This is a genomic window from Herbidospora sp. RD11066, from assembly GCF_054661255.1.
Genome location: NZ_BAAGDO010000001.1, coordinates 820,203 through 1,047,556, shown reverse-complemented (window position 1 = coordinate 1,047,556; position 227,354 = coordinate 820,203). Strand labels below are relative to the sequence as shown.

Annotated in this window: 197 protein-coding genes, 1 tRNA gene and 1 pseudogene (2 of these 199 cut by a window edge); 77 read left to right on the top strand and 122 right to left on the bottom strand. The window is 69.4% G+C overall.

Annotated features, from left to right (window positions below):
* The 6 genes from scpA to ACYQ78_RS04770 form a co-directional block, all read right to left on the bottom strand.
* Positions 1-833 carry the 5' end (the start) of a methylmalonyl-CoA mutase gene (gene scpA, locus ACYQ78_RS04795; protein WP_459799429.1) on the bottom strand. 1,285 nt of this gene lie to the left of the window's left edge, so only the first 833 of its 2,118 coding nucleotides appear in the window; its start codon is at positions 831-833; its stop codon lies off the left edge, out of view.
* Complete coding sequence (locus tag ACYQ78_RS04790) at positions 830-2,500, bottom strand: methylmalonyl-CoA mutase family protein (protein ID WP_459799428.1); 1,671 nt, start codon at positions 2,498-2,500, stop codon at positions 830-832. The genes scpA and ACYQ78_RS04790 overlap by 4 nt, the downstream gene beginning before the upstream one ends.
* Before the next feature lie 54 nt (positions 2,501-2,554).
* Positions 2,555-3,370, bottom strand: a complete 816-nt coding sequence (locus ACYQ78_RS04785; protein ID WP_459799427.1) for a peptidoglycan recognition protein family protein — start codon at positions 3,368-3,370, stop codon at positions 2,555-2,557.
* Positions 3,371-3,453: 83 nt separating this feature from the next.
* A complete protein-coding gene (locus tag ACYQ78_RS04780) occupies positions 3,454-4,572 on the bottom strand; it encodes a 5-methyltetrahydropteroyltriglutamate--homocysteine S-methyltransferase (protein WP_459799426.1) in 1,119 nt (372 codons plus the stop codon).
* A 75-nt stretch (positions 4,573-4,647) separates the two neighbouring features.
* On the bottom strand, positions 4,648-5,577 hold the full coding sequence (gene mtnA, locus ACYQ78_RS04775; RefSeq protein WP_459799425.1) for an S-methyl-5-thioribose-1-phosphate isomerase: 930 nt from the start codon (positions 5,575-5,577) through the stop codon (positions 4,648-4,650).
* Positions 5,574-6,668: an amidase family protein gene (locus ACYQ78_RS04770; protein ID WP_459799424.1), complete on the bottom strand. Its 1,095-nt coding sequence runs from the start codon at positions 6,666-6,668 to the stop codon at positions 5,574-5,576. The genes mtnA and ACYQ78_RS04770 overlap by 4 nt, the downstream gene beginning before the upstream one ends.
* A 98-nt stretch (positions 6,669-6,766) precedes the next feature.
* On the opposite strand from ACYQ78_RS04770, the gene ACYQ78_RS04765 reads away from it, so the two are divergent.
* The 6 genes from ACYQ78_RS04765 to fxsT (ACYQ78_RS04740) all read left to right on the top strand — a co-directional run bounded on the left by ACYQ78_RS04765 (position 6,767) and on the right by fxsT (ACYQ78_RS04740) (position 17,416).
* Positions 6,767-7,837 (top strand): DUF5925 domain-containing protein, encoded by a 1,071-nt coding sequence (locus tag ACYQ78_RS04765; protein WP_459799423.1) that lies wholly within the window; start codon positions 6,767-6,769, stop codon positions 7,835-7,837.
* Positions 7,838-8,400: 563 nt separating this feature from the next.
* Positions 8,401-8,535 carry a hypothetical protein gene (locus tag ACYQ78_RS04760; RefSeq protein ID WP_459799422.1) on the top strand — a complete coding sequence of 45 codons (135 nt, stop codon included), beginning with the start codon at positions 8,401-8,403 and terminating at the stop codon, positions 8,533-8,535.
* Positions 8,536-8,552: 17 nt separating this feature from the next.
* Positions 8,553-10,826 (top strand): FxsB family cyclophane-forming radical SAM/SPASM peptide maturase, encoded by a 2,274-nt coding sequence (locus ACYQ78_RS04755; RefSeq protein ID WP_459799421.1) that lies wholly within the window; start codon positions 8,553-8,555, stop codon positions 10,824-10,826.
* Between the two features lie 115 nt (positions 10,827-10,941).
* Positions 10,942-12,186, top strand: a complete 1,245-nt coding sequence (locus ACYQ78_RS04750; RefSeq protein WP_459799420.1) for a M20/M25/M40 family metallo-hydrolase — start codon at positions 10,942-10,944, stop codon at positions 12,184-12,186.
* A gap of 125 nt (positions 12,187-12,311) precedes the next feature.
* The gene (locus tag ACYQ78_RS04745) at positions 12,312-13,511 is read left to right on the top strand and encodes a TIR-like protein FxsC (RefSeq protein ID WP_459799419.1); all 1,200 of its coding nucleotides are present in this window, start codon (positions 12,312-12,314) and stop codon (positions 13,509-13,511) included.
* A gap of 17 nt (positions 13,512-13,528) precedes the next feature.
* Positions 13,529-17,416, top strand: a complete 3,888-nt coding sequence (gene fxsT / locus ACYQ78_RS04740; protein WP_459799418.1) for an FxSxx-COOH system tetratricopeptide repeat protein — start codon at positions 13,529-13,531, stop codon at positions 17,414-17,416.
* On the opposite strand, the gene ACYQ78_RS04735 is transcribed toward fxsT (ACYQ78_RS04740), so the two are convergent.
* Positions 17,413-18,267 (bottom strand): alpha/beta fold hydrolase, encoded by an 855-nt coding sequence (locus ACYQ78_RS04735; RefSeq protein ID WP_459799751.1) that lies wholly within the window; start codon positions 18,265-18,267, stop codon positions 17,413-17,415. The genes fxsT (ACYQ78_RS04740) and ACYQ78_RS04735 overlap by 4 nt on opposite strands.
* Before the next feature lie 309 nt (positions 18,268-18,576).
* Here ACYQ78_RS04735 and ACYQ78_RS04730 point away from each other — a divergent pair, with 309 nt between their 5' ends.
* Positions 18,577-19,962 carry an MFS transporter gene (locus ACYQ78_RS04730; protein ID WP_459799417.1) on the top strand — a complete coding sequence of 462 codons (1,386 nt, stop codon included), beginning with the start codon at positions 18,577-18,579 and terminating at the stop codon, positions 19,960-19,962.
* Here the strand turns inward: ACYQ78_RS04730 and ACYQ78_RS04725 are convergent.
* Entirely contained in the window at positions 19,898-22,045 is a 2,148-nt protein-coding gene (locus ACYQ78_RS04725; protein WP_459799416.1) for a tetratricopeptide repeat protein, read from the bottom strand. The genes ACYQ78_RS04730 and ACYQ78_RS04725 overlap by 65 nt on opposite strands.
* Positions 21,976-22,851, bottom strand: coding sequence for an SIR2 family NAD-dependent protein deacylase (locus tag ACYQ78_RS04720; protein ID WP_459799750.1), 876 nt, complete (start codon positions 22,849-22,851; stop codon positions 21,976-21,978). The genes ACYQ78_RS04725 and ACYQ78_RS04720 overlap by 70 nt, the downstream gene beginning before the upstream one ends.
* A 537-nt stretch (positions 22,852-23,388) precedes the next feature.
* On the opposite strand from ACYQ78_RS04720, the gene fxsT (ACYQ78_RS04715) reads away from it, so the two are divergent.
* Positions 23,389-25,821 (top strand): FxSxx-COOH system tetratricopeptide repeat protein, encoded by a 2,433-nt coding sequence (gene fxsT, locus ACYQ78_RS04715; protein ID WP_459799415.1) that lies wholly within the window; start codon positions 23,389-23,391, stop codon positions 25,819-25,821.
* Here the strand turns inward: fxsT (ACYQ78_RS04715) and ACYQ78_RS04710 are convergent.
* The 3 genes from ACYQ78_RS04710 to ACYQ78_RS04700 form a co-directional block, all read right to left on the bottom strand.
* Positions 25,790-27,013, bottom strand: coding sequence for an HEXXH motif domain-containing protein (locus tag ACYQ78_RS04710; RefSeq protein WP_459799414.1), 1,224 nt, complete (start codon positions 27,011-27,013; stop codon positions 25,790-25,792). The two genes, fxsT (ACYQ78_RS04715) and ACYQ78_RS04710, sit on opposite strands and share 32 nt — an antisense overlap.
* A gap of 8 nt (positions 27,014-27,021) precedes the next feature.
* Complete coding sequence (locus ACYQ78_RS04705) at positions 27,022-28,122, bottom strand: FxsB family cyclophane-forming radical SAM/SPASM peptide maturase (RefSeq protein ID WP_459799749.1); 1,101 nt, start codon at positions 28,120-28,122, stop codon at positions 27,022-27,024.
* A 357-nt stretch (positions 28,123-28,479) separates the two neighbouring features.
* Positions 28,480-29,043, bottom strand: coding sequence for a hypothetical protein (locus tag ACYQ78_RS04700; RefSeq protein ID WP_459799413.1), 564 nt, complete (start codon positions 29,041-29,043; stop codon positions 28,480-28,482).
* Between the two features lie 112 nt (positions 29,044-29,155).
* On the opposite strand from ACYQ78_RS04700, the gene ACYQ78_RS04695 reads away from it, so the two are divergent.
* The 3 genes from ACYQ78_RS04695 to ACYQ78_RS04685 are packed head-to-tail and all read left to right on the top strand — an operon-like array spanning position 29,156 to position 31,536.
* Positions 29,156-30,016, top strand: coding sequence for a hypothetical protein (locus tag ACYQ78_RS04695; RefSeq protein ID WP_459799412.1), 861 nt, complete (start codon positions 29,156-29,158; stop codon positions 30,014-30,016).
* Between the two features lie 10 nt (positions 30,017-30,026).
* Positions 30,027-30,845: a DUF4397 domain-containing protein gene (locus ACYQ78_RS04690; RefSeq protein WP_459799411.1), complete on the top strand. Its 819-nt coding sequence runs from the start codon at positions 30,027-30,029 to the stop codon at positions 30,843-30,845.
* Positions 30,846-30,861: 16 nt separating this feature from the next.
* A complete protein-coding gene (locus ACYQ78_RS04685; protein ID WP_459799410.1) occupies positions 30,862-31,536 on the top strand; it encodes a class F sortase in 675 nt (224 codons plus the stop codon).
* Here the strand turns inward: ACYQ78_RS04685 and ACYQ78_RS04680 are convergent.
* Positions 31,480-33,345 (bottom strand): WD40 repeat domain-containing serine/threonine protein kinase, encoded by a 1,866-nt coding sequence (locus ACYQ78_RS04680; protein ID WP_459799409.1) that lies wholly within the window; start codon positions 33,343-33,345, stop codon positions 31,480-31,482. The genes ACYQ78_RS04685 and ACYQ78_RS04680 overlap by 57 nt on opposite strands.
* 46 nt (positions 33,346-33,391) lie before the next feature.
* Here ACYQ78_RS04680 and ACYQ78_RS04675 point away from each other — a divergent pair, with 46 nt between their 5' ends.
* Positions 33,392-34,216, top strand: a complete 825-nt coding sequence (locus ACYQ78_RS04675) for a DUF4253 domain-containing protein (RefSeq protein ID WP_459799408.1) — start codon at positions 33,392-33,394, stop codon at positions 34,214-34,216.
* Positions 34,217-34,274: 58 nt separating this feature from the next.
* Here the strand turns inward: ACYQ78_RS04675 and ACYQ78_RS04670 are convergent, their stop codons facing one another.
* Positions 34,275-38,516, bottom strand: coding sequence for a discoidin domain-containing protein (locus tag ACYQ78_RS04670; RefSeq protein WP_459799407.1), 4,242 nt, complete (start codon positions 38,514-38,516; stop codon positions 34,275-34,277).
* A gap of 367 nt (positions 38,517-38,883) precedes the next feature.
* Between ACYQ78_RS04670 and ACYQ78_RS04665 the strand changes: the two genes are divergently transcribed.
* The gene (locus ACYQ78_RS04665; protein ID WP_459799406.1) at positions 38,884-40,251 is read left to right on the top strand and encodes an alpha/beta hydrolase; all 1,368 of its coding nucleotides are present in this window, start codon (positions 38,884-38,886) and stop codon (positions 40,249-40,251) included.
* 165 nt (positions 40,252-40,416) lie between these two features.
* The gene (locus tag ACYQ78_RS04660) at positions 40,417-40,758 is read left to right on the top strand and encodes an ArsR/SmtB family transcription factor (protein ID WP_459799405.1); all 342 of its coding nucleotides are present in this window, start codon (positions 40,417-40,419) and stop codon (positions 40,756-40,758) included.
* Here ACYQ78_RS04660 and ACYQ78_RS04655 read toward each other — a convergent pair.
* Entirely contained in the window at positions 40,709-41,785 is a 1,077-nt protein-coding gene (locus ACYQ78_RS04655; RefSeq protein ID WP_459799404.1) for an NADH:flavin oxidoreductase/NADH oxidase, read from the bottom strand. The two genes, ACYQ78_RS04660 and ACYQ78_RS04655, sit on opposite strands and share 50 nt — an antisense overlap.
* 82 nt (positions 41,786-41,867) lie before the next feature.
* On the opposite strand from ACYQ78_RS04655, the gene ACYQ78_RS04650 reads away from it, so the two are divergent.
* Positions 41,868-42,608, top strand: coding sequence for a nucleotidyltransferase domain-containing protein (locus ACYQ78_RS04650; RefSeq protein ID WP_459799403.1), 741 nt, complete (start codon positions 41,868-41,870; stop codon positions 42,606-42,608).
* Here the strand turns inward: ACYQ78_RS04650 and ACYQ78_RS04645 are convergent.
* Both ACYQ78_RS04645 and ACYQ78_RS04640 read right to left on the bottom strand, forming a co-directional pair.
* Positions 42,577-43,422, bottom strand: a complete 846-nt coding sequence (locus tag ACYQ78_RS04645; protein ID WP_459799402.1) for a hypothetical protein — start codon at positions 43,420-43,422, stop codon at positions 42,577-42,579. The two genes, ACYQ78_RS04650 and ACYQ78_RS04645, sit on opposite strands and share 32 nt — an antisense overlap.
* Entirely contained in the window at positions 43,423-43,731 is a 309-nt protein-coding gene (locus tag ACYQ78_RS04640) for a PadR family transcriptional regulator (RefSeq protein ID WP_459799401.1), read from the bottom strand.
* Positions 43,732-43,819: 88 nt separating this feature from the next.
* On the opposite strand from ACYQ78_RS04640, the gene ACYQ78_RS04635 reads away from it, so the two are divergent.
* Positions 43,820-44,419, top strand: a complete 600-nt coding sequence (locus ACYQ78_RS04635; RefSeq protein ID WP_459799400.1) for a TetR/AcrR family transcriptional regulator — start codon at positions 43,820-43,822, stop codon at positions 44,417-44,419.
* A gap of 2 nt (positions 44,420-44,421) precedes the next feature.
* Here the strand turns inward: ACYQ78_RS04635 and ACYQ78_RS04630 are convergent, their stop codons facing one another.
* Complete coding sequence (locus ACYQ78_RS04630; protein ID WP_459799399.1) at positions 44,422-46,377, bottom strand: hypothetical protein; 1,956 nt, start codon at positions 46,375-46,377, stop codon at positions 44,422-44,424.
* A 255-nt stretch (positions 46,378-46,632) separates the two neighbouring features.
* Here ACYQ78_RS04630 and ACYQ78_RS04625 point away from each other — a divergent pair, with 255 nt between their 5' ends.
* Positions 46,633-47,178 carry an NUDIX hydrolase gene (locus ACYQ78_RS04625; protein ID WP_459799398.1) on the top strand — a complete coding sequence of 182 codons (546 nt, stop codon included), beginning with the start codon at positions 46,633-46,635 and terminating at the stop codon, positions 47,176-47,178.
* Here the strand turns inward: ACYQ78_RS04625 and ACYQ78_RS04620 are convergent.
* From ACYQ78_RS04620 to ACYQ78_RS04600, 5 genes are all read right to left on the bottom strand, one after another.
* Entirely contained in the window at positions 47,085-48,167 is a 1,083-nt protein-coding gene (locus tag ACYQ78_RS04620; RefSeq protein ID WP_459799748.1) for an acyltransferase family protein, read from the bottom strand. The genes ACYQ78_RS04625 and ACYQ78_RS04620 overlap by 94 nt on opposite strands.
* 71 nt (positions 48,168-48,238) lie before the next feature.
* Positions 48,239-49,129 carry a hypothetical protein gene (locus tag ACYQ78_RS04615; protein WP_459799397.1) on the bottom strand — a complete coding sequence of 297 codons (891 nt, stop codon included), beginning with the start codon at positions 49,127-49,129 and terminating at the stop codon, positions 48,239-48,241.
* Positions 49,114-51,045 (bottom strand): terpene synthase family protein, encoded by a 1,932-nt coding sequence (locus ACYQ78_RS04610; RefSeq protein ID WP_459799396.1) that lies wholly within the window; start codon positions 51,043-51,045, stop codon positions 49,114-49,116. Before ACYQ78_RS04610 ends, ACYQ78_RS04615 begins: the two co-directional genes overlap by 16 nt.
* A 2-nt stretch (positions 51,046-51,047) precedes the next feature.
* Complete coding sequence (locus ACYQ78_RS04605; protein ID WP_459799395.1) at positions 51,048-52,469, bottom strand: family 2B encapsulin nanocompartment shell protein; 1,422 nt, start codon at positions 52,467-52,469, stop codon at positions 51,048-51,050.
* Between the two features lie 144 nt (positions 52,470-52,613).
* Positions 52,614-53,477 carry an ankyrin repeat domain-containing protein gene (locus tag ACYQ78_RS04600; protein WP_459799394.1) on the bottom strand — a complete coding sequence of 288 codons (864 nt, stop codon included), beginning with the start codon at positions 53,475-53,477 and terminating at the stop codon, positions 52,614-52,616.
* A gap of 86 nt (positions 53,478-53,563) precedes the next feature.
* Between ACYQ78_RS04600 and ACYQ78_RS04595 the strand changes: the two genes are divergently transcribed.
* Together ACYQ78_RS04595 and ACYQ78_RS04590 are read left to right on the top strand one after the other, a co-directional pair.
* Positions 53,564-53,908, top strand: coding sequence for a hypothetical protein (locus ACYQ78_RS04595; protein WP_459799393.1), 345 nt, complete (start codon positions 53,564-53,566; stop codon positions 53,906-53,908).
* Between the two features lie 10 nt (positions 53,909-53,918).
* Entirely contained in the window at positions 53,919-54,605 is a 687-nt protein-coding gene (locus ACYQ78_RS04590; RefSeq protein WP_459799392.1) for a hypothetical protein, read from the top strand.
* A gap of 55 nt (positions 54,606-54,660) precedes the next feature.
* Here the strand turns inward: ACYQ78_RS04590 and ACYQ78_RS04585 are convergent, their stop codons facing one another.
* The 8 genes from ACYQ78_RS04585 to ACYQ78_RS04550 form a co-directional block, all read right to left on the bottom strand.
* Positions 54,661-56,295: a hypothetical protein gene (locus ACYQ78_RS04585; protein WP_459799391.1), complete on the bottom strand. Its 1,635-nt coding sequence runs from the start codon at positions 56,293-56,295 to the stop codon at positions 54,661-54,663.
* On the bottom strand, positions 56,295-57,761 hold the full coding sequence (locus tag ACYQ78_RS04580; RefSeq protein ID WP_459799390.1) for an FGGY-family carbohydrate kinase: 1,467 nt from the start codon (positions 57,759-57,761) through the stop codon (positions 56,295-56,297). The genes ACYQ78_RS04585 and ACYQ78_RS04580 overlap by 1 nt, the downstream gene beginning before the upstream one ends.
* Complete coding sequence (locus tag ACYQ78_RS04575) at positions 57,758-58,744, bottom strand: LacI family DNA-binding transcriptional regulator (RefSeq protein ID WP_459799389.1); 987 nt, start codon at positions 58,742-58,744, stop codon at positions 57,758-57,760. Before ACYQ78_RS04575 ends, ACYQ78_RS04580 begins: the two co-directional genes overlap by 4 nt.
* Positions 58,726-59,322, bottom strand: coding sequence for a hypothetical protein (locus tag ACYQ78_RS04570; protein WP_459799388.1), 597 nt, complete (start codon positions 59,320-59,322; stop codon positions 58,726-58,728). The genes ACYQ78_RS04575 and ACYQ78_RS04570 overlap by 19 nt, the downstream gene beginning before the upstream one ends.
* A gap of 109 nt (positions 59,323-59,431) precedes the next feature.
* Positions 59,432-60,277, bottom strand: coding sequence for a carbohydrate ABC transporter permease (locus ACYQ78_RS04565; RefSeq protein ID WP_459799387.1), 846 nt, complete (start codon positions 60,275-60,277; stop codon positions 59,432-59,434).
* A 52-nt stretch (positions 60,278-60,329) separates the two neighbouring features.
* Entirely contained in the window at positions 60,330-61,229 is a 900-nt protein-coding gene (locus ACYQ78_RS04560) for a carbohydrate ABC transporter permease (RefSeq protein WP_459799386.1), read from the bottom strand.
* A gap of 203 nt (positions 61,230-61,432) precedes the next feature.
* Positions 61,433-62,752, bottom strand: coding sequence for an ABC transporter substrate-binding protein (locus ACYQ78_RS04555; RefSeq protein ID WP_459799385.1), 1,320 nt, complete (start codon positions 62,750-62,752; stop codon positions 61,433-61,435).
* Between the two features lie 132 nt (positions 62,753-62,884).
* The gene (locus ACYQ78_RS04550) at positions 62,885-63,865 is read right to left on the bottom strand and encodes a LacI family DNA-binding transcriptional regulator (RefSeq protein ID WP_459799384.1); all 981 of its coding nucleotides are present in this window, start codon (positions 63,863-63,865) and stop codon (positions 62,885-62,887) included.
* Positions 63,866-63,967: 102 nt separating this feature from the next.
* Between ACYQ78_RS04550 and ACYQ78_RS04545 the strand changes: the two genes are divergently transcribed.
* Positions 63,968-66,424, top strand: a complete 2,457-nt coding sequence (locus ACYQ78_RS04545) for a GH116 family glycosyl hydrolase (RefSeq protein WP_459799383.1) — start codon at positions 63,968-63,970, stop codon at positions 66,422-66,424.
* 284 nt (positions 66,425-66,708) lie between these two features.
* Here ACYQ78_RS04545 and ACYQ78_RS04540 read toward each other — a convergent pair whose 3' ends face one another.
* Positions 66,709-67,698: a serine hydrolase domain-containing protein gene (locus ACYQ78_RS04540; protein WP_459799382.1), complete on the bottom strand. Its 990-nt coding sequence runs from the start codon at positions 67,696-67,698 to the stop codon at positions 66,709-66,711.
* Between the two features lie 63 nt (positions 67,699-67,761).
* Here ACYQ78_RS04540 and ACYQ78_RS04535 point away from each other — a divergent pair, with 63 nt between their 5' ends.
* On the top strand, positions 67,762-68,214 hold the full coding sequence (locus ACYQ78_RS04535; protein WP_459799381.1) for a MarR family winged helix-turn-helix transcriptional regulator: 453 nt from the start codon (positions 67,762-67,764) through the stop codon (positions 68,212-68,214).
* On the opposite strand, the gene ACYQ78_RS04530 is transcribed toward ACYQ78_RS04535, so the two are convergent.
* The gene (locus tag ACYQ78_RS04530) at positions 68,189-68,836 is read right to left on the bottom strand and encodes a class I SAM-dependent methyltransferase (RefSeq protein ID WP_459799380.1); all 648 of its coding nucleotides are present in this window, start codon (positions 68,834-68,836) and stop codon (positions 68,189-68,191) included. The two genes, ACYQ78_RS04535 and ACYQ78_RS04530, sit on opposite strands and share 26 nt — an antisense overlap.
* 37 nt (positions 68,837-68,873) lie before the next feature.
* Positions 68,874-69,806, bottom strand: a complete 933-nt coding sequence (locus tag ACYQ78_RS04525) for an NAD(P)/FAD-dependent oxidoreductase (protein ID WP_459799379.1) — start codon at positions 69,804-69,806, stop codon at positions 68,874-68,876.
* 70 nt (positions 69,807-69,876) lie between these two features.
* On the opposite strand from ACYQ78_RS04525, the gene ACYQ78_RS04520 reads away from it, so the two are divergent.
* From ACYQ78_RS04520 to ACYQ78_RS04510, 3 genes are read left to right on the top strand one after another with little or no spacing between them, the layout of a single operon-like run.
* Positions 69,877-70,467, top strand: coding sequence for a helix-turn-helix domain-containing protein (locus tag ACYQ78_RS04520; protein ID WP_459799378.1), 591 nt, complete (start codon positions 69,877-69,879; stop codon positions 70,465-70,467).
* Positions 70,464-70,925 carry an NUDIX domain-containing protein gene (locus ACYQ78_RS04515; RefSeq protein WP_459799377.1) on the top strand — a complete coding sequence of 154 codons (462 nt, stop codon included), beginning with the start codon at positions 70,464-70,466 and terminating at the stop codon, positions 70,923-70,925. Before ACYQ78_RS04520 ends, ACYQ78_RS04515 begins: the two co-directional genes overlap by 4 nt.
* Before the next feature lie 36 nt (positions 70,926-70,961).
* Positions 70,962-71,948, top strand: coding sequence for an alpha/beta hydrolase family protein (locus tag ACYQ78_RS04510; RefSeq protein WP_459799376.1), 987 nt, complete (start codon positions 70,962-70,964; stop codon positions 71,946-71,948).
* Here the strand turns inward: ACYQ78_RS04510 and ACYQ78_RS04505 are convergent.
* On the bottom strand, positions 71,918-72,166 hold the full coding sequence (locus tag ACYQ78_RS04505; RefSeq protein ID WP_459799375.1) for a hypothetical protein: 249 nt from the start codon (positions 72,164-72,166) through the stop codon (positions 71,918-71,920). The two genes, ACYQ78_RS04510 and ACYQ78_RS04505, sit on opposite strands and share 31 nt — an antisense overlap.
* Complete coding sequence (locus tag ACYQ78_RS04500; protein WP_459799374.1) at positions 72,163-72,507, bottom strand: nuclear transport factor 2 family protein; 345 nt, start codon at positions 72,505-72,507, stop codon at positions 72,163-72,165. The genes ACYQ78_RS04505 and ACYQ78_RS04500 overlap by 4 nt, the downstream gene beginning before the upstream one ends.
* A 41-nt stretch (positions 72,508-72,548) precedes the next feature.
* On the opposite strand from ACYQ78_RS04500, the gene ACYQ78_RS04495 reads away from it, so the two are divergent.
* Complete coding sequence (locus tag ACYQ78_RS04495) at positions 72,549-72,791, top strand: hypothetical protein (RefSeq protein WP_459799373.1); 243 nt, start codon at positions 72,549-72,551, stop codon at positions 72,789-72,791.
* Here ACYQ78_RS04495 and ACYQ78_RS04490 read toward each other — a convergent pair.
* Both ACYQ78_RS04490 and ACYQ78_RS04485 read right to left on the bottom strand, forming a co-directional pair.
* Complete coding sequence (locus ACYQ78_RS04490) at positions 72,775-73,326, bottom strand: hypothetical protein (protein WP_459799372.1); 552 nt, start codon at positions 73,324-73,326, stop codon at positions 72,775-72,777. The genes ACYQ78_RS04495 and ACYQ78_RS04490 overlap by 17 nt on opposite strands.
* Positions 73,323-73,676 (bottom strand): hypothetical protein, encoded by a 354-nt coding sequence (locus tag ACYQ78_RS04485; RefSeq protein WP_459799371.1) that lies wholly within the window; start codon positions 73,674-73,676, stop codon positions 73,323-73,325. Before ACYQ78_RS04485 ends, ACYQ78_RS04490 begins: the two co-directional genes overlap by 4 nt.
* A gap of 129 nt (positions 73,677-73,805) precedes the next feature.
* Here ACYQ78_RS04485 and ACYQ78_RS04480 point away from each other — a divergent pair, with 129 nt between their 5' ends.
* From ACYQ78_RS04480 to ACYQ78_RS04465, 4 genes are all read left to right on the top strand, one after another.
* Positions 73,806-74,957 carry a sensor histidine kinase gene (locus tag ACYQ78_RS04480; RefSeq protein WP_459799370.1) on the top strand — a complete coding sequence of 384 codons (1,152 nt, stop codon included), beginning with the start codon at positions 73,806-73,808 and terminating at the stop codon, positions 74,955-74,957.
* A gap of 112 nt (positions 74,958-75,069) precedes the next feature.
* Positions 75,070-76,437, top strand: a complete 1,368-nt coding sequence (locus ACYQ78_RS04475) for a macro domain-containing protein (RefSeq protein WP_459799369.1) — start codon at positions 75,070-75,072, stop codon at positions 76,435-76,437.
* Positions 76,430-76,717, top strand: a complete 288-nt coding sequence (locus tag ACYQ78_RS04470; RefSeq protein WP_459799368.1) for a CATRA system-associated protein — start codon at positions 76,430-76,432, stop codon at positions 76,715-76,717. Before ACYQ78_RS04475 ends, ACYQ78_RS04470 begins: the two co-directional genes overlap by 8 nt.
* The gene (locus ACYQ78_RS04465; RefSeq protein ID WP_459799367.1) at positions 76,714-78,222 is read left to right on the top strand and encodes a CATRA conflict system CASPASE/TPR repeat-associated protein; all 1,509 of its coding nucleotides are present in this window, start codon (positions 76,714-76,716) and stop codon (positions 78,220-78,222) included. Before ACYQ78_RS04470 ends, ACYQ78_RS04465 begins: the two co-directional genes overlap by 4 nt.
* Here the strand turns inward: ACYQ78_RS04465 and ACYQ78_RS04460 are convergent.
* Positions 78,158-78,613 carry a hypothetical protein gene (locus ACYQ78_RS04460; protein ID WP_459799366.1) on the bottom strand — a complete coding sequence of 152 codons (456 nt, stop codon included), beginning with the start codon at positions 78,611-78,613 and terminating at the stop codon, positions 78,158-78,160. The genes ACYQ78_RS04465 and ACYQ78_RS04460 overlap by 65 nt on opposite strands.
* A gap of 173 nt (positions 78,614-78,786) precedes the next feature.
* Between ACYQ78_RS04460 and ACYQ78_RS04455 the strand changes: the two genes are divergently transcribed.
* The 3 genes from ACYQ78_RS04455 to ACYQ78_RS04445 are packed head-to-tail and all read left to right on the top strand — an operon-like array spanning position 78,787 to position 80,710.
* Positions 78,787-78,927: a hypothetical protein gene (locus ACYQ78_RS04455; RefSeq protein WP_459799365.1), complete on the top strand. Its 141-nt coding sequence runs from the start codon at positions 78,787-78,789 to the stop codon at positions 78,925-78,927.
* Entirely contained in the window at positions 78,924-79,757 is an 834-nt protein-coding gene (locus ACYQ78_RS04450; protein ID WP_459799364.1) for a ThiF family adenylyltransferase, read from the top strand. The genes ACYQ78_RS04455 and ACYQ78_RS04450 overlap by 4 nt, the downstream gene beginning before the upstream one ends.
* Entirely contained in the window at positions 79,754-80,710 is a 957-nt protein-coding gene (locus tag ACYQ78_RS04445; RefSeq protein ID WP_459799363.1) for a hypothetical protein, read from the top strand. The genes ACYQ78_RS04450 and ACYQ78_RS04445 overlap by 4 nt, the downstream gene beginning before the upstream one ends.
* Before the next feature lie 22 nt (positions 80,711-80,732).
* Here ACYQ78_RS04445 and ACYQ78_RS04440 read toward each other — a convergent pair whose 3' ends face one another.
* Positions 80,733-82,004: a glycosyltransferase gene (locus ACYQ78_RS04440; protein ID WP_459799362.1), complete on the bottom strand. Its 1,272-nt coding sequence runs from the start codon at positions 82,002-82,004 to the stop codon at positions 80,733-80,735.
* Positions 82,001-84,217: a glycoside hydrolase domain-containing protein gene (locus tag ACYQ78_RS04435; RefSeq protein ID WP_459799747.1), complete on the bottom strand. Its 2,217-nt coding sequence runs from the start codon at positions 84,215-84,217 to the stop codon at positions 82,001-82,003. The genes ACYQ78_RS04440 and ACYQ78_RS04435 overlap by 4 nt, the downstream gene beginning before the upstream one ends.
* A 181-nt stretch (positions 84,218-84,398) precedes the next feature.
* On the opposite strand from ACYQ78_RS04435, the gene ACYQ78_RS04430 reads away from it, so the two are divergent.
* The 3 genes from ACYQ78_RS04430 to ACYQ78_RS04420 are packed head-to-tail and all read left to right on the top strand — an operon-like array spanning position 84,399 to position 86,290.
* The gene (locus ACYQ78_RS04430) at positions 84,399-85,058 is read left to right on the top strand and encodes a hypothetical protein (RefSeq protein WP_459799361.1); all 660 of its coding nucleotides are present in this window, start codon (positions 84,399-84,401) and stop codon (positions 85,056-85,058) included.
* Complete coding sequence (locus ACYQ78_RS04425) at positions 84,967-85,641, top strand: DUF4166 domain-containing protein (RefSeq protein ID WP_459799360.1); 675 nt, start codon at positions 84,967-84,969, stop codon at positions 85,639-85,641. The genes ACYQ78_RS04430 and ACYQ78_RS04425 overlap by 92 nt, the downstream gene beginning before the upstream one ends.
* A 13-nt stretch (positions 85,642-85,654) precedes the next feature.
* Positions 85,655-86,290, top strand: coding sequence for a TetR/AcrR family transcriptional regulator (locus ACYQ78_RS04420; RefSeq protein WP_459799359.1), 636 nt, complete (start codon positions 85,655-85,657; stop codon positions 86,288-86,290).
* Here ACYQ78_RS04420 and ACYQ78_RS04415 read toward each other — a convergent pair.
* From ACYQ78_RS04415 to ACYQ78_RS04400, 4 genes are read right to left on the bottom strand one after another with little or no spacing between them, the layout of a single operon-like run.
* Positions 86,271-87,125 (bottom strand): ABC transporter permease subunit, encoded by an 855-nt coding sequence (locus tag ACYQ78_RS04415; protein ID WP_459799358.1) that lies wholly within the window; start codon positions 87,123-87,125, stop codon positions 86,271-86,273. The genes ACYQ78_RS04420 and ACYQ78_RS04415 overlap by 20 nt on opposite strands.
* Positions 87,122-88,024: an ABC transporter ATP-binding protein gene (locus ACYQ78_RS04410; protein WP_459799357.1), complete on the bottom strand. Its 903-nt coding sequence runs from the start codon at positions 88,022-88,024 to the stop codon at positions 87,122-87,124. Before ACYQ78_RS04410 ends, ACYQ78_RS04415 begins: the two co-directional genes overlap by 4 nt.
* Entirely contained in the window at positions 88,021-89,073 is a 1,053-nt protein-coding gene (locus ACYQ78_RS04405) for a hypothetical protein (protein ID WP_459799356.1), read from the bottom strand. The genes ACYQ78_RS04410 and ACYQ78_RS04405 overlap by 4 nt, the downstream gene beginning before the upstream one ends.
* Positions 89,057-89,563 carry a sigma-70 family RNA polymerase sigma factor gene (locus ACYQ78_RS04400; RefSeq protein WP_459799355.1) on the bottom strand — a complete coding sequence of 169 codons (507 nt, stop codon included), beginning with the start codon at positions 89,561-89,563 and terminating at the stop codon, positions 89,057-89,059. The genes ACYQ78_RS04405 and ACYQ78_RS04400 overlap by 17 nt, the downstream gene beginning before the upstream one ends.
* A 93-nt stretch (positions 89,564-89,656) precedes the next feature.
* On the opposite strand from ACYQ78_RS04400, the gene ACYQ78_RS04395 reads away from it, so the two are divergent.
* Entirely contained in the window at positions 89,657-90,172 is a 516-nt protein-coding gene (locus ACYQ78_RS04395) for a hypothetical protein (protein ID WP_459799354.1), read from the top strand.
* 1,995 nt (positions 90,173-92,167) lie between these two features.
* Here the strand turns inward: ACYQ78_RS04395 and ACYQ78_RS04390 are convergent.
* From ACYQ78_RS04390 to ACYQ78_RS04365, 6 genes are all read right to left on the bottom strand, one after another.
* Positions 92,168-95,695, bottom strand: coding sequence for a trypsin-like peptidase domain-containing protein (locus ACYQ78_RS04390; RefSeq protein WP_459799353.1), 3,528 nt, complete (start codon positions 95,693-95,695; stop codon positions 92,168-92,170).
* A complete protein-coding gene (locus ACYQ78_RS04385; protein WP_459799352.1) occupies positions 95,692-96,006 on the bottom strand; it encodes a CU044_2847 family protein in 315 nt (104 codons plus the stop codon). The genes ACYQ78_RS04390 and ACYQ78_RS04385 overlap by 4 nt, the downstream gene beginning before the upstream one ends.
* Positions 96,007-96,828: 822 nt before the next feature.
* Entirely contained in the window at positions 96,829-99,807 is a 2,979-nt protein-coding gene (locus tag ACYQ78_RS04380) for a lamin tail domain-containing protein (protein ID WP_459799351.1), read from the bottom strand.
* Between the two features lie 140 nt (positions 99,808-99,947).
* The gene (locus ACYQ78_RS04375) at positions 99,948-101,882 is read right to left on the bottom strand and encodes a CocE/NonD family hydrolase (protein WP_459799350.1); all 1,935 of its coding nucleotides are present in this window, start codon (positions 101,880-101,882) and stop codon (positions 99,948-99,950) included.
* Between the two features lie 113 nt (positions 101,883-101,995).
* A complete protein-coding gene (locus ACYQ78_RS04370) occupies positions 101,996-102,622 on the bottom strand; it encodes a response regulator (RefSeq protein WP_459799349.1) in 627 nt (208 codons plus the stop codon).
* Positions 102,619-103,728 carry a sensor histidine kinase gene (locus ACYQ78_RS04365; RefSeq protein WP_459799348.1) on the bottom strand — a complete coding sequence of 370 codons (1,110 nt, stop codon included), beginning with the start codon at positions 103,726-103,728 and terminating at the stop codon, positions 102,619-102,621. Before ACYQ78_RS04365 ends, ACYQ78_RS04370 begins: the two co-directional genes overlap by 4 nt.
* Positions 103,729-103,839: 111 nt before the next feature.
* Here ACYQ78_RS04365 and lgt point away from each other — a divergent pair, with 111 nt between their 5' ends.
* On the top strand, positions 103,840-104,586 hold the full coding sequence (lgt, locus tag ACYQ78_RS04360; RefSeq protein ID WP_459799347.1) for a prolipoprotein diacylglyceryl transferase: 747 nt from the start codon (positions 103,840-103,842) through the stop codon (positions 104,584-104,586).
* Here lgt and ACYQ78_RS04355 read toward each other — a convergent pair.
* From ACYQ78_RS04355 to rhaI, 11 genes are all read right to left on the bottom strand, one after another.
* Positions 104,550-106,184, bottom strand: coding sequence for a hypothetical protein (locus ACYQ78_RS04355; RefSeq protein WP_459799346.1), 1,635 nt, complete (start codon positions 106,182-106,184; stop codon positions 104,550-104,552). The two genes, lgt and ACYQ78_RS04355, sit on opposite strands and share 37 nt — an antisense overlap.
* Positions 106,181-107,575, bottom strand: coding sequence for an FGGY-family carbohydrate kinase (locus ACYQ78_RS04350; protein WP_459799345.1), 1,395 nt, complete (start codon positions 107,573-107,575; stop codon positions 106,181-106,183). Before ACYQ78_RS04350 ends, ACYQ78_RS04355 begins: the two co-directional genes overlap by 4 nt.
* Complete coding sequence (locus ACYQ78_RS04345; protein WP_459799344.1) at positions 107,572-109,218, bottom strand: exo-alpha-sialidase; 1,647 nt, start codon at positions 109,216-109,218, stop codon at positions 107,572-107,574. The genes ACYQ78_RS04350 and ACYQ78_RS04345 overlap by 4 nt, the downstream gene beginning before the upstream one ends.
* Positions 109,219-109,226: 8 nt before the next feature.
* On the bottom strand, positions 109,227-110,087 hold the full coding sequence (locus ACYQ78_RS04340; RefSeq protein ID WP_459799343.1) for a dihydrodipicolinate synthase family protein: 861 nt from the start codon (positions 110,085-110,087) through the stop codon (positions 109,227-109,229).
* A 62-nt stretch (positions 110,088-110,149) separates the two neighbouring features.
* Positions 110,150-111,409 carry an ABC transporter substrate-binding protein gene (locus ACYQ78_RS04335; RefSeq protein ID WP_459799342.1) on the bottom strand — a complete coding sequence of 420 codons (1,260 nt, stop codon included), beginning with the start codon at positions 111,407-111,409 and terminating at the stop codon, positions 110,150-110,152.
* 45 nt (positions 111,410-111,454) lie between these two features.
* A complete protein-coding gene (locus ACYQ78_RS04330; RefSeq protein WP_459799341.1) occupies positions 111,455-113,881 on the bottom strand; it encodes a family 78 glycoside hydrolase catalytic domain in 2,427 nt (808 codons plus the stop codon).
* On the bottom strand, positions 113,878-114,699 hold the full coding sequence (locus ACYQ78_RS04325) for a carbohydrate ABC transporter permease (RefSeq protein WP_459799340.1): 822 nt from the start codon (positions 114,697-114,699) through the stop codon (positions 113,878-113,880). The genes ACYQ78_RS04330 and ACYQ78_RS04325 overlap by 4 nt, the downstream gene beginning before the upstream one ends.
* On the bottom strand, positions 114,699-115,604 hold the full coding sequence (locus ACYQ78_RS04320; protein ID WP_459799339.1) for a carbohydrate ABC transporter permease: 906 nt from the start codon (positions 115,602-115,604) through the stop codon (positions 114,699-114,701). Before ACYQ78_RS04320 ends, ACYQ78_RS04325 begins: the two co-directional genes overlap by 1 nt.
* The gene (locus ACYQ78_RS04315; RefSeq protein ID WP_459799338.1) at positions 115,601-116,275 is read right to left on the bottom strand and encodes a GntR family transcriptional regulator; all 675 of its coding nucleotides are present in this window, start codon (positions 116,273-116,275) and stop codon (positions 115,601-115,603) included. The genes ACYQ78_RS04320 and ACYQ78_RS04315 overlap by 4 nt, the downstream gene beginning before the upstream one ends.
* Before the next feature lie 161 nt (positions 116,276-116,436).
* Positions 116,437-118,434 (bottom strand): bifunctional aldolase/short-chain dehydrogenase, encoded by a 1,998-nt coding sequence (locus ACYQ78_RS04310; RefSeq protein WP_459799337.1) that lies wholly within the window; start codon positions 118,432-118,434, stop codon positions 116,437-116,439.
* Positions 118,435-118,448: 14 nt separating this feature from the next.
* On the bottom strand, positions 118,449-119,609 hold the full coding sequence (gene rhaI / locus ACYQ78_RS04305; protein ID WP_459799336.1) for an L-rhamnose isomerase: 1,161 nt from the start codon (positions 119,607-119,609) through the stop codon (positions 118,449-118,451).
* A gap of 92 nt (positions 119,610-119,701) precedes the next feature.
* Between rhaI and ACYQ78_RS04300 the strand changes: the two genes are divergently transcribed.
* Both ACYQ78_RS04300 and ACYQ78_RS04295 read left to right on the top strand, forming a co-directional pair.
* The gene (locus ACYQ78_RS04300) at positions 119,702-120,679 is read left to right on the top strand and encodes a LacI family DNA-binding transcriptional regulator (protein ID WP_459799335.1); all 978 of its coding nucleotides are present in this window, start codon (positions 119,702-119,704) and stop codon (positions 120,677-120,679) included.
* Positions 120,676-122,079, top strand: a complete 1,404-nt coding sequence (locus tag ACYQ78_RS04295) for a rhamnulokinase (RefSeq protein ID WP_459799334.1) — start codon at positions 120,676-120,678, stop codon at positions 122,077-122,079. Before ACYQ78_RS04300 ends, ACYQ78_RS04295 begins: the two co-directional genes overlap by 4 nt.
* Here ACYQ78_RS04295 and ACYQ78_RS04290 read toward each other — a convergent pair.
* From ACYQ78_RS04290 to ACYQ78_RS04280, 3 genes are read right to left on the bottom strand one after another with little or no spacing between them, the layout of a single operon-like run.
* Positions 122,076-123,230: an ROK family transcriptional regulator gene (locus tag ACYQ78_RS04290; protein ID WP_459799333.1), complete on the bottom strand. Its 1,155-nt coding sequence runs from the start codon at positions 123,228-123,230 to the stop codon at positions 122,076-122,078. The two genes, ACYQ78_RS04295 and ACYQ78_RS04290, sit on opposite strands and share 4 nt — an antisense overlap.
* A 45-nt stretch (positions 123,231-123,275) precedes the next feature.
* Positions 123,276-124,760, bottom strand: a complete 1,485-nt coding sequence (locus tag ACYQ78_RS04285; RefSeq protein ID WP_459799332.1) for a glycoside hydrolase family 36 protein — start codon at positions 124,758-124,760, stop codon at positions 123,276-123,278.
* Positions 124,761-124,814: 54 nt separating this feature from the next.
* Entirely contained in the window at positions 124,815-126,164 is a 1,350-nt protein-coding gene (locus ACYQ78_RS04280) for an ABC transporter substrate-binding protein (protein ID WP_459799331.1), read from the bottom strand.
* 99 nt (positions 126,165-126,263) lie between these two features.
* Between ACYQ78_RS04280 and ACYQ78_RS04275 the strand changes: the two genes are divergently transcribed.
* Both ACYQ78_RS04275 and ACYQ78_RS04270 read left to right on the top strand, forming a co-directional pair.
* Positions 126,264-127,568 (top strand): hypothetical protein, encoded by a 1,305-nt coding sequence (locus ACYQ78_RS04275; protein WP_459799330.1) that lies wholly within the window; start codon positions 126,264-126,266, stop codon positions 127,566-127,568.
* A 9-nt stretch (positions 127,569-127,577) separates the two neighbouring features.
* Positions 127,578-128,738: a Gfo/Idh/MocA family protein gene (locus tag ACYQ78_RS04270; RefSeq protein WP_459799329.1), complete on the top strand. Its 1,161-nt coding sequence runs from the start codon at positions 127,578-127,580 to the stop codon at positions 128,736-128,738.
* On the opposite strand, the gene ACYQ78_RS04265 is transcribed toward ACYQ78_RS04270, so the two are convergent.
* On the bottom strand, positions 128,708-129,571 hold the full coding sequence (locus tag ACYQ78_RS04265; RefSeq protein ID WP_459799328.1) for a carbohydrate ABC transporter permease: 864 nt from the start codon (positions 129,569-129,571) through the stop codon (positions 128,708-128,710). The genes ACYQ78_RS04270 and ACYQ78_RS04265 overlap by 31 nt on opposite strands.
* A 9-nt stretch (positions 129,572-129,580) precedes the next feature.
* Entirely contained in the window at positions 129,581-130,471 is an 891-nt protein-coding gene (locus ACYQ78_RS04260) for a carbohydrate ABC transporter permease (RefSeq protein WP_459799327.1), read from the bottom strand.
* A 154-nt stretch (positions 130,472-130,625) separates the two neighbouring features.
* Between ACYQ78_RS04260 and ACYQ78_RS04255 the strand changes: the two genes are divergently transcribed.
* The 4 genes from ACYQ78_RS04255 to ACYQ78_RS04240 all read left to right on the top strand — a co-directional run bounded on the left by ACYQ78_RS04255 (position 130,626) and on the right by ACYQ78_RS04240 (position 137,410).
* Positions 130,626-133,250: a fibronectin type III domain-containing protein gene (locus tag ACYQ78_RS04255; RefSeq protein WP_459799326.1), complete on the top strand. Its 2,625-nt coding sequence runs from the start codon at positions 130,626-130,628 to the stop codon at positions 133,248-133,250.
* Complete coding sequence (locus ACYQ78_RS04250) at positions 133,250-135,250, top strand: DUF4832 domain-containing protein (RefSeq protein ID WP_459799325.1); 2,001 nt, start codon at positions 133,250-133,252, stop codon at positions 135,248-135,250. Before ACYQ78_RS04255 ends, ACYQ78_RS04250 begins: the two co-directional genes overlap by 1 nt.
* Positions 135,251-135,314: 64 nt before the next feature.
* Positions 135,315-136,610: a family 4 glycosyl hydrolase gene (locus ACYQ78_RS04245; protein WP_459799324.1), complete on the top strand. Its 1,296-nt coding sequence runs from the start codon at positions 135,315-135,317 to the stop codon at positions 136,608-136,610.
* The gene (locus ACYQ78_RS04240; protein WP_459799323.1) at positions 136,607-137,410 is read left to right on the top strand and encodes a DeoR/GlpR family DNA-binding transcription regulator; all 804 of its coding nucleotides are present in this window, start codon (positions 136,607-136,609) and stop codon (positions 137,408-137,410) included. The genes ACYQ78_RS04245 and ACYQ78_RS04240 overlap by 4 nt, the downstream gene beginning before the upstream one ends.
* On the opposite strand, the gene ACYQ78_RS04235 is transcribed toward ACYQ78_RS04240, so the two are convergent.
* The 6 genes from ACYQ78_RS04235 to ACYQ78_RS04210 all read right to left on the bottom strand — a co-directional run bounded on the left by ACYQ78_RS04235 (position 137,407) and on the right by ACYQ78_RS04210 (position 146,178).
* Entirely contained in the window at positions 137,407-140,265 is a 2,859-nt protein-coding gene (locus ACYQ78_RS04235; RefSeq protein ID WP_459799322.1) for a CHAT domain-containing protein, read from the bottom strand. The genes ACYQ78_RS04240 and ACYQ78_RS04235 overlap by 4 nt on opposite strands.
* Positions 140,262-142,865 (bottom strand): CHAT domain-containing protein, encoded by a 2,604-nt coding sequence (locus ACYQ78_RS04230; RefSeq protein ID WP_459799321.1) that lies wholly within the window; start codon positions 142,863-142,865, stop codon positions 140,262-140,264. Before ACYQ78_RS04230 ends, ACYQ78_RS04235 begins: the two co-directional genes overlap by 4 nt.
* The gene (locus tag ACYQ78_RS04225) at positions 142,862-143,392 is read right to left on the bottom strand and encodes a Pycsar system effector family protein (RefSeq protein ID WP_459799320.1); all 531 of its coding nucleotides are present in this window, start codon (positions 143,390-143,392) and stop codon (positions 142,862-142,864) included. Before ACYQ78_RS04225 ends, ACYQ78_RS04230 begins: the two co-directional genes overlap by 4 nt.
* Positions 143,389-145,047 carry a CATRA conflict system CASPASE/TPR repeat-associated protein gene (locus tag ACYQ78_RS04220; protein ID WP_459799319.1) on the bottom strand — a complete coding sequence of 553 codons (1,659 nt, stop codon included), beginning with the start codon at positions 145,045-145,047 and terminating at the stop codon, positions 143,389-143,391. The genes ACYQ78_RS04225 and ACYQ78_RS04220 overlap by 4 nt, the downstream gene beginning before the upstream one ends.
* Positions 145,025-145,342, bottom strand: a complete 318-nt coding sequence (locus ACYQ78_RS04215; protein WP_459799318.1) for a CATRA system-associated protein — start codon at positions 145,340-145,342, stop codon at positions 145,025-145,027. The genes ACYQ78_RS04220 and ACYQ78_RS04215 overlap by 23 nt, the downstream gene beginning before the upstream one ends.
* Positions 145,343-145,413: 71 nt before the next feature.
* Positions 145,414-146,178 (bottom strand): DeoR/GlpR family DNA-binding transcription regulator, encoded by a 765-nt coding sequence (locus ACYQ78_RS04210; RefSeq protein WP_459799746.1) that lies wholly within the window; start codon positions 146,176-146,178, stop codon positions 145,414-145,416.
* Positions 146,179-146,284: 106 nt separating this feature from the next.
* On the opposite strand from ACYQ78_RS04210, the gene ACYQ78_RS04205 reads away from it, so the two are divergent.
* Positions 146,285-147,172: a 1-phosphofructokinase family hexose kinase gene (locus ACYQ78_RS04205; RefSeq protein ID WP_459799317.1), complete on the top strand. Its 888-nt coding sequence runs from the start codon at positions 146,285-146,287 to the stop codon at positions 147,170-147,172.
* Entirely contained in the window at positions 147,153-147,971 is an 819-nt protein-coding gene (locus ACYQ78_RS04200; RefSeq protein WP_459799316.1) for a class II fructose-bisphosphate aldolase, read from the top strand. The genes ACYQ78_RS04205 and ACYQ78_RS04200 overlap by 20 nt, the downstream gene beginning before the upstream one ends.
* Here the strand turns inward: ACYQ78_RS04200 and ACYQ78_RS04195 are convergent.
* The 10 genes from ACYQ78_RS04195 to ACYQ78_RS04150 are packed head-to-tail and all read right to left on the bottom strand — an operon-like array spanning position 147,940 to position 158,342.
* Positions 147,940-148,932: an endonuclease/exonuclease/phosphatase family protein gene (locus ACYQ78_RS04195; protein ID WP_459799315.1), complete on the bottom strand. Its 993-nt coding sequence runs from the start codon at positions 148,930-148,932 to the stop codon at positions 147,940-147,942. The two genes, ACYQ78_RS04200 and ACYQ78_RS04195, sit on opposite strands and share 32 nt — an antisense overlap.
* Positions 148,929-149,945 carry a glycosyltransferase family 2 protein gene (locus tag ACYQ78_RS04190; protein WP_459799314.1) on the bottom strand — a complete coding sequence of 339 codons (1,017 nt, stop codon included), beginning with the start codon at positions 149,943-149,945 and terminating at the stop codon, positions 148,929-148,931. Before ACYQ78_RS04190 ends, ACYQ78_RS04195 begins: the two co-directional genes overlap by 4 nt.
* Before the next feature lie 5 nt (positions 149,946-149,950).
* A complete protein-coding gene (locus tag ACYQ78_RS04185; RefSeq protein WP_459799313.1) occupies positions 149,951-151,138 on the bottom strand; it encodes an endonuclease/exonuclease/phosphatase family protein in 1,188 nt (395 codons plus the stop codon).
* Positions 151,135-152,100 (bottom strand): class I SAM-dependent methyltransferase, encoded by a 966-nt coding sequence (locus tag ACYQ78_RS04180; protein ID WP_459799312.1) that lies wholly within the window; start codon positions 152,098-152,100, stop codon positions 151,135-151,137. Before ACYQ78_RS04180 ends, ACYQ78_RS04185 begins: the two co-directional genes overlap by 4 nt.
* Entirely contained in the window at positions 152,097-153,041 is a 945-nt protein-coding gene (locus ACYQ78_RS04175) for a lysylphosphatidylglycerol synthase domain-containing protein (RefSeq protein ID WP_459799311.1), read from the bottom strand. Before ACYQ78_RS04175 ends, ACYQ78_RS04180 begins: the two co-directional genes overlap by 4 nt.
* Entirely contained in the window at positions 153,038-154,042 is a 1,005-nt protein-coding gene (locus ACYQ78_RS04170) for a glycosyltransferase family 2 protein (protein WP_459799310.1), read from the bottom strand. Before ACYQ78_RS04170 ends, ACYQ78_RS04175 begins: the two co-directional genes overlap by 4 nt.
* A 3-nt stretch (positions 154,043-154,045) precedes the next feature.
* Positions 154,046-154,984: a glycosyltransferase family 2 protein gene (locus ACYQ78_RS04165; RefSeq protein WP_459799309.1), complete on the bottom strand. Its 939-nt coding sequence runs from the start codon at positions 154,982-154,984 to the stop codon at positions 154,046-154,048.
* Positions 154,981-155,931 carry a UbiA prenyltransferase family protein gene (locus tag ACYQ78_RS04160; RefSeq protein ID WP_459799308.1) on the bottom strand — a complete coding sequence of 317 codons (951 nt, stop codon included), beginning with the start codon at positions 155,929-155,931 and terminating at the stop codon, positions 154,981-154,983. Before ACYQ78_RS04160 ends, ACYQ78_RS04165 begins: the two co-directional genes overlap by 4 nt.
* A 9-nt stretch (positions 155,932-155,940) precedes the next feature.
* Positions 155,941-156,945: an NAD-dependent epimerase/dehydratase family protein gene (locus ACYQ78_RS04155; protein ID WP_459799307.1), complete on the bottom strand. Its 1,005-nt coding sequence runs from the start codon at positions 156,943-156,945 to the stop codon at positions 155,941-155,943.
* Positions 156,933-158,342, bottom strand: coding sequence for an aspartate aminotransferase family protein (locus tag ACYQ78_RS04150; protein WP_459799306.1), 1,410 nt, complete (start codon positions 158,340-158,342; stop codon positions 156,933-156,935). The genes ACYQ78_RS04155 and ACYQ78_RS04150 overlap by 13 nt, the downstream gene beginning before the upstream one ends.
* Before the next feature lie 121 nt (positions 158,343-158,463).
* On the opposite strand from ACYQ78_RS04150, the gene ACYQ78_RS04145 reads away from it, so the two are divergent.
* Entirely contained in the window at positions 158,464-160,599 is a 2,136-nt protein-coding gene (locus ACYQ78_RS04145) for an AfsR/SARP family transcriptional regulator (protein ID WP_459799305.1), read from the top strand.
* Positions 160,600-160,630: 31 nt separating this feature from the next.
* Here ACYQ78_RS04145 and ACYQ78_RS04140 read toward each other — a convergent pair whose 3' ends face one another.
* A complete protein-coding gene (locus ACYQ78_RS04140; RefSeq protein ID WP_459799304.1) occupies positions 160,631-161,194 on the bottom strand; it encodes a hypothetical protein in 564 nt (187 codons plus the stop codon).
* A 163-nt stretch (positions 161,195-161,357) separates the two neighbouring features.
* On the opposite strand from ACYQ78_RS04140, the gene ACYQ78_RS04135 reads away from it, so the two are divergent.
* Together ACYQ78_RS04135 and ACYQ78_RS04130 are read left to right on the top strand one after the other, a co-directional pair.
* Positions 161,358-162,038: a GNAT family N-acetyltransferase gene (locus ACYQ78_RS04135; RefSeq protein ID WP_459799303.1), complete on the top strand. Its 681-nt coding sequence runs from the start codon at positions 161,358-161,360 to the stop codon at positions 162,036-162,038.
* Positions 162,039-162,040: 2 nt separating this feature from the next.
* Complete coding sequence (locus ACYQ78_RS04130) at positions 162,041-163,006, top strand: ThiF family adenylyltransferase (protein ID WP_459799302.1); 966 nt, start codon at positions 162,041-162,043, stop codon at positions 163,004-163,006.
* On the opposite strand, the gene ACYQ78_RS04125 is transcribed toward ACYQ78_RS04130, so the two are convergent.
* The 4 genes from ACYQ78_RS04125 to ACYQ78_RS04110 all read right to left on the bottom strand — a co-directional run bounded on the left by ACYQ78_RS04125 (position 162,978) and on the right by ACYQ78_RS04110 (position 165,642).
* On the bottom strand, positions 162,978-164,174 hold the full coding sequence (locus ACYQ78_RS04125) for an exonuclease domain-containing protein (protein ID WP_459799301.1): 1,197 nt from the start codon (positions 164,172-164,174) through the stop codon (positions 162,978-162,980). The genes ACYQ78_RS04130 and ACYQ78_RS04125 overlap by 29 nt on opposite strands.
* 144 nt (positions 164,175-164,318) lie before the next feature.
* Complete coding sequence (locus tag ACYQ78_RS04120) at positions 164,319-164,510, bottom strand: hypothetical protein (protein WP_066361870.1); 192 nt, start codon at positions 164,508-164,510, stop codon at positions 164,319-164,321.
* Positions 164,511-164,515: 5 nt separating this feature from the next.
* A complete protein-coding gene (locus tag ACYQ78_RS04115; protein WP_459799300.1) occupies positions 164,516-165,073 on the bottom strand; it encodes a hypothetical protein in 558 nt (185 codons plus the stop codon).
* A complete protein-coding gene (locus ACYQ78_RS04110) occupies positions 165,073-165,642 on the bottom strand; it encodes a hypothetical protein (protein ID WP_459799299.1) in 570 nt (189 codons plus the stop codon). Before ACYQ78_RS04110 ends, ACYQ78_RS04115 begins: the two co-directional genes overlap by 1 nt.
* A gap of 93 nt (positions 165,643-165,735) precedes the next feature.
* Between ACYQ78_RS04110 and ACYQ78_RS04105 the strand changes: the two genes are divergently transcribed.
* Positions 165,736-165,963, top strand: a complete 228-nt coding sequence (locus ACYQ78_RS04105; RefSeq protein WP_459799298.1) for a DUF6458 family protein — start codon at positions 165,736-165,738, stop codon at positions 165,961-165,963.
* On the opposite strand, the gene ACYQ78_RS04100 is transcribed toward ACYQ78_RS04105, so the two are convergent.
* A complete protein-coding gene (locus tag ACYQ78_RS04100; protein WP_459799297.1) occupies positions 165,960-166,376 on the bottom strand; it encodes a hypothetical protein in 417 nt (138 codons plus the stop codon). The genes ACYQ78_RS04105 and ACYQ78_RS04100 overlap by 4 nt on opposite strands.
* 83 nt (positions 166,377-166,459) lie before the next feature.
* On the opposite strand from ACYQ78_RS04100, the gene ACYQ78_RS04095 reads away from it, so the two are divergent.
* A tRNA-Pro gene (locus ACYQ78_RS04095) sits at positions 166,460-166,536 on the top strand.
* A 414-nt stretch (positions 166,537-166,950) separates the two neighbouring features.
* On the opposite strand, the gene ACYQ78_RS04090 is transcribed toward ACYQ78_RS04095, so the two are convergent.
* The 3 genes from ACYQ78_RS04090 to ACYQ78_RS04080 are packed head-to-tail and all read right to left on the bottom strand — an operon-like array spanning position 166,951 to position 171,360.
* A complete protein-coding gene (locus ACYQ78_RS04090; RefSeq protein ID WP_459799296.1) occupies positions 166,951-167,838 on the bottom strand; it encodes a hypothetical protein in 888 nt (295 codons plus the stop codon).
* Positions 167,835-168,209, bottom strand: a complete 375-nt coding sequence (locus ACYQ78_RS04085; protein WP_459799295.1) for a hypothetical protein — start codon at positions 168,207-168,209, stop codon at positions 167,835-167,837. Before ACYQ78_RS04085 ends, ACYQ78_RS04090 begins: the two co-directional genes overlap by 4 nt.
* Positions 168,210-168,219: 10 nt before the next feature.
* On the bottom strand, positions 168,220-171,360 hold the full coding sequence (locus tag ACYQ78_RS04080; protein WP_459799294.1) for a CHAT domain-containing protein: 3,141 nt from the start codon (positions 171,358-171,360) through the stop codon (positions 168,220-168,222).
* A gap of 127 nt (positions 171,361-171,487) precedes the next feature.
* Here ACYQ78_RS04080 and ACYQ78_RS04075 point away from each other — a divergent pair, with 127 nt between their 5' ends.
* The gene (locus tag ACYQ78_RS04075) at positions 171,488-172,051 is read left to right on the top strand and encodes a hypothetical protein (protein WP_459799293.1); all 564 of its coding nucleotides are present in this window, start codon (positions 171,488-171,490) and stop codon (positions 172,049-172,051) included.
* A 210-nt stretch (positions 172,052-172,261) separates the two neighbouring features.
* Here the strand turns inward: ACYQ78_RS04075 and ACYQ78_RS04070 are convergent, their stop codons facing one another.
* Positions 172,262-173,107 (bottom strand): alpha/beta fold hydrolase, encoded by an 846-nt coding sequence (locus tag ACYQ78_RS04070; RefSeq protein WP_459799292.1) that lies wholly within the window; start codon positions 173,105-173,107, stop codon positions 172,262-172,264.
* Positions 173,108-173,207: 100 nt separating this feature from the next.
* Here ACYQ78_RS04070 and ACYQ78_RS04065 point away from each other — a divergent pair, with 100 nt between their 5' ends.
* The gene (locus tag ACYQ78_RS04065; protein ID WP_459799291.1) at positions 173,208-174,161 is read left to right on the top strand and encodes a helix-turn-helix transcriptional regulator; all 954 of its coding nucleotides are present in this window, start codon (positions 173,208-173,210) and stop codon (positions 174,159-174,161) included.
* A 786-nt stretch (positions 174,162-174,947) separates the two neighbouring features.
* Here the strand turns inward: ACYQ78_RS04065 and ACYQ78_RS04060 are convergent.
* Entirely contained in the window at positions 174,948-175,901 is a 954-nt protein-coding gene (locus ACYQ78_RS04060; protein WP_459799290.1) for a helix-turn-helix domain-containing protein, read from the bottom strand.
* Between the two features lie 142 nt (positions 175,902-176,043).
* On the opposite strand from ACYQ78_RS04060, the gene ACYQ78_RS04055 reads away from it, so the two are divergent.
* Positions 176,044-176,802: an SDR family NAD(P)-dependent oxidoreductase gene (locus ACYQ78_RS04055; protein WP_459799289.1), complete on the top strand. Its 759-nt coding sequence runs from the start codon at positions 176,044-176,046 to the stop codon at positions 176,800-176,802.
* Here the strand turns inward: ACYQ78_RS04055 and ACYQ78_RS04050 are convergent.
* Positions 176,790-177,707 carry an AraC family transcriptional regulator gene (locus ACYQ78_RS04050; protein WP_459799288.1) on the bottom strand — a complete coding sequence of 306 codons (918 nt, stop codon included), beginning with the start codon at positions 177,705-177,707 and terminating at the stop codon, positions 176,790-176,792. The genes ACYQ78_RS04055 and ACYQ78_RS04050 overlap by 13 nt on opposite strands.
* A gap of 80 nt (positions 177,708-177,787) precedes the next feature.
* On the opposite strand from ACYQ78_RS04050, the gene ACYQ78_RS04045 reads away from it, so the two are divergent.
* Both ACYQ78_RS04045 and ACYQ78_RS04040 read left to right on the top strand, forming a co-directional pair.
* The gene (locus ACYQ78_RS04045) at positions 177,788-178,780 is read left to right on the top strand and encodes a zinc-dependent alcohol dehydrogenase family protein (protein WP_459799287.1); all 993 of its coding nucleotides are present in this window, start codon (positions 177,788-177,790) and stop codon (positions 178,778-178,780) included.
* Between the two features lie 12 nt (positions 178,781-178,792).
* Entirely contained in the window at positions 178,793-179,806 is a 1,014-nt protein-coding gene (locus tag ACYQ78_RS04040) for a zinc-dependent alcohol dehydrogenase family protein (RefSeq protein WP_459799286.1), read from the top strand.
* Here the strand turns inward: ACYQ78_RS04040 and ACYQ78_RS04035 are convergent.
* Together ACYQ78_RS04035 and ACYQ78_RS04030 are read right to left on the bottom strand one after the other, a co-directional pair.
* A complete protein-coding gene (locus ACYQ78_RS04035; RefSeq protein ID WP_459799285.1) occupies positions 179,796-180,224 on the bottom strand; it encodes an HIT family protein in 429 nt (142 codons plus the stop codon). The two genes, ACYQ78_RS04040 and ACYQ78_RS04035, sit on opposite strands and share 11 nt — an antisense overlap.
* Positions 180,221-181,510 carry an FAD-binding oxidoreductase gene (locus tag ACYQ78_RS04030; RefSeq protein WP_459799284.1) on the bottom strand — a complete coding sequence of 430 codons (1,290 nt, stop codon included), beginning with the start codon at positions 181,508-181,510 and terminating at the stop codon, positions 180,221-180,223. Before ACYQ78_RS04030 ends, ACYQ78_RS04035 begins: the two co-directional genes overlap by 4 nt.
* A gap of 86 nt (positions 181,511-181,596) precedes the next feature.
* Here ACYQ78_RS04030 and ACYQ78_RS04025 point away from each other — a divergent pair, with 86 nt between their 5' ends.
* A complete protein-coding gene (locus ACYQ78_RS04025; protein WP_459799283.1) occupies positions 181,597-182,703 on the top strand; it encodes a helix-turn-helix transcriptional regulator in 1,107 nt (368 codons plus the stop codon).
* 272 nt (positions 182,704-182,975) lie between these two features.
* A complete protein-coding gene (locus ACYQ78_RS04020) occupies positions 182,976-183,116 on the top strand; it encodes a hypothetical protein (RefSeq protein WP_459799282.1) in 141 nt (46 codons plus the stop codon).
* Positions 183,117-183,146: 30 nt separating this feature from the next.
* Here ACYQ78_RS04020 and ACYQ78_RS04015 read toward each other — a convergent pair whose 3' ends face one another.
* Complete coding sequence (locus ACYQ78_RS04015) at positions 183,147-184,193, bottom strand: NAD(P)-dependent alcohol dehydrogenase (RefSeq protein WP_459799281.1); 1,047 nt, start codon at positions 184,191-184,193, stop codon at positions 183,147-183,149.
* 187 nt (positions 184,194-184,380) lie between these two features.
* Here ACYQ78_RS04015 and ACYQ78_RS04010 point away from each other — a divergent pair, with 187 nt between their 5' ends.
* The 4 genes and pseudogenes from ACYQ78_RS04010 (at position 184,381) to ACYQ78_RS03995 (ending at position 187,845) form a co-directional block, all read left to right on the top strand.
* The gene (locus ACYQ78_RS04010; protein WP_459799280.1) at positions 184,381-185,757 is read left to right on the top strand and encodes an NADP-dependent succinic semialdehyde dehydrogenase; all 1,377 of its coding nucleotides are present in this window, start codon (positions 184,381-184,383) and stop codon (positions 185,755-185,757) included.
* Positions 185,757-185,968, top strand: a pseudogene (locus tag ACYQ78_RS04005) (YbhB/YbcL family Raf kinase inhibitor-like protein); the annotation flags it as partial. The gene ACYQ78_RS04010 and the pseudogene ACYQ78_RS04005, both read left to right, overlap by 1 nt.
* Before the next feature lie 232 nt (positions 185,969-186,200).
* Entirely contained in the window at positions 186,201-187,202 is a 1,002-nt protein-coding gene (locus ACYQ78_RS04000; protein ID WP_459799279.1) for a Rieske 2Fe-2S domain-containing protein, read from the top strand.
* Positions 187,203-187,215: 13 nt separating this feature from the next.
* Entirely contained in the window at positions 187,216-187,845 is a 630-nt protein-coding gene (locus ACYQ78_RS03995) for a nucleoside deaminase (protein ID WP_459799278.1), read from the top strand.
* Here the strand turns inward: ACYQ78_RS03995 and ACYQ78_RS03990 are convergent.
* Together ACYQ78_RS03990 and ACYQ78_RS03985 are read right to left on the bottom strand one after the other, a co-directional pair.
* Positions 187,842-188,816 (bottom strand): sporulation protein, encoded by a 975-nt coding sequence (locus ACYQ78_RS03990; protein WP_459799277.1) that lies wholly within the window; start codon positions 188,814-188,816, stop codon positions 187,842-187,844. The two genes, ACYQ78_RS03995 and ACYQ78_RS03990, sit on opposite strands and share 4 nt — an antisense overlap.
* A 54-nt stretch (positions 188,817-188,870) precedes the next feature.
* A complete protein-coding gene (locus ACYQ78_RS03985) occupies positions 188,871-189,140 on the bottom strand; it encodes a GlsB/YeaQ/YmgE family stress response membrane protein (protein ID WP_459799276.1) in 270 nt (89 codons plus the stop codon).
* A 132-nt stretch (positions 189,141-189,272) separates the two neighbouring features.
* On the opposite strand from ACYQ78_RS03985, the gene ACYQ78_RS03980 reads away from it, so the two are divergent.
* Positions 189,273-189,602, top strand: coding sequence for an ArsR/SmtB family transcription factor (locus ACYQ78_RS03980; protein WP_459799275.1), 330 nt, complete (start codon positions 189,273-189,275; stop codon positions 189,600-189,602).
* Entirely contained in the window at positions 189,586-192,057 is a 2,472-nt protein-coding gene (gene mgtA / locus ACYQ78_RS03975) for a magnesium-translocating P-type ATPase (protein WP_459799274.1), read from the top strand. The genes ACYQ78_RS03980 and mgtA overlap by 17 nt, the downstream gene beginning before the upstream one ends.
* Before the next feature lie 114 nt (positions 192,058-192,171).
* Here the strand turns inward: mgtA and ACYQ78_RS03970 are convergent, their stop codons facing one another.
* The 10 genes from ACYQ78_RS03970 to ACYQ78_RS03925 form a co-directional block, all read right to left on the bottom strand.
* Positions 192,172-193,200: a hemolysin family protein gene (locus ACYQ78_RS03970; protein ID WP_459799273.1), complete on the bottom strand. Its 1,029-nt coding sequence runs from the start codon at positions 193,198-193,200 to the stop codon at positions 192,172-192,174.
* On the bottom strand, positions 193,197-194,519 hold the full coding sequence (locus tag ACYQ78_RS03965; protein WP_459799272.1) for a hemolysin family protein: 1,323 nt from the start codon (positions 194,517-194,519) through the stop codon (positions 193,197-193,199). The genes ACYQ78_RS03970 and ACYQ78_RS03965 overlap by 4 nt, the downstream gene beginning before the upstream one ends.
* A gap of 222 nt (positions 194,520-194,741) precedes the next feature.
* Entirely contained in the window at positions 194,742-197,894 is a 3,153-nt protein-coding gene (locus ACYQ78_RS03960) for a BTAD domain-containing putative transcriptional regulator (protein WP_459799271.1), read from the bottom strand.
* A 7-nt stretch (positions 197,895-197,901) separates the two neighbouring features.
* Entirely contained in the window at positions 197,902-200,571 is a 2,670-nt protein-coding gene (locus ACYQ78_RS03955; protein ID WP_459799270.1) for an ATP-binding protein, read from the bottom strand.
* 60 nt (positions 200,572-200,631) lie between these two features.
* A complete protein-coding gene (locus ACYQ78_RS03950) occupies positions 200,632-201,099 on the bottom strand; it encodes a group II truncated hemoglobin (protein ID WP_459799269.1) in 468 nt (155 codons plus the stop codon).
* Positions 201,100-201,138: 39 nt separating this feature from the next.
* Entirely contained in the window at positions 201,139-201,633 is a 495-nt protein-coding gene (locus ACYQ78_RS03945) for a hypothetical protein (protein ID WP_459799268.1), read from the bottom strand.
* A 49-nt stretch (positions 201,634-201,682) separates the two neighbouring features.
* Positions 201,683-202,189 (bottom strand): hypothetical protein, encoded by a 507-nt coding sequence (locus ACYQ78_RS03940; protein ID WP_459799267.1) that lies wholly within the window; start codon positions 202,187-202,189, stop codon positions 201,683-201,685.
* Between the two features lie 93 nt (positions 202,190-202,282).
* Complete coding sequence (locus ACYQ78_RS03935) at positions 202,283-202,831, bottom strand: hypothetical protein (RefSeq protein ID WP_459799266.1); 549 nt, start codon at positions 202,829-202,831, stop codon at positions 202,283-202,285.
* Positions 202,832-202,855: 24 nt separating this feature from the next.
* Positions 202,856-203,353, bottom strand: a complete 498-nt coding sequence (locus tag ACYQ78_RS03930; RefSeq protein ID WP_459799265.1) for a hypothetical protein — start codon at positions 203,351-203,353, stop codon at positions 202,856-202,858.
* A 14-nt stretch (positions 203,354-203,367) separates the two neighbouring features.
* Positions 203,368-203,865, bottom strand: coding sequence for a hypothetical protein (locus tag ACYQ78_RS03925; protein ID WP_459799264.1), 498 nt, complete (start codon positions 203,863-203,865; stop codon positions 203,368-203,370).
* Positions 203,866-204,113: 248 nt separating this feature from the next.
* On the opposite strand from ACYQ78_RS03925, the gene ACYQ78_RS03920 reads away from it, so the two are divergent.
* The 3 genes from ACYQ78_RS03920 to ACYQ78_RS03910 are packed head-to-tail and all read left to right on the top strand — an operon-like array spanning position 204,114 to position 205,727.
* Entirely contained in the window at positions 204,114-205,040 is a 927-nt protein-coding gene (locus tag ACYQ78_RS03920; protein WP_459799263.1) for an N-6 DNA methylase, read from the top strand.
* Between the two features lie 22 nt (positions 205,041-205,062).
* Positions 205,063-205,344 (top strand): ArsR/SmtB family transcription factor, encoded by a 282-nt coding sequence (locus ACYQ78_RS03915; RefSeq protein WP_459799262.1) that lies wholly within the window; start codon positions 205,063-205,065, stop codon positions 205,342-205,344.
* On the top strand, positions 205,341-205,727 hold the full coding sequence (locus ACYQ78_RS03910) for a VOC family protein (protein WP_459799261.1): 387 nt from the start codon (positions 205,341-205,343) through the stop codon (positions 205,725-205,727). Before ACYQ78_RS03915 ends, ACYQ78_RS03910 begins: the two co-directional genes overlap by 4 nt.
* On the opposite strand, the gene ACYQ78_RS03905 is transcribed toward ACYQ78_RS03910, so the two are convergent.
* Positions 205,702-207,480, bottom strand: coding sequence for an ABC transporter ATP-binding protein (locus ACYQ78_RS03905; RefSeq protein WP_459799260.1), 1,779 nt, complete (start codon positions 207,478-207,480; stop codon positions 205,702-205,704). The genes ACYQ78_RS03910 and ACYQ78_RS03905 overlap by 26 nt on opposite strands.
* A gap of 195 nt (positions 207,481-207,675) precedes the next feature.
* Here ACYQ78_RS03905 and ACYQ78_RS03900 point away from each other — a divergent pair, with 195 nt between their 5' ends.
* The 3 genes from ACYQ78_RS03900 (at position 207,676) to ACYQ78_RS03890 (ending at position 209,829) form a co-directional block, all read left to right on the top strand.
* Positions 207,676-208,020, top strand: a complete 345-nt coding sequence (locus tag ACYQ78_RS03900; protein WP_459799259.1) for a hypothetical protein — start codon at positions 207,676-207,678, stop codon at positions 208,018-208,020.
* Positions 208,021-208,096: 76 nt separating this feature from the next.
* Positions 208,097-208,711 carry a nicotinamide riboside transporter PnuC gene (gene pnuC, locus ACYQ78_RS03895; protein ID WP_459799258.1) on the top strand — a complete coding sequence of 205 codons (615 nt, stop codon included), beginning with the start codon at positions 208,097-208,099 and terminating at the stop codon, positions 208,709-208,711.
* A complete protein-coding gene (locus tag ACYQ78_RS03890; protein ID WP_459799257.1) occupies positions 208,708-209,829 on the top strand; it encodes an AAA family ATPase in 1,122 nt (373 codons plus the stop codon). Before pnuC ends, ACYQ78_RS03890 begins: the two co-directional genes overlap by 4 nt.
* Here the strand turns inward: ACYQ78_RS03890 and ACYQ78_RS03885 are convergent.
* From ACYQ78_RS03885 to ACYQ78_RS03870, 4 genes are read right to left on the bottom strand one after another with little or no spacing between them, the layout of a single operon-like run.
* Positions 209,777-210,457, bottom strand: coding sequence for a GNAT family N-acetyltransferase (locus ACYQ78_RS03885; RefSeq protein WP_459799256.1), 681 nt, complete (start codon positions 210,455-210,457; stop codon positions 209,777-209,779). The genes ACYQ78_RS03890 and ACYQ78_RS03885 overlap by 53 nt on opposite strands.
* Positions 210,457-211,428, bottom strand: coding sequence for a transporter substrate-binding domain-containing protein (locus tag ACYQ78_RS03880; protein ID WP_459799255.1), 972 nt, complete (start codon positions 211,426-211,428; stop codon positions 210,457-210,459). Before ACYQ78_RS03880 ends, ACYQ78_RS03885 begins: the two co-directional genes overlap by 1 nt.
* A 14-nt stretch (positions 211,429-211,442) precedes the next feature.
* A complete protein-coding gene (locus ACYQ78_RS03875) occupies positions 211,443-212,168 on the bottom strand; it encodes an amino acid ABC transporter ATP-binding protein (RefSeq protein WP_459799254.1) in 726 nt (241 codons plus the stop codon).
* Complete coding sequence (locus tag ACYQ78_RS03870; RefSeq protein WP_459799253.1) at positions 212,165-213,019, bottom strand: amino acid ABC transporter permease; 855 nt, start codon at positions 213,017-213,019, stop codon at positions 212,165-212,167. The genes ACYQ78_RS03875 and ACYQ78_RS03870 overlap by 4 nt, the downstream gene beginning before the upstream one ends.
* A gap of 104 nt (positions 213,020-213,123) precedes the next feature.
* On the opposite strand from ACYQ78_RS03870, the gene ACYQ78_RS03865 reads away from it, so the two are divergent.
* On the top strand, positions 213,124-213,966 hold the full coding sequence (locus ACYQ78_RS03865) for a hypothetical protein (RefSeq protein ID WP_459799252.1): 843 nt from the start codon (positions 213,124-213,126) through the stop codon (positions 213,964-213,966).
* Here ACYQ78_RS03865 and ACYQ78_RS03860 read toward each other — a convergent pair.
* On the bottom strand, positions 213,922-214,311 hold the full coding sequence (locus ACYQ78_RS03860) for a hypothetical protein (protein WP_459799251.1): 390 nt from the start codon (positions 214,309-214,311) through the stop codon (positions 213,922-213,924). The genes ACYQ78_RS03865 and ACYQ78_RS03860 overlap by 45 nt on opposite strands.
* 143 nt (positions 214,312-214,454) lie before the next feature.
* Here ACYQ78_RS03860 and ACYQ78_RS03855 point away from each other — a divergent pair, with 143 nt between their 5' ends.
* On the top strand, positions 214,455-217,196 hold the full coding sequence (locus ACYQ78_RS03855) for an alpha/beta hydrolase (RefSeq protein WP_459799250.1): 2,742 nt from the start codon (positions 214,455-214,457) through the stop codon (positions 217,194-217,196).
* Here the strand turns inward: ACYQ78_RS03855 and ACYQ78_RS03850 are convergent.
* On the bottom strand, positions 217,157-217,843 hold the full coding sequence (locus tag ACYQ78_RS03850) for a GNAT family N-acetyltransferase (RefSeq protein WP_459799249.1): 687 nt from the start codon (positions 217,841-217,843) through the stop codon (positions 217,157-217,159). The genes ACYQ78_RS03855 and ACYQ78_RS03850 overlap by 40 nt on opposite strands.
* Positions 217,844-217,860: 17 nt before the next feature.
* Between ACYQ78_RS03850 and mtnC the strand changes: the two genes are divergently transcribed.
* Both mtnC and ACYQ78_RS03840 read left to right on the top strand, forming a co-directional pair.
* Positions 217,861-218,505 (top strand): acireductone synthase, encoded by a 645-nt coding sequence (gene mtnC, locus ACYQ78_RS03845; RefSeq protein ID WP_459799248.1) that lies wholly within the window; start codon positions 217,861-217,863, stop codon positions 218,503-218,505.
* Positions 218,502-219,110 (top strand): DNA-3-methyladenine glycosylase family protein, encoded by a 609-nt coding sequence (locus ACYQ78_RS03840; RefSeq protein ID WP_459799247.1) that lies wholly within the window; start codon positions 218,502-218,504, stop codon positions 219,108-219,110. Before mtnC ends, ACYQ78_RS03840 begins: the two co-directional genes overlap by 4 nt.
* Here the strand turns inward: ACYQ78_RS03840 and ACYQ78_RS03835 are convergent.
* On the bottom strand, positions 219,089-219,601 hold the full coding sequence (locus tag ACYQ78_RS03835; RefSeq protein WP_459799246.1) for a GNAT family N-acetyltransferase: 513 nt from the start codon (positions 219,599-219,601) through the stop codon (positions 219,089-219,091). The two genes, ACYQ78_RS03840 and ACYQ78_RS03835, sit on opposite strands and share 22 nt — an antisense overlap.
* Positions 219,602-219,631: 30 nt before the next feature.
* Between ACYQ78_RS03835 and ACYQ78_RS03830 the strand changes: the two genes are divergently transcribed.
* Positions 219,632-220,273, top strand: coding sequence for a 1,2-dihydroxy-3-keto-5-methylthiopentene dioxygenase (locus ACYQ78_RS03830; RefSeq protein WP_459799245.1), 642 nt, complete (start codon positions 219,632-219,634; stop codon positions 220,271-220,273).
* On the opposite strand, the gene ACYQ78_RS03825 is transcribed toward ACYQ78_RS03830, so the two are convergent.
* The 4 genes from ACYQ78_RS03825 to ACYQ78_RS03810 form a co-directional block, all read right to left on the bottom strand.
* Entirely contained in the window at positions 220,252-224,322 is a 4,071-nt protein-coding gene (locus ACYQ78_RS03825) for an NACHT and WD repeat domain-containing protein (protein WP_459799244.1), read from the bottom strand. The two genes, ACYQ78_RS03830 and ACYQ78_RS03825, sit on opposite strands and share 22 nt — an antisense overlap.
* Positions 224,323-224,328: 6 nt before the next feature.
* Positions 224,329-225,675: an NAD(P)/FAD-dependent oxidoreductase gene (locus tag ACYQ78_RS03820; RefSeq protein WP_459799243.1), complete on the bottom strand. Its 1,347-nt coding sequence runs from the start codon at positions 225,673-225,675 to the stop codon at positions 224,329-224,331.
* A gap of 21 nt (positions 225,676-225,696) precedes the next feature.
* Complete coding sequence (locus ACYQ78_RS03815; RefSeq protein ID WP_459799242.1) at positions 225,697-226,113, bottom strand: ATP-binding protein; 417 nt, start codon at positions 226,111-226,113, stop codon at positions 225,697-225,699.
* 101 nt (positions 226,114-226,214) lie between these two features.
* The gene (locus ACYQ78_RS03810) at positions 226,215-226,979 is read right to left on the bottom strand and encodes a SigB/SigF/SigG family RNA polymerase sigma factor (RefSeq protein ID WP_459799241.1); all 765 of its coding nucleotides are present in this window, start codon (positions 226,977-226,979) and stop codon (positions 226,215-226,217) included.
* A gap of 186 nt (positions 226,980-227,165) precedes the next feature.
* Between ACYQ78_RS03810 and ACYQ78_RS03805 the strand changes: the two genes are divergently transcribed.
* Positions 227,166-227,354, top strand: the 5' portion of a protein-coding gene (locus ACYQ78_RS03805; RefSeq protein ID WP_459799240.1) for an STAS domain-containing protein. Its footprint extends 153 nt past the window's final position; only the first 189 of its 342 coding nucleotides appear in the window; it begins with the start codon at positions 227,166-227,168; its stop codon lies beyond the right edge, outside the window.

Genomic DNA, 227,354 nt, shown 5'->3' with positions numbered 1-227,354 from the left:
TTCATCCCGATGCACCAGAAGAACGACAGGCGCGGCGCGAACGCGTCGATGTCCATCCCGGCCTTCGTCCCGGCCCGCAGGTATTCGACGCCGTCGGCCAGCGTGTAGGCCAGCTCCAGGTCGAGCGTGGCCCCGGCCTCCTGGATGTGGTAGCCGGAGATCGAGATCGAATTGAACTTCGGCATCTTCCGCGAGGTGAACTCGAAGATGTCGGAGATGATCCGCATCGACGGTTCGGGCGGGTAGATGTAGGTGTTGCGGACCATGAACTCCTTGAGGATGTCGTTCTGGATCGTCCCCTGGAGCTGTTCCGGCGCCACCCCCTGCTCCTCGGCGGCCACGATGTAGAGCGCGAGGATCGGCAGCACCGCGCCGTTCATGGTCATCGACACGGTCATCCTGTCGAGGGGGATGCCCTCGAAGAGCTGGCGCATGTCGTAGATCGAGTCGATCGCCACGCCCGCCATGCCGACGTCGCCCTCGACGCGCGGGTGGTCGGAGTCGTAGCCCCGGTGGGTGGCCAGGTCGAAGGCGACCGACAGGCCCTTCTGCCCGGCCGCGAGGTTGCGGCGGTAGAAGGCGTTGGACTCCTCGGCGGTGGAGAACCCGGCGTACTGGCGGATGGTCCAGGGCTGGTTGACGTACATGGTCGGGTAGGGCCCGCGCAGGAACGGCGCGCGGCCCGGGTAGGTCGGCAGGTAGCCGGGCAGGTCGGCGGCCTCGTAGAGCGGCTTGACCGCGATGCCCTCGGGGGTGTCCCAGAGGTCGCCGCCGACCTTGGCGGGCTCGGCGTGGCCGCTCCCGAGCGGGATCTCGCTGAAGTCGGGGATCATCGGTCCACTCCCAGATCGTCGAACGTGCTCTCCAGGACCTTCAGGGCGTCACACCCCGCGAAGAGGGTGGCGTCGACACCTCCATACTCCCCCTTCCCGGCCAGCCACACCTTCTCGGCCCCGGCCTCCCTGAGGGCGGCGGCCACCTGTTCGGCGTGGTCGGCGTAGAGGCGGTCACTGGAGCAGATGCAGGCCACGGTGGTCCCGGCGTGGACGAATTCCGCCGGCTCCCCCACCACGGTCGCGATGCCCCCGGCGGCGAAGAGGTTGGCGGCGAACGTGGCGCGCGCGGTGTGCACGGCGACCGGGCCGATCGTGGCGAGGAACACCGTCGGCCGGTCGTCCTGCGCGTCGGCGAGGTCGCGGAGCTTCTCGAACGGCCCGGCGTAGCGGTCGGGCTGCCCGGGCAGGCCGGGGCCCGCCTCCCTGGCGGGGACCTTCTCGGTGAGGTTCGGGAACTCGCTCACCCCGGTGATGGGGTGCCTGCGGCGGGCGACGTCCTTCGCGCGGGCCGCGCGCGCCCCGGCGATGGCGTCGGTGAGCACCTGCTCGCCGTGCTTCTCGGTCTGCTGGAACAGGTCCCAGGCGGTGTTCGCGAGGTCGTCGGTGAGGTGTTCGACGTACCAGGAACCACCGGCGGGGTCGGCGACGCGGGCGATCCCGGCCTCCTCGACCAGCAGCGACTGGGTGTTGCGGGCGATCCGGCGGGCGAACGCGTCGGGCAGCCCGAGGGCGGCGTCGAACGGCTGGACCGTCACGGCGTCGGCACCCCCGGCCCCCGCCGCGAAACAGGCGAGGGTGGTGCGGAGCATGTTCACCCACGGGTCGCGCGCCGTCATCATCGCGCCCGAGGTCACGGCGTGCTGGAGCTGCTCGGGCGGGCCACCGGCCACCTCGGCCACCCGGGCCCACAGGCGGCGGGCCGCCCGGAGCTTGGCGATCGTGAGGAACTGGTCGGCGGTGGCGGCGTACCGGAACTCGATCAGTTCGAACGCCCGCTCGGTGGAGACCCCCGCCTCGGTGAGGCGCCGCAGCGCGCGAACACCCTGAGTGATCGAGGCGGCGAGCTCCTGCGCGTCGGCGGCGCCGCCGTCGTGGTAGGCGAGCGCGTCGACGACGACCAGCCGGAGCCGTCCGCGGGCCCGGCCGGCGAAGTCGGCGAGATCGGGATCGTCGGGCGCGAAGCCCAGGTTCCCGCCCGGAAATTCACCGCTTCCGTTCAACTGAAAAGCGGTCTCGTTCAACTGGAGAAAGGTGTGCGCGGCCTGCGCGGCGCGCTTTCCCGCGTCGAGCACGACCGGCGCCAGGTCGAGCAGAACCCCGTCGAGCGCCACCGGCAGCGTGGCCGGATCGAGCGAGGTGAGATCGAGCCAGACCGAGGAGACCCCGTTCTCGAGGTCGGCGAGGATCGCCTCCCTGGTCACCCGGGGATCGGGGTGGGCGTGCCGTTGCCGCACGTCCCACGGCCCGGCGTTCCCGACCAGGCGGGGCAGGTCAGGCGCCTCGTCGTAGAGCGGCGCGATCGTCACGCCGTCGTAGGTACGGGTCGCGAGCCGCCCCTCGGGGTCGTCGCCCTCGTATCCCGACTTGCGCAGCACGGCGAGCGCGAGCGCCCGCCATTCCTCCCGCGATCCGGGCTCGAACCCGGCCGCCAGATCCACTTTCATGTTCCGGATGATAAATGGATCCTCTAAACAGGGAGCCCCCGGTCTGCCCCTAATTCACAACGTGTAACGGAATGACTCTTCCCAGGTACGGCGTCCGACGATCCCGTCGTCGGGCAGATCGACCCGCCGCTGGAACGTCTTGCAGACATCGCGGGACCGCTGCCCGTAGGCGCCGTCGGCGTCGAGCTCGAACCCGATCTTCTTCATCTGCTGCTGCCACCGCTTGACGTCGTCACCGACGGTGACCGGCGGGAAGGTGAACAGCCGCCCCGGCCACGCCGGGATCTGCCCGCCCGGCGGGTTGCCCGGATCGGCCGGGCCCCCGGGCCGGGGCGCCCCCTGCTGCACCCACGCGTAGAGCGCCGCGCCGGGACAGTCGGTGGAGAAGCCGTCGCGGTGCCCCTTGATCTCGGTCCCGGCGCCGCCCTCCTTGCGGAGGTACTCGATGGCGTCGAGGACGGCGTGCAGCAGGTCGTCGTTGGGCCTGACGAACCCGGCGTTGCCGACGAGCCCGAGCACGGCGTAGTGGTCGGAGTTCAGCCCGGACCCGTTCGCGGCGGGAAGGTGGTCGGGACCCCGCCCGACGAACACCTTCTTGTGAGGACAGGCGATCATGCTGTAGCCGATGTCCATCCAGCCGTTGCCGTCCATGTGGAAGTTCTGGATCGACTTGACCTGCGCGACGCAGAGGGTGTGGTTGTCGGCGATCTCAGGGGGGACGCGCCCGCCCGTGTAGTGGACCTTGACACCCTTCGTGGACGTCAGCGGGGAGTACGACCCCTTGGGGGCGCGGGCTCCCCATTGTGCGCGGGTCACCAGCGAGATGGCCACGAAGAAACTCCAGTGCAGGTTGGACAGGACGCCGAGCATATTGGCCGCCGGAACGGACGAGAGGCGCTTTGCCCATATCGACGGCCGATATGCCCAACGGTGCTGAGCCTGGTCTAGCCCCTCTAGCCCCAGATCTCCTGCGCGGTCTCAACGATCAGCCGCAGCTTGGCCGACTGCTCCTCCTGGGTGAGGGAGTTGCCCTCCACGGTGGAAGAGAACCCGCACTGCGGGGACAGGCAGAGCTGGTCGACGTCGATGTACTTCGAGGCCGCCTCGACGCGGCGCTTCAGGTCGTCCTTCGACTCCAGGACGCCCGACTTGGTGGTGATGAGGCCGAGGACGACGTACTTGCCCTTGGGCACGTAGCGCAGCGGTTCGAAGCCGCCCGAGCGGTCGTCGTCGAACTCCAGGAAGAAGCCGTCGACGCCGAGTTCGCCGAACAGGGCCTCGGCGACGAAGTCGTAGGAGCCCTCGGCGGCCCAGGAGGAGCGGAAGTTGCCGCGGCACATGTGGGTGGTGATCCGCATGCCCTCCGGCCTGCCCTCGATGGCGGCGTTGATCTGCTGGATGTAGCGCAGGTGCAGGTGGTCGGCGTCGTCGCCGCGCGCGGCGATCTCGGCGCGCTGCGCCGGGTCGTTGAGGTAGGCGAGCGAGGTGTCGTCGAACTGCAGGTAGGTGCAGCCCTGCGCGCCGATCCGGGCCACTTCGGTCTTGTACGCCGCCGCGAGGTCGGTCCAGAACTCCTCGATGTCGGGGTAGACGTCCTGGTCGATCGCGGCCTGGCCGCCCCGGTAGTGGACCATGTTGGGCGACGGGATGGTCAGCTTGGGCGTCTGGCCCTCGCCGGCCACGCTCTGGAGGTAGGCGAAGTCGTCGCCGAAGATCGTCTCGTTGAGGGTGATCTTCCCGTCGACCTTCATGCCCTTGGGCGTGAACTCGATCTTCTCGGTGTCGTTGCGGAACTTGACGACGATCTGCTCGTCGGCGGCGACGCTGATGCCGCCGAGGCGGTAGATGAAGTCCATGTGCCAGGAGGCACGGCGGAACTCACCGTCGGTGGCCGTCTGGAGTCCGGCGTCGGCCTGGAGGGCGACGACATCGCGGATGGCCTGGTCTTCGACGGCGCGGAGTTCGGCGGCGTCGATGGCGCCCTTGGCGTGGTCGTCACGAGCCTGGAGCAGGGATGCCGGCCGCAGGAGGCTGCCGACGTGATCCGCGCGGAAGGGGGGCTCTGTGCGCATTGCGAATCATCTCCGTTGATGTCTCATTCATGACGGAAGTCGTCAAGACGCTAGCGCATGCGCCGACTTTCTTGATCACGCAACGAGCGTTTCTCCACGCGCGGGCCGGACCACCCTCCGCTCGGTCACGATGGCGGTGATGAGCTCGGCGGGGGTGACGTCGAAGGCGGGGTTGTAGGTCTCGACCCCGGGCAGCGTGGTGATCTCGGCGCTCCCCCGGTCTTCGATCTCGATCTCGGCGCCGCTCGGCGTGCGCGGGTCGACGGTGGTCTCGGGCGCGACCACGATGAACGGCACGCCCGCCCGGTGGGCGCCGAGGGCGAGCATGTAGGAACCGATCTTGTTGGCGGTGTCGCCGTTGGCCGCGATCCGGTCGGCCCCGATGAGCACGGCGTCGGCCGCCCCGCGCGCCAGCAGGAACGGCCCGGCCGAGTCGGCGATGAGCCGGAACGGCGCGCCCATCCGCTGGAGCTCCCAGGTGGTCAGCCGCGCTCCTTGAAGCAGCGGCCGGGTCTCCAGGGCGATCGCCTCGGTGAGCCGCCCGCGCTCGAACAGGGTCTGGATGACCCCGAGCGCGGTGCCGCGCTCGACGGTGGCCAGCCCGCCGGTGTTGCAGATCGTCATGATGCGGGTCGCCCGGTAGGAGGTGAGCAGGTCGGCGCCGCGCTCCCCCATCTCGCGGCAGGCCCGGATGTCGTCTTCGCGGATCTCCAGGGCCCGCTTCAGCGGATCGGCCGCCTTCGCGGCCTCCCGCACCCCCCACGCCAGGTTCACCGCGGTCGGCCGCGCCGCCGCCAGGTCTTCGATCGATTCGCCGGTACGTGATGCGAGCGCCACCCCCAGCGCCCCGGCGACCCCGAGGGCGGGCGCCCCGCGCACGGCCAGCCGTTTGATGGCCTCGATGAGCCCGGCCACCGTGGTGATCCGCAACTGGACGAGCTCACCGGGCAAACGGGTCTGGTCGATGAGGACGATGGCGTCGTCGTCCCACCCAATCGTGGTCATACCCCCGACGCTAGCGCGAACAGGGACTCATCGCCCCCCGGTGCCGCCATCAGCGACAGCCCCAGCGGACGCCCGTCGAGCGACGTCACCGGCACGCTCAGCGCGGGCGCCCCCGCGATCGGCGCGAGGCAGGTCAGCCGCAGCGTGGCCGCCCGCATCCGCGTGGGTCTCCCGATGGCGGGCGCCACTCCGGGCGCGCTCGGCAGCGCCATCACGGCCCCGTCGAGCAGTTCGAGCAGCCGCACCCGGGTCTCGGCCACGTTCTTCAGCGCCAGGGTGACCTCCTCGGAGGTGAGCCGCTCGGCCCGCTCGAACCGCGCCGCCACTCCGGGCCCGAACTCGGGCCGCTCGGCCCGCACCCAGGCGCCGTGGCACTCCCAGACCTCGGCCGCCTGCGTGATCGCGAACGCGTCGGTCACGTCGGCCCCGAGAGGCGTCCGGTCGACGGGCAGCCCGAGTTTGGCGATCGCCGGCGCCAGCGCCGCCCCCACCCGGGGTGAGAGCTCACTCCAGAGGTCGGCCGGCACCCACACCTTTTCGGCTTGGCCTGGAGAAGACCCGGGGTCGAGGAGCGCGTCGGCCGCCCATTCGAGCAGCGGCAACTCCCTGGTCAGCAGGCCGGGAACGTCGTAGGAGGGTGCCAGCGGCACGATGCCCGTACGGGAAACCCGGGAATGGGTCGGGCGAAAGCCGTACAGACCGCAGAAAGAAGCCGGAACGCGCACCGAACCCGCGGTGTCGGTGCCCAGCCCGAGATCGGCGCGGCCGCCGGCGACGGCCGCGGCGGACCCACTCGACGACCCGCCGCACACATGCCCCGGCGCGGCCGGGTTCTCCACCACCCCGTAGTGCTGATTGGTCCCGCCGAGACTCCAGGCGAGCTCGTCGGTGTGCGTCTTCCCGATGAAGACGCTCATGGCACGGAGCCGGGAGACGGCCTCCGAGTCGTGCTCCACCGGTGCCCCTAGGAGGGCCGGATGGCCCGCCCCGGTGGGCAGCCCCTCGACGTCGACGACATCCTTGACGGCCAGTCGCGGCCCGCCGGCCTCTGGCGTTGCGGAACCCCACGGTACGAACGGATCGATCGCCATGTCTCACCTTCCTACGGGAGCGGGATTTCGCGCCGGTATCCCACGCGTAAACGGATAATGCGTCGACACCCTCAACGACAGATCGGGATCATTGACCCATGACTCCGCTCGAGATGAAAGTGTGGGTAGACGACAGCGACAGCCCCGCTGACATCATCGACGCCCTCGCCCTGTCCCCCTTCGCGACCGGGGCACAGCCGTGGGCGCAGACCGCCAGCGTGGAAAAGGTACGCAAGGACGCACCGCTGACCGCGTCCGGCGGCGTGCTGGTCCGCGCCGCCCTGTCCGACGAAGGCCCCAGCTCCCGCCTCTACCAGGGCGAAGGCTGGACGATGCGGGTGATCCGCTACAAGGACGGCGACGCGGTCGTCGTGGTCACCGCCGCGACCGAGGACCTCGCCCAGGCCGTCATGGCCGAGACCGTCAAGGACGCGAAGGAGCCCCGCCCCGCCGACGACGACAACGTGACGATGGGCTTCTACTGGATGTCCGAAAAGGGCCGCCGCCGCTCGACCAAATCGATCGGCGCGACGGCGTGGACCGACATCCGGCGCAACTACCCGCGCCTGGCTCAGGGGAAGCTGGACGCCCTGATGGCGCTGAAACCCGAATCCGCTCCGGGCCGCCTTCTTCTCCTCAACGGGCCGCCTGGAACGGGGAAGACGACGCTGCTGCGGACGCTCGCGCGGGAGTGGCGGGCGTGGTGCCAGGTCGACTGTGTGCTCGATCCGGAGCGACTGTTCCATGATCCGGGCTATCTGCTGGACGTGGCTGTTGGGTGCGACTGTCCTGACCACGACGAGAGCAAGTGGCGGCTTCTCGTTCTGGAGGACTGCGACGAGCTGATCCGGGCGGAGGCGAAGCTCTCCACCGGGCAGGGGTTGTCGAGACTGCTCAATCTGACCGATGGGCTGCTGGGGCAGGGGCGGGACGTTCTGGTGGCCATCACGACCAATGAGGATGTGCAGCGGTTGCATCCGGCGGTGGTGCGGCCGGGGCGGTGCCTGGCGCAGATCGAGGTGGGGCGGATGGCGCCTGACGAGGCTTCGGCGTGGCTGGGGGGTTCTGGCGGGGTCGGGCCTGGCGGGTTGACGCTGGCGGAGATGTTCGCGCTGCAAGCAGGGGTGAGGCCGGAAGAGTCTCCGCTGGAGACGGGTCTCTACCTGTAGACGCCCTTCCAGGACACGCGATGAATTCCCGCAGACGACAAACACCTTTCATGATCGTTCCTCATTTTCGAGGGAAATGCGTACAACAAAACTTCCATCATTTCAGACCTTCCCCAGGACCGCGGGGCACGGCTACCAACTTCAGGTAAGCGCGCTTACCCGATTCCGACCGAAATGATCACACTATGCCACCAGGGCGGCACCCTCGGCATCAACGGCGCGAGGATTGGATGGCTTTGTGAATGAATGTCCACTTCCCCATATCGGACATTCAATAAATAATAGGATTATTGCCTGCAAGTCTCTGCACCGGAGCCGAGACATCCATTTCAAGGATAAAGTCAACATCCGACTTTGGTTTCTGCGGCCCCAATCCTCCGCCAGATTGACCAGCAAGCCGATCTCACGTAGCGTCGCGAACGCCCCAACTGCCCGACTTGGGCTTGGGAGGAGTCGATTCCCGAAGGCCTTTCCGGCGTACGGGCACCGCATATCGCGAACAACTTTCCAGCAATTCGGAGGTACCCACCTTGGCACCCTCTGCTCTCGTCGACATTGACGTCATGACGAAGATTCCCGATCTGTCAACTGTCTCATTCAGTAAAATCGGCGAGCTGACCGGCCGCGAGACCGTGTCGATCGACAGGCTTCTCAACCCAGAGTGGATCCAGGCGGCGAGATTCCAGTCGGCCTTCTGACGACCGGCCCGCGTGGAATGCCCCCGTCCGTTCTTCCACTGAGCCAGTTCGTGTTGAAGGTACACGGCTTGTGCGACCTGGCGTGCGACCATTGCTACGTTTATGAGAACGCCGATCAGAGTTGGCGCGGGAAACCCGCGGTCATCACGCTGGAGACCTGCGCGCGCATCGCCGAGAGAATCGCCGAACACGCGGTTGAGCACGGACTCGAACGCGTCAGTGTGGTTCTTCACGGAGGCGAGCCGTTGCTGGCCGGGCCGGCTCGCCTGAACGCCATCGCCGTGACGCTGCGCAGCCGGATGCCCCCGGGCCACGTCATGGATCTCAGAATTCATACCAACGGCGTCCTGTTGAACCAACGGCACCTCGACGTCTTCGACGAACACGACATCAAGGTCGGCATCTCGCTCGACGGCGACCGGGAGGCCAACGACCGGCACCGCCTCTACCGTGACGGGCGCAGCAGCTACGACCAGGCGGTCCGGGCCGTCAACCTGCTCCGCAAGCGCCCTCACCTCTACTCCGGCCTGCTCTGCACCATCGATGTGCGCAACGACCCAATCACGGCCTATGAGGCCCTGCGCGAACTCGAACCCCCGCGCGTCGACTTCCTGCTCCCCCACGCCACCTGGGCGGAACCTCCCGACCGGCCTACACCGACGGCCTACGCCGACTGGCTGATCGCGATCCACGACCGTTGGGAGAGTCAGGGACGTCCGATCGGGATCCGCATCTTCGACTCCGTCATCAGGACTCTCAGAGGTGAACCGAGCCTGACCGAAGCGATAGGCCTTGATCCGAGCGCACTGCTGGTGATCGAGACCGACGGCTCCTACGAACAGGTCGATTCTCTGAAGGTCACGTTCGACGGGGCGGCCGCGACCGGGCAGAACGTCTTCCGGAACTCGGTCAGCGAGGCCGCCGCCCACCCGGGCATCGTCGCCCGGCAGGGCAGAGCCGACGCCCTCTCCGCGGAGTGCCGGCGATGTCCTCTGATGGCCTCGTGTGGCGGGGGGCTCTATTCCCATCGGTTCCGCGACGGATCCTTCGACAATCCGAGTGTCTACTGTCCGGACCTCTTCAAACTGATCTCTCATATCAAGGACGCGGGTTCAATGACGAACCACAGACTGGAACTCGGCCGACTCGCCGCCGGGCTCGGCGGGCCGCCCGACATACGTGCCCTCGAAGCCGCTCAGAACAGCATCCGCCGTGCTTCGATCGCAATCGTCCGCCCACAAGAGGAGTCGGCCTGGGCGTCGCTGACCGCGTTCGACCAGCCCCACCGCCACGCGGTCGACCGGGTGCTCGCCCATCCCTTCGTCCGCGAGTGGGCGGTCCGAGTCGCGCGGAAGACGACCTCGCCCGCCTATCTGGGCAATATCGTGGCGGCCATCGCGAAGACCGCAGGCGCCGACGGCACCTTCACGGTCCACGTCGAGCGGGGCTCGGCCCACTTCCCCGCGGTCGGCACCCTGGTCGGCCTGACCGGGCCGAGCGCAAGGGTGTCGGTGGTAAACGGCGAGATGCGCATGCCGGACGGGGCGAGGTGGCTGCCGGGCCGGCAGCTGGTCAGCGGCGACTTCAGGGTGCTGATCGAGGACTCCGATCCCTTCCGCGACTGCTACGAACTCTCCGCAGCCGACCGTCTGACCGATGTGGAGCTGGCAGCCTGGCAGGCGGCGTTCGACGCGGCCTGGCGTCTCATCGAGAACGAGTTCCCCGAGTATGCGCCGGGACTTCGGGCCGGGTTGACGACGATCGTTCCGCTGGCCGCCTCCCCGCGCGACGACGTCAGCTCCACGGCCCGGAGCGCCTTCGGCGCGGTCGCCGTGGCGCTTCCCGCCGATCCGGCGACCCTGGCTCTGTTGATCATTCACGAGTTCCAGCACGTCAAGCTGGGCGCGATCTTCGACGCCGTCGACCTCTTCGACAGGCAGGACACCCGCCTTCACTACGCCCCCTGGCGGCACGATCCGCGACCGGTAGAGGGCTTGTTTCAAGGCGCCTACGCGCACCTCGCGGTGACCGACTTCTGGCGCCGTCGCAGGCACACGACCGGTGAGCTCAGCGCCCACGCCCAATTCGCCCGATGGCGCCGCCAGACGGCCGAGGCCGTGGAGACACTGCTCGCATCGGGTGCCCTGACCGATACGGGGATGCGGTTCGCCGAGCAGATGCGGGAGACCCTGACGCCGTGGCTGGCCGAAGAGGTCCCGGCCGAGGCCGAGACCTCGGCGCAGGCGTCGGCACTGGCCCACCAGGAGGCGTTCGAGGCGCGGCATCGATGATCACGCTGACGCGTCAGCACCTTGCTCAGCGCTCTGATGAGGAACGGGGGGCTTGGCCGCGGTTCTGGTGGGGTGGCGTGAGTAGGGGGATGCTCAATCAGGTATGGGTTGGATCATGAGCGAAGCTGCTGAGATCTGTTCCGAACTGATCCGAATCGACTCCACGAATCCGGGATCCGGCGAACGGGAGGCCGCCGAGTACGTGGCCGGGCTGCTGGCCGAAGTCGGGCTTTCTCCTGTTCTGGTGGAGAGCGCGCCGCGGCGGTCCAGCGTCATCGTCCGGGTGCCCGGCGATTCACCGAACGGCCTGTTGATCCATGGGCACCTCGACGTGGTACCCGCCGACCCCGCCGACTGGAAGCTTCACCCTTTCAGCGGGGAGATCACCGACGGATACGTCCATGGGCGTGGGGCCGTGGACATGAAGGGCAGCCTCGCGATGACGCTGGCCTGGGTGCGGCAGGGGATCCGGCCTCGGCGCGATCTCGTCCTGGCCTTCCTCGCGGATGAGGAGGGAACCGGGGAGTTCGGGTCACGCTACGTCGTCTCCGAGCACGCCGACCTGTTCGAAGGGTGTACGGAAGCGATCTCCGAATCCGGTGGGTTCTCGGTCACGATGCCGTCGGGGGTGCGGGTCTATCCGATCGGGGTCGGGGAGCGTGGGACGGCGTGGATGAAGGTGACCGCTCATGGGGTGGCGGGGCACGGGTCGAAACCGCCGGTGGACAATCCGGTGGCGGAGCTGGCCCGGGCGCTGGCCCGGGTGGCCGACCACGAGTGGCCGATCCACCTCACGCCTCCCGTCTCGGCGCTGATCCGCGAACTGGCCGACGAACTGGGGATGGAGATCGATCCGGCAGATCTCTCCGAGGTTCCTCCTCGGGCGGCGGCGCTATTCCGGGGGGTTCTGCGAGCGTCGTCCAACCCGACCGTCATGAACGCCGGGTACAAGGTGAACGTCATCCCCTCCCGTGCCGAGGCGAACATCGATGGACGATTCCTGCCGGGATTCCGTGACGAATTCCTGGAGACGCTGGATCGCCTTCTGGGACCGAAGGTGACACGGGAGTTCATCAACTTCGAAGACGCACCGAGCGCCCCGATCTCCGGTCTGTTCCACGAGTTGGGTGACGCGCTCAAGGCCGAAGATCCGCTCGCCCGGCCGGTTCCCTATGTGATGTCGGGCGGAACGGACGCGAAATCATTTGCCCGGCTCGGGATCAAAGGCTATGGATTCGCCCCACTGCTCCTGCCGCCAGACCTGGATTATTTCGGGATGTACCACGGGGTCGATGAGAGGGTTCCGGTGGACGCCCTCGATTTCGGCGTGAGGACGCTGAACCGGCTCCTGAACTCCTGAGATCGGACAGGCTTTTTCCCAGGTTTCCACAGGGCCCGAAATCGGATGATCGTCACCGTTCTCACGACGCGAACTAGCATGGCGAAAGCTCAGATCGCCGACGGTTTCCAAGGGGCAGGAGACGAGTGGTGCTTCGATGGGAGAGTCGGCACCGCGGGCCCTATTTTTTCTTCAGCTACCCTCGTGACCCGAACGAAGATCCGAAAGCCAACCGCTGGGTCGCCAAGCTCTTCAAGGATCTGTGCGACCACATCCTCGAGATGACCGACCTGCTCGATCCCTCACTGGCGGGCTTCATGGACAGCGGACTGCGCACCGGCCACCTGTGGGATCAGCGATTGGCGGAGGCACTCGCCACCTGCCGGGTCTTCGTTCCGCTCTACTCCCCCCGCTATTTCGTCAGCCCCAACTGCGGTCGTGAATGGACGGCTTTCGTCCAGCGGCTCAACAGCCAGCCCGGCCTCGGCGACCGCAGGCCCGAGGCGATCATCCCGGCGCTGTGGACGCCGATGCAGCCCGAGGCGCTTCCGCTGGCGGCCCGCTCCATCCAGTTCGCCCACGAGAAACTGGGACCGCGCTACCGCGAAGAGGGTTTCTACGGCCTGACCAAGCTGGCCGTCCGCCGCCCGGCCTACCAGGTGGCCACCCACGCCCTCGCCAACCGGATCGTCGAAGTGGGCGAGGGCACCCGGCTCGAACCGATCGAACCGCTCGACTTCCTCTCGCTCACCAGCGCGTTCGAAGACTTCGACGCGGCCCAGGCGCTGACCCTCACCGTCGTGGCACCCGACCAGGAGACCGTGCCCGCGGGCCGCAACCCCTATTTCTACGGTCGCCTGCCGGAAGACTGGAACCCGTTCCGCAGCGAGGACCAGCCCAGGTCGCTGTTCTCCTACGCGCTCGAGCTGGCCAACGCCTACGGGTTCCGCACGGAGATCGGCTCGCTGTCCGACTTCAGTCCCGACCTGCTCGCCGACAAGCAGCCCACGGGCCCCGGCGTCATGATCATCGATCCGTGGGCGCTGACCGACCCGTCGAGCCTGGCCGCGCTCGCCGCCTTCGACCGGGCGGAGCTGCCCTGGGTCAGCGTGATCATCCCCTGGAACCGGGACGACGGCGAGACCGCCGCGCACGAGGCCCACCTGAGGTCGGTGCTGCAGACGACGTTGCACAAACGCTGGTCCGATCTGTCGACCGAGTCGATCGACCACTTCTCCAACTTCCGGCGGGCCTTCCCCGACGCGCTGAACCGGGCGGGCAACCAGTTCCTGAGGAAGGCGACGCCGTACCCCCCTAAGGGCAACAGCCCGGAAAGCTCAGACTGATGGACGCGGAGGCCCCGATGAGTGACGGCGAAGGCCAGATCATCACGTTCTACTCCTACAAGGGCGGGACGGGACGGACCATGGCGCTGGCCAACACGGCCTGGGTCCTGGCCGCGAACGGCAAGCGCGTCCTCGTCGTCGACTGGGACCTGGAGTCGCCGGGCCTGCACAAGTTCTTCCACCCCTTCCTCGAAGACGAGGTGATCGCCTCGACCCCCGGGGTGATCGACATCATCAACGAGTACGTCTGGGCGGCCATCCGGCCGCAGCAGCGGGCCACCGACTGGCATCTCGACTACGCCAAGGTGATGCCGCACGCCGTGTCGCTCGAATGGGAGTTCCCCGGTGCGGGCACCCTCGACTTCGTCTCGGCCGGGCAGCAGAACCGCGACTACTCGTCGCTGGTCTCCACCTTCGACTGGGACAACCTCTACGACCGGCTCGGCGGCGGGCTCTTCTTCGACGCGATGCGCGCCGACATGAAGGCCAACTACGACTACACGCTGATCGACAGCCGGACCGGCCGCAGCGACATCGCCGACATCTGCACCCTCCATCTGCCCGACATCCTGGTCGACTGCTTCACCATGGCCGATCAGAGCATCGAGGGCGCCGCCAAGGTGGCGCGCTACATCGAGGAACGCATCCGGACCCAGCCCATCCGCATCCTGCCGGTCCCGATGCGCATCGACGACGGCGAGAAGGAGAAACTCGACGCCGGACGCCAGCTCGCGCGGAGCCGGTTCGACAACCTGCCGGCGGGGATGTCCGCCGAGGAGCGCAATCGCTACTGGGGCGCGGTCGAGATTCCGTACAAACGCTTCTACGCCTTCGAAGAGACCCTGGCGACCTTCGGAGACGGCTCCGGATCGCCCACCTCGCTGCTGGCCGCCTACGAGCGGCTGACCGGAGCGATCACCGAGGGCACCGTGAACGGACTGCCCCCCATGGACGGCGCCCTGCGCACCTGCTGGCTCGACGCCTTCACCCGCCGCCGCGTCGCCGACCAGGCCGAAGTGCTGCTGAGCTACGTACCGGAAGACCGGATGTGGGCCGACTGGATCGGCTCGGTGCTGGAACGCGCGGGTTCCCGGGTCGTGCCGAAGGCCCTGTCGACGAGCAACGCGGAGCAGGCGTTCGATCCGCACATGCAGGTCATGGCGGTGCTGTCCCCGGCCTACATGCGGGTCCTGTCCAGCCACGACGGCCCGCGCCAGCCCTCCGACCTGCTGAACCCCCGCTCGGTGGTGGCGCTGCGGGTGGCGGACGTGCGGCTGACCGCGCCCTTCGGCGACCAGCCGCCCGTCGACCTGTTCCGCTTCAACGCCGAGCAGGCGACCGAGGCCCTGCTCCGCGTCGTCGGACGCGACCCGCGCGACTACACCACCGACCTGCAGCTCGGGTCGCGCTTCCCCGGCACGGCGCCGACGATCTGGAACGTCGGGCCGAGGAACAACACCTTCACCGGACGCAGCACCGCGCTGGAAACCCTCCGCGACCAGCTCGTGGGCATCACCCGGACGGTCCCCCAGCCCCAGCAGACCATCGCGCTGCACGGGCTCGGCGGCGTGGGGAAGACCCAGGTCGCGCTGGAGTACGCCCACCGGTTCCGGGCCGACTACGACCTGGTCTGGTGGATCTCCGCGGAACAGCCCGACCTCATCAACTCCGCCCTCGCCGAGCTGGCCACAAAACTCAGCATCCGGTTCGGCGACAGCGTCCTGGCCGGTGCCGAGGCCGCCAGGGAGGCCCTCCGGATCGGCCAGATGCGCTGGCTCCTGGTCTTCGACAACGCGCGCGACCCCGAGCAGCTGCAGGAGCACCTGCCCGGAGGCACCGGGCACGTCCTGGTGACGTCCAGGAACCGCTCCTGGGCCGACGTCGCGACACCGCTCGAGGTCGACGTGTTCAGCGAAGAGGAGAGCCTGGAGCATTTCAACCGCCGGGTCCCGGCCCTCGACCGGGAGGGCGCGCTCGCGATCGCCGAGGAGCTCGGCCATCTGCCGCTGGCGATCGAGCAGGCGGCGGCCTGGCTGGCGGAGACCGCGGTGCCGGCGTCCGCCTATCTGACGCAGCTGAAGCAGAGCGCCGAGCTGCTGCTCAACGAACCGCCGCGCGGCTATCCGCTGCCGGTGGCGCAGACGTGGAACATCTCGCTGGCCCAGTTGAAGGAACGCTCTCCGGCCGCGGTCCGGCTGCTCCAGCTCTGCGCCTTCTTCGCGCCGGAACCGATCTCCCAGGAACTGATCTACAGCGACGAGATGATGCGCGCGCTGCTCCAGTACGACCCGGGCCTGCGCGGCGAGAAGGTCATGATCGGCCGGCTGATCCGCGAGGTGACCCGGTTCGCCCTGGCCAAGGTCGACCCGGCCACCAACACGATCCAGTTGCACCGGCTGGTGCAGACCGTGATCCGCAACCAGATGACCACCGAGGAGATCGAGACCACCTCACACGAGGTGCACCACATCCTGGTCGGCGCGCGCCCCAGAAAGGGCGAGGTGGACGACCCGGCGAACTGGCCCCGCTACGACATCATCTGGCCGCACCTGCTGCCGTCCGAGGCCGAGAACTGCATGGAGGAGGACACCCGCAAACTCCTCATCGACCGGGTGCGCTACTACAACCGCCGAGGTCAGTACACCAACGCCCTCAACCTCGGGCAGCGGCTGGCCGACTTCTGGGAGACGAAGTTCGGCCAGGTCGAGCGGCAGCGACTGTCGATGCTCTACAACGTCGGCAACGCCCACCGCTGGCTGGGCCAGACGCAGACCGCCCTGCAGCTCAGCGAGTGGACGCTGGAGAACCAGCGATCCCTCCTCGGCGACGACCACCCCCACACGCTGCTCACGCGCGGAACCCTGGGCGCCGACCTACGTGCCCGGGGCGAATTCGAGAAGGCCCTCGGGCTCGACCGCGAGACCTACGAACTCTGGCGCGACCTCTACGGCGAGGACTACGACAAGACGCTCAACGCGGCCAACAACCTGGCCGTCTCCTACCGGCTGATCGGCGACTGCTTCAGCGCCCGCGACCTCGACCAGGACACCTACGACCGCATGAACCGCGTGCTCGGGCCGATGCACCTCGACACCCTGAGCACCGCTCAGAACCTCGGACGAGACCTGCGCGAGACCGGCCTCTACATTGAGTCGGCCGAGTGGCTGACCCACACGATCGCGAAGTACAAGGAAGGGGTCGACGACGACCACATCGAGCTGCTCACCGCTGAGAAGAGCCTGTCGGCGTCCCTCCGCAAGGCGGGCCGGCAGGAGGACGCGTTCGTTACTGCCAGGCGGGTCGCCGAAAGGTTCGAGCAGCGCTATCCCTCCCACCCCGAGACCCCGGCCGCGCTGCTCGAGCTCGCGTCCTGCCAGTGGGCGCTCGATGACAAGGCACGGGCGTACGAACTGGCGGAGGCCACGCGGGAGAAGTACGTCGAGCTGTTCTGGCCCAGCCACCCCTACGTCCAGATCGCCTCCAACAACGTCGCGATCTATCTGCGGGCTCTGGGCCGTCCCGAAGAAGCGATCGTCCTCGGCGACGAGACCCTCGGAGCCTTCCGCAACCGCCTCGGCCCAGCTCACCCCTACACGCTGACCTGCATGATCAATGTCGCCAACTGCTTGTCGGACCTGGGCGACCACCAGCGGGCCGAAGGGCTCTTCCGCGAGTCTCACACGGGCTTCGTCCAGAACCTCGGCGCTCACCATCCCAACACCATCGTCTGCCAGGCCGACCTGGCGATCACCTTGCTCGAGTCGGGCCGTACGGCCCAGGCGGGTGAACTCCAGGCCCGGACGCTTGACCTCATGACCGACAGGCTGGGTGAGGCCCATCCGCTGATCAGTTCCCTGAGGAGTTGGCGGCGAATAGACCTCGATCTCGAGCCTTATTCGATCTAGTCACGAGTGAGCCAGTTCAGAACCTCGGGAAGCACCTCGATGGCACCGAAGTGGGCGACTCCACTATCGATCCTCAGAGTCGCCCCGGGAATGCGGCATCCCAGCCATTCGGCATGCGCCACCGGTGAGTAGACATCTTTCTCGCCATGCCAGATCATCGTCGGCACCTTGATCTGGCCGGGGTCGAAGCTCCAGTCGGAGGAAAAGGCGACGACATCGTCGATCCAGCCGTCGGCGGAGCCCCGGAACGCTTCAGCGAAATTCCTTAAGAGCATCCGACGGATATCGGCATCGGAAACGGTGCGGCGATCGGACTCGGGAGACTCCTGCAACAAACCCTGAATCTTGCTGGCCGGATCGCGTTGGATCTTCCTGGCCGCAGGGCGAAGGCTGTCCGCGACGGCGTCCCGGCCCTTTTCTGCAGTTTTGAACGCGCGGACGTTGGACTCCGTCATGCCACGGAACCAGTCGAGTCCGACCGCGTCCGGCGGCGCCAAACTGACCAGGGACGCCGCACGCGTCGTGCGTGCCGGAAGAAGCGCCGCGCAAGCCAGTGCGTGCGGACCTCCACCAGACCGCCCGGCGACGGCGAACCGATCGATGCCGAGAGCGTCGGCGATCACCTTGACATCGGCCGCCGCGTCTGCGACAGTCCGGCCTTCGCGGCTGTCGGACACGCCGTAGCCGGGACGGTCGAAAGTGATCAACCTGATGCCATCTCGGCGGAGTTCGGAGACCTCCGGTGCCGGGACGAACCTGCTGCCCGGAGTTCCGTGCAGCAGGAAAACCGGCTTTCCGGACGGGGGCCCTTTATCTTGGACCCCGAGCCTCTTGCCATCAGGCGTGACCACTGACGCAGTCAAGATTCCTCCCGTGAATCACCCATGCCGAGCTCTCCGATTCACAATACTTCGCCACTACCTGGGCGATATGCCACAAAGGGGCAATAGTGATCCCACCGTGATCTCACAAGTCGCGATCAGCGAGTGCACAACTTCTGGTTAAATCCGAGTTTCGGATGGTCCGATGAAATGGACGATTTCGCAGGGAGATTGACGTCTCCGCACGCTCGCAAACATGGTCCGACACTCCGGTATTCGTCAAGCACCACGTGGACCTCCGGCTAGCACTATGCTCAGACCCCTCTGGCGATTCGAGCCGTGGGAGGGACAGCAGAGGCAGACGGGTTCCCTCGGACCGGACGGCCATTGACATCGTCCGACGTCGGCGCAGCGGGAGTTCGCTTGAGCCCTTCCAACCTACGCCGCCGGAACATCAAGGGGGGACGAAGGCGAAAGCACGAGCTTCTCCGGCAGCGACAGGACTTCTACCGGACCATCTGGAGCCTCGCATCGTCGATGCTCGGGTCCCGCGTCCTGGGAATAATCTATCCCCTGCTGGCCCTCTCGATAGACGCATCGCCCATGCAGGTAGGCTGGGTGTCTTTCGCTCTCACCGTGCCGGGACTGTTCCTCTTCATTCCAGCCGGCGTGCTGGCCGACCGTGCCGATCCGCGGTCAGTTCTGCTTCTCACGGAAATCTGCAGGGGTTTCACGGTGCTGAGCATATTCTCAGCGACCCTGGTGAACAACGTGACCATCCTTCACATCATCGTCGCAGCTTTCCTCGAAGGCAGCCTTTATGTGGTGTATTCACTCGCAGAAACAGCGCTGATCTCACGATGCGTCTCACCTGAATTGACCAGAAAACGGTTGGTCACGGTCGAAACCGGAGCACATCTGGCGGTCCTCGCCGGGCGGCCACTCGGAGGAATGCTGTTCTCATGCGGCGCCCAGTCAGCCTTTCTGGTTAATGTTCTACTTTTCGTCTTTTCTGGTATGTATTTGTCCGCTGTCACGCAAGGAAAGAACGTGAGACGCTCCCGCACGTCGGTGATGGGGCAACTCCGGCATGGGGTCCGCGACCTGCGCCGGCGCTCGCTCACCGAAGAGATCTCCAGCGGCTTCCGGGAGGTTCGTCGCCACCACTTTCTCCGGCACGCGATCGTCGCGACGACGGCGACGAACCTGTCGGTCAACATGTTGATCATCATTTTCCTGGCTGGATCGGCGGAGCGGTCACCCGTTCTCGTCGGATTGGTGCTCGCCGCCGGTGGAATCGGCGGAGCGCTCGGCTCGATGCTGGTGCGTCTGGACTCAGTGCGGCGATACTTTCGTCCCAGCACCCGCGCGGTGGTGACACAGATGTGGATCTGGGTGTTCGCCCTGCTGATCGCTACACTGACCGAGCCCATATACTACGGTCTGGCGACCTTCGTCACCGGTTGCATCGGATCGATGATGAACATCGCGCTGAAGACCTACGAGTTCAACCGGGTCGAACGTTCGAAGCTCGGCCGGGTGACGAGTGTCCACCGACTGGCCGCGAACGCCGCCATCTGCGTCGCCGCACCCCTGGGAGGGTGGCTTGCAGCGGAATCCAGCCACTACGCAACCGGGATCGTGTTCCTCTTCACCGTGATCATGGCCGTCTACGTGTCCGTGAAGATGCCGAACTGGCGGGGCCGGCTAGCCGCCGCTCAGTGAGCTCCGCGAACTTCCTCTCGATGAGCCGCTCGACTTCCTGCAGCAGGAATCGGGGCGCCCGCGGGAACATCGCGTCGGCTGCCTCCCGAAGGTGTTTCTCGGCCACACCCAGCCTGTCGTACTCAAGCTCGATCATCGCCGCGTAGAGGCGGACCGGGCCATTCTCGGAAGCCTCCGCGAGTGCTTTACCGATCTCCAGTTTCGCCTCTTCCACGGCATCCTCCGACAGTTGCGCTCTGAGGGAGATGATCGCCAATGCGTGGGCCGCCCGGGTCGACGGCCAGGGCAGCAGCGCGGCCCGCTCAAAGTCACGACGAGCCTCCGCCATCCGCCCCAGGCAGACCAGGATCTCGCCACGCGCCTGCAGAGCATCGGCTACTCCGCCGTCCTCTTCGAGGACGACCGTCAGCATCGCTTCAGCGGCCCGTAGGGAACCGTTGAACCACAGCGCCCAGGAGTAGGCGACCTTGATGCTCCGGTCATGCGGGTAACCGGAGACCATACCCCTGAGTTCCTCCACCGCGAGGTCGGGTCGGCCCTGTTCGAGACGGCACCATCCGATGCCCACCATCAGCCCGGGCACCGCCTCGACCGCGTCGGCGGCCTCGAATGCGAGTGCCGCCGCCTGATAGTGACCAACGGCGGCGTCGAAGTCCTTCCGGCGACAGTCGACATCACCGAGGAAGGAAAGGATCTCGGCCCGCATCCGGGAACTGTCGCCGATCCGGTCGAGGGCACGACCGGCCAGGTCGGCCGCTCCGTCAAGGTCGAGGTCATGCAGAGCGATTTCGGCGGCTCCGAGTAGGTCGTCCGGATCAGCGCCTACGGAACGGTGTTCCACCGGGCCGGCTGCACGAAGTATCGGCTGAATCCACTGGTCGTTCGTGAGCTCGCACCAACCTCCGCGTTCGTACTGCAGTACTCCTCGCGCAGCGAGGGCGTCGACGACGACGTTGTCCATCCCCGCGGTCATGGTCTGCAGGACCCGGACCCGTTGACGGGCGATCTCGTCGGTGACGAAAGTCCGGGCCAGCCATGTCATCAGGCGAGGGCCGTCGCCGGTCAGATGAGCTGCCGCCACTTCGTCGACGATGTCCTCGTACAGATCAGCGGCCTGATCGTCGGACATCTCCACCTGTTCGACGTGCGAGAGACTGACGGTCTCCGCATCGGCGGGCAGTCCGCGCCACATCATGGCGCATTTGAGCTGCAGTCGACCTGGATCGGCCCACAACTGCTCCGGATCCAATCCACCTGTGCCCGGTTCGCAGATGTCGCGAATCAGTCTGGCGACGGCCTCATCGTCGACCTGCCGACGACACCTCCAGATCGGTCGGACGATGGCGTCCCGTGCCTGCGCTTCGGCGAGTGGTTGAAGATGGATGCTCTGCTTGTCGAAGCCGGCCAGCCGCTCACAGTAGGGACGCAAGGCGGGAAGGTGCTCATCTTGGACGCAGATCAGTAATCGGAGGTTCTTCTCGGCATCGAGAGCCCGTTTGAGCTGCTCGAAGAACCAGTCTCGGTAGACACGCCGATGCGCGAGGGCGCCGAAGAGCTCCTCGACTTGGTCGATGACCACCATGACCGGCATCGGATCGCCCCAGATGTCCTCCCGCTTCGGGCGTTCGTTGATGAAGCTCTCCAAGGTCAGACGCGCCAGCCGATTGGGGTGCTCATGAAAGGCCCAGTCGGACAAGAGTGCGAACACATGGGGGTTGTGCCGCGGCGAGACAGTGGACGCGGGCGGTTCCGAACGGCGGAACGTCGCCGATTCCCGGAAGATCCTGCCGACGGGAAGGACGTCGGTGATCTCAGGATCGAGACGTGGAAGCACTCCGGCCTGCACCAACGACGTCTTGCCGACGCCGGGAGGGCCGTGGAGGATCGTCAATCGATTGGACTGCCAGTAGGCGGCCAGTTGTGAGACCTCACGGTCGCGGCCGAAGAAACGCGATCGGTCCTCGCTACGAAACGCCCGCAGTCCCACGTAGGGAAGTCTCTCCGCAACCGTGTTCACTTCATCCGCCTTCTCAGTTGCCGGCAGAACTCGGATGCCGTCCCCCAGAAGATCGTCACTTGCCATTTTTCGTAGTACCGGTCCAGCCACTTCTGCTGATCCTTGAGCTTGGCACTGTCGACCCTCGGTGGTAACAGGACGCTGATGTGCCGGCGCCTGTTGATGGCGGGGACAGCACGGAGCAGGCTGTCGAACATGAATCTGAATGTCGAGTCCCGCATGCTGTAACCGATGAAGAGCAGGGTCCGAGCAGTGAGCGCTTCGAATATCGCCGGAGGCAGCATCTTCGAACTCTCGGTACCCCGGTCGAGAGCCAGGTTGAAGATGAACTCGTGATAGTCGTCTTCACAGACCACGATCGACGAGGGCTCCTCCCACCGACCGTGAAGGTGGTATACGAGGGGCGCCTCGGGCGCAGGGTCCCACCCCGCGTGGTCATCGAAAAGTGCACGATCGTATTCGATGCCCGAATTCCAGGGACAGAGCGCCACGTTGGGCGATTTTCCGGCCGTACGCAGCGATTGAAGGATGAGGTCGTCATAGTTGGTGGTCATGTAGACCGGAATGGGTAGGCTGGAGAGCAGTTTGTATGGCTCGTGCCGTTTGGAGAGATTCGGCGGGCCGATACCCCGGAGTCGCTCACAAATCTGTTCCTTGACGGTCGCCGATTCACCGAATTTTATGACACCGTGCTGGGCCACATTGATGAGCACGTCACGGTCGGCATGTGGATAGTCCCACTCGTCGGCGAGTTCCTCGCTGAGCTTGGCGGCCATCGGCAGGACATCGGCGGAGGCCCCCGCGCCGAGGAACGGGGTGCACGCCCCCTTGCCCAACTGACGCACGAGGCGCTCCCAATCGTGTTCTTCCATCACGTGCAGAGACACCTCGCGGTAGACATCCCACTGATATCTCCAGCACGATAGGCAGATTCAAGCCCTGCCGAGCGGGTCCATCCATATTCGGCTGCCCATCCAGCCATTAAATGTTGCTCTGAAACCTCGCCCAGGAACCTTGATCATCTCTCACATATTTCATGGCCGGTGCGAGGACCTCGGATTTCTGAAGCTCATCGAGAGTTCGATCTGTATAGAGATACTCGGATGCCGCGTTCTCGTCCATACACACTCCTCACGAAGACCATGATTAGGGCCATCCATTTTGAGGATAATGGCCCTGCTCCCAGAAGCTCGTCGGCGATCCACCGACAGACTTGCTTACGATTCTGTGATGACCTGGGCGGGGAATCAAGCTTTAACATGGGCGGCATAATCTAAGATTCCCGCTGCGGGTCGAACCGGAGGTTTCAGGTGAGCCATTCTCAGCCTGCGAACGTGCCCCCTGGCCAGGGCCCCATGGTCTGGGAAAGAGTTCCACCCCAGAACGTGCACTTCACTGGACGAGAAGATTTGCTGGAATCGCTGCGCGAGGGAATCAACGAGCGCAGCGCATTCGTGCTGGAACCACTGCCCCGTGCTGTCCAGGGACAGGGCGGGGTCGGAAAAACCCAGCTCGCCATCGAGTACGCCTGGCGCTACAGGCGCCACTACGAGCTGGTCTACTGGGTCGCCGCCGAGAAGCGCGAACTCGTCCCGGCTACGCTGGCCGCACTTGCCCCGCGTCTGGGCCTCCCGCAGAGTACGGGCACCGGCATCGAGGAGACGGCGCGAGCGGTGATCCGGGCGCTCGAAAAAGGCGAGCCTCACACGCGATGGCTCCTGATATTCGACAACGCCGAGGATCCGGAGTCCCTGGTCGGCTATATCCCACGCGGCCTTGGACACACGCTCATCACCTCTCGCGACAACCGGTGGGCCGACCGATATCCGAGCCTGCGGGTCGACGTCTTCCCGCGCAAGGAAAGTCTGGAGTTCCTGCGGGCGCGCATCCACCGTGAGATACCGGACGCGAAGCTCGACGCACTCGCCGAAGCGCTGGGCGACCTGCCGCTCGCCCTCGAACAGGCCGGAGCTCTCATGTACGAATCGGCCACCGACATCGATGAGTACATGGAGTTGCTGTCCAAAGAGGCCACCCGCCTGATGAGGAAGAACAAGCCCCTCGACTATCCACTGTCCATGGAGGCCGCCTGGCAGGTTTCGGTCGATCAATTGCAGCGCCGGATGCCCGAGGCTATCGGCATCCTCCAATGCTGCGCCTTCTTCGCGCCGGACCCGATCCCTCGCGATGTCTTCCGGCAGGGCGGCGCGGCCAAGACGCCTCGCATCGGCTCCGTCCTCGCCGACCCGATCACGCTGTCCAGCGTGTTGGGCATCCTCGGCCGCTACGCGCTCGCGAAAGTTGATTCCAAGACACGGACCATTCAGGTGCACCGACTGATCCAGAAGTTGCTACGAGAAGGATTCGACGCAGGAGAGCAGGTCGACCTGCGCCATGAGGTCCATCTTCTCCTGGCCAACAGCGCGCCGAAAGATCCTGACGACACCCTCGCCTGGCCGCGATTCGAGCAGTTGATCCTGCATGCCACCTATTCCGGCATCGCAGAGTGCGGCACATCCGAGGTGCGCCAATTCGCTCTCAACATGATCCGCTACCTCTACGCCGCGGGTAACTTCGAGCTCGCCCGGTCCCAGGTCCTCGAATTGATAGAGGTCTGGAAGAGAAAATTCGGCTCCGACGAGAAGATCCTGGTCGCCCAGAAGCATCTCGGCAACATCCTGCGCGGCATGGGACGGTACGCCGAGGCCTACGACATCGACCGCGCCACACACTCGGCGATGAGAAGAGAGCTCGGTCCCAGGCATCGGGAAACCCTGTGGGCGACCAACAACTACGGCGCGACCCTGCGCGCCCGAGGCGAATTCAAGCTGGCACGTGAGCAGGACACGGACCTGCTGGCGACCTATGAGTCAGCGGCGCCCGACGAGACGATCAACATCTACAAGGTACGCCACAACCTGGCCATCGATCACGCTCTGACGAGCGACTACCCCACCTCCAGGGAGATGCTCCGCAATCTGATCATCGACCTGGACTACGACAGCGACAACGTCAAACCCGCGCAGTTGGTCGGCGTGGTGAGCGCACTGTCCCGATCGCTACGTCTGTGCGGCGAATTCGACAAGGCCATCGGACAGGCCCAGGAGGCGTTCGACATCGGAAAGCAGCAACTCCCCGAATTCCACCTGGAGACGCTCCGGGCGGCAAAGGACCTGTCGATCGCCAAACGCATGTACGGCGACCTCAAAGAGGCTCTCGACCTGGCCAAGACGACCCATTGGAACCTTGAGCGGGTGTTCGGCGACCTGAACCCAGAAAGTCTGGCCGCGACAGTGAACCTCTCCAACGCCTACCGCGCGAGCGGCGACCTCTACGAAGCCTGCAAGTGGGCGGATGCGGCCGTCCCCCGCTACGCGGTCGTCTTCGACGTCGATCATCCTTACACCTTCGCCTGCCGCGGCAATCGTGCGGTCCTGACCCGCTTGTCCGGTGACGCCACCGCAGCCCACGCGGAGAACACCAAACTGGTCGATGAACTGGAAAAGCGACTTGGGCGGGGTTACTACTACACGCTCTTCTGCTCGGTGAATCTCCAGTCGGACCTCGCCGCTCTCGGCGAGGCGGAGGAAGCCATCGAACTCGGGACCAAGACGCTCAGCGAGCTCAAGAAGACATTCGGCGACGACCATTTCGCCACTCTGTCGTGCGCCGCGAACCTGGCGCTCGACCTGCGAGCGGTAGGCAGAACAGCGGAGGCTGATTCGCTGGCTCAGAACACGGTCTCCTCTTTCCGTTCTCTCGGCGGCGTCAACCAACCTGCGGCACTCGCCGCCGCCGAAGGCCGGCGGATCAACTGCGACTTCGATCCGCAACCGATCTGACAGAGGGATTGCTGCGCTCCCATGAGGCACGGTGCTCTTCTCGTCGGCGCCGGGCTTTGGCGAGCGCCTCCGCTCCGACGGGTTCTTCGTTCCAGAGCTCCATCGTTCGGGCCATTCCCTCCACGAACCTCACTCCGGTCGGGGTGAGATCGGTTCCGCCGAGCAGATCCCGAGTGGCTTGCAGCGCCGGAGCACGCCACTCGGCGAATTCGACCTCGGCACGCCGATCACCTGCCCGCATACGACGTCTCCAGAAGCCCGTCACCCCAAGGTAGGCATAGGTGCCGTTCAGCAGCCCCCGGGCCGGCCTGGGGTCAGAGCGCCATGGCGCGTAGTAGCGGCGACCGCTGTCGGGATTGAGCAGCGCGACGAGGTCCATCAGGGCGTAGAGCTTCACGTGCTGGTTCTCATGGGCGAGGGTTTCGGCCATCGAGACTCCGTCGGACGGAGTCGACAGAATGATCGCGCCGAACGCCTCACGTGACGACGAGCTCTGTGCCAGACCGCCGGACGCTCCGACGGGGACGAGCGTGGTGATCGCTGTTGCAATCTCGTCACGGACCGTCCAGTAGTCCCGGGTCAGCACATTCCAGGCTTCGTCCAGCCGGATCTGCCAGGTGTTCCGCACATCGGGTTCCAGCGGCCCCACATCAACCGAGTCGGGAGGTGAGAGGTGCGGATCCAGGTCGTCGAGGGTGAACGTGTGTCCCCCTGCACCGATCGTGGGCAAGGGGCGCCATCCTTCGGGTGCGGGCGCACCAGGTCCCACCTCAACGTCGACCGTGCCCTGGGCGGGGTGGCTCCCGATGGACGGCAACGTGATCCAGCCGTTGTGCGCGGGCACCGGGAAACTGCACGACCGGCCTGCGCGGTGAGCCGCGGCGAGTGCCACGGCCGTCAAACCGGTGGGGTCGACCTCTTCCCTCAGGCAGCGCATGGCCCAAGCGCCCACCGCCGGGTAGCGCACGATCGCTCCCACGGAGTCGTCGGCCGAAGCCTCCAGGTCAGCCAGCACCTGATAGGCGTCCCGCACGACGCGCATCTTGGGGAACTTCTGGACCACTGCCGCCAGCAACCAACGGTTCTTCCGATATTGGGCGGACCTGAGTTCAAGCATCGCCGCGGCACCGCCGCCACCTCTGGACAATGCCAGGAACGTCGCCTCCGAAACACCGACGCGAGATTCGGTCAATCTCTTCCTCACATTCCGGCGGCACCCTGCTGGATCGTCTGACGAATATGGCCGATCAGGGCGTACAGGTCAGGGCAGTAGACGCTCGGGTTATCGAAGCCCGATCCCTCCTTGTAGCGATGGGCGTAGAGACCACCGCCGCACCAATTCACGAGGTCGCATTTATGACAGATTTCAGATAACGCATGTAGGCCAACCTGCCTGGCGACCAGGGAGGGCAGGAGAAGCGCCGCGTCGAGCGGATCCCGGAGCACATGCAGCGGAGTGGCCGTAGCTCCTGGGTAGGCCGACTTCAGGATGTCGGACTGTTCGATGGACCCATCAGTCTCGATCACGAGAAGTAGCACCCGCGACAGGCCGATCGATTCGCTTCGCGACGGGCGACCGGTGAGAAGCCGCAGAATTTCGGTGAAGAGTCGGATCTCCGTTTCAGCCGACCGATACCACCGGTCGAAGATGGGGATCAACCAGTCGGCGTACGGGGTCGACAACCCCGCGTCCCGGAAGGGCGGTGGCGTCGACCAGTTACCGTGCGGCAGGAGGAAGTCCACCGCGGGAGGGTCAAAATCGAGAAGTGCGTCGTAAGTTTTCATCGGGTTGTTACGGAGGTCGATCGTGCACAGGAGCCCTCCGAACAACTCGTGGTATCGCCCGCTCGAGATTCGCCGGATGGCCTTGCTGACCTGGTCATGGCTGCCTTTTCCATCCCGGAAGAGCCGATGCCGGTCGTGCGCCTCGGCCTCACCGTCGTACGAGATGCCGACCCGGATGCCCAACTGTTTGAACAGCCGCAGGAAATCCTCGTCGAGCCGAATTCCGTTGGTCTGGATGCTCACATTCGCCTGGCTGCCCGTGCCCATCCGACGCCGGATCGTCTGCACCACGTAAGCGATGAATTCGGGGCCGGCGAGCAGGGGTTCCCCGCCGTGAAGAATGACGTCGACCTCAGCCAGTCCGTGGGTGGCCGCATGTTCTCCGATGCGGTCGGCCACTCGGTCGGCGATGGTCTCCGACATTCGGCGCGGCTGGTTGCGCCAGTTCTGGTCGGCCATTTCATACACGTAGCAATGACGGCAGGCAAGATCACAACGGCTGTGAATCTTCAGAATGAACTGGCGGAAGGCGTGCGGTTTCCACCCCGACGCCAGGAGAGCCTCGACGTCGAGGGAGGCCGGAAATGGCGGCCGCCCTAATTCAGGTGACGTGATCGCGGCCCCCTCGCCCTGTCTCAGCCGACCTGACGTACCTCCGCGATTACTGTCTCTCACGGTTTTTCCCGGCGCGTCAAGATTTCCGGTACAGACGCAGCTTCCCACATCCGGTCGAACTGCTGCACCCAGTACCGATATCAGCGCCCATTGCGCCCCGCCACCAACTCCAAGTACATGCGCGACGACGTGCAAGAATTATAGAACCCGTGGATTTCCACGACCACCCGCCCGCGCGAATTACCAGGTCGATGAGCATCAGCGAAACCTGGGATTGCGAGAGAGTCGAAACGAAGGCGCCTCTTCGATCCGCCATCCCTCCACCAGATTCAACCGTTCCTGGGTGAGCGACAGCGGCAACCGTTGGATCGGGAACTCCAGCGAGTCGTCCAGCTGCCGCGCCGCCAGGTCGATCGCTCCGGTCTCCGCAGGGTCCAGCACCACGACACGGACGGACCCGTTCCGCCGGGCCAGTACGGTGTTGCGCAGCAGCTCACACGTCTGCGGCGACAGCAGGTTCACCGCCGACGGCGCGAACACCCGGACATCCCGCGCATCTCGAAGAAGGCCCGCCAGGGGGACCTCCTCGAAGCGGCTCCGGTCGAACAGGACCTCGACGGGCGTCGCCGCCGGGGAGACCAGGGTCAGCCGGAAGATCAGCAGGCCTACGCCGGAGAGCAGGACCGCCCACCGCACGTTCTCGTCGAGGGTGTCGCTGAGGAGCGACAGGATGGCGAAGGTGAAGACGACCACCGTCAGGGCGTACGTGTCGAGGTGGTTGCGGGCCTTGAGGTCGCCGACCAGGCGTCGCCACCACGTCACGACCTTTCATATGCCCGTTTATGGCTTTAAATCCACCCGGTAGAGTCTTGCCACTGCGCGTGGTCCTGTGGTGACGTAAGTGCATAAAGGGCGAACACTAATAGGGGGTCTGGTGCTGTTCGGCCTGCCTCCTGCGCGGCAACTGCGCGCCGCCGGCGGTCTGGCGCTCGCCGCCGCCGGCCTCCTGGTCGCAGGCGCCTTCGTGAACTCCCGCGCGATCCAGCAGGTCGCGATCACACCCCAGCGCACCGCCCAGGTCGACATCGCCGCCGAGCAGCGGGAAAAGGCCGCCGCCTGGGTGGCGCGGCAGGTCACGGGGATCGTCGGGTGCGACGCACCGGTGTGCGCGCTGCTGGAGGCGCGGAACGTCGAGCCCACCCGCCTCCTTCCGTTACGCGGCCAGGAGGACGTCCTCAACGCCGACGTCGTCGTGGTCACGCCCGCGCTCAAGGCGTTGTTCGGCGACGGACTCACCCCGATCACCGCGAAGGAGCCGCTGGCCACCATCGGTGAGATCAAGGTCCTGCAGGTCACGCCGCAAGGAGTCGGCACGTTCACGGAAGCGCTGGAGCGTGACATGCGCGATCGCCGCGAGGCCGGGCGCGAACTTGTCGCCCATCCTCGGCTGGCCGCGACGCCCAAAGCGACACGCCACCTCGCCGAAGGCGAGGTCGACGCACGGATTCTCATGTCACTCGCGGCGCTCGCCTCGTCACACAGGCTCTATATTCGGGGGTTCGGGGACGGCGGGGTCGACCCGGGGAGCGCGCCGTTCCGGAGTGTCGAGATCGCGTCCGTTGACGGGTTGGAACCGACCGAGGGGTCGGTTTCCGGGATCATCCGGTTTCTTGAGGCACAACAGTCACGATTTCATCCCATTGAGGTTAATATCGACCGGCCGGTCGACGCAGTGTCAACAATCCTGCGCATACGGTACGCAGCGCCGAGCCCTGCCGGCTCGCTGTCCTCATAGACGGAGCACGATGAATCTCCCGCGCGTGGCCCGGTTACTCGCCGGTGCCCTTCTGCTCATGTTCGTCACGGTCACGCCTGCTCAGGCGGCGCCTCAGGTCGGACATGTCCGGCTCGCGCATCTCTCGCCCGACACCCCGGCCGTCGACGTGTACCTCTATCCGTTCGGGGGCGACCGGGCCAAGCTCGTGTTGAACGCCGTTCCTTACGGTGGGGTTTCGCCCTATCAGAATCTGGCGGCGGGGCAGTACACCGTCGCCATGCGGCCCGCGGGGGCCGCCGCTTCCACGCCGCCGGTGCTGTCGGCGAACGTGCGGGTGGAGCGGGGGCACGCGTACACGGTGGCGGGGATGGGGCCCTACGAGAGCATTCGGCTGCAAGTCCTCAACGACTCGCTGGAACTTCCCGACGGGAAGGCGGGGCTGCGGGTCATCGCCGCGTCGCTCAAGGAGCGCAACGTCACCGTGACCGCCGGGGGCATGGAGGAGGATCTGCGGTTCGCGGACACGCCCGAATACACCGAGATCGACGCGGCCATGCAGAAGATCACCGCTACGGCGGGGGACGAGAGCGCGTCCGCCGATGTGGAACTCACGCCTGGTTCCACCAACACCGTGGTCGTGCTCGACGGTGATCGAGGGCTCCGGCTGCTGCCGCTGACCGACGCCGCCGCGCCGGGGGTGACGCCCGAGGGCGCCGTCGACACCGGGATGGGTGGGCTCGCCGCTCATGGAACTCCGGTCTGGGCGTTCGCGCTCGCGGGCGCGCTGGTTCTGGCCGGAACCGCTTTTCTTGTACGGCTCCGCCGCCCCTCCGGCAGAACGACGTGAACCCCTCGAGCGGGGCATGAAACGCATCGCCTCTCTGCTGACCGCCGGGCTTCTGTTCACCGGATGCTCGGCGGCTCCCCCGGCGGTGCTGGCCGCGAAGACCACCCAGGCCGAACCGCCGGGCACCCTCGACCGCGAGGCCGCGGAAACCGCCGGCTGGGGTCCGGTGCCCGGTCAGGTCGCGAAGGTCAGGCCGCAGAAGCGGCACGGTGATCCCGTCGAGGTCGTCATCCCGGCCATCAAGGTGCGCTCCCGGCTGGAGCGGCTCGCGCTCGACGCCCGAGGTGTCATGGTTCCGCCGAAGAAGGCCGAGGTCGCCGGGTGGTACGCCGACGGTGTGCGTCCCGGTGATCCGGGACCGGCCGTCATCGCCGGGCATCTCGATTCGACGACCGGGCCGGGGGTGTTCGCCGACCTCGGGAAGCTCAGGCCGGGCCATCGGATCAAGGTCGAAACCGCCGACGAGATGCTCACCTTTCGGGTCGACTCAATTCGTACATATGCGAAGAAGGAGTTCCCCACCCGCCAGGTGTACGGCGCCTCCCCCGACGCCCGGCTCCGGCTCATCACCTGCGGTGGGGCGTTCGACGACGCCAGCGGTCACTACGACGACAACGTCATCGTGTTCGCCACGCTAGAGGTGCCAGGAACGGACCGTTCCGTCACGCCCTCCGGCGACCACGACCGGTGAGCCGTCGACCAGGGTCACCGACACCGATGTCACCCAGCCGCGATGGCCGGTCAGCGGATGGCCGACCGGCGTGCCGGTGAGTAGGTCCCACACGCGGACGGTCCTGTCCCAGCTTCCGGATACCACCACGGGGCGCCCGTTGAGCTCGGTCGTCGCGAGCGCGCTCACCCGGTCGGTGTGGCCGCGGTAGGGCTCGCCCAGGGGCGTACCGGACTGGAGATCGAACACCCGCAGCGCGTTGCCGTCGGCGGTGACCACCACCGGGCGTGCGCCGACCGACGACACGGCGAGCAGTTCGCCGGGCAGCGGGAACGGGGTGCCGACGGGCTCGCCCGAGTAGACGTCCCAGACGTTCACCGTGCCGTCGAGGGAGGCCGTCACGGCGACGTCGCGGCCCTCGACGATGGTGAAGGCGACGGCGGTGGCGCCGCCACCCAGCCTCAGGAGGGTCCGGCCATTCGACAGGTCGGTCACGCGAACGGAGTCGGGGCCCGTCGTCACGACGGCGTTGTGGTCGCCCACCCTGGTCACGGCCAGGGCCAGGACGTCGCCGGGTTTCGCCGCGAAGGGGATCTTGCGGCCCGTCGACAGGTCGGAGAGCCACACTCCGGCGCCGTAGCCGCCGCAGACGACAACGGGGCGCTCCCCCACCCTGCCGACCGCGACCGACGAGATGCTGAGCGCTTTGACGGGGCGGGGTTCGCCGATCGCGTCGCCGGTCAGGGGGTCGGACAGGCGGGTGGTGCCGTCGCGTCCGGCCGAGACGACGACGGGGCGCTCGCCGAGCGTTCCGGCGGCGACCGACAGCACCTCTCCCTTGTGGCCGGTGAAAGGGGCGCCCATCGGGCGGCCGAACCGGGTGTCGAGGGGCAGGCTCATCGGGGCGACCGTGACGGGTTCGGGCGCGGGTCGTTCCGGCAGGAAGAAGACCGCCGACACGGCGACCAGGGTCGCGACGGCGCCGGCCAGCAGCCGGCGGCGGCTGCCGCGCTCCTCCACGTCGTGGATCTCGTCGCCGGTGTGGACGAGCGTCACGAGCAGGTCGGCCGCCGTCGGGCGGTCGGCGGGGTTCTTGGCCAGGGCGGAGGAGACGACGTCGCGTAGGCGGGACGGCATGTACGACAGGTCGGGTTCGCGGGTGATGATGCGGTTCATCACCGCCGGGATGCTGTCGTTGCCGAAGGCGGGACGACCCGTCGCCGCGAACGTCATCGTGACGCCCCACGAGAAGACGTCCGACGGCGGGCCCGGACGGCGGCCGGCCAGCTGCTCGGGCGACATGTAGGCGGGGGTGCCCTGCACCCGGCTGGCCTCGGTCCCGGCGGCGTCGACGACCTGGGCGATGCCGAAGTCGATCACGCGGGGGCCGTCGGCGCCGAGCAGGATGTTGGCCGGTTTGAAGTCGCGGTGGACGATGCCCGCCTTGTGGATCGCGGCCAGTGCCGCGGCGGTGCCGACCGCGAGGCGGTCGAGCGATCCTGCGTCGCGGGGGCCCTCGCGGCGGACCAGGGCCTCCAGCGACTCGCCGTCGACGTATTCGCTGACGATGAAGGGGCGTTCGCCGGTGACGTCGGCGTCGATGACGCGGGCGGTGCAGAACTGGGCGACCTTGCGGGCGGCGGCGACCTCGTTGTGGAAGTCGCGTTTTCCGAACACCCGGGCGTGCAGGACCTTGACGGCGACGGGCTCGCCCTTTTCGGTGTGGCCGTGGAAGACGGTGCCCTGGCCGCCTTCGCCGATGAGGCCGGTCAGGGTGTAGCTTCCGACCCTTCGCGGGTCGCCCGGCCGCAGAGGTCGGGGAACCGGCATGACCACACGATAACCGTACGAACAGCGTGTGAACTATTCTTTCGCCGTGCCGGTTAGAAAGGGGCTCCTGCCGCCCGAGCTACGCGAGCTGTTCGCCGACGACGGCGTCCGGCGCGAGCTCACCGTGGAGTTACCCCCCGGCGTGACCGTCTGGCCCGACCCGACATTCGAACGCGGGCGTCCCCACCGGCGTCCGGCGTTCTGGCTGAGCGACGATCCGGTGCCGGGCGAACTGTGGTCGCGGTTCCGCGACGAGCATCCCGCGTCGGGCCTCTATCCGCTGCTGCTGGAGGAGTCGGTGCAGCCCTGGTCGGTCGGCCAGATCGCGCCCGACGACGCCGACCGCATCAACCTGTTCCACGCTCAGGCGTTCATGGACGAAGTGTGGGCCGACTGGGTCGAAAGCGCCTCCCACGACCAGATCGGCAACCTGGAGCCCTTCGGGCCGGTCTCTCCCGGCCTGGCCGAACCCGGTGTGCCGGTGGCGCACCCCGACGTGGTGGCCGACTGGTACGCGCGGGAGCTGGCCCGCAACGGGACCCCCCTCGGGCTCGTCGCCGCCGAACGCGGGGCCGACGCGCTGGCCGTCATGGGCTGGCAGGGCGCGGTCAACCACAACGAGTGGGCGGTGCCGATGGCGGCCGTCATCCGGTCGTGGGAGGAGCGGTTCGGGGCGCGCGTGGTGGGGGTGGGGTTCAACACCCTCGACCTGTCGATCGCGGCGCCGCCGACGACCGAACTGCACGCCGTGCACGTGGCGGCGGAGCACTGGACGTTCTGCCCGGACAGCATCGTGCAGGGGCCGGGGACGCTGGAGGACTACGCCGAGCAGATCAGGGGGCGCAACGCCTGGTCGTTCTGGTGGGACTAAAGGGAAAAGGCGGTGCCCCGGAGGTTGGCCTCCGGGGCACCGCCCGCTCAGTGGGTGACTAGTTGATGTTCAGGGTGAACGTCGACGTCGTGTTCTTGATGTTCTGGAAGTTGTTGCTGAAGGTCAGGTTGTTGAAGGTGGCCGAGCCGGTCGCCGGGCCCTGGCCGGACTCCGGCAGTTCGTTCACCCAGATCCCGAAGCCCGACTTCGCGTCGAAGGCGTCGCCGCTCTTCTGCGCGCCGGAGATCGAGACGTTGGTGAAGATGGTGTCGGTGACCGCCTGCGTCGCCTGGCCGCCCGAGTAGTTCGACTGGAACATGACACCGCTGTACGTCGGGTCGACGATGTCGATGTTGTTGAACCTGATGCCGCGGAACTCCTTCGAGGCCGCGAACACCCAGATGCCCGGGAAGGTCTGCGCGCCCCAGAAGTGGCCGCCCGACCGGACGATCGAGATGTTCTCGATGGTCGTCGGCTGGGTGCCGAAGCCCACGAACTGGTAGCCGAAGTCGAGCGAGGAGACCGTGATGCCCGAGTAGCACAGGGTGTCGGCGATGTAGATGTTCCGGAACGTGTTGTTCTGGCCGCCGTAGACCGCCAGGCCTGCCGCGCGCCACGGGGTGGTCACCGAGAGGTTCTCCCAGAGGTTGCCCGTGTTGTCGCCCTGGACGATGTCGACCGCGTTGAACAGGGCGAAGGCGTCGTCACCCGTGGATCGGGCGTCGATGTTCCTGACCGTGTTGTTCTTGCTGTTGTTGGTCAGGTTCAGGCCGTCGGCGTACATGTTGCGGACGCGGCTGTTGGTCAGCAGCAGGTTGGTGACGTTGGTGCCCCACACCATGACCATCTGGTGTTCGATCCACATGTTGTCGATCGAGATGTTGCTGATGCCGGTCAGGTTCCAGACCTTGCCGGGGCCGTCGTTGCGCGAGGTGTAGTTGCCGAAGACCGCGAAGCCGCCGAAGGAGGTGCCGTTGGCCGACGACTGGACGTCGAAGCCGATGTCGGAGTTCTCCTGGCCGGTCGGGGCGTAGAACCTGGTGTACCAGGGACCGGCGCCGAGGACCTTGATGGCCTTGCCGTAGACGGTGACCTTGCTGGAGACCTGGTAGTCGCCGGCGGGGAAGTAGACACCTTCCCAGCCGCTCTCCATGCGCGCCTTGTCGAGGGCGGCGCTGACGGCCTGCTGGGTGAAGCCGGTCGGCACGACGTACTTGGCCGGGTCGGGGTTGGCGATCGGGGCGACCTGCTCGGTGTTGATGAAGTCGATCGCGTAGGTGGTGTCGTTGCCCGGGTCCTTCTGGAGCTTGATCTTCGTACCGGGCGGGAACGAGGCGTTCAGGAAGATGTTGGCCTCGTCGTAGATGTGGCGCGGGCCGCCGGAGCCGGGCGAGTTGTTCGGGCTCGCCTCGTTGCCGTACTGCCACATGTACTTCGAGGTCAGGTTGATCGCCTTGTGGAAGGTGCCGTTGACGTAGACGTTGAGTTCCTCGTTGATGCCGCCGCCGCCGGGGGCGTCGGGGATCGAGAAGCGGGTGACCAGGGTGTTGGTCTGGGCCCGGGTGGTGAACTCGACGAAGGCGCCGCTGGTGTTGAGGGTGACGGCGCGGCGGCCGCTGGCCTCACCGCCCAGGTCGCCGATGGTGCGGTTCGGGCCGACGATGCCGGCGCCGCCGCCCCGGACGGCGTCCTCGGCCTCCAGGTGGTCGTACGGCATGTTGGCGCCGCGGCCCACGAAGAGCTGGTTGTTACTGGTGTTGTTGGCGCGCTTGACCGGCAGCTCGTTGGTGTCGTCGGCGAGGACGACCCGGACGGTGAAGCGGCCGTTGGCGGCGGTCCAGGTGCCGAGGCTGACCGGTGAGGTGGTCGCGCCGGCGGCGATGACGCCGGTGTGCGAGCCGGTCAGGGTGCGGACCACGGTGCCCTGGTCGTTGAGGACGGTCAGGGTGATGCCGTGGGCGCCACCGGCCGAGGCGACGGTGCCCTGGTTCTTGATGCCGACGCTGAAGTTGACGGTCTGGCCGCCCGACGGGTTGCTCGGGGTCCAGGCCACCGGCGAGGCGACCAGGTCGGAGCTGTCGACCGGACGGACCACGAGGGCGGTCGGGTTGACGAAGGAGTTGTTGCCGTCGTTCTGCTCGATGATCGTGTTGGCCTCGTCGACCTTGGCGTTCAGCGAGTAGGAGGCGGCGTCCCTGGCTCCGATGTTGCTCGTCACCGTGGTCTGCGCGCCCGCGGCCAGGGCCGGGACGGCGACGGTGGCGACGCGCGTGGTGTCGAGGTAGAGGTTCACCGACGACGCCGGGGCGGCGGCGGTGCCGTTGTTGCGGACGATCGCCGACAGCGTGATGGCGTCGGTCTCGACCGGGGAGGCGGGCGAGCCGGTGACCGAGGTGACGACCAGGTCGGGGTTGGGCGCCGGGGTGCCGAACACCTGGAACTCGGCGATCTGGCCGCCGGGGGCGCCGGTGTTGCTGGTGATGGAGACCCGCACGTCGGCCGTGGTCGCGGTCACCGGGATGGTGACGGTGTTCTGCGAGCTCGGGTTGAACGTGTAGTTGGCCGCCGACACCAGGCTGGTGTAGGTGGTGCCGCTCTGCTCACGGCCCAGGACCTGGATGTTCTGGGTGCGCGCGCCCCACGCGGACGAGGGGTTGAGCTTCAGCACGACCGAGGTCACGTTGGCGTTGGCGCCGAGCTTCACGGTCAGCTGGCTCGGCCAGCTGCCGGACGCGCCCTCCCAGTAGGTGTCCAGGTTGTTGTCGTTGGCGTTGGCCGCGACGAACGTGTGGACGTGGCCCGACTCGACCATCTCCTTGCCGAGGGCGAGGTTGGTGCCGGTCGGCGGGTTGGAGGTGCCGGTGCGGGTGACCGAGTTGCTGTCGCCAGAGACGTTGCCCGCGGCGTCGCGCGCCCGCACCAGGTAGGTCACCGTGGCGGTGGCCGCCTGGGTGTCGGTGAAGGTGAGCACGTTGCCCGCGACGCTGCCCGCGGCGGAGCCGTTGCGGATGATGTCGTAGCCGGTGACGGCGACGTTGTCGGTCGAGGCCGTCCAGGTCAGGCGGATCTGGCCGGAGCCGGGCTCGGTGTAGGCGAGGTTGCCCGGGGTGGTCGGCGCCTGCGTGTCACCGGTCTGCTGGCCCTGGCGGGTGACCGAGTTGGAGTTGCCCGAGACGTTGCTGGCGGCGTCCTTCGCGCGGACGAAGTAGGTCACCGTCGCGGTCGCGGGCTGGTTGTCGGTGTACGTCAGCACGTTGCCGGCCACGCTCGCGATGAGCTGGTTGGCGCGGTAGACGTCGTAGCCGGTGACGCCGACGTTGTCGGTCGAGGCGTTCCAGGCGAGCCTGATCTGGCCGGAGGCGGGCTCGGTGAAGGTCAGGTTGCCGGGGGCGGAGGGCGCCTGGGTGTCGGTGGTGCCGCCGGGGCCGTACACCTCGAACTCGGAGATCTGGCCCGCGGCCCAGCCCGTGTTGCCGGTGATGTTCAGCCGCACGTAGCGGGTGGTCGCGGCGGAGGTGAAGTTGATCGTCACCGTGTTGCCGGTCGACGGGTTGAACACGTACCCGGCCGAGGGGACCAGCGTCGAGAAGCTGGTGCCGTTGGCGCTGCCCTGGACCTCGAGGGTCTGGGTGCGGGTCTGCCAGGCGGTGGCCGGCGGCAGCTTCAGCACGACGCGGTTGACGCCGACCGAGGAGCCGAGGTCGACCTGCAGCCACTCGGGGAAGACGTTGTTGACGCTCTCCCAGTAGGAGCTCGCGTTCCCGTCGTTGGCGTTGGAGGCGACGTAGCTCTGGGCGACGCTGCTGGCGGTCATCGTGCGGCCCGAGGCGAGGTTGCCCGAGGACGTGGTGACGCCGTAGACCTCCAGGGCGGACAGCTGCGCCGACGCCCAGCCGGTGTTCGCGGTGATGTTCACGCGGACGTACCGGGTGTTGGTGGCGCCGAAGTTCAGGGTGACGGTGTTGGCGCTGCCCGGGGCGAAGTTCTGCCCGGCGGAGCCGACGATCGTCGACCAGCTGCTGTTGTCGAGGCTGCCCTGGACGGACAGGGTCTGGGTGCGGGCGCCCCACGCGGCCGGCAGTTTCAGCACGACCTGGTCGATGTTCTGGGCGCTGCCCAGGTCGACCTGGGCCCACTGCGGGAAGGTGCCGCCGGAGCTCTCCCAGTAGGAGTCCTGGTTGCCGTCGGCGATGTTGGAGGAGGGGTAGGGGGAGTTCGTGCTGCTCGCGGAGGTGGCCTTGCCGGCCGCGAGGTTAGGGCCACCGGCTGCGGAAACCGGCTGCAGCGGGCCCACGGTCACGACGAGGACTGCTGCGACAAATGCCGCAAACAGCCGTAACGGTCCGTGCTTTCTCGTCATCGCCTTCTTCTATCTCTCGGCATGTCACTACAGGGGTCGGGGGGTACAGGAGCACGGACGCTGTGCATCCCTGAAGTTGCGAGGAAAAGATAGGAATCGAACATCACTTTGCAAGATTCTTGCGCCGTGATGGCTGAATGTTACAAGTGTGCTAAGAGGACGTCAACGGTCAGAAAAACCTGCCCTGATAAGGGGATATGGCCCGCCCCACTGGATCTTCAGTAACCCACAAGTCGCCCACAAGCCGGCCTGAGCATCGTGTTCCCTGGCGCCCGGTGTCCCCCGGGCGGGAGGAACGGGGCGAACGATGAGGGTGAACTGGCGGTTCTCCGCCGACGGCCGGCACGCCGCCTGCCTGGCACTGGACGAGGGCGAGGTGTTCCGCCCCGAGGTCTGGGACTTCACCGGTGCCGACCCGCTGGTGCGCCCGCTGGCCTCGGCCTGCGACGTCACCACCCGGATCGAACCGCTCGGCGGCGAGCGCGCGCTGCTCTGCCGCAACGACGACGGACGCCACCGGATCTCGCTGGTGAGCCAGTCGACCGAGACGACCGTCAGCGCCGGGCGCGGACCCTGGATGCACCTGACCGGCGACCTGGTGATCGGGGACGCGGTCCACCGGGTGACCTCTCATGGGCTGGAGAAGGTGGCCGCCCTGCCGCCGGGGACGAGCGGACCGGGGGTGGTCCTCGCGCCCCGGCTGCTCGGCCTGACCCGCCCGCACGCCCCCGGCCCGGTGGTGCTCGACCTGGCGACCGGCTCGTGGGAGCTCATGCCCGGCGCGGTCACCGGCGCCCGCATCCTGGCCGGGGGGCTGGTCGGGATGCCGACCGGCCAGTCCCCCGAGCTGCGGTGGCGGGGGCGTCCCGTGCTCTCCGGGCAGGCCGACCCGCTCGGCGGGGACGGCTCGCGGATCGCGCTGCGGGTGGAGCGGGGGTCCCGCTCGCGGCTGGCGATCTTCACGCCGTCGACCGGCGAGGTCGCCGAGCCCGCGATCCCCGACGGGACGCTGGGTGAGGCCGCGGGCTTCGACGGCGGGCTGGTGCGGGTGCCGTTCAACTCGCCGGGGGCGCCCGGTTCTGTGCTGACGGTCAGCCCCGACGGCGTGCGGCTCGATCCGCCGGCCCGGCCCGTGGAGTCGCGGGTGGAGTCGGTGGCGGGGATCGAGGCGGTGACGTACGGGAAGTGGCGCGACGCCGGGCGGGTCGTGGTGGCGCTCGGCGGGGCGGGTCGGTTCGCCTACGACGCCGTGTACGCGGCCATGGCGGCGGCCGGGATCGCGGTGGTCGCGCCGGGTCCGGAGGCGCTCGACCTGGAGGCGGTCCGGCGGATCGCCCGCGCGATCGGCGGGCGGCCCGCGCTCTACGGCGTCGGCCACGGCGGCCATCTGGCCCTGCTCGCCTACGCGACCGAACCGGCCCGCTGGGCCCGCTGCGCGGTGGTGGCCCCCGACGTCGCCTCCGAGCTGACGCCGCTGGTCCCCCGGCTGCGGCCGCCGCTGATGGTGATCCACGGCGCCGACGACCCGGTGGTCCCGGTGGCCAGGTCGCGGCGGCTGCGCGAACTCGTGCCGGCTCCCGTCGACTACCTGGAGGTGCCCGGCGCGGGGAACACCCCGCTGGCCGAGGCGGGACCGGCGCTGACCCGGCGGCTCACGGGCTTCCTGGCCGCCTGATCCCGGCGTACGGAAGGAGGTGGTCGACAGGCAGCACCAGGGCGCTTTTCTGAGATCTTCACCGGACGGGGCACAGGTTCGTCCTGTGCCCCGCCTCCGACGCTTCGTGACGGTTTTCGGCCGTCCGCATCGATAGTCCGACGTTCATCGGATTATCATCGGGGGATGACGCCGAGAGTCCTGGAACACCCACCGGCCGAGGAGATCCGGCTCGAAGAGGTGCTGCACGCGCTGGCCGATCCGGCGCGCCTGGAGATCGTGCGGTTCCTCGCCGCGTCGGGCACGGAGGTGCCCTGCTCGGCCATCGACCTGGCCGTCAGCAAGTCGACGACGACCCACCACTACCGCGTGCTGCGCGAGGCCGGGGTGATCACCCAGGTCTACCGCGGCACCTCGAAGCTCAACGGCCTGCGCCGGGCCGATCTCGACCTGCGGTTCCCCGGTCTGCTCGACAGCGTCATCCGCGCGGTGCGGGAGCCCCGCGGCGATACTGCGCGGGCCAGTTAGCCGAGGCCCTGGCCGGCCAGTAGGGGTCGCGCAGCAGCGCCCGGCCGAGGAACACCGCGTCGGCCTGGCCGGTGGCGACGATCTGCTCGGCCTGCTCGGGCTCGGTGATCAGCCCGACCGCCGCGACCGGCACCCCGGCCTCGGCCCTGACCCGCTGCGCGAGGGGCACCTGGTAGCCGGGCCCGAGCGGAATCTGCTGGGTGACCGCGTTGCCGCCGCTCGACACGTCGATCAGGTCGACGCCGCGCGCCGCCAGTTCGGCGGCGAGCATCACGGTCTGATCGGGCGTCCACGCCGGTTCGCCCTCGGGCAGCCAGTCGGTGGCCGACACCCGGAACAGCAGCGGCAGCTCCTGCGGCCAGACCGCGCGCACGGCGTCGACCACTTCGAGGCCGAAGCGGGCCCGGTTCTCGAAGGTGCCGCCGTAGGAGTCGGTGCGGCGGTTGCTGTGCGGGGAGAGGAACTCGTGGATCAGGTAGCCGTGGGCGCCGTGGATTTCGACCACCCGGAACCCGGCCCGCAGCGCGCGTTCCGCCGAGGTGGCGAACGCCTCGACGAGCTTGCCGATCTCGGCCGGGGTCAGCTCCGCCGGTGTGGGGTGGGCGTCGGAGAACGGGACCGGGCTGGGGCCGACCGGGGTCCAGCCGCCGTCGCCGGGGGCGAGCGCTCCCCCGCCGTTCCAGGGCCGGTCGGTGGACGCCTTGCGCCCGGCGTGCGCGAGCTGGATGGCGGGGACCGCGCCCTGGGCGGCGACGAAACGGGTGATCCGCTCCCAGGCCTCCTCCTGCCGGTCGGTCCACAGGCCCGTGTCGGCCGGGCTGATGCGGCCCTCGGCGGAGACGGCGGTCGCCTCGGCCATCACCAGCCCGGCTCCGCCGACGGCGCGGGCGGCCAGGTGGGCGAAGTGCCAGTCGTGGGGGGCGCCGATGTCCGGCCCGTCGACCGCGGCCGAGTATTGGCACATCGGTGACATCCAGACCCGGTTGGGGAAGGTCAGCGACCGCAACGTCAGGGGCTCGAACAGCATGGTTTCCTCATTCCATCTAGTTCGAGACTCATCGTACTACGACGATCGTCGTCCTTCCACGAGCCGGGCCATGCTTGCCTCCATGACCGGATGGACCCGACATTCCACCCCCGAATTCGCCGCCATCGCGGAGGAGCACTCGATCCTGCGCTGCGAGATCGGCTCCCGCCTCCACGGGACCTCGCTCGGCGACACGAGCGACCGCGACGAGCTGGGCATCTGCGTCGAACCGCCCGAATACGTGATCGGGCTGCGGACCTTCGAGCAGTACATCCACCGGTCGGTGCCCGAAGGAGAGAAGTCGCGGCCGGGCGACCTCGACCTGACCGTCTACGGCCTGCGCAAATGGATGCGCCTCGCCCTCGACGGCAACCCGACCGTACTGCTGGCCCTGTTCGCGCCCGACGCCCGGGTGACCGAACTCGGGGCGGAGCTGCTGGCCGAGGGGCCTTCGTTCCTGCTGTCGCGGCGGGCCGGCGACCGGTTCATCGGCTATCTGCGGGCGCAGCGGCAGCGCAGCCAGAGCCCGAAGTCGGCCGGGCACATGGTCCGGCTCGGCCTCCAGGGCGCCGAACTGCTGGAGACCGGCCGGATCACGCTGCCGATGCCGCAGCGGGACGTGATCATCGCCATCCGCACCGGGGAGATCGACCGCGAGGAGGCGCTCGCGATGGCTTTCGAACTGGAGCGGCGGCTGGCCGAGCTCATTCCGGACAGCGTGCTGCCCGAGCATCCGGACGAGGCTCGGGCAGACGCGTGGCTCGTGGATGCGTACACCCGGAGCTGGGCCTCTAGCGGCGCTCGCGCCGCACTTTCCAGGTGACGTCGAGCGCGAAGACCAGCAGGAGTCCGGCCAGGACGGGCCACATGAGTTCGTCGGCCCGGATCTCGGTGAAGACGCGGCCGGTGGTCACGACCCAGGTCAGCACCACCGCGAACACCAGGTCGAGCACGATGGCGATCCGCCGGGTGACCGTGGTCCAGCGACCGGCGGTGATGACGGCGGCGTACAGGACCAGAGAAGAGATCATCAGCGCCAGGACGGCGGTCGCCCTCAGCCCGAGGAACTCCGGGTGGTAGGTGAGCCAAGGGAAGACGTGCCCCGGGTTGACCAGGGCGACCGTGCCGCAGACGAAGAAGACGAGGGCGGCGACGTTGCCCGTGCGGTTGATCTCATCGGCCTCGGGCTGGCGCGGCCTCCACCGCGCGGTCTGCGGCCAGCGCCTTCTCGTGTACGACGCCAGCGCGAACATAGTGATCAGCAGGCCCGGCCACCACAGCGACGGGATCGCGACGCCCAGCCACCAGTCGGCGATCGCCGGGTTCGGCGTCGGGTTGGCGGCGACGTCGAGCGCGCCCAGCACCCAGATGACAGCGAGCCCGATCGCCGACCAGAGCAGGAACGACCGCGAGTCGGCCGGGTCGAGCACCACCAGCGGGGGCCGGTAGCGGGCCGCCGCCTCCGCCGGGCGGCCGAAGGCGTCGACGACCCGGCGGGCGTCGGCCGTCTCGGTGCGCTCCCCCAGTTCGTCGAGCAGGATGGTGCGCAGTTCGGCGGCCACGTCGGCGCGCTGGCCGCGCGGCAGGCGCTTCGCGACGTCGGCGACATAGGTGTCGATGAGTTCGTTGGCGTTCATCTACGCCCCTTCGAGAAGCTTGTCCATGGTGACGGTGAGGTCCCGCCAGGAGCGGGCCAGCCGGCCGAGCTGCTCCCGGCCGTCGTCGCTGAGGGTGTAGTAGCGGCGGGGTGAGCCGCCGTCGGTGCGCCACTCGCTGATCAGCGCGCCCTGGGTCTCCAGCCGCCGCAGCAGCGGATAGAGGGTGCCCTCTTCGATCGCCATGCCCTGCTCGGCCAGCGCCTGGCGCAGTTCGTAGCCGTAGCGGAAGCCGCCGAGCTGGGAGAGGACCGCCAGCACGATCACGCCTCGCCTGAGTTCGAGTTCCATGATGCTCCACACAGTACTGTGCGTCACACAGTACAACAAGACCGTTTTCCGGAATCATGATCATCCGGAGTTGTACGCTGGGCCGGATATGTCCCACCTGATCAGGAGCGCGATGGTCACCGACGTACCGGGCCAGCCGGATCTGCTCCGCAAGGACCAGCGGGAACGCCGGGCGCGCATCGTCAGGACCGCCCTGCGCGGCCTGTCCGCGGGCGACTACGACAAGATCAAGGTCTCCGACGTCGCCAGGGACGCCGAGGTCGCGCTCGGCACGCTCTACCGCTACTTCACCTCGAAGGAACACCTGTTCGCGGCCGTCTTCACCGAGTGGCAGGACGGCCTCAGGCGCAAACTCGACCGCCTCCCCCGGCCCGACGGGACCGAGGGCGACCGCTTACGGTCGGTCGTGCACCACACGATCCGCGCGTTCCAGATGCAGCCGCAGTTCTACCGGCTGATGATCGTCCTGCAGACCACCCCCGACCCCAGGGCCGCCGAGATCTACACCTCCCTCGACGCCCTGTTCACCGACGTCATGCGCACGGCCGCGCCCGAGGCGGACGAGGCCGTCGTCTCGACGCTGCGGGCGGTCGCCGACCAGGGACTCCGCGGCTGGATCATGGGCCGCCTGCCGATCCAGGCCGTCTACGACGCGGTCGACGACACGCTCCGGCTGATCTACCGCTAGCGCTATTTCTTCTTCTTGACCCGCGAACGCTTGGTCGGATCGGTGCGCCCGTTTCCCCCGCTGATCTTGCGCTTGCCGAACCGCGCCGACTTCGTCTCCTTCTCCTCCATCTCGTCGTCGGCGTCCACCGGGTAGGCGACACCGACCAGGGTGGGCAGCTTGGCGCCGCTCAGCCGGGAGGACCGGCGCGGCGTGGTGTCGGCGCTCTGCGCGTTGTTGCGGTTGGTGGCGACGAATTCGTCGTCGCTCGAATCGTTCTGTTCCTGCTCGCTGGCCGAGGACTCCGGCTCCGGCTCCTTCCGCTTCGGGAGCGGCTTCTTCTCCACCGGCCTCTTGACGATCTTCTTCGGCTGCGCGGCCTTCTTGACCGGCGTCTTCACCTCCTCCTCTTCCGAGGAGGATTCGTCGTCCCCGTAGTAGTTCTTCCAGAGGGAGAGCTTGACCGTGCTCTCGTCCTCGCTGGAGTCGTAGCCGGACTCCAGCTGGCCCTTGTCGGTGTAGGAGACGATCTCCGTGATGATCGCCGCCCGGCCGTCGGCGGTCTTCATCGACTCCAGGAGGAACTCGTCGTTCGGAGTGCGGTCCTTCGCCTTCGCCGGGATCTGCAGGAAGGCACGCAGCAGCGACGGCTTGGACAGGCTGGCGGGCGCCGGCCAGCCCGCGCCGTAGGTCTTGGCGTGGGTGCCCGACGGCGCCAGGTTGATGTCCTTGGCGCGGAGCGCCTGGATCATGAGCCAGCACTTGAAGCAGCACAGCTTGGAGATGCCGATCGCGATCCTGGCATCGGCGACCCGCCGGGAGAGCCGGGCCCGTCTCCCATCGTCGATCTTGTCCTGCAGGGCCACCTCGCGCTTGTCGAGGTCGTCGTCGTCGGACCACCCCGCCTGGTCGCCGAGGGACTTGGCGCGCTGGCGCAGCATCACGTCACCGGCCTGCGTCTCCGCGTGGATCTTCTTCCCGCGCGCCGCCTCGTGGGTCATCACCCGCAGGTCGTCCCACTCCTTCTCCAGGGAGGCCAGGTAGTTGAGCGTCTTGCGGAGCCGCCGCTCGCCCCGGCGCAGCACATCGGCGGGCAGCCCGTCCTTCTGCACGACCCGGACCTCCAGCTTCTGGCCGACCATCTCGTCGAACATGGCGCTGATCTCCTTGGAGGCCCTGCGCTGCCCCGCCATCGCCGCGTCGAAGAGCCGCTTGAAGTCGGGGCCGAGCCGCGCGTCGGCCGAGTTGGCGAACAGCCGGATCTCGTTCTCCAGCATCGTCACCACGGCCACGCACTCGCGGCTGGCCTTCAGATTGGCCAGCACCCAGGCCAGCCGGTCGAGCGACCGCTGTTCGGCGGTGTCGACCCTGACCCCCGAGACCAGGCCGTCTTTGATCTGCCGCAGCCGCGTGGCGGTGGCCGCCCTGATCCTGTCCTTCTGGACGGTGCGCGCGACCACGGGCTCGTCGGTCGCCGGGTCGCCGAACAGGGCGAGACCGCCCTCCCGGGCCAGCTCCAGGTCGTACGCGTCGAGGTCCTCGCCGAGGGCGCCGAAGAACTCCTCGATCTGGCCGCGGACGGCCTCGTCGGCGTCCATGAGGTGGCTGACGACCGTCCCGGCCAGGATCTTCTCCGCCGAGGCGGTGTTCGGGGCGAAGCCCATCAGGCGGGCGACGGCCTTCCAGACGGCGGTGGGGTCGTCCTGGTGGGGCACGTCCTCCAGCGCCTTGAGGAGTTCGCCGGGGGTGGTGGCCCTGCCGACGCCGTGGACCTCGCGCAACCAGGCCTGGTAGCCCTTCTCGCTGTTGAGGTCGTCGACACCCCACTGATCCTTCAACGACCGGGCGAGTTCGTCGTCCTCGTTGATCCGCTCGGCGAAGGTCTCGAAGCCCTCGGTCCTGGCCAGGTCGAGTAACGGAAGGGGTTCTTCGAACTCCTCGTCCTCGTCGTTCGTCGTATTCCTGGTCGTCTTGATCATGCGCGGCGCTCCCGTCGGATGTCGGCGTCTACTTCGTGCGCCTGCGGCTTACCGAATCACCCCCGCCCGTGCACGTCGAGGCCGTTCCGAAAGGGAGATGGGCCGAAATCGGCCCTCCGCCAATTGACCCGTGACCGATAAACGTCCTGCATTGATCGTGATTTTCGTCAAGACGGCCGCCCGGCGGGATTTCCTGCCATGATTGCCGGTGTCGCCGCCGAAACGGTCCGGAATCCGAGGGGTACGGCACGCCTTATGCGTCACGAATACTGCCTGAACTGCGATGCCGAGACCGTCGAGTGGATCACCGAGGCCGGCCGCACCCGCTGCCGCTGCGCCACCTGCGGCGAGGTCGCCGACCGCTGCCTCGTGGTCGACTCCGCGCTCCGCCTGTGGCACGAGACGGCGGGGGTCTTCGTCCGCGACCCGTCGGGCCGGTTCCTGTTCTTCAACCGCATCGCCTTCCCCTACGCCCTGACGGTCCCGGCCGGACACGTCGAGCGGGGCGAGGAACCCGCAGCGAGCGCGGCCCGGGAACTCCAGGAGGAGACGGGCCTGCGCGCCCTGTCCCTGACACCGATCGCCACCGAACCGATCGACGGCGACCTGTGCCGCCGGGGCGCCGACGGCCACGTCTGGCACACCTACCTGACGACCGTGGGCACCGAACCCCCGGTCGCCCTCGACGAGGACGAGGGCGACGTCTATCAGTGGCTGACCCTCGACGAGGCCCTCGAAGCACCGTTGACCTTCGCGACCCGGTTCCTGGTCGAACGCCACCGGTCGCGGCTCACGGCCTGAGGCAGGTCGCTCAGCCAGGCCGGGAGCACCCTGTCGATCAGCAGGCAGGCGGCGACCAGGGCGGCGGTCACCAGGGCCGGGTAGAGCGCGGCCACGATCAGCGGGGCCTCGCCCAGCAGGCCGGACACTCCCGTGTGCAGCAGGGCCAGCAGCGGCATGTGGATCACGTAGATCGGGAGGGTGCGCCGGCCCAGCCAGGCCAGGCCGTCGCCGATCAGGGCGATCCGGCCGAGGAGCGGGGCGGCCGAGAGGCCGAAGACCAGGGCCAACAGGGAGACCAGGGTCCAGACGGTCGGGATCCGCTGGGCCGACAGCAGGAGCATGGCGGCGAGGGCGGTTCCGTACACGAGGGCGATGAGGCCGGTGCGGCGCCACGTCGTGGTCTCCGCGAGGCGCTCGGCGCGGGGGCGCAGGTGCAGGCCCAGCAGGAAGAAGACGAAGTTCTGGAGGAGTGAGCCGCGGTTGCCGGGGGTGTCGAGGACGCCGGCGGCTGTCACGACCGCGAGCAGGGCGGCGGCGCCCAGGAGGATCGGCACGGGGACACGCTTGAGCAGTTTGGCCGCGGCGAAATAGAGGGCCAGGGCGTACAGGTACCAGAGGTTCGGCGGCGTGACGAAGAACTGCTCGGCGAATTCACCGGCGCTTCCGGCGCTCAGGGTGTCGAAATCCGGGGTGAACCAGAGGACGGCGGTGTGGATGAGCATCCAGGCCAGGTAGAGGTACAGGAATTTGGCCACCCTTGACCGGATGACCTGTCCCCACGGCTTCCGGTACGCGCTCAACGCGAACATTCCGGAGATCGCGAAGAACAGCGGCATCCGTAATGTCATCAGGGCGTCGCCGAAGATTCCCCAGAGCGCCGGGAACGGGCCGGCCGACGTCCATTCGATCGTCAGATAGCTCTTGTTCACCGTGTGCCACAGCACCACCAGCAGAATGCAGACGCCTTTGGCCACATCGGCCCACACGGCCCGCTGCCTGGTTTCCATCTCCGTCACGTCCTTTCACGCCGGGATGCAAACTCTCCGCGGGAAAGGACGTGACGACGGTGGCGGAATACTCAGTGCGTCAAAGTACGCGTCACCTGCACGCCGTCGAGCGCGCAGACGGCGTTGGGAATCAGGACGGCGACCGCGTAGTACTCGCTGACCAGGTAACTCGTGACCGCCTGCCGGTCGGTGCCGAGTTCTCTGACGACCGGCGTCTCCGACGGCCGCAGGCCCACGACGCCCTGCCGCTTCTCCCCCGGGCGGACGACGAGGATGCTCGTCGTGTGGTCGGCGGCGATGGGCAGTTTGTCGCACGGCAGGAACGGGAGGCCGCGCCAGCCGAGCACCCTTCTGCCCTCGAACTCGACCTCGTCGGGCTGGACGCCGAACCTGCTGCACTCACGGCTGAACGCGGCGATCGCGCGCGGGTGGCCGAGGAGGTAGCGGGGTGAGGTCTGCTTGCAGATGAGGTCGTCCAGGTCGAGCGGGGTCGGCGCGCCGTCGCGGGTGGTGATGCGGTGGCGGTCGGGCGGCGCCTGGAGGAGTTCGCGGGCGATGTCGAGCTCTTTGCGCTCGGCCAGGGCGTCGAGGGTGAGCCGGAGCTGCTGGTCGTACTGGTCGTGCGGGTGGTTGTAGAGGTCGCCCACCCGGCGGTGGACGCGCATGATCGTCTGTGCGGCGGCCAGTTCGTATTCGCGCGGGGGGTGCCCGTATTCCACGTACATGCCGGGAATTTCGGGCTCTCCCACGTGGCCGGCCGCGACGACCACTCCCGGCTGGGAGCTGCCCCGGCGGGCGATCGTGCGGCGCAGCGTGCTGGTTCTCCGGTAGGCGCCGCCGGGGAGTTCCTTCCACTCAAGGAGGTGGAGCAGCCATCGCGGAGTGGTCGACGCCGTCTGTGGTTCGGTCTTGGTCGTCGTCGCCAGAGTGCGGGCCGCGCCCGTGGTCAGGCTGGTCGCCATGCGTGTGCTCCTCTCGTGCCCAGGCCCGACATGCCCAGCCGGGTACGTTCGCCGAGATCGCCGCCCAGCCAGGTGCGCAGCGCCTCCGCGTAGTCCTCGGGAGCGTCGGCGGCGAGGCGGTCGAACTGGGCGCGGCGGGCGGTGAGCAGGTCACCGACCACGTCGGCGGCCAGTTGCAGGTCGCATTCGAGCAGCCGTTGCAGGGCCAGCACACCATTGCTGACCTCGGTGGGCAGCGCGATTCTCTCCTTGTACGTGACCAGATCGCGCCGGGCCGTCGCGATGTCGGCGAAACACTCCTCCAGCGCGGTCCGTTCGGCCGGAGGGAACCCCAGGCCGTACAGGACCAGATCGACCATCAGCCCGGCGTGCTCGGCGCGGCGGGTCTGGAGATGGTCGACCGGGTCGGGCACCCGGCCGCGGGCGCTGTTGCCCAGCTCCCACTCGCGGGTCTCCAGCAGCTGCTCGAAGTGGGCCGCGTCGAGCGGGGCCCTCCCCCACAGGTCGGCCAGGCCGCGTTCGACGGCGTTGACCGGCCGGTGCCCCGTCTCGGTGAGGAACAGGGGCAGCCTGCGCAGGAACGCCCTCCCCCCGGCCACGTCCCCGCGCGCCTTGAACAGCCGGTCGACGGTGGTGTCGACGGCGGCGAGGAGGACGTACCACTGCGAGAGAACCTCGAGCCGATCACGGGATACGCCGTTGTGCGCCGTGACCGCCCACGACACCGCCTGCGGCGAATAGGGCAGGCCCATGCGCCGTGCCCAGTCGGCCGCGGCGGTCCGGGTCCCACCGGCGAAGGGGCTTCTCGCCGGCTTCTCCTCGGGCGGCAGGGTGAACGACGCGCGGCGGTCGACCGGGCGGTGGCTCCCCCACAGCCGGGCCGCCGAGGTGCCGAGACCGGTCGGATACCGCCACACCGGCACCTTCGGGTCGGCGCCCCTGGTCGCCTCGTTCATGTACCGCGACGAGCGCAGATGCCACTCGTGCGACCCCGCGTTGGCGTCCTGCAGCGACCGGGCGACATTCAGCACGGCCACGCGTTCCGCGGGCGTCAGCGGCAGATCCGGCAGCTCGGTCAGCAGCGTGCTCTCGAACTGCAGCAGCCTGGACGTGAGCAGGTCGTTGGTCGCGTCCGCGGCCTCCTGCGGGGTCATCCCGAGGAACTCGCGCAGCACGAGGACGAAGTTGTTGAGCTCGCCCTCGTGCTCGGTCTCCCGCTGGTAGGAGAAGACGTCGTTGAGCAGCACCTGCGCGTCGGTGAACGTGTCCCGCATGACCTGCACCGGCCGCGACGCCCACACGTGATCAGGAAGCGGGGTGCCGTTGACGAGCTCGATCAGGTCGGCCACCCACCGACCGGCCCCCGCGCCACGACGGCGCTCCAGGTAGTCGATGGGGTTCGGTACGCGCCCGGCGGCCAGGTTGCCGAGCTCCCAGAAGGCGTCGTCCATCTGCGCGAACGTGTTGTCGCCGAACCGCCGCCGCCACTCCTCGGTGGTGCCCGGCACGGTCCGCGCCCACAGCTCCGCCAGCGTCGCCTGGACGGGATCGGCCGCCTCCGGCACCGGCCGCGCCAGGTCGGCGGGCATGAACGCGCGCACCTCGGCCAGCCACGCCGCCGCCCCCGCGACGTCACCGGACGACTTGTAGTGCCGCAGGAACCAGTCGTCGAAGTAGAACCCCCAGAAGTACCAGTCGGTCAGCAGGTCGAGCCGAGCCGGGGTGGCGTCCGGGAAGCAGTAGGCGGCGAACAGCGCCAGGTCGATGGAGTCGGCGGTGGCCGCGTCCCACGTGCCCTCGTCGATCAGGCCGTGCCGGGCGGCCCAGGCGCGGTTGTGCGCCCGCGCCTCCTCGACGTGCGGGTTCAGCCGGGGCGGCCAGGGCCGGTAGAAGTCGGGCAGCTCGAAGGGCCGCATGCTCAGTCCCGGTGGCCGAGCTCGACGTTCTCCAGCACACCGAGCGCGTCGGGCACCAGCACGGCCGCGCTGTAGTACGCGCTGACGAGGTAGGAGATGATCGCCTGCTCGTTGACGCCCATGAAGCGGACGTTGAGGCCGGGCTCGTACTCGTCCGGCAGCCCGGTCTGGTGCAGCCCCACGACCCCCTGGTTGTCCTCGCCGGTCCGCATGAGGATCATGGACGAGATCCCGGTGTCACTGATCGGCAGCTTGTTGCACGTGAGGATCGGCACCCCGCGCCAGGCCGGAACCTCGCGCCCCAGCATGTTGACCGTGCTGGGGTAGAGCCCCAGCTTGGAGCACTCGCGCCCGAACGCGGCGATGGCGTGCGGGTGCGCCAGGAAGACCGTGGGTTCCTTCCAGACGACGGCGAGCAGGTCGTCGAGGTCGTCCGGCGTGGGCGGCCCGGAGCGGGTCGAGATCCGGTGACCGTGGTCGGCGTTGTGCAGCAGGCCGAAGTCACGGTTGTTGATGATCTCGTGCTCCTGCCGCTCCCGCAGCGCCTCGACGGTCAGGCGGAGCTGCTGCTCGACCTGGTTCATCGGCTCGTTGTACAGATCGGCCACCCGGGAGTGGACCCGCAGGACGGTCTGGGCGACGGAGAGTTCGTACTCGCGCGGGTGGGTCTCGTAGGCGACATAGGTGTGCGGAAGGGTCGGCTCGCCCTGGTGCCCCGAGGACAGCTCGATGGCGGCCTCACCGTCGGCGTCGGTGTGGGGGGCCTCGGCGTGCAGGCGGGCGTCCAGATGACTCCTGAGCCCGGCCGCCCGGTCGGCGACCTCGGCGAACGCCTCCTTGGTCAGCGACAGCAGGACGCAGGGGGTGACGGCGCGGAACCCGAACTCCCAGACGCCGTGCTCGTCGATGAGCGCCTGCTCACCGAAATAGGCGCCGTCGGAGAGGACACCGAGGCTGACCGGGTGACCGTACTTGCCCGCGCCGAGCCGGTCGACCTTGCCGTGGGCCAGGATGTGGAACCGGTCCACTTCCTGCTCGGGGGCGACGATCATCGCTCCGGCGGCGTACTCGGTCTGGACGAACCGGTCCGCGAGGGCGGCCAGGACCTCCGTGTCGGCGTAGCCCTTCAGCAGCGGCAACTCACCGAGCTCCTGGGGGATGACCTGGACTCGGGCGCCCGTCTTGATGCACTGGATGCGGCCGTCGCCGATGGTGTAGCTCAGGCGGCGGTTGACCCGGTAGGTACCGCCCGCGACCTCGACCCAGGGGAGGATCTTCAGGAGCCAGCGGGACGAGATGCCCTGCATCTGCGGGACCGACTTGGTGGTCGTCGCGAGGTTGCGTGCCGCGGCGGTGCCGAGGCTGGAGGCGTGCTCGGCTGCGGCTGCGGCGGCGGTGAGGTCGGCGTTGATCTCGGTGGTCATCGGACGCCCTTCACGAGGGAGGGGCCTGCCCCCTCCGACGTGGATCACGTTGACGAAACCCGGTGGTGAGTCCGGGCGACATGGCCAACCCTTTGCCACCGGCGGTGGCACGGTTTGCGCGGCCTCCGAAGAGTCGTACTTCGATCAGGGTTTTTGCGGGATGACGAGCCTTTTGCGGGCCTCGAACAGCCACGCCTCGTCGACCTCTACCCCGGTGACCAGCGAGCCCAGGGCCAGACAGCTCGCGAGTCCCCGCCTGTGAGTCGAGTGGTCGTAGAAGCGGCAGAGCCACTCCTCTTCCGAGGTGTCGTCGCCGGGTTCCTGCAGCGACTGGAAGATCCTCTCCATGGCGCCATCCCGCCAGATCTCGATGTAACTGTCCACGATCATGTTTGTGGCGGTGCTCACGACCGGGCCGTGGGAACTCAGCGGGCCCCAGAGGTGCGAGCTGCCCGGGTCGAAGCTGATGGCGCTGTAGACGGCGACCCCCTCTGCCCCTGGCGGACGGCCCAGCCAGAGCTCGCCACCCGGGTTGGTGGTGGCCTGCTCCTGGTAGTCGTTTCTGCCGACGACCGGGCAGTCCGCCGGGTCCAGGCCGAGTCGCCGGATGGCGGAGTCCTCGTCAAGGCCGGCGATGAAGGCAAAGCCGTCCATTTCGCCGCAGTAGGTGTTCCACTGGGCGTAGCGGTCGATGAGCGCGTCGGCCTCCGCCTGGCGGCGGGCCTGGTCGGGGGACTGCTCCGGGCAACCGGGGAGCTTGCGGAACAGGTCACCGAGGGGGCCCGTGAGGGCTATCGCTCCGGCTGACCTGCCGCCCAGGACGGGGCGCCACGGGTCGGCGCCCGCTTTCAGCAGGGCTTCGGCGACGTCGCGGTGGCCGCGGCAGACGGCGGTCCAGAGGGGGGTTTCGTCGAGGTCGAGCGATTCGACGTCGGCTCCGGCCGCGACGAGGGAGGCGATGTCCCGCGCGTTGCCGTCGTAGGCGGCCCGGTGTAAGTGTGCGTCCACCCGGAAGATCCAATCACGGGAAAGCTCTGGACGAATGTAGACGAGTACCGGACCTATACAGTCTTTTACTGCATAGGATGCCTGCCATGGCACCCATCGATGAGCAGGCTTCCGCTCTGGAGCCCGGCCGTTGCGCTGACTGCACGGGCGTGCGGAACGACACCGCCGGAATCAGAGACGATCTCGGCATCCTCCGGACCGGTCAGGTGGAGATCGAGCGGAACGTGGACACGATTCGCCTCACCGTGCGCGTTCTCCGCCAGACCGATCTGCCGGTCATCCGTGGCGGAATGGACATCGTCCGGGACCACCTCACCCACCTGCGGGCCGGTCAGACCGAGATTCGGGAGCTGCTGGCCGACATCGTCCGCCGCCTCGATGCGCGGAGCACCCATGGACAGGCACACACCTCGACGGAAGGCGGTCACTAGTATGAGCGGCATGTCCGAGCGCCCTATCGACGAGCGCATGATCTGGGCGGAGCTGAACATCCCCGACATCCGCGACGACCTGGGCGTGATCCGCGACAGCGTCAAAGAGACCCGCTTCAACGTCAGGCGGGTCCGCGAAGACGTCCAAGCACTGGATGAACGCGTCGTCACCCTGCAGGGCGACGTGACCGTCATGAAGATCGACATCGGCGACATCAAAACCGATGTCGTGAACATGTGCCTGGGCCAAGTCCGCATCGAGAACACCCTCAACGCGATGAGGGGCGACGTCGACGGTTTGCGCGGCGACGTCGACACGATGCGGGGTGATATCGACACGATGCGGGGCGATATCACCACCATGCGGAGCGACGTCGATGCCATGCGCGGGGACATCACCACCATGCGGAGCGACGTCGATGCCATGCGGGGGGACATCGACACCATGCGCGGCGATATCGACACGCTCAAGGTCGGACAGAAGGCCATGCGTGCCGACATCAACGTCATGCGCAGTGACATCGACTCCATGCGTGGCGACATCAACACCCTGCGAAGTGACGTCGACGAACTCAAGGCCGGACAGACCGCCATGCGCGCCGACATCAACGATCTCAAAGCCGGTCAGGACAAGCTGCAGGCCGGGCAGACAGAGATCCGGGACATGCTCGCCGCGTTCTTGCAGCGCAACCCCTAGTAAGACGCGAGCGGCAGGCCTTGGCCGAAATGCGGTCAGGGCCCACCGCTCAGCGCTAGCCCAGGTTCGCGTCTCCGCAGATGTGCACCTGCACTCCGAGCTCCTTGAACAGCGCCGCCTTCGCCACCAGCGCCTTGTCCGCCGTCTCCGCGTCAGGCGCATAAGCCACATTCAGATGGTTGGCCTTGTGCCGGGCCATGAACTGATCACGGCTCACCCCGTGAAACACCGCGTGCATGATCGGCCACGCCGGCGTCGTCGCCAGCGACCGCCGCTCGGTCTCCTCGCCAGGCAGGGACACCGCCGACGCCCGCCCCAGGTCAACGTGCAGGGCACCACCCTGCAGAAACACCCGGCTCCACACGATCTCCCCAGGCTTACAGACACCCTTGATCGTCGACCCGCCCAGCGGGAAGTACACGGGATCCTGCCGCCACCCGACCGCCTCCGCGTACCCGCCCTCGAAGTGTGACGGCGGAACCGAGCCCGAGATCTCGAAGACCCACACGAACTCCCCGTCGTACTCCTCCCCCCACCGCACATCGTGCAGCGTCGTCGCGGGGTCGAGGCCCATCGCCGTCCAGATCCGGTTGGTGATCAGGGCATCGACGGCGACGCCCTCGTCGGCCTCGTTGAAGTGCGGAAGCGGAACGCCCTCCCAGAGAACGCGGGAACCATCCCGGGAGGTGACCGGCGGGCGGGAGGCGTTGTTCAGGAGGCCTTCGGCCAGGTCGGAGGCCGGGGACAGGTCCTTGAGGCCCTGCTGGTACTGGATGCCGACGGCGTCCAGACCGTAGTCGTCGCTGATGCGCAGCGCGGCGATGTACATCTTGTACTGCCACCTGAGCTGCGCCTCCGTCAGCTCCGTCGCCTCGTCGGTGCCCAGCTTGAAGGTCATCCCCTGCGCGAGCAGCCAGGCGCCGACGGTGTCGGCCTCTTCGTCGGGTGTACGCAGCATCTCGGCCCACAACGCGCTCTGCGACAGGCGTTCCTTGTAGATGCCGATCGGGTTCAGCAGCTCATCGTCGATGATCGCGTTGTACATCCCCATGCAGCCCTCGTCGAAGACGCCGATGATCGCCTTGTCCGCGAGGAGCTGCCCGGCCAGGGCCACGCCCAGGTCGCGCTCCGCGCTGACCGCAAGTTCGGGCAGGTCGTGGACGTGTGACGCATCGTGCGGGATCGTCCCGGTCTCGACCCAGCTGCGGATGCCCGCTTTGAACCAGTCGTCCTTGAAGTCGACGCTCCAGATCGTCGAGTACTCCACGCCCATCTTCGTCATGCCGGAGTTCAGTCCGAGCAGGCCGACCAGGCCGGGCCAGGTCCCCTCGAAGTTGGCGACCGTCAGGATCGGGCCCCGGTGGGTGCGGAGTCCGGCCAGGACATGGTGGCTGTACTGCCAGACGGCTTCGGCCACGATCAGCGGCGCGTCGGGCGGGATGGTCTTGAAGACCTCCAGGCCCATGCGCTGGCTGGAGATGAAACCGTGCCCTGTTTCTGATGAAACTCCATTGGCTCGGACGACCGTCCAGCCGAGGTCGGCGAAGGCGGCGGTCACGTCGGCTTCCATCTGGACCTGGGTGGGCCAGCCCGCCAGGTTGGCCGACAGGCGCAGGTCGCCGCTGGCGATCAGGTAGGCGGTGTTCGGTGGGGCGGACGGGCGTTCGGTGGCAGGGGGGAAGGTGTACATCAGGGTGCTCCTCCGGAGGAAAGGCGGCGTTCGCGGGCCGCGAGGGCGTGGGACACCTCGCGGGTCGCGGGATACAGGTCGCGGTAGAGGGTGTAGAGCTCGTCGTAGGCCGGGTCCGTCACGGGGGTGACGGTGGCGGCGGGTGGGTTCCAGTCGGTGATGGCGGCGCCGGTCGTCGCGCGGGCGGCCAGGTAGGCGGCGCCGTAGGAGGCGCCGATGGTGACGGTGGGGATGATCTGGGGCAGGCCGGTGATGTCGCTGACGATCCGCGTCCACAACCCGCCGCGCACGCCGCCGCCGACCGCGATCACCCGTGAAACCTCGGCGCCTGCGGCTCGCAGGGCTTCGACGTTGTGCCGCACGCCCAAGGCCGTCGCTTCGAGGGCTGCCCGGTAGAGGTCGCCGCGGGTGTGGCCGAGGGTCAGGCCCGCGATGACTCCCCGGGCGTCAGGATCTTGGATGGGGGTGCGCTCGCCCGCGAAATACGGCAGCATCAGCAGCCCGTGGGCGCCCGGACCTGCGGTTTCGGCCTCGGCGAGCAGGGTCTCGTAGTCGGCGCCGGTCAGGTCGCGCAGCCATGTGGTGATGGCGCCCGAGGTCGCCATCCCTCCGGCCAGGTTGTGGGATCCGGCGTAGGCGCCGACCGTTCCCCACATCGTCGGTGTACGTAGTGGGCCGCCCACCGTCGCGATGAGGAACATCGTGGTGCCGTACATCAGCATGAGGTCGCCGGGGTTGCAGGCGTCCACGCTGACGGCTTCGGTCCAGGCGTCGATCGAGCCGGTGATGACGGGGGTTCCGGCGGAAATGCCCGCCAGATTCGATTTCACCGAACCGGCGATCTCGTCGGACCAGCGCAGGTGCGGGAGTTCCAGGCCGGGGGCGACCTGGGGTGCCCAGGTGGGGTCCCAGCCGGTGCCGTCGTACATGGGGGTGCACTGGCTGGCCGAGTGGTGGTCGAGGGCGTATGCGCCGGTCAGGCGGTAGAGGAGCCACGACGCGGGCATGAACAGGCGCCGGGTGCGGGCCCAGACGTCCGGTTCATGCGTGGCGACCCAGCGCAGCTTCGGGCCGACGGCCTGCGACGACAGCACCGAGCCGCAGCGGGCCAGGATGGTTTCAGGGCCGCCGAGTTCCTCGTTCAGGGCGATGATCTCTTCGGACGCGCGGGTGTCGACGCCGTACAGGATCGCCGGGCGCAGGGGGGTGCCGTCGTCGTCGGTGAGGAGGGCGCAGGGGCCCATGCCGCTCACGCCGACGGCGGTGATCTCCCGCCCGGACGTCAGCTCCTCGGCCAGGGAGACGAATTCGGCCCACCAGATCTCGCCGTCCATCTCCACGTGTCCGGGATGGGGGCGGGCGACCCTGTGTTCTCGTACGGACGAGGAAAGGACCGTTCCCGAGCCGTCGACCAGGACTCCCTTGGTCGACGAGGTGCCGATGTCGACACCGAAGAACAACGTCACAGCCGCTCCCGGGTGTTGGTGTCGCGCAGGATGACCGTGCGCGCGGGGCCGTCGTCGCCGGCGATGCGGGTGAGCAGCAGGGCCGCCGCCGCCTCGCCGAGGTTGCGGGCGGGCAGGTCGACGACCCGCACGCCCTGCCGTTCGAACGACGCATAAGGAAGGTCACCGAATACGGCCAGGCCGAATCGGGGCGGGGTCAGGCCGCGTTCGTGCAGGACGTCGAGGGCTCCGGCCGCCATCAGGTTGTTGGCGACCACCACGGCGTCGGGCGGTTCGTGCAGTTCCAGCAGGTCGCGCATGGCGGCGCGGCCTCCGTCGACGCGGTAGTCGGCGTAGCGCAGCAGCCGGTCACCGGGCACGCCGCGCCTGGCTCCCGCCGCCCGCCACCCCTCCATCCGTGACACCGCCGTCTCGACCGTGCGCGGGCCGGTGATGCACGCGACGCGGGAGAAACCGGCCGCGAACAGCGCGGAGGCTGCGGTGAAACCGCCCGCGCGGTTGTCGACGGTGACCGCGTCCACGTCGGGACGGTTCAGGCTGCGGTCGACGGCGACCACCGGCACGCCGTGGGCGATGAGTTTCCCCACGTCACTGGCGCCGTCGGCGGGCGCGATCAGCACTCCGGCCATGTGCTCGGCCAGCGCGATGTCCATGTACGTCTGCTCGCGCTCCGGATCGTCGTCGGTGTTGCACAGGACGACCGAATAGCCGCCGGTGCGGGCCCGGTTCTCCACGCCACGCGCCAGCGCGGTGAAGAACGGGTTCTCCACGTCGGGGATGATCAGGGCGATGACCTCGGAATACCTGCCGCGCAGGCGGCGGGCGGTACGGCTGGGGGTGAAGTTCAGCTCGGCCATGGACGCCCTGACCCTGCGTTCGGTCTCGGCCGAGACCCGGGCCCCGTTGATGACCCGGCTGACGGTGGCCGCCGACACCCCGGCATGGGCGGCCACCTGGTAGATCGTCATCTTCGGGCCGGCCATGTCCTGCTCTGGAGGGTGTCGATCTCGTGCAGCAGCCCGATCGTCTGCGTGGCCGTCACGACCAGCAGCAACGGCACGACGACCACCGCGAGGACCCCGGTGGACGCGGCCGCGGCGAACCCGCCGAGCCAGTGGAGCGCGACGATCGTGAGCGCCCAGAGCGGCTTGAAAGCGACCAGAATGGCGCCGCCCCTGATCGCCTTCAGGCCGGGCTTGTCGCGAAGGGTGCCGTAGGCGAGGGCGTACGGAAGCACGATCATCGCCAGCGCGCCCGCGACCACCGTGACGCCGGTCAGCACCACGCACCCCGCGACGAACAGCCCGAGGACCGGATCGAATCTCCGCAGCTCAGCCAGCCGCGGACCCTCACCCCGCGCGACCAGTGCGCAGAACCGGGCGACGGAGGTGAGGGCCAGCGACGGCGGAAGGGTGGCCAGCGCGATCATCCACGAGGGCGCGTGGATCATCCACGAAACGATCAGCGGCACCAACGCGGCGAGAAAGAACAACCCGGCGACGACCGCCCGAGGCAGCTCCCGCCAGAACAGCAGCAGCGCGGGTTTCAGAAACGTGGTCATCAGAGCTTCCACCCCCGCCCGACCGTGCGGACCTCCGGCGCTGTCAGAACATCGACCGCATGAAGGCGAATCCCCTGCGATCCACGCACGGATCTCGTGAACGCGGCCATCAGAGTTTCAGTCCGCTCGAGGCGATCGACTGGACGATGTAGCGCTGGGCCGCGATGAAAACGATCAATACGGGCACGATGGCCATCGCGATCCCGGCGGCGATGGTGCCGAGGGACCCGGTGGAGAAGCGTCCGGCCAGGAGGACCAGGCCGACGGGCAGGGTCTGCTTCTCCGTGTCGGAGATCATCACCAGCGGGAGCAGCAGGTCGTTCCACCAGTACGTGAAACAGAGGATGCCCAGGGTGGCGATCGACGGGCCCGACAGCGGCAGGATGATGCGCGCGAACGTGTGGAAACGGGAGGCGCCGTCGATCTTGGCGGCCTCTTCCAGCTCGTACGGGAGCGCCATGAAGTGCTGTCTGAGGAGGAAGATCCCGAACGCGGAGAAGATGCCCGGGAAGATGAGCGCCCACAGCGAGTTGGTCATCCCGATCTTCGACATGACGAGGAACAGCGGCACGATCGTCACCTGGATCGGGATCATCAGCGACCCGATCACCACGGCGAACAGCACGCCCTTGCCCCGGAACCGCAGCCGCGCGAACGCGTAGGCGGCGGTCGAACAGGTGATGAGCTGGGCGATCGTCACGGTTCCCGACACGATCACCGAGTTCAGGAAGAACCGGAAGTACGGCACCTGTTCGGTCACCTTGCCGAAGTTGTCCAGCGTCAGGTTGTCCGCGTGGAACGTCGGCGGCAGGCGGTAGAGCTCGGCGTCGGACCCCGAGAAGGCGCCGCGGAAGATCCACAGGAACGGCGCGGTGATGGCGACCGCCGCGACCACGAGGATCACGAAGGTCAGGATCCGCGCGGCGACGTGGCCGGGTGTCACTCGGGTGTTCATAGTCCTCCTTTCGCGGGGGCGGATGCGGATGAGGCGGAGAGACCGGGCGGGGTCACTGGTAGTGGGTCCATCTGCGGGAGAACCAGAACTGGATGGCGGTCAGCACGACCAGGACCAGCGCGAACGTGATGCCGATCGCGGAGGCGTAGCCGAGGTCGAAGTCGCCGAAGGCGCGGTCGTAGAGGTATTCGACGATCGTGCGGCTGGAGTCGCCCGGGCCGCCCTGGGTGAGGACCCGGGGTTCGGCGAAGATCTGGAAGGAGTTGATGGTGTTGATCACGACGAGGAAGAAGATGGTCGGCGAGAGCAGCGGGAACGTGATGCGCCAGAAGCGGGTCCAGGCGCCGGCGCCGTCGACGATCGCTGCCTCGCGCAGCTGCTTCGGGATCGATTGCAGACCGGCGATGTAGACGAGGATCGAGAACCCGATCGTCTTCCACGAGTTGACCATGATCACCGACAGCGGCGCCCACGTGGAGCTGCCGAGCCAGTCGATCCGGTCGAGGCCGGTCAGGCCGAGCACGTAGTTGACCAGGCCGAGGTCCTTGTTGAGCAGGAACCGCCAGATCAGCGCCACGGCCGAGGCCGACACGACGAACGGGAACAGGAACGACAGCCGGAAGAACGCCCGCAGCCAGCGCGGCATCCTGGTCTCCAGCAGCACCGCGAGCAGCAGCCCGAGCACGACGTTCACGGCCAGGATCACCAGCGCCATGTACGTCGTCGAGCCGTAGACCCCGAGCAGCCGCTCGTCGGTGAACAGCCGCCGGAAATTGTCCAGCCCGGCGAAGGTGCCGTCGCTGAGCAGGTTCCAGTCGAAGAAGCTGAGAATCAGCACCCCGATGGTCGGCGCCAGCACGAACACGAGAAACGTGAGGATCGACGGGGTCAGAAAGGCCAGCGCCGCAGCCCCGTCTCCCCGGGTCCTGACCTGCGCGTGTTTGGTACTCACCGGCCAGCCTCACCTGGAGTGCGGGAGGGCCTCGCGGTAGCGGCGGCCGTGCCTGTGGGACGGGTGGGCGGGTGGTTCGCGGTGGTCGCGCGACCCGTCCCGGCGAGTGAACCGGGGCGGGTCGGCGCGTGGGTGTTGGTGGTCAAAGTGGTCCGCCTTGAGGAGGGGAACCGGGTCCGGGTTCAGGGGCCGGACCCGGTCGCTCAGCAGGTGACGATGCCCGTGAGTTCGCCCTGCAGGGCCGTCAGGCCGTCGGCGACGGGGGTCTCCCCGGCGAAGATCTGCTGCAGGTGGCGCAGGACGGTCGATTCGAACGTGCTGTACTTGGCCGGGGCCGGGTAGGGCACGAGCGTCGGGTAGTTGTCGATGCTGTCGTAGTAGAGCTTGCTGTTGGCGGGGGGCACGCCGACCTCGGAGATCGTGTTGGCCACCGAACGCCGGGACGGGATCGAGTCGCCGGGCTTGTCGGGGGTGCCGACGTAGCCCTTCTCGATCTCGTCGCTGACCGTGAACTTCTGGTATTCCCAGGCCAGGTCGGGGTTCTGCGACGACTTCAGGATCGGATATCCGGCGCCGCCGAAGACCGTCTTGTACGTGTCGCCCTTCGGGTAGAGCTGGATGTCGAAGCTCTTGAACCCGGCGGGCAGGAAGGTGGCGATCGGCCACCGGCCCGCGCCGAACATGGCGATCTGGCCGTTCTGGAAGCGGGTGAAGACGTCGCTCATCGGCATCGGGGCCGGGGCCACGCCTTCTTTGATCAGGTCGTTGAGGAACGTCACGGCCTTGTTGACCTGCGGTGAGTCGGCGGTGGCCTGGCACACGTCGTCGGTGACCAGGTTGCCGCCGGCGTTGGCGACCCACGGCATGATGCCGGGGAAGATCTCGTTGCTGGCCCAGGTGAAGCCGTATTGGTCGTTGGTGCCGTCGCCGTTGGTGTCGACGCTCAGCTTCTTGGCGGTCGCCTTGAAGTCGTCCCAGGTCCAGTCGGCCTTGGGCGGTTCGACGCCGGCCTTCTTGAAGACGTCGGTGTTGTAGTAGACGACCATGTCGTTCCAGCCGTAGCTCAGCGTGACGACGTCGCCCTTGACGGTGAAACCGTCGATGAGTCCCTTGGCGATGTCGTCGGTGATGGCCTTGGCCCCGGCGTCCTTCTCCAGGTATTCGTTGATCGGTTTCACGAGATTGTTGCTGTGGACGAACTGGGCGCCCTCACCGGAGATCACCATGAGGTCGGGCTTCTTGCCCGAGGCGATCAGCGTGGCGACGTTCGCGTAGTAGGTGCCCCAGTTCTCCCCGGTGACGGGGGTGAGGGTGACCTTGGTGTCGGGGTGGGCCTTCGTGAAGGCGTCCGCGGTGGCCTTGTTGCCGCTCTCAGCGGCGGGGCCGTAGTTCCAGTAGACGATTTCCAGGGCTTTTGCACCGGTCGACGTCGTTTCCGAGTCGCTTCCGCAACCCGCAAGAGCCGTCGCCGCGAAGGCGGCGGTCGCGCAGGCCAGCGCGACCTTGCGGCGGGGGATGTTCATAGGCCTGCGTCCTTTTCCAAGCGGCAGGTGTGGCGTGGGCCACATGAAAGTGCAAGAAATCGATTTCGTCAAGCACTCCCCGGAACGTACCTCATGGAGCCCCTGATCAGGCAAGTAACGGGATGGTATCGATTACAGGCTTAACGGCGGCCGGGCGATCTCGGCCCGCAGCACGACCGTGCGCAGCGGCTGGGTGTCCCCGCCGATGCGTTCCAGCAGCATGGACGCCGCGGTTCTGCCCAGGTGACGGGCCGGAAGCCGGACCTGCACGACGCTCGACGGCGGCGGCAGCAGGTAGGGCAGTTCGCCCAGGACGGCGACGCCGAAGTCTTCGGGGTCGATGCCGTTCTCGTGGAGCGCCTGGAGGGCGCCGATGGCCATCAGGTTGTTGGTGGTGACCACGGCGTCGGGCGGCTGGACCAGCCCGAGCAGGGCGTTCATGGCGGCCCGGCCGCCGTCGACGCGGAAGTCGGCGTGCTGGAGGAAGCCGTCGCGGACCAGCGTCTTGCGGGCGGTGACGACCTGCTTCCAGCCGAGGTAACGATCTTCGGTCTCCTCGATCCCGGCCGGGCCCGCTATGCAGGCGATGCGCCGGAAACCGGCCTCCACCAGGGCCGTTGTCGCCGCGATGCCGGCCGCGCGGTTGTCGATCTTCACGGCGTCGACCGGGTAGGGCGTGGTGCGGTCGACGGCCACGACCGGCCTGCCGAGGGAGGCGATGGCGCCCAGGTCGACCTCGTCGGAGGCGGGCGAGAGGATCACGCCGGCCATGTGCTCGGAGGCGGCGATCTGCAGGTAGCGCAGCTCTTTGGCCGGGTCGTCGTCGGTGTTGCAGAGCACGACGGAGAACCCCGACTCCTGGGCGCGGTCTTCGACGCCGCGGGCCAGAGCGGTGAAGAACGGGTTCTCGATGTCGGGCACGAGCAGGCAGATGACCTCGGAACTCTGCTTGCGCAACCGCCGGGCGGTCTTGTTGGGGGTGAAACCCAGCTTCTGGGCGGCGTCGCGGACGAGGCGCTGTTTCTCCTCGGAGACGGTGTTTCCGTTGAAAACCCGGGAAACCGTCGCGGGAGAGACCCCGGCGAGCGCCGCAACCTCGTAAATCGTCGCCATAGCGCCACACCATACCCGCGCTTGACACCCCTGATGAGCTCGTCTAGCGTGCCTGAAATCGATTTCAAGAACATGTGATTCCAACGTGGAAAGGCGGGGGCCGTGAAGCGGTACTCCGGGGAGGCGCGGCGCGCGGTCGCGTTCCCTCTCGGCGGCTTCGGCACCGGACACATGGCGCTGGCCGGTGACGGCGCGCTGCGGCAGTGGCAGCTCGGCGGGGTGCCGAACCATCGGGGCTTCCTGCCGGACGGCTTCTTCGCCCTTCGGGTGTCGTCGACCGAGCCACCGGACGACGTGGTGCGGCTGCTGCGGAGCGATCCGGTGCCGCCCTCGGCCGATCCCGCGCCCAACGTCTCCGACGCCGAGGTGCCCGACCTGGGGAGACTTCCCGCCTGGCCGACCGTGGAAGGCACCGAGTTCCGGGCCGCCTACCCGTTCGCCGAGGTGACCTACCTCGATTCGGCGCTTCCGGTGGCGGTGTCGATGTCGGCGTTCACGCCGTTCGTCCCGCTCGACGCCGACGCGAGCTCGCTGCCCCTGGTGCGCTACCGGTTCACGTTGACCAACACGAGCGCCGAGTTCCGGCACGGGTTCCTGCTCGGCACGCTGCAGAACGGGGTCGGCTGGGACGGGGTCACCCCGATCGACGGCACCCGGGGCGCCGGTTACGGCGGGAACGTGAACCGGCTGCTCAGGCGGCCGGGGCAGACCGGGGTGCTGATGGACAACCCCTCGCTCCGGGAGACCGACGAGGGCTACGGCGAGATGCTGCTGTGGACCGACGCGCCCGCCCTCGCCCTGCCCCGCGCGATCAACGCCGAGGCGCTGCTGCGTTTCGCCGAGACGGTGAAACTCGTGACGCCGGTGCAGCTCGGCGATTTCTCCGACGCCGCGCTCAGGGCGGCGCTGGCCGACGGGGCCTCCCCGATGAAGGCGCCCGCAGGGCCGAGCCCGGCCGGGTTCACCTGGGACGCCGGTATCGCCAGCGCCTTCGCATTGGCGCCGGGTGAGACCGCGACGATCGATTTCGTCCACGCGTGGTGGTTCCCCAACCGGTTCGCCGACTTCGACCGGTTCGGGCCGACGCCTTCCTATGCGGGCAGCCGGTTCTGGGTGGGCAACCACTACGCGACGCGGTTCGGCGGCGCCGTCGACGTCCTCGACACCTATCTGGCCGACCGCGACCACCTCGACACGGTGTCGCACCTGTGGGCGTCGGCGATCGCGGACAGCGACCTTCCCGGCCCACTGAAGGACGTGATCTCGGCCCAGGGCACGCTCATCCGGTCACCTTCGCTCTTCCGGACCGCCGACGGGCGGGCCTACGGGTTCGAGGGGGCGCTCGGGGCGTCCACCCGGAACTGGAACGGGGACGTGGGCGGGTCGTGCCCGTTGAACTGCAACCACGTCTTCAACTACGAGCAGGCGCTGGCCCGGCTGTTCCCCGCGCTCGGACGGGACATGCGGGAGACCGAGTTCGCCGTCCAGGCGCCCGACGGGTCGATCCCCCATCGGGTGGCGTTGCCGCTCTACCTGCCGCAGTATCACGACGTCGCCATCGGCGGGCCGGTCCGGCCGGCGCTCGACGGGATGCTGGGGGCGGTGCTCAAAACGTACAGATCAGTTCTGGACGGCTCGGGCACCGGCTGGCTCCGCGAGCAGTGGCCCGCGCTGCGGCGGCTGATGGAGCACATCACCCGCACCTGGGATCCGGACGGAACCGGCATCCTGCGCGGCGACCAGCCCTGCACCTACGACATCAGCCTGCACGGGCCGAACATGTTCGTCGGCGGGCTCTGGCTGGCGGCGTTGCGGGCGATGGAGGAGATGGCCCTGCTGGTCGAGCCCGCGCTTTCACCGGGTTTCGCGAAACTCTTCGCGCTCGGCCGTGACGGCTACGACGCGTTGCTGTGGACGGGCGAGTACTACGGCCAGCCGGACACCGGCGAGGAGCATGATTTCGGGCAGGGCTGCCTGTCCGACCAGCTTCTCGGGCAGTGGTGGGCACACCAGCTCGACCTGGGATACATCCTGCCCGCCGACCGGGTGCGGACGGCGCTGGCCTCGATCGTCCGGTACAACCTGCGGACCGGGTTCGAGCCGCACGGCTACCGCGCCTTCGCCGACGGCGGCGAGACGGGCTTGGTGGTCTGCACCTGGCCGCACGGCGGGCGGCCCGCGGTGCCGCTGCGTTACTGCGACGAGGTGTGGACCGGCGTGGAGTACCAGGTCGCGGCCAGCTGCCTGTACGAAGGCCTGACGGACGAGGCGTTCCGGATCCTCGACGGCCTGCGCGAACGCTACGACGGCACCCGCCGCAACCCTTTCAACGAGATCGAGTGCGGGGACCACTACGTGCGCGCGATGGCCGGATGGTCGCTGCTCGACGCCTACACCGGCTTCCGCCGCGACCCCGCGACCGGGGAGATCACGGCGGAAAGGCCGGGAACGTTCCCCTTCGTCGCGGGGACCGGCTGGGGTCTGGTGACCGTGTCGCCTGGTGGGGAGACGTCGGTCGAGGTGCTGGGCGGGGACATCTCAGCGGCCCGGCTCGCCTAGGTGCAACCCGGGCGCTCCTGTGCACAGGAGCGCCCGGCCAAGCGCGCCACGCCGCAATGCTCTATTCCGGACCAGTTGCAAGGACCCGGGGCAAGCCGCCCCGACTCTCATTTCAGGCGCAGGCCGGCCCGACTCCGGATCAGGCGCAAGTCAACCCAACCCGGATCGGGTACAGGCCGACACAACTCATCCACGCTCGGAGTTCATGGCATCTGAGCACCGCCGAAGTCGGCGAGGTAGGCACTAGTCGTCCTGTGACCTCCAAAGCTGGTGACGCCTGCGGCTCAGTTGTACAGAGCCTCGACCAAGGCGCCCCAGCGTGGGTCCGGGCCCGCCGGGGTGAGCAACGTCCGGCTCGGGGTGAAGGCGAAGGCGAAACCCTCATCTGGGTCCGCGAAGGCGAGCGCCCCACCCGAGCCGCTGTGGCCGAAGGCGCGCGGGTTCGGGGAGAACGGCCGGGTCGGGTTGCTGAGCATGAAGCCCAGTCCGAATCGGGTCTCCGAGCCGAGTACCTCGTCGTGGCCCTCGCTCCGGGGTTCGATCATCTCGGCCAGGTTCGGGCTGGTCAGCAGGTCGCCGTAGAGGGTGGCGAGGGCGCGGGCGTGCGCGTGGACGTTCGCGGCGGGGATCTCCGCCGCCCGCCATTCAGGGGTGTTCGGCAGGCCGGGCCTGAGTTGCTCGGCCGGGTTGGTGAACGCCTTCACGGTGATCTCGGTCGCCGTGAGCTGCGGCAGCGGGCCGTGCGCCTCGGGTGCCAGCACGTCTCTGACCGGGGTTCCCTCGGCGAGGCCGACGCTGAGGCCGTCGATGTTCAGGTCCTGGACGAGTTCCCTCACGGTCCGCCCCGTCGCCCGCCGCAGGACCTCGCCGACCAGCCAGCCGAAGGTCACGGCGTGGTAGCCGTGCCGCTCCCCCGGTGGCCACCACGGTTGTTCGGCGGCGAGTGCGGCGGTCATGGCCGTCCAGTCGAACAGGGAACCGTCGGGGAGGGGGCGGCGGACGGCGGGCAGGCCGGCGCGGTGGGAGAGCAGGTCGGCGACGGTGCAGTCGGTGGCGAACCCGGGCCACCAGTCGCGCACCGGTCTGTCGAGGTCGGTGAGGTGCCGGTGGGCGAGGGCGGCGACCACCCCCTTCCCGACGGAGAAGACGTTGACCACGTCGTCGCGCGACCAGTCGCCGGCCCATTCGTCGACGACGAGTTCCCCGTTCTCATAGACGGCCAGGGCCGCTCCCCCGGGGCCGGCGGCGACGATCCGCTTGAAGATGTCTCTCATGACGCGCTCCTTATTTGAAACCTTGGTTGTGCAACCTTGGTTGAGTATCAGAGGATGCGGGACGTGCCGTCAAGAGATCTCACGCTGATGTTCGCCGCGCTCGCCGCCGTCTGCGAGGAACGGGTCAGGGCCCGCATGGCCGGGGCGGGCCATCCCGACGTGCGGCCGGTGCACGGTTACGTGTTCCAGCACCTGCTCACCGGGCCCGTCCGGGTCACCGACCTGGCCGAATTGCTCGGCATGACCCCGCAGGGGGCGTCCAAGGTCGCGGCCGAGATGGAGCGGATCGGCTACGTCACCCGGCGGGTGTCGGGCGACGACCAGCGGGTCCGCGCCATCGAGCTCACCCCACGGGGGCGCGAGGCGATCGAGGCCGGGCGGGCGGCCCGGCTGGCCGTGACCGAGGAACTGCTCGCCGGCCTGCCCGAACCCGAGCCGTTCCTCGACGACCTGGCCGACCTGTCGGAGCGCACGGGCGCCCTGCGCGACCTCATGGCGCGTCGGCTGAAACCCTGACCGCCGCCATCACGCGGTCGTCGAGAACGATCTCGCTGCCGTCGAAGTGGGCGATGACCGTGCGCGGCGTGGCCACGATCGGGATGGGCCGCCACTCGGCCGGGTCGAGCACGGCCAGGATGTCGAAGTGGTCGACCACCAGCAGCGTGCCACCGGGACGGACCGACGCCGCGAGGGCCGGGATGATGTCCTCCAGGGCGTGGACGTAGTTGGTGCAGACCAGGTCATATCCCTCGGCGGGGGCGGTCCATTGGGTGAGGTCGGCCTGGCCCCAGGTGATCCTGTCCGCCACCTCGGGGGCCTCCTTCTCGGCGAAGGTACGGGCGTGGTCCAGCGCCACCGAGGAGATGTCGACGGCCGTCACCTCCCAGCCCCGCTGGGCCAGCCAGATCGCCTCGGCCCCGGCCCCGCATCCGGCGTCGAGCACCCGCCCGGGGGTCAGTCCCTCGGCGACGGTGATCAGGTAGGGGTTGGGGTCATGCCGCAGGCTGTCGGGGTGAGCGGTGCCGTACTTGTTCTCCCAGAACTCCCGATCGAAGACCTCGTCATGATCGGGGTGAGCCCCATGGCCGTGACCATGACCATGACCATGACCGTGGGCGTGAGGTTCGGTAGTGCTCATCTTCGCTCCATGTACGTTCGTTACTAGCAGGGCATGGTCATGCGGTCAGTTTGCGGACCGCTTCGCGGGTCTCTTCCGCGATCAGGTCGGCGTTGATGCGGGCTCCGGCCATGGCCCCCGCTGCCGCCGAGGCGCCCACCTGGGCCATCAGGTCGGTGGCGTTGCCGGCCACCCACACCCCCGGCACCTCGGTCTGGCCGTCAGGCGAGGCGGGGATGTGTTCGCCCACCCCCATCGGGTGTTCCACCGCCTTGAGGCCGAGCGGTTCCAGGAACGAGGTCCGGGCCACCAGCCGGGTCGTGACCGCCACCGCGTCGCGGGCGACCACGGTGCCGTCGGCGAGGCGGACGCCGGTGATCCGGTCATCGGCGATCTCCAACCCGGCCACCTCGCCCGGAACCACGTGGATCCCCCGTGCCCGCAGCTCCAGCTCCTGCTCGGAGGTGGGCGGGGCGGTGGTGTGGGTGAAGAGGACCACGTCATCGCTGAGCTGGCGGAACATCATCACCTGGTGCATCGCCGCCGGGCTGGTCGCCAGGATTCCGATCGCGCGGTCGCGGACCTCCCACCCGTGGCAGTACGGGCAGTGGACGACGTCGCGCCCCCACCGTTCCCGCACCCCGGCGATCTCGGGCAGCACATCGGTCAGGCCCGTCGTCACCAGCAGGCGACGGGCGCCGACCTGCCGCCCATCGGCCAGGCTCACCGTGAAACCGGGAGCCACGCCGACGACCGAACCGGTGGCGATGTGGCCGCCGTACGACTCGACTTCGGCTCTTCCCCTGGCCAGGAGTTCGGCGGGTGGGGTGCCGTCGTGGGCGAACAGGCCGTGGACCTGTGCCGCCGGGGCGTTGCGGGGCTCGCCCGCGTCGATGACCAGCACCGATCGGCGCGAGCGGGCCAGCATGAGAGCTCCGTTGAGCCCGGCCGGTCCGCCGCCGATCACCACTGCGTCGTAGGTGTCGTTCATGCCGACACTGTGCGCCCGAACACGGCGGACACGCAAACCTTCTTGCCGATCTGGCAAACTAGGGAGGGTGATGGACGACATCGGCCAGGCCCTCGACGCGGTCGGTCCCCGCCTCCGGGCGCTGCGCAAGGAGCGCGACACCACCCTGTCGGCGCTCTCTGAGGCGACCGGGATCTCGGTCAGCACCCTCTCGCGGCTCGAGTCGGGTGCGCGGCGGCCCACGCTCGAACAGCTGCTGCCGCTGGCCCGCGCCCACGGGGTCACGCTCGACGAGCTGGTCGACGCCCCGGCGACCGGCGATCCGCGCATCCACCTGCGGCCGACGATCCGCAACGGGATGACCATGTTGCCGCTGACCAAGCGGGCGGGCGGCGTGCAGGCGTACAAACTGATCCTGGCTCCCGGGGCCCGCAGCGGCGAGCCCGATCTGCGGACGCACGAGGGCTACGAATGGCTCTACATCCTCAACGGGCGGCTGCGGCTCATCCTGGGCGAACACGACGTGATCCTCGAACCGGGCGAGGCCGCCGAGTTCGACACGCGCGTGCCCCACTGGTTCGGGGTAGCGGGAGACCAGCCGGTGGAGTTCCTGAGCCTGTTCGGAAGCCAGGGTGAACGCATGCATCTGCGCGCGCGCCCGCAACGGAAGGAGACGACATGAGAGGGCTGGTCGCGAAGCTGTGGAAGTCGCTGCGGGGGCCTCTCCAGTGGAGGTTGCTCTACGCCTCGCAGGCGAAGTTCATGGTCGGCGTGGTGGGGGTGATCCGCGACGACGACGGCCGCGTCCTCCTCCTCAAGCACCGGTTCTGGCCGGAAGGCCGACAGTGGGGCCTGCCGACCGGCTACGCCAAGCGCGGCGAGACCTTCGAGGACACGGTGGTCCGCGAGGTCATGGAGGAGACCGGGCTGAAAGCGCAGGTCAACCGGCTCGTCCACGTCGAGAGCGGGTTCCGGTTGCGGGCCGAGGTGGCCTACGAGGGCGAACTGCTGGGCGGGGTGCTGGCCCTCGATCCGACCGAAATCCTGGAGGCGGGCTGGTTCCCGGCGAGCGGCCTCCCGGCCGAGACCATGCCGGGCCACCGCCGATTGGTGGCGGCGACCACTGACCAAGGTCGGTAGTGCCGACTGACCTTCTGACCGGCACGGTGAGGGGGCATGAGCCTTCTCACCTTCCTGCTGGCCGGAGCCACGGCGCTGTCGCTCCCCGCCCCCACAGGACCTCACCCGGTCGGCGCCGTCTCGCTGCACCTGGTCGACAAGTCCCGCACCGATCCGTGGGTCCCCGCGTCCGGGCCGCGCGAGCTCATGGTGACGGTCTGGTATCCGGCATCGGTTTCGAAGGGAAAGCCTTTCCGGTACGTCACCACGGCCGAATCGGCCAACATCCTCAACGGCATCCCTGGGGTCGATCCCGGTGTGCTGGCCACGACCCGCACCCACGCGCGGTCGGGCGCCCCGATCGTCCGGCGGAAGTTGCCCCTCGTCGTGCTGTCCCCCGGGTTCTCGTTCCCCCGGGCCACGCTGACCTCGCTCGGTGAGGATCTGGCCAGCCGGGGATACCTGGTGGCGGCGGTCGAGCACACGTACGAATCGGCCGGAACCACCTTCCCCGACGGGCACACGACGACCTGCGTGGTGTGTGAACGCCCGCAGACGAAGGAGCTCGGCGCGCAGGTGTCGGCCGGCCGGGTCAAGGACCTGACGTTCGTCATCGACTCGTTGAAGAAGCGGTTCAGGTTCGACCGGGTCGCGGTGGGCGGGCATTCGATGGGCGGTAACAGCGCCGTCCACACGATGGCGGCGCGTCCGTCGATCAAGGCCGGGTTCAACCTCGACGGGACGTTCCTCCCCGACGCACCCGCCCTGAACCGGCCGGTGCTGCTGATGGGGACCGTCCGCACCGACGCGACGTGGACGGCGTTCCAGGCGCCGAAAACCTGGCTGGAGGTGACCGGAACCGACCACTCGTCGTTCACCGACTACGCGGTCCTGCGCGGCCAGGTGGGCCTGCCGTCCCAGCCGCTCGACGGTGCGCGGGCCGTCGAGATCACGCGTGCGCACGTAGCGTCGTTCCTCGACCGGCACCTGAGGGGCCGCCAGACGGCGGAACCTCAGTTCCCCGAGGTGCGCAAGCGGGCCTGAACCCCGTGATCGGCGAGGACGTCGCGGAGCAGGGCGCGGCAGGCGGCGTCCTCGTCACGGAAGACGCGCAGGCCGGAGCGCTGGCCGCGTTCGCTGTAGTAGACGTGCCAGCCGTCGGAGGCTCGCACGAGGCAGTAGCGTTCGTCGAGGTCACGGCCGATGGAGTGGACGTCGATGCCGAGTGACGAGAGGTAGGTCGCGAGTTCGGCGGCGGTCATGCGAGCGTGCCCTGGTGGTAGCGCGCGATCCAACCGGCGTCGGTCCGGGTCCAGATCGTCGACCGGCGGCTCAGCCGTCCGGCCTGGTCCAGCAGGTAGGTCACGAGCCACGTGTCACCGTCGAGACGTCGCGCCGCGAAATCGGCGATCTCCCAGGGGTCGTCGTGGGGGCGGGAATGCCGCTCGGCCAGGGTGTCGAGCACGTACTCGCGCGGGTAGAGCCGTCCGGAGGCGCCGACCTCGAAGAAGTCGTCGGCCGTCAGGGCCTCGAAGACCGCCCGGCCGGCCCCTGCGGGGACCCGGTGGAAAATCGGTTCGAGCGCACGGAGCTCCACGTCCACGACTATCTCCCAGATCACCCTAAAGAGTACGATCAGCGCTTATGGCCACGTTAACGGCAACGGTGCCGCTGCTCGCGCTGTTCGTTCTCCTCACCACCGGCGCCTGGGTGCACAGCGACGCGCATGCCCGCAGGGAACGCGGCACCCTGCCCGTCGTGACGGTCGGCACACTGCGGATCGACTCTCCGGCAGCGTGGTTCCTAGGGTGCCTGGTCCTGTGGGTGGTCTTCTTCCCGCTCTACCTGACGGCGACGGGCCGCAACCCGTTCACCAGGAGTTCCTGACCATCCGCTCGCCACCGAGCGAGAGCAGCAGGAACATGTCGAACGCGTGGACGTTGGCCAGGTCGAGCCGCCGGATCGCCTCGATGGTCGTCTTCGCGTCGGCCACGTGTTCGAGGGTCTCCGCGCGGACCGCGTCGTAGTCGGGGTCGTAGTCCGCGGCGTGGCGGAGCTGCTGGAGTTTGCCGAACGACTCGGAAAGTAAGGCCAGGTCGGGGTCGACTCGGCCGTTGACGCTGAGCAGGCGCGTCACCACCTCGGGCGCGCTCTTCTTGGCTCCGATCGCCTCGACCCATCGGGAGGTCTGGCGGAAGTTGCCGTGGGCGTACCACCGGCTGACGGTGTGCCGGTGATCGTCACCGCCCTTCCCCGCGACCCGCCGTACCCCTTGGCCGACGAGTTCGTGGAACACCGCGTAGTAGGCGGTCGAGGTCGCCCGGCGCAGGTGTGCGGTCTGGAGGCGCCCCGTGCCGGTGGCCCGGCCCGCCATCTGACCGGCGAGGCGCAGGTACTCCTCGGCCTTGAAGGTGCGCTTCATGCGTCATCCCGCCCGAAGGCGATTCCTTCCTCGTCGTCGTATTCGGCTTCGACGAGGTCGCGCTCCGCCCAGTCCCGGGGTGAGTAGAACCGGGTGTAGATGTACTGGTCCACGCCGTGCTCGGCCGCCAGCCTGTAGCAGTTCATGCCCACCACGTGGCGCACCATGGGGTCCCAGCCTTCCTCCACCTCCCCGTCCATGACGACGTAGGCCCACAGGGCGTCCTCGCCCTCGGAGTCGACCATGGGTTCCAGGGTGACCTGGCGGATGCCCAGGTCGCCGGGGATGTCGGCGGTGCGGATGGCCTCGGCCAGGTCGGTCAGGGTCTGTGACCATTGGTCTGCGCTCATGACGAGCATTGTTCTCGGTTGCATACGTCCAATAGACCATTAGAATGGTCTCCTTGTCCTCCGGATGAGAATCATTGACCCCCAGATGCCGGGGATGGCGGTCGCGAATCACCGCATTACGCTCATCTCGTGCGCGTTACCCGGCTGACCCCGACCGACGGCCTGGTGGCCCTGGCGGTCGGGCTGTTCGCCCTCATCGAAGAGCTGACCGGTGGAACCGAGCTGGCCGAGCGGCCGATGCTCGCCCTGTGGGTGGCCGGTGGTGCCGGCACCGCACTGCTGGTGCTCTTCCGGCGCGTGGCGCCCGTCACGACGATGGCGGTCTACACCGTGGCGTCGTGCGCGGTGTTCGCGATCACGCTGGCGGACGCCGCCGCCTGGCAGTGGCTGACCGAGCTGGTGTTCCTGTTCACGGTGCTCAGCCAGACGCGGCTGCGCAGCGCGCGGGCGCTGTTCGCGGTGGCGGCGACCGCCGTGTTCGTGCTCTGTATGGGGCTGACCTATGGCGGGGCCCGGTTCGCCGAGTACGCCATCGCGGCGTCCATGTCGGCCATCGCGGGCGGAGCGGGCGCGGGGGTGCGCCGTTATCAGGTGCAGGCGCACCAGGCCGACGCGCGGACCGAGGCCGTGGTGGCGCGCAGTGAGCGGCTCGTCCGGGAGGCCGTCGCCGACGAGCAGGCGCGGCTGGCCCGGGAGCTGCACGACATCGTGGCGAGCAGCGTCAGCATGATGGTGATGCAGGCGGGCGGGCTGCGCCGCACGCTCCCCGCCGACCTGGGCCGGGAGCGGGAGGCGCTGACGCACATCGAGTCGACCGGCAGGGCGGCGGTCGAGGAGCTCCAGCGGATGCTCCACCTGCTGCGCGGTCCGGCCACCGACAGCCGGTTGCCGCAGCCGGGTCTGGCGCGGGTCGACGACCTGGTGGAGCAGTCGCGGACGGCGGGGCTCGACGTGGTGGTCGAGGTGACCGGTGACCCGGCGCCGCTGCCGGCGGGCCTGGATCTGTCGGCGTACCGGATCGTCCAGGAGGCGCTGACCAACACGCTGAAGCACGCGGGGCCGACGCGGGTGACGGTGACGATCGACCACCGGCCCGGGGAGCTGCGGCTCGACGTGTGCGACGAGGGGCCGCGGGCGGGATATCGGCCGTCGCCGCGTGTTCCGGGCGGGCACGGGCTGATCGGGATGCGGGAGCGGGCCACGCTGTTCCACGGCGACCTGACCGCGAAGGCGCGGGAGGGCGGCGGTTTCGAGGTGCGGGCGATTCTGCCGATCAAGTGATTTCGGACGCCTCTTAAATCACCGAAAACAATGATTCTTCGCCCGTCGTTTCCCATGTGCTATTTATCGTAGGGCTAGTATCTTTTCATCCCAGACGAGGCTGGAGAGGTCGTTGGCGCGTATTCAGGTGGGGGTCCTGGGGCCCACGATCGTACGGAACGACGACGACGAAGTCCGCCTCCGGCCTTACACGACCAAACTCCTGCTCCGGCTGGTCGCGGCCGAGGGCGAGTCCGTGTCGACCGAAGCCTTATACCGCGACATCTGGGGCGATCCCGTCAACGGCCGCATGACCCGCGCCCATCGGACCGAGGTCCAGAAGCGCATCCTCGAACTCCGCAAAGCCCTCGACGACGACACCCTTGCGAACAACGACCCGCTCAAAGTTCTGCACACCGAGCAATTGCTCGCCGAACGCGGCTCGGAATCAGCATATCGGCTGACATTGGACGCCGAACGCCTTGATTTGCTGGAATTCGCCGATCTTGTGAATCGCGCGGCCTATGCCGCGCCCGCCATGGCGGTGGCGCTGCTGACCAAGGCGCTCGGCCTCTGGCGCGGACGGCCCCTCGCGGACATCCCCGGCGCGGAGTTCGCCCGCCGCCTGTCCCGGCGGCTGACCGACCTCTACACCTTCGCCCAGCGGGAGCTGATCCGCGCCCATCTCGAGCTCGGCCATCCCGACCTCGCGCTGCCGATCGCCGAGCACCTCGTACGGGAACTGCCCGACGACGCCTCGGCGGCGGAGCACCTGTCGGCGGTCCGCACCCGGCTGCGCGAGCGGGACGGGCGGGTCTTCCTCCGCCGCGAGTTCGGCGGGCTGCGGGTCACCCTGGTGATCCAGCACGGCGACCTGTTCGCCGAAGACGACGCCAACCTCGTCGTGGGTTTCAGCGACACCTTCGACACCGCCACGGACGACGACGTCGTCATCGCCGGCGACAGCGTGCAGGGGCAACTGCTGCACCGCGTCTACGCCGGTGACCGTGCCACGCTCGACCGGCATCTGCGCAACGGCCTGCGCGGGGTCGAGCGTCTGTCCAGCGAGAGCCGCGAGGACAAACCGCGCGGCAAGCGCACCCGCTATCCGATCGGCACGGTCGTGCCCCTCCACCTGCCCGGCCGCCGGATCTTCGCGGTCGCCTACAGCAGGCAGGGCAACGACCTGGTCGCCCAGTCGTCGCCCGCCGACCTGCGGCACGGCCTCGACGCGCTGTGGGCGTCGGTCGCGGTGCGGGGGCTCTACAAGCCGGTGGCGATCCCGGTGATCGGTTCGGGCCTGGCCCGGGTGGCCGAGCTGTCCAGGGAGCAGCTCGTCATCATGATCGCCGACTCCTTCCTGACCGCCTGCCGGAGACGCCGCACCAGCCCGGAGCTGCGGATCGTCGTCCGCTCCGAGGAGCAGGCCCAGATCCGGCTGGACGACGTGGAACGTTTCATCGAAACCCTCGATCACGACGGACGGGGCCCGCATGCCTGACGCACTACACGCCGACCTGCTGGAACTGCTCGAAGACGTATTGGCGTGGCAGTTGTCACCGGCCCGATGGGACGGCGTGGCCGCGCTGGTCGACTCCATCTCGTCCGCCCACGAACGCGGTGACCGCGACGAACTGGCGGCCGCGATCGCCGAGCTCGACCTGCTCGGCCCGGTGCGGATGCACCGCATCGGCGACGCCCCGGTCGTGCCGCCGCCCCCGAAGGTGCGGGAGTGGGTCAACCGGCTCGTTCACGCCGTCGCCGAGGAGGACGCCGAGTGATCCTCGACCAGCAGTTCTTCGCCCACCTCTACCTGCCCGCCGACGGCCCGGACGCGGCCGCCGCCTACCAGGGGTTGCGCGATCTGTGGGACGCGTGCGGCCTGCAGCTGGCCCTGACGGAGCCGATCCCCGGCGTCGGCCTGCCCCACGTCCTCCCGGCGTCGCTCGACGGCCTGCCCGCCGACGGCGAGGTGGCGGTGGCCGCGATCGAGCGGCCCGGCGCCGACTGCCAGCTCATCCTGCGCCGCCACCACGACGTGCTGGCGCTGTCGATCGCCCTCGCCCCGGCGGCGGCGCGGGCGCCGGAGGACGGCGACTGGGTCTGGTGGCGGCGGCTCGGCCACCAGTGGGCCGTGCTGGTCTCCCGCCACGTGCCCGCCCCGCTCGGCGAGGCCCGCATCCATCTGGCCCGCGTGGAGGAGACGCCCGACCCGGTAGGGCTGCTGACGCCGCTGCTGCCGACGACCGTCCACGACGACCCGGGCGACATGGTCACCACGCCCGGCGGCCTGCGGATCTGGGAGACGGCGGGCGCCGACGACGAGCGGGTGAGCCGCAATTTCGTGCTCGCCGTGCCACCCGACGGTGACGCCGTCGCGAGCGCCTGGGTGTGGTCGCGCGGGGACACCGCGATCCCGCCGCTGGCGCGCTATCTGCTGCACGCCGCCAAGCTCCGCTACGAGCTGCGGGTCTGGCGCCAGGCTCCCAAGGTCCGCCCCGCCCACGCCGACCTGCGCGACCTGCACCGGACGGTCACGATCGCCTCCGACAACCTCGCCGCCGCCCTCGGCCCGGAGCTCACCGGCGGCCCCTTCCACGACGACGCCGACCTGGCGGCGTGGTTCCTGCGGCAGCTCGACCACGACATGGGCTACGCGGAAACGGCCCGCGACCGTAGAAGGACGCCCGAACCCGTGGTCGAGCCGTCGTACGACCGCAACGTCTTCGTCGTGTACGGCCGCGACGAAGACGCCCGCAAGGCGCTCTTCGCGTTTCTCCGGGCGATCGGCCTCAACCCGCTCGAATGGGAGGACCTCGTCGCCATGACCGGCGAGGCCTCGCCGACGCTGGGCCAGGTGGTGCGGACCTGCCTGCCGATGGCCCGCGCCGTCGTGGTGCTGCTGACGCCGGAGGACGTCGTCCGGCTCCATCCCGAGCTGCACGGTCCGGGCGAGCCCGACGCGGAGGTGCGCGGCGGGATGCAGGCGCGGCCCAACGTGCTGCTGGAGATGGGGATCGCGTTCGGCGTGAACCCCGAACGCACGGTGATCCTCCAGGTCGGCGACCACCGTCCGGTCACCGACCTGGGCGGGGTCAACTACATCCGGGTGAGCGGGTCGCCGGAGTTCCGGCAGAAGCTCGTCAACCGGCTGAAGACGGCGCGCTGCGACGTGAGCCTGACCGGCACCGACTGGCTCACGGCCGGCGACTTCGGGTCGCTCACCGCCCACCACAGGTCGCCAGAAGACGGTCCCGGGGACCGACCAGCTCCACCCGCGCCCTGAGCGGCTCCGGCAGGGGGTCGAGCAGATAGTCGCCGGTCACCCGCGTGACCGAGCCGGTATACCAGGGCCGGAGCACGACGACGGTCCGGACCGTCGTCCCCTCGGGCCGCGCCGAGATGGACGCGAACGCGCCGGTCAGCAGCGTCCGGCGCAGCCGGTCCCACGACGACCGGACGAGCAGGTGCAGCTCCGCCGACACGTCGCGCAGGTCGTGGAAGGCGAGGCGGGCGGCGTTGGCCAGTTCGGGGACGTGCGCGTCGACCCAGGGCACCAGCGTCTCGCGAGTGCAGCGCATCAATATCGGCCACAGGCCGAGCGCCAGGCCGGAAGGGGGCCAGCCCGCCAGGGTAGCGAGGATCTCGGCGAGGTCGGCGGGCCGATCCTGAGTCATGAGGGCACCCCACCAGCGACGACGCTTCCCCGGCAACATCCCCGGTGCTTCCCGGGCGCTTCCCGTCTGCGGCGGTATCGGCCGTGCCCGGAACAGAAGCGCGGGGGAAGCACGCTCGAAGCGGTCGTCGTCGCACGATGACTCGGGACGGCCACAACCCCCGGAGGTGCGCAGTGACGGAGCACGCAGAGGTGATCCTCGACGGCCGGTCGGAGGACGTCCCCATCGTGATCGCCTCCGACGGGACGATCCACGCCGCCTCCAGCGGAGAGCGGGGCGTCGCGATCCACGACGCCAGGGGTGACTACCGATGACCGGCGCGATCGACACCCGGCGCATCGACCACCTCCTCGACGGCTTCGACGTCGGCCGGGTCGAGGTCACCCTGGTCGGGCTGGGCAGCGGCGGCGCCCAGCTGCTCCAGCCGCTCGTCATGTCGGGCCTGCGCCGATGGCACCTGTTCGATCCGGACGTGCTGGAGCCGGTGAACCTCGTCAAGCATCCCGCGACCCGCGCCGCGCTGGGCCGGCCGAAGGTCGAGGTGATGCGCGACTGGATCCTCGACCGCAACCCCGATGCCGACGTGCGGGTACACCAGGCCGACGTCATGTCGGCCGACACCTTCGACGAGGCGGTGCGCTCGTCGGCGCTGGTGATCTGCGCCGTCGACGACTCGGTGGCGCGCGGGTGGCTGAACGCCCGCTGCGTGGAGCTGCGCCGCCCCGTGCTCACCGGCTCGGTCCTGCGGACCGGCCTCGGAGGTCAGGTCTATCTGTACGTCCCGGGCCAGACCGGCTGCCACAGCTGCATGCGGCAGGTCGCCGACCGGAACGGCGCCAACCTGGAGGACGCCCTCGACCTCACCGACGAGGAGCGCCACCACCGCTACGGCCTGGGCGAGAGCGGGTTCACCACCTCAGGGCTGGCCGTCGACATCGCGATCGTCGCCTCCTTCCAGGCGCACATGGCCTGGAGCGCCATCGCCGGCGGCCGGTCGCGCTACGTGCCGAGGCTCAACTTCAACTGGATGACGGTCGGCATCCGTCCGGAGAAAGGGGTCTTCACCTCCCACTACCAGACCAAGCGGCTCCTGGTCCTGGCCCAGCGGGACTGCCTGCTCACCTGCGGGGGCGAGCGGGCATGACCGAGATCCACCTGAAACTGGAACTCCACGAGCACGTCGCCGGCCGGGCGCTGGAGGAGATCCGGTCCCACCCCGGCGTCGAGGTCGGCGGCAAGTTCGTCGGCTACGTGGAGGGCCGCCTCCCGGAACCGCGCGTCGTCGTGGTCGCCTACCTGGACGCCGGGCCAGGCGGGCACCGGACGGCCGTCCGCCACCTGTCGGACACCGCTTACCAGTTCCGGCTGTTCCAGGAGGTCGCCCGGGACTTCCCCGGCCTGCACTTCCTCGGCCTCTGGCACAGCCATCCGGACGGCCACGGAACCCTCAGCCAGGGCGACGAGCACACGGGCACCGTCACCGTGAACAACCCCGGCCACGAGCACGACTTCCTGCTGTCGTCGCTGGCGGTCGACGCCGGTGGGCTGCGGGCCGGACGGCACTTCGTCTTCCTGCGCGGCCGGCCGGGCTACCTGGAGATCGACCCCGGCGACGTGACGGTCGTCCGGGGCCCGAACCCGGTCGCCGACCGGATCGCCGAGGTCGCGCAGAGACTGCACCGCACGAGCCGGACCCCCGACCCGGCGCCCGACCTCCCACCGGAGAGGACCCCGGTGACGTGGCTGGAGACGGCGGCGGGGAAAGCGGTCGTCGTGGAGGACCGCGGCTGGCTGGCCGAATATCCGGGCCTGCGGCCGTACCTGCGGGAGGGGTCGATGGTCTGGCGGGGGGCCATCGACCTCTCCGGCGTCACCGCCGACTGCGAGTACGCCTACCCGGCCGACTTCGCGGCGTCGGCGCCGGTCGTCGACGTGCGGACGGTCGACGGGGCCCACGCGGTCCGCTACACGCTGCCCTCGTGGGAGCGGCGGGAGAGCGGCTTCCACTTCGCCCTGGCCAGGCTCAGCGACCTGATCACCAGCGGCAGGGTGACGTGGGAGGACGACGCCGACACGGCGCGGACCCGTCGATCATGAGCCCGCGCCGCACCGGAAACGGTCAGGCGCTCTCGCGGAGCGCCGTCTCGGGGAACAGGTCGTCGAACACGACGGCGCGGTCGAACTGCATGGCCCACTCGCGGGCCCGCACCTCCATGTCGCGCCGTTCGGTGCCGTTCATGTCGAGCACCACCCGGTCGATCGCCGCCGCGATGCCCGCCACGTCGCCCTGTTCGACGATGATGGCGGCGTCGCCGACGGCTTCGAGCGTGCCGCCGGTGTCGGTGGTGATGATCGGACCGCCGCCCGCCAGCATCTTCTCGGCCAGGGCGATGCCGAACGTCTCGACGAAGTCGGGCTCGGGTTTGGTCGGCAGCACGTAGGCCGCGCTGCCGCGCATCAGCAGGGGCTTCTCGTTGTCGTCGACGTCGGTGAGGACGACGACGTGTTCGTCGGCCGCGGCGATCGCCTGCACTTGCGCCAGTGCGGTGCCGGTGCCGGTGACCACCAGTTTGACCTTCTCCCTGCTGCGCGCCTGGCGGAAGGCGGCGAGCAGGTCGAAGATGCCCTTCGCGGGGGTGACCCGGGACAGGAACAGCAGGTAGCCGTCCCGTTCCAGGCCCCGGCGCGCGAGGGCCTCGTCGACGAGCGTCAGGTCGGGGTCGAGGAACGCCGAGGAGTCGATCGGCGGATAGCTGACCGTCACCCGGCGGCGGCACTGTTCGGCGAACGTGGTGCCGACGTGGGCGTCGACCTCCTCGGCCGAGGCGATGATCTCGTCGCGGGTGTAGTCGGAGACGGCCACGACCTCGTCGTTGGACAGGAACGTGGTGAACAGAGCGGTGGCGGCCCCGAAGCGGTCGTCGCGCAGGCAGTTGCGGATGACGTTGGTGACGTCGGAGCCGACGGCCTTCGCGAGGGTGCGCACGTTGGGGTTGAAGCCCGCCGCCCTGGCCGCGTTGACGGCGTCGAGGACGACGTTGGCGTGCGGCACGGTGTACATCGACAGGACGGTCGTCGGCACCGGTTCGGACAGCAGTTCCACCAGGCGCCCGGTGAGGCCGGCCAGATGGCGGCCGTCGGGCACCCGGTAGTCGCCGACCGGTTCGGGGCGTTCGACGGTGATCCCGGGACTGTAGGGAAGCAGCCGGTCGAGGGGCTTGAGGGGCAGCCCGGCCGCTTGCAGAGCCGCGATGGGCCAGGTCAGGAGCCTGACGTCATCGTAACCACGGGTCAGTGCCACTTCGGCGAGGTTGCGGGCCTCGCCGGAGTGGCCACAGATGACCGGGTCGGCCCTGACCACGATCACGAGGCGGCGACGGGGGTGGGTCATCGAGTCTCCTCCGATGTCGCAGGGGGATCGGACAGGGACGGCGGGCGGACACCCCGCCCCCATCCCGATGGCTCGGGGCCGAGTCGCAGGTGCAGTCTGCCTCCGCGGTGGACGGTGGCAGCCGTCAGGTGTGCTGCGTGCAGGGGGCGGCCGTCGAGGGTGGCCGACTGAACGTATTGGACCGGGGGCTCACGGTCGGCGCCGTCGGAGCTGATCGGCGCCTCGCTGAGGCCACTGGCCTCGATGACGAACTCGCCTTCTCTTACCCTCAGGACGGACCGTTCGAACGCGGGTGCGTTGATCAGGAAGAGGTTCTGCCCGGCGACCGGGAAGAGCCCGAGCGAGGCCCACACGTACCAGGAGCTCAGGCCGCCGGAGTCGTCGTTTCCTGGCAGCCCGCCCGAGCCGGTGCCGAACTGCCACGTGAGGGCCGAGTTGATGATCTCGGCGGTACGGTCAGGGCGTCCCGCGTAGTGATAAGCCCATGGCGCCTCCATGTCGGGTTCGTTGTTGAGCCCCTCGAACCGGTTGAGGGCGTAGCCGGCCGCCATCTCGGCGGCCTGCGGGCGCTGCCCGGCCTGCTTCACCGGGGCGGCGCCGTAGCCGAAGAACTGGTCGAGCTTGCCGATGAACGCCGCGTCTCCCCCGGCCAGCGCGATGCGGGCGGCCATGTCGTGGAGCAGCCGGAACGAGTAGTTCCACTTGCCGCCCTCGTAGAACTCGGAGTCGCGGAGCAGGCCGGTGCCGGGGTCGAAGGCGTTGACCCAGCCGTTGGCGCGGCGGCCCAGGTCGTCGGCGAGCCTGTGGTCGCCCAGCGCGCGGGCGAGCTGGGCGGTCAGGTGGTGACCGTAGGCCAGGTCGAGGGTGTGCGTGATCGGGTGGACGACGCCGTGCTCGAAGAAGTCCTCGCCGTACATGCGGCGCAGGTCGTCGGCCATGTGGACGAGCGCCCAGCTCCAGTCGATGCCGGGCAGGTCGAGCGCGTGGGCGTCGGCGATGGCCGTGTGGGCCAGCGCGCTGCCCTGGCGGAAGAACCGGTCGGCGCCGCGGGCCATGCGGTAGCCGATGGGGAAGTTGCCCTCTTCCTCGCAGACCCTGATCAGCGATTCGAGCAGGTCGGTGGCCTTGTCGGGGGCGATCGCCGCCAGCAGCGGGAGCTGGGTCTTGTAGATGTCCCACATCGTGCAGACGTCGTAGGCATAGGGCCCGGAGTTCGGCCAGAACGGGCTCTCGTCGTCGACGATGCACGGCTTGATCAGCGAGTGGTAGAGCGCGGTCGAGTAGACGGTCTGGCGGGCCGGGGTGCCGCCCTCGACCTTGACCCGGTCGAGGTGGTCGCTCCAGCGGGCGCGGGTGCGCAGCTTCACGATGTCGAACGCGTCCTGGCCGAGGCCGCACTCGCGTTCGAGGTTCTCCCTGGCCTGGTCGCAGCCGCGCAGCGAGAAGCCCATGCGGACCTCGACGGTCTGCCCGGCCGTCGTCGGGCCGATGAAGAGCATGCCGAAGGGGCGCATGTTGGTCTGGCGGATGCTGTCGAAGTCGAGGCGGGTGCCGCCGTCGATGAGCCGCCGGTCGTACCAGAGCATCTGGCGCCAGCCGGGGGACACGACGTCGACGTACACGGAGAGCGGCACGCCCTCCATGACGACGGTGCCCTGCACGCGGCCGTGCCCGATGTTCTCCACCTGGGCGCGCAGCGGGACGGTCCGGCCGAGGTCGATCTTCAGCCCGCCGCACGAGAGGTCGATGACCACGCGGGAGCTGCTGGACCTCGGGAAGGTGTAGCGGTGGACCGCCACCTTCTGGCCGACCGTGACCTCGCACCGGATGCCGGTGTCGAGGGTGGCGGCGTAGTAGCCGGGCGAGGCCTCCTCGTCGGTCAGCGGCCACGACTGACCGAGGTCGTCGAGGGGCTGCACCATCGGAGTGACCCGCACGTAGTTGTAGTACTTGCGGATCGCGCCGGTGCCCGACTGCTGGAAGTGGGTGAACCCGCTGGCTTCGAGGCGGTCGAACATCGCCTCGGGCACGCCTTCGGTGTTCTTGGCGTAGCGACCGTAGCCGGTCGGATAGGCACCCGAGTAGGCACAGGCCGAGACCATGCCGAGAGGTGAGGTGGCCCCGGGGTGGGTGTTGCCCACCTGCGGTTTCGGCCACCACCACGTGGCGGCCAGCCCGCCCGCGGGGGGCAGGTCGGTGGCCGCGGTGCCGATGAAGGGATCAACGTTGTCGAGAATGCAGAGACACTATCCGGCCCCGGCCCCGGCTTAGGTTTCCACGAAGTGAAATCCATGATTCGCCTGTGCAAAAAGATCCCCGTGACCTGGGGATTTGAGCGGTCGCTCAAATCGACGTAGGCTCTTTTGAGCGACCGCTCAAAAGAAGGGTTCCGTCGTGTACGTCGAGACGTTCGTCCGCGCCGACCCCGGCGAGCTGTGGCGGCTGACCCAGGACCCGGCCCTGCACTCCCGCTGGGACCTGCGCTTCTCCGAGATCAGGCCGGTCGACGCCCGGAATTTCCGTTACCGGTGGACGGTGATCACCGGTGACGGGTGGACGACGGCCGACCGTTCGCGGGGGATCTCGACGCTGCGCTTCGCCTCGGCCGACCGGCGCTCGCCGATCGTGTCGGGCTCCGGCTACTGGCGCTACGTCCCGGCCGGCGACGGCGTGCGCTTCCTGACCTGGTACGACTACACGCCCCGCCACCGCCTCCTGGATCCGGTCTTCCGACCCCTCATGTGGTGGGCGACGGCGTGGTCGTTCGACCGGCTCCGGCTGTGGCTGGAACGGGGGCGCCCCCCAGAACTGCCCCTGCTCCAAGCGGTCGCCGAGGCGGCCGTCCGGATCGCGGCCGTCGCCTGGACCGGCTCGCCCTGGGTCGCGCTGGCCGCGATCACCCTCCCCCACCTGCCGGGCACGCCATCGGCCCGGCGCTGCGCGTACGAGAAGAGGAGCGACGATGACATCGATCTTCCAGCGGGCCATGGGGCCCGCGTTCGGGCGGCTGCATCCCGAATTACGGCGGCGCTTCGGCGTGGAGACCGGCGGTGAGGGATGCGTCGGCACGGGGGTGATGGAGCGCATCTGGCACAGCCCTCTGGTGAAGCCGTTCCTGCTGCTGGGGGCCACGCGGAACGTGCTCGTCCCCGACGACGGGCGGGACGTGCCGTTCCGGATCGAGAACCTTCCGTACGTCGACTCGTTCGGGCGGGAGACCGTCACGTTCGTGCGGACCTTCGAGCTGCCGCGCCGGACCCGGCGGTTCGACGCGACGATGGTCCACGATCCCGCCGGGGGGCGGATCGTCGACTATCTGGGGTCGTACCAGCATCTGGCCACCGATCTGGCGTTCTCCGACGACGGCCGGGGCGGGCTGGTGATCCGGTCGGGTGAGCAGCGGATCTACGAGGGGTGGCTGGCCTGCCGGGTGCCGGGCGTGCTGACGGGGCGGGCGATCGTCCGGGAGTCCTTCGACGAGGAGAGCGGGCTGTTCCGCATCCGGGTGACCGTGTCGAACCACCGGTTCGGGCCGCTGTTCGGCTACCGGGGGACGTTCGCGGCGGCCTACGTCGACATGGCCGGATACGGCGTGCCCGCTAGGGTGAAGCCGCGTCGCGAACAGGTGCGCCTCTGATCAGGAGAAGCGAATGGGAGACACCCGGGCCAGGCTGCTCGACGGTGCGCTGGAGGCGCTGCGCACCCGGGGCATCGCGGGGGTGTCCGCGCGGTCGATCGCGGCGGCGGCGGGGGTCAACCAGGCGCTGGTGTTCTACCACTTCGACGGGGTCGACGACCTGCTCGCCCAGGCGTCGAAGCACGCCGCCGAGCAGCGGGTGGCCGCCTACCGCGAGCGGTTCGCCGCCGTCACGTCGATGCGGGAGCTGCTCGACCTCGGCCGCGCCCTGCACGTCGAGGAGCGCGACGCGGGCAACCTCGCGGTGCTGGCGCAGATGCTGGCGGGCAGCCAGACCGACCCGAAGCTCGCCCCGGCCACCGCGATCGGCCTCTCCCTCTGGGTGACCGAGATCGAGGCCGTCATCCAGCGAGTGATGGCGAGCGGCCCGCTGGCCGGGTTCGTCGACGTGGGCGGGCTGGCCAGGGCGGTCGCCGCCGGTTTCGTCGGCCTGGAACTCTACGAGGGCGTGGACCAGGCCGGCGCCGAACGCGCGCTGGCGGCGCTCGAACAGCTCGCCGACCTGGTGACCGTGCTGGAGGAGATGGGTCCGCTGACCCAGCGGGCGGTGAAGGCGACGCTGCGCCGGTCTACAGGTCGCGGCGCCTGAAGACCAGCGCGGCGAGGCCGAGCACCAGGAGCGTCCAGGCGATCGTCCAGGCCAGATAGACGGCCGTCGGCGGGGCGTCGCTCAGGAAGGGGAAGCCTCCCCTGACCGCCGGGCCGCCGAACTGGAGGAGCGCGGTGGAGTCCTGGAAGGCGTACATGGCGCCGCGCCACAGGCCGTCGGTCGGGAGCAGGACCTGGGAGACGGTGCCGACGGCGGCGACGCTGTCGTTGCCGAGGCCCCGGCCCACTCCCCCGACGACCCCGGCGATCCACGTCGCGCCGAACAGGCCGACGGCGACCACGCCCGACGCCATCGGGGAGATCAGGGTGGCCAGCAGCAGGCCGAGGGTCAGCAGGACGGCGGTCTGGAAGGCCAGCAGCGCCAGACCGGTGGCCGGGCTGGGCGGCCAGTAGCCGGTGGTGGCGTACACGATCACGAACTGGGCGAGCCCGGCCAGCGCGACGAAGCCGCCGCCGAAGGCGATGAGGCCGAGCCACTTGCCGATCAGGACCGTCGAGCGGCGGACCGGCCGGGCCAGGATCGACAGGGCGACGCCCGACTCCATCTCGCCCGCGAGGGTGGGCCCGGCGAGGAAGGCGGTGCCGAGGGCGGCGATCAGGCTCAGCCCGAACATGACCAGGTTGAGCAGCTGTGAGGCGATCAGCCGCAGCTCCCCGCTGGTCAGCAGGGCGCCGTCGAACTCCCGGGTGACGAGGGTGTGGAAGCCCCACGCCGACAGGCCGAGCAGCACGACCGTCAGCACGGCCAGCGCCCGCAGCACCTTGCGCCGGGACGCCTCCTTCAGGGTGAGGGCGGCGAAGGTCAGAGCGGTCATCGGTCACTTCCCAGGATGTCGAGCAGCCGGTCTTCCAGGCTGACGCGGCCGGGCTCGACCGCGTGCACCCGCACGCCGAGCCCGACCAGGTCGGCGACCAGATCGGGGATCTCGTCCCCGCCGAGGTCGGCGGCGAGCGCGACCGTGACCACGTCACCGTCGTGGTTCACCGGACCGGCCTGGGCGAGGCGGGCCTCGGCCTCGGGGGTGAGTTTCTCCAGCCGGAGCCGCACCTCGGAGCTCCCGAGGAGTTCGGCCAGGGTGCCGGAGGCGGCGACGCGGCCCTTGTCGAGGATGACGACGCGGTCGCAGACCCGCTCGACCTCGCCGATCAGGTGGGAGTTGAGCAGTACCGCGACGCCGCGCTCCTTCAGCGAGAGCACGAGGTCGCGCACGTCGGCCCTGCCGATGGGGTCGAGCGCGCTGGTCGGTTCGTCGAGCACCACGAACTCGGGGCGCGCGACGAGGGCGACGGCCAGGCCGAGGCGCTGCTGCATGCCCTTGGAGAACCCGCCGACCCGGTCGCCCGCCCGGTCGGCGAGCCCGACCAGGCCGAGGGTGTCACGGAGTTCCTTCTCCGGTACGTCCGCCGCCGCGAGCCGCACGTGCAGGTCGAGGACCTCCCGGGCGGTGAGCCAGGGCTGGTAGCGGAACAGTTCGGGCAGGTAGCCGACCTTCGCGCGGGCCTGCGGGTCGGTGACCGGGCGGCCCAGGAGCATGACCTCCCCGGCGTCCGGGCGGACCAGCCCGAGCATCATCTTGATGACCGTGGTCTTGCCTGCGCCGTTCGGGCCGAGCAGGCCGAGCACCTCGCCCCGGGCGACGGAGAACGAGATCCCGTCGACCGCGACCTGCTTCCGATAGCGTTTGCGCAGGCCCGAGGCCCAGACGGCGTTCATCGAAGGCCCCGCGCCACCGCGAGCACGTCGTCGGTGCTGAGCAGCCCGGCGACCGCGTTGACGACGCCGTTCTCGACCCAGACGACCCCGTTCATGCCGCCGGTCTCGACGAGGGTGGCGGGCTTGCCGCCGACGTCGGTGACGGAGGTCTGCTTCTCCTCGATCGAGGAGAACAGCGGCAGCGTCATCCCGCCGGAGAAGCCCCTGAGCTGCGCCGCGACGTCGGCGGGCAGGAACGAGAGCCCGAGCAGGTAGTCGCGCACGGTCTCGAACGGGACGCCCGAGGAGTAGACCGTCGGCGCGGTGACCCTGGCGACGACCAGCGAGGGGATCTCCCGCTCGGAGGCCCACACGGCGGCCAGGCCCGGCCCGGCCGACAGCTTGAACCTGCTCCCGTCGAGGCCCGGCGGCACCGGCGGGGCGGTCGTCCCGGCCTTCGCGGCGGTCTTCGCGGTCGTGGCGGCGGAGAAGGTGAACATGCCGCCCGCCTTGTCGACGACGAAGTAGGCGGGGTCGCCCGACACCCCGCGCGGCAGCGCGCCCACCGCCGGAAGGGTCAGCCCCGAGTCCCGCTGGGCGGCGGACAGGCCTTCTGCCCTGCGCACGTTGAGGTCCTCGGTGAGCCGGACCTCACCGAACTCGTCGAGTTCGGGGAGCTTGGCCAGTTCCGACTGCGGCGCCGTGACGGGGGCGATCCGCTCGGCCTGGAAGATCTGGAGCCAGTCGGCGGCGGCCGCCGCCCCGGCCCCGGTCACCAGGACGGCCGCTCCGGCGATGGCGACGACGGGGCTGCGCAGGCGGGAGCGCCAGCGGCTCACCACGGTCATCCGGCGGGGCGGGGCGGCGGCGGAGAATCGGGTCCAGGCGGTGTCGACGTCCACGTCGGAATCGGCCTGGAGCATGGTGGTGGCGAAGGCGGCGTCCTCGCGGATCACGGCGAGTCCTTCCTGGCAGGCGGGGCAGTGGGCGATGTGGTCGCGGTCGGCGTCGGGGACCCCGTCCGGCTCGTCGAGGAGCCGGCGCAGCGTGCCGTCAGTCGGATGACGCATGACGGTTCAACTCCTTGCGCAGAGCGGATTCGGCCCGTCGCACGATCGTGCCGACACTGCCGGGAGACAGATCGAGGGCGGCGGCGACCTCGGCGTAACTGAGGCCGCTGTGCCGCAGTACCAGCGCGACCGCCTGACGGCGCGGCAGCCGGGCCAGCGCCTCGCGCACCCGGCGGCGTTCGTCCCTGGTCACGACGGCGTCGGCGATGTCGGGGGCGACGCCTTCACCGGTCGCCGACTCCTCCCGGGCCACCCTGCGGCGGCCCGACCGCAGGTGGTTGAGCGCGGTGTGCGCGGCCGCCACCGACAGCCAGCCGGCCGCCTCCCCCGCGGGGATCTTCGTGCGGCCGAAGGAGAGGAAGACCTCCTGGGCGACGTCCTCCGCCTCGTCCCTGGAGCCGAGCACGCGCGCGGCGACCGCGACGACGCGCGGATAGGCGGCCCGGAACACCTGCTCCAAGTCGGCCCGGACGGGCGGGTCGGACCCCACGGCGACGCCCCTCCCGACGCTTACCTGTACGACGTTCACATTGGTAGAGCACCGCCGGGCGCCCGCTTGTGACACGCGCTAGTGGACCGCTCGATGAATTCCATGACCGCTTCCAAAGCCCGCCAATCTGTGTTGATCCACAGTTCTTCCGAGTTCACAAGAACTGAAGGCACGCCAATGTTTGAAGAAGGCTGTGTCAGCGACCGCCGCCACCCTGACCTCGGCGTCAGCCACCCAGCGAGCGCCGACACGCATGACGTCGGCATCTACTACGGCTGTGTCGGAGCCGTCCGTGAGCCGAACAGCACTCTTACGTACCCGCAGGCTGAGGCGCTGATCGGCCGTACCCATGCTGCGCACACTGGCTACGTTGGCGGCCAACAGCCTGGTCTTATACGAGTCGGAAGGGCCCAGCATCTCTGTGACAGGAGCTACCTGATCTACTCCAAGGTACCCGGGCTGGACATCCCCTCTGCATATACGCTGACGCTCGGCCCTCCTCCGGCCAGCGAGGCGCAGGACTCGATCCACTTTGACCGGGTCTGCCAACGCTTCCCCGCACTCAGGGTGCGCATGATCCACGGCGCCGACCTGTGGTGGCACACATGACACATGACGATTCCTTTGCCCCGGACACGCTGGCCCTGACTACCACTCGGATTGCTACCGAAGCCACTCGGCTCGAGCTGCCCCGAGGTGCTCGACAACCATTTATATGGAACGCCAGCCGCTTCTTTGTCGGAGGCGAGCCCCGGTGACGACTACCGCCCCGAGCAGCGAGCCAGCGCGACCAGCTACGACTTGTCCATCTGCTGCGGCAACCACTACTACGAGGCAATCGACGCTTCACCCGCCACTTGAAGACGCCATTCAGGCACCGGGACATCGAGTTCATCAAGGGCAGTACTCACACCGGATTGCTAGCCGATAGCTGGCTGTTCGAGTTCGCGCCCAACCCGATGTTCGACCCTGTCATCGTGCCCCGGCTACCTCGGCCTAGCGTTCGCTGGCCAGATCCCCGAGGGCGTCGACCCGCGCAGCCGCACCAGAGTGGAGCCGTTGAGCCTGGCCTACCAAAACTGCGACGCCCGCCTCGATGTGCTGATCCGCCAGAGCCCGTCGGGCGTATTGCTGCTGCCGACGTTCGGCTGCGGCATCTCGGATGTCTCAAGGGGCAACATTCCGGCGCTGAGGCGAGCGTGCGGGCGTTCAACTACTGGCTGGAAGACGAGGACCATGCCTACCCGGGGCGAGTCTTCGCCACCGCAATGCTCAACCAGACCGGCCCGCCGAAACGCTACGGGCGGTGAACCCAATGATCGAGCAGAATGAGTGCGCATCGTGTCGATCCGCCCCACGCCAGGGCCCGCTCCCTACGGCAGGTCGAACTCGCTCAACAACCCGATCTACGACAAGGTTTGGGCCCTGCTGGCCGAGGCGGGCGTCGCCGCCGCCTTCACCGGAGCGACAGCGACTATGACCAGTTCACCCGTTCCTGCGGCGCCCCGTCCCCTTCTGCACCCCGAATATGCTGACCTTCAACGTGGTCTCCAACCGGGCCATCCACGACACCGTCGCGAGCCTTATCATCGGCGGCGGCTTCTCCTCCATCCGGCGATGCGCGTCGCTAGAGCATCGAGAACAGCTCTAACTGGGTCCACCTGCTCATCAAGCAGCCGTGCAAACAGGCTAACCAGATGCCCCGGGCGTTCGTAGAAAACCCGGGCGACACGATCCGCCTCTGCTTATGGGCTCGCCCCCTACTACCAAGAGGGACATCCGCTAGCTGACCGACGTCGTCAGCGCCGACCGGGTGCTCTTCGGCCTCGACTGGCTGGACGAAGGCCTGGTGAATCCGGTCGACTTCCAGCACGAACCGCCGGCCTCACCTAGGTCGAGGTCAACCAGATCATTCGGACCAACGTCCTCGGCCTTACGCATATAGATCACTGATAGGAATAGCCCGGCCGGGGCCGCCCAGAAGATCTTCATCAAATACGGCTTCGGGATCGATCTCGGCACCACACCTCCGGAAAGAACGATGGCCAAAAGCTTCCGGTCGGCACGACTCCACGACGGCCAGGCGACCATCGCCGATGTGCGGGGATGGTCCTGCTGCCTGCGCTCCAACCTGGGCACCGCCAGGGGTCGACCGCATCGTGCCAAGGTGGCGCCAGCCAAGAACCTGATCGGCCAATGTTGGCTGATGCATCGCCGGGTCCTTCACGGCCGGAGACGTGCCGGTCGTGAGCATGCGCAGCCGCGCCGGTGATGTGCCCGCTGGCTACCTGGCCTGTGGAAGCACGCTAGATGGTGACAGCGCAGGAGCGGGGTAGAACCCACGCCGCTGTACAAAGCATGGGCTTGACGCCGATCGTCCGGAGGTGCAAACCGGACAAAGAATCGTACTGGCCGACCAGTGACCTGATCCGACGGACCGGACTGCTGCAACTATCGCTCCAGAGCGGTCCTTAGCCTTGGCCCAATCCTGCTTCAGTCGGGTCCAGAACCGATCTCCCGTGAGAGAGATATCATAGCGGGGTACGGCATAGCGATCACCGGTTTGCTCGGTCAGATCACGTGCGGCGGCATGGTGGATTGAAGTCACAATTCCCGCATAATCTTCCTGATCGATCTCATTTGGCCATCGGTCAAACCACCGCGGTCGATGAGTTCTTCAAGGTCTCGCGACAGGATTCGACCTTCCCGCATCCCCAGTAGAGCGTCCACGCGACGAATCTCTTTGACTGCGCGGGCGCGTATGGCGTGTTCAAATACTTGATTTCTGGCAAGGCGGGTCAGAAGTCGCAGACCTGAGGATTTGTCTACGTAACCGACCTTAACCGCCGCAGAGATCGCGATAGAACCATTCGAGACCGTCGAAGCGATGTCAACGAAGGCTGCATGACCCCTCGAGGAATCAACCATGTTGAGAGCGATCGCAGCGTCAAGTCGCCTATCGGCACGCAGGGTGATGGATGCCGCCAGATAGGCGAAGACTTCGACGCCGACTGCCGAATCCAGTGAGTTGACCACAGTGGACGCCTCTGCGCGGTAGCGCCCGGCGAAGGCGTCATCTTTCGCGAGGGCCACGAGAACTGACAAGCCATCGATACGATCCACGTCGGCGATGACCCTGGCCGCCTCAAAACGCTCCTTCGGGCTGAGGTGGATGTCTACGGCTGCAGCCCGAAGACCATGGGTCGGGTCGGGATGCCCGAGATCATGGAGCGCACGAGCCGCATCCCCTCGATGAATGATGTCGAGATTGGAATCATCAACAATCGCCTCGAATCGCAAAACCGCTATCGCTGGGTCGACCCTACTCATGATGCGGCTCGCCTCCAACCGTGTGGAGACAGCGACCGCAGGTCCGTCCAAAAGAATCATGAGAACGGACTTAGTCAAGCCAGAGCCCTCACGTAGCAGCAACTCGGCTGCACTCAACCGGCTGGAATCGTCTATCCGCTCGTCACCAACCAGAATTGCGAGAACAGCACATCCCCGGCTCTGGTCTCTATTGGTCAACAAGCGCGCCGATTCCAAGCGGTCAGTCGAGGTAGCCGTGAAGTCGCGTGCCAAAAAATCGAGGATGTCCAGACAGCCTTCGGGATCATGGACAAGAAGTTCTCGGGCGGCATCGAGCCTCCGGGCGCCGGGCGCCCCTTCACGGCGACTGATGCGGCGCAGAGCTTCGACCCCAAGATTGTGATCATGCTCCCGCAGGGTCTGCGCGGCCATCAACACTTCGTAACTCGACCAGTCGTGGTCGATCATCGCATCCAAGGCTCTTATTCCGCGCCCGACATCGATCTTTAACATTGTCCGGGCCGCATCCCACCGCTGAAAGCCGTCAACGCCGGAACCTACGATCAAGTTCTCAAGTGTCGCCATGCATCTCGCCTCGTCCAGGACGAGCAAGGAATTAATCGCGATGGTCCATTGACTACCACTCTGGCGCCTGCTCAGTTCATTGGTGAATGATTCCACTGCGATACGTTCAATCTCGACAGGAAGCTGGATTCCATATCGTTTGAGATCAACCACGAACCCCACGTTTGCCGACCTATTTGAGGAATTCAACAAGCGGGCCAGAGGGCGCTGCAGATTAATCTTCCTGCTTGTCCAAATTGCGGCAAGGAAGAGCTGAACCTCGGCGTCTGGCCAGGGCCAGCGATTCTGTGGAATCAAGAAGTCCTGCCGCCGAAAACGGCGAGGAGGCGAACACCGTCCTGCGATATAGAATGCCGTCAGATACTCTCTGACTGTTTGGTGAATGAACACTGGTTCGCCACCACGCATCAGCAGCAGGCCACTCTGCCGAAGCGCTTCGTCTACTATCGCTTCCCAGCGATCTCGGGGAATGCCATCAGGGCAGGCGAGAACTTCGACGACTCGCTCATCTGGCATCGGAATTGCGTAGAGCGGACCCTCTTCTTGTGACTGGCGGTAAGCTTGCTCTGACAAGATCAACAGAAGGTTATCCAGCAAACGATCGATCGCCCCTTCAGCTACCTTCCCATATGGACGAGCCTGCCGATGTAGCTGATCACGTATTTCGACCGTCTCCCGAGCCTTGCTCAACAGTTGCTCGACAAACTTCTCATAAAGCGCCGTCCGATTAAGCGGCAGCCGTCCTTCCGGATTGCTGGCGAACAAAACGCACAGCATGGTGGCAAGCAAGGGAATTTGCGCGAGCTGCAAGATCCCCGCCCGCTGAAGTTGCTCAACAAAGGCGACGGAGGTATCGTCAGTCGACGACATTCGAAGTGCCGCGAACCAGCCCGCCGCAAACGAGAGAAGCTGTTGCTCCGTGAAAGGCTCAATCGTGAACGACGGAGTTTCTGCAGTGTTCAGCCTGCGCGTATGGTAATCCGGCAGAGGCCGACTGGCGACGAAGAATCGTACGTGTGGCGATTTCTTCCGGTGCCGGGCGATACTCTCGAGAATCCTTCGCCGGTCATCGGCGTACAGCACCTCATCCACGGCATCAACTAGAATCAGCCACGGAATACCAGCAAAAGGCTCGTCGGCGAAAAGCTGGGATAATCCGTTACGACTGAGCCGCATACCTAGCTCCTCCTCCACTCCTGCGGCAAGCGCATTGGGTAGTGGCAGCCGAGAGTTGAGCGTGGTGGCACGAATTAATATCGGTACGAATTCCGCTTCTTTTCCTTCGAGCCAGCTCGTGGCTGCCACGTCGGCGATGTGGCGGAGCAGGCTGGACTTGCCCGCACCCGCACCGCCATAGATTTGCGCACCCTGATATCGGCTGGCGATCTCTTCGGCCCTGATCGGCCCATAGGGGATGTGCTCCTCGGTCGCAGGCTCTGGAGATGCGAGTTGCCTAAGGTAGACGGTGTGTAACGGAGGCGCTTCCCAACTCGGCAACGGATAGGGGTGTTCACGCGCGGCGTCCCGGATCTCAGCCAGATATTCACGTAGTTCTCCACCGAGATAGCGGCGACCAGCGGCCTGCAACTGGGTGATCGACATCAGGTCGAACCAGGCTCGATTAGCTGAGTTTGATCTTTGAAACTCCCCCACCTCGGGGAAGACATCGAGAATGACCGATGCGGGGATCAGACGAGTGGGACCGCCCGCAACTGATCTGCTCCCGAGTCGTACAACACCACAGACTGATCCAGTGCGCCAATTGAGTGCGGCAGCCCCGCTGTGTCCAGGACCAGGCCGTCCATCGGCGACGCGCAGCAATCTCGCTTCATCAGACCGGGTAGACATTCCTTCAATGAATGCCCGTACCGGTTCGCCCTGCCGATAAGAGCCGCTGGGATGACCGTAGATCCACAACTCATCACCAGGTTCGACCTGGTCACAAAAGGCAACGACAGGATGGGTCATCGGCTCACTCAGAGCAAGCAATGCAAGGTCAGGTCCACCGTCCTCCGCAACGTGGAGGGAATCAGTGAGAACTCTAAGGTCTAGCTGTCGGGCGTTCCATGTTCCGGTGATGGTGCTGGGCAGTAGTTGACCGGGTCGAGCCACAACGTGTGCGCATGTCAGAATCAGCCCAGCGGCTACGAACACACCAGTCCCTTCGCCACCGCGTCCTAGTAGCGAAACCGTGCCAGCCGTGAGCGCGTCCTGCAGCGAGCGACGGCTGACGGTCATCTATCGTTCTGATCCCACTCCAGGGTGACCTTCAGGGTGGATTTGGCTGAGCCCTTGCCGATGACTGCAACGATCTTGCCCGTTTCGACTGCGATCTCACATCCGAACTCAACGGAGCATTTCGCTGCCCCGCTCTTCGAGAAGGTGACCTTCAAGTCCTCGATAAACGAGCCCATCGCTTTGCCGATGTCGTCAACAGCCGCAGTGATCGGTGACCCTGACAGCTCCTGCTCTTCATCCGTCGGGTCAAGGTCTCTAGCCTCGACATACAGCAGGGTTCCGTCAGCCGCAGTCAGGCGAACTAGCCGCATATTTATCCCTTAAATACCTTATGTCGGTTATGGATCGTTGGCGCCCTGCCGTGAGCCTAACACTCAGGACGGCCGATACCTCTGGCAAGAACGGGACATAGTGCGCTAAGCTGTATAACTGGAGTTCGCGTAGGCAGTAAGTGCTTTTCTGGATCCTTCGTCGAGCGAGGCGAAGGTGCCGACTGGATCATGCTCAAAATGCCGATGCATGCTCATGCACGGCGAATCCCCTGATAGATGGCTTGATCATCACCGTCCATCGCGGAAGCGTCAGCGCCCTTGCGGCTAACACCAACCATCTCACCGCCGCCCAATTTTGGCCATTTCTCTGCGTCATCTGAACGCAGGGCCTGGTCCTCCAGTTGATCAACAAGGCTTATGGGGAATTCGTCGCAACGGAGAGGCCATGATCAATCCGTGGATCACAATGAGGTCAGGCCGCCCAGCGAGGTTGCTCACGGCGGCGCTGCTGGGCGAACGCCTGACTCCCGTTGCACCGCCTGCCTGCCGCCGGACCGAGTAGCCGGCCGCCGTCCCGTGGGCAGCCAGTAACGGCCGAGATCGTCGGCCCTGCCGGGCGGAATAGCCGCCTCCGCCATTCCCGCGGTCGGTAGCGCCGTCTTAGTCACACGGCGAAGGACGGAACAGGTTTTCCCCCGGCGGTCCGGGCGACTATGCCACCGCTCGAGTACCCCTGGTTTACGTTGCAAAACGAGGGCATCGCCTGATGAAGGTCCCATTGATTACCAGGGAGAAACAGATGTCATGCACACGAAGAAGCCCGTGACCCCTTCCGAGGTCACGGGCTCTTTCGCGGAGAGACTAGAAGGTCTCGCAGCGGCCCTCGACGTTGACGTTCGCGCCGCGGAGCGGGCGGGCCACGTCGGTGCCGGTGCCGCAGTCGAACGAGTCGGCGTCGTTGCCGCCCTGGAGCCAGTCGTCGCCGCCGCCGGAGACGACCGTGTTGAGGCCGTTGCCGGCGTCGATGTGGTCGTCGCCGTCGCCGGTCACGATGAGGTCGGCGCCGCCCTGGCCGTAGACGCAGTCGTCGCCGCCGTTGCCGCTGATCAGGTCGTCGCCGGAGCGGCCGATGATCAGGTCGTTGGCGGTGGTGCCGGTGAGCGACGAGACGCCCGCGGCGGCCACGATGACGTTGCGGGCCACGATGTCGCCGCAGCTCGCGACGCCGTTCGCCTTGAGGGCGACGTCGCCGGTCTGCTCGATGCCGGTGACGCCCGCGACGGTGCCGGTGCCCGCGACCTCGGTCAGGGTGACCGAGCCGCCCGCGCCGACGGTGAGGGTGATCGGGGTGCCGTTCACGGTCACCTTGACGACGGCCTGGCCGCTGAGCGCGGCGATGGTCGAGGTCTTGCCGTCGCCGGTGATCCGGTAGGAGCCGGTGGCGTACTCGATGGTGCCGAAGACACCGTCGAACTGGGTCTTGGCCGGGTCGGCGCCCTCGCCGACGGTGACCACAACACCGGCCGGGTCGGCGGTCTCGGAGACGGTCACGGTGCGGCCGCCGCGAGTGAGGATCTTGCCCGACGTGGTGCCCTTGGGCTTGTCGGAGAAGGTCTCGTTGGTGGCGTCGTCCTTCTTCGGGTCGACGTTGTCGTTGATTCCGTCGTCGTCGGCGTCCTGGTCGACGACGACGCAGTTCACCGTGCCGGTGCGCAGGGCGTGGCCGCCGGTGTTGCTGTCGTCGGTCCAGAAGGCCGGCTTCTTACCCGCGACGCAGTCGGTCTGCGGGGCGACGGCGAAGCCCTCGTTGTTGAGGTTCGGCATCCCGGCCGGGCGCTCGTAGAGCTCGGTGGAGGCGAACTTGCCGGAGGCGTTCACGTCGAAGACGGCGCTGCGGCCCTGGCAGGTGTCGTCGCAGACGACCCAGAGCTTCTTGATCTCGGGGTCGTACGTGAGCTCCATGACACCCGGGAAGCCGCTGACGATCGTGGCGACCTTGGTGAAGTTGGTGCCGTTCTGGTCGAGGGCGTAGGCGTACACGCTGCCGTTGCCCTCCACCCCGACGAAGAACAGGCCGTCGCCGTGGTTCGGGTAGTCGGCGGGCTGGTAGGCGGCGCCGGTCTTCTCGTCGACGAAGCCCTTCGCGGTCAGGTAGGAGTCGGGCACCCAGGTGATGGCTTCAAGGCCGAGGTTGGCGCCGACGACGGGCAGGTCGGCGGTGAGGACCCACTCCTTGGTGGCGTTGAGCGTGGTGTTCACGCCGGTCGGGTCGAAGCGGAGGATGGCGGGACGGCTGACGCCGCTGTTGCCGTTGTCGCGCTCGGTCGAGACGAACACACCGCCCGCGACACCGGCCGGGGTCAGCGTGACGCCCTCGGCGTCGGGGTCACCGAGGCCGGTCGGGAACTTCAGGGGGTGGGTGGCGACGGGCGCCCACTTGGTGCCGTCGAACTCCAGGCGGTAGAGGGTGCCGGGGCCGTTCTTGACCGCCCACAGCGCGCCCGACTCAGACTGGAACAGGCCGCTCATGTTGCCGCCGAGCACATTGGCGGCGTCGGCGGTCGCGACGTCGGCGCCGCCGGGCCACGGGGTGGCCGAGGGGCCCGAGCCGCCACAGGCGTTGGCCGCGCCCTTGGTGGAGGCGGTGTTCTCCTTGAACTCGCCGGTGCCGTCGGGGCAGCGGCCCCACGTGATCGGCGCGTGCGCGGCCCAGGTGTAGGAGTCGAGGAGGGTCAGGCCGTCGGCCGAGTAGAGGCGGGCCGAGTCGGCGGCGCCCAGGCCGTAGGAGGTCTCGACGTCGACCGGCAGGAAGCCGCCGGCGGCGATCGTGGTGCCCGCGGGGATCGTGTGGATGTGGGTGTCGTCGTTGTCCTTGACGATCCAGCCCGACACGTTCACGGGGCTCGCGCCGGTGTTGGTCAGCTCGACCCAGTCGCCCGGGGAGCCGCCGTTCGACTCGATCTCGTTCAGCTTCACCGTGGACGCCGGGGTGCCGCAGTTGTTCGCCGCGCCCTTGGTCGAGGCGGCCGTGTCGACGAACGCGCCGGTGCCGTTGGGGCAGCGGCCGTAGGTGATGGCGGCGTGGGTGGCCCAGGTGTGCGAGTCGACGAGCGTGGTGCCGTCGGCCAGGTAGACGCGGACCGAGTCGGCGCCGCCGAGGCCGTAGGCCACCTCGGTGTCGAGCGCCAGGAAGGCGCCCGGGGCGATCGAGGTGCCGGCCGGGACGGTGAAGATGTGGGTGTCGTCGTTGTCCTTGACCTTCCAGCCGCCGATGTTCACCGGGACCGGGCCGACGTTGACGAGCTCGACCCAGTCGCCCGGCGTGCCGCCGTTCGACTCGATCTCGTTGATCTTCACGAACGACGAGGGGCTGCCGCAGTCGTTCGCCGCGCCCTTGGTGGAGACCACCGCGGCGGCGAACTCACCGGTGCCGTCGGGGCAGCGCGCCCACGTGATCGGCGCGTGCGCGGCCCAAGAGTAGGTGTCGACGAGCGTGGTGCCGTCGGCCAGGTAGACGCGCACCGAGTCGGCGCCACCGAGGCCGTAGGCGGGCTCGGTCGCGATCGCGACGAAGGCGCCCGGGGCGACGGTGGTGCCGGCGGCGACGGTCAGGACGTGGTCGTCCTCGGCGTCCTTGATCTTCCAGCCGCCGATGTCGACCGGCGTGGCGCCGGTGTTGGTCAGCTCGACCCAGTCACCGGTGGGGTCGCCGTTGGACTCGACCTCGTTCACCTTGATCGAGGGAACCGGCTCCGCCGCCCAGGCCGGGGTCACGAGAAGTGGCGCGGCGGTCAGGAACGGGAGGACTAATGCGGCGGTACGACGCCAGCTCTTACGCAATGTTCGCTCTCTTCACGTGGAAACGTTCCAAGAGCCTTGTGGACGAGAGCGTACAGAAGACTAAATTCCGGCGAACAGAACATGGAAGGCCCGGCGGGATGTTTCCCGCCGGGCCAGTTCATGGGTGGTGCCTCAGGTGTTTACCAGAAGCGGTATTCCGGCGCGGGCCACTCGGGCTCGCCGGGGGCGACCCACGGAGCGGCGCGGAAGGCGCGGACGTCGCTCTCGCTGATGGTCTCGCCGGGGGCGAGGACCAGCGGGATGCGCACGCGGCTGCGCTGGAGGTCGACGGTCACCTTGGTACCCGTGGCGGGTTCGCCGCTGTAGGTCGAGTCGGTGCCGGCGATGATCAGGCCGATGCGGTGCCCGGCCTTGAAGGTGTAGTCCTGCGGCAGGGTCAGCCACTTCACCTCGCCGTAGGAGCCGATGGCGAGCGGGTTGGAGGCGCTGATCGAGTCGCGGTTCTGCACGTCGATCCAGCCGCGGGCGATGATCTCCTGCGCCGCGGTGGTCATGTTGGTGGTGACGTTCCGGTAGCAGCCGTCGTCGGCGGCGGTGGACTCGCCGTAGCAGCTCTCGGTGGTCAGGGTGGTGATGCCCTGGCCGCTGCGCCAGTTGATGCGCTCGGCGGAACCGAAGTCCACGAGGAGCGCGGTCAGGTTGGACGTCGGCTTGTCGAGCTTCACCTGGAGGCTGATCTCCGGCGTGCCGGACATCCGGATGTCCTTGGACAGCGCGCTGGTGGTGAAGGCGACGCGGCCGGTGGCCGGGGTGGTGATGTTGGCGACCATCGCGTTCTCCGACTGACGCACGTCGGTGAAGGTCGCGGTCTCCCCATTCTGGGCCTGGACGAGACCGAGGGTGCCGTCGGCGGCCGGGCGGAACAGGTGGGGCTGGGCGGCGGGCTCGGGCCAGTCGCGCAGCTGGATCCAGTCGGTGCGGCCGGTCTGCACGTCGGCGCGCGGCTGCTTCATGACGTCGTTCTTGACGCCGACGAGCCAGTAGTCGAACCAGGCGTGCAGGGTGTCGACCCAGCGGTCGCGCTGGCCCTCGAAGTCGAACGGGTCGACGTGCTGGGTCTGGCCGACCCAGATCTTGCGCGGCACGCCGTTCTTGGCCAGGCCGTCCCACCAGACGGAGAAGTTGTCCGGCTTGACGTTCAGGTCGTTGACGGTGTGGACGACGAAGACCGACGCCTTCACCTTGGAGACGTCGCCCAGGGTGCCCGCGTTGTAGTCGCGCTCGGCCCAGTAGGCGTTGTAGTTGCCGGTGTCGTCACCGTCGTTCGCGTCGGCGTACGCGCGTACCGCGGCGCACTTCGCGTCCGGGTCCGTGTCGACGGTGTTGGCCAGGCCGGAGTTGTAGTTGAAGTTGTAGACCACGCCGTTGGAGCGCTGGTACTTGTACCAGGAGCTGATCGCCGAGATCGGGACGATGGTCGCCAGGCCGTCGACGCCGGTCGCCGCGACGCCGTTGGCGAGCGTGCCGTCGTAGGACTTGCCGATCATGCCGGCCTTGCCGGTGCTCCAGTCGGCGAACGCCGGGGTGACGCCGTCGAGCTTGGTGGCGGTGGCGCGGCCGTTCAGCCAGTCGATGACGGCCTTGCCGCCCAGGATGTCGGCCTTGCCGCCGACGTCGGGGCAGCCGGTCGACTTGGTGGTGCCGATCATGTCGACGGCGAGGAAGGCGTAGCCGCGCGGCACGAAGTAGTTGTCGTACCACATCGGGAACTTGGTGATGTTCCCGTTGGCGTCGTAGACCTTGCGCTCCGACTCGTTGCCTCGGCCGAGGTTGTCGTAGTAGGGGCTCTCGTCGATGATCGAGGCGACCTTGAGGTCGGCGCCCGACTCCTTAGGGCGCACGATGTCGACGCGCACCCGGTCGAGGACGCCGTCGGCGTCACTGTCGACGGTCGATTCGACCAGCACGGATTCGCGGATGGCGTCGGCGTACGAGAAGACGGGCTGGGTGCGCCCGTTCTCGACGGTGATGGCGGGGGCGGCGCTGGCCTGAACAGGGGTGGCCAGGGCCAGCACCAGACCAACGGCAGCGAGAGGGGCTCGCAACGGTGGCACGAAGAGCCTCCAGAGACTCGGGAATTATCCCAAATCTCCCTGAAAACTCCCATAACAGACAAGATCAGGTTACTTCTTTGACGCCACCTCGTTCTTGATGTGTGACATGACACTCAGCTGATCCGGAGGATCCCCCGGGACATCGCGACGGTGACGGCGGCGGTGCGGTCGTCCACGCCGAGCTTGGCGAAGACGTGCAGGAGGTGGGTTTTCACCGTGGCCTCGCTGATGCAGAGGTGGGCGGCGACGGCGCGGTTGCTCAGCCCTCTGGCCACCGCGCCGAGCACCTCGATCTCGCGGGCGCTGAGCGTGCCGGGGCCATCGCCTCGGGCCCACGACAGCACCCGCGCGGCGATCGGCGGCGACAGGGCGCCCTCACCGCGCGCCGCCGCCCTGATCGCGTCGAACAGGTCGTCGCGGCGGGTGTCCTTGAGCAGGTAGCCGACCGCGCCCGCGCCGACGGCACGCGAGATGTCGGCGTCGGTGTCGTAGGTGGTCAGCACGATCACCCGGACGCCGGTGTCGGCGGCGCGGATGCGCGCGGTGGCGGTCGCACCGTCGAGGCCGGGCATCTGCAGGTCCATCAGCACGACGTCGGGCCGCAGATCGAGGGCCAGCCGCACCGCGTCGGCGCCCGACTCGGCCGCGCCGACGACCTCCAGGTCGGGCTGGGTGCCGAGCATCGCGCGGATGCCGTCGCGGACCACCGGATGGTCGTCGGCGATGAGGATCCTGATCACCGCGCCACCTCGGCGACCACGGTCGTGCCCTTCCCTGGCGCGCTCTCGACCAGGAGGGTGCCGCCGAGACGTTCCATGCGCTCCCGCATGATCGACAGGCCGTGACCGCCGAAGTGCCGCTCCGGGTCGAACCCGGCGCCGTCGTCGTGGACGTCGAGCACGACCAGCTCCTCCATGTACGACAGGGTCAGCGTGGCCCGGGTGGCGCGGGAGTGGCGGCGTACATTGGCGAGGGCTTCCTGGGCCACCCGGCACAGCTCGGCCTGGGTGTCGGCGGCCAGGGGCCGGACCGCGCCGGTGACCACGACACCGGCCTCGACCTCGGTCTCCTCGGTCAGCCGGGAGGCCAGCGCGCGCAGCGCCTCGGGGAGCCCGCCCTCCTCCAGCGGGCCCGGCCGCAGCGCGCCCACCACGCGGCGGCTCTCGGCGACGTTCTCGCGGGCGGCGCGCAGCGCCCGGGTCAGGTGGCGGTTCTCCGGCAGGGTCTCCTGCGCCGCCTCCAGCAGCATCACGACGCTGGCGAACCCCTGGGTCAGGCCGTCGTGGATGTCGCGGGCCAGCCGCTGCCGCTCGGCGGCGATCCCGGCCTGCCGCTCGGCCGCCGCGCGGGCCTCCCGTTCGGCCTCCAGCCGCTGGATCAGCCGGGCGCGTTCGGCGCTCTGCCGGGCGACGGTGCCGACGTATCCGGCCGCGACGACCCCGGTGATCGCGATCAGCACGGTGATGGTGACCTCGGTCGCGGTGATCTCACCGGTCGTGTGATAGCGCTGCCACAGCCAGCCGCCCGCGCACCCGACCGCCGCGGCCAGCGCGACCCGGACGGCGTCGGTGCAGTAGGGCACCAGCACGGCCAGCCCGGCCACCAGGAACGACGCGTCGACGGCGACCAGGCCCAGCCAGATCACCGCCGCGCCCGCGAGATAGGCGAACCCGGGGGCCCGTGGCCGCAGGACGAACCAGATCTCGTACCAGGCCGCCAGAGCGGTGATCAGCACGACGGGTAACACCCGGTCGGCCTCGATCAGGGGCCCGGCCGAGGTCAGCACCAGCCACGACGCGAAGAAGGCGTGCTGCCACTGGCGCCGCGTCCGTTCCCAGGACTCCACACCGACGACGATAATCAGCCGCCCGGCGGCGCGGCATCAACCGGTCGACCGATCCGGGAATCGGCGAACCGCTCGATGTGGCGCCCGGCCCCGCGAAAGCAGACTCGGCGGGTGACCATCCCCAGCCCCGGCCAGAGCGTCTGGCATCTCGGCCCGCTGCCGATCCGCGCCTACTCCCTGCTCATGGTGCTCGCCGTCGCGGCGGGCCTGTGGCTGACCCGCCGCCGCATGCGGGCGCGCGGCGGCGATCCCGGCCTGATCGTCGAGATCGCCACCTGGGCCGTCCCCTTCGGCATCGTGGGCGCGCGTCTCTACCACGTGGCCACGACCTGGGAACGGTACGCCGACGACCCTCTGAAGATCTTCATGACCTGGGAGGGCGGCCTCGGCATCTACGGCGCCTTGGCGGGCGGCGCGCTCGGGGCGTGGATCGCCTGCCGCCGCATCGGGGTGCCGCTGCGCGACTTCGCCGACCTGGTGGCCCCGGGCATCGCCCTCGGCCAGGCGATCGCCCGGTGGGGCAACTGGTTCAACCAGGAGTTGTACGGCTCCCCGACCACCCTCCCCTGGGGGCTGGAGATCGACGGTTCGCCGTACCTCCACCACCCGGCCTTCCTCTACGAGTCGCTGTGGGACCTGGGCGTCATGGTCCTCCTGCTCAGCGTGAACCTGGACAGGGGCCGCCTCTTCGCCCTGTACGCCGTCGCCTATGCCACCGGCCGCGTCTGGATCGAGATGCTGCGCGTCGATCCCGCGTACCACCTGCTCGGCCTGCGGCTGAACGTGTGGACCAGCCTGGTCGTGCTCGTCGTGGCGCTGGTCTACCTGGTGCGCACCCGGCCCACCAGGTTGACCTGAATCCCGATGCGGTCGAACATCGCGGCCTTGGCGACCAGGGCCCGGTCGGCGGTCTCGGCGTCGGGGGCGTAGACGAGCTGCACGTGGTTGGCCTTGTGCCGGGCCATGAACTGGTCGCGGCTCACGTCGTGCAGGACGACGTGGGCGATCGGCCACTCGGGGTTGGTCGCGTTCTTGCGGCGGGCGGTCTCCTCCTCGGGGAGCTCGATCACCGTGGCCCGGAAGACGTCGGCCTGGAGCACGCCGTCGGCGAGGAACACCCGCGACAGCACGACCTCGCCCGGCTGGGAGACGCCGTTGATCGTCGCGCCACCCGCCGGGAAGAAGACCGGGCCCTGTCGCCAGCCCTCGGCCTTGTCCCAGCCGCCCAGGTGGGAGCCGGGGACCGAGCCCGAGATCTCGTACACCCAGACGAACTGCCCGTCGTGGTCGTCGCCCCAGCGCACGTCGTGGAGGGTGTTGTCGGGCAGCAGGCCCATGGCCCGCCAGACCCGGTCGGTGACCAGGGCGTCGACGGCCACGCCCTCGTCGACCTCGTTGAAGTGGGGCAGCGCGCGGCCGGCGAACAGCTCGCGCGAACCGTCGCGGGAGCGCACCGGCGGGCGGTCGGTCGAGTTGAGCAGGCCCTCGGCCAGGTCGGAGGCGGGGACGAGATCCTTGAGGCCCTGCTGGTATTGGATGCCGACGGCGTCGAGGCCGAAGTCGTCGGACAGGCGCAGCGCGGCGACGTACATCTTGAGCTGCCAGCGGACCTGCGCCTCGGTGAGCTCGGTCTTCTCGTCGGTGCCGAACGTGAAGACCATGCCGCGGTCGGTCAGCCACGTCAGCGCGGCGTCGGCCTCGGCGTCGGGGACGGTCAGCATCTCGGCGTACAGGGCCGACTGGGAGAGGCGTTCCTTGTAGACGCCGATGCGGTTGAGCAGTTCGTCGTCGAAGATCGCGTTGTACATGCCCATGCAGCCCTCGTCGAAGACGCCGATGATGGCCTTCTCCGTGAGGAGCTGGTCGCCGAGCGCCTCGCCGAGCCGCTTCTCCTCGCTGTCGGGGAGCGCGGGCAGCGGGCGCACATGCGAGGCGTCGTGGGTGATGCGGCCGGTCTCGGTCCACTCGCGCAGACCGGCGCGGAACCAGTCGTCGGTGAAGTCGACCGACCAGATCGTGGCGTAGCCGACGCCCATCTTGGTCAGCCCGGCGTTGAGGCCGAGCAGCCCGACCAGGCCGGGCCACTCACCTGCGAAGTTGGCGACGGTCAGGATCGGGCCCCGGTGGGTGCGCAGCCCGGCGAGCACGTGGTGGCTGTACTGCCAGACCGCCTCGGCGACGATCAGCGGGGCGTCCGGCGGGATGGTCGTGAACACCTCCAGACCCATGCGCTGGCTGGAGATGAAACCGTGCCCGGTTGTCTCCGAGACGGGGTTGGCGCGGATGACCGTCCAGCCGAGCTCGGCCAGGGCGGCGGTCACGTCGGCCTCCATCCGGGCCTGGGTGGGCCAGCCCGCGAGGTTGGCCGATTCGCGCAGGTCGCCGCTGGCGATCAGGTAGGCGGTCTTCGGGGGTGCGGCGGGGAGTTCGGTCGTCGGGGGGAATGCGTAGGTCACGCGTTCTGTCCTTCCGCGAGGGCGTGGACGACGCCCGCAGTGCCGGGATAAAGGTCGAGGTAGAGGCGGTAGAGGTCGTCGTAGGAGCCCGAGGGCGTCACGGTGGCGACGATCGGGTTCCACGCCGTGATGCGGGGGGAACCGGCGGCGAGGAAGGCGGAGCCGTAGCTCGCGCCGATCCTGGTTCGGGGGATCTCCTGGGGCAGGCCGGTGACGTCGGAGACGATCTGCGGCCACAGGTCGCCCTGGGTGCCGCCGCCGACGGCGACGACCCTGTCGATGCGGGCGCCCGCCGCGCGCATCGTGTCGAGGTTGTGGCGGACCGCGAAGGCGGTCGCCTCCAGCGCGGCGCGGTAGAGGTCGCCGCGCGTGTGGGTCAGGGTCAGGCCCGCGATGACGCCGCGGGCGTGCGGGTCCTGGATGGGGGTCCGCTCCCCCGCGAAGTAGGGCAGCATCAGCAGGCCGTTCGCCCCCGCGGGCGACTTCGACGCCTCGGCCAGCAGGGTCGGGTAGTCCGAGCCGGTCAGGTCCCTGATCCAGGTGGTCAGGGCGCCCGAGGTGGCCAGGCCGCCGGCCAGGTTGCGGGTGCCGGGGTAGGCGCCGGCGGTCGTCCACATCGACGGGGTGCGCAGGGTCGCGGTGCCGGTGGCGATGAGGAACATGGTGGTGCCGTACATCAGCATCAGGTCGCCCGGATGGTGCGCGCCGACGCTGACCGCCTCGGCCCAGGCGTCGATGGTGCCGGTGGTGACGGGGATGCCCATCGGCAACCCCGTCTCCGCTGACGCCTTCCGGGTGATCGCTCCGGCGACCGCATCGGCCCAGGCGAGCGAAGGCGGTTCGAGGCCGGGAGGCCAGTCGTGCCAGGTCTCCCGCTCCAGGTCGTAGTGCGGGCGCATCTGGCTGGCCGACTGGTGGTCCAGAACATAGGCGCCGGTCAGCTTGCGGACCAGCCAGGAGGCGGGCATGTACAGCCGCCGGGCCCGCGCGTAGACGTCGGGTTCCTCCTCCGCCACCCAGGCGATCTTGGGGCCGCCCGCCTGGGAGTCGAGTCCGCCCATGCGGGCGGCCTGGTTCATGGCGCGGGTGTCGACGCCGTACAGGATCGCGGGCCGGACCGGCACGTCGTCGTCGTCGGTGAGCAGGACGCACGGGCCCATCCCGCTCACCCCGACCGCCTCGATCCGCGTGCCCGGCGTCCGGAGTCTCCTGGCCAGCGTGACGAACTCGGTCCACCAGGTCTCGCCGGGCATCTCGACCCAGCCGGGCCTCGGCCGGGACACCTCGTGGGAGACGGCCGCCTCGGCCACGACCCGGCCGGTGGCCTTCTCGACGAGGACGCCCTTGCTACCGGAGGTGCCGATGTCGACGCCGAGCACGCAGATCGTCATGTCAGCGGGTCACTCGTGGTGGTGCCGGCCGCGTTGGTGAACTCGGCAACATAGGTGTGGACGCCCGCCGAGAGCGGCGCGGAGGCCGACTGCGCGCCGGGGGTGTTCGCGGCCAGCGGGCCCTCCGCCACGACCACGCCGTCTTCCAGGATCCGGTACGAGGTCGCGTTCGTCCCCCACCACAGGTTCGCGGTGACCTTCCCGTTCGCCTTCGACAGCACCGGCTTGCCGGGGGTCGCCTGGGTCACGGTGACCGTGGTCGAACTCGTCGCGGTCACGCCCTGGGAGTTGACGAGTTCGCCGGTGTAGACGTACACCCCGTTCTTGCGGCCCTTCAGTGCCACGGTGGCCGGGGAGGCGCCGGGGCGGACGGCCACGAGCGTGCCGTTCTCGTAGAGGCGGAAGCTCGCGCCGGGCGTGCCCCACCACAGGTTCATGGTGATCGTGTAGTCGCCGTCCTTGAGGCCGGTGTCCCAGCCGTTGTCGTTCGACAGCGTGCCCTGGGCGGGCCTGGCGGTGGCGCCGTCGAGCCGCGAGATCTCGCCGAGCGGGACCCGGGTGACCTGCACGTCCTCCTTGTTGGTGCCGTAGGCGGCGTACAGGAAGCCGTTCCAGACGACGCTCTTCGGGTAGCTGTAGCCGACCGACTTGAACTGGCCCGGGTAGCGCAGCGGCTGGAGGTCGGCGGTGGTGCGCAGGTTGTAGGCGCGATCGAAGTTCTCGCCGTCGGCGCTGGTCAGCACCGAGAGCGGGAAGCGGTTGCGGGTGCCGGTCGGGTTGCCGACCAGGTAGGCGGTGCCGTCGGGCAGGTTGCCCGCGCTCTGCTTGGTCCGCGAGTCGGGGATGTTGCTCTGCTCCGACGCCGACCAGGTCGCGCCCTCGTCGGTGCTGACGGCGGCCAGCTTGCGGAACGAGCCGCCCTGGTCGCGGAAGACCATCACGATCGAACCGTCGGGGCGGCGGAACCAGCTCGGTTCGAGCTCCTTGTCCATGCCCGAGTTGAGCGGCCTGCCGGTGAAGGCGCCCTGCCTCCAGCCGGTCACGCCGAGCGGGTCGTCGGTGTAGTAGGGCTTGACGAACAGGCCGGGCTGCACGTGGAAGGCGGTCAGCACCCGGCCGCTCGGCAGGGCCTTGACGTCCTGCTCGATGATGCCGTTGACGGGCTGTCCGTCGGCGCCGGTGACGCGTTTCGGAACGCTCCACGTCACGCCGTCGGTGCTGGTGACGTACTCGGCGTAGCCGCCGCGCGGGGTGAGGGCGCGGGGCCACACGTTCAGGTAGGCGACGAGGGTCTGCCCGTCGGTCCACCAGCCGCCGCTGGAGGTGTAGCCGTCGGTGCGCGGTGCGGTCAGCGGGGTCGGGTTCGACCAGGTCAGGCCGTCGTGGCTGGTGGCGTAGGTGACGATGGTGTCGGGGGCGTCCTCGTCCTGGATCGAGCTCTGCCACTGGGCGTACAGGCGGCCCTTGAACGGCATGAGGATCACGCCGTGGTTGTACTTGTTGTCGGTGGCGCCGGGCGAGAAGACGGTGGCCGTCTCCACGCCCGGAACCGTCTCCAGGCCGAGGGTGTCGGGGTTCGTGGTGTCGATCAGCCCGTTCGGCACGGCGATCAGGGCGGCGATGAGCAGGGTCTTGAGTAACACGCTGGTCCTTAGTGGAAGAGCTTGGTGCCGCGAGCCAGCCGCTTGAGGGCGATCTCGTCGGGCTCGGGGATCGGCATCCGCGAGCGGCCGACCCGGCGGCCCGCGATGCGGTGGACGGCGAGCATCCGGGTGGCCTCGCCGCGGATGGCGTCGACGGCCTCGTCGACGTCGTCCTGGAGGCGGGCGACCTCGTCGGCGTCACCGGCGAGCAGCGCTTTGCGCATGGCGACGAACGGCTTGGCGAACGCCGAGGCGACGCCCGAGACGATCCCGTCGGCGCCCCGGCGGACGGCCGCGGCGAAGTCGGCGTCGCTGCCGCTGTAGACGAGGAAGTCCTCGGGAAGACGGGTGCGGTATCCGGCCAGCCGGTCGACCGACTCACCGCTCACCTTCACGCCGACGACGTTCGGCAGCGCGGCCAGCCGCACCAGCAGTTCGGCGTCGACGGGCACGCCGGTGCGCGCCTCGAAGAGGTAGACGAACACGTCGAGTCCGTCGGCCAGGGCGGTCACCTCGCGGAAGTACGCGTACACCTCCTCGGCCGGAGCCGGCAGGTAGTACGGCGTGAGCACGGCGATCTCCCGGGCCCCGGCGGTGCGGGCCCCGGCGATGAGCTGGGCGACCTCGAACACGCTGTTGGCCCCGACGTGGATGATCACGCGCAGGCCGCGCAGGACCTCCACCGAGAGCGCCGCGACGGCGTTCCGCTCGGCGATCGACAGGGCGGGGAACTCCCCCGTCGTGCCCAGGACGAACGCGCCCTGGACGCCCGAGGCCGCGACGTACTCGAGGATCTCCCTGCTCCCGGTCAGGTCGAGGAAACCGTCGTCGGTGAAGGAGACGGGAACGGCGGTGATGATGTCAGACATGACTGCTTCCGGATCGTCCGCACCGGATGCGGGGCCGATCACCCCGCATCCGGGCCGGGGCTCTATTGGGCTGCGTAGGCCTCGTCCATCGTGGCGAGCACCTGGTCGGGGGTCGCCTGGCCGGAGAACATCTGCTGCACTCCCGTCAGGTGGGCCGCCTGGACCTGGGCGCTCGGCCAGCTCTGGTCGGGGAACGGCGCGGTGTCACCGGCCGCGATGACGTCCATCGCGCCCTTGATCACCGGCGTCGCGTCGACCGTCGCACCCTGGATGGCGGGGATGCCGGGCGCCGCGCCGAACCAGGCCGCGATCGCCTCGGGCGTGGCCAGCCAGTCGACGAAGTCGAGCGCGCCGTTCCTGTTCTTCGCCTTCTCGTTGACCGAGAAGCTCACGCCGATGCCGCGCGGGATGCGGTTCTTGCCGCCGTCGTCGCCGGGCAGCGGGAAGAAGCCGAACTCGGTCCCGGCCGGGGCGGTCGAGGCGATCTGCGGGTACGACGCCAGCACCTGCACCACGCCGACGGCCTCACCGGTGTTGACCAGGCCGTAGGAGGCGGTCACGTCGGTGCCGAGCGGCTCGGCGTTGAAACAGCCGGCCTTGTCCATCTCGAGGTACTTGTCGAAGGCGGTCTTCCAGCCGGATCCGGCGAAGGTCGACTTCTTGGCGGCCAGGTCGTCGTCGAAGGCCGGGGTCTGACCGTAGACGGTCGTGGCGGTCAGCGCGTACGGGATCAGCTGGGCCACCCAGTCGGTCTGGATGCCCAGGGCGAAGGCGACCTTGCCCTTGGCCTTGACGTCCGCGCAGTACTTGAGCAGCTCGGTGTAGGTGGCGGGCACCTTCAGGCCGAGGTCGGCGAGCGTCTTCACGTTGTAGATCGCGCCGATCGCGTCGAGCTTGGACGGCAGCCCGTAGGTCTTCCCGTCGATCTTGAGCGTGTCGGCGGTGCCCGGCTCCACCTGCCCGACCCACGAGCGGCCCGACAGGTCGGCCAGGTAACCGGCCTTCTGCAGGATGTCGATCGCGCCCGGGTTGCCGCTGCCGGCCCACACCGTGAACACGTCGGGGGCGGTGCCGGACGAGAGCTGGGTGCGGATCGTGGTCTGGTACTGCGCGGTGTCGGCGACGGTGAGGTTGATCTCCAGGCCCGACTTCGCCTTGTACGCCGCGATCACCGCCTCCATCGGCGCCTGGTTGTTCGAGGTGGTGGCGACGGTCAGCGCGGTGGCCGTCTGCTCGGGGGCGGCGTCCGGCGTGCTCGTCGAACCGCAGGCGCCCAGCGCCAGCACGGCGACGCCCGCTATGACTGCTTTGGTACGGGACATGGTCGATATACTCCGAATTTGGAAGGGGGCGGGAACCCCGGTGTTTCAGTGGATCGGCGTGGCAGCGGGTCGTCTGACCGGAAATCGGAAGTGGTAGCTTCCTGGTTCCAATCGCAGTTGGGTGAATCCCTGGTGCTCCGCCTGGAGGGTGACGCCTTCCCGATGTGTCGCGGCCTCGCCTCCTTCCGTGACCGCGTCGGCGGACGAGACCGGGACGACCGCCTCGGCGGCCTCCCCCGGTGGGATGCGAACCGACCACTCGATCAGTTCGCCGTCGTGACTCCAGGCGCTCTCGATCCGCCCCCGAGGCGTGTCGATTCCGCCGCGAGCCCAGGAGAGTGACGCGTCGATCTGCGGGGCCAGCCTGATGTGACGGTGGCCGGCCGAGTCCGGGGCCTGGTCGATGCCGAGGATCCCGGTGTAGAACCACTCGCCGACGGCACCGAGCGAGTAGTGGTTGAAGCTGTTCATCCTCGGCGACTGGAATCCGTTCTCCGGGGTCCAGCCGTCCCAGCGCTCCCAGATCGTGGTGGCGCCGTTGCGGATCGAGAACAGCCATGAGGGATAGCGGTCGTCGCGGACCAGCGCGTGGGCGAGGTCGGAACGCCCGATCTTCGTGAGGACCGGGCAGAGCAGGCCGACGGTGACGAACCCCGTGGTGAGCGAGACCCCGCGCCGCTCGACCGTCTCCACCAGCCGGTCTTCGATCTCTTTTCCGGCGGCCAGGTCGAAGGCCAGGGTCAGCAGGTACGCCCCCTGCGTGTCTCCGTGGACGGTGCCGTCGTCTTTCACGAACTCCGCGCGGAAGGCCGCCCTGATCCGTTCCGTGAGGTCGGCCATGGCGCGCGCCTCCCCGTCGCGGCCCAGGATGGCCAGGCTGCGGGCGGTCAGGTCGGCGCTGCGGGCGAAGTAGGCCGTGGCCAGGACGTCCTTCGGGGTCTCCTCGCCGATCTGGAGCCAGTCGCCGTAGTTGTTGCCGACCCGTTCGCGCCAGATCAGATCCGGGTTGTGGCGTTCGATGTGGCGTACCCACGCGATCATCGAGTCGGCCGCCTCGGCCAGGATCTCGGCGTTCCCCGACGCCCGGTAGAGGTGCCAGGGGATGGTCACGCCGCCGTCGCCCCAGGCGGGGGCGCCCTCGCGCAGGTGGATGAGGTGCGGGGCGATGTCGGGGAAGGCGCCGTCCTCTGTCTGGACGGCCCGGACGTCGTGCAGCCAGCGGCGCAGCAGCGGGCCGACGTCGGCGAACAGCAGGGCGGTCGGGGTGAAGACCTGGGCGTCGGCGACCCAGCCGAGGCGCTCGTCGCGCTGCGGGCAGTCGGTCGGGATGGAGACGAAGTTGCCGCGCAGGCTCCAGCGGATGTTGGAGGCCAGCTGGTTGAGGTCGGGGCTGGAGGTCTCGAACTCACCGGTGAGCGCGAAGTCGTTGTGGAGGACGACGGCCTCGACGTCTTCGGGTGCGAGCTGCCCGCTATAGCCCGAAATTTCGGCGTATCGGAAGCCGTGGAGGGTGAACCTGGGCTCGAAGACCTGGACCGGGGAGCCGTCGGTCCAGAAGACGTCGACCGGCTCGGCGGTGCGCAGGTTGGCGGTGTAGAGCTCACCGTTCTCGTCGAGGACCTCGGCATGGTTGAGCTGGATCCGGGTGCCTTCGGGCTGACCGCGCAGGGTGAGGGCGACCCGGCCGACCAAGTTCTGCCCGAAGTCGACGATGTACCGGCCCGGCGGCTCTGGAGCGAGGCCGTTGAGGTTCGCCGCATTCGAGGGCGACGAGCCTGGGGTGAGGCCGTCGTTCGTGGGCGTCACGCTGACCGCTTTGAGGCGTTCGGTTGCTCTTACCGGCGGGTCGGTCTCGGGGACCAGCTTCGAGATGTCGCGGGAGACGACCACCGCCTGGGACCACTCGGAGTGGTCGTGTTCTGGCTGGTGCCACGTGGGTTCGACGCGGCGGGAGTCCTCGTACTGGCCCATGAGGAGGTCGGCGTAGAGGATGTCGCTCGGGGACTCGCGCCAGCCGTCGTCGCCCGTCGCGATGACGCGGTCGCCGATCTCCAGCTGGGCCAGGAACGCGGGTTCCTTGCCGTAGTGCTGGGCCTGGTGGCGGCGGTCGGTGCCGATGAAGCCGACGTACCAGCCGTCGCCGAGCAGGGCGGCGATCACGTTGCGGCCGGGGCGGAGCAGCGAGGTCACGTCGTGGGTCTGGTAGGTGATCCGCTCGCGGTATTCGGTCCAGCCCGGCACGAGTTCGTCACGGCCGACCCGCTGACCATTGATGTAGAGCCGGTAGACGCCCATCGCCGAGGCGTGCACGACGGCCGGGCCCACCGAGGAGAGGTCGAAGGAGTAGGCGAAGCGGCGTACCGGCTGGAGCTTGTTGACGGTGTAGCTGATGTCGGTGTCCTGGGGCGGGGTGGCCACCTGGCGGTAGAACGGGTTGCGGCCGATCCACGCGGCCTGCCAGTCGACGGTCATCCCTTCAGCCCTCCCGCGAAGCCCCGGATGATGTGGCGCTGCATCGCGAAGTACACGGCCAGGACCGGGATGATGCTGATGACGAGCCCGGCGAAGACCACCGGCCAGTTGGACACGAACTGCCCGACGAAGGCGTAGAGCGCGACCGTCACGGTCTGCTGCGGGGTGCCGCTCAGGTAGAGGAGCGGGACCAGGAAGTCGTTCCAGACGTTGATCGCGTTCAGGATGACCACCGTGCCGGTGATCGGGCGCAGCAGCGGGAACACCACGCTGGCGAAGGTGCGCAGCGTGCCGGCGCCGTCGATCGAGGCCGCCTCCTCATATTCCTTGGGCAGCGCCCGCAGGAAGCCGGTGTAGAGGAAGACCGAGAACGGCACCTGCACCCCGCTGTAGAAGATGATCAGCGCCCACAGCGAGCCGAGCAGGTTCAGGTCGCGCATGCTCTGGTAGAGCGGGATCAGCGCCACCTGGAACGGCACCAGCATGCCCGCGAGCACCAGCCAGAACACCGTGGTCGACAGCTTCGAGGTGACGCGGGCCAGCGGATAGGCCGCCATCGACGAGATGACGACGATGAGCGTCACGCTGACCACGGTCACGATCGCGCTGTTCAGCAGCGCGCTGCCGAGCCCGGCCTGCGCCCACGCGTCGACGTAGTTGCCGAAGGTCGGCGCGGTCACCGGCATCAGCGGCGAGGAGACGTCGTTGCCGGCCCGCAGCGACAGGTTGACCAGGATGTAGACCGGAAAGACGAAGGCCGCCGCGACCAGGATCATGGCGAGCTCGCGCAGGGCGGTGCGCGGGGTGTAGCGGAACATCAGTGGCCGCCCTTCCCGTTGGAGAGCCGGTACTGGAAGACGGAGAACACCGCGACGACGGCGGCCAGCACCAGGGCCAGGGCGATGCCGTAGCCGAACCTGTCGAACTGGAACGCCGACTTGTAGAGCAGCGTCGAGAGGGTCTCGGTCGCGCCACCCGGGCCTCCCCCGGTGAGCACGAACACCTCGGTGAACATCTTGAGCCCGCCGATGATGGTGAGCATCACGTTGATCGTGGTGGCGGGCGCCAGCAGCGGCCAGACGACCGACCGGAACCGCCGCCAGGTGCCCGCGCCGTCGACGGCGGCGGCTTCGAGGAGCTCCTGCGGGATCGACTGGAGCCCGGCCAGGTAGATCACCATCGAATATCCGGCGTGCTGCCAGACGATGACCATGACGACCGAGACGGCCGCCCAGGTCGGGTCGCCGAGCCAGCTCTGCTTGAGGAGCCCGAGGCCGACCCCGTCGAGCAGGCTGTTCACGGCCCCGTTCGGGGTGAGCATGAACTTCCAGAGGTAGGCCACCACGACCGGGGTGATGACGACCGGGGCGAAGAACAGCACCCGGAGCACGTTGCGCGACTTCAGGCCGTTGTTGACGCCGAGGGCGAGCAGCAGGCCGATGCCGTTCTGGAGCAGGGTGACCGCGACCGCGAAGATCAGGGTCATCTTCAGCGCGTCGAGCGAGCTCTCCGAGGTGAAGATCTGCGCGAAGTTGGCGAAGCCGACGAAGTCGTAGGTCTGGGAGAGGCCGTCCCAGTCGGTGAAGGCCAGCATCCCGCCCCTGAGGGTCGGCATCACCACGGCGAAGCCGTACACGACCAGGGCGGGAACCGCGAACCAGAGCAACTTGCGCGAGACCGCAGCAGGGCTGCGGCGGTGAACCTTCTTGGTGATGGTCGTCATGACGCTTCGACCATCGTTCTGACCGCGTGGCTCATCCGCTGCCGCGCGCCCCGCAGGTGCGATCGCACCTCGGCCACCAGCGGTTCCGGCTCGCCCGCGACGACCAGTTCGAGCAGGCGGCCGTGGTCGTGGGCCGACGGGTGGAGGTCGACGTCCTCCTCGACGGTGAGCTGCATGAGGCTGGCGAGGACCGGCTTGTACTCCTCCCACACGTCGAGCAGCCGCCGGTTGCCGGCCATCTGGTAGATCAGCGTGTGGAACCGCAGGTCGGCCTCGGCGAAGTCGTGGGCGTGCGAGCGGTCGGCGGCGTTCACCATCTCCAGCACGATCAGGTGGGCCGCCTCGATCTGGGCGGGCGTGCCGTGCTCGATGGCCCGGGTCGAAGCCACCACCTCGATGGCCTCGCGCAGTTCGTAGAGGTCGTCGATGTCGTTGTGGGTGAGCCCGACGACGAAGAACCCGCGCCGCCGCGACTCGACCAGCCCCTGCGACTCGAGGGTGCGCAGCGCGTCGCGGACCGGGCCCCTGCTCACGTCGTACTGAGCGGCGAGGGTGTCTTCGACGAGATGGGCGCCGGGCTGGAGCACGCGCCGGACGATCTGGTCGCGCAGGACCTCGGCGAGCTGGTCGCCCAGCGCCGGCGCACGTGACGGTCTGTTCGCCGTGACCACTGTTTTACCTCTCGTTTACCGTTAACGATTCACAGTAAACAGAGGACCGATAATGGGGGTCAAGAGGCCGAAAGACACGGCCAGGTAACGAGTTTTCGCAGGTCAGAAGGCATGCCGAACGGGCCGACCGTCACATCTCGACGGTCGGCCCGAAACCGCCCTCAGCGCAGGAAGGCGGCGGCGACACCCGCGTCCACGGGGATGTGCAGACCCGTGGTGTGGGTCAGCCGGGTGAGCAGGAAGACGGCGGCGGCGACGTCGTCGGGCACGACCTCGCGCTTGAGCAGGGTCCGCTGGGCGTAGAACTCGCCCAGGCGTTCCTCCGGAACCCCGTACAGGGCGGCCCGATTCGCGCCCCAGCCCGACTGGAAGATGCCGGAACCGCGCACGACCCCGTCAGGGTTGACACCGTTCACCCGGATTCCGTGCTCGCCGAGCTCGGCCGCGAGCAGCCTGACCTGGTGTGCCTGGTCGGCCTTGGCGGCGCCGTAGGCGACGTTGTTCGGCCCGGCGAAGACGGCGTTCTTGGACGCGATGTAGACGATGTCCCCGCCCATCCCCTGCGGGATCATGATCCGGGCGGCCTCCCGGGCGACCAGGAACGAGCCGCGCGCCATCACGTCATGCTGAAGATCCCAGTCCTGTACGGACGTCTCCAGCAACGACCGCGACAGCGACAGCCCGGCGTTGTTGACCACCAGGTCGACCCCGCCGAACGCCAATACGGTCTGCCGCAGGGCGGCCGTGACGGCCTCCTCGGAGGTGACGTCCACCTCCACGGCCAGGCCGCCGATCTCGGCCGCGACCTTCTCGGCCGAGGCGAGGTCACGGTCGGCGACGGCCACGTTGGCGCCTTCGGCGGCCAGCCGCCGGGCGGTGGCGGCGCCGATGCCCGAACCGCCGCCGGTGACGAAAGCGATCCGCCCGGCCAGCGGCTTCGGCGGGGGCAGCCGCCTGAGTTTGGCCTCCTCCAGATCCCAGTATTCGATCCGGAACTTCTCGGCCTCCGGGATCGGCTCGTAGCGGGAGACCGATTCGGCGCCGCGCATGACGTTGATCGCGTTGACGTAGAACTCCCCCGCGACCCGGGCGGTCTGCCGGTCGCGCCCGAAGGAGAACATGCCGACGCCGGGGATCAGCACGATGGCCGGATCGGCGCCGCGCATCGTCGGCGAATCGGGCGTGGCGTGCCGTTCGTAGTAGGCGGTGTACGCCTCGCGGTAGTCGGCGGCGAGTTCTCTCAGCCGGTCGGCGGCCTGGTCGAGGGGCGCGTCCGGCGGCAGGTCGAGGACGAGCGGGGCGACCTTGGTGCGCAGGAAGTGGTCGGGGCACGACGTGCCGAGGGCGGCCAGCCGGGGATGCTCGGCCCGCGACAGGAACTCCAGCACCTCGGGGGTGTCGGTGAACCGGCCGACCATCGGAGCGTCGGTCGAGACGAGCCCTCTGACCAGCGGGAACAGCGCCGCCGCCCGTGCCTGGCGCTCGTGTTCCGGCAGCGGGTCGTGCAGCCTCGCGCCGAAGGGGTCGGGGCGGCCGTGCTCCTCCAGGTAGACGGTGGCGGTCCGGATGATCTCCAGGGAGTGGCGTTCGCACTCCTCCGACGTGGCGCCCCAGGCGGTGATGCCGTGGCCGCCGAGGATGACGCCGATCGCCTCCGGATGGTCACGCTTGATGGCCGCGATGTCGAGGCCCAGCTGGAAACCCGGTCGCCGCCACGGCACCCAGGCGACCCGGTCGCCGAAGACGCGGCGGGTGAGCTCCTCGCCGTCGGCGGCGGTCGCGATCGCGATCCCGGCGTCGGGGTGCAGGTGGTCGACGTGGGCGGCGTCGACCAGGCCGTGCATGGCGGTGTCGATCGAGGGGGCCGCGCCTCCCTTGCCGAACAGGCAGTGGTCCCAGATGGGGACCATGGCGTCGTCGTCACCCCGGTAGACCAGCTCGCGGATCCGGTCGAGCCGCAGCACCGCCAGCCCCGGCTCGGTCAGGGTGGCCAGGTCGCCGCCCGAGCCCTTGACCCACATCACCTCGGTCTCCGAGCCGGTGACGGGGTCGGTCTCAGCCCCCTTGGCGGAGGCGTTGCCGCCGCCGTAGTTGGTGTTGCGCGGGTCGGCGCCCAGGGCGTTCGCCCGCGCCAGCAGCTCCCGGACGGCCGGGTTCATCTCGTTTCCTTCCATCAGGCGCCCCAACCGGCCTGATCGCCGCCGACCCGCTCGGCCACGATGCGCTCGGCGTAGCCGGAGGCGGCGTAGGCCCTCATGGGGTCGGGGGCGAGGCCGTTCTCCTCGCGGAATCCGGCCAGCAGGGGGCGGACATCGGTGTTGTACGCGTCCATGAACACCGCGTTGGCGCCCAGCACGTCACCCTCGCGCTGGGCCAGGGTCAGGGCGTCGCGGTCGACGAGCAGGGCCTTGGCCACGGCCTCCTGGACGTTCATGACCGACCGGATCTGGCCGGGGATCTTCGGCTCGATGTTGTGGCACTGGTCGAGCATGAAAGCCACGTCCTGATCGAGGCCGCCGGCCCTGACGACCTCGTACATGATCCTGAAGAGCTGGAACGGGTCGGCGGCGCCGACCATCAGGTCGTCGTCGGCGTAGAAGCGGGAGTTGAAGTCGAACCCGCCGAGCTTCCCCTCGCGCAGCAGGAACGCCACGATGAACTCGATGTTGACGCCCGGCGCGTGGTGCCCGGTGTCGACCACGACCTGCGCCTTCGGGCCGAGCCGCAGGCAGTGGGCGTAGGCGGTGCCCCAGTCGGGCACGTCGGTGACGTAGAAGGCCGGTTCGAAGAGCTTGTATTCGAGCACCAGCCGCTGGTCGTCGCCGAGCCGCGCGTAGACCGCTTCGAGGGCTTCGGCGAGCCGGTCCTGCCGGTCGCGGATGTCGTCCTGGCCCGGGTAGTTGGTGCCGTCGGAGAACCAGAGTTTCAGCACGCCGGAGCCGGTGGCGTCCATGATGTCGACGCACTCCAGCAGGTGCCCGAGGGCCTTGCGGCGGACCGCGGGGTCGGGGTTGGTGACGCTGCCGAGCATGTAGTCGTCGTCCTGGAAGACGTTGCTGTTGATCGCGCCGATCGCGACCCCGTGGCGCTCCGCGTGGTCTTTCAGATCTGTGTACGACTCCACGCGGTCCCACGGGATGTGCAGCGCGACCGTCGGGGCGGCGCCGGTGAACCGGTGCACCTGGGCGGCGTCGGCGATCTTCTCGTAGGGGTCCCTGGGCACCCCCTTCTGGGCGAACACCTTGAAGCGGGTGCCGGAGTTGCCGTAGGCCCAGGAAGGCGTCTCAATGCGCAGCGCCCGGAGCCCAGCCTTCACCACTGTCGACCACCTCATCATAAAAACGTTTCAATGGCGGTTGAGCGTAAGACAGCGGTGCCAGGCCGTCAACGTTGCCGAGGACGCATTGTTACGTTTTAATCGTCGGCATGCAGAGCGCCGTGGGCATCAAGGACGTCGCCGACCACGCCGGCGTCTCGCCCGGCACCGTCTCCAACGTGCTGAACCGTCCCGAGAAGGTGAGCGAGCCGACCCGGCTGCGGGTCGAGGCCGCCATCAGGGAACTGGGTTTCGTCCGGCACGGCTCCGCCTCGACCCTGCGGGCCGGGCACAGCAAGACGATCGGGCTCGCGCTCATGGACATCGCGAACCCGTTCTTCGCCGACCTGGTGACGGGCGTCGAGGAGACCGCCGGTGAGCGCGGCTACGCCGTGATCCTGGGCAACTCGGCCGGATCGGTCGTACGCGAGCAGCGCAACCTGCTGGTCTTGGCCGAACACCGGGTGCGCGGCGTGCTCATCACCCCGACCGGCGAGAACCCGGCCCAACGGCTGCGCGAGCGCGGCATCAGCGTCGTGCTGGTCGACCATCCGGCGGCCAGGCCCGACCAGTGCTCGGTGGCGGTCGACGACGTCGCGGGCGGCGCGATGGCCGCCGGGCACCTCCGCGAGCGGGGAGCCGCGTCGATCACGTACGTCACCGGCCCCCTGACGATCCGCCAGTGCCTCGACCGCAGGACCGGCGCCGAGCGCGGCGGTTCCGTGCAGGTGATCGAGATGACCGGGATGACCGCGAACGACGGCCAGGCCGCCGCCGCGAAGATGCTGTCCGAAGGCGCCCTGCCCGACGCGGTGTTCTGCGCCAACGACCTCATGGCCCTCGGCCTGCTGCGCGAACTGACCCGGGCCGGAGTACGCGTGCCCGAGGACGTCGCGCTGGTCGGCTACGACGACATCGACTTCGCCGCCGCGTCGTCGGTCCCGCTGACCTCGGTCCGGCAGCCCACCCACGCGCTGGGCCGGGTCGCCACCGACCTGCTGCTCGACGAGTGCGACAACCCCGCCACCCACGCCCACCAGCAGATCATGTTCCAGCCCGAACTGGTGATCAGGGAGTCGACCCGATGAGCCGCTTCGCCGCCGTCGACCTGGGCGCCTCCAGCGGCCGGGTGATCGTCGGCGACCTGACCGGCGGCCTGCGCCTCACCGAGACCCACCGCTTCCCCAACCGGCCGGTACGCGTCCGCGGCACCCTCCACTGGGACATCCTCGGCCTCTACCGCGAGATCCTCGCGGGCCTGCGCGCCGCCGGTCCTTCTTCGTCGGTCGGCATCGACTCGTGGGCGATCGACTACGGCCTGCTCGACGCGCGGGGTGCTCTGCTCGGCAACCCCGTCCACTATCGCGACGCGCGTACCGACGGCGTGCAGGACCGCCTGCTCCGCGAGATCGGCGCCGAGGTGTTCTACGAGACGTCGGGCCTGCAGTTCCTCCCGTTCAACACCGTCTACCAGCTGATCGCCGACCATCTCGACCAGGCCGAGACGATGCTGCTCATCCCCGACCTGATCACCTACTGGCTGACCGGCGAGCGCGGCGCCGAACTCACCAACGCCTCGACCACCGGCCTCCTCGACGCCCGCACCCGCTCATGGGCCCTGCCCCTCGTGGAACGGCTCGGCCTGCCCTCCCGTCTTCTCCCCGCCCTGCGCCTACCGGGCGAATCCGCCGGTTCCCTGCGCGTGGACGAGATCGGCTGGACCGCCGACGTCGTGACCGTGGCCTCCCACGACACGGCCTCTGCGGTGGTCGCGGTCCCCGCCGTGGACGACGAGTTCGCCTACATCTCCTGCGGAACGTGGTCCCTGGCCGGAGTGGAACTCACCGCACCGGTCCTGACGGCGGCCAGCCGGGAGGCGGGCTTCACCAACGAGGCGGGCATCGGCGGAACGACCCGCTACCTCCGCAACGTGATGGGCCTGTGGCTCCTCCAAGAGTCGTTGCGTTCGTGGGGCGCCCCAGACCTCGCACCTCTGCTGGAGGCGGCAGCGGCCAAGCCACCTTTCGCCGCAGTGATAAATCCTGACATCCCCGACTTCATCGCACCGGGCGACCTGCCGGAACGCATCGCCGCCGAGTGCCACCGCACCGGCCAGCCGATACCGGAAGACCGGCCCGCTTTCGTCCGCTGCATCCTGGAGAGCCTGGCCCTCGGCCACCGCCGAGCGATCAGAGAGGCAATGCGTCTCACCGGCCACCAGGTCAAGGCGGTCCACCTGGTCGGCGGCGGCAGCCGCAACACCCTCCTGTGCCAGCTCACGGCAGACGCCTGCGGCCTCCCGGTCGTGGCGGGCCCAGCGGAGGCGACGGCGCTGGGCAACATCCTCGTCCAAGCCCAAGCAGCCGGAGAGATCAACGGTCTCCACGAGATGCGCGCCCTAGCGGCCGAAACCCAGCCCCTCGTGCAATACGACCCGCACGGCGACGAATCCCGCTGGTCAGAGGCGGAATCCCGCGCCTTTGGTTAGACGGTGAGCGGGGCAGGCATTCCGTCGGTGAAGAGCTGGGCGTCTATCTGGTCGAGGGCGACTCTCAGCGCGCCCAGGGCGACGCTGTCGGCGCCCAGGTTCGAGGCTCTGACCTCGGGCACCCGCAGGCAGAGTCGCTCCAACTCCTGGAGGAGCGGGTCGATGATCAGATCGGCCGAGCGCGAGTAGCCGCCGCCCAGCACGACGACCTGCGGGTCGAGGGTCAGGACCAGGGCCGCCGCGCCCACGGCGAGGTCCTTCACATAGCGGCGGAGGGCGCCCTTCGCGTCGCGGTCGCCCTCACGTGCGCGTTCGAAGACCCAGGCCGCCCTGTCGTTCTGGTGGATGTCGTCCGGTGTGCCGGGAAAGTTCTCCAGGTGGGAGGGGGCCGCCAGCCAGCGGACCGCCTTCAGTGCGCCGATCTCCCCGGCCGCTCCCCCGAAGCCGCGCCGCAGCGTCCCGTCGATGATCAGGCCCGCGCCCGTTCGCATGCCGGCCAGCAGGTAGACGATGTCGTCGGCGTCCTGGGCGGCGCCCTGCCAGCGTTCGGCCACGGCGGCGAGCTTGCAGTCGTTCTCGACCATGATCGGGCAGGTGAACCGGGCCCCCAGGTGCTCGGCCGGGGAGACGCTGGCCCAGCCCGGCAACGGGGTGAACAGGGTGGTGCGGCCCGACGCGTCGACCGGGCCCGTCACGCCGACCGTGATCGCCCAGATCTGGTCGGGGGTCATCCCCGCCTCTGCGAGACAGTCGGTGAGGGCCTCGTCGACGACCGCGAGCCGGGCCGCCGGGTCGGCGTCGGGGTCGACCGGGGAGCGGCGGCTGTGCAGAACCTCGCCCTCCAGGTTGGCCAGGTGGACGAGTATCTTGTGCGCCCCGACGTCCACCCCGAAGACGTGACCGGCGTCGGCGTTGAAGCGGTAGCGGCGGGCGGGACGGCCGACGGTGCTGCCGTCGGGTTCGACGACCTTGACCCAGCCGTCGGTGACCAGCCCGCGGACCACCACGTCGGTTCCCGGCCGGGACAGGCCGGTGCGTCCGGCCAGTTCGGTGACGGTGGCGGGCGGCTGGCCCCGCATCGCCCGCACGATGCTGAGCGAGTTGAGTTCGCGGAGCCTGCTGACGTCGGCTCCGGCCGGGTCGACCACCACTACCCCCTAATTACGATACGAGAAAGCGTAATTCTAGCCGCCCTCTCACGAGATCGGATACTGGCGGCCGGGGCTCAGCGCCCCGGTGAAGTCGACCTCGCGGCCGTCGATCGTGAAGCGGTAGCGGCCGGTCTGGACGATCTCCGGCTCCTCCGTCAGATAGGCGCGCAGCCGTTCGAGCTCCGGCGGGCTGAGCCACGAGGGCGGATCGGAGATCGCCCGGAAGCCGCAGACGGCGGCTAGGTCGTGCAGCCAGGCCATCTGGGCGTCGGTCAGCAGGTTGAGGCGGCTGCGGAAGTAGACGATGTCGGGGTCGACCTGCAACAACGGCGCCTGCCACAGCCGGTGGAGGGTGTTCACCACGGCGTTGTAGGCCATCGCGTCGGAGGGGTCGTCGGTGGCGTAGTTGGTCCAGAGCGGCGCGACGTCGGGGCCGCTGCGCATGCCGTCGACCAGGCCGAGCGACGGCAGCAGCAGTCCGCCGCTGCCGAGGAGGTAGACATCGGGCCCGGCCACCTCGCGGATCAGGTGCAGGGCGTCTCTGTACGCCTGCTCCCGCGCCACCCCCGAATAGCGGACACCGGGGATGGCGCCCGCGTTGATGAAGTCGAGCTTGAGATAGGTGAAGCCCCACTCGTGCACCACCCGGTGGATCAGAGCGCGCAGGTGCTCCTGCACGCCGGGGTGGGTGAGGTCGAGCGCCCGGTAGGCGGTGCCCCAGTTGTGCCCGGCCTCGACGGGGGCGCCGGAGGCGTCGCGCAGCAGGAACCCGGGGTCCGGCTCGGCGCCCGGTAACGCGATGAACGGCGCCAGCCAGAGGCCCGCCCGCATCCCGGCCCCGGTGATGCGCGCGGCCAGCGCCGCCATGCCCGAAGGGAACTTCTCGTTGGGCTCCCAGTCGCCCACACTCTTCTGCCATCCGTCGTCGACCTGCACGACGTCGTAGGGCAGGCCGGTGAGCCCGGCGATGTCCTTGTTCAGGAGTTCCTCGGTGATGCCCTCGTAGTAGGCGTACCAGGTGCACCACACGTTCCCCGCCCGGCGGTCGCTGCTGCCGAGGCGTTCGGCCAGGTGGCGGGTGTAGTCGGCGAAGACCTCCCGTTCGGGGCCGTACGCCAGGAACCACGGCGCCCCGTCGTCTTCGCACCACCCGGCGAGGGTGTCGTGGTCGGCGGCCAATCGGGGGGTGCCCAGCCCGAGCGAGCCCAGGAGGAGGACCCTGCCGTCCTCCCCCTGCAACGCCGCCACCGCGGAAGAGTGGTGGCGGGACGGGTCGTCCCAAATGGTGTCGTCGGCGGTCAGGCGGCGTTCGGGGTTGGCGATCCGCAGCGGGGGTTCGCTGAGGCGCCGCCAGCCGCAGGGGCTCCACGAGTTCTGGCCGTGCCGGTAGAACAGGGCGTCGGCGAGACCGTGCAGGACCGCCACCCGGCCCGGCGGCAGGATCAGGCCACCGGCGACGGGCTCGGGGGGCGCGGTTCCGGCCGGTTCGACCGCGAACACCGTACCGGCCAGGTCGACGAGCAGGGGCATGGCTCTCCTCACTGGGTGCCCGGCGGGAGGTCGTCCCGCCGGGGAACTCGATGGTCAGACGAAAAGGGCGTTGACCTGCTGGTTGGCCTTCGTGAGAGCGTCGGCCGGGGAGATCTGGCCGAGGATCACCGACTGCAGCGCGTCCTGGACGATCTGGCTGATCTCGGTGCCGTGGTCGGTGATGGGGAGCAGGAAGGTGCCGCCGGGGGTCTTGGTGTAGTCGACGTACACCTGGACCTCACGGCCCTTCGCCTTGTGGGCGGCGAGCGCGCGGTCGGTGGCGGTCTTGATGGCGGAGAAGACCACGGCGTTGTCGCCGACCGTGTTCTGGCAGTCGGCCGAGCCGAGGTACTTGACCCACTTCCAGGCGGCGTCCTTGTTGGCGGTGCCGGCCCAGATGGCGTCGGACAGGCCGTTGATGGCGCTCTTGCGGGTGCCCGACGGGCCGACCGGGAGCGGCGCGAGCGCGAACTTCTGCTGGGCGCCCTCGCCGAGGTAGGTGTTGATGGTCCAGGAGCCCGCGATGGTCAGCGCGGCCTTGCCGGAGTTCATCACGGCGTCGATGCCGAGCGTCGACTGCTTGTCGAAGCGGGGCGCGAAGCCCTTGTCGGTCAGCGCCTTGTACCAGCCGATGGTCTCGACGAGCTTGGGGTCGTCGTACTTGTACTGGGTGCCCCACGGGTTCTTGTCGAGGTAGACGAAGCCGTTGGCGGCGGCCAGTTCGCCCCAGCCGTTCTGGCCCTGGGAGCCGTCGTTCCACTCGGGCAGGTAGCCGTAGACGGCGACGTTGTCCTTGTCGAAGGCGGGGTCGAGGCCGTTGCGACCCTGGTCGTCGACCGAGAGCTTGGCGATGACCTGCTCGAACGTACCGCCGTCGGCGGGGTTCCAGGTGAGGTTCGCCAGGTCGGCGGGGTCGACGCCCGCTTTGGCGAGCAGGTCGCTGTTGTAGACGACGGCCTCGGTGTCCCAGTCCTTCGGCAGGCCGTAGCGCTTGCCGTCCTTGGTCCAGAGGTCGGCCAGGCCGTCCTGATATTGGGTCAGGTCGACCTTGTCGGCGTCGACGTAGGGCTGGATGTCGAGGATCTGCTGGCTGGTGACGAACTGCGGGTAGTAGGAGACCTGGTTCGTCCAGACGTCGGGGGCGTCGCCGGCGGCGAGCTGGGTGGTGAGGTTCTGCCAGTACTGCGCCCACGCGGTCTGGGTGATCTTCACGGTGATGTCGGGGTTGGCGGCGTGGAAGGCGTCGGCGCAGGCCTGGTAGGAGGCCTGCTGGTTGTCGTCCCACAGCCAGTAGTCGAGTGTGACCGGTCCGCCGGCCGCAGGCTCTCCGGCGCCGCCGCTGCAGCCGGTGAGTGCCAATAACCCACACAGCAGGGCCGCGCCGACCCGCTTTCCATCGATCATCGAGGTGCCTCCCTCTTGCCTTGATGGCTCTCCCGAATAATGATGTGGCGCATCGAAAATTTGTCAAGGCTGACTCATAAGTGCCCCAATGGAGGCCCGATGGTGCTCCGACCTGCCCGGATGCTCTTAGCCGCTCTGCTCGCCGCCGTCCTGGTGGCCGCGCCCGTCCAGGCGCACCCTGAGTGGCGGCCGCTCGCCGCCGCTCCGGAACCCGCCGCCAACCCGCTGAAGGGCTTCATCCCGTACGCCGACGCGTACGCGACGTTCCCGCACTCGATGGAGTGGTTCTACCTGCCGCTGAACGCGGTGATGACCGGGCCGCGCCGCTTCGACTGGCGGGCGCTCGAAACGCAGCTCGACGCCATCGCCCGCAGAGGGCACCAGGCGGCGTTCCGGTTCTATCTCGACTACCCCGCCAAGCCGAGCGGCATCCCGTCGTTCCTCCTCGACCAAGGTCTGCTGACCAGGCCGTACGACGACTTCGGCAACAACGGGCTGAGCGTCTCCCCCGACTACGACGATCCCGATCTGGTCGCCGCGCTCGACACGTTCATCGCCGCCCTCGGCCGCCGTTACGACGGGGATCCCCGGATCGGGTTCGTCCAGCTCGGGCTGCTGGGGTTCTGGGGTGAGTGGCACACGTGGCCGTACAACGGCGACGGCACGGAGAACTGGTTCGCGTCCCCGGCGCAGCAGCAGCGGGTGCTGCGCGCCTACGACGCCGCGTTCGACCGGACGCGGCTGATGGTCCGCTATCCGGGGGCCGACAACGCGGGGCTCGACCTCGGTTACCACGACGACTCGTTCGTCTTCTCGACGCTGCCCGGTCCGGGCTGGCACTTCATGGACCTGATGCAGCAGGCGGGGACCGTCGACAAGTGGAAGACCAACACGGTCGCCGGTGAGCTGCGGCCCGAACTGCAGGGCTGCCTGTTCTCGGGCGGCTGCGAGGGCGACTTCGCCGGGAGCGTCGCGCAGACGCATGCGACGTGGCTGCTCAACCACTACGCCTTCAGCCCCGGCTACACCGGCGCGGCCTACGACAACGCGCTGACGGCGGCGAAGTCGCTCGGCTACTCGTTGCGGGTGACCAAGGTCCGGATCAGGGGCGACGAGGTGGCCGTACAGATCCAGAACGACGGCGTGGCCCCGTTCCCCTATGACTGGCCCGTCGAGGTGGCGGCCGCCGGCCGGACCTGGACCACGTCGTGGAAGCTCACCCGTGTCCTGCCGGGTGCGCCGGTCGAGCTCACCACCAGGTTGCACGGCCTGAAGAAGGGCGAACACACGCTGCTCATGCGGGTCGCCAACCCGCTGCGCGGCGGGGTGCCGGTGCGGTTCGCCAACGCCGACCAGGACACCACACTGAACGGCTGGCTTACCCTGGGCCGAACTCACCGATAAGGACGAACCGTGCAGGACCTCCGCCTGGGCGTGATCGGCGCCGGACAGCGCGCCACTCTCGCCGCGACCGCTCACCGCCCGGGCCGGGGGTGCCGCGTCACCGCCGTGTGCGACACCGACCCGGCGGCGCTGACCCGGCTGCCCGCCGACCACGTCTTCACCGATTTCCGCGACCTGCTCGCCCGCGACGACGTCGACGCGGTGCTCATCGCCACCCCCGACGACACCCACGCCGAGATCGCCGTCGCCGCGCTGACCGCGGGCAAGGCCGTCTACCTGGAGAAACCGCTCGCGATCACGATCGACGACTGCGACGAGGTGCTCCGCACGGCGGCCCGCACCGGCACCCGGCTGTATCTCGGCCACAACATGCGGCACATGGGCGTCGTCCGGCTGATGCGCGACATCATCGGGCGCGGCGAGATCGGCGTACCGAAGACGATCTGGGTGCGGCACTTCGTCGGGCGCGGCGGCGAGTACTACTTCAAGGACTGGCATGCCGACCGCACCCGCACCACCGGCCTGCTCCTCCAGAAGGCCGCCCACGACCTCGACGTGATCCACTGGCTCGCAGGCGGCTACACCGAACGGGTCAGCGCCTTCGGCGATCTCCTCCTGTACGGCGACCTCCCGCGCCGCCCCGCGAACACACCCCCGGCCGAAGGCTGGCTGCGCGAGTGGCCCTGGCCACCGTCCGCATCCACGGGCCTGCACCACCGGGTCGACGTCGAGGACGTCTCGGTCATGAACATGCGCCTGGACAACGGCGTCATCGCCGCCTACCAGCAGTGTCATTTCAGCCCCGACTACTGGCGCAACTACACCGTCATCGGCACCCACGGCCGCCTGGAGAACCTCGGCGACGAACCCGGCTCCGTGGTGAACGTCTGGAACACCAGGCAGTCGACCTACCGCGAGCCGGACATCGCGTACACGGTCCCGGACACGGCAGGAGGCCACGGCGGCGCGGACGAGGCGATCATCGAGGAGTTCCTCCGGTTCGCCCGGCACGGCGGCCCGACCGACACCTCCCCGGTCGCCGCCCGGATGGCCGTCGCCGCCGGTTACCAGGCGACGATGTCACTGCGGGAGGGCGGCCTGCCGAAGGAGATCCCGCCGCTCGACCCCGAGATCGCGCGCTACTTCATGCCGGAGAAGTTGAGCGACTGAACCAGCCGCCTGCCGAGGAAGACGAGCAGCACCAGCACCGGGACGACCGACAGCACCGACCCCGCCATCAGCCCGGTCCAGTCGGGCGCCCGGTTCGGCGACTGCTGGAGGAACACCCCCAGCCCGACCGTGAGCACCCGCGTCTCCTCGGCCTTGCCGACCAGCAGTGGCCAGAGGTAGTCCTTCCAGCTCCACACGACGGTCGTGAGCCCGATGGTGATCAGCGGGCCCCGGCTCATCGGCAGCACGATCCGCCAGAACATCCCCCACCTGCCGATGCCCTCCAGGGTCGCGGCCTCCTCGACGTCCCGGGGAATGGACAGGAAGAACTGCCGCAGGAAGAACACCGCGAACGGCGTCATCAGCAGGCTGGGCAGCACCAGCCCGGCGAAGGTGTTGAGCGCGCCGACCTGTTTGACCAGCACGAAGTTCGGCAGCAGCGTGAAGATCGGCGGCACCATCAGCGCCGCGATGATGGTGCCGAACACCAGGTCGCGCCCTGGGAACCGCAGGCGGGCGAAGGCGTATCCGGCCATCGCGCAACAGAGGGTCTGGACGACCGCGATCAGGCCGCTGTAGACGAGCGAGTTCACCGTGTAGCGCAGGAAGTCGATCTGCGCCCCCGAACCGCCGGCCGCCCTGGCCGCCTCGGCGTCGACCAGCCCCAGCACCCGGGTGAAGTTGATCAGCGTCGGGTTCGCCGGCCACAGCGCGGTCGCGTCGCGGAACAGGTCGGCGGCGGGGGTGAGGGCCGTGCGGATCATCCAGTAGAAGGGGAAGACGGTCACGACGAGTGCGGCGATCAGGGCGAGCCACGAGACGCGCTTCAACATGATGGCTCCTTAGCCCAGGTCCGAACGGGACGCCCGCAGCATCCGCATCTGCACCGCCGTCAGCACGCCGAGGATGACGACGAGGACCATCGCCACGGCGGCGGCGTAGCCCATGTGGAAGTAGGTGAAGGCCTGCTGGAAGATGTAGTAGTAGATGACGCGCGTCTCGGGGATCGGCGCCTTGCCGGCGTAGACGACCGCGACGGTGTCGAAGATCTGGAACGACCCGATCAGCGACACGACCAGCACCAATGCGAGGATCGGCCGCAGCAGCGGCAGCGTGATCGAGCGGAACATCCGCACCTCCCCCGCGCCGTCGATGGAGGCGCTCTCGTAGAGGTGCGAGGGGATCTGGAGCATCCCGGCGTACAGCAGAAGTGCCGTGTAGCCGGTGTACGCCCAGCTGTTGACCAGCGCCACCAGCGGCATCGCCCACATCGGTGAGTTGAACGACAGCGTGGCCTCGATGCCGACGACGCCGAGCAGGTGGTTGACGAACCCGAGGTCGGGGTCGAGCAGCCAGGCCCAGAGCAGGCCGATCGTCACGTTGGGCACCAGCCACGGCACCAGCAGCGCCGCCCGCAGCACGACCGACCTGGTCAGGCGGTGCATCAGCGCGGCCAGGCCGAGCGCGAGGATCGTCTGGGAGCCGATGTTGACGACCACGTAGTAGCCGGTGACCTTGAGGGCGTTCCAGAACTGCGCGTCGGTGACGAGCTGCCGGTAGTTGTCGGCGCCGACGTAGGCGGGGTCGTTGAGCAGGCTGTAGTCGGTGAACGAGTACCAGACGCCGCGGACGGTCGGATAGGCGTAGAAGATCAGGAACCCGACGATCACCGGTAACAGGAAGAGCCACCCGGCCATCCGGTCGTCGCGCCCTCTCCTCTCGACCACCTGCATGGGCACCCCTTCTCGACAGCCCTCCACCGCAAAGTAATGATGTAGGCTAGCGAAAATTTGTCAAGCTCTAATCATAAGTACCCCGAAAGCCTTGCGATAGCGAAGATCTGTGTTTGTAATTCGTTACAGCCAGGTTTCGCTATCGGAGGCCACCATGAAGCGTTGGCTCACCGCCCTCTCCGCCACCCTGATCCTGCTCTTAGGCCCGGCCGTCCCGGCCTCGGCCGCCGCCGGTCCGCCACCCCGGCCGCCCGCCGGTCCCGCCCCCGACACGTCGCTGACCACGCACTCCTACACGTACGCCAACACGCCGGTCGGCCAGCCCCTCAAAGGGTTCGCGCCCTACCTGTTCCCCGGCGACGACTACGGCGCCAAGTTCCCGGGCGGCGTCCTGTGGAGCTACTTCGCGCTCAACGAGGTCATGAAGGACCCGGCCAGCTGCAACACGTTCGACTGGACGGTCTTCGAGAAGGCCCTCGACGAGGCCGCCGTCTGGGGCCGCCAGCTCGCGTTCCGGTTCTACGTCGAATATCCCGGCGGCACCGGAAGCCATCCCGGCAACGGCATCCCGGCGTGCCTGAACGGCAAGATGGCGCTGCGGACCAACGGGTTCTGGGGCACCGTCAGCCCCGACTACGACGACCCCGACGTCATCGCGGCGTTCGTGAACTTCATCAACGCCTTCGCCGCCCGCTACGACGACGACCCCCGGGCGGGGTTCATGTCGCTGGGCCTGGTCGGGCTGTGGGGTGAGTGGCACACGTGGCCGTACGACCGCGACCTCGCCGACGGCTATCCGAACCTGATGCCGTCGGACACCACCATCCGCACCCTGATCAACGCCTACGACGCCGCCTTCGACAACCTCCAGCTCGAAGTGCGCTACCCCGGTCTGGCCGGGGCCGAGACGGCGTCGGGCATCGGGTTCCACGACGACTCGTGGCCGTACAAGGAGTGGCGCGGCAACCAGCTCAAGAGCATGACGCTGCCCCGCTCGATGAACGGCTGGGACGACGCCTTCACCCAGATCATGCTCGACACCGGCACCGAGAACCGGTGGACCACGCAGTCGATCGGCGGCGAGGCGCGGCCCGAGATCCAGGGCTCCCTGTACGCCAACTACCCGGCCGGAGGCGGCCAGGTCGACGACGTGCTGACCGCGACCGAGCTCACCCACATCTCGTGGATGATCAACCAGACCGGCGCCGGGGGTTACAGCCCCACCGATCCGAAGGTCGCGGCCGGGGTCCGGAAGATGGGCTACAACCTGCACATCCCGCAGGCCAACTTCAACGCGACCGCCTCGGGGACGTTCAAGGTCGGGGTGACCGTGCAGAACGACGGCGTCGCGCCCTTCTACTACCCGTGGAAGGTCGTCGTCGGCCTGCGCGACTCGGGCGGGAACGTCGTGAAGACGTGGGACACCGACTGGGACATCCGGACGGTGCAGCCGCTGCGGATCCGTGCCTTCCCCGACTGGAACACGGGCGAGTACCTCGACTTCGGCAGGCCGGTGAACTTCTCGGCCAACCTGAGCACCGCCGGGGTGCCGGCCGGGTCGTACTCGCTGGTCCTACGGGTGCGCAACCCGCTGGAGGCGGTGACCAAGGATGTATTGCGTGCCCGGCCCGCCGCCACGCGGCTGTCGGACTTCACCATCGACCGCTGGCGTCCGGCGTATCCGCTGTCGTTCGCCAACGCCAACCAGGGCACCGACGGCTGGGTCAACCTCGGCCCGATCAGCACGACCGGGACCTGCTCGGGTGACTGCACCGCGCCCACGACTCCCGCCGGGCTGACCGTGACCGGCCGCACCGACACGAGCGTCTCGCTGTCGTGGTCGGCGTCGACCGACGCGGGCGGGCTGCGCGGCTACCACGTGTTCCGCTCGGGCACGAAGGTCACCACGACCCCGATCACCACGACGACCTACACGGACACCGGGCTGACCGCCGGGCACACCTACCAGTACACCGTCCAGGCGGTGGACAACGCGGGCAACACCTCGGCCCAATCGGCACAGGTCAGCGCCACCACGACCGGCTGCGCCGGAGACTGCACGGCACCGACCGCGCCCACGCTGACCTCGGGTGGCAAGACCGCCACCTCGGTCTCGCTGTCGTGGAGCGGGGCCACCGACAACGTCGGGGTCACCGGCTACGAGGTCTACCGGGGCGGCGCGCTGGTGGGGTCGCCCTCCGGCACGTCGTACACCGATTCGGGCCTGACCCCATCGACGAGCTACTCGTACACGGTCAAGTCGAAGGACGCCGCGGGGAACCTCTCCCCCGCGAGCAACGCCGTCACTGTGGTGACGAACGCTTCCACGGGCCTCGTCCTGGACGACTTCAACGGGACGCCCGCCTATCCCTCGGTCAATGACCTGGGCAAATGGACCGGCGGCAACTGCTTCCTCGACGGCGGCGGCTCCGGGATCGTGACCGGCGGCGCGTTGAGCCTGCGCTACAACAACTGCGGCTGGTTCGGCAGTGACGTGGGCGTCGACCTGACGTCCAAGACCCATCTGGTGGTCCGGATCAAGGGCGCCTCCGGCGGCGAGCAGACGCACTTCAACCTGGGTCTCGGCGGGTCGACCAAGGTCTTCGCCGACTTCACGCTCGACGGCGGGGCGCATCCGGTCATCACGACCTCGTACACGGACATCAGGATCCCGATGACCGCCAACGGCATCAACCGCAACTCGCCGAGCCAGCTCGCCATGGGCTTCTGGTACGGCGGCACCTCCACCATCACCATCGACGAGATCAGGTTCGAGTGATGATTCGCAGACTCAGCAGTGTCGCGGCGGTGGCCGCCCTGATCGCGACGGGCCTGGTCATCGGGACCGCCGAGGCGCAGACCCGCACCTACCAGGCCGACCTCGCCACCGTCATCGCCAACCCCGAGCGCGGCTACCACAACCGCTACGAGATCATCAACGATCCCGCCGTGAACGACTACGTCAACGCGGCCACCATCCCCGGCTTCAACCCCGACCTGCTCGACCGCACGTTCACCCGCGCCAGGCAGGCCGGCAACACGCTCGTCCACAGCTACCTCCACCTCGACAAGTACGCGTCGTCCGACAACCTGCCGCAGGCGCTGCTCGACAACCTGGCGAGCGGGCTCGCGGCGGTCCGCACGGCCGGGCTGAAGATCGTGCTCCGGCCCGCCTACACCTGGGACGGCTGGGCCTCGGTCACCGAGACGAGGATCCTGCGGCACGTCGAGCAGATCGGCGCCGTGCTCACCGCCAACGCCGACGTCGTGGCGCACCTGGAGACCGGCTATCTCGGCGCGTGGGGCGAATGGCACACCGGTAGCTACTCCGACCCGTTCAACCAGGACCAGTACGCCACCCGGCTCCGCATCGTCACCAGGATCCTGGAGACGACCCCGGCCACGATCCCGCTGGCTATGCGCTATCCGATCTTCATCAGGGAGATGCTGCAGGCGCCCTCGCTCACCCAGGCGCAGAAAGACCGGATCGGCTTCCACAACGACTGCTTCCTGGCCGACTACAACGACATGGGGACCTACGACAACAACTCGTGGATGGGCTGGTTCGACATCGAGGTCAAGAAACAGTGGATGTACGACCGCATGACGTCCACCGGCTTCAACACGATCACCGGAGGTGAGACCTGCAACTCCGACGGCTACAACGACGCGGCCGGGGTCAACGTCCAGGCGGAGATGTCCAAGCTCAACTTCACCGAGATCAACGAGGACTACGCGGCGGTCAACACCAACAAGTGGAAGGCCACCAACCTCGCCGCCTCGGGGAACGACCCGGCGGAGACGGCGTTCGTCCGGCTCAAGCGCAAGATGGGCTACCGGCTCCGCCTCGTGGACGCGGCCTTCTCCGACTCCGCGCAGCCCGGCGGCCAGCTCACCTTCTCGGCCAACCTGGTCAACGACGGCTGGGCCGGGCCGGTCAAGCAGCGCCCGGTGTTCCTGGTGCTCGACGACGGGACCCGGCGCTACGACCTGGCCGTGCCGGGGCTCGACCCGCGCCGCTGGACCCCCGGTTCGCACGCGCTGGCCACCCAATCGGTGACCGTGCCGTCGAATGTCGTGCCGGGGACCTACCGGCTCGCTCTGTGGCTGCCCGACCAGGCCACAGGGCTGCGGTCACGGCCGGAGTACTCGATCAGGCTGGCCAACACGGGCACCTGGAACGCTTCGGGTGGATACAACGTGCTGGCGGCGAGCTTCGTCGTCGGACAGTGCGCACCTTCGTGTCCCTCCCCCAGCCCGTCGCCTTCGCCATCACCTTCGCCCTCCCCCAGCCCGTCGCCGTCTCCCTCTCCATCTCCGCCTCCGGCCGGACTGGTCCTGGACGACTTCAATGGGACCCCGGCCTATCCGTCCCAGAACGACCTGGGCAGATGGACCGGCGCCAACTGCTTCCTCGACGGCGGCGGTTCCGGCGTCGTGTCGGGTGGGGCGCTGAGCCTGCGCTACAACAATTGCGGCTGGTTCGGCAGTGACGTGGGCGTGGATCTAACGTCCAAGACCCATCTGGTTCTCCGGATCAAGGGCGCCTCAGGCGGGGAGCAGACCCACTTCAACCTCGGGCTCGGCGGCTCCACCAAGGTCTTCGCCGATTTCACGCTCGACGGCGGAGCGCATCCGGTCATCACGACCTCGTACACGGACATCAAGATCCCGATGGCCGCCAACGGCATCAACCGCAGCTCCCCGAGCCAGCTCGCCATGGGCTTCTGGTTCGGCGGCGCCTCGACCATCACCATCGACGAGATCCGCTTCGAATGACGCGGCGGCGGCCATCGCCCTCGTGGCGGTGGCCGCCTAAGCTCCGGGGGTCAGGAGGTCGCGGATGGCAAAGATCGTCATCACCGGAGCCGGCAACGTCGAGCTCACCCGCAAGATCCTCTCGGATCTCCTTTCCTGTACGGAACTCGCCGGCACCCTGCACCTCGCGCTCCACGACGTCGACCCCGGCCGCCTCGCCACCGCCGAGGCGCTGGCACTGCGCCTCGACGCGGAGACGGGCGCCCGCGCCCGGATCGAGGCGGCCGAGACCCGTTCGGTTTTGCTCGACGGCGCCGACTTCGTCGTCTGCCAGTTCGACGTCGGCGGCTACGACGCCCTGCTCCGCGACATCGAGATCCCCCGCCGCTACGGCCTGCGCCAGACGCTGGGCGACACGATCGGCATCGGCGGCATCTTCCGCGCGCTGCGGACCATCCCCGAGATGCTCGCCCTGGCCTCCGACATGGCCGCACGCTGCCCGGACGCCTGGCTGCTCAACTACACCGACCCGATGGCGGCGCTGTGCTGGGCGGTCCGGGCGGCCACCCCGCTGCGCAGGATGGCCGGGCTGTGCCATTCGGTCCGCGACACCCACGCCCTGCTGGCCGACCTGGTCGGACGGGAGCTGGCCGACATCGACTTCGTCACGGCGGGGGTGAACCACCAGGCGTTCGTGCTGCGTTTCGAGAGCGAAGGCCGCTCGCTCCACCCCGACCTCGACCGGCTGATCGCCGACGACCCCGACGTCCGCAGCGAGATCTACCGCCGCTTCGGCCACTTCCCCACCGAGTCGAGCGAGCACGCCGCCGAATACGTGCCGTGGTTCCTCCCGCACGACGCCGAGGTGAAGCGGCTCGGATTGCCCATCGACGAGTCGCTGCGGCGCAGCGCCCGCAAACTCGACTCCTACGAGCGGCTGCGCGGCTCGCTGGCCTCCGGCGAACCGCTGCTGGCCCGGTGGAAGCACTTCGAGATGGCCTCCGAGGTCATCCACTCCCTGCTCACCGGGGTCCCGCGCGAGGTCTACCTCACCGTGCCGAACGACGGGCTGATCGACAATCTGACCCCGGACGCCTGTGTCGAGGTGCCCGCCCGCGTCGACGGCCACGGGATCCACCCCGTTCCGGTCGGCCGATTACCCGTCCAGCTGGCGGCGTTGAACCGGACGTTCCTCAATGTGGTTGAGTTGACCGTGACCGCGGCCCTGGAGGAGCGACGATCAGCGGTGTACCAAGCGGCGATGCTCGATCCCTGCACCTCCGCCACCCTTCCGGTGGCGGCCGTCGAAGACCTGTGCGACGCGCTCATCGACGCCCACGGCCCGCTGCTCCCGGCGGGCATCCGGAGCGTGCGCCGATGACCGACGTGGCGGTCCCCGACCTCGACGCCGACACCCGGCGCGAACGCATCGTCTCGATGGTGCTGGAACACGAGTTCGTCCGGGTCACCGACCTGGCCGAGATCTTCGGCGTCACCAGCGTGACGATCCGCGCCGACCTCGAACTCCTCGACCGGCAGGGCGCGCTGCGCCGGGTCCGCGGCGGGGCGATCCCGGCGAAGCCGGGCCGGGCGGCCGAGCCGTCGTTCGAGGTGTCGCTGGGCAGCGCGGCGGTCGAGAAGACCCGGCTGGCCCGCCACGCCGCCGGTCTGGTGGTGAGCGGCGAGAGCCTGGTCATCGACGCCGGCACCACGACCACCTTCCTGGCCCGCGCGCTGGTCGCCCGCGCCGACCTCACCGATGTCGTCGTCTTCACCAACAGCCTGCGGGTGGCCGTCGAACTGGAGCCCGCGATCCCCCGCGTCACCGTGCTCGTGACCGGAGGAACGCTCCGACCTGCAACCCATGCCCTGGTCGACCCGCTGGGCGCGCTGATGCTCGAACGCATCCACGCCGACACGCTGTTCCTCGGCTGCCACGGGGTCGACCTCGCGTCGGGGGTGACGGGGGTGAACCTGCTGGAGGCCGAGATGAAGCGCAAGATGCTGGGGGCGTCCCGGCGTCACGTGGTGCTGGCCGACTCGTCGAAGCTGGGGCGCACGGGGCTGGCGCCGGTCTGCGCGCTCTCGGACGTCCATCTGCTGATCACCGGCGCGGAGTCCTCTCCCGGGGTCGTCGCGGGTCTGCGCGAGGAGGGCGTCGAGGTCGACCTCGTCGGCTAGACACACCCGCTGTGGACGTATCCGGCCCAGGCCGTGGGCTGGCCGGGCCGTTGCCTTCGCACCGAGAGCACGGCCTGGTGAAGGGCGGTGGCCGCGCGGTCGGCGTCCAGGACGTCGCCGGTGGTCACCTCCGTGTAGAACACCTCCGCCACCTTGACCGCGACGCGGTCGGAGATCGGCCAGAGGGTGCCGATGACGTGGCGGTATCCGGCGAGCTGGAACGCCGAGGTGAGGTGGATGGCCTCGTCGGCGAGCGTGGCCGCCGTCTGCGACGTGCCGCAGGCCGACAGGTAGGCGAGTTCGGCATTCCGCAGGCGCAGCCGGGACACGTCGGCGACGGTCACCGGCCGTCCGGCCTCGTCGTGGACCATGAGCGCGCTGCGCGACGGCACCACGTCGTCACCGACGACATGACAGGCGATGTGCACCCAGCCGTGGGCGGGCAGTTCCCGCAGCACCTCGGGCCCCCGGCCGTCGACGGTCACCAGCGGGACGGGCAGCCGCTCACGGACCATCCGCAGCTCCCGCGCCACGGCCGGGAGCGGCACCTGGCCCGGGGCCTCCGGCGCCTGGATCGCCAGCGCGCTCCCGACCGGCGCCACCGGCCGCGACCGCCCGTGGGCGAGCGCCCTGAGCGTCGGCACGGACGTGGAGACGGCCAGGTCCAGCAGGCCCGTGCCGCCGCCGATCGGCTGCGCGGCGTGCAGCGGGAGAAGGGTCAGCAGACCGGTGGCCACCCAGAAGATCCGCACCGGGGCCGGTGCGCCGACCGCCCCGAGCACGGGCTCGGCCACGGCCCGCCACAGCCAGTCGAGCACCGCGTGCAGATCGTCCCGCGACACCTGGGCGGCGACGGCCTCCGGGGTACACAGCGGCAGCGGCACCGGGGTGATGCCCTCAGGGGTGAGGACGAGGGCGTGGGAGCCCAGCGAACTGACGTTCACCACGACGATCAGACCCCGGTCGGCGAGCGCGACCAGCTCGGCCTCGGTCGGCGGGAGGAGGAACCGGTCGAATCCAGGCAGCCTGCGGATGCCGTCGACGACCCGGTCGAGCTCGGCGGCATGCCGCCGCCGCGCCACACCGGCCTCGACCGGCGACGACTCGGTCGGCGCGTCGAGCATCCGGCAGATCTCCTCATACCGGTCGGCCAGGTCTGCGGCATGCTCGCAGAGGTCGGCCGGTTCCGCCCGCTCGGCCAGATCCGCCGCGTGCTCGTGGAGGTCGGCCGGGTGCCCTGCGTACTCGCGGAGGTCGGTCAGTTCGGTTCTGGCGTCCATCGCCTGGGCGAGGAGGAGGCCGCGGCCCTGTTCCAGGAGGGTCAGGGCTCGGCCCGGGGCGTCGAGGCGCAGTGCGCAGGCGGCGGCGTCGCCGGCGATCATCATGTGGCGGCTCAGTTCGCGTTCCTGGTCTTCCCTGCCGATCTCGCGGGGGGCCACTCGTCCGAGCAGGTGGAGCGCCTGTTCCAGGCCGGCCAGGGCGTCCGGCCAGTCGCCTGCGTCGGCCGCGACGCGGCCCCAGGCCGTCGCCGCCTGCACTCGGAGGCGGGGGCGCGCCGCTTCCACACCGGTCGCCTGGCGGAAGGCGGCGATCGCGGCCGCGCGGAGCTCATCCCCGCCTACGACCTCGAACAGGTCGAAGCGGGTTCCGCCCAGATTGGCGAGGTAGGCGGTCAGGTCGGGGTCGTCGGCGGAGCAGGCCGCCACGGCCTGCTCGTAGGCCTCGATCGCCTCCTCGGCGTCGACCGGCCGGCGATCGCGATGGAAGCGGGCCCGGCGGACGTTGCCCAGATTGTTCGAGTAGGTGGCCCGCCGGGGATGCCCGGGAGGTGTCAGGCGCACGGCCTCGGCGCAGACCTCGGCCGCCCGGTCGAGATCGGCCGCCTCGCCGAGCCGATCTGCTCTGACCCGCAGTGCGGCGCCCAGGTTCGACAGGCGGCCGCCCCGGCCGGGATCGTCGGCCGTGGTGTGCATGACCGCCTCCCCGGCGAGGGCGATCGCCACGTCGAGGTCGCCGAGGTCACCGGCCCGGTCGAAGCGGGTCAGGCAGACGGTGGCCAGGTTGGCGAAGCGTCCCGGCAGGCCGGGGTCGCCCTCGGGGGTCGACTCGATGGCGGAGCGGCCGGTCGCGAGGGCCTCGTCGAGGTCGACGCCGTCGCCGGTGAGCTCGAACCGGATCTGGAGCGCGCCGCACAGGTTCGACAGGATGCTCGGGCGGTGGACCGCCGAGGCCGGCCCGGACGCGGCCGCCCTTCCCGCGTCGATCGCCTCGTCGAGGTCCGCGCGCGTGCCCGTGCGTTCGTAGCGGGCCTGGAGGGCTCCGGCCAGGTTGGCCAGGACGGCGGACCGGTCGGGGAAGTCCGGCGGCATCGCGTCGACCGCGCGGCGGCAGGCGTCGACCGCTTCGGTGATGTCGGTGCCACCGATCTGGAACCGGGTCAGCAGGCTGATCCCGAGGTTGGTCAGCAGGACGACCCGCGCTCGGGGGCTCAGCCCGTCGTCGTCGGCGACCTGCCGGTTGAGCTCGACGGCCTCGTCCAGGTCGGCCGGGTCACCGGACGCGTCGAAGCGGATGCGCAGCATGTTGGCCAGGTTGACCGATGCGGCGACCCGGTGCTCCGGCCCGGCCTGACGGACCGCGTGCCGGTGCGCCACGACCGAGGCGTGCAGGTCATCGAGGTCGCCCGCCCGCAGATAGCGCTGGTGGAGTGCGACGCCCAGGGAGGAGAGGACGATCGCGTCGCCGCCCTCGGAAAGGCTCCGCAGCCGGGAGACCGCCTCGTTCAGTGCCGGAAGGTCGCCCGTGCGAACGGCGGTGTCCAGCAGGTCGACGGCCGCGTTGTAGTCGGCGGTCATGTCGTCACCGGGGTGAAGCCGTCGCCGATCAGCGTCAGGCCCGCCCACGCGGCCGGGACGGCGGTGGACCGGCGGCCGAGGTAGTCCAGTTGCACCTGCCGCAGCGCGGCGGCGGGGGTCTCGCCGGTCGCGAGGCGCCCGTAGAAGGCGCTCAGCAGGCGGGCCGTCGCGGTGCTGTGGATGTCGACCGTACCGGCCAGCACCCAGCGCGCACCGGCCAGCAGGGCGGCGGCCGGGAGCCCGAGGGGCTCGACGGCGGTCCGCACCCCCAGGCGGCCCGACCAGCACGACGGGGTGATGAAGCCCTCGGGGAGGCGGCAGCGCAGCAGGTGGGCGGCGGTCAGCTGACGGTCTTCACCCAGGTGGAGGCCCTGGCCGAGACCGGCGTGGGTGCCGCGGTCGCCCCACTCGGCGCCTTCCGCGGGCCGCGCGGGTTCGATCCCGTGGGCGGTCACGACCACGGCGGCGTAGCGGCCGGCGTCGGTCAGCAGGCCGGGAAGGGTGTCGGCGGTCGCGAAGTCCACCGGCGCGAACGCCTTCACCAGCGCATCCCTCTCCCGCTGGTACCCGGCGATCGCCGGGTCGAGATAGGCCAGCACGCCCGAGCCTCCGCGCCTGGGCCGGGCGCGCAACGCCGGCCACAACGCGAGGGAGGGCACCACGGCGAGCTGGGCGAGTTCCACCAGATGGCGCCCCGCCACCACGACTGCGGCGATCGGCAACGGGCCCAGCACGCTGCCCGTCGACACGATCAGCGGCGGGGCGTCCGCGCCGGAGAGCGCCTCGGCCAGGCCGGGTGGCATGAGCGTGCGGCCGACGGCGGCCAGGTCGTCGTGCTGGCTGCGCCAGGCCACCCTGGGGGCGGCCTGGTGGTAGTAGTTCAGGAACTCCCTGACCTGGCCGGGGATGACGACCTGGTCGACCCGGATCTCGCGGGCCGGGTCGACCCAGATGCGGGTGCAGTAGGAGACGTCCTCCTCCAGCACGTCCAGGATCAGGGCGTGCCCGCCCGAGGGGAGGGCCTTGATCATTTCCTGGACGTCGTTCTCACCGGCGATCGAGAGCCGCATCTGGCGGGAGGTCTCGCGTTCGAGCTGCGCGTACAGCTCGGTCAGCCGGGCTCGGGCGGAGTCGACGGCGTCGGCCTCGGCGGCGGTCAGGGTGATCCGCTGGATGAGGTCGTCGAGGTGGGGCGTGAAGCGGGCCCCGGCGCGGACGAACGCGGCCAGCGCCTCCGAGCGGGCCGCGGTCGCCACGGTCAGCGCGGCCAGGCCGTCGTCCGCGCGGGTGGCGCAGTGGAGGGCCAGGCCGTAGCTGTCCCGCGTGGACTCGTAGAAGACCCGCCGCTCCCCCGGGTCGGTGAGGCGGCGGCCGTCGGCCTCGTTGAGGGCGAAGCCCGCGAGGGCGTGCCGGGTCGCCTCCTCGACCTGGTCGGCCCTGATCAGCGCGGTGGCCAGGTGGTAGTGGGCGAGGCTCGCGGCGCTCGGGTCGTCCTGCTCCGGCAGGAGGTCCACCGCCTGCCGGAAACACGTCAGCGCCTCGTCCTCGTCACCGCGCGCGACGGCGATCTGGCCGCTCTCCAGCAGGATCTGGGACAGGCCCCGGGTGACGGCCGGCCCCAGCTCCATCGCGTCGTACTGGGCGACGGCGTCCTCCAGCAGGGCGGCGGCCTCGTCGAGACGGCCGTCCATGCGGGCCACCATGGCGAGGCTCACCGTGGTCACCACACGGTTGGCCGGGTCGCCCGCACCCAGCCGGAGGGCCTGGTCGAACCTCCGGCGGGCCGTGCGCCTCCGCTCCGCGAGGTCGTCGCCCGGTTGCACGTCGAGCTGGCCCAGCCGCCTGGCGACCAGCGCCGCGCCCTGCCGGCGGCCCGCGCGCAGGTAACCGGCGAAGGCGGCGGCGTAGTGGGGGCGGGCGGCGAGGTGGTGGCCCGTCTGCGCGATCGTGGCGCCCAGCTCACGCTGGACGTTGGCGGCCCCCACCCGGCGGCCAATGCTGGTGTAGCCGGCCAGCGCCTCGGTCAGGTGCCTGCGGCTCGCGTCGAAGTCGCGGGCCATCCGGCTGGAGACGGCCAGCTCGCGCCGGATGTCGGCGCGCAGTTGGACGACCCTCACATGGTCGTCGAGGGCGTCCGCGATCTCGACGGCCTCGGTCAGCAGGGCCCGGCACCGGACGAACTCGAAGGCGAGGTGGGCGACCGCGGCCCGCAGGAAGAGCGCCTGCCCCTGTCCGAGGCGGTTGCCGTCTTCGCGGGCCACCCGTTCCGCCCGCTCCAGGAGCGTGTCGGCGCGGGCGAAGTCGCCTTCGTATTTGGCGACGATCCCCGACTCGCGCAGCGCCTCGCCGAGGAGGTCACGCGGGCTGATCGTCTCGGCGATGGCCACGGCCCGCCCCAGCGCCTCGCGCGCCGACGGGTAGCGCTGGGTCGCGCCGTGGATCCAGCCCCACTCCAGCAGCAGCCGGCACCGTTGCCCCGGTGGCAGCGCGGCCATGGCCGCGGGGTTGCCGGCGAGCACGTCCAGCAGCTTCTCCGCCTCCGGGATCCGGTAGTCGTCGATCAGGCGCGACGCCTCGGCGAGGAGCAGGTCCACCATCATGTGAGCAGGCCGATCAGGCTGGAGGCGCCCAGCGCCAGCAGGGACAGGAGCAGGAACACCACGCTGCGGGAACTCCAGCGGTATTTGCTGTCGGCCACCAGGGAGTTGGTCCACACCTGGGTCGCGACCTCGCGCAGGAGCGCGTCGGGGTCGCGGATGAGGGCGCCGAAGTCGTCGGTGAAGGCGTCGGGCCGCTTGCCGTAGCGGGCCGCGACGTGGCGGTAGAACAGCAGGCTCGACGGGTCGGCGGTGGCCCGCGTCCGGGGCCGCAGCACCATCGCCGAGCACGCCACCGAGATCAGCAGCAGAACCGTGGTGACGATGACCGCGACCACGAATCCGACGGACGCGTTCTTCTCGCCGTTGATCAGGGCGTACAGGATGCCGCCGATCGCACCGGCGGCGGCGAGCGTCAGACCGGCCTTCGACTCGGCGTGCTTGATCCAGTCGATGACGAGCGTGAGCGCCCGCCACGCGTCTTCGCCCAACGGGGGGACGGGATCGGGGGGACGGCGCCAGAGGATCATGCGGCCACCCACAACCACGCGACGGCCGTACGGTCCTTGGTGACCGCCTCGACGCGGGAGAAGGCGGCGGGGTCGAGGCCCGGGTAGCCCTCCCCGACGACATAGCCGTGCACCTGGTCGGTGACCAGGACGACGAGGTCGGCGGCCTGATGGTTCTTGGCGGCCTCGCGGAGGACGTCGGAGTCGACGAGCCGGTGGATGTCCACGATCGTCTTCCCGGCGAAGCCGAGCGCCGACACCCCCGTCGGGCCGATGCCGACCGCCATGCGCAGGCGCATCCGGTCGCCGTGGCCGCCGTTGTCCTCGGAGAGCCGGTCGCGCCACGACGCGAGCAGGCGGGGGAAGACGAGGTGCAGCTGGATGTCGGCGGGGAGGAAGACGTTCACCCCGTCGCCGGTGCCGTCGTGCTCGGTCTGCTGGAGGGTCAGACCGAGATCGCCGAGCACGGTCCCGAGCATCGAGGCCAGCCGCTCCTGCAAGATGACCTGTTCGGGAGCCCCGCGCGAGCTGTAACTGACGATGTCCACCGAGAAACCCAGCCGGAGCAGCACGGGACCCGATCGCACCGGAGTCTCCCCGGGCGGTGAACTCGGCAAGGTGTCGGCGAGGTCGCGGACCTCGCTCGCGCGGCGCAGGCAGAGGTCGAGATAGGCCCCGGCGTCGTCGAGGTGGGCGGCGAGCCGGTCGGCCAGCACGACGTCGGCCGCGAACGGCTCGGGGAGCGCGGCCGTCATGTTCTGCCGGGCGATGCGCACGCTCTGGCGCATCTCCTCGATGCGGGTGGTCAGGATGCGCACGCTCGACTCCTCCAGCCGCAGCAGCCGTGCCTCCCCCGCGATCGCCGCCGGGTGGGCGGCGGGGTCGGCCAGCAGGGCGGCCAGCCGGTCGGCCTGGTCGTCGAGGGCCCGGCGCCGTTCGTCGACGTAGAGGTCGGCGTTCCAGACCCGGTGCTGGTAGGCGACCTTCGCCGTGTGCATCAGATACCGGGCCAGCGGGGTGAGGCGGACGTCGCCGCGCGACCACGTCCAGGCGTTGAGTTCGGCGTCCTGGTCTTCGGGGGCGACGATGACCAATCGTCGTTCGGTCCCGTTCTCGGGAGAGAGGTCCCAGACGGTGAAGTCGCCGTGCGAGCGGGAACGGTCCATCCACCATCGGGAGCGGGGCACGACGGGCAGGGCGAGCCGGATCGCGTCGGTGGGCGCGGCGTCCGCGCCGGTCTTGGCCTGGTAGATGCGGGCCGAGCCGAGGAGTGCGCCGGTCAGGCCGGTGGTCATCTCGTCCCACCAGCGGTCGAACTCGGCCCAGCCGTTCGGCGAGGCCGATCCACTTCGTAACCGGCGCGTGGACGCCTCGGGCGGCGCGGCGAAGACGACCGACACGTTGATCACGTCGTGGAGCCGCCGGGCGATCATCTGGAAGTCGGCGGTGGGGTGCTCCTGGGCCGCGAACGGCGTCTCACCGGCCCGCAGGGGCAGGACCTGCGGGAAGACCGCCGGAAGGCCGATGCCCGCGATCGGCACGGTCATGCCGAGCAGGTCGCGGCAGCGGGCCCACACCTCGCCCAGGTGCGTCAGCGCGTCGGCGGCGAGGGGTCCGTCGGCGGGCGCGTAAAGATGGACGACCAGTTCCTGGTCAACTAGCGTCCGGTCGCTCATCGTCCCTCCCGCCGACGTTCGAGGGCCGCAGCGAGTGGACGAGATGGTCACGCCGCTCCACGACCTCGGGCGGCGGGGCGACCACGGGAACGGCGCCAATGCGCGTGACCCGGGTGGGACCCAGGAGTTCCAGCGCGGCGATGGCGTCCCTGACGGCGTGGACGTCCCGGGCGGCGACGGCCACCGCGCAGGCGTCGAGCGCCTCCCGGACCCGTTCCCAGCGCGGAATCGACAATCGCCATTCCGGTAGGTCGTCCAGAACGTCCGCATCCCATTCGAAGTCGGATATTTCCACGGATGGCGACTCTAGTGGAACGATAATTCGCATGGCCGTGCACGGAAATGAGGTCAGACCGAATAGCGAATTCAGGCGGTAATGACGGTGATTCCGGCCTGGCGGAGCGCGGTCACCGTTTCGGGAGCGGTGCCCGTGTCGGTCACCAGGGTGTCGATGCGCGACAGCGGGGCGATCCGCACGGCGCTGCGCTGGGTGAACTTGGCGTGGTCGGCGAGCACGACGAGCCGCGCGGCGGCCGCGATCATGTTGCGGTCGGTCTCGGTCTCGGCCAGGTGGGCGCCCAGCATCCCGTACGCCGGATCGACGCCATAGGCGCCGAAGAACCCCACGTCGATGTGGACGTCGTTGAGCGCCTGCGTCGTCAGATGCCCCAGCAGCGACAGTTCGGCGTTGCGCAGGAGCCCGCCCAGCACGAGCACCTGCGCGGTCTCGGAGGCCGTGCCGATGGCGTAGGCGATGGCGATCGAATTGGTCACCACGGTCACGCCCGGAATCGCGACCAGATGGGGAACCATCTGTGCCGTGGTCGATCCGCCGGTCAGCAGCACGGCGCTGCCGGGCGTGACGAGCCTGACGGCCTCGGCGGCGATGCGCCGCTTCTCGTCGAGGTTGCGCACCGACCGTTCGGCGATCGGGCGTTCGTCGGGGGCCCCTTCGACCGCCATCGCGCCGCCGTGGACGCGCCGCAGGAGGCCGTCGTCGTCGAGGGCGTCGAGGTCGCGCCGGACGGTCGAGACGCTCACGTTGAGCAGCGCCGCGAGGTCGTCGACGCTGACGGTTCGCCGGGTGCGCACGTGGGCGAGCAGCTCGCCCCGGCGCTTCTCGCTCAGCATCACGCGATCATGATACACGCAGAAAACTTCACGAACTCTCACTTGACGGGACCAAACGGGCTTTCTACGGTCAAGGAGTGATAGTTCTGCGCGTTTCTGACCGTAAATGATCCTCACCGTCACGCTCAACCCGGCGCTCGACGTCACCTACCGGGTGGCCGCGCTGCGTCCGGGCGCCACCAACCGCGTCGGAGAGGTGGCGGTCCGCGCGGGCGGCAAGGGCCTTAACGTGGCCAGGGTCCTGCACGCCCTCGGCCACGAGGTGACCGCGCTCGGCTTCGCGGGCGGGCCCGACGGCGACCGCCTCACCGCCTCGGCCGGGCTCCCGGCCGCCTTCACCCCGATCGGCGGGGAGACCCGCCGGACCGTCGCGGTCGTCGCCGACGACGGGGTCACGATGCTCAACGAATCGGGCCCGCGCATCTCCGCCGGTGAATGGGCCCGGTTCCAGGCCGACCTCGCGGGACGGCTGCCGCGCGCCTCGATTCTGGTGCTGTCGGGGAGCCTGCCGCCCGGAGTGCCGGCCGACGCCTACGCCGTGCTCACCCGGCTGGCCGGTGAGGTGCCGGCGATCGTCGACGCCCAGGGCCCGGCGCTGGTGGAGGCGCTGGCCGCCCGGCCTCATGTGGTGAAACCGAATGTGGACGAGGTGCGCGCGACCTTCGGCGGCGAGGTGTCGCTCCGGGATCTCGGGGCACGGGCCTCCGTGGTCTCCGACGGGCCGCGTGGTCTCCACGCCGACACCGCGGAAGGCGGGTGGCGGGCGGTTCCCCCGTACACGGAAGGGAACCCGACCGGCGCGGGGGACGCGGCGGTGGCCGCCCTCGCGATGGGGCTGGCCGCGGGCTGGGACTGGCCCGAGACGCTGCGGCACGCCGCCGCACTGTCGGCCGCGGCGGTGTGCGCGCCGCTGGCCGGATCGTTCGACCGAGCCGCCTACCTGACCGGACTTCCGCGTGTGAGATTGGAGCGACGTGCTGACTCCCACCGCTGAGATCGTCGCCGCCGCCCGCGCCGCCGGGAGGGGTGTGGGCGCCTTCAACGTCATCCAGGTCGAGCACGCCCAGGGCATCGTGGCGGGCGCCGCCTGCGCCGGACTGCCGGTGATCCTCCAGGTCAGCGAGAACACCGTCGACTACCACGGCGGCCTGGCGGCCATCGGGGCCGCGTGCCTGGCGGTCGCCCGGGAGGCGCCGGTGCCGGTCGCGGTGCACCTCGACCACGCCACGCGGGGTGACCTGGTCGACCGGGCGGTGGCGCTCGGATTCGGGTCGGTGATGTTCGACGCGTCGGTGCTGCCCTATGACGACAACCTGGCGGCGACCGCCGAGGTGGTGCGGCGTTCGGGGGTGTTCGTGGAGGCCGAGCTGGGTGAGGTGGGGGGCAAGGACGGCGTCCACGCGCCCGGGGCTCGGACCGACCCGGGCGAGGCCGCCGCGTATGTCGCGGCGACCGGGGTGCACGCCCTCGCGGTGGCGGTCGGTACCTCGCACGCGATGCTGACCCGCGACGCCGCGCTCGACTTCGCGCTCATCGCCGAACTGCGCGCGGCGGTGCCGGTGCCGCTGGTGCTGCACGGCTCCTCCGGCGTCGCCGACGACGGGCTGCGGGCCGCCGTCGACGCCGGGATGACCAAGGTCAACATCGCGACCCATCTGAACAAGGCGTTCACCGGCGAGGTGCGCCGGGTGCTCGCCGCCACGTCGACCGTCGATCCGCGCGCCTATCTGCGGCCCGCGAGAGACGCCGTCGCGACGCAGGTCAGCCACCTGCTGCGGGTACTGGCAGGCTGATCGTCACCGACTGGGCGCGGTGGTCGGACAGCCCGCGCGGGTCGAGCAGGTCGTAGGTGTGGATCTTGGTTTTGGCGGCGAACGTCCAGTCGAGCTGCCAGAGCGGGAGCAGCCCGGCGTACCAGGAGGTCGGATAGATGGCGTCGGTGACCGTGTTCGCGCTGGTCATCCGGTCGAACAGCGGGCGCATCTCCCCCATCGCGCCGGTGCTGTTGAAGTCGCCGCTGACCAGGGCGGGGTTCGGGCGGGCGTCGAGGTCGGCGTGCAGCTCGCGGAACTCGCCGTCCCGGCGGGCGCTGCGGTCGCGCAGCCCGGCGAAGGGGTTCACGTCCAGGACCGCCTGCACCGGGATGTGGACGTTGTAGACCGACAGGGTCGACGTGCCGATCAGCAGGTCGGTGCGGAGGATCTTGGCCTGGTCGAACTCCTCCTGCCACGTCGGCCGGGGGCGCACGCTGGTGGCGGTGATCGGGAAGCGGGACATGGTGAGGAGTTCGCCTTCGGCGGCGATCTGGTATCCGGGGAACTCGCGCCGCAGGCGGGGCACGTCGTCGATCCGCAGGGGTCGGCTGTCCACCCAGTTCATGTACTCCTGGAAGAGGTAGACGTCGGCCCGCTGGTCTTTGAGGAAGCGGTAGAAGGCGTCGGGGTCCTCGTCCTGGTGCCAGTACTGGGTGTTCCACGAGAACACCCGGATCGCCCCGGCCGCCGGCTCGGGCGAGCCCCAGTTGAGGCCGCCGTGGCCGGCGCTCAGCACCAGCGATCCGGCCGCCAGGATCGTGGTGGCCCGGCGGAACCGCCCGGCCGCCAGGAGCAGCACCGGGACGACCAGATAGGCCACGGGCGGGATCAGGTCGGGGATCAGCCAGAGCCAGAACTCCCCCGACAGCAGGCGGTGGAGGACGACGAACCCCAGCCAGGCCGCCGCGGCGATCGGAGCCAGGCGGCCTGCGAGGGTCAACGGGTCAGCTCGGGTGTGCTTGATTCGTACATTCTCCGGAATCGCGGGGAGATCAGCCACTGCACGGCCCCGGCCGCGACACCCGCGATGATGACGAGGCTGACCACGAAGTGGACGACGACGAAGTAGGCGCCGAAGAGCGGGCACTTGCGGCCGAACACGAACCGGAACATGCCGAGGTCGCCGAGCGCCCACGCGGCCAGCAGCAGCGCGGGCACCACCACCGCGACCGGCCCGAACAGCAGCGGCGCGGGCAGGGTGAGCACCGTCAGCAGCGAGGCCAGCGACGCCCACGCCCGCGAGGCGGTCTCGTAGCCCTGTGCGAAGCGGCGCCTGCGCGCGTAGAGGGGGACGCGCAGGCGGCCGCGCTGGAACAGTTTGCGGAGCAGCGTCGGGAGTTCGCGGTCGTGGCCCATGCGGCCGTGGATGGCCCGGGTGATCCTCACCCGGTGGCGCTCGCTGAGCCGGCGGCCGTAGTCGACCTCCTCGGTGTAGCGCAGGTCGGGGTTGAACGGCCCGGTCTCGCGGAACACCGAGGCACGGATGGCGAACATCGCCGACCACAGGAACGACACGTCGCCCTCGGAGGCGACCGACCAGTAGTGGTGCTGGTGGGCGCGGTAGTCCTCGGTGCGGGTCGAGCGGATCAGCGGGTCGGGGTCCTCGATGCCGCAGACCGCGCCGAGCGACGGGTCGGCGTCCAGCAAGGCCACGCCGGTGGCGACCGCGTCAGGGGCCAGCGCGACGTCGGAGTCGACGAAGAAAAGGATCTCGCCGCTCGCCCACACGGCGCCCAGGTTGCGGGCGACGGCCGGGCCGCTGTTGCCCGGGGTGCTGATCACCTCCACGCCCAGCGACGCCGCGACGGCGGCCGAGTCGTCGGTGCTGCAGTCGTCCACGACGACGACCTCGAGCGGGGTGTGGGTCTGCTCCCGGATCGCCGCCAGGCACAGCGGCAGGAACCGGGCGTGGTTGTAGGTCGGGACGATGACGGTGACCAAGGGGGGTTCCATCGTGGTCAGGCCTCCGAGATGAGCAGTTCCTGCAGGTGGTGGGTGGACAGGCCGTCCGGTGAGCGCACGTCGTAGTGGTGTACGGCCAGGTCGGGTGAGGTGAAGGTCCAGTCCATGCGCCACAGGCGCAGACCGGCGAAGGACAGGGTCGCCGGGTAGCGGGGGCCTTCCGCGGCGGTGAGCCCGTCCATGGCGCGCAGGTGGCCCATGCCGGGCAGGGCGTTGAAGTTCCCCGAGGCCAGGATCGGGTTCGCGTTGGCGGCGATGTCGGCGGCGAGGGCGTCGAACTGGACCTTGCGCCCGGCGTCGAGCGTCTCGATCGCCTGGTAGAAGCGCGGGGAGAGCGGGCTCGCGCTCAGGTAGAGCATGTCGAACAGGTGCACGTTGTAGACCGAGACGGTCCGCCCGCCGAGGGTGAGGTCGGTGCGCAGCGCCGCGTGCCGCCAGTTCGGCGCGTACGGATTGAGCGCCTCCCCCACCGCCTTCTGGGCGGCCACCGGAAAGCGGGAGACCGTGAGCAGCCCGTCGAGCGCGACGATCTGGTAACCGGGGAACTCGCGCCGCAGCACGTCGGCGTCGTCGATGGAAGTGGGCGCGCCGGGCCCGCAGCCCGAGTGCTCCTGGAGCAGGTAGAGGTCGGCCTTCCGCTCCTTGAGGTAGCGGTAGAAGTGGCCGGGGTCGTTGTCGGTGTTCCAGCAGTAGGTGTCCCACGAGACCACCCGCACCGCGCCGGCCGGGACGGGACCGCCGCCCCCGCCGAAGTAGACCCCGGCCTGGGTCGCGCCGAGCGCCAGCGCCGCCGCGGCGAGCCCGGCCGTCCACCACCGCGTCGTGGCCGTGAACGGCACCGCGGCCAGCAGCAGCAGCGGCGTGGCGAGGAACAGCAGCGGCGGGATCACCAGGTCGGGGACGACCCACAGCCAGGTCCGCCCGCTGAACGCCCACCGCGCCGCGATGAGCACCAGAGCCGACGCCGCCAGGCTCACCACCGCCCGGTCGGGCCACGACGGAACCCGGCGCCGCAGCGCCAGCATCGGCACCGCCGCGACGACCAGCAGCGGGACGGCGAAGAACACCACCAGCGGCGCCCCGCCGCCCCACCACCAGAAGTCCCCGCTCAGCCAGTTGACCAGCGTGACCACCAGCCAGACCGCCGCGACGGCGACGGCGGTCCGGCGGACGATTCTGATCATGAGGGCCGGAACCAGAACGACGCGGGCAGGTAGTGCTCGGTGACCGACAGCCGCTCCCACAGGGGCCGCAGCAGGTCGCGCAGCGCCGGGTCGTCGTGGACGAACGCGCTGGGCAGTTCGACGTCGTGGCGGGCGGGGTCGCCGAGCAGGAAGGCGGCGAGCAGATACTGCTCGGAGTAGTGCCGCCAGCGCCACTCGGGCGGGTAGTCGAAGGGGAGCATGATGTCGTGCAGGTGCACCAGCACGCCGGGCGGCAGCAGCGGCAGCACCTCGAAGAAGAACACGGTCACGTCGGAGCCCATGAGCACCCGGTGAGACCCGTCGAGGAACACGATGTCACCGGGCTCCAGGTCGGCGAAGATCGCCAGGTCCGCGCGCTCCAGCGGGCTGCGGACGGTGACGTCGCACAGCGCGTCGACGTTCGCGCGGGGCGCCGGGTCGATCGAGGTGATCCGGGTGCGCAGGCCGTGGTCGTCGATGGCCCGGCGGGCGAACTTGGTCGAGTTGCCCGAGCCGATCTCGACGTACCGGCCGGGGTTGGTCTCGACGAGCAGGCCGTAGAGGCCGAGGGCGTCGAGCGGCGGCAGCCACCCGTTGTCCCAGTAGGGCGTGGTGCCCTTCGGCCGGTCGCGCAGCGGGATCTCGGCCAGGCTGGGCGCGAGGTCCGCGAACCGGCCGAGCCGGTCGGCGTACCGGGCCCGGTTCTTCTCTATCTGGACGGTCAGCTCCGGGTGCGCCGGCCTCCCGTGCCCGAAGCGCGGTTCCGGATGGATCGGGTGGTCGATGAAGATCGGGCGGCGCAGCCCGAAGGCCGACAGCACCGTCCCGTGCACGGCCGGATGCCGTTCCAGCCACGCGAGCGGCCGGTCGGCGAACGGGACGGCGCCGAGCATCCGCATCAGCGCCCCGGACACCGGCCCCGCCTGGACCTGCCGGGTGAGGTGCTTGAGCTGTGACGTCATGACGACACACCTTCCGTGAGAGGGGCGGTCCGCGACCGCCAGGCCAGGAACGCCAGGACGACGGCGGTCGCCCCGACGTCGACGACGGTGACCAGGACGCGGCTCAGCGCGACCAGGATGATGAGGGCGGGCCCGGTGAGCAGGGTGGCGAGGGTCAGCCCGAGCACGACCTCCCGGGGGCCGAGCCCCGAGGGCATCACCAGCGTGAAGATCCCGGCGACGGTGGAGAGCGCGAACCCGCCGACCCCCACCGACAGTGCCCCGGCGGGCGGGGCGCCGAGCGCGATCGCGAGCACGCCGACGTGCAGCCCGCTGATCAGCCAGCCGACGACCATCAGGCCGGTGACGGTGAACAGCGTCCGCCGCCCCGGCAGGGCCACGGGGTCTCCGCCGCCCCGGCGCAGGATCCGCTGGGCCGTGCCGAGCAGCCGTCCCAGCAATTGGGGCGCCGCCAGCGGCACGAGCGCGGCGCCCAGCACCGGCAGCAGCGCCCACCAGATCGCGTCGGCCGCCACCAGCCACGGCAGCGCGACCAGCCCGACCACGAGCCCGGCCACCACGCCGAGCCCCTGGGTCGCCACGAACGCCCCGGCCAGGCGCCCGGCGGGTTCGCCGAGCGAGCGGCCCATCGCCGCGTGGGCGACGGCCGGCCAGACCCCGCCGGGCAGATAGCGGGTGATGCCGGCCAGGAAGAACACCCGGGCCGCGACCGGGAGGGACAGCCGGGTGCCCAGGTCGGCCAGCAGCAGCCGCCAGCCGAAGAACCCGGGCAGGCCGCCGACCGACGCGAGGACAGCCGCCAGGATCGCGGTCGACCATCCGACCTGCCGCAGGCTGTCGCCGACGTCGTGCCGGACCCGCCAGAGCTGGTAGCCCAGGAAGGCCAGCACGAGCACGACGGCGGCCGTGCGCAGCACCGAGAAGACGCCGGCCCGGGTCACGCGGGCACCCGGGTGTACAGGCGGCGGAACGAGCGCGAGGTCAGCCATTGGAGGATGCCGACGCCCGCCCCGGCGGCGATGGTCAGGTTGATGACGAAGTGCATGGCGAGAAAGAACGCGGTGAAGGCGGGCCCCCGGCTGTTCAGGACGAACCGGTACATCCGCCGGTCGACCGCGACGAACGAGACGAACAGCAGCAGGGGCAGCACGGCCGTCCAGAGCAGGCCGGTGAGCAGCGGCAGCGGCGACGTGACCAGGGTGAGCGCGGCGGCCAGGCTGGCGCCCGACTCCGGCGACCCGATCACCCCGGCGGCGTAGCGCCTCTGGAGGAAGAACGGCACGTGCATCCGCGTGCGGGTGAAGACCTTCCACGTCGCGATCCGCAGCGTGGCGTCGTCGTCGTGGCGGCCGCGTACGGCCGAGGTGAGGACCACCTTGTAGCGTTCGGCGAGGCGTTCGCCCACGTCGGCGCCCTCCGACTGGGTCAGCACCTCGGTCCACGGCCCGACCTCGGCCCACACGGCGGCGGGCACCGCGATGATCGCGACCGGCAGGAACCCCGAGATCGGGCCCTCGGCGACCAGATACCAGTAGTGCCGGTAGAGGGTCCGGTATTCGCGGATCAGGTTGCCCCGGTTGAGCGGGATCGCCTCGTAGTTGCCACAGACCGCACCGAGTTCGGGGTCGGCGGCGAGCATCGCGACCGCCTCGGCGACGGCGTCCCGGGCGAGGGCCACGTCGGAGTCGAGGAAGAACAGCACCTCGCCCCGGGCGTGGTCGACGCCGAGGTTGCGGGCCACCGACACCCCCCCGTTCCTGGGGGTGCTGAGCGGCTCGATCCCGATCGACCGGGCGACGGCCACGGAGTCGTCGGTGCTGCAGTCGTCCACCAGGACGATCTCCACGTTCGGGTAGGTCTGCGCCAGCACCGACTCCAGGCACTGCCGGAGCACGGCGCCGTAGTTGTAGTTGGGGATGATCACGGACACCAGCGGTGTCATCGTTCACCAGCCTTTCGCGGGACGGCGCACCCATCCCGTGGCGGCCCCGGTGAGCAGGGCGGTGTGGACGAGGAAGTGCGTCGCGAGGAAGAACACCAGGAAGGCGGGCCCGCGCTCGCGCAGCACGAACCGCGCCAGCGGCGGATCGGCGCACGCGAACGCCAGGAAGAACAGGGCGGCCAGCGGCGGGACCGGCAGGGTGACCAGCGTGAGCGCGGCGGCCAGCACCCCGCCCGCCTTGTTGATCTTGAGTGCGCCGGGGCGCATCCGGTTGCGGGCCGAGAAGCGGAGGAACCGCGCCCGCTTGAACTGCTCGGTGAGCAGGGGCCACAGCCGGTCGGCCTCGTCGTGCCGGCCGGTGACCTCCCCGGACAGCCGGATGCGGTGGCGGGTCAGCAGGCGTTCGCTGTACTCGTCGTCTTCCGCGGCCCGCAGGTCGACGTCGAAGGGACCGGCCGCCTCGAACACCCGCCGGGGCAGCGCCGCCAAGGCGAAGACCGCCGTCGCGGTGAGACCGGCCCCCCGGCTGAGGGCGTGGTGCATGTGGAGGGTGCGGTAGACCTCGACGGGGCCGTCGTCGATGAGCGGCGCCTTGTCGTACACCCCGTAGACACAGCCGAGACCGGGGTCGGTGGCGAGCAGGCGCACGGCGGCGGCCACCGCGCCGGGCGCGAGCCCGACGTCGGAGTCGAGGAAGAACAGCACCTCGCCGTCGCTCACCGCGGCGCCGGCGTTCCGGGCCGCCGACACCCCCTGGTTGTACGGCTGTGCGACCACCCGGCACGGATACTCCGCCGCGATGGCCCGGGTGTCGTCGGTGCTGGCGTCGTCGACGACGATCACTTCGAGGGGACGGTGGGTCTGCGCCAGCGCCGACTCCAGGCAGAGCCGGAGCGTCTTGGCGGCGTTGTGCGCCGGAACGACGACGGAGACGAGGGTCATCGCGTCTCCTGGAGGAGGGCGGCGGCCAGCGCCGGGTTCCGGGCGAGCACGAGAGCGGTTCCGACCACGATCGCCAGCCCCGCCCCGGTGACCGCGAGCCCCCGGTCGCCGAGCAGCCCCCGCACCGGATCGCCCCCGCCACCCTCGACCAGCACCACCTGGAGGTAGCGGAACAGCGCGAACAGGGCGAACGGCGTGGCCAGCATCGTCACCACCGCCGCGTACGGCCCGAGCGGCGCCTCGGTCCGCAGGTAGAGCAGCCCCGCGACGGCCGACAGCACCGCCGCGAGCTGGAGCAGGTGATCGGTCAGCTCGACCGAGTAGCCGCGCAGCGCGGGCCGGTGGTCGGGCCCGCTCTCCACCAGCTCCCGGCGCCGTTTCCCGACGATGAGCAGCAGCGACAGCGCGAACACCGTCACCACCAGCCATCCGGAGACCGGCTCGCCGAGCGCGGCGTAGCCCTGCACGACCCGCAGCGCGAACCCGAGCGCGACCGCGCCCACGTCGATCAGCGGCACGTGCTTGAGCCGGCGGCTGTAGGCGACGTTCAGCACCACATAGGCGAGCAGCGGCCAGTAGGGGCGGCCCGGCCCGGCCGCGATCAGCAGAGCGAGCACCACCAGCAGCGCGGTGCGGAGCAGGTGGGCGGTCCGCACCGAGATACGCCCGGCGGCGATCGGCCGGTGCCGCTTGACCGGATGCAGCCGGTCGCGGTGCCGGTCGGCCAGGTCGTTGCCGATGTAGACGCAGGCCCCCGCCAGGATGAACCCGGCGACGGCCCAGCCGACGCGGCCGAGGGCGCCGAGCGTCCAGTCGCCGGTGTCCAGCAGCGGCAGCGGGACGAGCAGCAGGCTCTTCACGCTGTGCCGGGGCCTGATCAGCGCCAGCAGGTCACGGAACCGTCCCGCCGTGGCCGGTGGGGCCAGTGCGGGTTCGATGACACGCATACGCACCTCTCAGAAGAGGAACTTGGCGAGGGACAGCGCGCCCTGGCGCCAGGCGTCGCGGCTGGTCCGCCCGCCGGTCTTCTCCCTGGCGTTCGGTCGGGCGTGCTCCTTCCACCAGGCGAAGGTGCCGAGGATGGCGTCGCGGTTGGAGAAGCGCGGCGCGAAGCCGAGCCGGTCACGGGCCTTGGCGATGCTGACGTGGGAGTCGTCCAGCAGCTTGTACAGCAGCCGGTCGTACACCGGGGACAGGCCGGTGCGACCGAGCAGCCGCAGCATCGCGAGCGCCGGGGCGGCGGGCAGCGGCACCACCTTCTTGCCGTGACCGGCCGCGTCGAGCACGGCCTGGAAGTCCTCCCGCAGGGTGGCGAACTCGGCGGCGGCGATGTTGTAGGTGTCGTTCGCGACGTCGTCGGGGGCGTCGAGGACGAGCAGGATGGCGTCGACGAGGTCGTCGATGGCGAGCATCTGGATGCGGGCGCCGCCCTTGCCGAGCATCGGGAAGCCGTGCCCCTCGTCGGCCCACTCGAAGAGCATCGCGAACAGGCCCATGCGGCCGGGCCCGAGGAAGGTCTTCGGCCGGACGATCGGGACGCAGAGGCCGTCGGCGCGGAACTTCTCCGCGATCTCCTCCGCCGCCGTTTTGGCCCGGCTGTAGGGGTCGACGGGCTCGCGGGGGTGGTCCTCCGGGGTGGGGACCAGCTTCGGGAGGCCGTACACGGCGGTGGACGAGATGTGCACCACGCGCGGGACGCCCGCGTTCCTGGCGGCGGTCAGCACACTGCGGGTGCCCTCGACGATCACGCTGTGGATCTCGTCGTCGGGATAACTCGGCAACGCGGAGGCGCAGTGCACGACGGCATCGGCCCCGGCCAGGAGTTCGGTCATCCGAGCGGTGTCCCGAATGTCGGCCGCGATTCCATCGGGGCCCGGGTTCAGGTCGACCCCCGTCGCCTCGATACGACGGAGCAGGGTCGAGCCCAGCATGCCCGCGCTGCCCGTGACTACGATCCCCATCGTGGTGCCACCTTCTCCTTGACGAATCGGGTCACCAGGCGGAAGAGGCCCTGGGCGAGGGTCTGGTCGAGGCTGTCGAGGAAGTACTCGACGTCGGCCTCTTCGACCACCAGCGGTGGCGCGGCCACCATCGGGTTGCGGCCGTTGAGGGTGTAGTAGGCGTAGATCCCGTGGTCGCGGTAGAGCGCGTCGATGACGGCGCAGGTGATCAGCTTCACCCGGAAGTTGGGGTCGCGGGCCAGCCCGACCGGCGCCAGCTTCGCGGCCAGGTCGAGGATCTTCGGGCCGCCGTCCAGGAAGATCCCGTAGAGCGCGCCGGCCCCCCTGACCTCGGCGATCGTGTCGGGATGGGTCTTGCGGAGCCGTTCCAGGCCTGGGGCCAGCACGCGTTCGATGGCCCGCGCCCGCGCCGGGTAGTCGTCGTCGACGGCGATGTTGACGGCCTCGATCGCGGTGGCCGTCTCCTCGCCGAAGCCGTAGTAGGTGGTGCTGGTGCTGTTCAGCAGGGAGTCGCCGAGGTTGTCGTACGCCTTCTTGAACACCGGTTCCCGCGCGATGTAGGCGGAGATGGACGACTTCCCGCCGCCGAACGACTTGGAGGTGGTGACGACGTCCGGAACGAGCCCCGGATAGCGCATGAAGTAGAAGAGGCTGCCGGTCTTGCCCCAGCCCGTGTAGATCTCGTCGAAGATCAGCACGATGTCGCGGGCGTCGCAGAGCGCGCGCAGCCCCCGCAGGAACTCCTCGGAGCAGGCCGTCATGGTGGACGCGCTGAACGGTTCGATGAGGATCGCGTACACGTCGTCGTCGGCCATCCTCCGGACGGCGTCGAGGTCGCCGTAAGGGAAGACGTCCACGCCCGAGATGCCGGGAAAGGTGAAGTTCTGGTGGGCGCCGGTGAGGCTGCCGGAGCCGAGCAGCTTGCCGTGGAAGGCGATGTCGGCGCGCAGGATCCGCTTGCGCCGCCCCCGGTGGTATTTGTACGCCAGTTTCACCGCCCCCTCGACCGCCTCGGCGCCGGAGTTGGGGAAGAACGACATGTTGAGGTCGCCGGGCAGGAGTTGCGCGAGGTTGTGGCCGAGCGCCGCGACGTACGGCGAGAAGTAGGTCTTGTGCACCTCCATGCGCTGCCGCTCCTGGAACCGCTTGCGGGCGGCCAGGATGCGAGGGTGGTTGTGGCCGTGGTTGAGCACGCCGACCCCGCCGGTGAAGTCGAGGATCCGCCGCCCGGACCGGGTCCAGAGCCAGGCGCCCTCGGCCCGTTCGACCAGCTCCCGGCCGAACCCGAACGACGTCATCAGCGCGACCTGACTGCGGTTGACGTGCCGGCGATACAGGTCGTGGACGTCTTCCGCGCTGAGCTGCTCACACGCGTCGATGCTTATCAAATCGGACATGCCGAACACTGTGGGAGCGCCCCATCAAGCCCCGGTAAAGGCGCTGCTTAACAAAGACGGCTTATCTGATAAATGGAACATGAAGTCCCATTATGCGAACATTATGTGGTATTGCCGGTCTATGCGGTTTCGTGTCCTCGGCACACTCGAAGTCCGCTCCGACGATCACGGAGTGGTCCGGCTCGGTGCGGCCAAGCAGCGCGTCCTGCTGGCGGTCCTGCTGCTAAACGTCAACCGTCCCGTCCACGTCGACCGTCTCGTCGACGCGTTGTGGCCGCACCACCCCCCGCGCACCGCCGCCGTCGCCCTGCGGACCTACGTGTCGGCGCTCCGCCAGGTCCTCGGCCTGGCCGGACGAGTGGCGACCCCGCTGCTGTCCACCGTTCCGGGCGGCTACGAGATCCGCCTGTCCGCAGCCGACCTCGACCTGCTGACCTTCGAGGAGCTGGCCGCCCAGGGGCAGCGCGCCCTGACCGCGGGCAGACCGGGCCTGGCCTCGGAACGCCTGCGCGGCGCCCTGGGCCTGTGGCGGGGGCGTCCTTTCGAGGACGTGGCCCTGGACCCGCGCATGGGCGCGGAGCTGATCCGCTTGGAGGAGCGCAAGCTGGCCGTCCAGGAGACCTGGGTGGAATCGCAGCTCGCGCTGGGCCACCACGGCGACCTGCTGCCGGAACTGGGCGCCCTGGTGGCGGAGCAACCCCTGCGGGAGGGCCTGCACGCCCACTGGATGCTGGCGCTCTACCGCTCCGGCCGCCAGGCGGAGGCGTTGCGCGCCTACCGCGACCTGCGGCACCGGCTGATCCTGGAGCTGGGCATCGAACCCAGCCCGCCCCTGCAACGCCTGCACCACCAGATCCTCGGAGGTCACGCCGACCTGGCCGCGCCATCGGGCTCCCGGGCGTGGGTCCCGAAGGCGCTCCCCCGCGACATCGCCAGCTTCACCGGCCGGACCACCGAGATGGCGTTCCTGCACCGCATCGTGTCCGACCCGCCCGGCACCCCGGTGATCGGCGCCATCGACGGCATGGCCGGGGTGGGCAAGACGACTCTGGCCGTCCACGCCGCCCACCACCTGGCCGACCAGTACCCCGACGGGCAGCTCTTCGTCGACCTGCGCGGCTTCACCCGGGGCGGCTCGCCGATGGACCCGGCCGACGCCCTCGACCAGTTGCTCCGGGCCCTGGGCGTCCCCGCCGACCGGATCCCCCACGATCCGGACGCCCGCGCGGCGTTGTACCGGACGTGGCTGGCGGGCAAACGCGTCCTCGTCCTGCTGGACAACGCGGCGACGGAGGCCCAGGTGCGCCCGCTGCTTCCCAGCTCACCGAACTGCCTGGTCCTGATCACGAGCCGCCGCCGACTGGCGGGCCTGGAGGACATCTGCTTCCTGTCCCTGGACGTGCTGCCGCACGCCGACGCGGTGACCCTGTTCGCCCGCACGGCCGGAAGCGGCGACACCCCCGGCCTGCTCGACGAGATCGTGGACCTGTGCGGCCGATTACCCTTGGCGATCAGGATCGCCGCCGCCCGATTACGCATGCGCCCCAGCTGGACCCCCGCCCACCTCGCCGACCGCATGCGCGACCACCGGCACCGGCTGAGCGAACTGGAAGTCGGCCCCCTGAGCATCGCCGCCGCCCTCGACCTGTCGTACCACCACCTGACCCCGAACCAGCAGGACATGTACCGCCTGCTCGGCCTCCATCCGGGGCCCGACATCGAGCGCTACGCGGCCGCCGCCCTGGTCGGAACCACCCCCGAACACGCCGCTCGTCTCCTGGACGATCTGGTCGACGCCCACCTGCTCCAGGAGCCGGTGCCGGGGCGGTACCGGTTTCACGACCTGCCCCGGGCGCACGCCTCGGCGACGCTGGCCGACGAGGACACCGACCTGGACCGGCGGGCGGCCCTGACCCGCCTCTTCGACCACTACATCCGCACGGCGTCGACCGCGGTGACGCAGCCGTGGCTGGACGACGAACTGATCAACCTGCTGGCCATCGCCATGCACGCCGCCCGGCATGGATGGCCGGCCCATGCGCTGAACCTGTCCGCCACCATCCACCGGCATCTGCACGAACGCGCCCGCCCCCGGCACCGGACCACGGTGCACGCCGTCGAACTGGCGACGCTCTGCGACCTGGGGGACGACCATCTGGCGAAGGGACGGTTCGGCCCGGCGGCCGAGTATTTCGAACGGGCGCTGCGCATCGCCCATCCGGTGGCGGTGATCCCGGACGGGCGTCCCCGGTCGTGAAACCGGCCGGGGACGGCCGCCTCACTCAGGTTCAGGCCCGGGTCAGGTCCCAGGCGATGGCGACGGTCGTCGTGCCGGACTTGCCGTAGGTGGCGATCCGGAGCGACGTGCCGGGCACGCACGTGTACGTGCCCTTACGGGGGATCGCGCCGAGGTCCTCGTTGCGGGCCACCGCGTTGCGGAGCGGGCCGGTGAAGCCCTTGCCGCCGACGCGGATCAGGGTGGCACCGCCCGTGCCGGTCCGGGGCTTGAGGGCGACCTTGCCGTGGAGGTTGGGCCCGTAGCCGCCGAAGGTGTAGGTGTAGGTGTCCGCGCCGCTCATGGTGAGAGACCCGTTCGCGCCGGTCAGGGAGGCCGACGTGCCGAAGTCGTAGGCCACGATGGCCCGCTTACCCGACGGCGTGATCGTCATTCTGGTTCCGGCGCCGCCCTCGACCGAGTAGGCGACCTTCTTGCCCGCGACGTCGGCGGTGGCCCGCGCCACCGTCCACGATCCCGCCCAGCAGGGGCCGTTCGCCGCCGGGGCGGCGTGGGCCGTAGCGGGCAGCATCACGAAGGCCGCGGCCACGGTGGCCGCCGCCATCTTCTTGTACATCGTCTCTGCTTTCGCGTAGGTGGATGTGAGCTGCGGGCTGCTGCTAACTATCGGGGCGCAAGGTAACGAATGGGACAACTGAGACGATTCGGTTGGACCGTGCCACCGAAGTGTTGCGGTGGCGCTATCGCCCGATCATGGGAAAAAGGCGAGCCTTCCGACCGTGAACACCTTCCACCGGCCCGAGGTCCGCGAACTCGCCGACGTCTGCGCCGCCTGGACCGCCCGCCGCGACCTGCGCCTCCACCTCGACGACGACCTCCACACCTGGGCCGCGACCGTCTTCACCGCCATGGGCCCCGACGGCGTCAACCCCACCTTCGACCCCGCCCGCAGCCGGATCACCCCCGGCTCCGCCTTCCACCTCCAGGTCACCGACGCCCTCGGCGACGTCATCGCCTGCGGCGCGGGGAGGCTCTTCGTCACCGACGACTTCGCCCCGCTGATCGGTTCGCTCGGCCTGTGGTTCGACCCCGTCCCCGAAGGCATGAGCGCCGGGACGACACCGGACCTCCCCACCCTGTCCGGCCGGATCGGCCATGTCGGCGGGTTGTGGGTGCATCCGCGCCTACGGGGCTCGGGGCTCTCGCTGATGCTCGCCCGGCTGATCCGGGCCGTCGCCCTCGACCGGTTCGACGCCGGCTGGGACACCTGGATCACCTTCCGGCGCGGCACCGGATCCGCCTACGGCACCGCCACGACGGTCCTGTGCGTCGACGGCTTCTTCCCTCCACGCAACCGCCCCGAGCAGGTCTTCCTCAGCTACGCCACCGCCGCCCAGGTGCTCGGCGTTGTCAGGGAGACCGTCGACCTCCTCCGCGACGACCTCTACACGGTGGTGTGACCATGGACGACTGGCGCCCCGAGCTCATCGACGACCGCCGCGCGGTCAAGGAACTGCTCGAATCCGGTTCCGTACGCCGCACGCTCGACACCCTCACCGCCCCCGCCGACCACGGCACCTGGATCTGGTACCCCTGGTCAGCGGTGCTGGTCCGCACCCACCCCGCCGAGGAGTTCCGGCGCCTGCGAACCGACCGCAACCGCAACAAGATCACCGTGGACGAGCAGCAGGAGCTCGCCAGGATGCGCATCGGCGTGGTCGGACTGTCGGTCGGCAACGGCACCGCGGTCACCCTGGCCATGGAAGGTGTCGGAGGCACCTACAAGATCGCCGATTTCGATCGGCTCGATCTGACCAACCTCAACCGCATCCGCGCCGGGCTCCCCGATCTCGGGCTGCACAAGACGGTCGTGTCCGCCCGGCAGATGTTCGAGCTCGACCCCTACCTCGACATCGAACTCTTCTCCGACGGCATCCACGACGGCAACCTCGACGACTTCCTCCTCGGCGGCGGCCGGCTCGACCTGGTCGTCGAGGAGTGCGACGACCTCTACGCCAAGGTCGCCGTGCGCGAACGGGCCCGCGCCCACCGCATCCCCGTCCTGATGAGCACCAGCGACCGGGGCATGCTCGACGTCGAGCGGTTCGACCTCGAACCCGATCGGCCGATCTTCCACGGGCTGCTCGGTGAGGTCAGCGCCGACGAGCTCAAGGACCTGGAGCCCAAAGACAAGATCCGGTTCGTGCTGAACATGTTCGACGAACTCAGCCCGAGGATGAGGGCCTCGCTGCCCGAGGTCGGCAAATCGCTCGGCAGCTGGCCACAGCTCGCCTCCGACGTCGCGATGGGCGCGGGGGCCGTCGTGGACACCGCGCGCCGGCTGCTGCTCGGCGAACCCGTCCTCTCCGGGAGGTACCACCTCGATCCGGCCACGCTCGTCACCGAGGAGACCCGCCTGCACGGATGATCCGCTCGAACGCCTCCGGGGTCACGATCGGGATCCCGTAGGCGCGGGCCTTGCGGGCCTTGCCCGACAGACTGTCGGGGTCGGCGGCGACCAGCAGGCGGACCTTCTTCGTGATGTTCCCGTGCGGGACCATCGCCGCCTCCCGCGCCCTGTCCTCCCAGTACTCCCGTCCTTCGTCCATCTCCCCGGTGAACACCACCAGGTCCCCCGGACGGAGCCGGAAGCGTTCCCGCACCTCGGCAGGGGTGGCGGTGCTGGCCAGCAGCACGTCGACCCGGGCGCGGGGCAGGTGCAGGAGGTCGGCGACGCGGTCGAGTTCGCCGCGTTCGTCCGCGGTCACCACGCCGTCGGCCAGCGCGGCCGCGGCCAGGGCCGACAGGTAGTCGTTGTGGAGGCGGTCGAGGTCGCCGCGCGACAGGTCGAGGCGGGTGGCCAGATCGACGAGGGAGTCGGCTTCGGAGGCCGAGATGCGGTGGTCGAGCAGGGCGCGGTCGAGGAGAGCCAGATAGGTGTCGGCCTCCTCCCGCGCGACCGGGCGGGGCAGCCGGTCGACCAGGCGGCCCAGGAAGTGGACGTTCCTCTCGGCCGCCACGCCCCGTCGCGCCAGCGGGGCGTCGTATTCGAGGAGGTCGGGCCAGGTCAGGGCGGGGTCGGCGGTCCAGGGGCCGCCACCCGACCGCAGGAAGTGGCGTAACAGACCGGCGGCGGCGTGGGCGTCGGCCAGCGCCTCGTGGTGATTGGCGAGCGGGATTCCCGCCATTTCACAGCAGCCGGCCAGTGTGCGGGGTGGCCCGGGGAGATGGTGGGCCGATTCACGCATGGTGCAGACCCCTTCCGCGTACGGAAGAAGCGCGCCCGACCGCTCGAATTCCGACCGGAGGAAGTCCCAGTCGAAGCGCAGATTGTGGGCCACCGGGACCCGGTCCCTGAGTAACGCCATCAGGGTGCCGGAGACGTCGGCGAAGGTGGGGGCGTGCCGGATGTCCGCCGAGGTGATGCCGTGGATGTGCTGAGGGCCCAGGTCACGCTGGGGGTTGACCAGGGTGGTCCATTCGCCGGTTATGTCGCCATTTGTCGCGAGGTGGACGACACCTATTTCCACCACCCGGTCCTGCCATGAGGGGCGAAGGCCCGTGGTCTCGACATCGATGACGGCATAACCACGCATGCCCGGAAGCGTTTCATTACTGCGACGCCCGCCCCGGCGGAGTAATGGTCTTGTTATTCGCGAAGCCGTAAAGCAAAAAAGAAAGCCGCGCGGCCCTGAGCGGCCGCGCGGCCCTGTTCCTGTACGGCTTGTTCCTGTACGGGTTTACCTGCGGACCCGGCCCCGGCGCCAGGAGCCGCCGTTGCCGACGCTCGCGGTGCCGATGCCGGCCTGGTGGAGTGCCAGCAGGCACAGGCCGAGCGCGATGAGCGCGGTCAGGCCGATGCCGATGTCGGCGTTGAGAAGGTCGAGGAGGAAGGCGATCCCGAAGATGACCGCCGCGGCGATGGCCAGCATGTGACTTATCCCTTCAGCCGGTCGAACAGGTCACGGTATTCGCGCAGGGCGAGCCGGAGCTGCTCCGTGTCGTTGGTTCCGGAGTTCTTCCACTGGTCGACCAGCGACTGGCGCTTGCCGGTGAGCGCACTGAGCGCCTCGTCGATCAGCACGTCGGCCTTCTCGACCGATTCGCGCGGGTCGTCGACGAAGGCGGCCTTGATGTCCCGCCACCGCTCGTCGAAGTCGATGTCCTCGACCGTGGTGGTCTCGGCCCTGTCGAACTCGCTCTTGTCGAAGCCGGTCTCCCGGACGTCGGCCAGGTCACCGGTGGTGTCGCGGTGCGCCTCGTCGGCGGCCTCCCGCGAGGTGAAGGCGGCGTCCCCGGCCACCCCGACAGGGGCGGATTCGGCGTTCAGGTCGTCCTCGTCCTTGTCCTTGTCCCAGGTGCCGTCGGCGTTCCGGGGCTCCGGGACGATCTCGGAGGCGACCAGCTTGTCGTCATGCCGGCGCTCGTCGGCCAGGACGTCGTCCTTGTCGAGTTCGGCGGCGTTCTTCCGGTCGAAGGGGTTGTTCGTGATCATCAGCGATCGGCCTCCTTGCGGGGAGTGTGGGCGTGCACGTCGTCGTCGAGCAGTTCGTCGAAGAGGGAGCGGTAGTGGACCATGGCCTGGCGGAGATCCTCCGTCGTGGCCTCCTGACGGGCGGCCCGCCCGCTGATCTGATGGGCCTGGCGGTAGCGGTCGAGGGTCCCGGCGTGTCCGACGGACAGCACGTTCACCCGCTCCTCGAACTGCTCCGTCGGGTAGCCCCGGTCGGCCATGACGGCGGTGACCAGGGCGTCCGCCTCGGTGACGGCGAAACTCGGCGCGTCGACGAAGCGTTCCTGCACCTCCCGCCACTTCTTCGCGTACGTCTCGCGGGCCTCACCGTCGAGGGGCCGAATGTCGAGATCGGCGTACCGCGCCTCTCGATTCAGCAACTCCTGCTCGGCGTCCCTGCGGCTGTCGGTCTCCTGGACGACGCGGTCGTACTCGGGGCCGAATCGGTCCTGCAAGTGGCGCCGCCGACTCTGGCCCGCCACGACGTATCCGATGGCTCCCAGCGCCACGACGACGGCTACGACCACGACCACCCATGCGATGGCGCTCATGTCTGCCTCCGGCTGTCTGTTTGGTGTTCGACAGTCCGGACTGCCCTCGAAATGAGGGGCTAACCTCCAAATCGCCGGGTAGGTGAGGTGACCATGGGATTCGCAGCCAGCGTGGCATTCATGGCGTTAGGGGCGGTCCTGGCGTTCGCCGTGAAGTGGGAGGCGCCGGGATTCGACCTTCAGGCACTCGGTTGGATCTTGATGTGCGTCGGCGTGATCAGCGGCGTGGTGACCACGCTCCTGAGCCGCCGCCGGCCGAAGGACCAGATGGTCGAGGGCGACCTGGTCAACACGGTCGACATGCGCGACAGGACGCTCTAACCGAGCCTGCTCTTTGCCGCCTCAAGGACTTTTTCGATGTGCGACGGCTCTTGGACCTCGACCTCGTAGAACCCTTTCTGGGGGTCGTAGGCGATGTCGAGACCGTTCTCGACCAGCCTGGTCGCCCACCTGAGGGCCGTGTTGATCTTTTCTTTCTGGACGTGCTTGCCTTGGGCTGCGGCGGAGAGATTGCGCAGGTTGGTGGCGGGGCCCGACTGGGAGTGGGACCTGGCGAGCTTCCAGGGGAGGGCGGCGGAGTGGTCGGTCATGGGCTTGGACAGGCCTGCGGAGCGCTTGGCCTGGAGGATGCCCGACTCGGTGACACCGAAGTGAGCCGCCAGGTCGGCGGTCGACCATCCCTTGGCCGCCAGCCTCGCGAGTTCGGCCTGATCGACCTGAGGACGCCTACCCATGATCGCCACACTACGTGTCGGTGCACGCGGGGCGCGAATCTGCGCTAAGGTTGTTCCGTGCCTGAGGGGCACGAAGCAGGGAACGGGACGTAGCGCAGCTTGGTAGCGCACTTGACTGGGGGTCAAGGGGTCGCAGGTTCAAATCCTGTCGTCCCGACCAGTTTTAGCTGGTCGTAAGGGGTTTCGGAGTAATCCGAGGCCCCTTTTCCGCTTTCGGGAGCCAAACGGGGAGCCAGTGGGTTACGCGGATGTGCCGCGCTTCTTGAAGATCTCGTCCATTGCCTCGACGCCCTTGGTGAGTGCGGCAGGGCAGGCAAAGACAGCAGACGCCGGGCGACGGCGTACACCGTAGACAAGATCACAAAAGATGATCCCAGACGACCCGAACCAGCTTCTGGCAACTCTCGGCCCGTCCGCCTCACCGAAGATGGGCTCTGCGCTGGAAGTTAATCGAGTTCTTGAGCCCTACGGGGCACGATCATCATCGCGTTCGGCCTCCGTCGGACACCCGAGCCCGTCCCGGCGCCGACCACCGTCGAGACCACGGCCTGACCGCGACCTGCCGTCCGCGTGGTCAGGGCTCTGCGGGCTCCGGATAGTCGGGGTCCCAGCGGCTCTTCCGCAGCAGGGTGGTCAGCGCGCGGCCGGTGCCCGGCGCAACCTCCCTGGCCGGGGCGAGCCGGTCGTTCAGGTCGCCGACATGCAGGTCGACGGTCGCCTCCACCAGCTCCGCCAGCGCGGTGGCCGCCGCCCGCGCCTGCGACCAGCCCGTCCCGAACAGGACGGCCCCGATGACCGCGCCAGGCCACCACCACAGGGCCAGCAGCAGATAGAGCGACGACCAGCCGACCAGGCGCGCGGCGGTGGCCAGCGACTCCCGCGCGGCCCCCACCGCGAGCCGGGGCTCCTCCGGCACGATCAGCCACAGGCGCGGCCAGCAGGCGTCCAGATCCAGGCCGTACGCCTCCTCGACGCGCACCCGAGGCACCCGGAGGCGATCGCCGATCCAGCAGGGTCGGTCGGGTTCCCGCAGGCAGATGCGGTCGGCCTGGGCGATGGCCCGGGCGGCGGCGCCTGCCGTGGTGGCCGACTCGGCCCGGCTGACGGCACGTTCCCAGCGTCGGCGGCGCAGTGTCACCAGCCAGCGGGCCGGAGCGCAGGCGCCTTGGATGGTCCACAGCCACTCCACCGCCCGCCCGAGGGCGCTCGCGGCGAGCCCGACACCCACCGCGCTCAGCGCGCAGACCACCATGATGAGCACCAGGCCGCCGACCGTACGGATTCCCGGGTCGATGGACCAGGCGGTGATCTGCCGTCCCAGCGGCGCCGGGTCCAGCGCGTGGGCATGCCCCAGCTGCCATGCCGTGATCACGGCCGCCAGGAACAGGAGGCCGGGCAGGGCCAGGAGTCCGACCCAGCGTTCGGCGATCTTCTTGCCGATCTCGCCGAGAAAGCCGGTCATGGCGTCAACGGCCGGGCCACGAGTTCAGCGCCGGTGATCTCGCACACCGGGGTGGGCTGGCCACGCCGTACCAGCCCGTGGCCCGAGCAGCGCCCGTCCGGGCAGTTCCACCACCGCGCCGCGCCCGCCGCGCCCCGCGCGCCGGGCAGCGGGCCGTATCCGCGCTGCGCCGCCGGGTAGAAGCCCAGTCCGTCGGCCGCCTCGAACAGCCGATTCAGCTCGTCGAGTTCTCGTTCCGGGTGGGGGCTGCGTCCCGCCCGCAGCCTGTCGAGCAACTCCGCCCCACCGACGGCGGAGGCCTGCTCCACGAAGGTGGGATCGTCGAGCTCGCGACACAGGGCGGCCAGCTTCTCCGGCAGACCGAGATTCATGAAGCACTCCTTACGTGCCCATATGGATATGCGCGGCCCACAGGGTGGGCAGGTGAGGGTAGCGGTCTCTGATCACGCGTGTCGCCCGATGCAGGCAGCGCCCGGAACGCGCCGGATCGGACCCGTTCGCCACCAGATCCTCATAGACTCCGGTGGCGATCTCCGCGGCGACCGCGTCGTCGATCTCCCACAGTGTGCCCACCACATGCGGGTATCCCGCCAGCTGGAACGCGGTGACGGCGTGCACGCACTCGTCGGCCAGCTCAGGCGCGGTGACTGCGGTGCTGCAGGCCGACAGGTAGGCGAACTCGCACTCCTCCAGCCGCAGCCGCGAGACCTCCAGCACGGTGAGCGGCCGCCGCGCGTGGTCGTGGACCAGCAGCTGACTGCCGGATGGGTCGTCCGGATCGAAGGCGGCATGGCAGGCGAAATGCACCCAGGACCCCTCCGGAAGAAGTGCCAGCACGGCATCCCGGGTGGCACCCTCGCCGACCAGTCCATCCATGTCGGGAAAGAGCCTGGTGAGCTCGTCGAGCTCGCGCCGCGCCCCCGGCAGGTCGGGCTCGCCGGGGGTGCACGGCATCGCGACCGCCAGCATCTGCGGCCGCCCCGTCCGCTGCCGGGTGGCCTTGGTCCGGGCGTGCGCCAGTCCCCGTACGGTCGCGCTGTAGGAGGACGCGACCCGATCGATCACGGTACGGCGCCCGGCCCCCGGCGCGTCGAGATGGTGCCCCGCCGCGTGCAGCGGGAAGTAGGCCAGCGCCCCACAGGGCACCCACCAGATGCGGCCGTAATCCTCGCCATCGTCCGGGCAGCCGGTCATCCCGAGTCGCTCAAGCACCGGTCCGGTGACCGTGTCCCAGAGCCAGGCCAGGGTGGCGTGCATGACCTGCTCGGCGTGGCGGCGCTCACTCCCGCCGAACGACGTCCGGCCCAGCGCCTCGTGCATCGCGTCGAGCCGGTCGTAGACCTCGGCGGCGGCAAGGCCGGGGAGCTCCTGAACCCGCACCCCCTCGGTGGTCAGGATCAACGCGTCACACCGGTAATCGCTCATGTTGATCATGACGATCGGCCCGTCCTGCGCTTGCTCGACGAGCTGGGCCGCCTCCGGGGGCAGCAGGAACCGGTCCAGGCCGGGCAGCGTCCGGACCCGGGCGACCAGCGCGGTCAGCTCCTCGGCCAGTTCACGCCGGCGGTCAGCGGTGTCCTCGTTGAGGCTCGCTCTTTCGTCGGCGTCCAGCCGGCCGCACAGGTAGGAGAACCGTTCCGCGAGGTCAGCATCCCTGTCCCGCAGGTCGGTCAGATCGGTACGGGCCTCCAGCGACTGCGCGAGCAGCACACCCCGGCCTGTTTCGAGCAGTTCGACCGCTTCCTCGGGCCGACCGGCCTCAATGGCGCAGGCCGCCGCGTCACCGGCGAGGCGCGCGTACTCGGCCATCCAGTGGGTCGCGTCGGCCCGGACGAGCGCACGGGCGGCCAGGCCCGGCAGCAGCCGGACGGCGAGGGCGTACCCGCGTGCCGCACGGTCGGTCTGGCCGAGGCTCATGGCGAGCCTGCCGCAGCCTCTGGCCGCCTCGACCCGGATCATGGGCCGGGCGCTCCCCGTGGCGGCGGCCGCCTCCAGCAGGCCGATCGCCTCGTCCACGAGCCCGTCGTCGTCGGTCGCATGCCCCAGCGTGGTCAGTGCCCGAGCCAAATTGACCTGGCAGAGCGCCCGGTAGTAGTCGTGCTCCGCGACCTGCTCGACCGCGCGGCGACCGGCCGCGACCGCCGCCTCCAGCGCCTCCGTCTCACCGGTGCGATCGAAGTACTCCAACCACGTCGCGGCCAGATTCGTCCATGCCCCGGCCCGTTGCCAGCCGTGGATCGCGTCGACCGCCAGCCGGTTGCAGTCGATGGCCTGACGCAGCGTGGCGATATCGCCGGTGCTCGCGGCCTTCGCCTCGAACGCGACGGCGAGGTTGGTCAGGAACAAACCCCAATTGGGGTGATCCGCGGGAGTCGCCTCCACCACCGCACGGCCGATCGAGATCGCTTCGTCCAGCGCGGTGGAGTCACCCGTCCGGTCGAAGCGCGCTTTCAGCTGTACGACGAGAGCCGACCGGTACTTCGCCAGGTCGGGATTGCCCTCCGGCGTGGCGGCGACCACGACGCGACCGGCCTCGATGGCCTCCGCGAGCGCGCCCAGGTCGCCGGTCTGCTCGAATTGGGCCTGGAGCATGAGGCTGACACTGTAGAGACAGGCCTGCCAGAGCACGGTGTGCGGCGGTGCTGCGTCCACCGCCCTGCGTGCCGTGGCGATGGCCTGGTTCAGGGTGGCCTGTTTTCCTGTGCGCCCGAACTGTGCGTGGAGCACGTTGCTGAGGTTCGCGAGCATTCCTGGAAGGTCCGGATCGCCCTCCCGCGTGCTGTCGATGGCCGCGGAACTCATCCTGGCGGCCTCGTCGAGCGGTGCCAGGTCACCGGTGCGGTTGTACAGCACGTACAACGAGAGGCCGAGACCGCCGAGGAGCACTCCGCGCTTCCCGTAGCCTTCCGGCGTGTCGGCCAAGGCGCGCCGGTAGGCGTCGATGGCCTGCTGGAGTGATCGAAGCTCGCCCGTGCGCTCGAACCGCAACCGGAGGCTGACGGCGAGGGTGGTCAGGCTCCCCGCCCTTTCCTCCGTGGTACGCGCTTGCGCCACCGCGTGGGTCGCCACCGCGATGGCCTCCTCCAGCGCGTCCATATCCCCGGTGTGCTCGAAGAGAGTGAGGAGTGCGGAGCCCAGGAAGCACTGGCGGCCGACCCGGTCGGGGTGGCCAGGGGAGGTGTCCCGCACGGCGTTGCGTCCGGCGTTCACCGCTAGTCGCAGACTGTGCGAGTCGCCAAGATTGGTGAGCCATTGCTCAAGCAGCATGATGAGGCGCCGCCAGCTCGTGTCGGAAATTTCCGGCAGCAGGATGCTCGGTGGCATCGTCGACAGCGCCGGGTCGGGCAGTGGCAGCCGGGACCGGGACTCGTTCAGCACGAAGAAGAGCGGAAGAGCGGTGTAGACCTCCCCTCGGGCCCGCTCGTCGGCGAACACTTCACCGCGGCGCCAGTGCAGCAGGCCGACGAGGTAGCAGGTCTCCGCGATGTCGTGAGGATCGGTGGTGCAGGCGAAGAGTTCCACCGCCTCGTCCAGCGCCACCGGATCCAAGAGGCCGTAAGGCCCGCTATCGAGCCTGGATCGCAGAGCAGTTACCCATTTTTCCCGCATGTCACGATATTCCCACCGACAACTTCAGGATACTGATGGAATGACGGACATCGTGGAAAAGTTGCCCAACATCCTTCTCAAGGCGGTGGATGCCCAAATCCGCGCAGGCGGCGGCGGTCTCCGGCCACAGGTCCACATTCTGGCTGAGGATATGAATGCCGCTTATGTCGGATATGTGGAGTGTCGCCCCTTCTATCGGGGCGCGGACGCTGCCTCCGCGCTGGCGAACCTCGGGGTGCTCCCTTCTGTGTTCAAAGCGACTCGACTGTTCGTCGTCTGGGAGGACCACGACATCCGTACCGCCCTCGAAATCCAGGGGGAACACATCAACCAGGGCATCGCGATCCTCGACGCGCGGTTCAACGGCCACACCCTCCGCTGGCACCCGTTCAGCGCTGTGGGGAGGCAGGTGAACGGGGGAAGAGAAATCTCCGTCGATCTCACATGGGGCACTCCGGCCCATTATGAGAACGTCCGGCTCCTCGCACCTTTCGAAGCACTGCTCAGGGTCTGGCGCGAACTACGGGATGACGACCTCGAACGCACGGCGGTACTCCTCCAGAAGGCCGGATATGTGCTGAACTGGGCAACACCTTTGAAATAAAATTCCGATCACCTCAGCGGCACCCGACTCGGCCACGGTCGGAGCCGACGTAACGGACGGCTCCTCACTCACGGCAGCCGTCGACTTTTCCGACTCTGTGCCTGCCGAAAATTCCATTGTGCAGCTCAAGCCGCATGTGAGTACTCGTGGAGAATTCCGCCGAGCTGGTCTCGCCGACGGATGGTCTCGATGATCGGATCCGGGACGGCATCAACTCCTTTCGGGAGCCGAAGCCAGCGCATGCCAGGAGCAGCCCGGGCGAGCCGGACGACCAGCACGGATGACATTTCCGGCAGGCGCGATGCCTCCAGATCCAACGCGGTCAGAGACGGCCGTATCGAGGATGTCGGCGAGTTCGGCGGGCGCGGACAGCATCGGCCAGTGCCCGGTGGGCAGGTCGAAGCGCCGCCACGGAGGCTGGTTCAGGTAGGCCAGCATCGGCACCCCGGAATCCAGCAGCCCCGTGAAGTCATGGCACGCGACCAGGACGCGGTCCACACCCGGAGCGGGCTCGGCCGGGCCGGCGAGGCGCTGGGTGTAGGTGCCGAATGGCTGGGGGGTGGCGCGCGAGCGCAGAGCGTTCCGCCGGCTCTCATCGAGCCCGTCGAGGTTGCTTGACAGGCCCAGGATCTCAATCGGCGGCATCGGTAGCCGCCACCCGTCGCCGGACGCGTCGACCTGCTGGCGCAGCTGGTCTGCTGCCTGCGGTGGCATGAGGTCGAGCATGCGCATGCCCGCCGCGAATGGGGCGCTGTCCACGTAGATCACGCGCTCTAGTCGGTCGCCGAGACGTCCGGCTGCCCCGGTGGCCGGGGCGGCCGCGTAGCTGTGGGCGACCAGCGTGACGTCGCGCAGATCGTTCCGTTCGATGAAGCCGGTGATGTCGGCGATGTGCGTATCCAGGTCTGTCTCGGGTCCGCCCTGGTCTGCATGCTCGGCCATACCCGTCAGCGTCAGCGGCAGTGCCGTGTGGCCGCGCTCCCGCAAAGTGCGGGCGGTGTCTTCCCAGGCCCAGGCCCCGAGCCAGGCGCCGGGAACAAGTACGAAGGTGGCCATGTGATCTCCCAGAAGTAGGTGCTGCGGGGAGCCTAAAGTCGATACAGGACAGAATCCGCCCTGAAAGGCCGAGTGATCCATGTCTCATCCGCTCACCCGTGTGCTGACCTTGCTGGAGCTCCTCCAGTCGAACGCCCGGCTCACCGGGGCGGAGCTGGCAGACCGCTTGGACACCGACGTCCGCACCGTGCGCCGGTACACAGCTCACCTGCGCGACTTGGGCATCCCCGTGGAGGCCGAACGCGGCCGCTATGGCGGCTACCGACTGGCCCGCGGTTACCGCATGCCACCTCTGGTCCTGACCAATGACGAGGCCCTCGCCATCGTTCTCGGCCTGCTCGCGGCAGAACGTCTGGGCATGGGCACTGCGGCACCGGCCAGTGCCGGTGCTCTGGCCAAAATCGAGCGGGTGCTTCCGCACGCCCTGCGCGAACCGCTCGCCGCCATGCGGGAGACCCTGTCCTTCACCGCCAACGCCGTGATCGGGCAGGCACCCGGAACCGGCGTCCTGCTGGCACTGGCCCAGGCCTCCCGCGCCTGCACGACCGTCGGTATCAGCCACCAATCCTGGCGCCAGGAACACACCGAACGCGACATCGACCCCTACGGCGTGGTCTTCCACACCGGCCGCTGGTACGTCGTCGGCCACGACCACCTCCGCGACAGCCTGCGGACCTTCCGCATCGACCGCATCGCCTCCATCACCCCCCGAGTCGACAGCTTCACCGCACCCGACGGCTTCGACCCCGTCGCCCACCTGACCTCGACCCTCGCTCAGGGGCCCTACCGCTGGCAGGTCGAGGTGACGATCCATGGCCCCCTCGATGAGATCGCCCGCCGACTGCCCAGCTCGGCGGTGACCCTTACCGCCCGGCCCACCGGCGTCCTGATGCGCGCACGGGGGGAAAGGCTGCATGGCATGGCCCACATGCTCGCCTCCCTGGAGTGGCCCTTCACCATCCACCATCCCGACGAACTACGGCAGGCGCTCAAGAATCTGGCCGCCCAGCTCACCGCAGCCGCCCAGCGGGGATCGGAAGAACTACCGCAGTAAATGCAGGATTCACTGCGGCAAAGCCCCTGCCGTAATCACGGAGGCAGCCATCAAACGCATGATCCCCGCCCAGATCACCGATTGCATGAAGCGGCTGGAGAACCCGCGCTTATCTGACCGGCGCAGACGGTCTCGACTCACAGACCGTGGACAGCGGCCACTAGACTAGCTGGCCGGTTCTGCGGGCCTCGACCGTCGATTTCAGGGGCGCCCCTCGAGCCATCTGCTCAGAGTCCGACGTCCTGCCGGACGAAAATATCGCCGGAGATCTCGCATCCATGCTCTGGCAGTCGACATTAACGCTCTCGATCTCTTGGAGAATTCTTGATCACCACGTTGTGTTGCGCCCACCCCGAGCCGGATGTCAACGGCATCGACGGAATCCGCTCTTGGACCACATCTCGGAGCCATGCGATGAGGTACGTCGCGGGCGAATCCGAAGGCTATGGTGGCCCTCATCTCTATGTCGCAGAGGTAATGGCCTCTTGATCGTCGACCTGAGACCGTATGAGGACCACGAAAAGCTCAGAAGCGTGGTGACCGATTTGGTGGGCCGACGGATCTACTTCACGACCCGGACATCCGGATACGAAGGCGGCCGGAAGCGCGGGTCGGGTTTCGTTAAAGCTATGGTGGGTGGCTGATCGTTGCTCGTCGGTTGCTCATTGGTGTGCGATACGGGCCAACACCTGGCGTCATCAGCGGGACTTTTGACAGCGGCACATCCGGGCGGACTAATAGAAATAGACACTCTGCGGCACTGGGCGACAGTAATGCTGCGAACTTTTAATCCGTAGGTTCAGGATTCGAATCCCTGGCGCCCCACCCAGATGCACTGCGATGTGGTGAGAGCGGAGCCTGTCCGCTGTGGCCGTCCCAGGGACCGCCAGCGGCGTCGGCATGTGTCGCGTCGACGCCCCAGGAGGCCAAAAGGCGTAGCGCCTCCTCCGCCAGCCCGCCGGGCTCGGCGTAATAGGTGACCAAGCTCTGATCGATGTCGCCCGCCGGCTTGTACGACTCGTAATGAAGGGTGAGGTCGCCCACCAGAGGGTGACGCAGTCGCTGGACTCCGCTCTGCTTCTCCTTGACATCGTGGGTGGCCCACAGCCGACGGAAGTCCTCGTTCTTCACCGACAGCTCACCGACCAGCGCCGACAGGCCGCGATCCCCGGGGTGGGTTCCGGCTTCCATGCGAAGCGCGGCGACCGCGTCGATCTGCTTCTGCTCCCAGTCGACGAACAGCTCTCTGTACTCCGGCCGAAGGAAGATCATCCGGGCCCAGTTGCGTTCGGCGGGTGGTAGCCGGGACCAGTCGCCGAACAACGCCGCGGCCATGGGGTTCCAGGCGAGGATCTCGGCCCGGCGGCCCGTGACGTACGCCGGGATGTCGGTGATCGCGTCGAGAAGACGCAGCAGACCGGGCCGTACCCGCTGAGGGCGGGCGACGGACGGGCGCTGACGGGGTTTCGCCAGGTGCGTGAGATGGGCGTGCTCGGAGTCGGTCAGCCGCAGGGCACGGGCGAGCGAGTCGAGGACCTCCGCCGACACGTTGCCGGCCTCGCCCTGCTCGAGGCGGGTGTAGTAGGCCACCGACACGCCGGCCAGCTGGGACAGCTCCTCGCGGCGCAGCCCGGGGACCCGGCGCCGGCGGCCGTGGTCGGGCAGGCCGACGTCCTGTGGTTTGAGGCGGGCGCGGCGGGTGCGCAGGAACTCGCCGAGCTCGGCACGCCGCTGGTCCATACGCTCCAGTATCCCTCCCGGCCCGCCCGTGAGCCTGTCCCTCCCGGTGGTAGGCAGCGCGGTGGTACGCGCGGGCCGGGTCTGGCTGGGGCGCGTCCAGCCGTCGAGGCTCGATGACGTGACAGCGGAAGGGAGAAGTTCAATGAAGATTGCTGTGGTCACGGGTGGCAGTTCCGGTATCGGCCGGAGCGCGGCGATCCAGATCGCGAGGCGGGGCGCCGGGGTGGTGCTGACGTACAACACCGGCCGGGAGCGGGCCCACGACGTGGTCGCCGAGATCGAGAAGGAGGGCGGCACCGCCGTCGCGCTCCGGCTGGACACCGGTGACACCGCCGCGTTCCCGGCGTTCCGCGACGACCTGGCCCGCGCGCTGCGCACCATGTGGCAGCGGGACACGTTCGACGGTCTGGTCAACAACGCGGGCTTCGGTGAGATGTCGATGTTCGGGGAGACCGGCGAGGAGTCGTTCGACCGGCAGACCGGCATCCTGTTCAAGGGTCCCTACTTTCTCACCCAGATCCTGCTGCCGCTGATCGCCGACGGCGGGGCCGTGGTCAATCTGACCAGCAACGCGAACCGGGCGAACGTCACCGGGCCGGGCTGGTCGGTGTACGCGTCGCTGAAGGGTGCGGTGACCGTGCTGACCCGCTATCTGGCCAAGGAGCTGAGTCCGCGTGGCATCCGGGTCAACTCGGTGGCGCCGGGCGCGACCCGGACGCGGTTCGCCGACAACGTGCTGGAAAGGCATCCGGAGATCGAGGCCGGGCTCGCGGCCACCTTCGCTCTCGGGCGGATCGGGGAACCCGAGGACGTCGCCGCCGTCATCGCCGTGCTCCTTTCCGATGAGGGGCGCTGGATCACCGCCCAGGACATCGAGGTCTCCGGCGGTCAGAACCTCTGAGCGCGGCGCCAGGCGCCCGGGGGCAACGGCTCGAAGCGGCGGAAGGCTCTGCTCAGGGCCGTGTCGCTGTCGTAGCCGACGCTCGCCGCGATCTCCGACAGGGAGTGGCGGGTCTCCTTCAGCAGGGCCTTCGCGCGGTAGACCCGCCACGACGTCAGATACGACAGCGGCGGCTCGCCGACCACGTCACGGAACAGCGCGGCGAAGGCCGAGCGTGACATCGCCGCCTCGCGGGCGAGGTCGGCCACCGTCCACGGCCTCGCGAGGTCGCTGTGCAGGGCGCGCAGCGCCATGGCCAGGGCGGGAACGCGCAGGGCGGCGATCCAGCCGGCGCCGGGGCCGTCGTCGGCGGCGCACCAGGCGCGCAGCACCTGGATGAACAGGACGTCGGCCAGGCGGTCGATGATCGAGCCGGCGCCCATGCCGTCGCCGTCGGACTCGGCCGCCATCAGGTTCAGGGTCGCCCGGACCGCGGCGCTGCGTTCCTCGTCCAGGCGGATGCGCAGGATGGGGGGCAGCAGGGGCATGAGGGGTTCGGCCGCGGCGGCGTCGAAGGAGAAGCGGCCGCTCTGGATCGCGGTGACCGGGCCGCTCTCGCCGACCGTCGCCTCGCGGCCGGTCGCGCGGGCGAAGACCGCCTCGCAGTGCATCGTCGGGCGGCCGAGGCGGTCTTGGAGGGAGAAGCCGATTCCGGGCTGGACGACGATGCAGTCGCCCGCCGTCAGTTCCATCGGCGCCGCCACGTCGGGAGAGGTCAGGAGGCAGGTGCCCTCGACCACGATCACCAGGCGGGCCAGAGGTGCGATCTCGAAGCTGACGGCCCACGGGCCCAGGGCTTTGAGCGCGGCGTACCAGGAACCTTCGACGTGCATGCGGCCGAGGAGGTCGTCGAGGGCGTCGCGCATCGTGCTCCCGTGGACGATAGGTCAGGAAATACGGACGACGAACATCATATCGTCCAGCACATCTCCCTAGCGTTGCCGTCATGACTACGACCAAGGCCTACCGCATGAACACCCCCGGTTCGGACATTCCCTTCCGTCTCGTCGAGGAGACGGTTCCGGCGCCGGGGCGCGGCGAGGTGCTCGTCCGGGTGCGGGCGAGCTCGCTCAACTACCGCGACCCCGCGCTCGCGTCCGGCCACTACCCCTACCCGATGGAGCCGGAACGCGTCGCCCTCGCGGACGGCGCCGGCGAGATCGCCGGCGTCGGCCCGGAGGCCCGCCGCTTCAACGTCGGTGACCGCGTCGCCAGCAGCTTCTTCCCCACCTGGTACGGCGGCGCCTACCGCCAGGTGCCCGAGATGTACGTGACGACCCGCGACGGCTGGCTGACCGAGTACAAGGTCGTCGACGAGGACGCACTCGTCGCGATCCCGGACCACCTCACCTTCGAGGAGGCCGCCGCGCTGCCGTGTGCCCTGGTGACCGCGTGGAGCGCGCTCAAGGGCGTGGGCGTCGGCGACATCGTGCTCACCCAGGGCACCGGCGGGGTGGCCCTCTTCGCGGTCCAGCTCGCCCAGGCCCTCGGCGCCCGCGTCGTGGCGACCACCTCCGACCCCGCCAAGGTTCCCCTGCTGGAGAAGCTCGGCGCGCACGCCGTGACCGGCCCCGAGTGGGCCGCCGACGTGCTCGCGGCGACCGGCGGCCACGGCGCCGACCTGGTCGTCGACATGGGAGGCGAGTCGACCATCGCGCAGTCGATCGCCGCACTCGCCTACCGGGGCACGATCTCGCAGGTCGGGCTGCTGGGCGCGGCCGGAGCGGGGCTGGACCTGGCGGCCTTCTTCGGCAGGCAGGCCATCCTCCGGTCCATCCCGGTCGGCAGCCGGAGCGACCTGGAGGACGCCCTGCGGGTCGTCGCCGCCCGCGAGATCCACCCGGTCATCGACCGGGTCTTCGACTTCGGCGACGCCGCGGCGGCCTGGGCGCACTTCTCGGCGCCCGGCCGCGTCGGCAAAGTCGTGATCCGCCACTAGGAGACGGACAGCATGATGATGGTCTACCGGCTCGCCCGGCGCGGCAGTATCGACCACCTGACGCCGCGGGAGGAGCCGATGCCCCGGCCCCAGCGGGGTGAGGTGGTCGTCCGGGTTCGCGCCGTGTCGCTGAACTACCGGGACCTGGCCCTGGTGCACGGCCGCTACTTCCCCGACGCGCCGGACGATCTGGTGCCGGTGTCGGACGCGTCCGGCGAGATCACCGAGGTCGGTGAGGGGGTGACCCGGTTCGCGCCGGGTGACCGGGTGATCAATGTGTTCAACCCGCGCTGGTTCGGCGGCCCGTACCCGGGCACCGAGAGCTTCCAGTACGGCACCACCCAGGACGGCTGGCTGACGCAGTACAAAGCGGTCTCCGAGGAACACGTGATCGCCATGCCGCCCGGGATGTCGTACGAGCAGGCGTCCACGCTGCCGTGCGCGGCGGTCACGGCGTGGAGCGCGCTGACCGGCCCCCGCCCGGTCGGCGCGGCCGACACCGTTCTCACGCAGGGCACCGGCGGGGTGTCCCTGTTCGCCGCCCAACTGGCCCAACGCCTCGGTGCCCGGGTCATCGCCACCACGTCCAGCCCGGCCAAGAGCGAACTGCTCAAGGCGATCGGAGTGGACGAGGTGATCGACTACAACGCCGTCCCGGAGTGGGGCGTCCGGGCGCGGGAGCTGACCGGCGGCCGCGGCGTCGACCGTGTCATCGAGGTCGGCGGTGCCGCGACCTTCGCCCAGTCGCTGAAGGCGGGCAACGACAACACCGAGATCGACGTGATCGGGTTCCTCGGCGACGGCGACTGGGGCGTGGACTTCTGGAGCCTGTACGGCGGCGGTTTCGAGACCCTCCGCAAGATCCGTGTCGGCAGCCGCCAGGACGCCGAGAGCCTGGTCCGTTTCGTGGCCGGGCACCCGATCGAGCCGGTCGTCGACCGCGTCTACCCGTTCGAGCGGACCCTCGACGCCTGGCACCACTTCGACGGCGGCGAGGCCCTGGGCAAGATCGTCATCAGCCTGTAGGCACGGCCCCGCCGTACCCCAGTTCCCGGAGGGCGGCCCGGAGACGGTCGGCGCTGTCGGCGAGCGCCGACGGGTTCGGCTCGTGATCGACGTTCGTGAGATCCAGGTCCGACATGTCCCAGATCGGAGTCACGTGGACGTGCAGGTGCGGAATCTCGAAGCCAGCGATGGCGAGACCGACGCGAGGCGCGCCCCACGCATGTCGCTGCGCCCTGCCCACGGCCTGGGCGACGGCCATCAGGCCGTTCAGCAGTTCCGGCTCGGCCTCGGTCCAGAGGTCGATCTCCTGGCGCGGCACGACGAGCGCGTGCCCGGGCCGCAGCGGGGCGATCGTGAGGAAGGCGATGACGTCGTCCTCCTTCCAGACGACGTGCGCCGGCAGCTCACCTTTGATGATCTGGGAGAAGACACTGCTCATGAGGTCTGTCCGATGGTGTGCGCCCCGCCGAACATGCCGGCGGGGTCGACGCGCCGCTTCACGGCGAGCAGCCGGGCACGATCGGCCTCGGTCCACAGGGCGGCGACGCGCTCCGGGGCGGCCGGGCCGATCATGTTGAACAGGTCCGACGCGCTGCGCCACGGACCGACTGCGGCCACGATCTCGTCGATCAGCCCCGGCACGACGTGAGCGGCGTCGCCGTCCATGAGACCGACGGCCGACAGGGCGTAGGCGGCGTCGCGGCCCGTCACCGCGTTGGGCACCGCGGGCGGGCGCGCCATCGCACCGCCCTGCAGCCGCACCTCGACCAGCGGAACGGGCACGTCGCGACCCGAGCCGACCAGGTCGAGCAGGGCATCGGCCGCTTCGGCCGGGAATCCCGCCAGCCCGGCGCCGCCGTCCCAGAACGGCATCGGCTCGGGCGGGTCCTGGTGGATGGAGTCGACCGAGGTGTACGGCATCTCCTGCACGGTGTCCAGGAGCGTCCCGGCCACCGACCGCATCCCCGCGAGCACCTTCTCTCCGGCGTCGGCCCCGTCGAGATGAGCGAAACGCAGCTGGACGACCAGCTGACCGCGCAACGCCTCGGGCAGCTCCGGCAGCGGCGGCAGGCGCAGCACGGCCACCGAGGTGGTCGCCACCCGGTCGGGAAGGCCGTCCGACCATTCGCCGAAGGCGTGCAGGACGTCGCGGGCGGCCTCGCCCGGGTAGTAGACCGAACCGCCGTACAGGGAGGCCACCGGCATCAGCCCGATCTCGATCTCGGTGACGACGCCGAAGTTGCCCTTGCCGCCGCGCACCGCCCAGAACAGCTCGGGGTCGGAGTCCGCGTCGACCTCAAGGACCAGCCCGGTGCCGTCGACAAGCCGCACCCGCCGCACGTGGTCGGCGGCGAATCCGTACGCACGCGACAGCGGCCCGCTACCGCCGCCGAGCGTGTAGCCGACCGCGCCGACGCGTGCGGAGGAACCGTTGACAGGGGCCAGTCCATAGGGCGCGGCCGCCTCGATGACCTGCGCCCACCTCACCCCGGCGGCGAGCGTGGCGGTACGCGCGACGGGATCGATCGTGACATCCCGCATCCGTTCGGTGGTGATCAGCACGCCGTCCTCGATCGGGGCGTTCAGCCCGTGCCCGGTCGCCATCACGCCGACGCGCCGCCCCTCCCGACGCGCCCGCCGGACGGCGGCGACGACGTCCTCGACGCCTGCGGCGGATACACGGATCGCCGGATTCACCGGAAATGCAAGGTTGTACGGATTCATGAGTCCACCATCGCCAAGCGCCGGCCGAGTCGGTATCCCAGCGATCTGGGGTACGGCACGGATCGGGCCCGAGCCAGACTGGAGCCATGGCCACCACACACGCCGACCGGATCAGGGCGCACCTCGTGCAGCTGGCCACCGCCGGGCTGGACGTCCGCGCCTTCACCGACGCCGCTCTCGCGCTTCTCGTCCGAGCCGTCCCGTTCGACTCGGCCTGCATGGCCACGGCCGACCCGGCCACCAACATCCTCACCGGCACCACCAAATGGGGTGGACTGGGCGACGCCTCCGACGACGAGTGGGCCCACTTCGAGTACCTGGTCCCGGACGTCTACGACTTCCGCGACGTGGCCCAGCGACCCGGCCAGGTCACCTCACTGCGCGTGGAGACCGACGACCACGCGGAGCGGTCGGCCCGCTTCCGGCGCTACCTGCAGCCGGCATGGGGGTTCCGGGACGAGTTGCGCGCCGCCCTCCGCGCCGACGACGGCAACGTCTGGGGCTACGTGGCGCTCTACCGTCTCGGCGAGTCCGCCTTCACACCGGCCGAGCAGCGGTTCGTCAGCATGGTCGCCCCGCTGCTGGCGGTCGGCCTGCGCGCCGGGCTGCTGGCCACGGCGGTCACCGACGGCGCGCTCGACGCTCCGGTGGTCCTGATCGTCGACGACGGCGGAGACATCGTCCAGGCCGGCCCCGGCGCGGAGGAACTGGCCGCCGACCTGGGCGCCGGACCGTTGCACGGCTCGCTGCTCCCGGTTGCGCTGCGCGCGCTGACCCAGGCGGCCCGATCCGGGAAGCCGGCCGTGCCCCGTACGCGCCTGCGCACCCTGTCGGGCCAGTGGCTCGTCGCCCACGCCGCGCCGCTCCGCTCCCGCGACGGCTCCACCAGCGACATCGTGGTCACGATCGAGGAGGCCCGCCCGCCCGAGATCGTCCCGCTGGTCATCGCCGCGTTCGGCCTCACCCGGCGCGAACAGGACGTCGTCCGGCTGGTCCTGCAGGGCCTGGACACCGGCCAGATCGCCGCGAACCTCCACCTGTCCGCCCACACCGTCCAGGACCATCTCAAGACCATTTTCGACAAGACCGGCGTGCGCAGCCGCCGCGAACTCACCGCCAAGGTGTTCTACGACCAATACGCCCCGAGGATGAACGGACGCCTGGCCCCGAACGGCTGGTTCGCGGACGCCTGACGATGAATCAGACATATGCCGCGACGAATTTTACATTCTTCTTTGCCGACAGACAGAGTGGATCAATAAATTCGCGCATTTGACATACGCCTCTCGAAATATCCGGCCATCGCTTGACCATGTACCCATACAGTTCCATATTTGGGTGCATGTCTTACCGATTCGAAGAAACGCAGAGCTGCCCGACCTGTCACGGCGTGAGGTTCGTCGGCAAGAACACCTGTGGCGGGTGTCGCGGGACCGGCCGAACCGGGTCGCCCAAGCTCCTTCCCGTGACCATCGACGACGTCACGGAATTCGTCGAGTCACAAGACCCGTTCGACCGCCGGACCTGCGGCCAGTGCAGTGGCCTTGGGAGCATTCCGATTCCGTGCTCGACCTGCTCGGCCACCGGAAAGATCTCCAAATTCTGATCTTTCCAGCACGCCGACGGCGATCCGGTGTCAGTCGAAGACCACGACCTGGCGGCCGATCACCTCGCCTCGGGCCAGCGCCTCGAGCTTGGTGTTGATGTCGTCGAGTTTGATCGGTGTGACCGTGTGCTTGACCCTGCCCTGTCCCGCCAGCGCGAGGACCTCCGTGAGGTCGTTGTGGTTGCCCCAGAACGACCCCGAGAACGTCCGTTCCCCCGACACGAACGGGAACAGCGGGAGCTCGAAGCGCTGCCCCATCAGCCCCACCGACACCAGCGCCCCCTCCGCCGCCAGCAGCGCCGCGTTGAGTTCGAGCGACTGCGGAGCCCCCGAGCAGTCCAAAGCGCAGTCGACATCGTCACGCCCGGTGAGTTCGGCGAGTTCGGCGCGGACCTGGTCGGGCACCTTGCCCCGTGTGTTGACGCCGTGGTCGGCGCCGTTCTCCCTCGCGACCGCGAGTTTGTCCTCGTCACGCGCGAAGGCGACCACGGTGGCTCCGTCGCCGAGCAGGCGGGCGTACTGGACGCCGTAGCTTCCCAGGCCGCCGATTCCGCTGACGACCACGGTGTGTCCGGGGCCCAGGCGGCCGGTGGCGCGGAGTTTCTTCATTCCCCGGTACGGGGTCAGCCCGGCGTCCGTGAGAGGCGCTAGATATTCGGGCTTCAGATCGGTGTCCGGGCGGATGAGGTGGCGGCTGGGGACCACGACGTATTCGGCGAATCCCCCGGGCGGGCCGAAACCGATCCAGCCTCCGCTACCCGTGCACAACTGTTCGTTGCCCTCGTGGCACTGGCGGCATGTTCCGTCGCCCCAGGCGGGGTCGACCACCACCAGGTCTCCCTCTGACAAGCCCGAGACGCCCGCGCCAAGCTGGGCGACCTCGCCCGCGATCTCGTGGCCGGGGATGTACGGGAAGTCGAGCTCGATCGGGAAGTAGCCGTCGAGGAGCTGGTAGTCGCTCCGGCACATCCCGGTCGCCCGGACTCTGACGAGGACCTCGTTCGGGCCCGGTTCCGGTTCCGGGACGTCCTCGATCTGCAGGGGCTGCTTGTAGCCGTGCATCCGCGCGGCGCGCATGATGACGCCTCCTCCGAATTGATTTATTCGAAAGTAGCGTCGATAACTGCAAATCAGACAAAATTGCAGGCAATATCGGCTTTGCCCGGTGCAAACCGGGAAAAGGCCTTGCCTTCTTGTGACGATTCGCTCTGAAACGCGTTACTAAGGTGAAAAGGGAATCCACGTCCGGAGGGAGAGGCCAGTCATGGCGATCGCCACGATCAATCCCGCGACCGGGGAGACCGTGAGGACCTTCGAGGAACTGAGTGATGCCGACGTACAACACAAGATCGGCCTTGCCCATGAGCGGTGGCTGACCTACCGCACCACCAGCTTCCGTGAGCGGGCCGAGCTCATGCACGCCGCCGCCGACCTGTTCGAGAAGGAGGCCGACCACGCCGCGGAGCTGATGACCACGGAGATGGGCAAGACGCTGGCCTCGGCCCGGGGCGAGGCGTTGAAGTGCGCCCACGGCATGCGTTACTACGCCGACCACGCGGCGGAGTTCCTGGCCGACGAGCCGCTGGACGATCCGTCGCAGGTCGGGGCCAGGCGGGCGCTGGGGCGGTACCAGCCGCTCGGGCCGGTGCTGGCGGTGATGCCGTGGAACTTCCCGATGTGGCAGGTGATGCGGTTCGCCGCGCCGGCGCTGATGGCGGGGAACGTCGGGCTGCTCAAGCACGCGTCCAACGTGCCGCAGTGCGCGCTGTTTCTGGAGGACGTCTTCCGGCGCGCGGGGTTCCCCGAGGGGTGCTTCCAGACGTTGCTGATCTCGTCCAGGAGGGTGGAGGCGGTGCTGCGTGATCCGCGGGTGGTCGCGGCGACGCTGACCGGGAGCGAGCCGGCGGGGCGTTCGGTGGCCTCGATCTGCGGGGACGAGGTCAAGCACACCGTGATGGAGCTGGGTGGCAGCGATCCGTTCGTGGTGATGCCCTCGGCCGATCTCGACCGGGCCGCGGCGGTCGCCGTGCGGGCGCGGGTGCAGAACAACGGGCAGTCGTGCATCGCGGCCAAGCGTTTCATCGTGCACGCCGACGTCTTCGACGAGTTCACCGAGAAGTTCGTCGCCGGGATGTGCGACCTGAAGGTCGCCGACCCGTTCGAGGACGACACGGACATCGGTCCCGTCGCCACCGAGCAGGGGCGCGCCGACATCGAGGAGATCGTGGACGACGCCGTCGCCGCCGGGGCCACGGTGCTGTGCGGCGGACGGCGTACAGAAGGACGGGGCTGGTTCTACCCGCCGACGGTGATCACCGACATCACCCCTGACATGCGGATCTACCTGGAGGAGGTCTTCGGGCCTGTCGCCTCGCTGTACCAGGCGGCCGGCATCGACGAGGCCCTGGAGATCGCCAACGCCACCCCGTTCGGGCTGGGGTCCAACGCGTGGACCGACAACGAGGCCGAGCAGGAGCGCTTCATCGCCGATCTGGAGGCCGGGCAGGTCTTCATCAACGGCAACACGGTCTCCTACCCCGAACTGCCGTTCGGCGGGATCAAGCGCTCCGGGTACGGCCGCGAGCTCTCCGCGCACGGCATCCGGGAGTTCTGCAACCTCAAGACCGTCTGGATCGGCTGATGGCCACCAAGCCGCCGGAGGTGCCGTCGTTCACCGTGACCAGCACGACGGTGGTCAACGGCGCTCACCGGCCCTCCCCGGAGGCAGGGACATCTCGCCACAACTGTCGTGGAGCGGGGCGCCCGAGGGGACGAAGAGCTACGCCGTGATGGCCTACGACGCCGACGCGCCGACCGGTTCGGGGTTCTGGCACTGGGCCGTCGCCGACATCGCTTAACGGGTGGGCAACAGGGCGGCAACATCGCCCGGATACCGTCGGCTCAGCAGACCGGGACGGAGGGGACACGATGCGCCTGATCGCCGACGCGCGGCTCCGTGTCCACCAGTCCGCCTGGACGCGCGGCCGGGTCGCGCACGGCTGGAGAAGGATTGTCGAGGACGCCCAGGTCTGACCTGACCGTCCTCACGACGCCTTCCCGTCGGCCGTTCCGGTGAGGACCGTGATGACCTCGTTCGACCCTGACGACCGGGCGATCCTCGCCCGATCCTGGTATCCCGTCGCGCTGTCGCGCGACCTCGGCGACGCCCCGATGCCCGTCACCCTGCTCGACGAGAACCTCGTCGTCTACCGGGCCGGGGACGAGGTCGTGGCCGCGCCGGACCTCTGCCCCCATCGGGGCGTCCCGCTCAGCCTGGCCTCGGGGAACGGCGCCGGCATCGCCTGCGCCTACCACGGCCTGCGCTTCGGCGAGGGTGGCCGCTGCGTCGCGATCCCGGCCCACCCGGCGGCCAAGATCCCCGAGCGCATGCACCTGAGGACCTTCCCGGTCGTCGAGCGGTACGGGCTGATCTGGACCTGCCTGCGCCCCGAAGGCGAGCCGGACGTCCCGGCGATGACGCACTGGGACGATCCGGGCTTCCAGCAGATCACCTGCCCGTCCATCGACATCGCCGCCTTCGCCGGGCGGCAGGTCGAGGGGTTCCTGGACGTCGCCCACTTCGGGTTCGTCCATGTCGACTCGTTCGGCGACCCGGACAACGTGGAGGTGCCCGCCTACACGCCGGTCCGGCACGGCAAGGGGTTCACCGTCGACTACTGGTCAACCGTCGCCAACTATCCGCACACCGCGGGGAAGCAGGCGCCGCCCGGGTTCCGGTGGCTGCGGCACTTCGACGTGCACCTGCCGTTCACGGCGCAGCTGGTCGTGCACTTCCCGGACGGCGGGCTGCTCAACATCCTGAACGCCGCCTCACCGGTGTCGGCGCGCCAGACCCGGATGTTCTGCCCGATCGCCAAGAACTTCGACCTCGATCTTCCGGTCCAGGCCACGTACGACTTCAACCGGCAGATCTTCGAGGAGGATCGGGCCATCGTCGAGGTCCAGAAGCCGGAGAACCTGCCGCTCGACCCCAAGATCGAGGTCAACATCCCCGCCGACCGCAGCTCCGTGGCCTACCGCCGCGGCCTGCGCGACCTCGGCCTCAGCCATTTCTTCACCGCCTGACCACGGAGTCACGATGACCCTCGCCACCTCCTTCGGCGCGAGCCTGCCCGCATGGCTCAGCTTGGAATTCACCGACCTCCCCGAGATCCTCCCGACCGACGACGACCGCGTGCGGCTGACCAACCGCCTGGCCGACCGCAACCAGCGCGAGAACACCGGCGGCCCGTTCGCCGCGCTGGTCGTGGAGTCGGCCACCGGCCGTCTGATCTCGGCCGGGGTCAACGTCGTGCTGTCATCCGGCCTGTCGTCGACCCACGCCGAGGTCACCGCCCTGTCCCTCGCCCAGACCAGGCTCGGCGTCTGGGACCTGGGCGGACCCGGCCTGCCCGCACTGGAACTCGTCGTCAACTGGCGCCCGTGCGTCATGTGTTACGGCGCCACGATGTGGTCGGGCGTCCGCCGCCTGCTCATCGCGGGCGACGGACCGGAACTGGAGAAACTGACCGGCTTCGACGAGGGCCCGATGGTCGCCGACTGGGCCGACCAGTTCGCCCTGCGCGGGATCGAGGTCGTGCTCAGCCCGTTGCGCGAGGAGGCCATCGAGGTCGTGCTCAGCCCGTTGCGCGAGGAGGCCATCGAGGTCTTCCGCGCGTACGGGGAGCGCGACGACGCCGTCGTCTACAACGCCCGAGGCACCGCCTAGTCCTCGTCTTCGCCCTCGTCCTCCTCGAAGATCTCCTCGACGACCTCGGCCGCCACGAAGCCGCCGACGAGGCCCACCGCGCCGGCCGCGGCGACCGCTCCCCAGCCGGGCCCCTCGCGGTGCTCGTGAAGGTCACCGTGGCCGCCGTGCCCGTAACCCATGTGCGCGTGCTGGTCGTGGTGACCATACGACTGATGGCCCGAGTGTCCCGCGAGGCCGTGCAGCCAGCGGTCGAGCTCGCTCGCCCAGTCGGTGTGCAGGACCTGTTCGTGGCTGAGCTGGAAGCGGCCGATGGCGTCGCCGACGGAGTGGCCGCCCGCCCGTTTGTCGGCCTCGAGGATGATCTCGAGGCCGTGCGGGCTCGCGACGAAGGTCAGCTCGACCTCGGTGACGACCCCGGCGTGCTGCGCGGGCGGGTAGAACTCGATCTCCTGGTAGAACGGCAGCTCCTGGTGCACCCCGAACAGGCGCCCCGCCTCCAGGTCGGCGGAGCGGAAGTGGAAGCCGAGCTGGGCGAAGGCCTGCAGCACGCGCATCTGGGACGGCAGCGGCATGACCGACAGCGGGTCGAGGTCGCCCTTGTCGACGGCCTTGGCGATCGCCACCTCGGTGCGGACGCCCATCGCCATCCCCGTCAGGTGCTGGCCCGCGATCTCGGTGACGGGCAGCTCCCAGGGCAGCCGCACCTGGAAGGTCAGGGCGCGCTCCTCGCCCTGGCGGAGGGTCAGCGGGCCGGAGACCTGGGACCGGAAGAACTCGCCCAGTCCCTCGTGCTCGCCGTCGCCGTGCTCGAGTTCCACCCGCGCGACCAGGCCGAGCGTGATGTGCTCGATGTCGGCGTCGAAGTCCCCGCCCTTCAGGCGGACCTCTCCGGTCAGTAGTCCGCCGGGCTCGACCCGGCCGGTGGCCAGGACGGTGTCCACAGAGGGACCGCCGACACCGAAGGCGCCGAGCATGCGTTTGAAGATCACGTTTTCCTCTCTCGAATCGTGTGACACGGACTCCACCCGAGGAACAGGCGATCGCTAGTGCCTGCGCCTGGTGTAGACGCCTTCGGCGACGGAGACACCCAGGGCGGCGAGCCCGATCTGGACGGCGAGTTCGATCCAGTCGATGCCCCTGGTGTCGGCCACTCCCAGCACGCCGGCGATGGCGGTGCCGACGAGAGCGGCGATGACGCCGACGACGACGGTCAGCCAGATCGGCAGGTGCCGGCGGCCCGGGAGGACGAGCCTGCCGAGCGCGCCGATGACGACACCGATGACGACCGCGGTGATGATTCCGGTGATCTCCATACGCCGGCTCCTCGGGCGGTGGGGAACCTGTCGCCGACCACCCTACGACGACTATTGCCGATTTGCGCAACTGGGCAACAAGGTATGACGTACCGTGGCTGCATTGCCCGGGACGGATCGAGAGGACGGGACGTGGCAGCCGACCCCACCCCGCAGGCGCTCCACGAGGCGGCCGCGCTGTTCGGGCTGCTGGCCGCCCCCGCCCGGCTCCACATCATCTGGGTGCTCGCGCAGGGCGAGTGCGACGTCAGCAGCCTCGCCGAACGGGTGGGCGGCGCGTTGCCCGCGGTCAGCCAGCATCTGGCCAAGCTCAAGCTGGCCGGGCTCGTACGGTCGCGCCGCGAGGGGCGTCACGTGGTCTATCTGATCGACGACGAGGACGTGGTGATGACCGTCCGGCGGCTGCTGGGACGATCGGCCGAGCCCACGCCTGCGGAGCAGTCGCGTGGTCTGGGCGCCTGACGGCCCCACCACCTTCTCCGGCGGCACGCTGGAAGTGCTGCGGCATCTGGGCAGTGGTCCCCGCGGCCTGACCGAAGCCGAGGCCGAGGAGCGGCTGCTCGTTCACGGCGACAACGTGCTGCCGGTCGAGCGGCCGGTTTCGTGGCCGCGCCGGCTGGCGGTCGCGCTGCGCGACCCGTTCGTCCTGGTGCTGCTCGTCCTCGGGCTGGTGTCCGCGCTGATCGCGTCGTGGGGGACGGCCGGGGTCATCGTCGCCCTGGTCGCGGTGAGCTGTGTGCTCCGGGTGCGGGGCGAACGCGTCGCCGACCGCTCCACCTCCGCGCTGCGCCGGTTGGTGGCCACCACCGCCACCGTCGTGCGCCGTCCCGGCCGGGGCGCCCCGTCGGTGGCCCGCGAGGTTCCCGTCGAGCAACTGGTCCCCGGCGACGTGGTCAAACTCGGGCCGGGTGATCTGGTCCCGGCCGACGTGCGGCTGCTCAGGGCCCGGGGGCTGACCGTGCACCAGGCCGCGCTCACGGGTGAGTCGGCGCCCGTGTCCAAGACCGGCGAGGATCAGCTGTGCTGGCAGGGCACCAGCGTCGTCTCGGGCAGCGGGCTGGCGGTCGTGGTCGCCACCGGGGCCGCCACCCGCCTGGCCGGGACGGGCCGCCGGGCGGCCGTCCGGACCACGCCGTTCCGGCATTCGGTCAACGGCATCTCGTGGATGCTGGTCCGGCTCACCCTGCTGATCCCGCCCATCGCACTGCTCCTCAATGCCCTCGTCCACGATCGCGGGCCCGAAGCTCTGCCGTTCGCGCTGGCGGTCGCGGTCGGGCTGACGCCGGAGATGCTGCCCGTCATCGTGACCACCGTGCTGGCGCGGGGCGCGGCCGTGCTGGCCAGGGACCACGAGGTGATCGTGCGGCGGCTGCCCGCGCTGCACGACCTCGGCGCCGTCGACGTGCTGTGCACCGACAAGACGGGGACGCTCACCCAGGACCGTCCCGAGGTCGAGCGCACGGCCGGGATCGACGGCGGGCCCGACCCCGAAGTGCTGCGCTGGGCCGCGGTCAACAGCTTCTGGACCCTCCACCTGGCCGACCTGCCCGCCCCCGACACCCTCGACGAGGGCGTCCTGCGCGCCGCGGGCGACGCCGACCTGGGGAACGGGGTGGACGCCCTCCCCTTCGACCCGGTGCGCCGCCTGTCGGTCGCGATGGTCGAAGGCCCCACCTGGCGGCACACCGTGGTGATGAAGGGCGCCGTCGAAGAAGTGCTGGACCGCTGCGCCCTCGACGACCACGCGAGGGACCGGGCCCGCGCGACCGCCAGCGCCCTGGCGGCGGACGGCCTGCGCGTCCTCGCCGTCGCGGTGGGGGAAAGACCTCCGGGACATCGGCTGAACGGCGACGAACGCGCCCTCGACCTGGTCGGTTTCGTCGGTCTCCTCGACGGTTTGGCCCCCGGCGCCGCCCACGCCCTGACCGCCCTGGCCGAGCGGGCGGTGACCGTGAAGGTCCTCACAGGCGACCATCCGGAGACCGCCGCGCGGGTCTGCCGCGACCTCGGTCTCACCCCCGGCACGGTCGTCACCGGCGCCGACCTGGACGCCCTGACCGACGCCGAACTGACCCGACTCGCCGATCGCACGACCGTCTTCGCCCGGTGCACCCCCGACCACAAGGCCCGCGTCGTCCACGCGTTACGCCGGGGCGGCCACACGACCGGGTTCCTCGGCGACGGCGTCAACGACCTGCCCGCGATCGGCGCCGCCGACCTCGGGATCTGCCCCCGCGACGCCGTGGACGTCACCCGCGAGGCCGCCGACGTCGTTTTGGCCGCCAAGGATCTCACCGCCATCGACCGGGCCATCGAGCTCGGCCGGGCCAGCACCGGCAACGTGGCGACCTACCTGCGGGTGGCCCTGTCGTCCAACTTCGGCAACGTGATCGCCATGGTGACCGCCGGCGCGCTGCTGCCGTTCCTGCCCATGCTGCCGGGCCAGGTGCTCGTCCAGAACCTCTGCTTCGACGCCGCCCAGCTGGCCTTCGCCTTCGAGCGTCCCGACCCGGCGGTGACCCGGCGTCCGGCCCGGCTGCATCCGCGCGGCATCCTGGCCTTCATCGCCGCCTTCGGCGTCCTCAACGCGCTGGCCGACCTGGCCACCTTCACCGTCCTGCGCCTCGCGCTGCCCGAGGCGGGTGGTCAGGCCGCCTTCCACACGGGCTGGTTCGTCGAGAACCTCTTCACCCAGGCCCTCGTCATGCTGCTGCTCCGCCCGACCCGCGAGGTGACGTGGCCCCTGGGCGTGGCCGTCGCGGGCCTGGCGGCGGTCGGCCTGCTGCTGCCGCTCTCCCCCTTCGCCTCCGCCTTGGGCCTGGTCGCGCTGCCGACCGGCTACTACGTCCTGCTGACAGCGGTTCTGGGTGTGTACGGTGCCGCGCTGCTCCTGCTGACACGACGGAGAAGCTTATAGACTTGCGCAAGAACGCAAGTGTTAGACCTCTCCCCGGAGCCGAAGCATGGGTACCGCAGACCGACCGAAAATGGCCACCGTGTTCCTCTGGACGCTGATCTGTCTCCTCGACGTCTACCAGGTGGCCCTGGCCGTGTGAGGCAGCAGGCCCGTGAGCAGGTCGTCGAGGCTGACCAGGCCGGTCACCGCGCCGTCGGGGCCGCGGACGACGGCGAGCTGACCGTGCGCCTCCTGGAGCGTGGCGACGGCGTCGGAGACCGTCGTGTCCGGTGACAGCACGGGCAGCGGGTGGGCGAGGCCCGCCGCGTCCACCGCGCTGCCCCTTCTGCGGGCGAGGTAGGCGTCGCGCACGTGGACGACCCCGGCCGGGCCGCCCGCGTCGCTGACGATCAGGCGGGTGCGGCCGCTGGCCGCGCTCAGGTCGATCACGTCCTGCGGCGAGGACGCGGCGGGCAGCTCGACGATGCCCCCGGCCGGGACGACCAGCGGTGCGATCGGCGTGCTGGGGGCGTTCAGCGCCTGGGTCAGCACGACGTGGTCGTCGGCGTCGATGAGCTTCAGACGGCGTGACTCCTCCACCAGGTGCTGGAGCTGGTCACGGGTGCGCGGCTGCGATCCGCCGTCGGTCGGCTGCACGCCGAACGCGCGCAGCAGCAGGTTGCTGATGCCGTTCAGGACGGTCAGGACCGGGCGGACGACCATCGTGAAGCCCCGGAACGGGAGCGCCAGCATGGTGGCCGACCGTTCGGGGTGGGCGATGGCCCACGACTTCGGCGCCATCTCACCGATGACCATGTGCAGGAACGTCACGATCGCCAGGGCGATGACGAACGCGACCACGTGTGCCATGGTCGCCGACAGTCCCACCGCCTCGAAGGCAGGGGTGATCGTCCCGGCGATGAGCGGCTCGGAGACCACGCCCAGCCCGAGAGAGCACAGCGTGATGCCCAGCTGCGCTCCGGCCAGCATCAGCGACAGCTCGCGGATGCCCGCGATCGCCGCCGCCGCGGCGCGGCTGCCCTGGGCGGCGGCCTGCTCCAGCCGGTGGCGTTTGGCGGCGACGAGCGCGAACTCGGCCGCGACGAAGAAGCCGTTGCCCACCAGGAGCAGCAGCGTGAGCATCAGACCGGTGGTGACGCTCATGACGACTCCTCCTCGGCGTCCGGCAGCGGCCGGAGTCTCACCCGGTCGGGCACGTGCCGGTCGATGGTCAGCACCGTGATCTCCACCCGCTTCGGCGCCGACACCGTCAGGACGTCGCCCGGTGCGGCGAACCGTTCGAGGTGGTGCAGGATCAGGCCGGCGACGGTGTCGTACTCGTCCATGTCGGGCAGGTCGAGGCCGGTCTCCAGGGCGATCTCGTCGATGCGGAGGGCGGCGTCGACCGTCCAGCCGTCGGCTTCGCGCCTGACCGTGACGACCTCGGCGTCGTTCTCGTCGGTGATCTCGCCGACGAGCTCCTCGGCGACGTCCTCCAGCGTCACGAGCCCGGCCAGGCCGCCGTGCTCGTCGACGACGCAGGCGACCTCCTCGCCGCGTCCGTGCATCTGGGCCACCAGGTCGGGGAGCGTGATCGAGAACGGCACCACCAGGACGTCGCGGGCGATGCCGGCGACCTTCGTCGTGGCCGCGTCGGCCGGGGCGACCTTCACGAGTTCCCGCAGGCCCACGATGCCGACGACCTCGTCCATGCGGGCGCCCATCACCGGGTAGTGGGTGTGGCCGTACCGCGCCAGCAGGTCGTCGAGATCGGGGACGGCGGCCGAGCCGCTGATCGTCACGACGTCGACCCGGGGCACCATGACCTCCTCGGCGGTGTGCTCGGAGAAGGCCAGGGCGCGGGCGAGGATGCCGGCCTGGTCGCCGGGCAGGTGGCCGTGGCGTTCCGATTCGCCGATGATGTGGCCGAGTTCCTCCAGCGTGGCGCCGTGGTGGAGCTCCTCGACCGGCTCGATGCCGACCGCCCGCAGGAGCCGGTTGGCCGTGGCGTCGAACAGCCGGATGACCGGCCCCGCCACGGCCAGGTAGACGAGGGTCGAGCGCGCCAGCGCGCGGGCGAGGGCTTCCGACCGGGCCAGCGCGAGGTTCTTGGGCGCCAGCTCACCGAGGATCATCTGGATCACGATGGCCACGACGAACCCGAGGACCAGCGCGACGGCGTCGACCGCCCCCGACGGCACGCCGAGCGCTTCCAGCCCCGGGGCGATCAGCTCCGCGAGCGCGGGCTTGGCGATGAACCCCACGATGAGGGCGGTCACGGTGATGCCGAGCTGCGCCCCCGACAGCATGAACGAGAGCCGCTCCAGCACCTTCACGGCGCGTGCGGCCTTCTTGTCGCCTTCGGCCGCCCTCTGCGTGAGGGCCAGCCGGTCGGCGGTGACGTAGGCGAACTCCATGGCCACGAAGTAACCGGTGGCGAGGGTCAGGACGAACACGGCGACGAGGCCGAGGACCACGCTCATTCCGGCGTCAGTCCACCAAGGCCGCCGGGATGATTACCGTCCGCTTCCACGCACCCACTCCTGTCCGATTTATTGCTACTTGGGGTTCCGAACGAGCGAATGCCCCCAGTCGTTCCACGGTCCGACTTCGGGCGCCCGTGGTCCGGCGCCACCCCTCCCGCAGCCGGACCCCTTCCCCCGGCATGTCCCGGCGCCGGTGAGAACCGCTTCGAAAGTAGCGGACTAGCCGCGGTCCGCCTTGACGTCCACCACCTGCTCGTATCCCCGGCTGGGAAGTTCGGCGAGCACGCGCGCCGCGAAGAGGTGGGCTTCGCGTTCCTCCGCAAGGGTGAGCGCCCGTTGAGCGATCCGGGCGGCGCCCGTGAGATCCCCGGCCGCGTGGAAAGCCTTCGCGCGGATGAGCAGAATCAGACCCTCCGCGTACCGCTCGCCGTAGGCGTCGATGAACCGCTCGGCCTTGTCCAGCGCGGCCACGGCGGCGGGGACGTCCCCGGCGCGCAGCAGGACCTCGGCGAGGAGCCCGTACCAGGTGGCCAGGTTCGAGCGGGGCGGGTCGACCAGGGTGGCCTCGATGATCCGCTCCATCTCCGCGGCCGAGGTGCGGGGATCGCCGCCGGACATGGCCCGCGCCCAGTGCAGTGCGAGCCTCGGGTAGCTGCCCGAGAAGGTGAAGGCGAAGGCCGGATCGGAGCCGATCGCCGTCTCGGCCGCGCGGAGCGCCCAGGCGGGGTCTCCGGCGACGGCGGCCGCGGTGACGGCGAAGGATCCCCAGATGCTGAGGGCGTAGGGGTCGTCGCCCGCGTCGAGTTCCACGACGTCGAGAAGGTGGCGGGCGGCGACCAGGTCGCCGTGCAGTGCGGTGTTCAGGGCCAGCATGACCGGGGTCGTCATCTGGAGCCGGTGGCGCAGGGGCTCGGCGTCCCGCTCGGCGCGCAGGAGCGAGTCGGACCGGCTCAGGTTCCGGAACGCCTCGCCAATGTTGCCCGAGCTCCACTGGTGGACGCCCCACGCGTGGTGGCCGGAGGCCTGGACGATCGGGTCGGAAGAGCGCCGGCCGTGGTCGAGCAGGCGGCGGGCGAGGCGTCCGGCGGCGTCGAGCCGGATGCCCTGGGCGTGCGCGAGGAACCGGGAGAACAGGAAGCCGGTGGCCTCCCGTTCGCGGCCGAGCGAGCGCGCGAGCTCCTCGGCGCGGTCGAGGTGCTCCTGGGTGGCGCCGACGAAACCGGCGTGGATGCCCGCGACGGCGGTCAGTTCGATGAGCGCGGTCAGTTCGAGCTCGCGGAGCCCGGCGTCGCGGGCGATCCGGACGGCGACGTCGAGGTGTTTCTCCACCGTCTCGTAGGCGGCGCGGCGGACCGCGATGCGGGCCGCGGCGAGGATCGCCCGCACCGTCTCCTCCGGCTCGGCGAGCGGGCCCGCCTGGCACAGGTGGTGGGCGAGCGCCTCGGCGTGGCGTTCGGCCGGTTCCCCGGTCCGCGCGAGGGCGGCGGCGATGCGCAGGTGGAAGTGGCTCGCCTCCGACCGCGAGGTCGAGCGGGCCACCGACTCGCGGACGAGGTCGTGCGCGAACCGCCAGCCGCCCGGGGCGCCGGAGGCCGTCTCGACCAGGCCGGACGTCTCCAGGGCCTCCAGCCGGGTGAGGCACTGCAACGTGTCGAGGCCGGACGCGCTCGCCAGCAGGCGGGTGTCGATGTCGCGTCCCATCAGGGCCGCGATCTCGACGAGGCGCCGGTCGCCGTCGTCGAGCCTGCTCGTCCGGTCGCGGACGATGTCGCGCACCGTGGACGGAACGGCCACCTGGGCCGCCGCGAGGTCGGACAGGTGATTCTCCTCGGCGAGGAAGCGCGCGAGTTCACGTACGAAAAGGGGGTTGCCTTCAGTGCGGGCCTGGATGCTGCGCGCGACGCCGGGGCTCGGCGACCGCCCGGTCTCCTGGCCGACCAGCTCGGCGACCTCGGCCGGGCCGAGGGGGCCGAGGACGAGGCGCCGGTGGTGGTCCTGGCGGGCGACGGCCGCCAGCATGCGCCGCACATCGGAGCTCGGCGCCGGCGCGTGGCCGCGCAGGGTGCCCATCAGCACGCTCCGGTCGGGGAGCGACTCGGCCAGCCGGGCGAACAGCGCGAGGGTGGCCTGGTCGGCCCAGTGGAGGTCGTCCACGACCACGACCACGGGCCGGAGCGCGGCGACCGCGCCGAGCAGGGCGGCGACGTTGCCGAACAGCCGGAACTTCGCTCCGGCGTCCGGCCGCGGCGGCACGTCGGCCTCACCGGCAGGGGTCGGCAACAGGTCGCCGAGCACGGCGGTCCAGTGGGCCCGGTCGCCCTCCGGCAGTGCCGCGATCAGCGCCTCGACGACCTGGACCCACGGCCACATCGCCGGGGCGCCCTCCCTGTCGAGGCACCGGCCCCAGAGGGTGAGGGCGCCGTTCGCGGCGGCCTCGTCGGTGACCTCGGCGAGCAGCCGGGTCTTGCCCACTCCGGGCGGACCCTCGACGATGACGATCCGCCCTCTGGCCTGGCGGAGGAGGGCGAGCTCCTCCTGCCTGCCGACGATCCGGTCGGTCCGGCGGCGGGAGGGCCGCCGGGTTCCCCGCTCCTGGTGGGGTTCGTTCCGGCGGAGGACGTCCCGGTGCGCCTCGCGGAGCGCCGGACCGGGATCGAGCCCCAGCTCGTCGGCCAGCCGGGTCCGCACCGTTTCGTACACCGACAGCGCCTCCGGCTGGAGCCCCAGCGCCGCCAGTGTCGTCATGAGCGTCGCCTGGACGGTCTCGTCGATGGGCGCGATCCAGGCCGCGAGGCGCAGCGGTTGCAGGATGCGTTTGGCGTGGCCGTGCGGCACGGTGGCGTGGGCGGCCTCGACGCAGGCGTCGAGCAGTTCGCGGTTGACCGAGGCGAACAGGGGTGACGCGGCGGCGGTGAGGGCCAGTCCGTCGCCCGCCGATCCCCGCCACTGCGCCAACGCGTCTTCGTAGGCGTCGGCGGCGTCGGCGAACCGGTGGTCGGCCGTCGCCGTGCGGGCGAGGGCGAGGAGCCTTCGGAATTCGGCCAAGTCGAGGGTGACGCCGCCGTCGTCGAACTGGTAGCCGCCGCCCCGGCGGTGGAGGTAGGAGCCGGGCGCTCGCGCGGGCAGGTCGGGTTCCAGCAGCCGCCGCAACGCACCGACATATTTCTGGACGATGTTCGTCGCCGACGTCGGCAGGTTGTCGTCCCAGACGAGGTCGAGAAGCTCCGAAGAGCTGACCGGCCGCCCCGCCCGCATCAGCAGCAGGGCCAGCAGATAGGTCTGCTGGCGCGGCCCGGTGTCGATCTCGACGCCGTCACGCCACACCCGCAACGGGCCGAGGACCTGCACGGTCAGCGTTCCCTGAGAGGCCATCGAACCCTCAGCTCCCCTGCTCCAGGTCGGCGATCAGCTGGTCGGCCTGCCGGGCGAACAGGTTCGCCTCGCGTTCGACGGCCAGGGTCCTGGCCCGTTCGGCGGCGGCCCGGACGTCCACGAGAGGTTCGCCCCGCGCCCGCAGGAAGCGGGCGCGCAGCAGGAGCAGCAGCGCCTCGCCGTCGCGCTCCCCGTAGGTGTCGATCACCGCACCGGCCCGGTCGAGGGCCCGCGCGGCCTCGCCGAACCGGCCCGCTGCCAGCCACATCTCACCGAGCAGCGCGCACCACGTGCCCAGCACCGAGCGCGGCGGGTCGGACAGGGTGGTGGCGATGATCAGCTCCGCCTCCTCGGCGGCCTCGGCCGGGTGGTCTCCGGTCATCGCCCGCGCCCAGCACCGCGCGAGCCGCTGGTAGCCGCCGAAGAAGCCGTAGGAGAAATGGGGGTCCAGCGCGATTCCGCGTTCGGCCGCGCTCAGCGCCCATTCCGGATCACCCGCCTGCGCCGCGAGCGTGACCGCGAAGGCCGACCAGACCGTGAGCGCGTAGCGGTCGTCGCCCGCGGCCGACTCGAGCCGGTCGAACATCGCGCGGGCGTGGACGACGTCACCCCGCAGCCCGGTCATCAGCGCGAGCATGAGGGGCGAGAGGCTCTGCAGGTCGTGCCTGAGCGGGTCTTCGTCGCGGCGGACCTGGTCGTCGCGCAGGGCCGAGGTCGACCGGAGGAGATAGCGGTAGGCCTGCCCGATGTTGCCGACCGCCCACTGGTGGATGCCCCAGGCGTGCAGGCCGTTGGCGCGCACGATCGGATCACTGGACACCTGCCCTTGGACGAGCAGCCGCAGCGCCAGCGGCCCCGACCTGTCGAGCCGGAGCCCCTGGCCGTGCGCGGCCCAGCGAGAGAACAGGAAGTCGGTGGCCAGCCGTTCACGGCCGAGATCGCGGGCCAGGTTCTCGGCGTGTTCGAGCACTTCGGGCGCCGATCCGGCGTACCCCGCGCGCATGCCGTCGACCGCGGTGAGCATCGCCAGAGCGGTCAGCTCCGCTTCGGCCAGCCCCGCCGCCCGCGCGACCTCCACCGCCGAACGCAACTGCCCGGAGGCGGCTTCGAGCGCGGACTTGTCCCCCGCGCAACGCCCCGCGCGGATCAGCGCGTCGACCGTCCGGACCGGGTCGGCCAACGATCCGGCGGACCGCAGGTGGTGCGCGAGCCGTTCGGCCGTGGAGTCACCGGCCGGGGAACCGTGCTCCAGCGCGTCGGCCACCTGTAAGTGCAGCCGGGCCAGCCGCCGCTCCGGCGTGAGCCCGGCGACCGACTCGCGGACCAGGTCGTGCGCGAACCGGACCACGCTCGGATCACCGGGCAGGGGTTCGAGCAGCCCGAGCCTCTCCAGCGGCACGAGACCGTCGAGACAGGCCGCCATCTCCAGCCCCGCGGACCGCGCCAGCAGCCCCAGATCACTGTCACGCCCGATGAGCGCGGTCACCTGCAGCAATTCGAGAGCGTCACCGCTCAGCCCGGCGATCCGGTCGTGGACGATGTCGCGCACCGAAGCCGGCACGCCTTCGAGCCCCCCGGACAGCAGTTCCCGGACGAAGAACACGTTCCCGGCGGTCCGGGTGTGCACGGCCGCGACGACATCGGGATCGGGATCGTGCCCGCTCTCCCGCCGGATCAGCTCGGCCACGTCGTCCGGCCCGAAGGGTCCCAGGAGGATCCGGCGATGGTCGGCCACCCGGCTCGCCGCCGCCAGCGTCCTGGCCAGCTCCGGACCCGGCACCGGCGCCCGGTCCCGCAACGCGCCGATGACCACGACACGGTCCGGCAGGCACTCGGCCAGATGCCGGAACAGCTCCAGCGAGGCGACGTCGGCCCACTGGAGGTCGTCCACGACGAGCACCACCGCCCGCCCCGCCGCGACCCGCCCGATGAGCGCCACCACCTGCTCGAACAGCCGGAACCGCGTGCCGCCGTCGGCCGGCCCGGGACCGGGTTCGACGAGACGCCCCAGCTCCCCCGCCCGCCATCCGGCCCGCTCCGCGTCCGGAAGACTCCCGAGGGCCGCCCCGACCACCTCCAGCCAGGGCCACATCGAGGGCGTGCCGTCGCCCTGCAGGCAGTGCCCCCACATGACCAGCGCCCCACGCCGCCCCGCCTCGGCCCCCGCCTCAACGAGCAGCCGGGTCTTCCCCACCCCCGGCTCCCCTTCCACGATGACCAGCCCGGTCTCCGCCGCCAGCGTCCGGCGCAGCACCGCGAGCTCCCGCCCCCGCCCGACCAGCGGCGACGTACCGCCCCGATGGACCTCACGATGAGCGGCCAGCAGCACCGGCCCAGGCCCTCCGGCCAGGCGCCCACGCACCGTCTGGAACAGCGCGAGCGCCTCAGCCCGGTGCCCGGCGGCGGCCAGCGCGGACATGAGCCCCGCCTGGACGTCCTCATCGAGCGGCGCCATCCGCGCGGCCACCCGCAGCGGATCGAGCAGCTGCGCGACCCGCCCCTGCCCCACCGCGACCCGCACCGCCGCCACACAGGCGTCGACGAACTCGTGGTCGAGCGCGGTGAACACGGAGACGCCCCGGGCGGCCCGGTTCGTCAGCGCCTCCACATAGCGGTCGAGCGCCACGTCGGGCCGCCGCTCCATGCGCGCCGCCCGAATCAGATCCCCGAACGTCACAACATCAACAATCCCAGGATCGGCCACGAAGAGATAGCCGTCGAGGCGGTATCGGAGCTTTCAGGGCTGGTACGGCGGTGCCACGCCCCATCCCCATCGGGGAACCGGCGCCTGCGTCGGCGGTGTGGCGCCGGGCTGCGAGTTCTCCACGGCCAATCGGGTTCCCCACTCGATGTAACCGGCGAAGGCGGCCCGGAACTCGGGATCGGCGGGAAGGTCCACCACGTCGGCCGCGTCCATGAGCAGGTTCACCCAGCGTCGGCGCTGGGGCTCGGTGATGCCCTTGCCGAGATGGTGGGCGAGCATGTGCGGGTAGCCGCCGCGTTCACGCGTGTAGGAGTCGGGCCCGCCGAAGACCTCCGCGAGCCACATGGCCACGTAGCGCGGATGGCCCTCGTCCATGTGGGCGAACAGCGGCCCGATCAGGTCGTCCTCGCGGACCAGGCCGTAGAAGACGTCCGTGAGCCGCTCGAACGCCTCCGAACCGCCTGCCCACTCGTACAGAGTCGGAGGTTCGTTTTCAGTCATGTAAGCATGTAATCACAAACATTTCGGTCACTGTCGGGTTCAGGGCTCGCCGAAGCCGAAGTTGCGGTGGATCGTGTTCGACCGCTTCGACATGCTCGGATAGCCGGGGCCGGAGAAGTAGATCTTGGAGTAGATCTCGTCTCCGTAGTCGAACGGGGGCTTGTCGTCCTCGTCGAAGAGCCGGACGCAGTTGAGCGTGAGGCTCGACACGATGAACACGCCGCCGCCGTTCCTGTCCGACACCGCGCTCAGGGTCGCGGGGCCCTTGTAGAGGCGGTTGTCGTAGATGGGGTCGTCGGCCCAGATCTCGACCCGCGCGGTGGCGCCGTTGTCGATCTGATACTGCGCCTGGGCGTTGGTCATGCCGACCTTGCCGACGATCAGCACCGGGCACTGGCTGCTGGTCCCGGTGATGGTCAGCTGGGCGGTGAGCCTGCCCTGCTCGTCGGCGGCCTGGGCGGGGGTGGTGAGGGTCAGGGCCGCGGTGGCGGCGACGCCGAGCACTGCGGCCGTGCGGGCTGACTTCTTGAGCATGGACATACCGATTCCCTTGTATTCGCTGTGCGGGCGGTGACTCTGCGTCCTACGAGAAGTCACCTGTCACCGTGTTCGAGGTGTCGTTCAGGATGAACCCGTCGCCGTCGATCCACTTGGCCTTGCAGTAGATCTCGTCGTCGTCGCTCGGCAGGATGTCCTCGTCCAGCGGGTTACCGGTGCCCCTGTCGTAAAGGTTCACGATCTTCAGGCGAACACCGTCCGGCGCGGCTACGAGGACTTTGATCTCCCCCGGCTGACCGGGCGCGGGCTTTCCCTTGTACGCGACGAAAGGGCCGCTGAGCCCTGGCTCGGGTACGCGAGACAGGACGTCGTCGGCCCAGTCGTCGCCCCAGCACGTGACCCGGATCTGCGCTCCGTTCCAGATGTAGCCCGCCGCGTCCTCCTGATTCATCGGGAGATGAACGTTGATCTCGTGCCGCAATTGGCCCGGCTTGGTGACCTGATGCGTGATGGTGATCGAACTCGCGGCCTGCGCCGGGGCGCTCACCAGCGCCGCCACCATCGTGGTTCCCGCACCGATCACCGCGGCCATTCGCGCGATTCTGGTCATTAGCGTCACGTCCTTCGAGTTTTCTTGGGTTTACTTCTCGGGCGTGACACCCCCGTTCCAGGTATTGGAACGGTCCTAGAAATATCCGGTCACCACGTTGGTCTTGTCGGTGAGCGTGTAGCCGTCGGCGTCGACCCAGGTCGCCCTGCAGTAGATCTCGTCCTGCAAAGTGCCCAGGCCGATGTCCTCGTTCAACTCACCGGCGCCACCTTTCTCGTAAAGGTCCAGGGTCGTCAGGACGACACCCTCGTCCGTGGCGGTGAGCACGCCGAACCCCGGCGGATAGGGGTCGGGCCTCGGGACGCCGCTGAAATAGCGGTTCCGCTCCGCCGCGCCCTTGAACGTCCCCGGTACGTTGACGAGCTTCGGGTCGCTGACGACGTCTTCTCCGTAGCAGTCGATCTTGATCTTCGCGCCCCAGTAGATGTAGCCCTCCGCGTCCTGCCTGCTCATCGGGAGACGGACGGTGATCACGTGTTTCACCATGCCCGGCACGGTGATCGCGTGGGTGGCGACGATCGAACTCGCCGCGCTGGCCGGGGCGCTCGCGGGCCCGTGCATCAGAGCCAGGCCCGCGCCGAAGGCGACGATCGCCCGGGTGACCGGCTTCCTGCCGATGGACATCGGCCGTTTCCTTTCTCCGGTGTTCTAGAAGTAACCACTCACGACATTGCTCTTGGCCTTGAGGGTGCCGCCGTCGGCGTCGATCCATTTGGCCTTGCAGTAGATCTCGTCCTGAAGGCCGTAGTCCTCGTTGAGGGCCTCGCCTTTGGGGTAGACGTCCAAAGTCGTCAGGCGGACGCCGTCTTCCGTGGCCCTGAGAACGCCGTGTCCCGGCGGGTAGGGAGCCCGCTTGGGGGTTCCGGTGAATGTCGGCCCGACACCCGGAACGTCGTAGAGGTATTCATCGGGGCCCACCTCCTCGCCCCAGCATTCGAGTTCGATCCTCGCTCCCCAATAGATGTAGCCCGCCGCGTCTTCCCTGCTCATCGGCAGGTGGACGTCGATCTGATGCCTGACATAGCCGGTCACCTGGATCGAATGGGTGATCGTCATCTGGCTGGCGGCCTGTGCGGGTGTGCCCGCGAACCCGAGCGACACGATCATCGCGAGACTCGCCCCTATGGCCTTCCCGGCCCTGGTCATATCGCCTGCTTTCTCTAGAAGTAACCGGTCACTTCTTCGCTCTTGGCTCTGAGGATGTAGCCATCGGCATCGGTCCATTTGGCGTCGCAGAAAACCTCGTCCCTGGCGCCGACGTCCTCATTGAGCAGGCCGGGTTTGCGGTAGACGTCCAGAGTCGTCAGGTGCAGGCCGTCGTCCGCGGCCTTGAGCACGCCGTATCCCGCCGGGTAGGGGGCCTTTCTGGGGACTTTCGAAAACGTGTCGCCGATCTGCGGAACCCTGTCGAGCAGCTCGTTGAAGACGGCGTCGCTTCCGAAGCACCGGAGTTTGATCTGGGCGCCCCAGTAGATGTAGCCCTCCGCGTCCTGCCTGCTCATCGGAAGATGAACGTCGATCTGATGCGTGACGACGTCGGTCACGGTGACCGCATGGGTGATGTACATCTGGCTGGCGGCATGCGCGGGTGCGCTCACCAGCCCCAGCATCGTGACGCCCGCGCACGCGGACGCGATCAGTTTTCTCGCTCTGGTCATCCGGCCCCACCTGCTTGGAAAAGTCTTCTCTCTCAGCAGGCGTGACATCCCGTTCCACGGCGTTCCGGTCGTCCGCCGTTAACCCGTCGCTCCGCGGCAACGGGATGTGGCAGCATCCTTCGCATGTTCACGACGTTCTTCCGAGCCGGCTAGCGCTCCGCCAGCCACTTCGAGGCCATGCCCGCGGCTGGTGATGCGGGATCCAGGTCATCTGACCGGGTCCCGAGCGCCGACCCGGAGGAATCGTCATGCCCTCTGCGCGCCCCGCAGAGTTTCTCGTCCGTACCGTCACCGGCCTGGAAGAACTGACCGCCGCCGAGCTCACCGAAGCCGGTCACCGCGTCGTCGACGTCACGAAACGCCAGCTCATCGTCCACGCCACCACACCCGTCGAGACCCGGCTGGCCGACGACCTGTTCGCGGTGAAGGCCAAGGTCCCCGACCCGGGCCACACCCGCACCGCCCTCGCCCAGGCGATCGCCGAGCTCACGCGGGAGCTCGGCCGCGCGCCAAGAATCAGCGTCACCGCCTCGTTCACCGGGGCCAGGAACTTCAGCCGGTACGACATCGAGGACGCCGTCGGTGCCCGGCTCGGCGCACCCTATTTCTCGCGGAGACACGGCACTGCCCCGCCGCCGGGGACCACCGATCTCCGGGTCACCCTGGACGGGAAGGTCATGTGGCTGGGTGTACGGCCCCACGCCGCCCCGCTGCACCGGCGGGCCTGGCGGAAGGCCACGGTCGTGGGCAGTCTGCACCCGCCGGTCGCCGCCGCGATGGCCCGCCTGGCCGACATCCGCCCTGGTCACGTGGTCTTCGACCCGTGCTGCGGCGCCGGTACGCTCCTCGTCGAGGCCAAAGCGATCGAACCCCGCGCGATCTACCACGGCCACGACATCGACCCGAAAGCCATCCAGGCCGCGCGCGCCAACGATCCGGCGATCGCATGGCGTACACGACCGAGGGAACCCGACCGGATTCTGGCCAATCCTCCCTGGGGTGTCCGGCTCCCCGCCGTCGAGAGCTTCTCCACGGCCTGGCCCGGCGCGGAGAGGCTCGTGGCCGTGCTGGCCGAGGGGCAGCGGCTCGATCGCAGGTGGTGGGTGATCGAGGAGTATCCGCTGACCGTCGCGGGTCGGCGCCCCAGGATCGTGGTCGCCTTGATAGGCAAGTAGAGACTTGCCTATACTCGGCCACGTGGGTGACATCTACAAAGCCATCGCCGACCCCACCCGCAGGAAGATCCTCGACGCGCTGACCGACCGGAACGGTCAGACGCTGTTCGAGATCTGCTCCCGCCTGGCCGCGCAACACCAGCTCGCCTCGTCGAGGCAGGCCATCTCGCAGCATCTCGACGTGCTGGAGGCGGCCGGGCTCGTCGAGTCGCGGCGGGACGGCCGCTACAAGTTCCATTTCATCGACCCCGAACCGCTGCGGCAGATCGCCGAGCGGTGGATTCCTTCGGAGGAACCGCCATGAGGATCGTCATGATGAGCGTCATGGTCGACGACCAGGACCGGGCGCTGGCCTTCTACACCGACGTGCTCGGCTTCGTGAAGAAGCACGAGATCCCGATGGGCCAGTTCAAGTGGCTGACCGTCGTGTCACCCGAGCAGCCGGACGGGCCCGAGCTCGTGATCGAGCCCGATGCCCATCCGGCCGCCAAGCCGTGGAAGTCGGCCCTCGTCAACGACGGGATCCCGATCGTGGTGTTCGGGGTCGACGACGTTTACAAGGAGTTCGAGCGCCTGAAGGCGCTCGGGGTGCGGTTCACCCAGGAGCCGGCGAACATGGGGCCCGTTTCGACCGCCGTGTTCGACGACACCTTCGGCAACCTCATCCAGATCCACTCGCCGAACTGACGGTCTCCGCCTCCTGCTCGACGAGGAAGCCGCCCGACTGGTGGTGCCAGAGCCGTGAGTAGGGACCCCGCGCCTCCAGTAGTTCGGCGTGGGAGCCCTGCTCGACGATCTCGCCCCGGTCGAGCACTACCAGGCGGTCCATGCGCACGACCGTGCTCAGCCGGTGGGCGACCACCAGTGCGGTGCGGTCGCGCATGAGCCGCCAGAGCGCCTCCTGGACGAGGATCTCGCTCTCGGAGTCGAGGGCGCTGGTGGCCTCGTCCAAGAGGAGGATCGGGGCGTCGCGGAGGATCGCCCTGGCCAGGGCCACCCGCTGGCGCTGGCCGCCCGACAGTTTCACGCCGCGTTCGCCGACGAGCGTGTCGAAGCCCATGGGCAGGCCCTCGACGAACTCGGTCACGTGGGCGGCGCGGGCCGCCTCCATGATCTCGGCCTCGGTGGCGCCGGGCCGGGCGAAGGCGATGTTCTCCCGCAGGGTGCGGTGGAACATCGCCGGTTCCTGCGGCACGTAGGCGATCAGGCTCCGCAGGTCGGCCTGTCTCATGCGGCCGATGTCCTGGCCGCCGACGACGATCCGGCCGCTCTGGATGTCCATGAGCCGCAGCAGCAGCCGGGTCAGCGTGGTCTTGCCGCCGCCCGACCGCCCCACGAGACCGATCTTGGTTCCGGCCGGGACGTCCAGATCGAGGCCGTCGAACAGCGGCGGGTTGCCCTCGTGGGCGAAGACGACCCGGTCGAACCGCACTCCGGCGTCGGCCGCGCCCAGGGCCTGCGCCTGGGGATGGTCGACGATCTTCGGCGGTTCGAGGAGCAGCTCGGTGAACTGGGCCGCCTCGGTGAGCGTGCTCTCGAGACGGCGGTAGACCTGGTTGAACTCGAACATGATGCCGGTCGCCTGCGAGTAGTAGGTGAACGTCACCATGAGCGCCTCGACGCCGAGCCCGCCGTGCAGGACCACCGCGAGCAGCACGCCGATCGTGCTGGTGAGCACCGACATCGGCGCCACGACCATGTCGACGCGCAGGTTGCCGTAGTCCCACGACCGCAGCTGCGCCCGGCGCAGCTCGGCCAGCCTGACCCGGGTCTCGGCCGCCTCCCGGTCTTCGGCCGCGAAGGCCCGGACCGTGTCCATGTTGGACAGCACGTCGGCGACGTGCCCGGACACCCGGACGTGGGCCGCCTCGCGTACGTTGACCAGCTTCTGGCGCCGCACGATGAACGGCGAGGCCATGAAACCGGTCACCACGATCAGGCCGAGCAGCACGAGCACCAGCACCGGGTGGTACTGCCAGAGCACGACCGAGGCGAACACCAGCGGCAGGACCTTCGAGATGACCCCGAAGACGAGGGTGTCGATGAACCCCTCGAACGACCGGGAGAACCCGAGCACCCGCTTCGTGAGCGATCCCGCGAAGTTGTCGTGGAAGAACGCGGCGTCCTTGGCCAGCAGTTCGTCCATGCCGATGATGCCGAGGTCCTCCATCCCCCGCGCGTCGATGCGGTTGATGAAGTGGAGCCCGGCGCGCCAGATGATCTCGCCGAGCAGCAGCACCGCGCCGAACCCGAGGACGTACGGGAAGAGCGTGCCGATGCCGCTTTCCCCGGCGGCAAGGCGGCCGACCAGGGAGGCCACCAGGAGCGGGGCCACGTAGAAGAGACAGATGTTGCCCAGTGCCGGAAGGAACAGGGCGGGTGTGGCCACGGGCCACTTGAGGCGGATCTGCGTTAAGTAGTAGCGGAGTACGAGCTTCACCGCTGATTTCGGTGGATCCGGTGTGTCACCTGATTCCGTCATTGACATGCGCCCCCAATCGCTGACCGCATCCATCGTTTCGCAGTGGGTGAACGCGAGGCGAACGGTTTTCGTCGTGTCGATCTTGGACACGGAGAGTCGCGGGCTGAATACTCGACGCGCTCCCCCCGGAACACCCTCTCTACAGGAGTACCGATGCGCTACCTGAGCATTCCCTTCGCCGTTCTCGCGGCCGGTGCGTGCCTCACCCTGTCGACCCCGGCGGGAGCCACGTCGACGCCGGTTTCCACCCAGGCGGCGGTCGACGGCTACCAGGTCGTCACCCTGCCCAACGCCAACGTGCCGAACTTCCAGCGCCGTACGGTCAACTGCCCGGCCGGTAAGCGCGTGATCGGCGGCGGCGCCGAGGCCCAGGGCCCCAACGCCGTGCTGGTCGGCTCGTTCCCCACCGACGGCGGTAACGGCTGGATCGGCCTCGGCCGCCAGATCGGCAACTCCACCGTCGGCATCAGCGTGTTCGCCATCTGCGCGAACGCCTGACCTGCGTAAACCGCCGCGGCTCCCGTTGGGGGCCGCGGCTCTTCTTTGCCGCGCCGAATGTTAGCGTTTGGCCACTATGACCGATCTGCTCGGACCGTTACTCGAACCGGCGTTCTTCATCGGCGGGGTGCCCACGAGCTGGGCCGAACTGCTGGGGTTCGCCACCGGCCTGCTGACCGTCTGGATGGTCGCCAGGCAGAACATCTGGAACTGGCCGCTCGGGGTCGCCAACGTCATCCTGCTCGGGCTGGTCTTCCTGACCGCCGGGCTGTACGCGGACGCGGCGCTCCAGATCGTCTACGTCGTGCTCGGCCTCTACGGCTGGTGGAGCTGGCTGTACGGCGGCGCCGGGCGCACCGCCCTCACGGTCACCCGGACCGAAACCACCGAATGGATCTGGCTGGGGCTCGCCGGGGTGGCCACCACCGCGCTGCTGACGGCGCTGCTGTCGGCGTACACCGACTCGGCGGTGCCGTTCTGGGACGCGCTCACCACGGCGTTGTCGCTGATGGCGACCTATGGGCAGACGCGCAAGCGGGTGGAGTCGTGGTGGCTCTGGATCGCGGCGGATGTGGTCTACATCCCGCTCTATGCGTACAAGAATCTGTATTTGACGAGTGTCCTGTACGTGGTGTTCCTGGCGCTGTGCGTCATGGGGCTGCGGGCGTGGCGGCTGGCGGTGGCGCGGTGAGTTTCGGACACGGGCTCGTCATCGGGAAGTTCTATCCGCCGCACGACGGCCACCGTCATCTCATCGACACGGCGGCGGAGCGGTGTGAGCTGGTCACGGTGGTCGTGGCGGCCAACGCGGTGGAGACGATCCCGCTCGCGGACCGCGCCGCCTGGCTGCGCGAGGCCCATCCGCAGCCCAACGTGGTGATCGCCCCGGTCGTGGACGACATCGAGATCGACTACGACGACCCGGAGATCTGGACCGCCCACGTGGAGGTCTTCCGGTTCGCCCTCGCGCTCGCGCACGGCCCCGGCGTGGTGATCGACGCGGTGTTCAGCTCCGAGGACTACGGCCCCGAGCTGGCCCGGCGGTTCGACGCGACCCACGTGCCGGTGGACCCCGGGCGCACGAGGTATCCGGTCAGCGGCACCCTGGCGCGGGAGGACCCGGTCGCGGCCTGGCCCTTTCTGAGCCCGGCGGTCAGGGCCCATCTGGCCAGGCGGGTGGTCGTCGTCGGCGCGGAGTCGACCGGCACGACCACGCTGACCCGCGCGCTGACCGCCCACTACGCCGCGCGCGGCGGCGTGTGGGCGGCGACCCGCTGGGTGCCCGAGTACGGCCGCACCTACTGCGAGGAGAAACTGGCCCTGGCCAGGCGCGCGGCGAAGGCGGCCGGAGAACCGGAACCGTGGATGGACGACCTCCAATGGCGGCCCGAGGAGTTCGAGGTCGTCGCCGAACGCCAGCTGGCCTGGGAGGACGCCGCCGCCCGGGTGGGTTCGCCGGTGCTGTTCTGCGACACCGACCCGTTCGCCACCGCTTTGTGGCAGGAGCGCTACGCCGGGACGACCAGCGACGAGGTGTGGCGGATCGGCGACCGCGCCCGGCACGACCTGTGGATCCACACCAGCGTCGAGGGCGTCCCCTTCGAGCAGGACGGCTGGCGCGACGGCGAGCACCTGCGGCACGCCATGGACGCGCGGTTCCGCGAACTGCTGACCGCGCGCGGGATGCCGCACCTGGTCGTGTCCGGGCCGCCCGCCCAACGGCTGGAAGCCGCGGTGCGGGCGGTGGACCTGCTGTTCAGCGTCCCGGCACCCGGACCTGACGGAACAGCCGGCGCGTCCGGAGGGTGAAGCCGAGCTTCTCGTACAGGCGGATCGCGTTCACGTTCGACGCCGAGGCGTGCATGAACGGGGTCTCGCCGCGCGCCCGGATCCCGGCCGCGACCGCGAGCACCAGCCTGGTGGCCAGCCCTTGGCCTCGGAACGAGGCGTCGGTGCAGACGGCGCTGATCTCGGTCCAGCCCGGCGGGTGGAGCCGTTCCCCGGCCATCGCGATGAGTTTGCCCTCGTGGCGGACGCCCAGGTAGGTGCCCATCTCGATGGTCCGGGGCAGGAACGGCCCGGGTTCGGTGCGGGCCACCAGGTCGAGCATGTCGGGCACGTCGTCCGGGCCGAGCACTTCGGCGTCGGCGAAAGGCTCGCCCCAGACCGCGCTGCCGTCGAGCTGTACGCCCTCGATGTTCTGCACGGTCTCCCAGCCGTCGGGCGCGGGGTCGTCGATGGTCAGGGTGATGAGGCCGTCGGGCCCCGCGAAGGAGGCGATGCCCGCCCATTCGTCCGGGCCGGGGGAACCGGAGATGCCGAGGAAGACCGAAACGTCGGGCCGGTAGCGGCGCACGCCGCCCCGGATTTCGGCGAGGTGGGCGTGCGGGCCGGTCAGCGCGGCCCAGGCGGGGTTGTCGAGGATGTGCGGTGCCATCAGCCCTCCTGGCGGGGCAGGCCGGGCGGGTTGATCTGCGACTCGGGGATGGCCTCGTTGCCCAGGCCCCAGCGGTCGAGCACCTTCTGGTAGCTGCCGTCCTTGATGACGCTGTTGAGCGCCTCGTTGAGCGGCTTGACCAGGCCGTTGTCCTTGAGGGTCATCGCGGCGATGAGGCCCTGGAGGTCGGGCCCTGCGCCGGAGGCGGTGCCGACGATCTTGGTGTCCTTACCCACGGCGACGTTGTAGGCGATGCTCGGGTTGGGGCCGAAGTAGGCCTGGATGCGGCCCGACTTGAGGGCGAGCAGGGCGTCGCCGTAGAGGTTGTAGTAGGAGATCTCGGCGGGCTTCAGGCCGGCGTCCTTGTTCGCCTTGTCCCAGTCGAGCAGGATCTTCTCCTGGTTGGTGCCCGAGCCGACCGAGACCTTCAGCCCGGCGATGTCGGCCGGCTTGGCGATGGCGGCGATCGGGCTGCTGGCGGCCACCTGCCAGGCGAGCTGGTCGACGCGGTAGGTGGCGAAGTCGTAGATGTCCTTGCGCTCCTCGGTCACCGTGACGTTGTTGAAGACCGCTTCGAGCTTGCCCGACCTGGCGGCGACGAACAGGTTCTCCCACGAGCTGATCTCGTTGACGTACTCGAGGCCGAGCACGTCGGCGACGAGCTGCGCGAGGTCGGTCTCGACGCCGATGTAGGTGGTGTCGTCGTCGGCGAGGAACCCGAGCGGGGGCGCGCCCTCACCGCTGTGGCCGACGAGGAGTTTGCCGTCGGCCGCGATGGCGGGCGGCACCTGCGCGGCGATGGCGTCGACCTTCTGCGCGCGGATCCGCTGCTGGTCAGGGCTGGTGTTGACGCCGCCACCGGTCGAGGAGGCGGCGGGAGCGGGTGGCGCTGCCGCGTTCTCGGGCGCGGGGTCCGCACCACACGCGGCCAGGGCGAGCAGCAGGAGTGCGGGCACGGCGAAACGACGCATGAGAGGGGTTCTCCTTAGAGGACGCGGCTGATGAAGGCGCGGGTGCGGTCGTGCTGGGGATGGTCGATGACCTGGCCGGGCGGACCCTGTTCGACGACGAGGCCCTCGTCGAGGAAGACCACGGTGTCGGCGGCCTCGCGGGCGAAGCCGATCTCGTGGGTGACGACGACCATGGTCGTCCCGGATTTCGCCAGGTCCTTCATGACGTCGAGGACCTCGCCGACCAGTTCGGGGTCGAGCGCGGAGGTGGGTTCGTCGAACAGCACGACTTTGGGGTCGAGGGCCAGCGCGCGGGCGATGGCCACCCGCTGGCGCTGACCGCCGGACAGGGTGCCCGGGTAGGAGTCGGCCTTGTCCTCCAGGCCCACCCTTGTGAGGAGGCGGGCCACGGTGGCGGCGACCTCGGCCTTCGGGCGGCGCTGGGCCGAGAGAGGGGCTTCGGCGACGTTCTCGCGGACGGTCAGGTGGGGGAACAGGTTGAAGTTCTGGAAGACGAAGCCGATCTTCGTACGCTGCTTGAGGATCTCCCGTTCGCTGCGGTGGCCGACCAGTTCCCCGTCGATGTGGACGGTGCCGGCGTCGGGCTTCTCCAGGTGATTGATAGCCCGTAGGAGGGTCGACTTGCCCGACCCCGACGGGCCCAGGACGACGGTGACCTCGCCTTTGGCGACCTTCAGGCTGACGCCGCGCAGTACGTGGAGGGAGCCGAAGCTCTTGTGTACGCCGTCGATCTCGATCATGCCCGGCCCCGTCCGTAGTGGCGTTCGATGTAGTGCTGGACCAGCGACAGGACCGTCGTCAGCGCGAGGTACCAGAGGGCGGCGACCAGCAGCAGCGCGACCACCCGGCCGTTGCGCATGTAGATGACCTGGACCTGGTAGAAGAGCTCGGGCAGGGCCATGATGTAGACCACCGAGGTGCCCTTGACCAGGCCGATGATCTCGTTGCCCGCGTTGGGCACGATGCTCCGCATCGCCTGCGGCAGGATGATCCGGAAGAACCGCCGGGCCCTCGGGATGCCCAGCGCGGCGGCGGCCTCCCGCTGTCCCGGCTCGACCGCGAGCAGCCCGCCGCGCACGATCTCGGCGGCGTAGGCGGCCTGGTGCAGGGCCAGCCCGAGCGCGGCGGCGGTGATCGGCCCGATCAGGTCCATCGTGCCGACGGAGAAGAACGCGGGCCCGAACGGGATCCCGAACGACAACCGGGGATACAGCAGCGCCAGGTTGTACCAGAACAGCAGTTGCAGGATCAGCGGCACGGCCCGGAACACCCAGACGTAGCCCCAGGCCACCGACGACAGCAGCGGGTTGGGCGACAGCCGCATGACGGCGAGCACACCGCCGAGCGCGAACCCGAACACGGTCCCGAGCGCTGTCAGCTCCAGCGTGAGCAGCACGGCGCGGAGCACCGAGGGCGCGAACAGGTACTCCCCGACGACCTCCCACTCCCAGGCCGGGTTGGTGACCAGCGAGTTGGCCGCCATCACGAGCAGGAGCAGCACCCCGGCGGCGGCCAGCCAGCGGAACGGATGCCGGGTGGGCGCCACCCTGGGCCCGGTGTCGGACCGGATCACCGGTGCGGTCGTCGTCATGAGTCAAGCTCAGCACGATCACCACATTTCCGTCAAGTCCTACTTGTTTAGTAGGTAATTATTTCCTACTATCCCAGTGGGAAAAGTCCACTCGAGGAGACCACATGACCCTGCATCTGGCCGCCGCCCTCGACGGCGCCGGGTGGCACCCCGCCGCCTGGCGAACCGAGGGCGCGAGCCCCGACGCCCTGTTCACCGCCGCCTACTGGACCTATCTGGTCCAGGAGGCCGAGCGAGGGCAGCTCGACTTCGTGACCTTCGAGGACACCATCAGGCTGCGGACCTGTCCGGGAGACGAGGTCACCGGTCCCCTCGACGCCATGCTGCTGGCCACGGCGACGGCGCCGCTGACGTCCAGGATCGGCCTGGTCCCCGCGGCGGGCGGCGGCGAGGCGGCGGCCGGCCTCGCCGCCCTCGACCGGGCCGGACCCGGCCGGGCGGGCTGGCTCACCACCGGCGAGCTACGCCCCCGCGTGCCCGGACGTCCCCTGATCGCGACTTTGGCGGGCCCGGCCCTGCCGGTCGAGACGGCGGCCAAGTGCGCCGACGTCGTGTTCGTCACCCCGCACGACCGCAGGGAGGCCGCCGCACTGGCGGACCGGGCCCGGCGGGCGGCGCCCGGCGTGACCGTCCTGGCCGACCTGGTCGTCTTCCTGGACGGCACCGGCCTGAAGGAGCGCCTCGACGACCTCGACGGCGCCGCCTTCACCAGCGACGCCCACATCTACTCGGGCACCGCGACCGGGCTGGCGCACCTGCTGCTCGACTGGCGGGCGGCGGGCGTCGACGGCTTCCGGCTGCGGCCCGGCGCGCTCCCGAACGACCTGCGGGCCATCACCCGCCACCTGGTTCCGGCACTCCGCGCGCGTGGCGCGTTCCGCCCCGGCCACCCGGCCGGGAACCTACGCGACCGGTTCGCCCAGAAGAGGTACGCGCGGGTGTCCTAGGAGCACCACCTGGGTCGCCACCTCGGCGGCCACCAGCGAGATGCGGACGCGGGCCTCGGCCACGGCGGTGGCCGGGGCGTCGCCGTCGACCGCACCGGCGGCCTCCGACAGCGCCAGCACGGCCTCCCGCAGCCGGGCCCGCACCGCGTCGCACGCCTGCCCGGACTCGGCCAGCCTTCCCTCGGCCGCGCCGAGTTCGATGGCCGCCGACAGCACCTGGGCGAGCAGCCCGGCGGACACCTCCGGCCACTCGGCCAGCAGTTCCGCCCTGCGGTGTCGCGCCTCCGCGAGGTCGACGGCGGCGAGCAGGCGGAGATCCCTGGTCAGGGTCCGGGTGACGCGCATGTCGGCTAATTTACCTACATTACCTACATAGTCAATGGGAAATCGCCATGGAACATTCGGGAAACATGATCAAGAGCTCGCGGTAACAAACCGCACATAACGTGCGAATCGCACCACCCGGCTCGTACGAGTAAGGCTCCCCCTTGCGCCACACGCTTCGCGGCACCGCCGCGTTAATCTCCCTCGTCTGTCTGTCCACGTTCACCACCGCTCCCGCCTCGGCCGCAGCCGCCGACGAGGACTGGACGGTCGACCGCGTGGCCGGTGGCTACAAGGTCACCCTGAACCTCGATGAGAAACTCCCGATCGACTCGAGCGCCCCCTCGCTGCTCGCCGACGGGAAGGTCCTCGGTCCGGCGACCGAGTCGGCCGACGGGAAGTCCCTCTTCCTCGTCACCGCCGACCCGACGGTCACCTCCGCCGCCGAGATCACCACCGACGTGCTCGACGAACCCGCCGCCCCGCAGGCCAGGGCTGCGGCGGCCACCCTCGCGCAGGTCCAGAAGACCGCCCTTCAGGACGACCCCTCCACGTCGGGAACGTTCCAGGTCAAGGAGGGTGTGTACGACTTCGGCGACCAGGCGATCCCGCTGCTCAACATCGGCGGCATCCGCGGCGAGCTCACCGGCAAGATCTACCTGCCGGTCTCCCGCGAGCGGAAGCCGCTCGTGATCTTCCTGCACGGCCGCCACACCTCCTGCTACGGCACCGGGGCCACCAACCCCAACCGCTGGCCGTGCCGGCCGTCGCCCGACAGCCCCTCGCAGCGCGCGACGATCCCCAGTTACATCGGCTACGACCTGCCGGCCCGCGCGCTGGCCAGCAACGGCTACGCCGTGGTGTCGATCTCGGCCAACGCGATCAACTCCAACGACAACCAGCTCGCCGCCGACTACGGCGCGCAGGCCCGTGGCCAGCTGATCCTCGACACGCTGACCATGCTGGAGAACGCCGACGACGGCGATCCGGTCGTCTACCACGACGCCTTCTACAACCGTGACGTGACGCTGGCCCAGGCGCTCACGGGCGCGGTCACCCCCGCCGACCTCAAGCGGGCGTTCGACTTCCAGAACGTCGGCATCATGGGGCACTCGCGCGGTGGTGAGGGCGTCACGGCCGCCTCGACCCTCAACGACGCGCTGCCGCTCTACAAGCAGTTCGGCATCAAGGCGGTGCTGCCGCTGGCGCCGGTCGACTACGACCGCATCTCGGTGCCCAACACCGTGACGGCCACGATCCTCCCGTACTGCGACGGGGACGTGGAGAACCTCATGGGCCAGCACATCGTGGACGACTCCCGGCACAGCTTCGACGACAACGTGCTGCGCTCGGCCGTGCTGGTGCAGGGCGCCAACCACAACTTCTTCAACACGATCTGGACCCCGGGCCTGTTCCCGGCCAGCACCGGCGACGACTGGTCGGTGGGCGGCAACGGCGGCAACGACCCGGTCTGCAACCCGGCCGCGGCCACCACGCTGCGCCTGACCGCGCCGCAGCAGGAGAAGGTCGGCGCCGTCTACATGCCGGGCTTCTTCCGGCTCGTGCTCGGCGGCGAGAAGCAGTTCCTGCCGCTGTTCGACGGCTCGGCCGTCTCGGTCCCGTCGATCGACTTCTCGGACGTGACCAGCGCCGCCACCCAGCCCGCCGGTGCGCGCAGGGACCTGGCGACCTTCGAGAAGCCCGAGGCGAACGTCTCGGTCACCGGTGACGCCGCGCTCTGCTCCAGCATGGGCGGCAACGGGGGTCTCCAGATCCCGCAGGCCGAGCCGTTCTGCGCGACCGCGACCAACCAGGCCGCGCTCCCCCACTGGTCGCCCGCGACGTGGGCGTTCAACATCCCGTCGTCGCCGATGATGCGGCTGAAGTCGGGCACCGTCACCGTGGCTCTTAAAAACGATCTTTCGGTGTACGAGCAGCTCTCGGTCAAGGTCGCGGCCGACGAGACCGTGGCGACGTCCACCGACGTCACGATCACCGTCACCGACGGCGCCGGCAAGACCTGGTCGTCGCCGGTCTCGGCGCTCAACTCCCGGGCGGTCACCCGCCTGCCCGGCAGCACCTCGCCGTGGCTGAAGAAGGTCATTCTCCAGCAGGTCACCGTCCCGCTCGCCTCGACCGGCCTGAACCTGACGGACATCCGCCAGGTGTCCTTCACCGGTACGGGCGTCTACCTGTCCGACCTGTCGGCGGAGAACCGGGCGGTCGGCGCCCGGGTCGCCCGGCAGCAGATCGCGGTGGACGTCGCGCCCGCCCGGGTCGACGAAGGTTCCGGCCCGGGCACGGCGTCGATCGCCGTGGCGCTGTCGGCCCCCGCCGACCACGAGGTCTCCGGTTACGTCAGCGTCTTCGGCTCGGCCACCGGCCGCGCCGGGATCTCGATGAAGAAGGTCACCTTCGCCCCCGGCCAGACCTGTGTGACCGTTCAGGCGGGCACCCTCGGTGACACGGTCGCGAGCAGCACGGCGTCCACCGCGTTCAAGGTCTCGGTCACCAACACGGCCGGGGCGGTCATGGGCGACGGGGGCTTCGGCACCCTCACCGTCCGTGAGGACGACGGCAACGTCACCACCCCGGCGTTCGGCAAGCCGGGCGAGGCGTGCGCCGAGTACGCCGCCTCGCTCAAGCCGGGCAACCTCATCGTGACGAACGCGGTGGTCGCGGGCGGCTCGAACCCGGTCAAGGCGACCGGCTACCGGGCCGGAGAGAGCGTGGAGTTCAAGCTGGACGCCACCGTTCTCGGCCGCGCCGTCGCCGACGCCACCGGCACGGTCACCTTCACCGCCGCGATCCCGGCGGGCACCCCCGTCGGCAAGATCACCCTCAGCGGCGTCGGGGCCGGTTCGGGCTACACCACTTCGGCGGTGTCCCGGGTCAGGGCCTCCTGAGGCCGCAGCACCCGGAACGTCACGTTCCGGGTGACGGTGAACCCCAGTGATTCGTACAACCGGATCGCGTTGACGTTGACGGTGGCGGCGTGCAGGAACGGCCGCTCGCCCCGGGCGCGAACGCCCGCCACCACCGCCAGCACCAGCCGTGACGCCAGACCCCGCCCCCGGTGGGCGGGGTCGGTGCACACGGCGCTGATCTCCGTCCAGCCGGGTGCCTTCAGCCGCTCCCCGGCCATCGCGATGAGCCTGCCCTCCTCACGGAGACCCAGGTAGGTGCCCATCTCGATGGTGCGCGGGGCGAAGGGGCCCGGCTGGGTGCGAGCCACGAGGTCGAGCATCTCGGGCACGTCGTCCGGCCCCAGGACGACCACGTCCCCAGCCTCTCCGGCCACGGCCGAACCCTCCATCTGCACTCCCGGGAGCGCGAAAAGCGTCTCCCAGTCCTCGGCCGCCGGGCCCTCGCAGGTGGTCAGCACCTGGCCGTCGAGGTCGGCCCAGTCGCCGGGGCCGAAGGCGTCGGGAACGGCCGCGAAGGGCGACACGTCGAGGGGATAACGCCTGGTCCGGCCGTTGACGACGGCGAGGTGGGCGTGCGGGCCGGTCAGTGCGGCCCAGACGGGGTTGGCGAGAACGTCGGTTTCCACCGCTCCATAATGGCCCCATGACCTGCTGGATCGTGCTGGACATCGAGGGGACGACGAGTTCCACCGAATCCGTCCATGTCGGGCTCTACGCGTACGCCCGCCCGAGGCTCGGCCCGTTCATCGACGCCCACCGCGACGATCCGGAGATCGCCCGTGCCGTCGCCGAGACCGGGGGCGCCACAACCGGCGAGACGGTCGAGATCCTCACCGGCTGGATGGACGCCGACGTCAAGGCCACCCCGCTCAAGACCATCCAGGGCCGCATCTGGGCCGAGGGCTTCGCCAACGGCGACCTCCGGGCGCACTTCTTCCCCGACGTACCGCCGAAGCTGCGGGAGTGGCGCGACGCGGGGCGGCGGCTCGCGATCTATTCGTCCGGGTCCGTCGTGGTGCAGCACGCCTGGTTCGCCCGGTACGCCCCTCTCATCGAGGCCTACTTCGACACGGTGACCGCAGGGCCGAAAAGGGTCGTGGAGTCGTACCGGAGAATCGCCGACACCCTCGACGGCGACCTGCTGTTCCTGTCCGACCTGCCGGCCGAGCTCGACGCCGCGAAGGCGGCGGGCTGGCGGACGATCGGAGTGCGGCGCGCGGGCGAGCCCAGCGAAGACGCCGATTTCGGCGACCATCCCGTGGTGGCGTCGTTCGCGGAGATCCCGTGAGCCCCTACGGGCACTTGGCGGCGGCCGATCCGGTGCTCGCGCGCCTGATCGGCGAGGTGGGCGAACCCGACCCGTTCGCGTGGTTCAGCCCTGAACGGTTCGGCCCGACGAACTTCTCGGGGATGGTGCTCCACATCGTCAGCCAGCAGATCTCGACGGCGGTGGCGTTCACCTTCTTCGACCGCATCAAGGCCGCTCTCGGCGGATTTCCGACCCCCGACGGAATCCTGGCCCTGGGCGCCGAGGGGCTGAGGGCCTGCGGCCTGTCCGGCGCGAAGACCAGGTATCTCCTCGATCTGGCCCATCGCCGCATCGACCTGGAAGACCTGTCGGATCTGCCCGACGACGAGGTGATCCGCAAGCTGACCGAACTGAAAGGCGTGGGCGCGTGGACGGCGCAGAGCTTCCTCATCGCGCAGCTCCACCGCCCCGACGTGCTGCCGGCCGGTGACCAGGGGATCAGGCGGGCCGTCGAGCGGGCCTGGCAGCTGGAGGGGCTGCCCTCCATCGCGGAGGTGCAGGCCAGGGCGCTGCCGTGGGCTCCCTATCGGACGTATGCCGCCGCCCTGTTGTGGCGGTTCTTCTACGGCGCCACGGCCGCGTAGGTCACGACGTCGTGCCAGCGCCCGTTGGTCTGGAACAGCTGGCGGAGCGTGGCCTCGGGGCGCAGTCCCGCGTCGAGCATGATCTGTTCCATCAGCACCTGGTCGCGGCGGTGCCCGGCCCAGACCCGGTGGATGCCCAGGTGGCTGAAGGCGTAGTCGATGAGCAGCCGCCCCGCCTGCGCGCCGCGCCCCTGGATCGGTGAGCCGGGCAGCAGCACCAGCCCGGTGATCATCGCGTTGCTGCCGTAGTCCTCCAGGAGCAGGCCGATCAGGCCGTGGACGGTGTCGTCGTCGGGCTCGGTGATGGCGAGGGTGATCCGCCGCTCCGACCGCAGCCCGGCCAGGAAGGTGGCCCGTGCGCGGTCGTCGTCCATGCGGTCGACGCCCAGATAGCGGGTGAGCACGGCGCTCGTGTAGACCTGCGTGTAGACCTTCAGGTCGGACGGCCGCAGACTGCGCAGACGCACGTCGGGCCCGCGAAGATCGATCATCCGGCGAGCCTTTCCAGACAGAGTGTTCCCATGATCACGGAGCGTAGCAGCGGATCGGATCCCGGCCTGGCGATCACCCGCCCGCAGTGGTTCGCTGGTTCCATGACCTACCTCACCGTCTATTCCGACGACGCCTCCCTGCTCCAGCGGACCGAAGATCCCGCCGAGATCGCGGCGACCCTCGACGAGATCGGCGTCCGGCTGCGCCACTGGGACCTCCTCCCGACCGGGGTCTCCGCCGAGGAGGTGCTGGCCGCCTACGCCGACCAGATCGCGAAGGTGAACGCCGAGGAGAACTACACGTTCGTGGACGTCGTCCAGCTCGGCCCCGAGGCGGCCGCCGACGTGGCGGCGGGCGCGCGGGCGAAGTTCCTCAACGAGCACACCCACGACGACGACGAAGTGCGGTTCTTCGCGCGTGGGGCCGGGATCTTCTACCTGCACGTCAGCGGGAGGGTCCACGCGGTGCTGTGCGAGGCGGGCGACCTGCTGAGCGTGCCGGCGAAGACGACCCACTGGTTCGACATGGGCACCAGCCCCGACTTCTGCGCGATCCGCTTCTTCCACGACGACGACGGCTGGGTGGGCGACTTCACCGGCGACGCCATCTCCTCGCGCATCCCCGACTTCGACGCGATCGTCGCCGGCCGTCAGGGGCAGACCTTCTCGTAGCGGAGGGCCGGCACGTTCCTGGTCCATTCCGAGGGGGCCGGGCCACCCCGGGTGATGGCGCACGCCCTGGTCACGGGGTCGTCCTGGATCGGCCTGAGGTAGGAGAGGTCCCACAGCGTCACCTGCTGATCCCACGTGTCCCCGCCCCAGCCCGCGACCGCCAGGGTCTTCCCGTCGGGCGCGAAGACGGCCGACGTCGGCGAGCCGGTCAGGGTGACCGGCCCGGCGAGCAGGTGGGGGCGCACCGGGTCGGTCAGGTCGCGCAGGAAGAGCAGCCCGTCGCGGTCACCGGACACCAGCAACCGGCCGTCGGGGCTGATGGCCAGGGCGCCGACGTACGCGGTGTGGCCGCCCAGCGCGTCGCCGATCATCCGGGGGTGGGCCGGATCGGCGAGGTCCCACAGGGAGATCCGGTAGTTGCCGTCGGCCGCCGCGAGCAGCCGCCCGTCGGGAGAGAAGGCGACCGGACCGGTGACGTCGCGCAGAGTGGCGACGGGCCCCGACTCGTTCCACAGCACGACCGCGCCGTAGGGCGGGGCGACCGCGAACAGGCCCTGCCGGGAGAACACCACCGGCTCGCCGATCCCCTCGGGCAGGCCGATCTCCCGGGGCACGGCGCCGGTCACGTCCCAGGCGCGGACCCCCAGGTTGCCCGAACCGGCCAGCAGGCGCCCGTCGGGAGCGAACGTGACGAAGCTCGTCACGCCGGGGTCGCGGGCCAGCGGCGCCCCCATCTGACGCGGCCCGGACAGGTCGGTGAGGTCCCAGACGACCAGCCGTTCGGCGCTGGCGGTGACCAGCCGGTCTCCCGACGGCGAGAACGCCACGCCCTTGACGGTCGATTCGTGACCGCCGAGACGCGGGAAGATCTCGGTCCTGGTCGCCGCGTTCAGCAGCAGGGCGTATCTGCCCTCGCCCACCGCGAGCATCCGCCCGTCGGGTGAGTAGGCGACGTGCTCGGGATCGCCGGTGGAGTCACCCCGCACGCCCTCCTTGCCCGGGGTCCTGCCCAAGGGATAGTCGACCGAGCGGAATCCGGTCACGTCCCACAACGTGGCGATCCCCGAGTACGAGGTCGACACCAGGGTGCGGCCGTCGGGGCTGAAGACGAGGCCGGTCGTCGGAGTGTCGCTGGTGGGCAGCCTGGTGCCGCGCCTGACGGGGTGCGCCCGATCGGTCAGGTCCCAGAGGGTCAGCACCCCGTCGGGGCCGTCGACCACGAGGAGCGCCTCGGCCGGAGAGAAGGCCACCGAGGTCACCAGCCCGCCCTGACTGGTCAGCGGCTCCCCGAGTCGCCGGGGGCGGTCGAGGTCGGCGACGTCCCACAACGTCACCTCCTGGTCGGACCAGTCGATCGCGAGCGTGTCACCGGAGTAGACCACCGATTGGGGGGCGCCGCCCTTCCTGCCGGTCACCGGGTGGGCACGGCGGGCCGGCAGGTCCCACACGACCGCGGTGCCGTCGTTGTAGACCGCGGCGAAGCGCAGGCCGTTCCAGCTATAGGCGCCGGACACGAGGCGGGGGTTGCCCGGAACGGTCAGGCGCTCGCCCTTCTGGCGCGGGTGGGCGGGGTCGGTGACGTCCCAGAAGGTCAGGCCGTCGCCGCCGACGGCCAGGGTGGGGCCGGACGGCGCGAAGGCCACCACGTTCGGCAGGTCGCGGGGGGTGATGACGGTGGGGAAGCGCCGGGGACGGCGGGGGTCGGTCAGGTCCCAGAGGATGACCGTGTCGTCGATCGCACTCGAGGCGGCGAGCTTCCCCGAAGGATCGACGTCGACGCTGACGACCGCGTTGGTGTGGCCGGTGGTGTCGCGGGCGAGCAGACGCGGATCGAGGGGGTCGGCGATGTCCCAGACCTGGATGCCGCCGAGATCGTTGAAGCTGGTCACCGCGCCGAGGCCGACGACCAGGAGCCGCCCGTCGGGCGAGATGTCGACCGCACCGGCCCCGCCCTCGTTCCTGAGCTCGCCACGGAACGGACCGGCCAGGGTGGCCGTCAGGTCGGCGCGGGTCTCGGCGCCCGGGTCGAGCCGGTAGGCGGCCAGCCCCAGGTTCAGCGCGCCGCCCGGGTCGCCGCCCCTGACGATCCCCGCCCGGGTGGTCAGCGCGCGGGCGGTCGCGACACGTTCGCCGGTCGCCGCCAGCGCCGCCTGGCGGTCGGCCTCCCTGGCCGAGACGAACGCCACTCCGGCCGCCGCCAGCGCTCCCACCAGCAGCAGGACCAGCGTGGCGGCGACGCCCCGTCTCAGCCGGGCGCCCCGGGAGGCCGCGCGGCCGGAGGCGCGCAGGTAGTCGGCGGCGGGTGCGGGCAGGTGCCAGGCGGGGGCGGCGCGCTGGACGACCGTGAGCCGGACCCCGCGATAGAGGAACGAGGGGTCGCGGCCGCTCTCGTCCCAGTCGTGGGCGTCGTCGAGGAACTGGCTGCGCAACCGGTGCCCGGCGAGGTCCTCCTCCAGCCAGGCGCGCAGCCGGGGCCAGGTCGTGAGGAGCGCGTCGTGGGAGATCTGGACGACGTCGCCGACCGTGATCAGGCGGCGCCGGGCGAACGCCTCGGCCACCGCGTCGGCCGGGCCGTCGATCGTGCGCCTGACCAGCCGGACGTCGTCGTCGACGCCGGTCAGGTCGGTGAACAGGACCCGGGCGGCGACCTGCTGGTCGGGGGTGAGCTCGGCGTAGGCCGCCTCGGCCGCCGTCTCGACCGCCTTGGCGACTCCGCCGCTGAGGGCGTAGCCCCTGGCGGTCAGGCGGTCGCCGTCGCGGTGTTCCCAGGTGGTCAGCATCGCCTGGGACAGCAGCGGCAGCGCGCCGGGGCCGGAGAGCTCGGCGAGGATCGTGTCGGTGAGGCCGGGTTCGATCTCCAGCCCGGAGGCGTCGGCGGGCCCGGTGATGGCGCGGCGCAGTTCGCCCTGTTCCATCGGCCCGACCACGAACTGACGCTCCCGCAGGGCGCCCACCAGCTCGGGATGGGCGGCGCACCGGTCGATGTAGTCGCCCCGGACGACGACGATCACGGTCGCCGTCATCGCGGCCAGCGCCTTCACGAACGCCTCGGCCTCGCCGGTCTGGAAGATCTGCTCGAACTGGTCGACGACCAGCACCAGATCGCTCCCGGCCAGCACACCGGCCGATTCGGGCCGCTCCACCAGGGCGTCGTAGACGGAGGCGACGTCGGCCGAGGCCAGGACCGCGAGCGTCACCGCCAGGCGCAACAGGCCTGGGGTGATCACCCGGCGCGGGCGCTCAGGCCATTCACGGGCGAGGGCCGGCATCAGCCCGGCCTGGACCAGCGACGACTTGCCCACGCCCGAGGCGCCGGTGACGACGAACAGGCCGCGTTCGTGCCGGGAGAGCAGGCCGGTCAGGTCGGCGACGAGGCGTTCGCGGCCGTGGAAGACCTCGGCCTGGTCTTCGGTGAAGGGCTGCAGGCCACGGTAGGGCGGGCCGGGCCACTGGGCCGCGGGCCCCTCGGTGGCGCGGCGTTCCAGGGCCGATCTGACCAGGCGTACCTCGGTCGACTGGTGGCGGAGCAGGTCGATCATGAGCTGCTGCTGGGCGCCCTGCTGGTCGAGGCTGATCTGGAGGTCGTCGAGGGCCTCGCGCAGTTCGGTGCGCAGGAACGCGAACTCGGCGAACCGGCCGCCCAGGTCGGCGAACCCGGTCGCGAGATCGGCCCGGATGTCGTCACCGGCCGCGTCGAGCGCGACGGTGACCGCGCCCACGTCACGCAGCACGTTCGCGATCTCGGACCTCAGGGCGGCGGAGTCTCCGCTGGTCAGCGCGTCGTGGAGGGCCGCCTCGATGGCGGGTTCGACGGCCTCGCCCGGGCGGAGGCGGTCGACGGCCTGCTTCACGATGTCGGTCAGCACGTTGCCGCCCACGGCGGCCACCGCCCCGATCGCGGCGGCGCCCAGGCCCGAGGTGATCAGCGGGGCGAGGGTCCCGGCCGCGATGGCGGCCAGCAGCACGGGCGGGGTGTAGCCCCCTGCCCGCCGGGCTAATCGGGCGATACGGGACCGGAGTCCCGCCCGCATCGCCTCGGTCCGCTCCACATCCTCTTATCGGTCGGCGGGTGGGCGGGGGTTACTCGTGGCGTCCTCTGTTCTGATCGCGTACTCGAACTCTTCACGCGGCCGGGCCAGCGCGCCCAGGGCGACGACCTCGCGCTTGAAGAACAGCGCGAGCGTCCAGTCCATGAGGATGCGGGCCTTCCTGTTGAAGGTCGGCATCCGGGTCAGGTGGTAGGTCCGGTGCATGAACCAGGCCGGGAAGCCGCGCACCTGGAGCCCGTAGACGTTCGCGACCCCCTTGTGCAGGCCCAGGGAGGCCACCGATCCGGCGTTCTTGTGCCGGTAGGGCGTGCGCTTCTTTCCCCGGATCGTCGCGATCAGGTTGTCGGCGAGGACCTTGCTCTGCCGGACGGCGTGCTGCGCGTTGGGCGGGCAGAACCGGCCCGGCTGGGTCAGGTCGGGCACGGCCGCCGAGTCGCCGGCCGCGAAGGCGTAGTCGGTGCCGTCGATCAGCAGTTCCGCCGAGGCCGACACCCGGCCCCTGTCACCCGGAGGCAGGTGCTGGACGAGTGGGTTGGCCTTGACCCCGGCCGTCCACACGAGGGTCTCGCAGGGGAACGACTCGCCGTCGTCCAGGACCACCACGTCGTGCTCGACCGACTTGAGCCGGGTGTTGAGGCGCACCTCGATGCCGCGTTTGCGCAGCTCGTCGGCGGTCCACTCACCCAGGGAGGTGCCCACTTCGGGCAGGATCCGGTCGCTGGCCTCGATGAGGATCCAGCGCATCGAGTCGCGGTTGATCCCGTGGAAGTAGCGGCACGCGTCGGCCGTCATGTCCTCCAGTTCGGCCAGCGCCTCCACCCCGGCGAACCCGGCCCCGACGAAGACGAAGGTCAGCGCGCGGGCCCGCACCTCGGGGTCGTCGGTCGAGGCGGCGGTGTCGAGCTTGCCGAGGATGTGGTTGCGCAGGTGGATCGACTCTTCGACGGTCTTGAAGCCGATGCCGTGCTCGGCGAGGCCCGGGATCGGCATCGTCTTGGTGATCGAACCGGGGCAGAAGACCAGATAGTCGTATTCGAGGACCTTCTGCGGCCCCTCGGGCGGCTCGAACCGGGCCGACTTCCCGGCCAGGTCGATGTCACAGATCCGGCCGCTGAGGATCCGGCAGCGGTTCAGCACCTTCCGGAGCGAGACCACCACATGCCGGGGCTCCAGGTTGCCCGCCGCCGCCTCGGGCAGAAACGGCTGATAGGTCATGTACGAGTCGAGATCGGCGACGGTGATGCCGACTTTGCCCTGTTTGAGCTCCCGGCGCAGCCTGCGCTGGAGCCTCAGGGCGACGTACATGCCGACGTTGCCCCCGCCGACCACCAGAATTCTGGATATTGGGGTCATTTCATCCCCGTCCCCTCTGGCCTAGAGGGGGAAACGCATCACCACGGTCGATCCGGTCGCGCCCGTGACGACCCGCATGTCACTGCTGAGCCGCCGGGCCACCCACAGGCCCATCCCGCTCGTCGCGTTCTCACGCGGCGGGGTGTAACCGGGGGGTGACTCCGGCGACCAGTGCCGGCCCTCGTCGTGGACGTCGGCCACGAGGAAGCCCGGTTCGTACGAAATCCGGAGGCGGGCCTTGGTGGCGCCGTGGGTGACCGCGTTGGTGGTGACCTCGTTGAGGGCGACCAGGAAGTCGTTGACCCGGTCTTCCGGCATCCCTCCGCGGCGGGCCAGCGCAGCCGCGAACTCCCGCACGTCGGGCAGGTCGGCGAGGGAGAACGTGATCTCCTTCGCGCCACCCGGTGCGGGCGGCGGCGCGGCGCCGTCCTCGTTCACCCGCTAACGCCTTCCAGTAGTGGCGGCACTCCGAAGAAAGATACCCCGGGTCATCACGGCAGGTTGCCCGATATCCCAGGGAATCGGGTGGAAAGCCGCCATTAGGCGACAAGCTCCGCGCGGAGCTGGTCGAGAACCTTCCGCAGGATTCGCGAAACGTGCATCTGGGAGATGTCGAACTCGGCGGCGATCTCCGCCTGGGTCATGTTGCCATAGAACCGTAGCAGGAGGATGTTCTTCTCCCGCTCCGGCAGCCCGTCGATCAGCGGCTTGACGGCCTCGCGGTCGATCAGGGTGGAGAGGCTGTCGTCGCTGTCGGGGATCACGTCGCCGAGGGCGGCCGCGTCGTCGTCGGCGCCCATCGGGGCGTCCAGCGACAGGGTGCTGTAGGCCGAGGAGGCGTCCAGGGTGAGGAGCATGTCCTCCTCGGAGATGCCCATCCGCTCGGCCAGTTCGGCGACCGTCGGGAAGCGACCGTTCTCCTGGGTCATGTCGGCGACCAGGCGGTTGAGCTCCGACCGGCGCTCCTGGTAGATCCGGGGCACCCGGACCGCCCAGGTGCGGTCGCGGAAGTGCCGCTTGACCTCGCCGGTCATGGTGACCATGGCGTAGCCGCGGAAGCTGTGGCCGAGGGTGGGGTCGAAGCCGTTGATGGCCTTCATCAGCCCGACGTAGGCGGCCTGGAGGAGGTCCTCCATCGGCTCGCCACGGTGGAGGTAGCGGCGGGCGATGTCGCGGGCCATCGGGCGGTGCATCTCCACGATCAGCTCCCGCAGGCGGGCGGCGCGCTCATCGGTGGTGGTCTCGTCGATCAGCTCGACGAGCAGGTCTTCGGCGGTCACTTCGTTCATCAGGTCGGCAGGCATGTCGCCGTCTCCTAGGGGGTTCTGCGAGCGCCGCCCCTGGAACGCGAAAAGGTCCGCAGGGCGCGTCTCGCTCAAGAAAACCGAGACGAAGCCCTCTGCTGGACCTCTGCGACACATAATGCCCCGAATCGGGGCGTTACACAACTCCCTGAGGAACAGTAAGGTTGCGTCGAAGGAGGCGAGGCGTTGGCAACCCTGACGATGCGCTCGAGCGTCGTGGCGGAATACGCGGTGGTCCATATCGACGGGATCCTCGACGCCACCACCCGGGAGCAGTTCTCCGACCACCTCGATTCGGTCGTCGACGACCACGGATCAGACATGATCCTCGACCTGGGCGGCGTGACGTTCATGGACTCGCGGGCCCTGGGCCTG

Bases quoted from the DNA above. Each gene is read 5' to 3' on its own strand.
- ACYQ78_RS04790 (WP_459799428.1), bottom strand. From the start codon at position 2,500: ATGAAAGTGGATCTGGCGGCCGGGTTCGAGCCCGGATCGCGGGAGGAA.
- ACYQ78_RS04785 (WP_459799427.1), bottom strand. From the start codon at position 3,370: ATGCTCGGCGTCCTGTCCAACCTGCACTGGAGTTTCTTCGTGGCCATC.
- ACYQ78_RS04780 (WP_459799426.1), bottom strand. From the start codon at position 4,572: ATGCGCACAGAGCCCCCCTTCCGCGCGGATCACGTCGGCAGCCTCCTG.
- mtnA (WP_459799425.1), bottom strand. From the start codon at position 5,577: ATGACCACGATTGGGTGGGACGACGACGCCATCGTCCTCATCGACCAG.
- ACYQ78_RS04770 (WP_459799424.1), bottom strand. From the start codon at position 6,668: ATGGCGATCGATCCGTTCGTACCGTGGGGTTCCGCAACGCCAGAGGCC.
- ACYQ78_RS04765 (WP_459799423.1), top strand. From the start codon at position 6,767: ATGACTCCGCTCGAGATGAAAGTGTGGGTAGACGACAGCGACAGCCCC.
- ACYQ78_RS04760 (WP_459799422.1), top strand. From the start codon at position 8,401: ATGACGAAGATTCCCGATCTGTCAACTGTCTCATTCAGTAAAATCGGC.
- ACYQ78_RS04755 (WP_459799421.1), top strand. From the start codon at position 8,553: ATGCCCCCGTCCGTTCTTCCACTGAGCCAGTTCGTGTTGAAGGTACAC.
- ACYQ78_RS04750 (WP_459799420.1), top strand. From the start codon at position 10,942: ATGAGCGAAGCTGCTGAGATCTGTTCCGAACTGATCCGAATCGACTCC.
- fxsT (WP_459799418.1), top strand. From the start codon at position 13,529: ATGAGTGACGGCGAAGGCCAGATCATCACGTTCTACTCCTACAAGGGC.
- ACYQ78_RS04725 (WP_459799416.1), bottom strand. From the start codon at position 22,045: ATGGCAAGTGACGATCTTCTGGGGGACGGCATCCGAGTTCTGCCGGCA.
- ACYQ78_RS04720 (WP_459799750.1), bottom strand. From the start codon at position 22,851: ATGGAAGAACACGATTGGGAGCGCCTCGTGCGTCAGTTGGGCAAGGGG.
- ACYQ78_RS04690 (WP_459799411.1), top strand. From the start codon at position 30,027: ATGAATCTCCCGCGCGTGGCCCGGTTACTCGCCGGTGCCCTTCTGCTC.
- ACYQ78_RS04685 (WP_459799410.1), top strand. From the start codon at position 30,862: ATGAAACGCATCGCCTCTCTGCTGACCGCCGGGCTTCTGTTCACCGGA.
- ACYQ78_RS04680 (WP_459799409.1), bottom strand. From the start codon at position 33,345: ATGCCGGTTCCCCGACCTCTGCGGCCGGGCGACCCGCGAAGGGTCGGA.
- ACYQ78_RS04665 (WP_459799406.1), top strand. From the start codon at position 38,884: ATGAGGGTGAACTGGCGGTTCTCCGCCGACGGCCGGCACGCCGCCTGC.
- ACYQ78_RS04660 (WP_459799405.1), top strand. From the start codon at position 40,417: ATGACGCCGAGAGTCCTGGAACACCCACCGGCCGAGGAGATCCGGCTC.
- ACYQ78_RS04655 (WP_459799404.1), bottom strand. From the start codon at position 41,785: ATGCTGTTCGAGCCCCTGACGTTGCGGTCGCTGACCTTCCCCAACCGG.
- ACYQ78_RS04650 (WP_459799403.1), top strand. From the start codon at position 41,868: ATGACCGGATGGACCCGACATTCCACCCCCGAATTCGCCGCCATCGCG.
- ACYQ78_RS04645 (WP_459799402.1), bottom strand. From the start codon at position 43,422: ATGAACGCCAACGAACTCATCGACACCTATGTCGCCGACGTCGCGAAG.
- ACYQ78_RS04640 (WP_459799401.1), bottom strand. From the start codon at position 43,731: ATGGAACTCGAACTCAGGCGAGGCGTGATCGTGCTGGCGGTCCTCTCC.
- ACYQ78_RS04635 (WP_459799400.1), top strand. From the start codon at position 43,820: ATGTCCCACCTGATCAGGAGCGCGATGGTCACCGACGTACCGGGCCAG.
- ACYQ78_RS04630 (WP_459799399.1), bottom strand. From the start codon at position 46,377: ATGATCAAGACGACCAGGAATACGACGAACGACGAGGACGAGGAGTTC.
- ACYQ78_RS04625 (WP_459799398.1), top strand. From the start codon at position 46,633: ATGCGTCACGAATACTGCCTGAACTGCGATGCCGAGACCGTCGAGTGG.
- ACYQ78_RS04620 (WP_459799748.1), bottom strand. From the start codon at position 48,167: ATGGAAACCAGGCAGCGGGCCGTGTGGGCCGATGTGGCCAAAGGCGTC.
- ACYQ78_RS04615 (WP_459799397.1), bottom strand. From the start codon at position 49,129: ATGGCGACCAGCCTGACCACGGGCGCGGCCCGCACTCTGGCGACGACG.
- ACYQ78_RS04610 (WP_459799396.1), bottom strand. From the start codon at position 51,045: ATGCGGCCCTTCGAGCTGCCCGACTTCTACCGGCCCTGGCCGCCCCGG.
- ACYQ78_RS04605 (WP_459799395.1), bottom strand. From the start codon at position 52,469: ATGACCACCGAGATCAACGCCGACCTCACCGCCGCCGCAGCCGCAGCC.
- ACYQ78_RS04595 (WP_459799393.1), top strand. From the start codon at position 53,564: ATGGCACCCATCGATGAGCAGGCTTCCGCTCTGGAGCCCGGCCGTTGC.
- ACYQ78_RS04590 (WP_459799392.1), top strand. From the start codon at position 53,919: ATGTCCGAGCGCCCTATCGACGAGCGCATGATCTGGGCGGAGCTGAAC.
- ACYQ78_RS04585 (WP_459799391.1), bottom strand. From the start codon at position 56,295: ATGTACACCTTCCCCCCTGCCACCGAACGCCCGTCCGCCCCACCGAAC.
- ACYQ78_RS04575 (WP_459799389.1), bottom strand. From the start codon at position 58,744: ATGGCCGGCCCGAAGATGACGATCTACCAGGTGGCCGCCCATGCCGGG.
- ACYQ78_RS04570 (WP_459799388.1), bottom strand. From the start codon at position 59,322: ATGACCACGTTTCTGAAACCCGCGCTGCTGCTGTTCTGGCGGGAGCTG.
- ACYQ78_RS04565 (WP_459799387.1), bottom strand. From the start codon at position 60,277: ATGAACACCCGAGTGACACCCGGCCACGTCGCCGCGCGGATCCTGACC.
- ACYQ78_RS04555 (WP_459799385.1), bottom strand. From the start codon at position 62,752: ATGAACATCCCCCGCCGCAAGGTCGCGCTGGCCTGCGCGACCGCCGCC.
- ACYQ78_RS04550 (WP_459799384.1), bottom strand. From the start codon at position 63,865: ATGGCGACGATTTACGAGGTTGCGGCGCTCGCCGGGGTCTCTCCCGCG.
- ACYQ78_RS04540 (WP_459799382.1), bottom strand. From the start codon at position 67,698: ATGAGAGACATCTTCAAGCGGATCGTCGCCGCCGGCCCCGGGGGAGCG.
- ACYQ78_RS04530 (WP_459799380.1), bottom strand. From the start codon at position 68,836: ATGAGCACTACCGAACCTCACGCCCACGGTCATGGTCATGGTCATGGT.
- ACYQ78_RS04525 (WP_459799379.1), bottom strand. From the start codon at position 69,806: ATGAACGACACCTACGACGCAGTGGTGATCGGCGGCGGACCGGCCGGG.
- ACYQ78_RS04520 (WP_459799378.1), top strand. From the start codon at position 69,877: ATGGACGACATCGGCCAGGCCCTCGACGCGGTCGGTCCCCGCCTCCGG.
- ACYQ78_RS04515 (WP_459799377.1), top strand. From the start codon at position 70,464: ATGAGAGGGCTGGTCGCGAAGCTGTGGAAGTCGCTGCGGGGGCCTCTC.
- ACYQ78_RS04510 (WP_459799376.1), top strand. From the start codon at position 70,962: ATGAGCCTTCTCACCTTCCTGCTGGCCGGAGCCACGGCGCTGTCGCTC.
- ACYQ78_RS04505 (WP_459799375.1), bottom strand. From the start codon at position 72,166: ATGACCGCCGCCGAACTCGCGACCTACCTCTCGTCACTCGGCATCGAC.
- ACYQ78_RS04495 (WP_459799373.1), top strand. From the start codon at position 72,549: ATGGCCACGTTAACGGCAACGGTGCCGCTGCTCGCGCTGTTCGTTCTC.
- ACYQ78_RS04490 (WP_459799372.1), bottom strand. From the start codon at position 73,326: ATGAAGCGCACCTTCAAGGCCGAGGAGTACCTGCGCCTCGCCGGTCAG.
- ACYQ78_RS04485 (WP_459799371.1), bottom strand. From the start codon at position 73,676: ATGAGCGCAGACCAATGGTCACAGACCCTGACCGACCTGGCCGAGGCC.
- ACYQ78_RS04470 (WP_459799368.1), top strand. From the start codon at position 76,430: ATGCCTGACGCACTACACGCCGACCTGCTGGAACTGCTCGAAGACGTA.
- ACYQ78_RS04460 (WP_459799366.1), bottom strand. From the start codon at position 78,613: ATGACTCAGGATCGGCCCGCCGACCTCGCCGAGATCCTCGCTACCCTG.
- ACYQ78_RS04450 (WP_459799364.1), top strand. From the start codon at position 78,924: ATGACCGGCGCGATCGACACCCGGCGCATCGACCACCTCCTCGACGGC.
- ACYQ78_RS04445 (WP_459799363.1), top strand. From the start codon at position 79,754: ATGACCGAGATCCACCTGAAACTGGAACTCCACGAGCACGTCGCCGGC.
- ACYQ78_RS04440 (WP_459799362.1), bottom strand. From the start codon at position 82,004: ATGACCCACCCCCGTCGCCGCCTCGTGATCGTGGTCAGGGCCGACCCG.
- ACYQ78_RS04425 (WP_459799360.1), top strand. From the start codon at position 84,967: ATGACATCGATCTTCCAGCGGGCCATGGGGCCCGCGTTCGGGCGGCTG.
- ACYQ78_RS04420 (WP_459799359.1), top strand. From the start codon at position 85,655: ATGGGAGACACCCGGGCCAGGCTGCTCGACGGTGCGCTGGAGGCGCTG.
- ACYQ78_RS04415 (WP_459799358.1), bottom strand. From the start codon at position 87,125: ATGACCGCTCTGACCTTCGCCGCCCTCACCCTGAAGGAGGCGTCCCGG.
- ACYQ78_RS04410 (WP_459799357.1), bottom strand. From the start codon at position 88,024: ATGAACGCCGTCTGGGCCTCGGGCCTGCGCAAACGCTATCGGAAGCAG.
- ACYQ78_RS04405 (WP_459799356.1), bottom strand. From the start codon at position 89,073: ATGCGTCATCCGACTGACGGCACGCTGCGCCGGCTCCTCGACGAGCCG.
- ACYQ78_RS04395 (WP_459799354.1), top strand. From the start codon at position 89,657: ATGAATTCCATGACCGCTTCCAAAGCCCGCCAATCTGTGTTGATCCAC.
- ACYQ78_RS04390 (WP_459799353.1), bottom strand. From the start codon at position 95,695: ATGACCGTCAGCCGTCGCTCGCTGCAGGACGCGCTCACGGCTGGCACG.
- ACYQ78_RS04385 (WP_459799352.1), bottom strand. From the start codon at position 96,006: ATGCGGCTAGTTCGCCTGACTGCGGCTGACGGAACCCTGCTGTATGTC.
- ACYQ78_RS04350 (WP_459799345.1), bottom strand. From the start codon at position 107,575: ATGACGATCTGCGTGCTCGGCGTCGACATCGGCACCTCCGGTAGCAAG.
- ACYQ78_RS04340 (WP_459799343.1), bottom strand. From the start codon at position 110,087: ATGTCTGACATCATCACCGCCGTTCCCGTCTCCTTCACCGACGACGGT.
- ACYQ78_RS04335 (WP_459799342.1), bottom strand. From the start codon at position 111,409: ATGTCCCGTACCAAAGCAGTCATAGCGGGCGTCGCCGTGCTGGCGCTG.
- ACYQ78_RS04330 (WP_459799341.1), bottom strand. From the start codon at position 113,881: ATGACCGTCGACTGGCAGGCCGCGTGGATCGGCCGCAACCCGTTCTAC.
- ACYQ78_RS04325 (WP_459799340.1), bottom strand. From the start codon at position 114,699: ATGTTCCGCTACACCCCGCGCACCGCCCTGCGCGAGCTCGCCATGATC.
- ACYQ78_RS04320 (WP_459799339.1), bottom strand. From the start codon at position 115,604: ATGACGACCATCACCAAGAAGGTTCACCGCCGCAGCCCTGCTGCGGTC.
- ACYQ78_RS04310 (WP_459799337.1), bottom strand. From the start codon at position 118,434: ATGAACCCGGCCGTCCGGGAGCTGCTGGCGCGGGCGAACGCCCTGGGC.
- rhaI (WP_459799336.1), bottom strand. From the start codon at position 119,609: ATGAGGTGGTCGACAGTGGTGAAGGCTGGGCTCCGGGCGCTGCGCATT.
- ACYQ78_RS04300 (WP_459799335.1), top strand. From the start codon at position 119,702: ATGCAGAGCGCCGTGGGCATCAAGGACGTCGCCGACCACGCCGGCGTC.
- ACYQ78_RS04295 (WP_459799334.1), top strand. From the start codon at position 120,676: ATGAGCCGCTTCGCCGCCGTCGACCTGGGCGCCTCCAGCGGCCGGGTG.
- ACYQ78_RS04285 (WP_459799332.1), bottom strand. From the start codon at position 124,760: ATGCCCCTGCTCGTCGACCTGGCCGGTACGGTGTTCGCGGTCGAACCG.
- ACYQ78_RS04280 (WP_459799331.1), bottom strand. From the start codon at position 126,164: ATGATCGATGGAAAGCGGGTCGGCGCGGCCCTGCTGTGTGGGTTATTG.
- ACYQ78_RS04275 (WP_459799330.1), top strand. From the start codon at position 126,264: ATGGTGCTCCGACCTGCCCGGATGCTCTTAGCCGCTCTGCTCGCCGCC.
- ACYQ78_RS04265 (WP_459799328.1), bottom strand. From the start codon at position 129,571: ATGTTGAAGCGCGTCTCGTGGCTCGCCCTGATCGCCGCACTCGTCGTG.
- ACYQ78_RS04260 (WP_459799327.1), bottom strand. From the start codon at position 130,471: ATGCAGGTGGTCGAGAGGAGAGGGCGCGACGACCGGATGGCCGGGTGG.
- ACYQ78_RS04255 (WP_459799326.1), top strand. From the start codon at position 130,626: ATGAAGCGTTGGCTCACCGCCCTCTCCGCCACCCTGATCCTGCTCTTA.
- ACYQ78_RS04250 (WP_459799325.1), top strand. From the start codon at position 133,250: ATGATTCGCAGACTCAGCAGTGTCGCGGCGGTGGCCGCCCTGATCGCG.
- ACYQ78_RS04245 (WP_459799324.1), top strand. From the start codon at position 135,315: ATGGCAAAGATCGTCATCACCGGAGCCGGCAACGTCGAGCTCACCCGC.
- ACYQ78_RS04240 (WP_459799323.1), top strand. From the start codon at position 136,607: ATGACCGACGTGGCGGTCCCCGACCTCGACGCCGACACCCGGCGCGAA.
- ACYQ78_RS04235 (WP_459799322.1), bottom strand. From the start codon at position 140,265: ATGACCGCCGACTACAACGCGGCCGTCGACCTGCTGGACACCGCCGTT.
- ACYQ78_RS04230 (WP_459799321.1), bottom strand. From the start codon at position 142,865: ATGATGGTGGACCTGCTCCTCGCCGAGGCGTCGCGCCTGATCGACGAC.
- ACYQ78_RS04225 (WP_459799320.1), bottom strand. From the start codon at position 143,392: ATGATCCTCTGGCGCCGTCCCCCCGATCCCGTCCCCCCGTTGGGCGAA.
- ACYQ78_RS04220 (WP_459799319.1), bottom strand. From the start codon at position 145,047: ATGAGCGACCGGACGCTAGTTGACCAGGAACTGGTCGTCCATCTTTAC.
- ACYQ78_RS04210 (WP_459799746.1), bottom strand. From the start codon at position 146,178: ATGCTGAGCGAGAAGCGCCGGGGCGAGCTGCTCGCCCACGTGCGCACC.
- ACYQ78_RS04205 (WP_459799317.1), top strand. From the start codon at position 146,285: ATGATCCTCACCGTCACGCTCAACCCGGCGCTCGACGTCACCTACCGG.
- ACYQ78_RS04190 (WP_459799314.1), bottom strand. From the start codon at position 149,945: ATGGAACCCCCCTTGGTCACCGTCATCGTCCCGACCTACAACCACGCC.
- ACYQ78_RS04185 (WP_459799313.1), bottom strand. From the start codon at position 151,138: ATGATCAGAATCGTCCGCCGGACCGCCGTCGCCGTCGCGGCGGTCTGG.
- ACYQ78_RS04180 (WP_459799312.1), bottom strand. From the start codon at position 152,100: ATGACGTCACAGCTCAAGCACCTCACCCGGCAGGTCCAGGCGGGGCCG.
- ACYQ78_RS04170 (WP_459799310.1), bottom strand. From the start codon at position 154,042: ATGACACCGCTGGTGTCCGTGATCATCCCCAACTACAACTACGGCGCC.
- ACYQ78_RS04165 (WP_459799309.1), bottom strand. From the start codon at position 154,984: ATGACCCTCGTCTCCGTCGTCGTTCCGGCGCACAACGCCGCCAAGACG.
- ACYQ78_RS04160 (WP_459799308.1), bottom strand. From the start codon at position 155,931: ATGCGTGTCATCGAACCCGCACTGGCCCCACCGGCCACGGCGGGACGG.
- ACYQ78_RS04155 (WP_459799307.1), bottom strand. From the start codon at position 156,945: ATGGGGATCGTAGTCACGGGCAGCGCGGGCATGCTGGGCTCGACCCTG.
- ACYQ78_RS04150 (WP_459799306.1), bottom strand. From the start codon at position 158,342: ATGTCCGATTTGATAAGCATCGACGCGTGTGAGCAGCTCAGCGCGGAA.
- ACYQ78_RS04145 (WP_459799305.1), top strand. From the start codon at position 158,464: ATGCGGTTTCGTGTCCTCGGCACACTCGAAGTCCGCTCCGACGATCAC.
- ACYQ78_RS04140 (WP_459799304.1), bottom strand. From the start codon at position 161,194: ATGTACAAGAAGATGGCGGCGGCCACCGTGGCCGCGGCCTTCGTGATG.
- ACYQ78_RS04130 (WP_459799302.1), top strand. From the start codon at position 162,041: ATGGACGACTGGCGCCCCGAGCTCATCGACGACCGCCGCGCGGTCAAG.
- ACYQ78_RS04125 (WP_459799301.1), bottom strand. From the start codon at position 164,174: ATGCGTGGTTATGCCGTCATCGATGTCGAGACCACGGGCCTTCGCCCC.
- ACYQ78_RS04120 (WP_066361870.1), bottom strand. From the start codon at position 164,510: ATGCTGGCCATCGCCGCGGCGGTCATCTTCGGGATCGCCTTCCTCCTC.
- ACYQ78_RS04115 (WP_459799300.1), bottom strand. From the start codon at position 165,073: ATGATCACGAACAACCCCTTCGACCGGAAGAACGCCGCCGAACTCGAC.
- ACYQ78_RS04110 (WP_459799299.1), bottom strand. From the start codon at position 165,642: ATGAGCGCCATCGCATGGGTGGTCGTGGTCGTAGCCGTCGTCGTGGCG.
- ACYQ78_RS04105 (WP_459799298.1), top strand. From the start codon at position 165,736: ATGGGATTCGCAGCCAGCGTGGCATTCATGGCGTTAGGGGCGGTCCTG.
- ACYQ78_RS04100 (WP_459799297.1), bottom strand. From the start codon at position 166,376: ATGGGTAGGCGTCCTCAGGTCGATCAGGCCGAACTCGCGAGGCTGGCG.
- ACYQ78_RS04090 (WP_459799296.1), bottom strand. From the start codon at position 167,838: ATGACCGGCTTTCTCGGCGAGATCGGCAAGAAGATCGCCGAACGCTGG.
- ACYQ78_RS04085 (WP_459799295.1), bottom strand. From the start codon at position 168,209: ATGAATCTCGGTCTGCCGGAGAAGCTGGCCGCCCTGTGTCGCGAGCTC.
- ACYQ78_RS04075 (WP_459799293.1), top strand. From the start codon at position 171,488: ATGACGGACATCGTGGAAAAGTTGCCCAACATCCTTCTCAAGGCGGTG.
- ACYQ78_RS04070 (WP_459799292.1), bottom strand. From the start codon at position 173,107: ATGGCCACCTTCGTACTTGTTCCCGGCGCCTGGCTCGGGGCCTGGGCC.
- ACYQ78_RS04060 (WP_459799290.1), bottom strand. From the start codon at position 175,901: ATGGACCAGCGGCGTGCCGAGCTCGGCGAGTTCCTGCGCACCCGCCGC.
- ACYQ78_RS04055 (WP_459799289.1), top strand. From the start codon at position 176,044: ATGAAGATTGCTGTGGTCACGGGTGGCAGTTCCGGTATCGGCCGGAGC.
- ACYQ78_RS04050 (WP_459799288.1), bottom strand. From the start codon at position 177,707: ATGCGCGACGCCCTCGACGACCTCCTCGGCCGCATGCACGTCGAAGGT.
- ACYQ78_RS04045 (WP_459799287.1), top strand. From the start codon at position 177,788: ATGACTACGACCAAGGCCTACCGCATGAACACCCCCGGTTCGGACATT.
- ACYQ78_RS04040 (WP_459799286.1), top strand. From the start codon at position 178,793: ATGATGATGGTCTACCGGCTCGCCCGGCGCGGCAGTATCGACCACCTG.
- ACYQ78_RS04035 (WP_459799285.1), bottom strand. From the start codon at position 180,224: ATGAGCAGTGTCTTCTCCCAGATCATCAAAGGTGAGCTGCCGGCGCAC.
- ACYQ78_RS04030 (WP_459799284.1), bottom strand. From the start codon at position 181,510: ATGAATCCGTACAACCTTGCATTTCCGGTGAATCCGGCGATCCGTGTA.
- ACYQ78_RS04025 (WP_459799283.1), top strand. From the start codon at position 181,597: ATGGCCACCACACACGCCGACCGGATCAGGGCGCACCTCGTGCAGCTG.
- ACYQ78_RS04015 (WP_459799281.1), bottom strand. From the start codon at position 184,193: ATGCGCGCCGCGCGGATGCACGGCTACAAGCAGCCCCTGCAGATCGAG.
- ACYQ78_RS04010 (WP_459799280.1), top strand. From the start codon at position 184,381: ATGGCGATCGCCACGATCAATCCCGCGACCGGGGAGACCGTGAGGACC.
- ACYQ78_RS04000 (WP_459799279.1), top strand. From the start codon at position 186,201: ATGACCTCGTTCGACCCTGACGACCGGGCGATCCTCGCCCGATCCTGG.
- ACYQ78_RS03995 (WP_459799278.1), top strand. From the start codon at position 187,216: ATGACCCTCGCCACCTCCTTCGGCGCGAGCCTGCCCGCATGGCTCAGC.
- ACYQ78_RS03985 (WP_459799276.1), bottom strand. From the start codon at position 189,140: ATGGAGATCACCGGAATCATCACCGCGGTCGTCATCGGTGTCGTCATC.
- ACYQ78_RS03970 (WP_459799273.1), bottom strand. From the start codon at position 193,200: ATGAGCGTCACCACCGGTCTGATGCTCACGCTGCTGCTCCTGGTGGGC.
- ACYQ78_RS03965 (WP_459799272.1), bottom strand. From the start codon at position 194,519: ATGAGCGTGGTCCTCGGCCTCGTCGCCGTGTTCGTCCTGACCCTCGCC.
- ACYQ78_RS03960 (WP_459799271.1), bottom strand. From the start codon at position 197,894: ATGGCCTCTCAGGGAACGCTGACCGTGCAGGTCCTCGGCCCGTTGCGG.
- ACYQ78_RS03950 (WP_459799269.1), bottom strand. From the start codon at position 201,099: ATGACTGAAAACGAACCTCCGACTCTGTACGAGTGGGCAGGCGGTTCG.
- ACYQ78_RS03945 (WP_459799268.1), bottom strand. From the start codon at position 201,633: ATGCTCAAGAAGTCAGCCCGCACGGCCGCAGTGCTCGGCGTCGCCGCC.
- ACYQ78_RS03940 (WP_459799267.1), bottom strand. From the start codon at position 202,189: ATGGCCGCGGTGATCGGTGCGGGAACCACGATGGTGGCGGCGCTGGTG.
- ACYQ78_RS03935 (WP_459799266.1), bottom strand. From the start codon at position 202,831: ATGTCCATCGGCAGGAAGCCGGTCACCCGGGCGATCGTCGCCTTCGGC.
- ACYQ78_RS03930 (WP_459799265.1), bottom strand. From the start codon at position 203,353: ATGACCAGGGCCGGGAAGGCCATAGGGGCGAGTCTCGCGATGATCGTG.
- ACYQ78_RS03925 (WP_459799264.1), bottom strand. From the start codon at position 203,865: ATGACCAGAGCGAGAAAACTGATCGCGTCCGCGTGCGCGGGCGTCACG.
- ACYQ78_RS03920 (WP_459799263.1), top strand. From the start codon at position 204,114: ATGCCCTCTGCGCGCCCCGCAGAGTTTCTCGTCCGTACCGTCACCGGC.
- ACYQ78_RS03910 (WP_459799261.1), top strand. From the start codon at position 205,341: ATGAGGATCGTCATGATGAGCGTCATGGTCGACGACCAGGACCGGGCG.
- ACYQ78_RS03900 (WP_459799259.1), top strand. From the start codon at position 207,676: ATGCGCTACCTGAGCATTCCCTTCGCCGTTCTCGCGGCCGGTGCGTGC.
- pnuC (WP_459799258.1), top strand. From the start codon at position 208,097: ATGACCGATCTGCTCGGACCGTTACTCGAACCGGCGTTCTTCATCGGC.
- ACYQ78_RS03885 (WP_459799256.1), bottom strand. From the start codon at position 210,457: ATGGCACCGCACATCCTCGACAACCCCGCCTGGGCCGCGCTGACCGGC.
- ACYQ78_RS03880 (WP_459799255.1), bottom strand. From the start codon at position 211,428: ATGCGTCGTTTCGCCGTGCCCGCACTCCTGCTGCTCGCCCTGGCCGCG.
- ACYQ78_RS03875 (WP_459799254.1), bottom strand. From the start codon at position 212,168: ATGATCGAGATCGACGGCGTACACAAGAGCTTCGGCTCCCTCCACGTA.
- ACYQ78_RS03870 (WP_459799253.1), bottom strand. From the start codon at position 213,019: ATGACGACGACCGCACCGGTGATCCGGTCCGACACCGGGCCCAGGGTG.
- ACYQ78_RS03865 (WP_459799252.1), top strand. From the start codon at position 213,124: ATGACCCTGCATCTGGCCGCCGCCCTCGACGGCGCCGGGTGGCACCCC.
- ACYQ78_RS03860 (WP_459799251.1), bottom strand. From the start codon at position 214,311: ATGCGCGTCACCCGGACCCTGACCAGGGATCTCCGCCTGCTCGCCGCC.
- mtnC (WP_459799248.1), top strand. From the start codon at position 217,861: ATGACCTGCTGGATCGTGCTGGACATCGAGGGGACGACGAGTTCCACC.
- ACYQ78_RS03835 (WP_459799246.1), bottom strand. From the start codon at position 219,601: ATGATCGATCTTCGCGGGCCCGACGTGCGTCTGCGCAGTCTGCGGCCG.
- ACYQ78_RS03830 (WP_459799245.1), top strand. From the start codon at position 219,632: ATGATCACGGAGCGTAGCAGCGGATCGGATCCCGGCCTGGCGATCACC.
- ACYQ78_RS03820 (WP_459799243.1), bottom strand. From the start codon at position 225,675: ATGACCCCAATATCCAGAATTCTGGTGGTCGGCGGGGGCAACGTCGGC.
- ACYQ78_RS03810 (WP_459799241.1), bottom strand. From the start codon at position 226,979: ATGCCTGCCGACCTGATGAACGAAGTGACCGCCGAAGACCTGCTCGTC.